The sequence below is a fragment of the Rhodanobacter sp. A1T4 genome (assembly GCF_014207185.1).
Classification (GTDB): Bacteria; Pseudomonadota; Gammaproteobacteria; order Xanthomonadales; family Rhodanobacteraceae; genus Rhodanobacter.
Genome location: NZ_JACHCP010000006.1, coordinates 286,849 through 458,085, shown reverse-complemented (window position 1 = coordinate 458,085; position 171,237 = coordinate 286,849). Strand labels below are relative to the sequence as shown.

Here is a 171,237-nt window from a genome sequence, read left to right as displayed (position 1 = left end):
CAAGCGCTTGCACTCCGCGTTGGGGTATCGTTCTCCCATCGAGTTCGAGGCACAATGCGGCTAACCAGTCGGTGTCCACTTTTGCGTAGGAACTCCGACGTCCCCCCCATTTTGAGTAGCACATAGGTTTGGAGTCCAATCCCCCTACTGATGGAGATTGGACGTGAAGAAGCGATTTACAGAAGAACAAATCATCGGGTTCCTGCGCGAGGTCGAAGCGGGCATGCCGGTGAAGGAGATGTGCCGCAAGCACGGTTTCAGCGAGGCTTCGTACTACCTCTGGCGTAGCAAATTCGGTGGCATGAGCGTGCCCGACGCCAAGCGGCTGAAGGAGCTGGAGACGGAGAACGGGCGACTGAAGAAGCTGCTGGCCGAGCAGCTGCTTGAGAACGAAGTGATCAAGGATGCCCTGCGAAAAAAGTGGTGAACGCACCGGCGCGGCGCGAGCTGGTGCGGCAGATGGTCGACAAGGGGTTGAGCGAGCGGCGCTCGTTGGCGGTCGCGGGCATGAGCGCCAGCGCGTATCGCTATGCAACGCGACCGGATCGTGACGCTGAACTCCGGCAACGAATTCTGACTCTGGCGCAACGGCACAAGCGTTACGGCGTCGGCATGATCCATCTGAAGCTTCAACAGGCCGGGTTGCTCGTGAACTACAAGCGCGTGGAACGGCTGTATCAGGAAGCGGAGCTGCAGGTGCGTCGACGCAAGCGGAAGAAGGTGCCCGTTACCGAGCAGCAGCCGTTAGCTCGACCGACGACCGCCAACGAGGTCTGGTCGATCGATTTTGTGTTTGATCGCACGGCTGCACGAAGGCCTTGATAGGCGATGAAGGATTTGTGCCTAAATACTCATCCAAGCGGAGACCTACGCCACCGCTCAATTCAAGCGTCAGCCGTCTTTCATCTCGTCTGAATCTCTCCTGACACCACGCTGTCAGCAGGTCTGCTGGAGACTCTTTGACGGCGCCGTGTCGAAGGTGATGCAGCGTGACCCGTCAACAATCGCTTGGGACAAGGCCTGGACTCCGATTGGGAGCCCTCAAATCTCTCACTTCGACCGAAAGGAAACCGTATGAACACCCTCGATATTGCCAACAAACTGGTGGACCTCTGTAAGCAAGGAAAGAACGATGAGGCGAAGGCGTTGTACGCTTCCGACGCTGTAAGCGTAGAAGCGATTGCGATGCCAGGCGCAGAACAAGAAGCAAGAGGCCTTGCCGCCATCAAGGCGAAAGGCGAATGGTGGAGCGCCAATCACGAAATCCATTCGGCCTCTGTCACGGGTCCTTGGCCCCATGGCAATAGGTTCGTCGTCGGATTTCAATACGACGTAACGAACAAGCCCTCCGGCCAGAGAATGAAGATGGACGAAGTCGGACTCTTCACCATTCAGGATGGAAAGATCGTACGCGAGGAGTATTTCTACGCGGGTGGAGCGTAAGTGGCAGAATCCGCCCGCCTGAAGATCGGTTGTGTCTCAGCGACCGCCGCCTAACCCTTCCTTCAAGCGGATCCGCCTATGGCGGTCCGCTTAATTCGCGCGTTAGGCCATAGCCCCTAATCGTTCAACCGAAGGAAGCCAATGCCCACGACCGTAACACTTGAGCGCTTCATCGCACGTGTTGAAGAAAATGCCCATGCCGAAGCATGCGAGGAGTTCTATACCGCAGACTCTTCGATGCAAGAGAACCAATCGCCTCCGCGGGTTGGAAGAGACGCACACGTGACCAACGAACACAAGATCATGGAGCGAGCCAAGTCTGTATGGTCGAAGTGCGTTCGCCCGGTCTTCGTGAACGGCGACAGAGTCGTCATTCGCTGGATCTTTCACTTCGATTGGGCCGACGGCACGGTCACACATATGGAAGAGCTCGCGTACCAGCGCTGGGAGGGTGAACGAATCGCGGAGGAGACGTTCTTCTATGATCCAGCCCAACGCGTTCCCAAGAAGGTCTAAAACCTGGCTTTGGGCCCTACCCTTCCAGAAGAGTTCTTTGAGCTACAAAATCGGTTTGCCGGTGAGTTCATTCAGAAGCTTGTCAACTATCGAATCGCTGTGGCGTGTGTTTTCGACGTTGGTAGATCGTTTAGCGAGCGCTTTGGCGAGTACATCGGCGAGGCGAAGCGAGGTCGCCAATTCCGATCATTTGCAGACGAAAGTGAAGCCGTCGATTGGTTGGAGGAACAATGAGAGCATCAGCGCCAACGCCTGACCCTTCCTTCAAGCGGCCCCACCTCCAGCGGTCCGCTTGAAGGAAAGGCTAGATTGCAAAGGAGAATTGCTGTGACACCCGCTGAAGCAATTACCTTCGTCCGGAAGCACGGCATCGTTCTAGAATCGGCCAACGGCCAAGTTCCCTCGCTCGTTCAGGCAATCACTGGCGATAAGATCAGCGGCAGCTGGTGGACTCATCCTCGCGGCAAGGAAATTTTTCAGATCACGCGTCTTGTTCATGAGTCTGATCAAGTTCTTGTGTGCCGCCTCATCTCTGGCAAAGTCACGCTTGTGCATCGGCGGTTATGGCCTGCCCTGGTTCGCTGTGCCGGGCACTTCCGCCCGGAACAGATTGCGCAACTCGTTGAGCAGCACACGGCGTCAGGCAAACATGTCACAGAAGCGATACCCTTTCCGAACTGGGTGCCAAACGATATTGCTACCCTGGCAAGCACTCTTGATGAGGCATTGGCATTGGATACGCTGAAGTCAATCATCCAGGGAGATACCCATGCAACCTGACAACTCATTCCAGCAGAACAAAACGATCTTGCGCGCTGCTTGATTCAGGCATTGCGCATCACTGGAATATTTTATGAGGAGCTACTCAAATGAAGCATCTAGTCACGATTGCCTGTCTGCTCACAGCAATGTGCTTTTACGCTCTTGGCTTTTCCTCGGGTGCTGCTGTGTTTACTGCAGTAGGCCTTCTCGCTGAAAGCTTTTTCTGGTTTCGGCTTTTTCGTCGTAATCCTCAGCCGCTATCAGCTCCGGCCAAGCAGATTTGAAGACATTCACGGGGTCTTGTCACTGCGGCGCGGTGCGCTTCGAAATCGCATCCGACTTTCCGGAGCTCACGACCTGTGACTGTTCCATCTGTCGGCGCAAGAATGCACTCATGGTCAAGGTCCACGAGAGCCAGTTCAAACTCCTCGCAGGCGCTGAGTCATTGACTCAGTATCAGTTCCATACGTTTACTGCGACACACTACTTCTGCAAAGTCTGCGGTATCTATCCCTTTCACAGGAAACGGATCGCGCCAGATTTTTTTGGCATCAACGTATTCTGCCTTGAAGGTTTTGATACAACAGGCATTCCCGTTCGGGCAACCGTTGGCGCGGGCATGCCGTGACGTTGATTACCCCGGAAAACCCACCACCACTTCACTCATCTGCAGCACCGGCGCGAGGTCGGTGTAGTTGGCGATGTCGGCGAGAATTTCCTTGGCGTGTGGGCCAAAACCGGCCTGAAAGGTCTCGGCGGATTCGCTGAAGATGTGGCACATGCCGACATACGTGGCCGGTGCATCGGGTGCGCCACCGTTGATGCCCTTGTCGACCGTGTAGTACTTGCAGCTGTCGCCCATCAGGCGCTTGACCAGCGGCATGTGCTTGTCTTTGTAGTAAGTGTGGTCGAACCGTGCACCGGGAACGTTGGGATACATCACACTGACCTTGACCATTGCCTGTCTCCTGTTGATGACTTTCGTGGTGAAACGGATTCGCTGAACTCAGAATCGGCCGTCTTTCTGCAGCTGCGCAATCTCTTCATCGGTGAAGAGGCGCGAGCGGGTGAGGAAGCGCATGCCTTCACTATTGTCGAGCGAGAACATGCCGCCGCGCCCCTCGACGACGTCGATAATCAGCTGGGTATGCTTCCAGTATTCGTACTGCGACGGACTCATGTAGAACGGCGCACCGGCGATCACGCCGAGCTGCACGTCACGATCGCCGACAATGAAGTCGTCTTGCGGATAGCACATCGGCGAGGAGCCATCGCAGCAGCCACCGGATTGATGGAACAGCACCGGACCATGCTTTTGCCGCAGCCGCTCGATCAATGCATCAGCCGCCGCCGTAGCGAGGACCTTCTCGACTCGTTTCTCGGTCGTTGTCTCGATGGATTGAACGTCAGACATGGCTGTCTCCTTCATTGGGCTAGAACGTCAGCCGCGCGCCGAGCATGTAGGTGCGATCGGGGCCGGGTTCGAAATAGCGACCGTTGCTGTCGTTGACGATAACCGTACCGATGTAACGGCGATCGGCCAGATTGTCGATGCTGGCGCTGAGCTGCAGTCGCGTTGTCTCACCAAGCGAAAAGGTGTAACTGGTGTCGATGTCGATCAACCCATAGCCTGCCGCATGCTGTGTGTCGGTATCGTTGACGGTGACCGAGCCTACGCCCTGGAGGGTGAGGCCTTCGTGCCAGCCCAGATCGGTACCGTGTTCGAGGCGCAGCGAACCGTAGTTGTCGGGCACGCCAGGTATAGGCGTGCCGGCAGCCACCGCTGTGGTCGGCACCGCGCACGGCGTGGTGGTACAGGTGAAAAACGCACTGCGGAATTCCGCCTGAAGATGAGTGAATCCAGCCGATAGCTGCCAGTCGTTCCCGAGCTGTCCGGTCAACGAAAACTCCAGGCCCTGCCGGCGCGCATCGCCCACATTCTCATAAGTGGCGCGCCCGTTTTCGTTGGTGTCGACGGTGAGTTCGTTGCGTGTGTCGGCACGGAAAGCGGCCGCATCGAATTCCAGCCCGGGCATGATCTGCCACTTGGCACCGAGTTCGAGATTGCGGCTGTACTGCGGCCGCAGGTTGAACGCCAATCCGGGCTGACCGTCGCTGCGATAACCCAGCTCGTTATAGCTCGGCGTCTCGAAGCCCTTGCCATAGCTGGCATACAGGCGCACGGTGTCGGACGGACGAAACTGCACACCAGCCACCGGCGTGGTGGCGGAGTAAGTCACGCGGCCGCTGTCATCGGGATTGGTGGCGGTGATATAAAAATCCTGCTCGTGGAAGTGCACGTCATCGCGGCGAGCTCCCAGCAACAGCGACCAGCGATCGGCAAAGTGCCAGTACCACTGCGCGTACTCATCGACGTTGTCGACATCGTCGTTCTCGTTACGACGCAGTGCGCCGATCACACCCAACTGAGTGATACCGGCACTATTGGTCACGAAGTTGTTGAAGCCAAACCGGCGCTGATGCTGATAGTCGGCACTCAGGCCAAGCACGAACTCGTAGTCGCGGTTGAGCAGATCACCGCTGTGTGTCCAGCGCAGATCCGTGCCGCCGTAATCGGTATCGGGCTGTACCACGCCGCCGGACTGCAGCGGATTTTTCTGGGTTGCCACGGGTATCGCCTGAAACTGCAGAATGCTGCGCTGGCCGTGATAGACCATCGCGCGCAGTTGGTCGTCTTCATCCACCTGCTGTTCGTAGATCAGGCCGAGCTGGGTCTGTTTGGTGCTCTTGCGGGTATTGAACTGGCTGGCTACGGCGGTGGCCTGGCGCGGATCGGCATCGACCTGGGCACGCGTAAGACCCAGTTCGTCCTGCGCGATGGGCTGATAGAAGCGATTCAACACCACAGTTAGCTTGCGCTGCTTGCCTAGGTCGATGCCGAACTTGGCATTGTCCGATTCGCGATGCACGCGGCTGTGCTGGCGATAACCGCCGGAGATGAATTCCGACGCGGCAATGTTGTAGTCGACCGGACCGACAATGCCGCGCGTATCGGCGCTGTAGCGGAACGTATCGTTGCTGCCGCCAGAAAAGCCAAGCGTTGTCTGCGGCACGGTGGTGCCGTCCGCGCTCCACATTTGCACCACACCACCGGCGGCATTGCCGTACAGCACGGAGAACGGTCCACGCAGCACTTCCACGCGATCGGCGCTATCGATATTGAACTGCGAGACCTGGCCCTGCCCGTCCGGCAGCGTGGCCGGGATGCCATCGACATACAGGCGAATGCTGCGCACGCCGAAAGTCGCACGACCACCGAAACCACGAATGGATATCTGCTCATCTTGCGCGTAGTTCTGCCGGTCGCGCGCGATGATGCCGGGTACGCCAGTGAGCGTTTCGGAGAGATTGATACCGGGTTGCGCCGCCGAAGTCGGCTCCACGTTCACCACGGTCAACGCAGCGGGAAGATCGAACGGCGAAATCGCCATGCGGCTGGCGTTGACCTTCACAACCGGCAGTGTGGTGGTTTTGGTATCAGGCGTGGGTGCCTGCGCGGCGTCCTGCGCAAGCACCTGCTGCGAAGCCAGTGCGGCAAAGCAAAGTGCCAGTGCGATTGCCCGATCCAGTCGCAGTGTAACTAACTCTTTCTGCCCGCCTTGATGAAGGCGCATGATGCCCTGCGTCACATCGATCTCCCTTAAGCAAAAGCAAAACCACCGAAGCGCCAGACGTCTCAGTGGTTTCGCATAAACATGGCTCTGCGATCACTTATTATCGATGGGTCCACCACGGTATAGCAGCTTTACCTTGGATTTTGTGGCGTCCTCGAAAGTGAGTGCCTTGTCACCCGCGGGGTAACCGTTCTGCTGCAACAGAAAGGCCATGATCTCCACATAGTCCTCGTGTGCCAGCGTTCCCGGAGATGTCGCAGGCATGTTGTTTGCCACGATGGTAAACACCTCGCTGACGTGGAATTTCGCCTTGGCCGAGGCGAAATTCGGCCCCGTCAATGCAGGACCTGCTCGCCCCTGCAGGGTCGGACCATGGCACATGGCGCAGTAGGTCAGGTACTTTATCTTTCCACTATCGGCCTGGGTCGAAGTAAATAGCGTCGGCGGTGTTGCATCTGTTTTCGCCGACGATTTTTTGGAACCGCAGCGCCGATCAATGCCGCCCTCAACCGCCGACCTTTTCAACATCGCGCTCTTGCCGCGGCTGGATGGCATCGCCACGCCGGCTTGTGCATACGGTGCAAGCAACTTCGCCAACTGGCCTGACTCGGTCATTGCGGCAATCGCTTTCTCGAACTCCATAGCCGCCGGTGCATGCTCTGCGTCATACAGTGCAACGAGGTTGAACTGCGCATGCGGCTCGTCGAGTTCGTGATAGCTGAAACGCGCCGCCTCATGCTTGCCCACCAGATAGTGCACGACCGTCGGCTGCCACAACATCGCCGCATGCACTTTGCGTTTCTCCAGTGCGCTGAGCGCGTCGTCATCGGTTAGATGAATATCTGCATTCACGCCGGGATGATCGACGAAATACAGATTCGGCGTGGTCTGGTAGGTCACGGCAACATCCGTGTTTTTGGGAAGCTGATTCAGCGTAGTCGCCTTGCTACCCTTCGGGGTTACCAGCACGAAACCGGTGTGACCATAAGGTGTGGTAGCCAGCACGCCCGGCGGCGTGGATTTTGAATCAGCATCGACGGGAAAGCCCAGTACCAGCGAACAGGTGGCCTTGGCGAGCTTGCCGAACTCCTTCATGCTGAAACCGTCGTCGTCTCCACCACCGCTGCCATCAAACTCGTGCAAGGCCAGGGTATTGCCTTCCTGAGTGGCAATCGCGTGCGCGAGCCCACTGTCCATTGCTGCGGTCGGACTGCTTTTGTCGATGCAGACGGACAACTCCGCCGCAACGGCGGTGCCGCCGTACAAAAGCACGGCGGCCGATCCGACAAGCCAGGCAAGCTGGCTTTTTTTAAACACCTGTTGCTTCATGCGTTGACTCCGTTACATCGAGAATACGTAGAGGTGCCCACCGAGCGGGATGTTCTGCACTTTCGGGTCCTTGGCCATGTCGCCGCCCCAGATCGGTGTGGCGCCGCCCCAGCCAGCGTAGACGCCAATGTACTGTTTGCCATTGACCTTCCATGTGCTGGGCACACCGATGATGCCGGAGGTCAGCTGCGGGCTCTTCCACAACACCTTGCCGGTCTTGGCGTCGAATGCATAGAAATAGCCATCCGCGCTGCCTGAAAACACCAGTCCACCGGCGGTGCTGAGCATGCCGTCGTTCCACGGAGTTTCCGAGGGGTGGTTCCAGACCTTTTTGCCGGTATTGATGTCGAGTGCGATCACGTCACCGTACTGACCTTTGAATGCCGGATCGGCAGTGACGTTGAACGACTCGCCGAGGAACGGCAGGCCGGCCTTGTAACTGACCGTGGCACCCTTGATCGTCATGCAGGTATGCATTGCCGGCACATAGGCCATGTGGGTCTGCGGATCGACCGAGATCGGCCACCAGTTCTTGCCGCCGAGGAAGCTTGGGCAAGTGAACACTTGCTTGTCGATCGTCGGCCGCATGGCCGGATCGGTGACCGGCTTGCCGTCCTTCATGCCGCTGACTGAAATCGCCGTCACGAATTTCTGCGCATAGATCAGCTTGCCGCTGATGCGATCGATCGCATAGAACCAGCCGTTCCGGCTCGCGCTGACGATGGCCTTGTGCTGCACGCCCTGATAATTGATATCGGTCAGCACCGTCTCGTTGGTGCCGTCGTAATCCCAGCTATCGTTCGGCGTGTACTGGAAATTCCATTTGATCTTGCCTGTCGAAGGATTCATCGCGATGACCGAATCGCTGTACAGATTGTCGCCCGGCCGCAGCGTGGCGAGCCACGGCCCCGGATTGCCGACGCCCCAGAACAGCGTGTCGGTTTCAGCGTCATAACTGCCGGTCAACCACGCAGCACCGCCGCCGGTCTTGTAGGCACCTTTGGGCCAGGTCTTGCCGCCCGGTTCGGTAGGCGACGGAATGGTGTACTGCTTCCACACTTGTTTGCCGCTTTTGGCATCCAGCGCCGTGATGAATCCACGAGCACCGTACTCACCACCGGACTCGCCGACAATGATCTTGCCCTTGACGATCAGCGGTGCCAGCGTCATCGCATAACCGAGATCCGCACCGAATAGCTGCTTCTTCCAGACCACCTTGCCGGTCTTGGCATTCAGCGCAACCACATAGTTGTCGAGCGTGGCGATGTAGACATTGTCGCCGTACAGCGCCACACCGCGGTTGACCACGTCGCAGCAGACGGTCTTCAGGCCGACTTGCGACAGATCCTGCTGGTACTTCCACAACTGCATGCCGGTGCTGGCCTGGAAGGCGATCAGACCATCTTTCGGGGTGGTGACAAACAGGTAGTCGCCGTTGACGATCGGCGGTGATTCGTGGCCTTGCTCCATGCCGGTCTTGTAATCCCAAACCTGCTTGAGGCCCGCCACATTACCGCTGTTGATCGTATCGAACGGCGAGTAACCGGAACTGGTGTAGTCGTGGCGGTACATCAGCCAGCCGTCATCGGTGGCGGCGGCATTGAGCCGCGCATCGGTGACAGGCGCGTAATCGGCCGCCAGTGCGCTACTGGCCATCACCAGCATGGCGATAAAAAGACTGGTATTGCGGTAGGCATTGAAGCGTTGCATGTATTTCCCCTCGTCGTTGCAGGTTTTCGCGATTTACTTGAGCAGATGGGTACTGCTACTAGCCGTCTTGCAGCGATGTGGCCCTGATCAAATGCACACTTCGGCGAGCGTGCATTTGACCAGCACGTTCTCAATACGTGTTTTCAAACTGGATTTTTCTGCGGGCAGTTCTTCGGAGTCCACGCTGGCGGACGGCTAGATGGCCGCCCGCTTCCCGGTTCGGCTCAGAAAAAGCCCAGCTTTTTCGGCGAGTAACTGACCAGCAGGTTCTTGGTTTGCTGGTAGTGGTCGAGCATCATCTTGTGGTTCTCGCGACCGATGCCCGACTGCTTGTAGCCGCCGAAGGCGGCATGTGCGGGATAGGCGTGATAGCAGTTGGTCCACACGCGACCCGCCTGGATGCCACGACCAAAGCGATACGCACGCGTGCCGTTGCGCGTCCACACGCCAGCACCGAGGCCGTAGAGTGTGTCGTTGGCAATCACCAATGCGTCTTCATCATCCTTGAAGGTAGTCACGGAAACCACCGGGCCGAAGATCTCTTCCTGGAAGACGCGCATCTTGTTGTTGCCGAAGAACACCGTCGGCTTGACGTAGTAGCCGTCCTTGAACTCGCCATCGAGCGTATTGCGTTCGCCGCCGATCAGCACCTTGGCACCTTCCTGCTTGCCGATATCGAAGTAGGAAAGAATCTTCTCCAGCTGTTCGCCGGATGCCTGTGCACCGACCATCGTGGTCGGATCGAGCGGGTTGCCCTGCTTGATCGCCGCTACGCGCTTGAGCGCACGTTCCATGAACTTGTCGTAGATCGATTCGTGGATCAAGGCGCGGCTCGGGCAAGTGCAGACTTCGCCCTGATTGAAGGCGAACAGCACGAAACCCTCGATCGCCTTGTCGAGAAAATCATCGTCCTCGTCCATCACGTCGGCGAAGAAAATGTTCGGCGATTTGCCACCAAGCTCCAACGTGACCGGAATGAGGTTCTGGCTGGCGTACTGGCTGATCAATCGACCAGTGGTGGTTTCGCCGGTGAAGGCGATCTTGGCGATGCGGTTGCTCGACGCCAGCGGCTTGCCCGCTTCGAGGCCAAAGCCGTTGACGATATTCAGCACGCCTGGTGGCAACAGGTCACCGATGAGCTCGGCCCATACCAGGATGCTTACCGGCGTCTGCTCGGCTGGCTTCAGCACCACGCAGTTGCCCGCGGCGAGCGCTGGCGCCAGTTTCCAGCATGCCATCAGCAGCGGAAAGTTCCAGGGAATGATCTGGCCAACGACACCGAGCGGCTCGTGGAACTGATAAGAAACCGTATCGTTATCGATCTCGCCCATCGAGCCTTCCTGTGCGCGAATGCAGCTGGCGAAATAGCGGAAATGGTCGATCGCCAGCGGCACATCGGCGTTAAGCGTTTCGCGGATCGGCTTGCCGTTGTCCCAAGTCTCGGCATAGGCAATCACCTCAAGGTTCTGCTCCATGCGGTCGGCAATCAAATTGAGGATGTGTGCACGCGCGGCGACCGACGTTTTACCCCAGGCGTCCTTGGCGGCGTGGGCGGCATCGAGTGCGGCTTCCACGTCGTCCTTGTCGGAACGCGGAATCTCGCAGAACGGATGACCCGTAATCGGCGTGATGTTGTCGAAATACTTGCCGTTTTTCGGCTCGACCCACTTGCCTCCGATGAAGTTGCCGTAACGCTGCTTGAAGGGAACCTGCACCGCGAGATGTTGCTGCTCAAGCTTGGTCATGGAATAGCACTCCGTGTCTGGGGAAGGTACAGACACAAGAGCAGGAGCCATGCCAGCGGACCTGTCACGAGGTACCGTGCTGCGCTGTGCCAACCCACCAGATCGCACAGCAACCGGGAAAAATTCCCGAATCGCTGCAACGCAGCAATAAACTCGGCAGCTCGGCTGTTGCACTTTGTCGCAGCGTATGTTTTGTATCGAGACACACCTCACGGAGGTGTCGCATATTGCGACACACACAATCACCCATGCGGCATCCGGGTTTTACCGAATCGATCAACCATGCGCGCCGCAGTTTTTTCGACAGTGGCTCCGAACCGCGCGGCCTGGTGTCGGAAACCATCCTCGCCTCATGGCGCCGTTGTCGCCTGCAAGGCCTTGTTGCCGACGAGCGGCCCAGCGTCGCGCTGGTCGAGCGGCATCAGCTGGGCAAGATGCAGGAGCAACACGAGGTACTGCGGCGCCTGTGTCGGCCAGAGCTGGAAGCGCTTTACGCCAGCGCCAATCACGCCGGCAGCATCGTGGTGCTGACGGCACCTGACGGTTTTATTCTCGACGCGCTGGGCAACGCCGATTTTCTCGACAAGGCTGCTCGTGTCTCGTTGCGTCCCGGCGCACCGTGGAGCGAAGCCGCCACCGGCACCAATGCGATCGGCACTGCACTGATCGAACGTCGCGCGATCGAAGTGCGCGGCGGCGAACACTATTACGCGCCACATAAAGTACTGAGCTGCTCGGCTTCGCCGATCTTCGACCCGCATGGTGAAGTGGTCGGCGTACTCGATCTTTCCGGCGAATCGTCATCGCACCATCTGCATGCGCTGGGCATGGTGCAGTTGGCCGTGGAGCAGATCGAGCATCGATTGTTCGAAAGCGGTTTCGACGGCGCCGACATCGTGCGCATCCAGCCCGACGCAGCGCTGCTCGGCACCGCACGTGAAGGCATGCTGGTATTCGAGGCACACAAACTTGTCGCTGCCAACCGGCACGCGCTGCGCCTTTTGGGCATGGACTGGAGCGAGCTGGGCAAGCGCCGCTACGACGAACTGTTTGCCTCGGCATTGCCGCGACCCGGTAGCGTGACCGGCATGCGCTGCCAGAGTGGCGAAATGGTTCACGCACGCCGTGATGTGCCTCGGCAAAGCAGCACACCTCTGCGTGCATTGCGCTCTACGCATGTCAAACCATTGCGTTCGCCCGCGCCGGTTTTTTCACCGACGATGAATGAGGCAATCGACCGCAGCGTTCGCCTGCTCGATGCGGATATCCCTTTGTTGCTGCAGGGCGAAACCGGCACCGGCAAGGAGGTGGTCGCACGCGAGCTGCATCGACGCAGTGCGCGCGCTGGCGCACCCTTCATTGCGGTGAACTGCGCGGCCCTGCCCGAGAGCCTGATCGAGTCGGAGCTGTTCGGTTATCTGCCGGGCGCCTTCACCGGCGCGCGCCGCGAAGGCTCGCCCGGCTTGCTGCGCGAAGCCGATGGTGGAACCCTGTTCCTTGACGAGCTGGGTGACATGCCGCTGGCGATGCAGAGCCGCCTGCTGCGTGTGCTGCAGGAGCGCGAAGTCACACCGTTGGGCGGTAGTCGCGCGCACCCGATCGACGTTACCGTGATAGCTGCCACGCACCGTGATCTTTCCGCAGCGGCAGAGCGCGGTGAATTTCGTGCTGACCTGTATTACCGCATTGCACAGTCGACCCTGCGATTGCCGGCGCTGCACGAACATGTCGATCTTGCGTCGGTCATCGAGCAGCTCTGGCGTGCCTTGGGCGGCGATCAGATTCCGATGCATCTGCATCCCGAGCTGGTGCAGGATCTGGCCAATCGACGTTGGCCCGGCAACTTGCGGCAGCTGGTCGGGTTGCTGCGCAGTCTGATGGCATTAGGCAACGTTGGATCGGTGGTAACCAGACGTGACTTGCCCGAGGATTTACGGACGCACGGTTCGGCGCAGGTACTCCCCCATGCGAACCTGTCGGGAAGCCTCGAATCGATCGAGCTGCACGCCATCGATGAAGCCATCACCACCTGCGATGGCAACGTTGCCGCTGCCGCCCGCAAACTCGGTGTCAGCCGCAGCACGATTTATCGACGTCTTGCGCAACATGGCGCTGACTGACGACGAACGTATCGATGGATCGGTAGATAAATCGGCACGCTAAAGGAACAACTAGCGCATCCGTCCCTCGGCATTACCTGCCCTGGCGCTGTCGAGAATCTCAGGATACGGAAAATCGAGCCCCAACAGCTGACGCAGATCCGGGCTCGCCTGTGCAATGAATTCCGCAGGCAACGCGGCCGGCAGGTTTTCCATCGGCTTGACCCATTTCGGCAAATACTGGATCAGGATCGCCGAACGGTCCTGCTGCGACAGATTGGGCATGGCGCAATGCCATACCGCGCCGAAGAAAACCACCGTATCGCCCGGTTCGCCGAGCATGCGTTCACAGCGATCGTAGAAGCGGTCGCTTTCGACCGGGTAACGCAGCTCGTGTTGCGAGCCCGGTACATAGGCCGTCGCACCGGTTTCGACGGTGAACGGATCAAGCATGATCGTCGCCTGCGCGTTCAGCGGAAAGCTGGCATTGAGCCGCGCCGGATGCGTCAGTGGCGAATGGTAATCCCAGTAGGGATAGTCGATATGCGGCTCCTGCCCCGGTCCACCGGGAAGAATACGATTGGCCGCAATCGAGCCCATGGTGAAACCGGTACCAAGAAACGCACGCATCACCTGCATCAGCTGCGGATGCGCCGCCATCCGTGAGAACACCTCGCCTTTGGCCAGAAGATTCCACACACGCCGCTGCAGGTCGATGGTGCCAGCCTTGCCCGCCGCACCCTGGAAGTGCGTGACCTTGGGCGCCGCGGATTCGGATTCGCGCATCACCACGTCGCGTGCCTCGGCAATCTCCGCCGCATTGAACAAGCCTCGGATGGTCACTGCGCCAGAACCATCGAACAGTTCGCGCACGGTTACTTCGACATCGAGATGCGCCGCATCGATGATTTTCGAACCGACGACAATAGCGGGTGAGCGAGCGGACAGTGCAGACACGATGGCGTACCTCGGACTGAGAAAAAGAGTGGTCCAGGCGAACGCTACGCTTTTTTGCAAGCGCTTGCAAAACGCAGTGCAGCATGCGTAGAGTCGAATGAAACCCACGAGGAGTTTCAATGGAGCAACTACGCATTGGCCTGATCGGCGCCGGCTATATGGGCAAGGCACACACATTGGCCTGGCAGTCGGTGCGAACCGTGTTCGACACACCGCTATTACCCGTCTGCGAAATGCTCGCCACCTCCAGCGATGAGGGTGCCCGCAAACATGCCAGCGCATGGGGCTGGCGACGCTCGACCGGTCACTGGCAGTCGCTGGTCAACGATCCAGACATCGATGCGATAGTGATAGCTACCCCACCGCGCACGCATCTGCCGATGGCACTGGCGGCCATCGCGCAAGGCAAGCACGTCTTCTGCGAAAAACCGCTGGGTTGCTCGCCGGACGAATCGCTGCAAATGACCGAAGCCGCCGAGCGCGCCGGCGTGGCGCACATGGTCGGCTTCAACTACATCCGCACGCCGGCCAGCCAACTGGCGCATGAAATCATCGCATCGGGTGAAATCGGCGAAGTCATCCACATCGCCGCCGAGCATGCCGAAGACTATCTCCACTCACCGCAGCTGCCGGCCAGTTGGCGCACTCGCGAAAGCGAAGCCACGGCGGCTGGTGCGCTGGGCGATGTCGGCGCCCACGTGATCAACGCCTGCTTGCGTCTGGTCGGCCCGATCCGGTCGCTGGTCGCCGATACGCATGTCGTGCAAGCGCGTCGCACAGGACCGCAAGGCGAGGAAGCCGTAGACAACGACGACCTCGGCCAGCTGCTGCTGCGCTTTGCCAGCGGTGCCAGCGGCACGCTCGGTTTCAGCCGCGTCGCGGCTGGCCGCAAGATGGGTTACACCTATCGCATCACCGGCACGCGCGGCGCCCTCGCCTTCGATCAGGAGGATCAGAACGCGCTATGGCTTTTCGATGCGAATCGCCCGCTGGAGCGGCAAGGCTTCCAGAAGATCTTGATGCGCCCCGGCCATCCCGACTACGCGTCGTTCAACCAGGGGCCGGGCCACGGTACCGGCTACAACGAACAGATCGTGATCGAGGCGCGCGACTTCATTCGCGCTATCGCTGGCGGCCAATCGGTGTGGCCTGATTTCCGCGCTGGCCACGAGGTGGACCGTGTTATCGCCGCCGCGTTGCAGTCGGTCGCCGAACGGCGCTGGATCGACCTTTGACGCCAGCAGCGATCAGGCTGTCGCGCTCGACGATCTCAGCATCGAAAATCGTCGATGCGGGGACCTGATCGGGTTCGACCAGCCATGTGGCAATCTGCGCGATGGCCTGCTCGATCATCGCAGCAATCGGCTGGCGCACGGTGGTGAGGCGATAAGCTGCCCATGCGGCGAGCGGCATATCGTCGAAGCCGACGATACTGATATCCCTCGGCACGACAATACCGCGTTCACGGCAGGCATCCATCGCGCCGAGGGCGATGATGTCATCGCCACAAAAGACGCCGTCGATCTCCGGCGAAGCATCGAGCAAGGCGTGCATGCCTTGCCTGCCGTGTTCGTGCGAGTAGTCGCCACCGAAGTGTTTGGCCACGAGTTTGCAGCCATGTTTGGACAGCGCGCGCTCGAAGCCGCGGCAGCGATCGCGCGATGCCATGTCGGTACGTGATGCGCCGAGAAAGGCCAAGCGCCGCAGCCCACGCGCAAACATCAACTTGCCGATCTCTGCACCGGCGGCCGCGTTGTCCACCGTCACCACGGGAGCCGTCGCAGAACCGCCTTTGCGTCCGAACAGATGCATCACCGGCAGGCCTGCCGCCACGCAGCGCTCGGCGAAGCCGGCCGGTGGCGCCGATGTCGCGATGAGCACGGCATCCACGCTGTACTTCAGCATCATCTCCAGCGCAGCATCGGCACCACCTCGCTCGGCGAGATTGGCCAGCAGCGGACGCAAGCCACGTGCCTGCAGTTGCCGGGTGAAATGGTCGAATACATCGAGGAAGGCCGGGTTGGCAAAGTGATTGGATACCAGGCCGATGAGTTCGGTACGACCAGTAACCAGACTCCGTGCCGCATGGTTGGGCCGAAATCCAAGCGACTGCGCCGCTGCCTCGACGCGTGCACGCATGGTCGCGGAAACGCTGGCACCCTCGGTGAACGTCCGCGAGACCGCCGAGATCGACACCCGCGCCTTGTCGGCGACATCCTGCGCACTGACGCGCGAAGGGAAAGCCGAACGAGAACCACGTTTGTTCAATGCCAAGCCCTGAGTAAAAACGACCAGTGAATCATGCATGACAGGTTGCATCCCTGTCTGCAGATCACGCCATTATCCAATCAACGGCTGATCACCACAGGCAGGGCTGCAACCTGCCGATAACCATCATCCAGCAGCCGCGCGACAGCCGGATCGAGGCCACGCATGAATGCCTCGACCTGTATGGTGTAGTCCGATGTGGTGCCCAGCTGCTGATTGATCTGCATATGCGTCAGCGGCTGCTCCAATACCTGCGCGCGGGTACCAAGCGACACCGCCTTGTCGACAAACTGGTGCGCCTGCGGACACGAATCCTTGCGCAGAGATGAACACACGCCGAGAAACGGCGCACCGGCGGCGCTTAGTTGCTGAAACGGCGACGCCGCTGTCCACGCGGTGGCATCGCCGCCAAACGCCTTGTCGTACAGCGGAAAGTGTGGCGATTGCATGATCTGCACGACATCCAACGCAGCGCTATCCAGCGCAATCGTGCCCAGCCATGGCGTAGCACCCTGCCGTATTGCAATGGAAGGCTCCGCTGCAATCAACGCCACCAGGTGCGCACCGGAGGAGTGTCCCATCAAGATGAATTTATGCCGATCGCCACCCCAGGATGAAACCTGATTCTGTGCGGCGACCAGCGCTGCCGCCACGTCCTGCGCCTGCTGCAATGGCACGGCACTGGGCAGCAAGCGGTAGTTGGTGGAGATCACGATAAAACCGCGTGGCACCCAGCGCGCCACCTTGTTCTCGATTACGCCGCGCGCCGCCTTGTCGCCGATGCGCCAGCCACCACCATGCACCATCAAAATCACCGGCGCATTCTGCGCATGCGCCGGTGCATACACATCGAAACGCTGATTCGCATCGCGACCGTAGGCTACATCGCGCAGCACGCGTATACCGGCCGGCAACGTGGCGGACGACATGTCGTCCTGTTGTTCGCCCATAGTCGTGGCGCGTCGCTGCATCATCGCGTCACTTGAGGGACTAGCCTTCGCACACTGGCCTGCCAGCGTCAGCACAACAAGCATCACGATGCGAAACATGACGGCGTCAACTCGATTCATCGCGATCTCCTTGAACCACAGAAAACGCAGCGAAGAGGCCGAGCGTTGACAAAGATAGAGTCAAGGCAAACCGGACGAGTCTAATCCTCGCCCCCACACACGATCTACCCTACGGCAGCAGGAGCCTCAGTGAGCAACCGGCGCTCCGACGTTGCAGAGCTTTTCGAGCAGCTGGGCCTGTACGTTGCGCGGCGTATCGCCTTCGGCGAACGGTACACGCACATACTGGCCATCGGGCTGCAGAAGCATTGCGCTGGTGTTGTCGGTGAGATAAAGATCCAGCGCATTGCGCACGCGTTGCTGCAGTTTTTTGCCCTGAATCGGGAACGCGGTTTCAACGCGGCGATCGAGGTTGCGCTCCATCAGATCGGCGCTGGCCAGATACAGCAACGGCTCGCCATCGTTGGCAAACCAGTACACGCGGCTGTGTTCGAGAAAGCGCCCGATGATCGATCGCACGCGGATGTTCTGAGACACGCCCTCCACGCCCGGCCGCAGGCAGCAGACGCCGCGCACGATCAGGTCAATCGACACGCCGGCGATGCTGGCCTTGTAGAACGCGCGGATCAGCTTCGGCTCGGTCAGCGCGTTGACCTTGATGATGATCCTCGCCGGCTTGCCGGCTTCGGCGTTGGCCGTTTCGCGCGCGATCAGTTCAAGCAACGTTTTCTTGAGAGTGAACGGCGCATGCAACAGCTTTTTCATGCGCAGTACTTTGCCCATGCCGGTGAGCTGGCTGAACAATTTGTGCACGTCTTCACACAGCACCTGGTCGGAGGTGAGCAGGCTGTAGTCGGTGTAAAGCCGCGCGTTGCCGGTGTGGTAGTTGCCGGTACCCAGATGCGCATAACGCACCAGCTCGCTGCCTTCGCGACGCTGGATCAGCATCAACTTGGCATGCGTCTTTACCCCGACCACGCCGTAGATCACCATCGCGCCGGCCTGCTGCAGACGCGAGGCCAGCGAAAGATTCGACTCCTCGTCGAAACGTGCGCGCAGCTCGACCACGGCAGTCACTTCCTTACCGGCGCGGGCCGCGTCGACCAACGCGTCGACGATTTCGGATTTGGCGCCAGTGCGATACAGCGTCTGTTTGATCGCCAGCACCTGCGGGTCCTTGGCAGCCTGACGCAACAGATCGACCACCGGCGCAAACGATTCGTATGGATGCAGCAGCAGCACGTCCTGCTTGCCGATCACCTGAAACAAATCCTCGGTGTGCTTGAGCACCTTCGGCAGCGTCGGCGTAAACGTCGGGTACTGCAGGTTCGGGTAACCGGCCTCGTTGGCGATGCGGAAAAGCCGCGCCAGATTGACCGGACCATTCACTTCGTAAAGCTCGGACTCGGCCAGGCCATATTGCTTGAGCAGATAGTCGGTCAGTTCTTTCGGGCAGTTATCCGCCACTTCCAACCGCACCGCATCGCCAAAGCGGCGCGAATACAGCTCGCCGCGCAGCGCGAGGGCCAGATCCTCGATATCTTCCGGATCGAGCGTGAGATCGGCATTGCGCGTAAGACGGAACTGGTAGCAACCAAGCACCTTCATGCCGGGAAACAATTCATCGACATGGGCGTGGATGATCGACGATAGCAACACATACTTGTCGCCACCGTCGTTGACGGCATCGGGCACACGGATCAAACGCGGCAGCACGCGCGGTGCCGGCACGATTGCCAGACCCGAGTCCCGGCCGAACGCATCGACGCCTTCCAGCCGCACGATGAAGTTGAGGCTCTTGTTGACCAGCAACGGAAACGGATGAGTCGGGTCGAGCCCGATCGGCGTGATCAGCGGTGCGACTTCTTCGCGGAAATAGCGACGCACCCATAGCTTCTGCTTGTGCGACCACTGCAGGCGACGCACGATGCGGATACCCTGCTCGACCAGCGCCGGCAGAATGCGCTCGTTGAGGATCGAATACTGCCGCTCGATCTGCCGATGCGCGATCTCGCTGATCTCGGCCAAAGCATGGCGCGGCGCAATGCCATCGGGACCGATCAGCTCGTGATCCAGCGCGATCTGGCCCTTCAGGCCGGCCACGCGGATCTCGAAAAATTCGTCCATGTTGCTGGAAAAAATCAGCAAAAATTTCAGCCGTTCCAGTAGCGGCGTGCGCTCGTCGAGCGCCTGATCCAGCACACGGATATTGAACTGGAGTTGCGACAGCTCGCGATGGATGTAAAGACGCTTGTCGGTCAGATCGATCGGCACTGGCACCGACGGCTCGCCGTCGTTGGCAGCAGGCACGGAGGCGTCGGTCGGCAAGGCCTCGCGGATAATGCGAGTGTTCATCGGTACAAATCCAATAGTCCGTCAGACAGGTCGTGTGTCCGGCCCGTGGTTGCATCTGGAGGGATGGTAACCCGCTGTCGCGTGCAAGTGCGGTATACCGCAAGACAAGTTAATAACGTACTCAGCTTGCCGCAGTACTTTGACAGGCGGATGACCTTGCGCCATGCGATGCGGATTTGGCACGACGTGCCTTCGCTCAGCCATCACGCTCTGGTGCGAGCGATACGCTCGTGGGATGCCAGATAGCGACTGGGTGCGGCACCCAATACACGATGGAATGCGGCGGTAAACGCACTGGCGCTGGCGTAACCCAGATCCATGGCTACCTGCGTGATCGATTCACCACTATCCAACCGGGTCAACGCGGCCAGCAGACAGGCCTGTTGGCGCCAGGCAGCGAAGCTCATGCCGGTCTGCGCGCGGAACAACCGGGTGAAACTGCGTCGGCTCATGCCGGCGCGGGTCGCCATCTGGTCGATGCCGATCTCCAGCGAGGGCGCATCGATCAGGGCGCGGCACAGTGAAGCCAATCGACGTTCGTGCGGCAGCGGCGTGCTCAGCGCCAGCTCGGGCATGTTGCGGATCTCGTCCAGTAGCAAGGCCATCACCCGTCCATCGCGACCATCCAGGGCGTATTCGGCAGGCAGGTCGACCGCTTCCAGCAACAGGGCGTGCAGCAGCGGCGATACCTCGATCACCCGGCATGTCGCGGGCAGACCAGCCGCATCAGCAGCCGCGTGGTGCACGTAGACACTGAAGATCGACACCGGACCGCGCATTTGCACCTCGTGCACGACACCCGGGGGAATCCACAGCGCACGCTGCGGCGGCATCACCCAACTCCCAGCTGCCGTGTGCACGGTGACCACGCCGGTGACGGCATGCAGCAATTGACCGCGCCGGTGCGCATGCGGCGGCAGCAAGTCGTGAGTCGGGTAATCGTTGGCGGTAGCGAGCACGTCGCGTGGCGTGTCTTCGTAGGGGTCGATACGGGTATTGCGCATGGTCTGGCCCGAATTCGATGATTATTGGCCCATACGTGAATGCGGGCCGTTGCACAGAACTCTATGGTGATGCACCGGATCGCGCAATGGCCGCGGCCGAGCCTTGTTCCGCTATTTGCCCTCTATCGAGTTGACTATGCAGACACGCGTTGATTCCGTTTCCTTGGCGCCATTACCCGCTACACCTGTTCAGACCACGACTGCGGCGCGGGATCGCACCAATTTCGGCATCCTTGGCGCCATCAGTTTTTCGCATCTGCTCAACGACATGATCCAGTCGTTGATCCTCGCCATCTATCCGATCCTCAAGCACGATTTCGCGCTAGATTTCGGTCAGATCGGACTGATCACGCTGACCTACCAGCTCACCGCGTCGCTGCTGCAGCCGTTGGTGGGCATGTTCACCGACCGCCGGCCGATGCCGTATTCGCTGCCGCTGGGCATGAGTTTCACCCTGTGCGGCCTGATCCTGCTGGCGGTGGCACCGAGTTTCCCCATACTGCTGCTGGCGGCCGCGCTGGTCGGTACGGGGTCGTCGGTGTTCCATCCGGAATCCTCGCGGGTGGCGCGCATGGCCTCGGGTGGACGTCACGGCCTGGCGCAGTCGTTGTTCCAGGTCGGCGGCAATACCGGTGCGTCGCTGGGGCCGTTGCTGGCGGCCTGGATCATCGTGCCGCACGGGCGCGGCAGTGTGGCGTGGTTTTCGCTGGCAGCATTGCTGGCCATTGTGGTGCTGCTGCAGGTCAGTCGCTGGTATCGGCACCAGCATGTGAAACAGCAAGGTCGGCGCGCACCTGTGGTGGTACACGCGTTACCCGTGAGCAAGGTGGTGCTGGCGATGAGCATCCTCGGCTTGCTGATCTTCTCCAAGTATTTCTACCTGGCCAGCCTCAGCAGCTATTACACGTTTTATCTGATCCACAAGTTCGGAGCATCGGTGCAGAGCGCACAGGTTCATCTGTTCGTGTTCCTGTTTGCCGTGGCAGCCGGTTCGCTGTTCGGCGGCCCGATCGGCGATCGCATCGGGCGCAAATGGGTGATCTGGGCATCGATTCTCGGGGTCGCACCGTTTACCCTGTTGCTGCCGCACGTCAACCTGTTCTGGACCGGTGTGTTGACCGTGATCATCGGGCTGATCCTGTCCTCGGCGTTCTCGGCCATCCTGGTCTATGCGCAGGAATTGATTCCCGGTCGCGTCGGCATGGTCTCCGGGCTGTTTTTCGGCTTCGCCTTCGGCATGGGCGGCATAGGTGCGGCGGTGCTGGGGCATGTGGCCGACAGCCATGGCATCGAGTATGTCTACCGACTGTGCGCGTATCTACCGCTGATGGGCTTGATCACCGTGTTTCTGCCGAACCTTGAGCGACCTCGACACGCCAAGCTGTCTGCCGTCTGAAATAAAAATCGGCCCGCTGTCATGGCGGGCCGGTTTGTTGTGCGTGTCAGATCAATGTGTCGATGGAGCAGGCCCTTGCACCACCTGCACGATATGCGCCGGTTGCAGGTATTTCTTGAACGCGTCCTGCACCTGCGGTGCGGTGAGGTTGAGGTAGTACTTGGCGGCAACCATCGGCTCGTCCAGCGGCTGGCCCTTGTAAGCCCAGCCCACCAGCGAGCTGGCGATTTGATCAACGCTGGACACGCCCAGGGGAATCGAGCGGATCTCGAACTGGCGCGCGTTGACCAGCTCCTCCGGCTTCACCGGCTTATTCTGCATATCGGCCAGGTTCTGCCGGATCAGACCATCGACCGGTGCGACCTTGCCCGGATCACTGCCGTACTCCACGAAGAAGATCGAGCGTGAGCGGTTGAAACGCAGGCCGGAACTGGCGCCGTAGGCGTAGCCGTGCTTGACGCGCACGTCCACCATCAGACGCGAGGCGAAGCCGTTGCCACCCAGCACGTCATTGCCGAGGTTCATCGCGTAGCGGTCAGAATTGGTCAGATTCAGATCGAGCATCTGGCCCATCAACACCTGGTCCTGCGATGCAAACGAGTTATTGACTACGGTGTAGGCGGCCGGATGCAGCGGCACTGGCTTCGGGATCACATTGGGCTTGGGTCCGCTGGCCTTCCAATCGCCGAAATATTTTTCGACGGTGGCCTTGGCCTGTTCCGGCGTCACATCGCCGACCACGACAAGGGTGGTCAGATCGGGACGATAGGTCGCGTCGAAATAGCTTTTTACGTTCGGCAGGGTCAGCGCGTTCACCGTGGTCGGCAATGCCTCGCGCAAGCCGGAGTCACCCGCCGGCAACATGCCCTTGGTCAACGCGTGGAACATCTTGTACTCGGGCGATTCGATCTCGCCGGCGAGCGTACGCGCCAGCGTGCTGCGCTGCACCTCGAACGCCTGTGGCGGCAGCGCCGGATGCAACTCGTTGTCGGCCAATAGCTGCATGCCCTTGTCGAATGCGCCGCTGGGCACGGCGAGCTTGAAATCGCTGCCGCCCGACGCCGTGGCGGAGATGTCATCCAGCGCCTTGTGGAAGGCGGTGCGATCGAGGTTGGTGGTGCCGTAATCGAACAGCGAGGCCAGCAGCCGACCGACACCCTCCTGCCCCGCCGGCTCCTGCAGGCCAGCGTCATGATCGACGTGGCCGACCACGGTCACCGTCTTGCTGATGCTTTCCGGTTGCACGATCAAACGCAGGCCATTGGCCAGCGTCATATCGGTAGGCGCCAACGTCCAATGCGGCATCTGCAACGTGCCGAGCGCCTTCTCGGCCCATTCCGGCAGCGGCGCGTCGAGCTTGTCGTCGCCACCAAACGATTCGGTACCGCCAAAGCCGCTGCTGTCCGGCGGACGCTTGCCGTCCTCGCTCGGCGTCAGCACCACGGTAATGCGCTGATGCGATTTCAGATACTCACGCGCCACACGGTTGACATCGTCGACCGTCACGCCGCCAATCAGTTTTTCGGCCGCCTCGGGTGAATCCACGCCCTGCCATGCCAGTGCCTGCGACCACGCGCTCGCCAGAGTCACTGCACTATTCTTGTTGAACTCGGCCTGGGCCAGTTCGGAGCGCTTGGCGGCATCGACCAGCTCGGGCGATACGCCTTCCTTGAGCAGCTGTGCGACGACTGCATCGAGACTGGCCTGCGTCTGCTTTGCGTCGCCGCCCTTGGGGAAGCTGGCCTCGACCACACCGATGCCGCCGCGGGTGAACGGCTGCATCTGTGCATCGGCGGTCAGTACCTTACCCTGCGCCGCCAGCTCGGACAGGCTGCTGCGCGCATTGCTCAGCACGTCCATCAGTACCTGTGCCGCCGCGTAGTCCTTCGTCTGCATACCCGGCATGCGATACAGAAATTGCACCGAGCCAGTGCCCTGTGGCGTACTGCTGGCGATGGTCTGCGGCTTGAATGGTTTCAGCTCGATCGGCACGCGCGCCGGCGTGGCGCGCTGAGGAATCGGATCGAACAGTTGCTGCACCTTAGCCAGCGTGGCCTGCGGATCGACGTCACCAACAATCACGAAGATCGCATTGTTCGGCACGTACCAATGGGTGTGGAATTGCTTCAGCACGCCGGAGGTGGTCTTGTCGAACGTCGGCCGCGTACCCAGCGGATCGGCCTCGTAGCCGGTACCGGCGTAGAGCGCACCCTCGGCCTTCTCGAACGCCAGGAAACCGGGATCGGAAATATCGCGCGACACCTCTTGTTCGATTGCGCCCTTCTCCAGTCCCCAGTCCTTGTCGCTGACCAGCAAGCCCTGCATCCGGGTCGCTTCGATGTGCAACAAGATGTCGAGGTAAGCCGACGGCGCCACAAAGTAATACTGGGTTGCGTCGTTGGTGGTGAAGGCGTTGTTGTCGCCACCCATCTTGCCGGTCATCTCGTTCAACTGCGCGCCGGTCATGCCGGTACTGTCGCGGAACATCATGTGTTCCAGCGCATGCGCGGTGCCGGGGTAACCCTTCGGCGTCTCGTAACCACCGGCCAGATAGGTGATCTGGGTGGTCACCATCGGCGCCAGCGTGTCGCGCACGATCACCACGCGCAAACCGTTCTTCAATGTGGCGCGGGTGACGTTGCCGGCTTCGCTGGCCGGGGCTGGCGCTGCGGCGTCAGCGGCATGCGCCACCCCACCCAGCAAACCGATACCCAGCAATACGCTCCATGTCAGGGGTTTGAGCTTGTTCAACATCATTGCCTGTGATTCCTTGTGGTTTGCCGGTTGTGGTGCGGTGTTCGCCGCAGCGTTTGCGTTGATGAATCGGGGACAAGCCTAGCGATTCTGGGTGTCCAGCGTCTCCAGTCCGTGTGCCATAAGACATGATTGCGCGATGCATGTGTTTATCGGTTAAGCATCCGATGGCTAGTCGAGGCGTGCACCGATTACCAATGGCTCCGGCTCCAGCTGCACGCCGAAGCTTGCTTTCACACCGTCCATCACGCGCTGCGCCAGCGCCCAAAGTTGCTCACCGCTGGCCTTGCCGTGATTGACCAGCACCAGCGCGTGGCGATTGGAGATGCCCGCATCGCCTTCACGCAGGCCCTTGAAGCCGGCCGTCTCGATCAGCCACGCGGCGGACAGTTTGCTGCGGCCTTCGCCGGCCGGCCACGACACCAGCCCCGCATGCTCACGTGCCAGCGACTCGGCCAACGTGCTGTCGACGATCGGGTTCTTGAAGAAACTGCCGGCGTTGCCGATCACATCCGGGTCGGGCAATTTTTTCGTGCGCAGGTGCACCACGGCTTCAGCCACGTGGAACGGCGCGGGCTTGTCCACGCCCATGCGCTGCAGCTCGTCGTGGATGCCGGCGTAGTCGGTGCGCAGCTCGCGCTGGCGCGGCAGCACGAAGCGCACGGCGGTGACGATGTAACGACCCGGCTCACGCTTGAACAGCGAGTCGCGATAAGCGAATGCACAAGTGGCATGATCCAGCGTCACCACTCGATGCTCGCGGATATCCCACGCCTCGACACTCTCGACGAACTCGGCCACTTCGCAACCGTAGGCGCCGATGTTCTGGATCGGCGCCGCCCCGACCGTGCCGGGAATCAGAATGAGATTCTCCATGCCCGCGTAACCCTGACCCAGGGTCCAGCGCACGAAGTCGTCCCAGCGTTCGCCTGCGGCCACCGCGATGCGCGCGCTGTCGTCATCGCTCTCAACTTGGACTCCGCGGGTGGCCATCACGAGTACGGTGCCGTCAAAGTCGCCGGTGAACAGCACGTTGCTGCCTTCGCCCAACACCAGCAGCGGGCGGTTGCGGATGGCCGGAAACTGCAGCAGTTCGGGCAACTTGCTGGCATCGCGGATTTCCGCCAGCAGGCTAGCCTTCGCCGCCACACGCAGGGTGTTGCGCGTCGCCAGCGATGCGTTTTCGATCAGCGTGTAACCGCCCATATCCGTGCCTTGCGGCGACCTGTTCATGCGCTCAACCGGCATGCGAGTCTTCCCTCTGCCGACGCATTTCATCGACGCATTCGTTGACCAGCTGCGGACCGCGATAGATCAACCCGGAATAAATCTGCACCAAGGCCGCACCGGCCTCGACTTTTTCGGCAGCATTGCTGCCATCGATGATGCCGCCCACGCCGACCAGCGGAATACGCCCCTGTACCCGTTTGCTCATACCGGCCAGCACTGCCGTGGCACGATCGAACAATGGCTTGCCGGAAAGGCCGCCCATCTCGGCGCTTTGCGGGTCGTCGGCCACCGATGCGTGGTCGATCGTGGTGTTGCTGCAGATGACGCCGTCGATGCCGGTATCGAGCAACACCTCGGCGATCGCATCGAGCTCCGCTTCGGCAAGATCGGGTGCGATCTTCAACAGCATCGGCTTGCGTTTGCCCTGCTGTGAGCCGAGTTGCTCCTGCGCCTCGCGCAACGTGGTGATGAAACGACGCAGCGTCGCCTCTTCCTGCAGATCCCGCAGGCCCTGCGTATTCGGTGAGGAAATGTTCACCGTGATATAGCTGGCGTGTTCATGCACGCGACGCAGACAGATCAGGTAATCGTCGACAGCCCGCTCGTTCGGCGTGTCCTTGTTCTTGCCGATGTTGATGCCGAGCACGCCGCGATACGCCGCCTTCTGCACATTGCTTACCAATGCCTCGACGCCGCCGTTATTGAAGCCCAGCCGATTGATGATCGCTTCATGTCCTGCGAGCCGAAACATGCGCGGCTTGTCATTGCCCAGCTGCGGCCGCGGCGTGACCGTACCCACTTCGATAAAGCCGAAACCCAGCGTGGCCAGTGCATCGAGATGGTCGGCATTCTTGTCCAGACCCGCCGCGAGTCCCACTGGATTGGGAAACATGATGCCGAAGGCCGTCGTCGGCAGATCGGCCGGCCGCTTGGCCAGCCAGTGCGCGAAGCCGCTACGCTCAGCCACGCTGAGGCCATAAAGGGTAAGGCCATGCGCGACTTCGGGATCGAGCTTGAACAGCAGGGGCCGCAAAAAATCGTACATGTTCAGGCCAGGTGTCCCGCGAACACGCGGGTGTCGTAGTCGAAGCTTATCGTGCCGTGCTCGGTACAGGCATCGAATAATTCGCGCAGCGCTTTCAGCATCGGCGCATGGTTGGGATGGTCTTCCTTCGGCGCGTACGACGATGACATCAGACGCCCGCGCAGCGCCTCGAAATCCAGCTGCTGGCTATGCGCGAAACGGGCGCTGCCGACAAAGCCCTTGCCGAACCATGCTCGCATACGGGCATCATCGGCATAGCGCTCGGCAACGCTGGTGTAATCCGTACCGTAGGTTTGCAGCAATAACTCGTAGCTTTCCAGAAACGGCGTGCCGGTGAGTCGGCGCGAGTTCCACCAGATCGCTGCGAGACCACCGGGCCTGAGAATGCGCGCAAACTCGCGCCGCGTCGTTTCCTCGTCAAACCAGTGAAACGCCTGCGCTACCGTGATCAGATCGACGCTGGCGTCATCCAGGCCAGTAGCATCGGCGCGGCCATCGATGGTGCTGAAATGGGCGTTGCCGCCCAACCACCTTTCAGCCGCCGCGCGCATAGGCGCATTCGGCTCGACCGCTATCACGCGGTAACCCGCATCGAGCAACATCTTCGACGAGATGCCGGTGCCGGCGCCGATATCCGCGACGAGCCAATCGGTGCTGACAGCATGCTCGCGCTGCAGCCAGTCGAGCAGCGCAGTTGGATAGTCGGGACGATAGCGCACGTAGTCATCGACCCGATCGCTGAAACGCGCCGTGGATTGCAGGCTGGTCATTTTATTTGGCCGCGGTTATTTGGCGTTGCTTTATTTGGCCGCGTTTTATTTGACCTTGTTTCATTTGAATCCGGCATTTCATACACTCCAAACTTCATGCAACTCTTTATGCATGCTCAGCCATTGAGCATCTGGCCACCGTCAACCACCAGTGTATGGCCGGTGATCCAAGCCGCGTAAGGCGATGCCAGAAACAGCGCCGCATGCGCCACTTCCTCCGGCCTGCCGAAGCGACCGAACGGAATCTTCGCCAACGTGGCGCGATAGGCCTCCGGCGCCTCGTGACTACGTCGCTCCCACAGACCGTCGGCGAATTCGATTGAACCGGGCGCTATCGCGTTGACGCGAATGCCGTGCTTTGCCAGCACGAGCGCCTGCGAACCCGTGTAGTGCGTCAGTGCCGCCTTCACTGCAGCATATGGCGCACCGCTGCCGCGAGGACGCAGCGCGGCGATCGATGTGGTGTGCAGGATGCACGCGCGCGGCGACGCCTGCAGAAACAGCAGTGCCGCACGTGAGGCGCGAACGGCAGCAAGCAGATCCACGTTGATGCCGGACGCCCAGCTCTCTTCGTCATCGCCAAAGCCAAAGCCGGTGCCGTTGTTGATCAGTACGTCGATACCGCCCAGCGCGTCAGCTGCGCCAGCGATATAGCCATCTATGTGAGCAGCCTCGGCGAGATCACAACGCTGTGCATGGGTAACGCCGCCGAACTCGGCCACCTGTTTACGGGTCTCTTCCAATGCGGCTTCGCCACGTGCGCAGATCGACACGGCAGCACCGGCCTGCGCGAACGCCAGCGCCATGCTGCGACCGATACCGCGGCTACCACCGGCAATGACGACGCGATAATCGCGATAATCAAACGGACTGGATGGCGATAGCTCGGCCATGACAAATCAGTGCCAGAACGTGCCGACGCTGAGGAACAGCACGCCAATAATTACCAGCACCGCCAGCACCGCAAAAGCCAGATGCACGTAGCCCAGTACCAGTCCAGCGATCGCCATCCCATTACCTTCCACTAAGGTTCCTGCGGGAGCGCGGCGTATTTCGCTGCGTGCCAGATGGCCGCAGACGATCGCCACGATCGCGCCGATAAACGGCAGCAGCAACCAGGTGAGAATGCCGAACACAAGGCTGACGATCGCCAGCGTGCTGGTAGTCGTCGACTGGTAGGAAGGTTGATAGCTCATCGGTTAGCTCACGGATGCCGGGTGGGAACAACGCCTTCGTGACCGAAAGGCGGACGATCCATCATCCGCCTTTCGCTATCGGCATTACAGATAGAACTTACAGGTCGAACTTGATGCTACAAATCAAATTTGATTCCTTGGGCCAGCGGCAACGAGTCGGAGTAGTTGATGGTGTTGGTCTGGCGGCGCATGTAGACCTTCCAGGCGTCCGAGCCGGATTCGCGACCGCCGCCGGTTTCCTTTTCGCCGCCAAACGCGCCACCGATTTCCGCACCCGAGGTGCCGATGTTGACGTTGGCGATGCCGCAATCCGAACCGGCCGCCGACAGAAACTGCTCGGCCGAACGCAGGTTGTTGGTGAACACCGACGAGGACAGGCCTTGCGGCACGTCGTTCTGCATCTCGATGGCTTCGTCCAGCGTGCTGAACGGCATCACGTAGAGGATCGGCGCGAAGGTTTCTGTTTGCACGACTTCATGCGAATTGGCAATGCCCGTGATGATCGTCGGCAGCACAAAGTTGCCCTTGCGATCGGTCAGCGCCTTGCCACCCGTCAGCACCTTGCCGCCGGCAGCCTTGGCCTTTTCGATAGCGGCCAGATAACCCTGCACTGCCTCGGGGCTGTTGAGCGGACCCATCAACGTGGTAGCAAGCGTGGGATCGCCGATCTTGCCTTCAACCTGACCGTAGGCCTTTACCAGGGTCTCGACCACGCTGTCGTGGATCGAGTGATGCACGAACAGGCGGCGTGTGGTGGTACAGCGCTGGCCGGCGGTGCCGACGGCGCCGAACACGATGCCGGGAATGGCCAGCTTCAGGTCAGCGGTTTCATCGAGGATGATCGCATTATTGCCGCCCAGCTCCAGCAGCGAACGGCCCATACGATGTGCCACACGCTCGCCGACCATGCGGCCGACCTTGGTCGAGCCAGTGAAACTGATCAGCGGGATACGCTTGTCGTCGACAAAGGCCTGCGACAGCTCGGTGCCAGCATCGTTGAACAGGAAAAACAGGTCCGGGAAGCTACCGGCCTTCAGCGCCTCGTTGCAAATCTTGATCGTGGCGATGGCCGACAGCGGTGTCTTCGGCGACGGCTTCCAGATGCAGATGTCACCGGCAATCGTGGCAAGCATCGCATTCCACGCCCACACGGCGACCGGAAAATTGAACGCGCTGATGATGCCGACCAAGCCAAGCGGGTGGTACTGGTCATACATGCGATGGCCCGGACGTTCCGAATGCATGGTGGCGCCGTACATCATGCGGCTCTGGCCGACCGCAAAATCGGCGATGTCGATCATCTCCTGCACTTCACCATCGCCCTCGGGCTTGATCTTGCCCATCTCGAAAGCGACCAGCGAACCCAGCGCATCCTTGTGCTTGCGCAAGGCTTCCCCGCACAAGCGTACCGCTTCGCCACGCAAGGGCGCCGGCGTCGTGCGCCAGACCTTGAAGGCGGCCTGGGCGCGCTCGACGATCTTCGCGTAGTCCGCTGCGCTGGACGCATGCACCGTGGCAATCACCTCACCACTAGCCGGATTCACCGGCTGCAACGTGCCGGCATCGGTGGTTTTCGACCACTCGCCCTGACCGAGATACGTGCCGGACTGCGCGTCCGTAAGGCTGAGCGCATTGAGGATTGCATGGGACATGGATGACTCCTGAGACGACGTGGCACCTGCCGGTGCCGTGAATTGAAGTAGCTAGCCCACCATTCTAGCAGGCGGCAAAAGGGAGCCTGACCGGCTGCACCTGCAACACGCACACGACAATCGTCGATTGGCATCCAAAGAGCGAGGAACTGCCTACGTGACACTCGACCACCATCGGCAAGTTTTTAATGCTCACATTGCCAGGTTGTTTGGCGTCAGCACTTGCTTTGCCGATGCATTACCGGGCTCACGCCTGAACTCCTCCCAGTCCCGCCAGGCCGCATAGAGCAAACCGGCGATGCCCAAGCCAAATCCAAAGAGAATCAGCCAGAAATGGCTTGGGCGGTAATCGAAAAGTACCCTCTGTTTGCCGGCGGCTAGATTGACTCGCTGGAATATCTCTCCTGTGCGTTCCAGCGGACTATCAGAGCCATTAACACTGGCCATCCATCCCGGATAGAAAGCCTCGCGACGTATGAGCTTTGCGGGACCCTGGCAATCCAGATCGGCCTCTCGTCGCGATACGCTCTTCAGATCGCAGGGGCCACCATCCACTTCGAAATACGGCTTGGGATTTGGTAGCTCGTAGATGTCCATATCCCGCCCACTGTAAACAAGTTTTTCCTCCGCTGCGTCTTGACCCTTCGGAGCCAATTGAAGGCTTACTGCCGGGGCAAAGCCAGGCGCTGCGTTGTCCAGCGTCAATTGTTGTGACGAACCGGGCGTCACGGGCCAAATCCATATGGCAACTGCCGAACGGCTTTGTTGATGACCCAACTTGACGGTGAGACGCATCGGTCCAGCGGATGGCATGACGAGCGCTTGATGTAACGTGATCTTCAATGCTGCGTTATCTACCGACTCACGCAGATTACGTTCACCGGCAGCGCATGCGCCGCGATCAATACAGAGTTGAGCGGTCAAAACACCATCGGCATGGTCACCGTAATTGCCGATCGTTACAGTGAGTCCGGTGATATGTCGACCTGCTGCACTGGACGGCAAATTCCAGTGAAATACTGCAACCTGACCGTCCTGCAAGGACAACGGCTGATTACCCCCGTCACGAATATCTGTGCTCAACAATTTGATGAAAGGATTTTTTTCGTGGTTTGAAAGTACATATTTCACTCCCAACTCTTCATAAGCCGAGCGACGTGTTGCCAACTCCTCTTCGACGGAAATTTCGTGATCGCTACGAGGATCTTCACCAATAAAAGTTACGTTGTCTGCCGATGGATCAATATGTTTATGAATATAATCCATCCAATCTTGACTTACAGGCAAATAATTATGATTAATCTGGGCAATACGAAAATAGGATCCATAGTTGGGAGCAAGCGGACCCAGCGAGTAAATTCTCTGCAGCGCAGTATGAACCTGCAGAAAAGCAACACCCGACTCCTGCTTAACAACATCCCGTCCACCGCTGCATATCGGCAGGGAAAAAGCAATGCATGAATCAACGCATAGTAGTAACACTATCATTTCAGCGCAGCGGCGCCAGTGCTTATGCAATCCAATGAGCACCATTCCTGCCAACAGCGAAAATAACAACCAAAATACCGACAAATAAAAATACGACCTATAATCTATGGATAGTGATAGATTTTTAATCATATCCCGAGCCGACCATAAGCCACCAGAAATCACGATCAGAATAATCAAAAAAACCAGCAACTGTCTTTTGTACGAAGAAGGTACATTCCGTTGTAGACCGTCAATACCCAGAGCAACCATTACCACTCCGGCAAACTCCCAAGACGGATTTGAGTAGCGAAAAAAAGCGGCTGATTTGACCATAGGAAGCACATTCATCAAGTCGCTAAAAGGCCGCCAATCAAACGTCTTTGCAAGACATAGGAACATCCAGACGAACAGGCACGCGGTAAGCCGGCGTGGCGCAAACATGATGCCCATGATTGCAAAAGCCAGTTGCAAGGCCGTGAAATACCCACCGATGTTGCCCCAAATAGCACCAAGCAAGGGAGTTTGGTCATTGAAGCGATCAATAGGTCCGAACAGCCAGGGTATCAATGACAGCAGCGACGATGCTCCCGGCAATGCAACATGAGCAAAGGCGCCATCGTGGCCCCCGATATACGCGCGGCCTAGATACTCAGCGAAAGGACCAAGGAGTGGCAAACTACACAGAAGGCCAACGCATACAGCTATAAAAAGCTTGCCAGCAAATACAAATTGCTGACGCCGGGTAAGTCCATCAAGTCGAGCGATTACCCACAACCCGGCAAATAAGCCGTCGATATAAGCTGTTTCTGGAAATCCAGCATAAAGCGACCAAGCTAATGCCGAGGGTATCAGTAGCCAGCTGCCGGAATGACCACTACCTATCCGCCCACGCAACTGCTCTATACCTAACAAAAGCATAGGCAAGAAGGCTATCGGCGCCGCTATGGGGGCACCATGCCAGGCAAAAGTTCCGTTGAACTCGAATAGTACTGCTCCGACCAACGAAGCCAAGACAGTAAGACTGAGCCTACGCAGCAGGGCATAAGTACATAAGCCCGCGATGATTTGCAAAACTATTTCTACCCAGAGTCCCCCTGCACGAAAGTGATAGAGCAAAACAAAAGGAAGAAAGAAAGAGCCTGGCTGAGCTTCAGCTGCCAGTGGCAGACCCACGCCTGTATACGAGTTCCACCAGGGTACTTGACCACTTAACCACTGATCAGCCGAAAGCTTGCCTAAAGCTTGAGCTTGGAATCCAACGTTTGGATCTATCCATGGATAGCCTCCGCCAGCTTTGAAGTGATCACCCACCGCCCCAACAAAGAGGGAGGGATCGGGGTCCCAGTAACCCAGCAATGCTGGCAAGCGCATCAGCACAGGCAAAAGGATCAGTAACCAGATGCAAAACCGGTTACCCGTATGAAATTTAGACAAAAGCACTCAAATCCTTGATTGGCTCGATGTTGGCTTCAACCTTCGTAAAACGGATAACTCAGATAGGCCAACATCTTCATCTCACGCCGACCTCGGGTCACCGTATCCAATACTAAGCCAGTCACGAAGCTGAGCATGCCCAGCAACATGACGCCCGTAGCCAAAATGACTGTGGGAAAGCGCGGCACCAAACTGGTATGCAGGCACTCACTTACCAAAGGAATGCCCAGCGCTGCAGAGCCAACCACAAAGACCAGGCCGATGACCTGCGCGATAGGCGTCATCCTTTGTTTCGCTGCGAACCCCGTCAATACAGCAACTCTGGGTTGATTCATGGCTTGGGCTCTTGAGCCAGATACAATATGTCATAGTAAGTTGGATCACCCGGTATACAAACATCCCTAATTCGGCAGTTAAGACGCGGCTGGCCAGTACGACGAAATCGCGCCACGACCGGATCCATGCGAAAATCTCGCCGCTGCCCTCGTAGCTCAGTTGGATAGAGCGGCCCCCTCCTAAGGGGCAGGTCGGACGTTCGAATCGTCTCGAGGGCACCACTGCTTGAATGCAAAGGCCGGCGATGCCGGCCTTTGTCGTTTCAGAAATCTGCCCGACGCCATGTGCATCAGCTCACGAGCTGCACGAGAGCATTGAGCAGCCGGCTTTTTGCCGAGCCCAGTCTGGACGTTTTTGCGCGTAACGCTCACGGCCGGGCTGGTCATCATAGGGACGGCGCATCACCTCAAGCAGTTCGTCGATGCCGCTGTTGTCGCCCCGCTCGGCAAGATCGATCGCCTGCTGCGCGAGGTAATTGCGCAGCACGTAGCGGGGGTTGGCGGCATTCATGCCTGCGCGTCGCTGCCCGGTCGATTGCGGATCACTGGCCAGTCGAGACGTGTAGCGCCTCAGCCAGTCGTTGAGGTCTCCCGTCGCATCAAGCTTCTTGGCTTCGTCATAAAAAGCGTCATCGAACAACGCGAGGCTCGGAGCGCTGACATCAACGTCGGCCAGTGCGCGAAACCACAACGTCATATCGACTTCGGCCTGTTGCATCAGCGATTGCAGCGACTGCATGAGTGCCACGTCATCATCGTGGCATTCGACCAGTCCGAATTTCGCGGCGATATTGGCGCGATCGGCCATACCGAACGCGGCGGCATAATGATCGAGCCCAGCCTGCAGCGGATCGGTGCTGGCAAACAACGGCGCCAGCGCGCCGGCCAGCCGGCTGAGATTCCACCATGCCACATTGGGCTGCTGACCGAAGCGATAACGCCGGCGCTGCGCATCGGTGGTGTTGGGCGTCCAGTCCGCATCGAAATTATCGACCCAGCCGTACGGGCCGTAGTCGATGGTGAGACCGAGGATCGACATGTTGTCGGTGTTCATTACGCCATGCACAAAGCCCACACGCATCCAGTGCGCCACCATCTGCGCAGTACGCTCGCACACTTGCGCAAACCACGCCGCGTACATTGTCTCGCCTTCGCCCTTCAGCTCGGGAAAATCGCGGCGAATGGTGAAATCCACCAGCTGCCTGAGCAACACGGTATCACCGCGTGAGGCGGGCAGTTCGAAGTTGCCGAAGCGGATGAACGACGGTGCCACGCGGCAGACGATCGCGCCACGTTCGGGCGCCGCATTGCCGTCATAGAACATGTCACGCACAACCTGCTCGCCGGTATCGACCAGACTCAGCGCGCGTGTGGTCGGTACACCGAGATGATGCATCGCCTCACTGCACAGGAATTCACGCACCGACGAACGCAGCACGGCACGACCGTCCGCGCCGCGCGAGTAAGGTGTCAGACCCGCGCCCTTCAGCTGCAACTCCCAACGCTCGCCCGCCGCATTGATCGTTTCGCCAAGCGAAATCGCCCGCCCGTCACCCAGCTGCCCGGCCCAGTTGCCAAACTGATGACCACCGTAGTTGGCGGCGTACGGCTGCATGCCATCAAGCAGCGCATTACCGCCGAATACCTGTGCAAATTCCGGCGAGGCAACATCCTCGGCGCTGAACCCAAGCGTGTTCGCCATCTCGCGTGAATAGGCCAGTACACGTGGCTGGCTTACCGGCGATGGATCGACGTGCGAATAAAGTGCGGTCTCCACCTGGCGCCGACGCGAGCCCTGCTCCGGGTCGCCCGGCAAATCGCGGATGAACGCATTGTCGAAAGTCGGCTGGTGCATGCGGTGCTGGCCCGGATGGTCAAACCACTTATATGGGGGTGCAGTTGGCCCTCGCCAACGATGCTGGCTGGCGCAACCGCTATAGTCGCACTTTCTCCGTTGCTACCGTACGACATGAACGACACCGTCAGCCCTTTCATCACCGCCGATTTGCAGCCTGAAGATGCACCCTATATCGATGCCACGCGTCGCTGGGTGGAACGTGCGGTGGTCGGCCTCAACCTGTGCCCGTTCGCACGGGCGCCAATGGTGCAACAGAAGATTCGCTACGCCGTGAGCCATGCGCGCGATACCGACACCTTGCTGGACGATCTGCTGGGAGAACTGCAAAGCCTGAACGCCATCGACGCCAGCGAATGCGAAACTACCTTGCTAATTCACCCCTATGTGCTGGGCGATTTTCTCGACTACAACGATTTCCTCGACAGTGCCGACGCAGCGGTGGAAACGCTGGGTCTGGAAGGCGCGCTGCAGGTCGCCAGTTTTCATCCGCATTACCAGTTTGCCGAGAGTGCACCTGACGATATCGAGAATTTCAGCAACCGCTCGCCCTACCCCACCCTGCACCTGCTGCGCGAAGCCAGCGTGGAGCGTGCGATGAAAGCAATGACCGATACCGATGCCATTTATCGCCGCAACATGGACACACTGCAGCGCCTGGGCACCGATGGCTGGCAGGCGCTGTGGCGCGATAACGCCGGGTGACGGCGCGCGACTGAATTCTCCCGGTTCAGGTGCATCGCCATCGATGCTGTCATGCTGACGAGTGAAAAATCTCCCCAATCCCTACGCGGAAAGCATCGACCCCAGCATTCGCTGCACGTCATGTGAAGCCATCTGCTGTCGCCTGACGGTCGTACTGATGCCCGACGATCACGTGCCCGAATGGTTGATCCACCGCGATCTGCGCGGCATGGAAACGTTGGCCAAGGGTGAGGATGGTTGGTGCGCGGCGGTTGATCCCAACACCTCCCGTTGCACCATCTACGACGAGCGACCCTCCATCTGTCGCAAGTACGCGATGGGCAGCCCGAGCTGCCAGGACGAGCGGCAAAAGTGGTATGGCGAGTCGATTCCGACGCAGGTCAATCTGATCTGACGACTGATCTGATGAAGATTCCTCGTTCGTTATTACCAACGAATCAATCGGTATCGAAAATCCGCGCGACTTCGCCAGCGTCCATTGCTCGCCATTCGCCGAGCGGCAACTCACCCAGGGTGAGTCCACCCACCGAAACACGCCGCAATGTTTCCACATGGTTGCCTGCCGCGGCAAACATTCGTCGTGCCTGGTGATAGCGCCCCTCGGTAACGGTCAGTCGCGCATGGCGCGGCGCAAGCACTTCGAGCACGGCTGGCGCCAGCGGCTCCTTTTCCGACTCCAGCATCAGCGTACCGCTGGCGAACAATTCGCCCTCATCGCCGCGCAGATCCTGCGCCAGCGTGGCCTCGTAGACCTTGGCTACTTGTGCTTTGGGGGAGATGATCCGGTGCAGCAACGCACCATCGTCGGTAAACAACAGCAAGCCACTGGTATCGCGATCGAGCCGTCCCACGCTGGATAACGCCGGCGTACGCACGCTGTAGCGCGGCGGTAGCAAGTCGTAGACCACGCGGCCCGGGTCTTTGCGCGAGCAAGTCACGCCCAACGGCTTGTTCATCATCAGCACCAGGCCAACCGGCGGATCGATCGGCTCGTCGTCAATGCGAATGGTTTCGTGCGCGACCACGTCATCGGCATACAGCACTTCACCTTCGAGATCGGTAATGCGCCCGGCGCGGAACATCTGCGAGACATCCTTGCGGCTGCCGTAGCCCAGGTTTGCAATCAGTTTGACCAGTTTCATCCACGCACTCCGCGAGCTTCGATCACTTTGAAACCATCCTGCATCGTCACCGCATGCACCTCGCGGAAACGCTTCATCAGCAACGCCTCGTAAGGCAGATGCCGATTCGCCACCAGCCACAGGCAACCGTCCGGTAGCAGCGCATCGGCCGCGCTGACGATGAATGCCTGACCCAACGCGGGCAAATCCGCACGCCCCTGATGGAATGGCGGATTGCTGACGATGGCATCATATTTTTGCGGCAGCCCGCGTGTCACATCATGCCAGTGCACCGAAGCCTCCACGGCTCGACCGCTGCTGTTACGCGCATTGTCCAGATTGATCTGCGCCGATTCCAATGCACGCGCCTCGGCTTCGTAGAGATCAATCGCGGATACTTTGGGACAGCGCGCGATTACCTGCGTGGCGAGGTAACCATAACCGGCGCCGAGATCGGCTACACGACCATGTAGATCCGCCGGCAAATGCGCCGCCAGCAGCGCTGACGCGCGGTCGATGCGATTCCACGCAAACAGACCAGGCCTGCTGATATAGCCATCCATGATTTCTCGCGGCGCGTCCAGCAACAGCCACTCGCCCAGCAATAACTGATCGATGTCCGTCACGCTTGGCGTGCTCCAGAACACGCGACATTTATGCTTCGACAGATGCTGCACAGCACCGGCCAGTTTCGCCAGATCCGCCTCACCCGACTTCGCCCCTTCCGTATTCGGCATGCTGGCAAGCACTGTCCCACCCGGCGCCAGATGCCGCAACGCGCGCGCAAACAAGGCTCGCGCCTCCTCGCGCTGACGCGGCGGCAATAGCACGATCAGCGAAAACGTTTCGCTCTCACCCGGCTCACCTACGCTAAAGCCATTTCGACCGAGCTCATCCGCGAACGGCATGAAGCTCTGCTCGCATAGCCAGCTTTTCGATGCCTTTTCGCGCAAACGCAGGCCCGCACGCGCGCGCAGAAAAAGCACGCGACCGTCCGCCGGCAGGCGCAATTCTCCCGTATCAAGTGGTACGAACAAGGCATCCAGCGCCGCATCGGGCGGCGCTGCGAAAACACCGATAGCTGTCACGTAAAGGCTTCAACGCTGAATAGGCGTGACATTGTACGTCGTGGCAAGTTCGGACATCGAATATCGCCTAGGGTTGCCTCATGCAGCACTTCCAAGCCATGGGGCGTTCGGCGTCAACTCACGAAACAAGGGCCCGTCTCGCGCACTTCGACGGTGGCCCACGCCGCCGCCGGGCACTCGGCAGCAGCAGCTATCGCTTCGTCCCTGCTTGTGCAATCCAGCAGAAAGAAACCGCCGACCATTTCCTTGGCCTCTGCAAACGGGCCGTCCTTCAGCACGCTTTTGCCTTCGCGTTGCTGTACGCGCACGCCGTGAACATCGGGGAGCAGCGAATGGCTCGCCGTCAGCAGGCCACGCTCCTTCAAGCTCTCACCGAACGCCACCATTTGCGCGTAAGCCTGGCGACCCTCATCGGGCGTACGAGCTTCACGCTGGCCGCGGGGTTCGACGATCAGCAACAAGTAAGCCATGAAATGCTCCTTCGATAATTTGGTCGGATCGGGTCGATGACGGTAATGGCAAAGTCGTCGACAGCATAGATCCATTCGCGATAGCCCCACCGATCAACCACAGGCGGCGGCGCGCTTCAGCAGCAGTCCGTGCTCGCAGGCATTGCTGGCGAGCGCGGCAGCCCGCAGGAATTCATCACGAGCCTCGTCCACGCGCCCCAGTCGGCTCAGCAGGTCACCACGTACGCTGGGCAACAGATGGTAGTTATCCAGCGCAGACGCCTTGACCAGCGCATCGACCAAGTCCAGCCCCGCCTGGGCGCCGAACGCCATCGATACCGCTACGGCACGGTTCAATTCGATGACCGGTGACGGCGTCAGCTGCGACAGCGTCGCATATAGCTGGGCGATGCGCGGCCAGTCGGTTAGCTCGGCGGCCAGGGCACGTGCATGGCAGGCAGCGATCATTGCCTGCAGGGTATATGGACCGACGGGACCGACTTTTATCGCGCGACCCAACGCATCGAAACCGCGCTGGATCAGTAGGCGATCCCAAAGCGAACGGTTCTGCTCCAGCAGCAGCACCGGATTCCCTCCAGCGTCGATGCGGGCTCGTGCACGCGATGCCTGGATTTCCATCAATGCCACCAACCCATGGACTTCAGCCTCAGCCGGCATCAGTGCGGCCAGCACACGGCCCAGGCGCAAGGCGTCCTCGCACAGGCCAGGACGCATCCAGTCGTCACCGGCAGTCGCTGTGTAACCCTCATTGAAAATCAGATAGATGACTTCCAGCACCGATGCCAGGCGTTCGCCCAATTCGGCGGCTCTTGGCACCTCGAACGCCACCTTCTTTTCAGCCAGCTGACGTTTGGCGCGCACGATACGCTGGGCGATGGTCGGCTCCGGCTGCAGGAATGCGCGGGCGATCTCGCTGGTCGTGAGTCCGCCGAGCAGGCGCAGGGTCAATGCCACGCGCGCATCGGTGGAGAGCACCGGATGGCAGGCCACGAACATCAGGCGCAGCAGGTCGTCGCCGATCTCGTCATCCATGGCATCCTCGATGTCGGCCGTGCGCTGCTCCTGTTCGGACTCCAGTTCGTAGCCGAGCTGCACATGCTTGCGTTCCAGCAGCTTCTGGCGGCGCAGATGATCGATGGCACGGCGTTTGGCGGTGGTTGTCAGCCACGCCGCCGGGTTGTCCGGAACACCGGTTTGCCGCCAGGATTCCATCGCAGCCACCAGAGCATCCTGCGCCAGTTCCTCGGCCACGCCGACATCGCGCAGCATCCGTGCCAGCACCGCGATCAATCGCGGTGATTCGATGCGCCAGAGCGCCTCGATGCGGCGCTGAAGATCGGTCGACGTCATAGCCGCCGATCAAACCATTGCCGACTGACCGATGCAAGTGTCGGAAATGCGACACGGACTCACGATCTCGAACGCAGCCGCCGCTCCTGCTCGCGTAGTTCTGGCGTCAATGCCTCACCGAAATCCTCCGCCTCGAACACCTGACGAATCTCGATTTCGGATTCCCCGTCGAACGGATTGGGGCAGCGCTTGACCCATTCGATCGCCTCTTCCCGCGAGCGCACCTGCCACAACCAGAAGCCGGCGATCAGCTCCTTGGTTTCGGCAAACGGACCATCGACCACGGTGCGTCTGGCACCGGAAAAAACGACCCGTACACCCTTAGAGCTGGACTGCAGTCCCTCGGCGGCCAGCATCACACCGGCCTTGACCAGCTCCTCGTTGAAACGGCCCATTTCGGCCAGCCGCTGCTCACTGGGCATCGTGCCTGCTTCTGAGTCCGCCGTAGCCCTCACCATCACCATGAATCGCATCGTCGTGCCTCCCGTGTTGGACCGTGCCTCGAATCCTGCTCTCGAACCAACTGTGACTTGCAGCCTTCCTTGCTGTGAAGTCGTCTATACGTCGTCGTACTCGTCATGTCGGCGCCACCATAGGTAGGGCGCGGTTTGCGGATGGCCGCTGGGTGAATTTTCCCAATCCTCCTGGCGGCCCAGCGGAGTCAGATCGAGCAGCGTCCAGTGGCTGCCGAGCGCTTCAACGCCGCGCCCGGTAGTGAAATAGGTGCGAAAGACATCCGTGCCATCTCGCAGAAACACGCTAAGGCCGAATGCTTCGCCTTGATCGGAAGTGACCCCGAAGTCGGTGTTGAAATCGCTGTCGATCGACGAATACCAGGGCACCGTCCAGCCCATGCGTTGACGGTAAGCCTGCAGATTTGCCAGCGGTGCGCGTGACACCAACACCATTGAAGTCTCGCGGGCATGCAGGTGCGCGGATTGCCCCAGGTTATCGACGAACATCGAACAACCCGGGCAACCGGCGTTCGGCCAGCCGTGCACGCCCGGCGCAAACATGAAGTGATAGAGGATCAATTGGCGGCGGCCCTCGAACAGGCCCAATAGAGAAGCTTCGCCTTCGGGCGTGTGGAACCGATAGTCCTTGTCGATACGAACCATCGGCTGACGACGCCGCTCCGCAGCCAATGCATCCCGTGCGCGGGTCGCTTGCTTCTCTTTCGTCAATAGCCGCGCGTGTGCGATCAGCCATTCGTCTTTCGACACGATGGGAGGAAGATTCATGCGTGTACTCCGGTTTGCAACGGCTCAGCCGTCCTTTTCGCAGTTGACCATCCAGGGCGTACCGAAGCGGTCGACCAGCATGCCGAACCGGACGGCAAAAAAGGTCTTTTCCATTGGCATCCGTATCTCGCCACCTTCCGTCAGCGCTGCGAACACGCGCTCGGCCTCGGCGACGGTATCGACATTGAGCGATACGGAGAAACCCTTGGCTTGTCCGAACGGCTGATCAGCTATCCAGTCACTGCCCATCAGCTGTTGATCACCGAAGATCAGATGGGCATGCATGATTCTGTCGCGCCATTCGGCCGGCATCGCGTCGCAGCCGGGTGCCTCGCTCGCCCGCACGATCCTGTCCATCGTGCCTCCCAGACACTGCTCGTAGAACTTGAACGCCGCCTCGCATTGGCCATCGAAAAACAGGTAGGTAATCAATTTCATGGTGTTCTCCTCGATAAAACCTGTGTGGTGTATGGCAAGCATTAGCCTCAACAGACATGCATCACCACAGTGGATTCAAGTCGGGAAAGGCTCACGCCAGGCCTCCAGTTCATTCAGGCGGTTGTGCCAATCGCGCACATGGCGAAAATCATCCAGCGGGATGTGCGCGTGTTCTGCATAGGGCAACGTGATTGCCACCGTGAAATCCGCCACGCTGAGTTGATTGCCGACCAGCCAGCGACGGCCCTCCAAATGCGCATCAAGAACGGCGGCATAACGGCGGAACTGCTGCTGTGCATCTGTGACAACACCAGGATCGGGATCACCGAGACCGAAGCGCGCCTTGATGATGTATTCGAAATACAGCTCACCGGCATAGCGGTTGAAATGCTGAGCTGCCCAACTCAACCAGCGGATGATCTCGATCTGCCGCTCGTCTTGTGGCCAGAGGTCCGAACCGGCGCGCGTGGCCAGATGGCAGGTGATGGCATCGGCCTCCCAAAAGACCCGATCGTCATCGACCAGTGTTGGCACATGGCCGTTCGGATTGATCGCCAGATAATGTGATGTCTTCTGCTGGCCACGACTGAGATCGAGAAAAATGTACTCGACGGGTATCTGCAGATACTTCGCCACGGCGCAGGCTTTGCGCGGGGACAGCACGTCTGAGTAATAGAGTTTCATGATCGGCGATCCTTTGGCTCATCGAGTTCAGGACGGCTCTTCGGGGGAAGCAGCAGGCCTTCTCAGTAAAGAGCCAAAAATCGACTCTATGCCTCCATGACGAACGGGATCGACCCGAATCGACATCGTCATGGATTCCATTGAGCCCAGGAGACGGAACCGGCCCTGGCAAGCACTGAAAGCCCCTGATTCTTCCTTGACTTCAGCACGTATGGGTGTGGGTTGCAGCCGGACGAATCTTGTCCGGACGGATGAATGCGTTCTTGCAGACCACCATGATGGGCTGGAACCTGGTGCGAATGCGCAACATTCTGGCAGGGAGCGCAAGATGAGGCCGAGTTGCCTCGACCTCCGCCGTAAGGCACCGGTCTTGCATACGAAAATGGATCGAGACGCTCTTCGACGATGAGAAAATAAAGTGGACCGCGTGATGTGAGTGCGCGGTCAGTGCGTTTTTCAACGGCCTGCTAGGGTGCGTAGTCAATCTTGCGCATCTGCGTCGGCAGTCCCCGGCACCTGCGCAGCCGGTAGCAGGTGATCACCCACAATTGAGCGAGCCGGGCATGTCGCCAGTGATCCACGGCACGCCAACGCCAAGCAAAAAGTCACTCTGTCACGCATGCTGTCTGTCGCAGGGGCTGCCATGGCTCCTGCTGGCATCAGCGGTCAAAGCATGAAGCGCGACGCCAGGATGCTTAGCGCGAAGAACTGCGCCAGCACTACCCAGACACCAAGCGTGATACGTTCAGCCGTGTCGTTCTCCTGTCGCCTCAATGCAAACCACAATGCGAAGGGGATTAATGTGTAGCGTCCTTCAATCAACCAGGATGCCGCCAGATAGAAAGTGGCAAACGGAAAAAGCAGCCAACCCTGTGGAGCGCTGAACTGCGTATGGGCCAGCCCGCAAGCTGCAATAGTTGCGACTAGGCCGAATCCCCACCAAGCCCAGTGATTTCGGGTAACTGCAACAAGCACGGCGTTGTGCAGAAAATGATCCGCCGCAATCAGGTTGCCAAAGCAGGTAACCGCGAAACCCGCGGCATAGATCGCAAAAATCCCCAGTGGGAATAGTAACCACCAAGAGTTCGCATACGCGGTCAGCGCGAATCGCCGCAAACCACCCCATAACTGCAGTGGGAGGAAGATGCCCGCAACGAAAAGGAAGAAAAACGGATTACCCCAATGGAGGCTGGCGTCCGGATGGATATTGGCCAAGGCATTTGCGAAAACGATGCTGCCGTTCCATGCCCAGTACGCCAGAAACAAAAGCGTTGCAACGCAATATGGCCACACAATGCGGAATACCTCGGATGTCGCAAGCCAAGGGCGCCAGCCCGTCTCCCGCAAGATAGGCCAGAGTGCATACATGGCCAGGAAGCCTGCCCATACGACATCGTTCTGCCGCACTGCGATTGCTGCAATCAAGACCAGGGCAGCCCACAGATGACGATCACGCAATGTAGCCCAGAATGCGGCGAGCACCAGCGCTACCGATAAGACATCCGTATAGGCCAGGAAGCAGTACGGATACAGCAATGGAAAGAACAGGAACTGCGCAACTGTGCGCGACAAGTGCTCCTGCGCCAACTCTCGTCGCACCAGATAAAAGAACACGCCGCCGAGCAGGCCAAAGCACATGTTGACCGTTCGCGCACCAGCCAGCGACTGGCTACCGAACAGTTTCATGATGGCAGCCAATAGCAAATGGTAGCCTGGGATATTGGTCAGATTGGAATTGACGTCGTGCAAGTCACCGTGAAGGAAACTGAAAATCTGCGCCGTGTGCGCCCATTCGTCGACGATCAGCGTATTCGTTGCGCGTGCGCGGATCACAACCACTAGCCAGAACAAGGCAAGCAATAGGCAACCTGCCATATACAGGTATCGAGAAAAGGCAAAGCTCGCTGTTTGCGGTACACGAGGACGCCGCATCTTCGCCGGTATTTGAACCATCGTCTCTGGTAACCACAGTCTTAGACTGCTTAATCATCGCATTGCTTCATTGCAGTGCAAGAAGAACCTGTTCAACCCAGCCGCTATACGAGCTGGCGGAAATTCCCGGCTCAACACCGTTTTGTCATATCAGGCAGGGTGACGGATACCGGCGCCAGCCAGTACACCTGAGTTGATTCAGCGCGTGGCGCCCACTGTGGATACCTGCACTGGCAACTCATCCATCATCTGCTTGGCCAGTGGCTGGTAGCCACCTTGGAAATGGTGATCGCCCTTCTTCGGATGCATGACGATCCACTTGGGCACGTTCGGCTCGGTGCAGACGGTGTCATCCGCATCGTCGAGGCCGTAGTAGCAGACTACTGGTGGCTTGTTGTCGAGCGCCTGCAACGGCGGCATGGCGTCGTATTCCTTGATCGGGTTGATGCTTTCCATCAGCGACTTGAAGTGGTCCTGAAACCAGCCCTGCTTGATCATGTAACCCTGGAGCTCAATTTCGAAATTGACCTCTTTGCTCGGTGCCAGCAACACCATCTGGGTGATACGCGCACGATTGGCGGGACTGAGCTTGTTGACGAGTGTGGGCAGCAGATCGGCACCGAAGGAATAGCCGATCAGCCAGATGCGTGGCTTGTTCCATGCCGCGGTGTACTTGGTCATCAGCGCATCGAGTTCAGCAGCGGATTCGTCAGCCGTGCGGTTGCGCCAGTAGTACTTGAAGGTGTTGATCCCGAGCACGGGAATACCACGATCGATGAAGGCGATGCCCAGGCGTCGATCCAGATCGGCCCAGCCGCCGTCGCCGGAATAGATGATTGCCATCACGTCGCTTTTGCCAGCCGGTGGCGGCGAGCTGAAGCTGCTCACCTGCATCGGCACAGCAACGCTTTCGAGACTGACGCGGGCGAACGGCTGCCATATCAGCAACACCACCACAGCAACGACGACCACGACGGCCAGCACAACCAGCTTCTTGCGTTTCATCGGCCTGCTTTTCATCGACGTACAACACCCGTGAGGCCGCCAGCGATGAGGCTGGCAACGTTGGTTAGAATCATTGGCAAGGCAATACCACCAGGCACAGCCATGTAACGCGGTTCCCATTCCGGATCGAACTTGTCCTTGTAGCGCTGCAGCCCGCGGAAGTTGTAGAAACGCTCGCCACGTCCGAATACCAACGCGCCGAAGCGATTCCACAACGGTGCCTGCCGTCGGTTCTGCAGACCGGCCAACGGTGCCATGCCGAGGTTGAACCAGCGATAGCCCTCACTCTTGGCCCACTGCATCAGCTCCACGAACAGATAATCCATGATGCCGGTGGGGCCATCGGGCAAAAAGCGCATCAGATCGACCGAGGCTTCCTCACGTGTTTCCGTCAGAAACAGGTTGGCAAAGGCCACCAGCTTGTCGTTCTGCCACACCAGCGCCATCGGCGTACGCACCAGGTAACGTGGGTCGAACGCGCCTAGCGAAAAGCGTTTTTCGCGCCCGCGCTTGTCGCCCATCCACGCATCGGAAATCTGCTTGATCTGCGGCATCAACGCTGCCACCGCTTCGGCCGGCACGATCTCCAGCCGCAGGCCATCGCGACCGAGTTTGTTGACTGTGTTGCGCAGCACCTTTTTCGATTTGCCGTCGAGGTTGAAACCGTCCAGACGCACGCGTGCTTCTTCGCCGATCTTCAGCAGGTTCATGCCCACTTCGAGATACAGGTCGAGATCCGCCGGGCTGACCTGATAAAAAACCGGCCATCCACCTGCGCGTTCGCACTGTTCCAGAAAAGCCCATACCAGCTCGCGGCGAACATCCTCATTCGCGCCTACCGGATCGCCCATCGTGACCCAGCTGCGGCCTTCAATGTCGTACATCACAAACGCCCTGTGTTCGGCGTCGAACAGCAAGGTCTTGTCACCCATCAGCGCCAGATGCGCCTGCGCCGATGGAAACTGTTTGATCAGTGGCAGCGCCTGTGCCAGCTCCGTTTCCGTGGGAGGTTCGCGATGCAACTTGACTGGCTTGATCAAACTGGCCAGCGCAAACAGCATGCCCGCCGCCGCCGCCGCCACCAGCGCTCGCAGCGCACGCGGTGCACCACCTTCATGGAAGCTGAATTCCCACCACAGGCTGTTGCTGTAGTCGACGTGCTTGAAGCTGAACGTTACCAGCCACACCGCGCAGCTCAGCACCGCAAGAATCGCCAGAATCCAGCCCAACGAAAACGTGGTGCTGAACAGCGAAGCGCGTCGGTAGAACAACCGATGCGCCGGCGCCAGCGCCATCGCCAGCAGGGTGAGCAGGGTTGCTTCTTCGTAGTCGATGCCCTTGAGCAGCGAAAAGATCGCACCGGCCACCAGCAGGATCAGCGTGAGCACATACGCCGCATCGAGCCGACGCTGCAGCCCACGCGCGAGAATCAGCAGCAGCATGCCGATCACGCTGGCCAGCAGATGCGACACCTCCAGCACGGACAGCGGGAGCACCTCGCGCAGCATCTCCATGCGGTTGGGCAGCGCACGCGTAGCACCGGAGAACAGCAGTACCGCGCCGGAAACCAGGGTCAACCCGGCAAAAAACGATGGCAACAAGCCGGTGAACCACGGCGACAGCAGCGACTTCTCACGGATGCCGCGCGCCTCTCGCTGCAGCACCATCACGATGGCGCCGCACAGCGGCAGCAGATAGTAGACCACCCGGAACACCACCAGCGCGCCGAGGATGGGCGCTGCCAACGCCTCGTTGCCGGTGGCACCAAAACCGGCCAGCATGATCGCCTCGAATACGCCCAGCCCGCCGGGCACATGACTGATCAAGCCGGCGATCTGCGCGATCACGAAGATCGCCAGGAAATGCCCGAAACCGTTGTTGAGCTGATCGGGCATCAGTATGTACAGCACCGCAGCCGCCAGACCCCAGTCAAACGCACCAATCAGGATCTGCCGAAAGCCGGTCGATACCGATGGCATGTTGATGCGCAGGCGAAAAATACGCAGTGGCCGATGCAACAAACCGCCAGCAAGCCACAGCAGCGGCACCAAAGTCAGCGCCATCGCAATCGGGATACGCAGTTCCGCCATCATGCGTAAAGGCGCCATCGGGAAATCCAGCGGCAGCGGTATGCACAGCAACGTGACGCCGGTCAATGCCAGCAAGCCCAACCAGAAGCTGGTGGTGCAGAACAGCACCACCTTGGCCACCTCCGCGGTAGTCAAGCCGTTCTGTATGTAGAAGCGATAGCGGATCGAACCCGACACCAGCAACGACATGCCCACGGCGTTGCTGAAGGCGTAACTGATAAACGAGATCAAGCTGACCCGTCGCCACGGCAGCTTTCGCCCGATCGAGATCAGCGCGTAACGGTCGTACAACGTCATCACCGCATAACCCAGTGCAGTGAACAGCGCAGCCAGCAGCAGCCGCGGACGCGACAGCCGGTTCACGTACTTGCGAACCTGGTGGTAATCCACCTCTTTGGCCAGCAAATGCAGTGCCCACAGCGCCAGGCACAGCATGGCTACCGAGAACAGCGGCCCGGCCAGCCGACGCAGTATCACCATGCGCTGGCTTGGCGGTGCCAGGGCCTGTTCGGCGCTCAAAGCCGGCTCAATCTTTTCCTGCTGCACGTCTTGTGGCTCTGCGCCCTGTGGCTTCACGCGACGACGAACTCCCTCTGATAGCGGTCTAGTGTAAAGCCTCACCTATTTCAGGTCGTAAATAACCTGTTGCCTGCGATCGTCTTCGTTGCTATCGATAAGCCGTGGCCTGAAGCGGCCGCTGACACCGCGCGAACGCAAAGTGTATCAAGGGGGCGTGTTGCCATGCCCCAGACGCCCCACCCAACGGTATAGCAGCATCATCACGACCGCGAATGTCGCGCCACCGATCCACAACGCCGGGCCGCTCGCGAACGCATCGCTGACCAAGGCGAGCGGATAGTCCTTGCCGGAAACTGCCACAAAGGCGGCGATAACGACTCCGAGCAAGCCTTCGCCCACGATCATGCCGGAAGCCAGAAGCACGCCGAGTTGCTTGGTCGCCTCGGGATCTTTCGAAGTGTGGTCCGCGCGGCGATCGAACCACCAGCCAGCCACCGCCCCAACTACCACCATCAAAGTGCTCTGCGTCGGCAGGTAAATGCCAAGGCCCACCGCGAGCGGCGACAGGTGTGCGGACTTGGTCGTGCGGCGCAGCGTTTCGTCAATGGCGATCATCACCACACCGATTACACCACCGATCTTGATCAGCCCCCAGTCGATATTGTTCTGGATCACTCCCTGCGCCAGCGCCGAGATCAGCCCCGCCTGCGGTGCGGCAAGTGCATTGGCGCGTTGCGGTCCAGGTGCGCCGACGAATCCATACGCATGGTTGAGCAAGTCGAGGATGGGCGGAATGATCGCCGCACCGGCAATCACGCCGATAACCAACGCCCACTGTTGTTTCGATGGCGTGGCGTCCACCAGCTGACCGGTCTTAAGATCCTGCAGGTTGTTGTTGGCGATGGCCGCTGCGGCAAACACAATCGAGGTAATGAACAGCGCGAATGCCACCAAGGCTTTTTCGCTATCGGCGGGCAGCATCGAACGCAGACCAAATACAAGTAGTAGAGCAGCGCTGATTACCACGATGATGCCGATGCCTGAAAGCGGGCTGTTCGACGAGCCGATCAAACCCGCCATATAGCCGCACACAGCCGATACAAAGAAGCTCATCAACACCACGAAGATCAGTCCACCGACGACGAGTGCCGTGATGTGATCGCCCAACCCGTGCCCTGCCGTTGCGGCAAAGTTGGCAATCAACCAGCCAATCGGCAGTAGACAGACCAGCGAAATCAGACCGACTTGTCCGATCGGAATGTCCTGCTCGGTCCGCGGCAACGAGGCGGCATGGCCAGCGCCGCGCGCGCGCGAGGCGGCCATTGCCGAGGTCAGCCCACTGATCACCGGCTTGACCAGTTTGGCAAGCGTCCAGACGGCAGCCACGCCAATGGTGCCCGCGCCGACGAAGCGCACCTTGTGGCTCCACGTGGCGCCGGCCAGTTCCGCAATCGACCCGGTCAAAGGTGCCAGCGCGGAGAAATGCGGCACCCCCCAGCCCCAGCCGATCAGCGCCCCCACCAGCATGGCCACGCCCACCCACAGTCCCACCAGGTGGCCGATGCCGAACAAGGCGAACGAAAGGAAAAAATCAAAACCGGTCACACCGCCCTTGTCGCCGCCGACGCGAAAGTAATGCACCACATCGCCTGCGAACACTCGCGTTGCCACCACTACAGCAAAAACCGCCGAAACGATCGAACCCCACAAGACGGCCATCAGGCCAGCGCGATTGGATTCCGCCGCCGCCTCGGCGCTGATCCCTTCGCCGGTACCAGCACCCACCTTCAGCACTTCGGCGCAGGCCACGCCTTCGGGATACGGCAAATCGGAATTGGTCACTAGCGCACGACGCAGCGGGATCGAGTACATCACACCGAGAATGCCGCCCAGAGCGCAGATCGCGAACGACGTCCAGTAATTGAAACCGGTCCACCAGCCGATCAGAATCAAGCCAGGCAGTACGAAGATAATCGAAGACAGCGTTCCAGCTGCTGACGCGACAGTCTGCACGATGTTGTTCTCCTGCATCGTGGCGCCCTTGAAGTAGCGCAGCACCGCCATCGAGATCACCGCCGCCGGAATCGACGTGGCGAACGTCAGGCCGGCTTTGAGGCCGAAGAACACGTTGGCCGCGGTGAACACGACGGTGATCACGATACCGATGATCACGCCACGTAGGGTCAACTCGGCGCGCGGCGCGGCGCTGGACGGTAACTGTGCACTCACGAATGATTCTCCCCGGACGGATTCTGCCGGGAAAGATAGCGTGGAATCACCGTGCGTGGTGATTTTGCCGGCGTTGCGGCATAGCTTGGCCGTGCGAAAAACATGTTTTACAGGCCCAGACGGCTTTCGAAACGGCGCAGTTCGCCGGAAAGCGGATCGACAAACGTCAAGCTTTTCGCCAGCAATTTCAGCGGACGCTGATAGTCGTCAACGTCCTGGGTGGTCAACGTCGGATACCAGGGATCGTTGAAAATCGGCGCACCCAGCCCCGACATATGCACCCGCAGTTGGTGCTTCTTACCGGTAATCGGATGCAGCGCGTAACGCCAGAGATCATTGCCGCACTCGATCACTTCGATACGCGTCTCGCTGTTCGATTCGCCATCGATTTCATGCGTGCGGAAAAACGGCTCGCCGCGTACCAGCCGCGTGCGTCGCGTCAATGGAAACGACGACTCTGCCAACGGCGGCGCCAGCGCTTCATAGCGCTTCTCGATACGCTGTTGCTGGAACAGCGCCTGATAGGCGGATCGACTCGCCCTATTCGCCGAAAACAAAACCAGTCCGGCGGTCGCACGATCGATCCGATGCAGTGGCACCAGATCTGGATTGTCCAGCCGGCGCATCAGCCTTCGCAGCAAAGTTTCTTCGACAAAACTGCCGCTCGGGACCACCGGCAAAAAATGTGGCTTGTCGGCCACCACCAGATGCTCATCGACGTGCAATACCGTTTCGGTAAATGGAATCGGTGTTTCATCGACCACTTCGCGGTAGTAATGAATGCGCTGCCCGACTCGCGAATACGGCGTTGCCAAAGTGATCGCCCCACCCTGCGCATCCAGCACTCGCCCACGCGCCATGCGATCCACCCACTGCTCACGGCTGATCGCGGGAAACGCGGCGCAAAGCCCGTCAAGCACGGTTTGCCAAGGGCCAGCAGGTAGATGCACAGTGCTGGCTTCGGCTTCACGAATATAAGGCGGTGCGGGCAGGCTCATGCAGCCAGTGTAGTGCGCGGCAACAAATCACCTGCACTTTCTTTCGATCATCGCTTCGATGCGCATCATATGTACTTACGAGTGACATTAAATACACTCGATTCGGGCAAGAATTCGCCCGGAAATGATCCATGTCGAGCGTTGACTTGGCATCGATTTTGCGAACATCAAGGACGCACCATGCAAGCTTCCCGTGTTTTTGGACAAACCACTTTCCACCCTCACTCGCTTATCTCGCGGCTTGCTTCTGCCGCCTTGCTAGCTCTCTCCCTTTTCCTATGCTGCAGCGATCGCGGCCTTGCCGCCAGTCTTGATCCTGGCGTCTTGAAAAAGGTGACGGCCGCCACCTTCGAAGTGGTCATTCCCAAGCCGATCGACGACCCGCTTACGTATGAAAAGCCGCTGCCGCTGGATCTGTTGCCGTATCAATTTCGCAATGACAAATACTTATCCATCGGCACAGCGTTCGCACTCGGTGGAAATTGCTATGTCACTGCCGCACACGTGTTGGATATCGGCATCGGTAGCCCGATGGGCGCACCGGCGCTGCGCGATGCTAGCGGCCACGTTTATGCCATCGACAAGATCATCAAGTTTTCGCTTGGTCAGGATTTCGTGGTGTTCTCGTTGACCCAGCAGCCGCCAAACACGGCGACACTCGAGACAGATACAAAACCTGAATTGAATGAGACGGTTTACGCCGTCGGCAATGCCCTGGGTACGGGCGTCATTGTTCGCGACGGCCTGTACACCTCCGATACACCGGAAGATCAGGACGGCCGCTGGAAATGGATGCGTTTTTCCGCTGCCGCCTCGCCCGGAAACAGCGGTGGCCCGCTGCTGGACAAGGACGGCAAGATCATCGGCATCGTGCTGATGAAATCACCAAACGAGAACCTCAACTACGCACTGCCGATCGATGAATTACTCAAGGCGCCAGACAACCTCGCCGTGATCGACAAGCGGCTGACCTATCAGCCAACGTTCTTCAACGACACACAGGCCGGCGTTTTCAAGCAACAATTTGCGCTGCCAAAAACCTTTGACGATTTCAGCACGACCTATCTGAAGTTCGGTGATGCGTTTGCCGATGATCAGCTAAAGACTCTGCGCGAAAAGAACGCCGACAAGCTGTTTCCGAACGGGAACGGTTCCAATCGGCTGCTACACGCCAGTGCCGACTTGCACACGTTTCCTTCAATCATCCGCCGCAACAGTAACGGCACTTGGCTGCTAACCAGTTCGCAGCCCAATCGCTCGCCGCTGCCGAAAAATGGCTATCTGGAAACCAGTGTCGTTGGCGGAAACATGTTACTGATGCATCTGCGTAAACCGGATGATCTGTCGGCAAATCAGCTCTACGGCGATGCCAGGCAGTCGATGGATCTAATATTGAAAAGCTGGTTGCTCTCCCGCGATATCGGTTCGGAAAAGGTCAGGGTTACTTCGTTGGGCGAACCAACCCAGCAATCGGTTTACAACGATGTCTACCGGCGACACTGGCAAGTTCGCCTATGGCCGTTGGCCTACGGAAACGCGCTGGTGATGTCTTTCTCACTGCCCGTTCCAGATGGCTATGTGACGATGATTCAGTTGGCACCTGCCGGCGAACGATATCCCATCATGATTGACATGCAGGCAACCTGTGACTTCATCGACGTATCCTACGGCGGCACACTGGCGCAGTGGAAGGATTACTTGACCAATACCGCTCTGCTACCGGCCGTACTGTCCGGTATCGACCTGCATATCGACTATGGCCACGAGTTCAGCTTCCACTCGAAGCGCTTCAGCCTTTCATATATGCCAGAACTACAGAAGATCGATCCGGGCAGCTATCTGGAGCTTGGTTTTAGCTACATCGCGGATAACACCAGCCGGGATCACAGCAAGGTGACCTGGGACGTGACCGATGTCATGGCAAAGCCGAATGCCAATAACGCGGAACGATTCAATGTAACCCGGCACGCCGCGCCCACCGACGATCTCGAGGACAGCTTTCGCAATAGGTGGGACAAGTTCAAACATCGTCAACCGCCAGATGACAGCATCGCCTACAGCAAGGACGACATGACCCAGATCGGCACCGTGGCAGGACAGCCGAGCGACTCTTCTACCGTGCTCTACACCACATTCGTCGCCGCGGAAGGTTCGGTGCCGCAGGACGCCATGAAGAGCAAGCTCGACCTGCTAGTGAAGAATCTGCAGGTGAACGAGCACTGATATCGCCTGGATCGCTCGCCGTAACAAGTGATTGCCCCGCGCAAGGCGTAGAATGGTGGGTTGTCGTCACCAGGCATGCCCATGGCACTCAACTCCACCATCTACAAGGTCGAACTGCAGATCAGCGACATGGATCGGCATTACTACGCCACCCATGCACTGACGCTGGCGCGGCACCCGTCGGAAACCGAAGAGCGGCTGATGGTACGCCTGCTGGCGTTCGCGCTCTATGCGGACGATCGGCTGGAGTTCGGCAAGGGCATCAGCGATGAGGATGAACCAGCGCTATGGCGCAAGGCCTATACCGACGAAATCGAGTTGTGGATCGAGCTGGGTCAGCCCGATGAAGCGCGCATCCGCAAAGCCTGCGGCCGCTCACGCCAGGTCGTGGTGATCAACTACGGCGGCAATACAGCCGACATCTGGTGGAACAAGGTCGGCGCATCGTTGGGTCGCAACAAAAATCTCACCGTGCTCGACATCTCCGCCACCACCGTCGCCGAACTCTTGCCGCTGCTGCAGCGTGGCATGCGCTTGCAGGCGCTGATCCAGGATGGTCAGCTGCAGCTGATGAACGATGTTGAGTCGGTGACGATCGACCCGCTGCGACGAATGGGTGTCGCTGAAGCCGTCAGCTGAGCAAGCGCAATACGACTATCGTATCGCCGCGTTTTCGAGAACAATTGCTCGCTGATTGAATCTGCCTCGCGCCGATTCAACCGATCCTGGTTCAACCAGTCACACCTCAATCAAACCACTCCAAGGACTCACACCATGCGCTGGTTGCTGCCCCTGCTCGCCCTGATCGCCCTCGCCGCCTGCAGCGTCACGCCACAGGCGCATGCCAACGGCAGCGTGGACAAGCTCACCGTGATCGACCAGAAGGTCGGCACCGGTGCGGTGGCCAAGCCCGGCATGCAAGTGCAGGTGCACTACACCGGCTGGCTCTACGACGAAACCGCCAAGGACAAACACGGCAAGAAATTCGATAGCTCGCTCGACAGCGGCACGCCTTTCACCTTCCCCCTCGGCGAAGGCCGGGTCATCGCTGGCTGGGATCAGGGCGTGGCTGGCATGCGCGTCGGCGGCAAGCGCACCCTGCTGATTCCGGCAACACTCGGATATGGCGACGACGGCGCAGGCGATGCCATTCCGCCGGGCGCATCACTGGTGTTTGATGTGGAGTTGCTGGGGGTTACACCCTGAAGTTGGCGGTATTGTGGCTACGGCCGCGATGATATCAACGCGTTGAAGCTAGCTTTCGTCCTCCTGCGGAGGCCGAGTTGCTTGCTTTTACTTGTCCTCACGCACGCGGCAACATGGGTGAACAGCCGAAGCAGGCCCGTAAGGCGACAGACGGTACGCCCGTAGAAAACGACACCCCGCTTGGCGCTTGCCGGGCATTCGGTAACCGCTCCTGTGTTGCTCTACCTCGGAAATCCATGCCCTAGCCATGCACGGCAAGTCCGTGAGATATGCGAACGCCATCCTCGCTCCGCCACACCGTAGCCGTCACCCGGCAAACCCTTATCTATCTGCGAGATTTGCTCGCTTGACGAGCTACGACCTAAAGCCGAACATCCGATGCATATGCCTCGATATGGGGTCTAATTGGCGTTAGGCATTAAACATGACTTTGCCAGTTTCACACTACTTGCAGGTCTACAAGCTTCGCCAGGGTATGGCTCAGGGTGGCGTCACGCATCCCAACGCGGAAGGTCGCGAGCTGATCAAACAGCTGGTCAAGCGTCTAGCCTGCTTGGACCCCAGTTTGCCTTGTCATCTTGTGCACGAGCACAAGCCAAGTGGTGGTGAGTGGGTCGCATTCGTCGTGGATGGCCAGGAGCAGGCACGTATCTTGGTAGCTCCGAATGATGGCTGAGTCTACGATGCCTAACTACTCGTTCAAGGCGGACGGCTACGCCTCCAGCGTTAGTCGCCGCAACACGGTACGCTCCAACTTGGCCGCACTTCGGAGGCGCAAATGAAGAGAGTTACAGGTATCGGAGGGATCTTCTTCAACGCGAAGGAACCTGTCGCGCTGCGAGCTTGGTACAAGCAGCACTTGGGAATCGACGTCCAGGCATGGGGAGGCGCGGCGTTTACGTGGGCGGATGCAGCCGGCAATCCGACAAACGGAACGACCGCATGGTCCATCGGCGCCGCCGATGGCGAACACTTCGCGCCAAGCCTGTCGACCTTCATGGTCAACTATCGCGTCGCGAACTTGACCTCGCTGCTTCAGGCACTACGCGAGGAAGGTTGCAACGTACTCGAGAAAACGGATGACTCCGAGTATGGCAAGTTCGGCTGGGTCATGGATCCAGAGGGGAACAAGGTCGAACTCTGGCAGCCGCCCGAGGGCCAATGAGCCCTGGTCTGATCGGCCAGGATGCGCCGCCGAACCCCTCCTTCAAGCGGACCTGCCTTCGGCGGTCCGCTTAAGTCAAACGTTAGGCCCTTCATGCTGTCGCACAAACTATTTATTGCCTTTCTTGTTTTATCGGCAGCCGGCCGAGTCATCGCGGCAGACGCCCTTCCGATGGATGCGCTTCGAGCTAAATTTCCGCATGGTATTCCATGGAAAGTCGATGTGGTTAATGCCGATGGCAAAAGCCGCGGCGAGCTGGAAATGCTGATTACTTCGGATCATGCAAGATCGTGTATGGGCGACGTTGGCGATGGCTTCCGTGTGGATTTCATTCGACCCGACGTGCTCTCGCCACCATTACCCCTCGCGTCATATGGTGTCGCCAGGTTCGTTGATAACAAGATCAAGATCGACCTCACGGGGGGCACCTGCGATGCCTATCTAGTGATGGACGGCATGGTGACATCGGATGGCTCGTCAGCCGGCGATATATATACGTTTGGTCGGGGAGGCGTGCATGACGTCGGGACTTATCACGCCAGTATCAAAAAATGAGCGGTGTAACTACTGGGACAAGTGAGCCGCTACGACGCCGTGTAATAACCTGAAGCCCAATCATCGGACGACGATATCAAGCCGCTTATGCACGAGGGCAAGTCAAAGTTCGCCCATAAAGATGGAATGCCGTACTCGTAAACGGCTCACGAGTGCGTGTTGCGCTGACTGCCGGAAACTTCCTAAACAGCGCCTCAATCCGCCTGCGCCGCCTCGTCCCTGCCCTGCTGGCGAATGATCGCCTCCTCCCGCGCATCGATGATCGACTGCATTACGCTGTCGACGTCGGCGATGCTTTCGTCGAATTCGAAGTGGCCGGTGAGTTCGGTATCGGGGTGCAGTTCACCCAGTTCGAACAGCGCCCACATCTCTTCGGCGTAGTGGCTGTCCAACAATTCCGCGGCGAAGCGCGAGAGGCTGATGGTGATGTTGCCGACGTCGCGGCGAAGCATGGTGCGCGCCGAGTTGTTGCCGGAGGCACTGACCACCTGCGGCAGGTCGATGATGACCGGGCCTTCCGGCCCGACCAGCACGTTGTATTCGGAGAGGTCACCGTGGATCAGCCCTACGCACAGCATGCGCGCCACCTGCTGCATCAGAAAGCGGTGGTAATCACGCGCGGTATCCGCTGACAACTCCACTTCGCCCAGACGCGGGGCGGAGTAGCCGTCTGCGTCGGTGACCAGCTCCATCACCAGCACGCCGTTGAAATAACCATACGGTTTGGGCACACGCACTCCAGCGGCCGTGAGCGCATAGAGCGCGTCGACCTCTGCGTTCTTCCAGGCGGCCTCGGCCTCCTTGCGGCCGAACTTGGTGGCCTTGCCCATGGCACGGGCCTGCCGGCTGCCGCGCACCTTGCGGCCTTCCTGATACTGCACACGCGCCTGGAAACTACGCTGTGCCATGTCCTTGTAGACCTTGGCACAACGGATATCGTCGCCCGAGCGCACGACATAAACGGAAGCTTCTTTGCCGCTCTTCAGCGGTCGCAGGACCTGGTCGATAACGCCTTCGTCGATCAGATCCTGCAGGCCCTTGGGTGTCTTCATGCGTGGAAAAGCTTCAGCAATTCGTGGAATAACGCCGATTATGGCCGATCTGCGGCATTACTCGCTTATTTCTCGTTGTCGGGCCTCAGCTTGCCTGCACGCTGGGCGCACTGAGCCGGTCGCGCACGCCTGCCACAATCTCGAACGATCGACGCCTTGCCGCATGGTCGAATACGTTGGCCGTGATCATTAGCTCGTCTGGCCTGTGCCGCTCGATGAAGGCCTCGATGCCCTCCTCCACCGTATCGGCATTGCCGATGACGGCACAGGCCAGCGCGTGGTCGACGCCGTGTCGTTCCATGGGCGAAGCGTATGACTCGATATCGTCGATCGGTGGCGGGATCAGCCCAGGCCGGCCGCGGCGCAGATTGATGAAACTCTGCTGCTGGGTGGTGAACAGCCGGCGCGCCTCGGCGTCGCTTTCCGCGGCGACAACGTTGACCCCGAGCATCGCGTACGGCTGCTGCAGCCGTGCCGACGGCCGGAAGTCGCGTCGATACAGCGCCAGCGCTTCATCCATCGCGTCGGGCGCGAAATGCGAGGCGAATGCGAACGGCAGGCCAAGTCGGGCCGACAAGGTCGCGCTGAACAGGCTCGAACCCAGCAGCCACACCGGCACGTCGATTCCGGCACCTGGCACGGCGCGCACCGGTTGGCCCGGTTTTACCGGTTCGAAGTAACCCAGCAGCTCCATCACGTCGTGCGGAAAAGCATCGGCGCTGTCGAAATAGCGGCGCAATGCCTTGGCGGTCGGTTGATCTGTGCCCGGCGCGCGCCCGAGGCCCAGATCGATGCGCCCGGGATACAGTGAAGCCAGGGTGCCGAACTGCTCGGCCACCTGCAGCGGCGCATGGTTCGGCAACATGATGCCACCCGAACCGACGCGGATGCGCGAGGTACCACCGGCTACGTAGCCGATCAGTATCGCGGTGGCCGCACTGGCGATACCGGCCATATTGTGGTGTTCGGCCAGCCAGTAGCGGCAGTAGCCCAGGCGCTCGGCGTTCTGGGCCAGATCAAGTGTGTTGCGGAATGCCTGCGCGGCATCGCTGCCTTCCGTGACGGGTGCCAAATCAAGGATCGAAAAAGGAATCATGGGGTGTTCTCGCAGTAGCGTATGGCCGATGATTTGGGGACGGTTGCGTGGATTGCCAACGGCTTTTGCTCCAGCTGCGCCAGATCGGCATGCATGAGACCGAACCCCGCCTACAATGGCCACATCTTCTTTCACGGCATCTCGATGACTGACCCGGTTCGCCTCGCCAAACGCGTCGTCGCCCTTGCGCAATGCTCACGGCGCGAGGCCGAGCAGTACATCGAGGGCGGCTGGGTGCGCGTGGACGGCGTGGTGGTCGAAAAGCCGCAGTTCATGGTTGATACGCAGACTGTCGAACTGGATCCCGGCGCCCAATTGATCGCCACCGAACCGGCAACCCTCGTGCTGCACAAACCTGCCGGCTACGACTCTGGCAATGGCCCGAATCCGGCCAGTGCGCTGGTCACACCGGACACGCGGTCCCCAGATGACGCCTCCGGCGTACGGCCTCTGAAACGGCACCTTCAGCGGCTGACTTCGCCGCTACCGCTGTCGACCGAAGCCACTGGCCTGATGATCTTTACCCAGGACTGGCGGGTGACACGCAAGCTCACCGAGGACATCGACCGGGTCGAGCAGGAATTCGTGGTTGATGTCAGCGGCGAACTGATCGCCAATGGGCTGGCCCTGCTCAATCACGGCCTGCGCTTCAATAATTACGCGATGCCGCCGATCAAAGTCAGCTGGCAGAGCGAGCAACGGCTGCGGTTTGCGTTCAAGGTATTGCAGCCCAGCCAGATCGAGCCGATGTGCCACGCGGTCGGCCTGAAGGTATTGGCGATGAAGCGTCTGCGCATAGGCCGTATTTCACTGGCCAAATTGCCGCTGGGCCAGTGGCGTTATCTGGCGCCGCACGAGCGTATCTAGCGTAAACTTTGGATCAGCCTGTCGACGCTGTTTCATGTCTCTCGAAACGTAAGCAACGGCGGGCGACCGAGCTTTACATCACACCTACCACACCGCGGAGAGCAGCATGAGCAAGGGTTTGGACTCCAAGAAAAGTGACAAGAAAAAGCCGGAAAAAACCATGAAGGAAAAGAAGCTGGCCAAGCAGGAAAAGAAGAAGAACGCCAAGTAATCGTCCCGCCTGCCCGACGGTAGCTGCACCAGTCATCACACGACGACTGGTGCAGGTATCCGGCTTGTACGCATCGCACTCAAGCCACTCAGCACGACACTTCGCCGTCGTGACCTTTTTGACTCAATCGTTCGCTCAATACTCGCCCATGTAATCGCGCTTGCCGATCTCCAGGCCGTTGTGCCGCAGGATCGCGTACGCAGTGGTCACGTGGAAGAAGAACTGCGGCAAGCCGTAGCTCAGCAAATAGGTTTGACCGGTGAAATGACGCTCTTTCGGCGTGCCCGGCCGGGTCACGATGTCGCGCTTTGCAGCGTCGTCGAACAGGGTCTTGTCGAAACCATCGATAAAGCCGATCGTTTTCGCGATCAACCCACGCAGCGCCTCGAAGCTCAACTCATTGTCATCGTATTTCGGCACTTCGGCGCCCGCCAAACGTGCCGATACACCGCGCGCAAAATCACACGCAATCTGCACCTGCTTGGCCAGCGGAAACATGTCCGGAAACAGCCGAGCCTGCGTCAACGCCGATGGCTCGATGCTTTTTGCTGCAACATGCGCTTCGGCTTTGGCGAGGATGGCGTCAAGCCCGCCGAGCATCTGGCGGAATACGGGAACCGAACTGATATAGATGGCGTGAGGCATGGGATTTCCTGGTACATGGCATGGAGAAATGATCGGCGCAGTGTAGTCCAGTGATGCCCTCATGACTGGTGCTATGCCGTTGACTTCAAGCATGGCGCCCACGCCAGGCCGCCAGTGCGATCTGATAGCGCTCCAGCGCCTGCTCGTAAATGTCGAACACGCACGGTACGCAGCCTTCCCCACAACACTCTGAGGCATCCGGCTCGACTGGGCGTACTGGCGGCGGATCTGCAGGATCGACGGCGACGTCGTGCATCGGTGGCTTATCGTTTGGCATGAATGGTCGCGATCGCCTTTTCGTCTACCACTAGCCCATGTGCGAGCGAACGACGCGAAGCTCAACATGGACGCCAGCACTATCTTTCAAGCTGGGCATAGGCAAGGCCAGCGGTGACTGCGAAGATAGCCGATCGTACTCATTGGAACGATGCACATGCGAATCGATGGCGGGCAACATCGCGATAACATCATCGGCAAAAGGCTGGTCATGGCACTGTGCCTGGCGTTGCTTCTACCGGTCTGCAGCGCCATGCCTGCACGCGCCGCGGCGGTGAAGCCCTCCCACTATCGGGTCGTGGGCTACGATGTCGTCAAAGAAGACGTGGATCACATCGATGCTGACAAGATCGACACCTTGATCTTCGCCTTCGCCCGGGTCGTTGACGACCATGTCGTCCTCGATCCGGCTGCGGCATCGAGACTGCATCAGCTGACCGCGTTGAAATCGACGCATCCGCAACTAAAGGTTGTCGTGTCGGTCGGCGGCTGGGGCGCGGGTGGCTTTTCCGAGGCAGCCAGCACGGCGGACAGCCGGCAACGCTTTGCGGACAGTGCGACAAAACTGCTGGTGGATAACGATGCCGATGGCCTCGATGTGGACTGGGAATATCCGGGGCATTCGGAATCAGGCATCCGCTCCAGTCCACAGGATCACGCCCATCTGACCTTGCTGCTGAAAGACGTCCGCGCCGCATTGGATAGCGCGACTCACGGGAACGATCGCCGCGGCACGCGTCGTTACACACTCAGCATGGCGATCGCGGACGGCCCGTTCGTCAATGGCATCGACATCGCCGCCATCGCGCCTTATCTCGACTGGTTCAACCTGATGACCTACGACTTCGTCAATTCGATGACGCCGACAACAGGACATCACACAGGCCTGCATGCGTCGCCGCTCACCCCGGCCGATGCGCGCACCACCGACCGCGCGGTGAGCCAGTTTCTCGCCGCCGGTGTTCCACCGAAAAAACTGCTGATCGGTGCAGCGTTCTATGGCCGCGAATTCGACGACGTGAAGCCCAGCCACAACGGCCTGTACCAGGCTTACGGTCATTACGGCACCGAACATCCATGGCCGCAGCTCGAAGCTGATTTCATCGGCCGGAACGGCTTCGTGCGCTACTGGGATGCCGATGCGCAGGCACCCTATCTGTGGAACGCAGCGACCCATACCTTCATCAGCTATGACGATCCGCAGTCAATCGCCGCCAAGGCTGCCTACGTAAAAGCGCAGCACCTTGGCGGCATCATGTACTGGGAACAAAGCGAAGACCCGCAGAATGTACTGCTGGACGCGATCTGGCGTGACCTGCAGTGATTGCTCCGCCTATTTCGCCGGTTTGCGGAAGCGATAGATGAACTGATCGGTATGGCCGCGGATCGACTTATCGAACACCTTGAGTGTGTGCGTGTCGGCCGAATTGCGCAGCGCGCCGCTCTCGCCATCAAACACAAAACCCGCGGCCTCGACCTGTTGCTTGACGATCGCCGGGTCGATCCGGTGCAACGTATCGGTATCCTGCATGCCGCTGCCGGTAGGAGCCACGTGATCGATCACCACGAACAAGCCACCCGGCTTGAGCGCATCGAATACCTGTTTGTTCAGTACTGCCGGATCGACGCTGCCCATGAACTTGTCCGGGTAGTCGTGATAATTCTGCGAGGTGAACACCAGATCCACCGGCTCCGGCGAGCTCAGCTGATTGGAGGGCTGCTCAAGCACACTGACATTGGCGTAATGCGGCTCGGTCACAAATTTTTTCATTGCGGAAAGATCGTCGCCATCCTCTTTGGCGTACTCATTCGGCCAAAGCACATACACGTGGCCCGTCGGCCCGACGATGGCGCTGAACACGCGGGTGAAATAACCGCTGCCGGGAATCAGCTCCAATACCTTCTGCCCGGGCTGCACGTGGGCAAACTCCATGATCGAGCTGATCTTGCGGCGTTCGTCATTCACTTTGTCCGCCTGTCGTGCGGGATCGCCCACGGCCCTGGCCACCACGGCATAAATCGCACCAGTATGAGCACCTGACATCTGGGCAACAGTCATCGCGGGAAACGCAACAGCCAGCAACACAGCAAGCAGAGTCTTACGCATGAGGTACTCCATGGGGAAACGATGCCGCATTGTGCGCTCGAATGGATAGGGCCACGCAACCATCCGTGAAGGACCCGCGCCCGCGTATAACCGCATCAACAAGATCCTCCTTTCAAGGGGCTGACAACGTTGTAAATAGGCACTTTCGCCGTCGTCACTCAAGAACTCGTCCAGCGACACTATTTCTCACTGGCGGGCACTCTCTGGTAAAACGGTGCGGCGCGATCTCACTAAAACGAATTTAGGGGAAGTGAAATGTCGTCGTCCCGTTTAGCGAAAAGGCTCAGCTGTCTGCTGTCACTTGTTTGCCTGCCAATGGCCGCGGGCGCCCAGTCACCTGCCCAGTGGCGAACTCAGCAGCTTGATGCTTCGCTCAAGTCCGAGCGCATCATGAAGCAAGCGGATACACGCAAAGGTCTGCTGGCCCAGTATCAGGTGATGCGCTATGCCTACGCGGAGGACAAGAGTCCCGCATTCAGGCTGATTTTTGGTCAATACATGAGCTGGTATCAGACATTTATCGGCGACTACCCCGATGCGGCCTTGAGCTTTTCCATCCGGCAACCAAGCGAAAGCGATGATCGCCCCTCGCCCGTGGCCAACGGCGATTACACCGCGCAGCCGGCACTGGATGCCATTCCCGAACTTGCAAAGAACTATCAGCTGGTTTTTCTCAACGAAGCGCACAACATTCCACTGACCCGAACGCTGACCGTGCAATTGCTTCCGGGACTGCGCAAGTCTGGATTCACCTATCTCGCCATAGAAACGCTTTATCAGACGGACACCGCGCTGCAAACGCGCGGCTATCCCATTGCGAAAAGCGGTTTCTACACCGAGGAACCGATCAGCGCGGAACTGGTGCGCACGGCGCTGAAGCTTGGATTCAAGCTCATCCCCTATGAAGCGACTTCCGACGCCACCGGTGACGCACGTGAAGCCGAGCAAGCCCGAAATATCTATGCCGCAGTGTTCAAGAAAGACCCAAAGGCGCGCCTGATAGTCGAGGCCGGGTATGCACACATCCAGAAATCAGGCGAGTTTCTGGGCGGCCAAAGCATGGCTGAGCACCTTTACAAACTGTCCGGCATTGATGGGCTTTCTGTGGAACAGACGATGATGATTCCCCATCCGTCCAGCGACGACGACCATCCTTACTACGCCTCCATCGTGAAGAACTTTCAGCCCGCGACGCCCATCGTTTTCGTCGACAAGACGGAAAAGCCATGGTCGCTGCGTCCGGGGTACAACGTCAGCGTGATCTTTCCGCCACAGAAACTGCGCCGCGGGCGCCCTACCTGGCTGACGCTCGGTAACTTGCGACAGCCTGTTTTTGTCAGTGGCGACAAATGCGACGAACAATATCCCTGCCTGATTGAGGCTCGCTATTCGGCGGAGGGTAAGGACGCCATTGCAGCCGATCGCATGGTGCTCGACCCCCTGCCACTTATGCCCACCATGGGAGAACGTATCCGGCAAGGGTCCGGCGCCCCCGTAGGCGAGCTTTATCTGCGTCCTGGCGAGTACGAGTTGAGCGCCATCGGAACAGATGATCAAACCCTTTTCAGCCAGCACATCACGGTTTCAGACACTGTGCCGACTCCCCCTCAATGAACCTTGGATTGCGCTAGAGAAATCTCACGCTCTGTCAGGACAAAGCCATCCATATTTAAAACCCTGTCGACGTGCCGCCAACTGCCTGTGACTGCACAGGCATGACTAACGCCCTACGAAATCTTTGTTACTGCCGGGTATAACCAGAAAGCCAGTGACAAACGCCATCGCCGATCGATGTTTGCGGTGCAACACAAGTAACTGTCAACGCGACAACCAAGAACGCAATAACGATTAACGCACGGGGAGTGACATGGCATGACACGATTGACCACCCGACCGCTGCTGGCACTGGCTTGCATGCTGGCGACGTTTGCTGCCGCCGCGGTCGACGGCAGCACGGACAACAACGCGATGCTTGGCTTTACCAACCATGCCGCCGACCAGCAACAAAGTCTTGAACAACGCTTCGATGCACAGCTCGACCCCGCCGACCAGCGCAACTGGCTCAAGCAAATGTCGTCGCAGCCGAACCAGGTCGGCTCACCGCATGACAAGGCCAATGCCGAGTTCATGCTGGCGAAATTCCGCGAATGGGGCTGGGATGCGCATATCGAAACCTTCAGCGTGCTCTATCCCACGCCAAAAAAAGTGGCGCTTGAGCTACTCGGCCCGCACCCTTTCACCGCTGCACTCAAGGAACCGACGATTCCTGGCGATGCTACATCGAGCATCCACGATGGCGCTCTGCCGCCCTACAACGTCTATGGCGCCGATGGCGATGTCACCGCCGAACTGGTTTACGCCAACAACGGCATGCCAGACGACTACAAGGATCTGGCGCGGCGCGGCATCGATGTGCGCGGCAAGATCGTGCTTACCCGCTACGGCGGCGGCTGGCGTGGTCTGAAACCCAAGCTGGCCCAACAGCATGGCGCGATCGGCTGCCTGATCTATTCCGATCCGCACGAAGACGGCTACGCCAAAGGCGATGTTTACCCGAAGGGCGGCTGGCGTCCGGCCGACGGCGTGCAGCGTGGTTCGGTCGCGGACATGCAGGTCTACCCTGGTGACCCGTTGACACCAGGTATCGGCTCTGTCCCCGGCGCCAAACGCCTTGCCATCAAAGATGCTACATCGCTGTTGAAGATTCCGGTGCTGCCAATTTCCTACGCGGATGCCACCCCGCTGCTACAGGCGCTCGCTGGACCGGTGGCGCCCGCCAACTGGCGCGGCTCGCTGCCACTCACTTATCACGTCGGCCCAAGCACGGCCAAAGTCCATCTGACGGTGCAGTCGGACTGGGGCCAAAAGCCAGTCTATGACGTCATCGCCAAACTCAAGGGCAGTACCGAGCCCGATCAGTGGATTGTGCGCGGCAACCATCACGACGGCTGGGTCTTCGGCGCATGGGATCCGCTTGCCGGCAACGTCGCGCTGATGGCCGAAGCCAAGGCCATCGGCGCCCTGGTCAAGCAGGGCTGGCGCCCTCAGCGCACCCTCGTCTACGCCAGCTGGGATGGCGAGGAACCGGGCCTGCTCGGCTCTACTGAGTGGGCCGAAACGCATGCCGAGGAATTGCAGGCCAAGGCCGTGATGTACGTCAACTCCGACACCAACGGCCGCGGCTTTCTCGACGCTGGCGGCAGCCACTCGCTGCAACACCTGGTCAACCAGGTCGCCGATGGTGTGAGCGATCCAGAAACCCACGTCAGCGTACGGGAGCGCCTGCGTGCACACATGCTGATCGCCGGCAATGATGAGGATGCCAAACCCGAAGCCAAGGATGTAGCGAAAATCGCCGCGCAAGGCGGGGATGTGCCACTGTCGGCCCTCGGCTCCGGCTCCGACTTCAGCGCCTTCCTGGAACACCTGGGCATTGCGTCGCTGAATCTCGGCTTTGGCGACGAGGACGACGATGAGGGTATCTACCACTCGCAATACGATTCGTTCGATCACTACATGCGCTTCGGCGATCCGACATTCGAATACGGCGTGGCACTCTCGAAGGTTGTCGGACACATCGTGCTACGTAGTGCGGATGCCAATGTGCTGCCGATGCGCTTCGGCGACTTCAGCAGCACGCTCGATCGTTACGTCGATGAGCTGCACAAACTCGTCGACAAAACACGCAAGGCAACGGATGAGCAACACAAACTGCTTGATGCTCACGCATTCACGCTCGATGCCGACCCAACCCGTCCGATTGCACCACCTGAGCGCAATTCCGATGTACCAGCGATCGATCTCGCCCCACTGGATCATGCAGCAAAGCAACTCACACAGAGCGCGCAAGCTTTCGAAACCGCCTACGGCAAACGCGCGGCCACCGGCTTCAACCTGCCGGCAAAACAGGTGCTTGAGCTGAACACGCAGATGGGTCGCATGGAGCAGGCATTGACCGATTCCGACGGCTTGCCAACACGGCCATGGTTCAAGCACATGGTCTATGCGCCCGGCATGCTGACCGGCTACGGTGTCAAGACCCTGCCGGGCGTGCGCGAGGCCCTGGAGGCACGTCGTTGGGATGAGGCGAATCAATACGCCGTGACCACAGCCAAGGTCATCGACCGCTACCGCGCAAAACTTGACCAGCTGACGGCGATACTCAACCCTGCGCCATAAGTCTCGGGCTTGCATGACGTATCCAAGGGCGGCTCCAAAAGAGCCGCCCTTTCTGTTTAAACCATTACACGACACGAACCTGAAGAATCTCAGATTTCGCAGCGATCGCTGCGAAATCATTTCCTGCCTATTCCATTCACTGCTATAACGCTGCGGTGACAAGGTCGCTGGGGAGCGGTCATGCACTTAATTTGTTACAGGGGAGCAGGACAATGGAATGGGGAAGCAGGATTGCTGCATTGGTTTTTTTGCTGTGCGTTTCTGCAGTACACGCACAATCGGCATCATTTGCGGACTTGGCGAGGCATGCTGAATACAAGGACGTCAAGATCTCTCCTGACGGGGAATACCTGGCCGCTACCGCCGTGGTTAAAGGCCACACCGTGCTGGCCTTGATCCATCTTTCCGACAAGAAGGTAAGCGTTATCCGTCCGCGCGAAGACGACGACGTCACTGACTTCTGGTGGGCGTCGCCCAAGCGAGTGATCTATGCCATTGGTACGCGATTGGGTGGTTACGATTCACCGATGGCGACCGGCGAACTATTCGCAGTGAACGCCGACGGCAATAGCCCAAATATGCTCTACGGTTACCGCAAACCCGGCATGACCACCGGTACCCTCGTAGGGCATACGGGAGCCGAACGTGGCAACGCGGAATTCATCGCGGCCATTCCCGGCGATCCCGAGCATATCCTGGTTTCCGTCAGCCTATGGGACACCACAGGCTACGAGCTCAGCCTACCAAGCGCTTATCGCATGGATGTCCGCACCGGCGACAAGATCAAGATCATCACTGCACCGATGCGCGGTGCCGAATTTGTCGCCGATCATCACGGGAAAATCCGCTTTGCCTTCAGTCCTGCCAATGACGGTAGCTTAAAGGTGTATCTCCATCCGGTTGGCGGTGATGGCTGGCAGCTCATGCCTGGACCAGGCGAAACTCGCTCCAGGCCCATCTCGTTCAACCATGACGATAGCCTTGTTTACTTCACTTGTCCGGGAACTGCCGGTGGCTTTGGAATCTGCAGCTGGGATCCGGCAAAGCAGAGCATGACCCCACTATGGAGCAATCCCAAGGTCGAAGCCGATGGCTTGATGCAGGGTCTGACGGATGATGAATTTATCGGAGTCACCTATACGGACGGACGGCCGGGAACCGCCTTGTTTGATAGCACCTCGGCCGATGCAAAGGCTTTGGTGATGTTGATGAAGCAATTCGCTGGTGAGCGTGTCGACTTTGCTTCAAGCACGCGAGATGGACGACTCAGCGTCGTTCTGGTCGAAGCCGATGCAGATCCAGGCGCCTTTTACCTTTTCGATCACACAGCTAACAAGCTCACGGTGCTGCTGTCACGCGCACCATGGATCAACCCGGAAAAGATGGCGCGCAAGCAACCTTTTGAGTTCGCCGCTCGCGACGGTCTGAAACTGCAGGGTTATGTGACCTTTCCCCCGGGCCAGGAAAATGCCAAACATCTGCCCATGGTGGTATTTGTACATGGTGGCCCTAATGCTCGCGATAGTTGGAATTACGACCCCGAAGTACAGGCCATGGCAACACGTGGCTACGCCGTATTGCAGGTGAATTTTCGCGGTTCCACCGGCCGTGGCTATGCGTTTAAAAGTGCCAGTTCGCGTGAATGGGGCGGAAAGATGCAGGACGATGTCACCGACGCCACACACTGGGCGATCGCGCAGGATATTGCCAACCCGCAGCGCATCTGCATCTTCGGGGCAAGCTACGGTGGCTATGCAGCGCTGGAGGGAGCAGTAAAGGAACCCGATCTGTACAAATGCGCGATCGGCTATGTGGGTGTCTATGACCTCAGGATGATGTACCACGAGGGCGACACCCATCAATCTGTCTATGGCGAGGATTTTCTCAAGCGCGAGCTCGGCGAGGATATGACAGTTCTGACAGCGCGCTCGCCGGTCAACCAGCTGGACTCCCTGAAGGCGCGGGTGATGCTGGTCGTTGGTGGCAAGGACGAGCGCGTACCCCCCATGCAGGGCATGAGTCTGCATCAGGCGTTGTTGAACCGGCACATCGCTCACGAATGGGTGCTCAAACCGGGGGAAATGCACGGCTTTTACGATGAGGCAAATCGTACCGAGCTGTATACCGATCTGCTGCAATTCATCGGCACCAACATCGGTCCCGGGGCAACAGCACCGGAAACAGCTGCAACCAGCACAGCATCCACGCATTGAGCCATCGTAGATAAAACCTGCCTTCATGAAGAAGGCAGGTTCTCGCCAGATAGCTACCCAACTCTTGGGCTACACGAAACTCTGCGTGTTCTGGCAGAGTGCATCGATCTGTCGTCGTGCCAATCAGGGGAAATGCATCATGCGCGTGTCCATCCGGCTTTCACTGACTGCGCTGCTGGCGCTTGGTGTTGGCGCAACGTCGGCAGCGAGTGATACGGCAGGAGCAAAGTCCTATGCCCGCGATCCGGCCCAGGCAATTGATCAGGCATACACCGACCAGATCCTTAAGTTCACCACCGATCCATCGTTCAACTCGCCGCTGACCGATTACCTGCCCGCCTCCGCGACCGTGCCAACACCCGACAAGGTACTGGGCCATATTTCCGGCGCGCCGAATTATCTGCCCTACTCCGCTGATGTCTATCGCTATTTCCGTGCACTGGCCGCAGCCAGCCCACGAGTGAAAGTGTTCTCGATTGGTAAAAGCGAAGAAGGCCGCGAGATGATTGCGGTGGCCATTGCGGACGAAAACGTGCTCGCTGATCTGGACGCCAACAAGGCGCGGCTGGCCAAGCTGGCCGACCCTCGCACTATCGGCATGAACGACGACACCGCCGATCAACTGGTCGCGCAATCGACGCCGGTTTATTACATCACCGGCACCATCCACTCCACCGAAACCGGCGCACCAACCGCGCTGATGGAGCTGGCCTATCGCCTCGCCGTGGACGATTCGCCGTATATCAAGCACATCCGCTCGCACGTGATCACACTGATCACGCCGATCGTCGAAGTCGACGGCCGCGACCGCATGGTCGATCTGTACAACTGGCATCTGGCGCATCCGGGACAGAACTACTCGCCGCTGATGTACTGGGGCCATTACGTGGCGCATGACAACAACCGCGACGCGATGGGCATGACGCTGAACCTGACGCGCAACATCGCCGACGCCTATATCGGCTGGCATGCGCAAGTGCTGCACGATCTGCACGAATCAGTGCCGTTCCTCTACGACAATACCGTCGGCGATGGCCCGTACAACGCATGGATCGACCCCATCCTGACCGGCGAGTGGCAACAGCTGGGCTGGAACAACGTGCAGGAGCTGACCAAGTTCGGCATGCCCGGCGTGTTCACCCACGGCGACTTCGATACCTGGAGCCCGGGCTATCTGATGTTCATCGCCGCCATGCACAACGGCGTCAGCCGTCTGTATGAAACCTTCGGTAACGACGGTGCCGATACGGTCAAACGCACGCTCAGCCCCAAGGAATACGCACGCACCTGGTACCGGCCGAACCCTCCGTTGCCCGAGGTACTCTGGTCGCAACGCGACAACAACAACTACGAACAGACCGGTCTGCTCACCGCACTGAATTATTTCTCCGACAACGGCCCGTTGTTCCTGAAGAATTTCTACCTCAAGGGCAAGCGCTCGATCGAGAAACCGCAGGAAGCCGGCCCAGCCGCTTACGTGTTTCCTGCGGATGAAACGCGTACCGGCTCGCAGTCTCAGTTGTTACACGTCATGCAGCTGCAGCACGTCGAAATCAGCCGGACCACGGCACCTGTCACGGTCACCCTGCCGAAACAAGGCGATGACCCGAAAGCCAAGGCCAGTTCACGCACCTTCGCCACCGGTAGCTATGTGGTGCGCATGGACCAACCGTACTCTCGAATTGCCGACGCGCTGCTCGACCGCCAGTACTGGTCGCCGAAAGACCCGCAGCAGCATCCCTACGACGATACCGCCTGGTCGATGGGCGACCTGTTCAACGTCCAAGTGGTACGAGTCACCGACAATGCCATCCTGAAGGCACCGATGAGCGCTGTCAGCGATGCCATCACGCCGCCGCAGGGACTGGCCGCGATCGATATCCCAGTGGCGAAGCTGCCACGCATTGCGTTGATGCACACCTGGCTGGATACCCAGACCGAAGGCTGGTGGCGCATGGCGCTGGACAAGCTGCACGTGCCCTACACCTACATCAGCACGCAGGATGTGGCGCGCAGCAGCGACCTGCATGCGAAGTACGACGTGATCCTGTTCGGCCCGATTGGCGGTGTTACTGCAGAACAGATCGTCGACGGCCTGCCGATGTGGGGTAACCCCATGCCGTGGAAAACCACCAAGCTCACGCCCAACATCGGCAAGATCGATTCGACTGACGATATTCGACCGGGCCTGGGTGCCAAGGGTCTCGAAAACCTGAAACAGTTCGTACACGCCGGCGGCCTGCTGGTCACCGCCGAGGACACCGCCAAGTTCGCCATCGACAGCGGCATGGCGCCGGGCGTGTTTGTCACGCCCACACACAACCTCAAGGTCGTCGGCAGCGTGCTGCAAAGCACTTTTGTCGATCGCAAAAATCCTGTCGCCAGCGGTTACGCCAGCGACGACCTGGCGCTATACAGCTCGTTGGGCCAGTCCTTTACCGTCTCTAACCAGATCACCGGCGACGACGGCCTGCCGAATGCCAAGGACTTCCAGCGCCCCACCGGACGCGGTGGCCCGCACGACACTGACACGCCCGAAGGTCGCGCCTCGGTAGCACCACCGGCCCTGCCCGATCCCAAGCCCTGGCAAGCCACCCCGCTCAACGCCGAGCAGCTGCGTAACAACCCGCTGGCGATTCCCGCCGATCAGCGTCCGCAGGTGATCCTGCGCTACGCCGATGCCGACAAGCTGCTGATCGCCGGCCTGCTCGACGGTGGCGATGAAATGGCCGAACGCGCCGCTGTCGTCGACGCCCACTACGGCAACGGCAACGTGCTGCTATTCGCCGGCAACCCGATCTGGCGCGGCGAAACCATAGGCAGCTACGGCCTGGTCTTCAACGCCATCACCCACTTCAATCAACTGGATGGCCAGACGGCTGAACCATAAGTCAGCTCTCTGGATGGGCAGTCATCGAGATGGCTGCCCATCCGCAAGCCCAATGCATTCAGCACATCGGAGCTTGCCTTCTACTTTGAGGCATCTAGTGCACGAAGTGCTTCGTTCAGAGACGAAGCAACGGCGCGCATCGCGGGGTGGTCGATCTGTGCGGCGTAGCTGGCAATAGCCTTCTTCAACTGGGTCGTCGCTTCCTGACTGGCCCGGATCAGCCAGTTCGCCGCTTCGTCGACCTTGCCCGCCCTCACCAGGGCTGTAGCCCAGTTGTACTGCCCACGGAAGTAGCCGGCCTCGGCAGAGCGTCGGTACCAGTCCGTGGCCCTTGACTGGTTCTGCACGACACCCCAACCCTGCTCGTAACACCGCGCAAGCCGATTCATCGACCGCGCATGACCCTGGTTCGCCGCCTGCGCGTACCAATGCGCGGCCCGCTCAGCATCGGGCTCGACGCCGGCGCCGTCGAAATACATACGGGCCACGTTGTACTGTGCCCAGTCATGCCCCAGCTTGGCGGCGTACACGTAGCAGGCCAGCGCCTGCGCTACGTCAGGTTCGGTGCCCCAGCCATTTTCCAGGCAACGCCCGACCATATTTATGGCCTCGGCACTGCCTTGTTTTCCAGCCAGCTCGAACCAAGCCAGCGCGGCGGCTCGGCTTCTTATAGTCCCTTTGCCTTCCAGCAGCATCTGGCCAAAAAGAATCTGCGCTGCGAGGAGTCCTTGGTTACCGAGCCCCTGAACGGTCTCCGCGGCGTGCTCAGGATCGAGTTTCAGCAGATTGCGTAATTCGTCAGCAGTCATGCTGGGGGAGACCACTGGCGGCATTGAGGCATGCCCTATTATACGAGCCGTTTATACGAGCCGTAACGGCTGACCGAGAACAGTAGCGCCCCTTCGCGTGAGTCCGGGTTTCGGATCGTGGTGTCCGTCATCTCTACGCATGTCTGCTATCCAGCGGCAAACGTCACTTCGGCGAGGCGTCACTGACTGCACCAGATACATCGGCAACAAGACGAACGAGCCCCTTCATGTCGAAATTCGGCGGGTCGACGGTCGTGCCGAACCTGACGATCACCAGGTGTTTCGAAGGTACGATCACGATGCGCTGCCCGTTCATGCCCGAGGCGAAATAGGCATCCGCTGGCAAGCCCGCAATGCGAGGTTCCCTGTCGCCCGGTGCTGGCACGTTGCTCCAGAAACCGGCACCGTAGGGCGCATCGAACGTGGGGCTGCTCGAATAGGTGTTCCATTGCGACGGAAGAATTCGCCGGCCATTCGCCACGCCATCATTGAGATAGAGCTGACCGAAGCGCGCCCAGTCGCGTGCGGAGGCGTAGATACGGGTCGAGCCGATCAGGGTTTGCGCGCCATCGAACTCCATCAGCACATGGCGCATGCCGATGGCATCGAACAACTCCCTGTGCGCGAAACGGATCATGCCAGCCGCGCCACCTCCCACGGCATCGCGCAGCACACCGGCGACGATCAGTGTATTGCCACTGCTGTATTCCCACTCGGTACCGGGTTTCGCCTTCAACTTTGCCTGCGCCGCATACGTCGCCATGTCGGATCTCTGGAACATCATGATCGACACCGGATCGAAGCCGCTATCGTCCTCGGTCAGCGCAAGACCAGAGGCCATGCGCAGCAGGTTATCCAGCGTGAGCGTATGGCGCGGATCGGCAGGGCCGTTCCATGCGGCTACCGGTGCCAGCGCATGCACGTCCAGCCTGCCCTGCTTCACCAATATGCCGACCAGTGCATTGATTACCGACTTGCTGACCGAGTAAGCCAACAGCGGCGTGTCGGGATCAAAGCCATTCGCGTAACGCTCCGCGATAATGTCGCCGTTGTGCATCACCACGATCGCATGCACATGACGGCGAGCGCCTGTCGCCGGCTCCGCAAACGCACGTGCCAGCGCATCACGAATCTCCGGATCGTTTGACTCGACCAGTGGTCGGATTTCAGGTGGATTCGTTACTTCGTGTGCAGCTTGCAGAGTGCCAACACCCGGTGTCTGCCATGGCAGCGCACAGCCGTAGGACGGGTAGTAAGTAGACACGCTGGAAAAGCGACCGTGCCAGTCGGTCGTGATGCGGCGATTCGCGCGGTCGACCACGTAATGCAGACCCGGCAACAAAATCTTCAATCCCTTGTCAGTCGCAAAGCTCTCATCAAACGCACGCTGCGGCGGCAGTCCAGAAACAAACACACCGGAACACATCACGTCGGAAATGCTGGCGGTCGCAATACGAATCGCATTGTCCGGGCGCTTCCACAGAATCAGCCCGAACAGAATGACCAACAGCCCCACAAAGATGCGCCCAACGTAGACGCCGATCGACTTTCTTTGCTTGGACACGAGCCCCCTTTCAACCCGGCCCCAGAGATTTACGGGTCGAACCGGGTTCGACCACGGCAACAGACACGCTAGAAGGGAAAGCCTAACGGTATTCAGGTGCCAGGACCCGATTTGCTTATCGTGAGACCTTACTTCGACGCACTACAGCTCGATGGGCGAACCCAGATCACGCGTGCCTGATGATCGTAGAGAAGTCGGAAGTTTCCCAACAGATCCGCCCCGAGCAGCATCGCCGGCTTGTCACCGAAATCCTCTTTGAGTACCGGCAAATCGATGACCTGCGCCGTCACTGCATTGACGCTGACACCCGCAAAGCCGACGCTGCCAATGGGACCGCTACGGGGAACCATCGGCTTGGAGTTGGCCCCATAAATGGGTTCTCCGTCATGAAATTCGGACGAGCTCGCATCGATGCCAGCTGCTTGCGCGAAACTGGTCGTCATGCGGGTGTTTCGTGAACCGGTATCGAGTATGGCCATGCCGCTGACGCCATTCACCATAACCGGCAGAATCAGCAGATCATTACCCTTGACGTGTCCGCTCAATGTCGCCGGCGCGCCTTTGCCTATGACCTTGTCCTGATCAATCGGCTTTGCGTGAACCTCCACCCTGCGGCACAGATAATCGAACGCAACAACCACACCATCCATGAAATCGTTACCCAGCACTCCTGCCTCCTTGCCGGAGTCATGCCTATTGGGTAACCCATAGGCTTTTGCATGTCTGAGACGGTAACCATCAAGTTCCAGGCTGCCGATTGAGTACATGGTCACCTGGCTGCTGCCTGTTTGTCCCGAGAGTTCCTCAGTGCCACCGGGAGCTTTCTTCAACATGGCCTTGTCGGCAAACCATTGATAGACCGCTGAGCCATCGGCACCCGTATCGAGCACAAAAGGATAAGGTCCGCGACCATTGACAGTCACTGGAACCACGTCGTGCCCATCGCCAGCCGCACTCAGGGCGACTTGCGCTTCAACATGGTTAATGGCGACGGTGATCAGCGCACTTGCAGTCATCCATCTGACCCAGGGGTTCATACAACGGAATTCCTCTACGAATGCTTTCTCGCGGAAGACCCAATGTATCAAGAACACAGCGGAGGTCATGGATCAAAGGTCATGCCGGTTCTCGGTGTGACCGGTGTCCATTCACCGACATCCGTTTAGGCAAACCTCACACCGGTCAGTTTTTCCGAAATATCCCAAAGTCGTGCAGCTGGCGCGACATCATTTGCCCTTGCCGAAATATTGGCCGGTGCTGGCGAGCCCTTGAGTTCGGAAAAACCATCCGGTCCGTAATAGCCCGAAGCCTTTGCCTTCGGCGAGGTCGCGGCATAAAGCGTGGGCAGCGCACCCGCGGCAGCGGAATGACTGACGGCCGGTTCGAGCAAGCGGCTGAGATACCACATGAATCCCGTCGATCCCGGACCGTTCGAAATCAGTTCGGTACGCGCATAACCGGGGTGAGCAGCATTGCTCATGAGACCCCAGCCATTGGCGTCGCTCCGTCGCTGCAGCTCCAACGCAAACATCAGCATCGCCAGCTTGGACTGACCGTAAGCCTTGTTGGGTGTGTAACCGTGTTCGAGCTGCAAGTCATCGAAATGGATCTTACCCATGCGATGCATCAAGCTGCTGAGGTTGACCACGCGTGGTGCCGGCGCGCGATGCAGCAGCGGCAGCAGCTGCGCGGTCAGCGCGTAGTGGCCGAGATAGTTGACGCCCAGCTGCATCTCGAAACCGTCGGCGGTGGTCTGGCGCTGGCGCAAGGCCATCACACCGGCGTTGTTGATGAGCATATCCAGCGGCTGGCCTTCGGCATTTAGCCTTCCGGAGAAATCGGCGACAGATGCAAGGCTGGACAGATCGAGCAACTCCAGCCGCACCTTCGCCTGCGGCGAAAGCGCGCGGATTTTGGCCAGCGCCTCGCTACCCTTTTTCTCGCTGCGTGCTGCAAGGATCACATCGGCCCCCGTGTTGGCCAACGCCAGTACCGTCTCGTAGCCAAGGCCACTGTTGGCACCGGTAACGATGACGCGTTTGCCGATCTGTGAGGGAATGTCGCTGATGGTGAAGCCACTCATGCGGTGGTTTCCTTGATGAGCTTGATGGTGGAATCGCTGACGGCATTCACTTCGAGTGCCCGCCACCACGGGGATTGAAGAGCCGTATCAGGACGAACGGTTTCGCCAGGACGCGGCTGTACCAGATGCACGCCCTGCTCTGCCGCCAGCGCGCGAATGCGCTCGGCCGGTTCGTCCCAGCGATGGAAGGCCAAATCGAAGGTACCCCAGTGCACAGGCATCATCGTCCTGCCGCGCACCAGCTGGTGCGCAGCGAGCGATTGCTCCGGCTGCATGTGTACGTCCGGCCACGTTTCGTTGTAGGCGCCGCATTCGACCAGCGTGAGATCGAACGGCCCGTAGCGCTCGCCGATCTTGCTAAAGCCCTCGTGCATGCCGGTGTCTCCGCTGAAGAACAGCCGCTCGTGTGCGCCCAGCACAACCCACGATGCCCACAGCGTCGAGTTACCGTCGCGCAGGCCGCGGCCGGAAAAATGCTGGGCCGGTGTAGCGGCTAGAGTGAGCGGACCGAAGCGTGTTTCCTGCCACCAGTCCAGCTCGGTCACACGCTTGGCGTCCACGCCCCAGGCGATCAGTCGCTGACCCACACCCAATGTCGTGTAGAAGTGGCCGACACGATCGGCCAGCGCACGGATGGTGTCGCGATCAAGATGGTCGTAGTGATCGTGTGAAAGGATGACCGCATCGATCGGCGGCAACTGCGCCACGGTAAGCGCTGGCGGCGCAAAGCGCTTCGGCCCCGCAAACGGCACCGGCGACGCACGGGCGCTTAGCACGGGATCGGTGAGCAGGCGCAGTCCGTCGAGTTCAATCAGCACGCTGGAATGGCCCAGCCATGTCACCTGCAAGGCCTGCGATGCGGGGCCGCTCAGCACATCCGCGCGCACCGTCGCCACCGGCAGTGGACTTTGCGGTTTGCGGCGCAGGCCGCGATGGGCACGCATCGTCTTCCACACCTCGCCCAGGCTCGCAACCCTTGTATTGGCAACGTTGCGAAAGCGGCCATTGCGCCATGCCGGCGAACCGCTATGCGCCCGTGCGACGCGACTACGCTTCGTTATGGCGTGCCAAGCGAGCAAGCCAAGACAAAAAGCAGCGACAAGAACAAATGCAATAACCATGATGGATATTCCGGCAAAAAGTAAACTATTTCGTATACTTTATGACAGGCCATAAGGAAAGTAAACTATACCGTATACTTTGTGAACCTGAAGTTACGCGGCCCACTTGTTGCAAGTGCATCACGCCAGGAGCAAACCTTTTGAACCGCAGCGCCACCAAACGCAACGCCATGCTCGATGCCGGTATTGCCGAACTCGCCGAACACGGACTGGCCGGTGCCAGCATGGAATCCATTGCGACCCGCGCCGAGGTTTCCAAGCGCACGCTGTACAAACACTTCCCTTCCAAGGAAGCCGTGCTCGAGGCGGTGCTGAGGCTTCTGATGGAACGGGTAGACCCGCTCAGCAAATTGCATTACGACAGTCAGCGCGATTTCGTTGAGCAGTTACGCGATGTCGGTATGAGGGAAATGCAGCTGATCTGCGACCCGGATTTCATCCGGCTAAGCCGCGTGCTGATGGTCGAATGCATGCGCTCCGAGGTACAGAGCCAGCGACTGATGGAGAAGTTTGGCGAGAAGGAAAACAGCGTGTATCACTGGTTCCACGAAGCTGGCGAGGCCGGCAAGTTGGGCAAGCTCGACGCAAACGTGGCTGCCGATATCTTTGTGGCGCTGCTGAAATCTTCGGCCTATTGGTTTTCCGTGATTGCCTGGCAACCCGCACCGAAAAAAACCGAGCAAGCACGCCTCATCGAGGAGGCATGCCTTACCTTGGTGAGCCGGCTGCACGCCACCGGCTCACGCTGAGCCAAACCTTTACTTCGCGGCGCCATCAGCCTTCGACATCGACGACGCGCGCTTGGTACCAAACGGGCTATCGGCGTACCACTTGGGCCAGACGTTGTCCTCGCTGAGCTTCTGCCCAAGCTCATACAGCGCCTGCGTGTCCTCGAGAATGCCCGAGTAATCCCAGTTCGGATCGAACACGTCGTTGGGCGTGTGGTAATGATGTGCGGTGTAATCGGAGGCCGCTTTCTGGCCCGCGTCGCGACCACCGTTCAACAGATCGAGACCGGAACTTGCGAGCATCGCCGGCACGCCAACCTTGGCGAAATTGAAATGATCGGAACGGAAGTAGAAGCCGTTCTCCGGCGTGGTTTCCGGTGAAGTGACCCTGCCCTGCGATTTCAGCACGTCGGCCAGCATGTCTTCCAGCTGCGACTGACCCTTGCCGATCACCGTCATGTCGTGGGCACGGCCGATGATCGGCAACGCATCGACGGCGATATCGGCGACGGTCTTGTCCAGTGCGAACACCGGCTTGGACGAGTAGTACTGAGAGCCGAGCAAGCCGGACTCCTCCAGCGTCGGCATAAAGAACAGCACGCTGCGCTGCGGTGGGGTTTTCTGGTGCGCGAACGCGTCAGCCAGCTCCAGCAACATGGTAAGCCCGGTGCCGTTGTCGATCGCGCCGCTGTAAACCTGATGGCCTTTCAGCGAGGGATCGGTACCGAGATGATCCCAGTGCGCGGTGTAGATCACCGCCTCGTCGGGCTTGCTACTGCCCTTCACCATCGCCAGCACGTTGTGCGATTCGATATGGCCGATCTTGTTTTTCAGGCTCACCGACACCGTCGCCTGCAGTGGCACCGGCTTGAAGCCGGGCTTCGCGGCATCCTTTTCAAGCTTGTCGAAATCCTGACCGGCAGCGGCGAACAATCGTGTGGCCGCATCACGGGTCAGCCAGCCGGCGACCGGCAGTCGCGGCGACGGATCGACGCTGGAAGGCAGGCTGAGCTGAGGGCCGCTACCGCTGTTCTTGATCACCGTCCATGGATAACCGGCTGCCGCATCGCTGGTATGCACGATGAAACAGGCAGCAGCACCCTTGAGCGCAGCCTCGGCGTATTTGTAGGTCCAGCGGCCGTAGTAGGTCATTGCGCGGCCGTTGAACAGTTTCGGATCGAGCGTGGCGAAACCGGGATCGTTGACCAGCACGATCACCGTCTTGCCCTTCACGTCGATGTCCTTGTAATCGTTCCAGTGCCACTGCGGGGCATCGGCGCCAAAGCCCAGGAACACGATCGGCGAATTTTTCAGATCGACCGCAGCTTTCGCCTGTAGCGTCTCGACAATCATGTCGGTGCGATAGGCGAGTTTGGTCTCCTTGCCCTGCGCCGAAATATCCAGCGTGACATCGGTATTCACTAGCTGGGTAGAGTCGGCCGGCACGGTCTGGAACCACGAGCCGTGGTTGCCAGGCTGCAATCCCATACGCTTGTACTGCTCGACCAGCCAGTTTGTGGTCAGGGGCTCGGCTGCCGTGCCAGGCTTGCGACCACCGAAGGCATCCGAGCTGAGGGTCTTGTCGAACTGGGCGAAATCAGCAGCGTTGATCTGCGGCGCGAGTGCCACGGAAGGATCGGTGGCCTGCGTGGAGCCCACAGCGACGCACAAGGCGGTAAATAGAACTTTTGAAACGAGGCGCATCAAACACTCCGGCACGGGCGAACAGACCCCAGTTGTAGCGCGCTCGTCGATGGCTGTCCACGGAAAATGAGCGTGATGGACGTAAAGCCCTCTCCATTCCACCCAACTGCCGGAGCCAGCCGGCTACGAAATATCGCAAGCCCATACGACCGGGTTCATCAGTCGTACGCTTTCACGCCACGCAAATCACTTGCACAGCAATAGCGAGTTATTCTCAGTGATATGCATTGCACCGATCAGTACTGTCAGCGGTGCCCCTACTTAGCTGCCCTGCGTTTGGAGACGATGATGGAATACGTAAAATTGGGACGCACCGGCCTCGATGTATCACGCGTCTGCCTGGGCTGCATGACCTATGGCGAGTCCAACCGCGGCGCGCACAGCTGGACGCTCGATGAAGAAACCAGCCGGCCATTCATCCGCAAGGCCATCGATCTGGGCATCAACTTTTTCGATACCGCCAACGTCTATTCCGACGGTACCTCGGAGGAGATCGTTGGTCGCGCGTTGAAGGATTTCGGATCGCGCGATCAGATCGTGCTGGCGACCAAGGTATTCAACCGCATGCACGAAGGCCCCAACGGCATGGGCCTGTCGCGCAAGGCGATCATGAGCGAGATCGACCACAGCCTACGCCGACTCGGCACCGACTACGTCGACCTGTACCAGATCCACCGTTGGGACCCACGCACGCCGATCGAGGAAACCCTGGAAGCACTGCACGATGTGGTGAAAGCCGGCAAGGCGCGCTACATCGGCGCGTCATCGATGTTCGCCTGGCAGTTCAGCAAGGCGTTGTACGTAGCCGAGCGCAACGGCTGGACGCGTTTTTCCACGATGCAGAATCACTACAACCTACTTTATCGCGAGGAAGAGCGCGAGATGATGCCGCTATGCCACGAGCAAGGCATTGGCGTCATTCCATGGAGCCCACTTGCGCGCGGCCGACTAACACGCGACTGGAATGATGGTAGCGAGCGCGAATCCACCGACGTCTTCGGCAAAACGCTTTACACCGTGCCTGATGCCGACCGCAAAGTGGTGGAAGCAGTTGCTGCCGTGGCGAAGGCGCGCGGTGTATCGAAGGCGCAGGTGGCGCTGGCATGGGTCGCGCAGAAACCGTTTGTCACCGCACCCATCGTTGGCGCCTCCAAACCGCATCATCTTGACGATGCGGTGGCAGCACTGTCGTTGAAGCTCGATGCCGATGAAATAGCCAAGCTTGAGGAAGCCTATGTGCCGCACGCAGTGGCTGGTCACACTTGATATTGGCTCTCGTGCGTTGCAAGTCGAACGCTGCGACTAGGCCACGGCATTTGAATATCTGGCAAAGTTTGAATGGATCACCGACGGTGCAAGGGCGACACCGTCAACGGTGCCTTGATGGACTCCGCAGTATCGTCATCAAATAAAACCACGCGATTGCGGCCTTCCCGCTTGGCGCTGTAAAGCGCCTTGTCCGCGTGAATCAACAGCTGTCGCAGGTTGTAGCCAGACTGGAGCGTTGTGGAGACACCAAAGCTGGCGGATACCACGACACCACTGGCGTCTTCGCTGTCGGACACGCTGGCGATGGCTAGACGAATCAATTCGGACCGACCAGCGATCACATCCTTGCCACACTCGGGCATCAGTATTCCAAACTCCTCACCACCGAGACGACCGAATACATCGGTTGAACGCAGATGCGCCTGACAGGCGGCGACAGCCCGCTTCAGAACGTGATCACCTACCGCATGGCCATGGGTGTCGTTGACGGTCTTGAAGTTATCCAGATCAATCACGATAAGGCTCGCCACGCGCCCCGACTTCTGACAGTACTGCAGCTGCTGCTCGGCCGATGCGACAAAATGCTGGCGGTTGAAAATGCCGGTCAGCCCATCACGTCGGGCCAGCTTCATAAAGCTCAGCTGTGAGCGTTTGAGCTTGTAGGTCCATAGCGCAATCGACGCCAACACCATCAACAACACGAAGATATAGAGCCGACTGGTTTCCGCTGCTTTCTTGCCGAGCGCTTGCTGCAACTCAAGTATCTGGTTCTGCTTGTTCAGCGTGTCAATCTGCAGCTTTTTCGCCAGCACCTGCTGACTGACAATTTGGTACGCCAGTGCCTTTGCGCTGACGTCACTCAGATAGCCCTTGTCAGCGCCCATGTATCGTTCGTGGTAAGCGAGAGCAGCGCCCATATCACCCTGCTTCTGGGCGATCAGATAGAGCACCTTATATGCGATGGTCAGCGGTTCGGTATATTCGTTCTTGACGCTGCTGTTTACGGCGTCAAGGGCGAACTGTTGCGACAAAGTGAGTTCGCCTTCTTTCCAGTAAGCCTGTGCCAGTGATGCGTCGAACTCTGAAATCAGAGGCGGATAGTGAGTGCGCTGAACAGCAGCGTAATTTTTTTGCAACAACTTGATGGCGTCAACTGGCCGGCCCTGCTGGATTTCTAAATTCGCAACAAAATAACGAATCCCGTTAGCAAAGAGCGACTCACCACAAGCATCAATACCATCTTGGAACTGGTTACTAGGCGCATCCAGCTTGTCACTTCTGAAAAGTGCCTCAAGCTTTAAATATTTCCCTCTGCAGACGCTATCAGCGGTAAGGCTTTCCTTGATCAATTGATCGGCATAGCCCGAGGCCAGATCATACTGCCCGGCCTTGATATACAGCTGCGCTGCAACACTCAAGCCCTGCGCACGCGCAGCCTTATCAGTCACCTGTGGCAGTTGATCGAGCAACTGGCTCAATCGAGCAAACGCTTCCTCATAACGGAATCCGATCCCCAACATGTTCACTACTGTGGCGCCCGCGCGAAATCGCAAGGTCACATCAGTGGATTTCTCGATAACTGCGTTCAGCATTGGAATAGCCGTATCGTAATCACCGCGATAGGCGCTCTGCCACGCATTGAGATAACGCAGATAGAGTTGCTGCTCTGGAGACAGTTTCGTCGTACTGTCGCCCAGCCGTTCCATGATCAAGACGAACTTGGCATGATCCGACGTCTTGATACTATCCGCCTGATCGAGCAGCAGCTCCGGATCGCTAGGTACAGGCACGGCCGCAATGGCCGTGCCCATAAGCAACACCACGAGCAAAGCCCGCCCGGTGGAAAACACCTGGCGCCGCCTCCCCGATGAAAACATCGACTAGCCTACCGAAGCCGCAGTGCAAGACTTGGACTGCGAAGTAACCTCTTCGTTGTCCCGCGACGGGCTCTCCTCAGTGTCTTCGTCTTCGTCTTCCTTACCCGGCATCAACATGCAGGAGACGTTGCAATGTCCCAATAATGTCTCGATCCGACGCTGATCCTTGGCAAGGATCGCCGCCTGCAACTCCGGATCGATTTGTGCGCCCGTCAGTGCCCGCTCCACTTCATCCTGTGATGCGTGACGCAGGTGCGCGTCCTGCCCCATTCTTTCAAGAAAATCGATTACGTTCGACATCAGTATTCCCCCTGTTGCTGGTTTCAGTTGACTGTTTGATCCACGTACCACGGTGATCGATGCACTGACCAGACACGTTTTGACATCAGCCCCTCTCCCGGCACCTCATCCGCACAAGGCGTGAAGCCAATCCTGATATTCAATCGTTCGACCGCTGGACATTCCGCGGAAAACCGCACGCATATTTCCTCTATAGGTGACATGGCGAAGATCCTTTTCATCAACGCCATGAGCGCCTCGTGCGCCAATCCCCTTCCCCGGGCTTCCAACCTCAATAGTATGCCTACTTCCAGCCGGAGCGCATCGACATCGTGTTGCGACGTGCCGCAGATGCCCACGGGCTGCCGCGTCGCCCTCTCCAGCACCGCCAGAAAACGCCCTTCAAGGGATGGCTCGTACTGCCGAACCACGATTTTTCGAAAACTACTGATTGCCTGTGCCGCTGAAAGTGGCGGCGCAATAAAACGCATGGTTTCCGGATCGGTATAAAGCCCGCAGAACAAGGTCTCGTCACCGGCCTCCAGCAACCGTAGCTGCAAGCGCTCGGTTTCGAGTTCGAAAGTCGTACCAGCCACGCCGCTCATACCTGGGCAGCCATCGTCAAGTCCAGCACGGCCGGCCGGACCCCGATCGTGTGATCGGCTGCATGGCACGCGTTAGCGGAACTATTACGGTTTGGGCTATTCCGTCTGCCGGCACACCAGCAAACTGAGATGGGATCTGGCAGACCATGTTCACGGTGGAGCTGGCTGCCTTCATTCGTTTGCCTGCTCGCTCGGCGCTGATCTGAAAGTCGAAGTGCCTTGCAACAGATGTGGATTGCCATCCACTAAATCATCCCGGGTCGTCGAATTATCACATTCCGGGTGATTGATTATGCTGACCCGATTACGGCCTTTACGCTTGGCCCGGTACAGCGCTTCGTCAGCATGGATCAGCAACTGGCGCAATTCGTAGCCGGAATGAACCACGCTGGAGATGCCAAAGCTGGCGGAGATCGGGATGTCGGAAGCGTCCTCATCAGCGGAAGCGGTCGCAATCTTCACGCGTATCTGCTCAGCCAGGACGAGAACCTGTGCCAGCGTGCACTCGGGCAGCAGGATGCCGAACTCCTCGCCACCTAGGCGACCGAAGATGTCGGTCGAACGCAAGTGGGCCTTGCAGGCCGTGACGGCACGCTGCAGCACGCGATCGCCTACCGCATGACCATGAGTGTCGTTGACGGCTTTGAAATGATCCAGGTCGATCAGCACCAGACAGGCATCACGCGATGATTTCCGGCAGTAATGCAATTGCAGCTCGGCCTCATTGACGAAATGCTGCCGATTGAAGATGCCAGTAAGGCCATCGCGCCGGGCCAGCTTCATGAAGCGCAGCTGCGATCGCTTGATCCGGTAAGTCCACACGGCGATCGTTGCCAGGACCAGCAACAGCAACACGATGTACAGCCGACTGGTTTCCGCCGCCTGGCGATCCAGCTCTCCCTGCAAAGTGAGAATCTTGTTCTTCTTATCCAGTCCGTCGATCTGCAGTTTTTTCGCCAACACCTTCTGCTTGACGATCTGATAGGCGAGCGTCTTCGCGCTGAGTCGACTCAGGTAGCCCTCCTCGGCAACGACATATTTTTCGAGGTTTGCCAGAGCACTACTGCTGTCGCCCATTTTCTTGTCGACTTCGTAAAGCACTTGATAGGCGTTGGCCGTCGACTCCGAATATGGCCTGTTGGCATTGGTAGTCAAGGCGCTGCTGGCAAATTTTGATGCAGAAGCAAGATCACCATCCTTCCAGTAAGCCTTGGCCAGCGTAGCCTCGAACTCAGAAACCTGTGGCGGAAAGCCCGCTTGTAGAACCTCGGGATAGCTCGCTTGCAACAAGCGGACGGCCGACTCATGCCGACCCTGTCGCATGTCGAAACTCGCCAGCAAATACTGAAAACTAAGAGAAAAAAGTGTGTTTCCTGCCTTGCCACATGCTTCCGTACCACTGTGAAGCTGATCGATGGGCAGCTGTGCACTGCCACTTTCAAATAGCGCATCAGACTTGTAGAACCAACCCCTGCATGCACTTTCAGCGTTGGTGCTTTCCTTGATTATTTGATCGGCATAACGAATGGAAGCATCGTATTGGCCGGCCTCGTTGTACAACTGCGCCGCAACACCGAGACCCTGCATGCGGACGTCGTTTTCCTTGATTTTCGGCAGCTGGTCCATCAATGGATTCAACCTGGCAAAAGCTTCCTCATAGAGGGATTCAGCTACCAACAGGTCGATCACAGAGGCGCTGGCGCGAAACGCCAGAACGGGATCCACCGTTTGATCGGCGATCGCTGTCAACGCCGGCAGGGCGGCGGCGTAGTTGCCGGCAAAGGCGATCTGCCGGGCCGCGAGGTAACGTCGATGCAGTTCCTGCTGCGGTGAGAGCCTCATCGTGAGTTCGTCGAGTCGACGCATGAGCTCGTTGAACTCGGTGTGATTGGAGGGTTGGATGCTCTCAGCTTGCCTTAGCAACTGCGCAGGATCGCTGGATACGGGCGCAGCGGCAGCAACCACGCCTGCGACGAATAAAAGCAGAAGCGCGCAGTATGCAAACACCGACCTGTATCTGCCCGCATGGTCCATGATCTAGCCAGTGGTTGCAGGCGCGGAAACGGCAAGTCGTGAAGTCTGGTCTTTAATCATCATCCGTGCTCTTGTCTTTGTTCTCGTCCTCGTCTTCACCCTCTTTACAGCTGCCGTCACATTCTTCCTGATCCTCGTCTGGTTTGGCAGGATTGATAAGACAGCAGAAAGGATCCTGTCCCAGCAACGCCTGCAACTCCCGTTCATCCCTGGCAAGGATCGCCATCCGCAACTCTGGGCCAATCTGCACTCCCGTCAATGCGACCGCCAGTGCCTCCGAGTCAGCATGACGCCACTCTGCGTCCTGGCCGACACTTTCAAGAAAATCGATGACATCGAACACTTGATAATCCCCCTTATGTCGCTTGTTGAGACCAAACCGCATGCTAAGTGCAGCGATCCGGAATGTTTTGCAAAACGTCAGTTTTCTCTGCCGAACCGATACGTCGTGCAATTCCCTCACACTAACTTTCGCCTCTTCGGAACCCAACCGAAGACAGAGCAACGCCTTGCCTGTATCACTCCTACTTGGCAGCCTATCCAAACTCTCTGTCAGATGTGTTAGCCGACATCGCAAACGGCATCAGACATCGCTCTGTCCAGCACATCCAGTTTCGCCCTCATCTCATGATCCACCTGCATGGCTCGCGCTGGTGGGATCACCACCGTATCGGCCATGCCGATATCCGCCTGCGGCAACGCACATAACTTCACCCTTTCAATCCGTGCTTGTTGGATCGGCAGCGTTGCCGTGCGATAGATGATCACCTCATGCTCCAACGGGTAGTCGCGTGCCAGCACATCGACCAGCAGCTGGCGGTAGGCCGCACCGGTAGAGAAGCGTGCCAGTGACTGATCGCCGACCAGTCCCACCTGCCACAGCACCAGGTAAGCGGTCGGGTCGATCTTGCGCTGGTAGAACAGCAGCTGGCTGGCCTCGTAGTGCTGGCAGCCGAACCGACCAGGGTCGATGCCGAGATCTGCGTACAGGCAATCCTCGGCGGAAATGCCCGGCTCCATATGCGCGGGATAGCCCTCGCTGCGGGCGACTTCGATGGATTTGTGCGGCGCCCAGGCGAATACGCCGGGATGACCGTAGAACACCCCGCACACCTTCTTGCCCGCGCGCACCTCGGTGAGGATGGCTTCCACCATCTGCCGGTAGGTCTGCATGCGCGACTTGCCCTCGCGGTAGTACGGCTGCAGGCTGCGCACATCCGGGTGCATGCGGCTCAGCCACAGCTCGACGATGCCGTCGGAGAGCCCCGCAAACACCACGTCGGACTGTTCGATATGGCTGCGCGCCAGCGGCCCGAGGTGGGAACCCAGCGTCATGCCAAGGCCGACGCAAACAAGACTTCCGGATGGTCGGATGGCGTTCATTTGAAATAGCCCCTGCTGAAAACATGAATATGAATAACGTAACCGGAAGAATATCGCACGGTCAGTTGAAACAGCGGGTTGCACCGAGGTACGACACCGGTTAAGAACTACTTGATGTGATCGAACCAATGGGCTCAAGCTGTGAGGAGGCCATAGATTGAGCAAGCTACCCGTTCACAAGTAAATCGAACCCCATGACGTTCATTGGCGTACGATGGCTCAGCAGCTGTTTCATCAGCGCGACCTGGCGATTTGTGCCGCTTCGCTCCCTATCTCAATGCTCTGTCCCGCTATTGCCGGGATGAAGCCCTCACGGGAGTTGCCCCATGCCGGGCTATACCACCCGCGAGCTTGTGGTCCGCCTCGGCGGTCACGACTTTCGAATCCGTGCGCTGAGCGATCTGCAGCAGTTCGCTGACCCGCATCACCTGGCCGCGCGCATCGGTATCTCATCGGCGTTATGGAGCCTGTTTGGTCAAGTCTGGCCAGCGGGCCGGGTGATGGCTGAGGCAATGTCGACGCACGACATCGGCGGCAAGCGCATCCTTGAACTCGGTTGCGGGCTCGGGCTGTCCAGTCTGGTCTTGCAGCATCGCCATGCCGACATTACGGCCAGCGATCATCATCCGCTGGCCGAGCCGTTTCTGCGCCATAACGCCGCGCAAAACAAGATGCTGGCGATCGTCTATCGTGATCTTCGATGGGAAATACCCGACATCACGCTGGGCCGCTTTGATTTGATTATCGGCAGCGATGTGCTCTACGAATCGGGTCATGCCGACCAGCTGGCAGCGACGATATCGCGTCACGCAACCGCTGATGCCGAAATTCTGATCACCGACCCCGGCCGTGGAAACAGCACATTCTTCACGCGGGCGCTTACCCTTCAGGGTTACGTCGTTACCGAACAGCGCAGTCGTTTTGATGCAAACGATGTGGCGCCATTTCGCGGACGACTGCTGAGTTATCGACGCGATGGTTTTGGCGCTGTCAGTGCGGTTGGATATAGCCACTGAAGCAGATGGCTGCTCCACTAGTACATTCGCCTAGTACATTCGCCGCAAATGTTGATGTGGCCTTGTGAATGAATTCGAACAGCGTGATTTAAAAAGCTCGATTGCATCCATCAACCTGATAAATCAGCCACGCAAAAACATCGGACGCGAGGCTCACGCCACACGCCCGACATGCTTTAAATCAAAGTTTGCTGTTATCGGCAATTACTTTCTCGCTGCGTCTCGCGCTGCATCAGTAGCTTTGCCGAATTCCTTCTGGGCCTTGCCGGCATTCTTCTCCACATTGCCCGCCACTTCCTTGGTCTTGTTGCCAGTGACCTTGCCTACCACTTCCTTCACTGCGCCCTTGATCTCGTGCTTGGTGCCTTCGGTGCGATTCTTGTCCACGCTTTATCTCCTGAAAGAAGCCTGCTCGATACAGGCCCGTTCCTTGTAGGCGCGCCATCGTGGAAGAATCGTGACTTTGCTGTGCGCGGCGCGTTGACGCGGGCACTGCGTTCAGCATCAGGGCGCCGGTCGACGCTCACAAAACGTCGCCGAATGAGATGAAACGGCATAATCAACTGTCGTCGAGAGAGCCAAGCCTTGTCCTTCAATACCGTCAACATCAACCAGCAGATGACTTATTTCGACGGCCACACCGAAGTCTGGCTGTTCGGCTATGGCTCGCTGATCTACAAGGCCGACTTCCCCTATATCGAACGACGGCCAGCCTCGATTCGTCATTGGGTGCGCCGCTTCTGGCAGGGCTCGCATGATCATCGCGGCACGCCCGAAGCACCTGGGCGGGTTGTTACGCTGATCCCCCAACCCGGCGCCGTCTGCGTTGGCATGGCGTACCTGATCACACCCGAAGCGCTTGGTCATCTGGACGTCCGAGAAAAGAACGGCTATCTGCGCTTCGTTACCGAATTGAGTCTGGATGATGGCCTGCGCAGCGATGGACTCGTCTATATAGCCACCGAAGAAAACGCCGCGTTTCTTGGCGCTGCGTCCGAACGCGAAATAGCACGGCATATCGCCCAGTCCGCAGGGCCGAGCGGGCCAAATCGTGATTACCTGCTTCACCTCGCCGAAGCGCTGAGGCAAATGGATGCAGACGATCCGCACGTGTTTGAGATCGAGCGCGAACTGGCTGAGCTGATCAAGCATTCGAACGGCTGACCAGCTCGCAGGAGGCGCAAATATTCGACTACGCGTGGCGTATTATCAGAACATCGGCGACCGTCAAAACAGCAATAGCAGCAGCGGCACCACCAAACCGGCAAGCAAAATGCTGCTGACCAGCACGGGCTTACGGCTATAGCGGTAAGCCATGTACAACCCGGTGAGCGTAGACGCGCATAGGCTCAACGCCACCAGCGCAAAAAACATCTTCATCGGCAGCAGATTTTTCTTCGGGCGTGCGCCTTCACTGTCAGGAGGCCCCCTGGATGGGGCGGCTGCGCGCGCATCAGGCAGAACATTTGCAAGAGACGCATTGCTGGGCCCAGCAGCAGGTGCCGTATTTTCCGATACGCGCGGTTTACGCACCGGCGCCGCGATGGTCTGTTTTTTGTGCAGCATGGCCAGAGTGGCAAGCCACGCGGGCGGCGTATAGCTGCTGCCGCGCGTGGTCTCGTGCAGGCTGAAGGTCTGCAAACCACCGGTGATGGCGAAAAACAGCAGTGCGGGCGCCATGAATACGCCCAGATACAGATGAATCGTACGGAAAATCTTGAGAAATCGATGATTCGACGACATAAAGCCTTTGGACAGAGAAGCAGAACCCCAACGATGCCATTAATTGACATCGGCTGCATCCGCAAAATACGCGGTCGTCAGGCGCCTAACGGTCGCTGAATGAGAGTACTTCACGGTAACTGCCCGTCTTGTCGAAACTGTGACGAGAATCTGTGCCTGGGCAGTGATAGTGAGCCCTAAACTGGCCGACAAGCGCCGCCAATGCCCATTTTCAAACTATTTTCAACCACACCGGCCAAAAAGACAGTAGATTCTGCAGTCTGCTAGGCGATATGGAGATGCGCCGAAGCTGATCATCGGGGAGACGTTATGCTGTTGCGACTATCCGGGTTTCTTGCACTGGTTCTATTGGGAGTTTCAGGCGTTGCCGGAGCGCAGGCTATCGACTGTGCCAGTAGCGCGTTGAACAATTCGGAACAGGCCGTATGCGCTTCGACATCGCTGCGCTCGCTGGCAGCCCGCATGGACAAGCGTTACCCACTCGTTACCGACGCCCCTGGCGTGAAGCAGAGCCAACTCGAATGGACCACGCTACGCGACCGCTGCAACGGCAACGTCGCATGCCTGATCAAGGTCTATCGCCAGCGCAACGCTTATCTCGCCGCGCTGCCGCTGCCTGAAAAACCCCTGACAGCCGCTGATACGCCCAATGCGCCGACCAAGCATCTGTTTCTCAGACATGCGCCCGCACAGCTTTTGACTCCTGCCTCAGCGCAGCAGCCAGCGAACCTAGACGTCGAAAGCGCTACTGCACAACTTGAACGTGCGGCCGGACCACTTACCGTGGAAGAGCACACCACGCACAGGAATTCCATTTGGTTTTTGGCAGGCATAATGTCTGCAGCGATTCTTTTGTGGCAGATGTTGACCAACGTTTGCGGCAAATGTCCCAGCTGCCATCACTGGTTCGCCAAGATCGAGATCGACCAGCGCAATCTCGCGAACGATCCTTCGGAGTTATCGACGCATCGCCGCCGTGGCCTGCGACAGCGCGCGATGACGAACAACGTCGCTATTCCCGAACCGATGCGCGGGCGCGTTGCCGCCGTACGCCACTACAACCAATGCCGAATGTGCCTGCACGAATGGGAAACCACGACACAGGAAACCAAGTAGCCGGCAACGAGTGTCTATTTTGCTTCCCATCGCCACGAAATCAGTACAGCGGCGTACCTGCGTTATATGCCGATACGAACGCCTGCCAGTCCAGGTTCACCTGATCGGCATAGCTGAAAGCAAAGCTTGAAATTTCGGTCTGCAGACCGCTGCTGTTGGCCACGGCGCTGATCTGCGCATCGATATCGTACGGGACGATGGCCGAGTTGTAATCCTGATCGGCCAGAGCATGCGCGCTGGCCAATGCCTGACCCACATACGTCATCGCGGTGCTGAACTTGGAGCTGCTGCTGAGCTGGGTGTAGTCGAAGTCCTCTTCGTATGGCGACTTTTCGTGCACGTAGTAAGGTGCGCCGTTGATGGTGGCGTAACCGACCAGCACATCGGTATTGAGCAGCTGCGCCTTGTTGGTCAGCGCGACGCGTTCGCCTTCGTTGGAACCGTATTCGGCCGGCGGCAGCTGCCCCGGTGCGGCAAGCGCCACGTTGCTCGAGGCCTCCTGCTTCAGTTCCAGAATCACGTCGTCGGAGGTCGAGGTCGACGGACCTTCGATCAATACGTAATAACGTAGCCGACCAAGGCTGCCCGTACCCGAGCCCAGCTTTTGATGGATGTCCTTGATCGCGTAATAGCTGGCTGCGTAGCGCTTCGACGAAGAAATGGTCTGGATATAGTTGTCCACGGCATTGCTGATAGCTGTGTAGTTCGCGCTGCTCACTGCCACCAGATTCGAAGCATTCTGAAAGGTGCGCACGCCGTTTTTGGTGCTGGTGTATTTGGACAGCAGATCCGAGCGCGAGCCATCGTTGGCATCGGAGATCGTGTCCTTGACTACGCTGCTGGTATTACCGGAGGTCAGCTGGAATGAGGCCTCGCCGTTGCCCTTGGCGAAGCTGTTGATCTGGGTGACGTAAGCTGCCACGAAAGTATTGATGCCACTAGTGATCTGGCTGTCGGACAGGCCGTTCTCGCGCCCCGCCAGTACCATGCTCACCGCCGCGCGGCGCAAGTCCCACACGTACTGACCCAGATAACCTTCGTCGAAATCATCCGTGGTAAACGCTGCGGTACCCCCGCTATCGCGCTGGGCACCGAAGTTTGAAAGATGCGCATCGCCGCCGATCCAGGTGAAACCCGTGGCATTGGAGGTATAGCTCGACGCGGGCAGCGTGGTCGTATCGCGATAAAAAATGTCCGCCGTACCTCGATAAAAGTAGAACGCGCTGGCGCTCATCAGCTGCATCTTGGTCGCGAGGTCACCGCTGTCTGTTGCTGCATAGGGATGGTTGTAGTTGTAGATGTCGCTCACGACAAAACTGGGCCGCGACGTGGCCGCCTGTACGCCCGTGCAAACAATAATGCTGATCGCCAATGCGCCGATCAAGCGTTTCAAGTTGCGTGCCATGTCGATTGCCTTTGTGGTTAAACGGCCATTGCAGCAGGTGTTGATGACACGCCTGCGACGATATGGAACCATCAGTGTCATCGCCCATCTGCCTTGCAGTTAAAGAACATCATGACCAGTGATCTTTTAAGCGACGCGGAAATCATCAATGCATGGCATGCCAATGCCACGCCGTGGACAACGGCGGTGCGCAGCGGTGATATCGAGAGCCGCCGCCTGGTCACTGATGACGCGATACTCGACGCGGTGCTTTCGCAGTCGCCGCAATCCGTACTCGATCTGGGCTGCGGCGAGGGCTGGCTTGCCCGTGCCCTGTCATTCAGAGGCATTCGGGTGATTGGAATTGATGTGGTACCTGAGCTGATTGAACAAGCGCAATCGGCGGGCGGCGGTGATTTTCGCGTGGCCTCTTATGAAGACGTCGCGGAGGGGAAACTCGGTATAGCGATTGACGTCGTTGTCTGCAATTTTTCGCTGATCGGCAAGGAATCGGTGGATGGAATAATCGCGTCGGCAAAATCAATGCTGCGCCCTGCCGGCGCATTCATCGTACAGACGCTGCATCCGCTGATCGCCTGCGGCGATCAGCCCTATGCGGATGGCTGGCGACCCGGTTCCTGGGCCGGCTTTAGTGACGACTTCGTCAGGCCAGCTCCGTGGTATTTCCGCACCGTGGAAACGTGGACACGTCTTTTTGAACAGAGTGGGCTAGACATGAAAGAAGTACGCGAGCCGCTGCATCCAAATACCGGCAAGCCCGCGTCGATTCTGTTTATCGCCGGCGTCGCCTGCTAAAAGGCGCCCACACTACTAACAAGCGTATCGGCACATCGTCTTATCTCGCACCGCCTGATTTCATGACCTGCGGTACCGCGAAACCTTTCCCTATCATCGATATCGAGGTGTTGACTCATGCCCAAACTCGACCTGCGTAATATCTCCGAGCGCGAGGGCTCGAACTATCCCGCACCGTTTGCGGAACGTGCCGCCGGGCGAATCAAGCAGGCGCTTGGCGTTGCCGGCGGGTTGAAAGATTTCGGCGTCAACCTGACGCAGCTACCACCGGGCGCGTGGTCGAGCCAACGCCATTGGCACAGTGAAGAAGACGAATTCGTCTACGTGATATCCGGCGAACTGACCTTGATCACCAATGCTGGCGAACAACTGCTACACGCAGGCCATTGCGCGGCCTTTCCGAAGAACACGCCCGACGGCCACCACATGATCAACCGCAGCCATGAGAGGGCGGTCTATCTGGATATCGGCACCCGCTCGGCGAACGATGTCTGCAACTACCCGGACATCGACCTGCATGCCGACGGAAACGACTACACACACAAGGACGGTCAGCCCTACCCTCGCTGAACAGAATCATTACTTATCGAAGCTGTCGCGTATTGATTTAGATACACTTACGATATATCTTATATGCACTCTAACGATATATCGGAAATCCCATGTCTATGCGCCATATGTTTTTCAATGCCCTGCATTCCCGCCACCACCACGATCACTCGCATCGCGTTTCCGGTTTCGAGGCCGGCTGGAATGAGGGCTCCCAGGATGAGGGCAACCGGCACGAGCGTCACGCCGGTCGCGGCGGCTTCGGCGGTCGCGGCGGCAGTGACTTCTTTGCGGACTTCAACGAGATGCGCGGCGGCCGACGCGGTGGTAGCCGCATGTTCGGTCACGGCGATCTCAAGCTACTGCTGCTGGCCCTGATCGAGCAGCAGCCACGTCATGGCTACGAACTGATCCGCATCATCGAGGACATGTTCCACGGCCAGTATTCGCCCAGCCCCGGTGCGATCTACCCCACCCTGACCATGCTGGAAGAACTCGGGTATGCCGAGGTCACCAACGAACAGGGCGGCCGCAAGCTCTACGCGATCACCACCGCTGGCCGCGCCTACCTCGACGAAAACCGCGAGGCGGTGGATGCCGTCACCGCACGCACCGAGCACAGCGCCAGGATGGCCGCCAAGATGGCCGCACCGATGGCCGTACGCAAGGCCATGCATGCACTCAAGCACGCCTTGCTGATGCGCGGCAGTGACTGGAGCAAGGCCGAAGGCCAACGCATCGCCGAGATACTGGACCGCGCTGCCAGCGACATTGCTACCGGTGAACGCCGTGACTGAAACGGGTAGCGAAGCACTCCCTGCGTGGGAAGCACGCTGCCAGTCGCACGGTCTGCTGATGACCGCACCGCGCCGGGCGATTCTCACCGCGATGTCGACGCTCGATGCGCCGCGTGATGCCGTAACGCTACTGCAGGCTGCGCGTGAACATCACGCCGCCACCAGCATGGGCACGGTCTATCGGCTGTTGCGCGAACTGGAGCAATGCGGTCTGGCTTATGCCCACGCGCAACCGCATGCGCGTCTGCGCTGGCAACTGGCCGACTCGCATCAGACAAATGCAATGCTTCAGCATCAAAGCCCGGGCAATCTCCGCGTGATGCGGCGGCAGCTGCAAAATTTTCTGCGCGACCTGGAAAATATCGGCCTTGCCGAAGCGCGTCTCACCCAACCCGTACCGCCTGCTTCCGCCGCACGCATCGAAACAAACCTTCCCTCCACCACCGCCACATTCGATGTGTTGCGAACAATCGCGGAACACCTCGGCTATCGACTCGCCTAACATACGTCGCACCAAGCCTTTCGCAACATCACCTACTTCGCCATTGCCACCGCTTGCTCATCCAGATATTCCGGATGATGCAAAGCCTCTAGCCGGCAACCTTTCCCCTTCACGGAGATTCTGCCGATGACTGCTCATACCCATCAAACTTTGCGCCACCCTCTGAAATTTCGCACGCTGCAGGTACTGCGCGTCGAGCAACTGACACCGCATATGCAGCGCGTTGTTTTCGGCGGTGATGAACTTCACGGCTTTATCAGCGCTGCGCCGGACGATCACGTAAAGCTGTTTTTCCCCAATACGAGCGGCGACATCGTGACGCCTGTAATGGGCAGTAACGGCCCGGAATATCCACCAGGTCGCGACTACTCACCGATGCGCGATTACACGCCCCGCCATTACGATGTGTCACGCAACGAACTGACGATCGACTTCGTGCTGCACGGTGACGGCCCTGCCTCGCTTTGGGCAGCGCGGGCCGAACGTGGCCAGCAAATCGGCATGGGCGGCCCACGCGGCTCGGTAGTGATCGCCAACGATTTCGATCATTACGTGCTGATCGGCGATGAGACCGCGCTGCCAGCTATCGGCCGATGGCTCGCGGAAATGCCCGAAACAACAACGGCCGACGTACTGGTTGAAATTCCCGATGCCGAGGATCGTCAGCCATTGCCGTCGCCTGCGCAGGTCACCCTCACCTGGCTGGAACGCCGCGGCACGTCGGCCGATCGCAGCGAATTGCTCGAACACGCATTGCGCGCGTTGCGCATTCCGGCCGGCGACACCTTTTACTGGATTGCCACCGAATCGCGTCGCGCCCGCAACATGCGGCAGTGGCTCAGTCTGGAGCGCAACGTGCCCAAAGACTGGTTAAAAGCCAAGGGCTACTGGAAAACGGGTGCGGACGATAGCGACGACGATGGCTGATGGGATGAGCTCACACTTCATCCCGTCGACATCGTGTTCTGAAGCTTGGCTACAGTACGTCCAACCATCGTTATCTGACGCTTGCCGCCATCTATTCAGGAATATCCAATGACTGCGATTTATCTAATCGTCACGAGTGACAACGCAAGAGCCCACTCAACGTAGCTCGCCATCAAAGCTTTGGCTGCAATGTCAGGAGGCGCAGACCGAGCCAGCGCCTCCTGACGTGATAGCCGTCTAGCCGTCCTAACCAACCGGCGACGGGTTGCGCTCGCCGAACTGCGTCTGATGCCAGTACGGGTAAGCCTTGACCGGTTTGCTGGCGGCGTCGAGCTTGGCCACCTGCTCCGCGGAAAGGTTCCAGCCGACGGCCCCAAGGTTGGCTCGCAGCTGCGCTTCGTCGCGCGCGCCGATCACTACCGTGGCCACCGTCGGGCGCTGCAGCAGCCAATTCAGCGCAATCTGCGGCACCGTCTTGCCACTCTCCTTGGCCACAGCCTCAAGCGCATCCACCACAGTGTAGAGGTACTCGTCGTCGACCGGCGGACCGGCTTCGCTGGTCTTATGCAGGCGGCTATTGGCCGGCAACGGCTGGCCGCGGCGGATCTTGCCGGTCAGGCGCCCCCAGCCCAGCGGACTCCAAACCACGGCGCCCACGCCTTGATCCAGGCCCAGTGGCATCAGTTCCCACTCGTAGTCGCGGCCGATCAGCGAGTAATAGGCCTGATGCGCGATATAGCGCGGCAAGTTGTAACGATCGGCGGTCGCCAGTGCTTTCATCAGATGCCAGCCCGAGAAGTTGGAGCAGCCGATATAGCGAATCTTGCCCGCGCTGATCAGATCGTCCAGTGCAGAGAGGGTTTCCTCCACTGGCGTCATCGCATCGAAACCATGCAGTTGGAACAGGTCGATATGGTCGGTCTGCAACCGGCGCAGCGCGGCATCGACCGCCTCGATCAGATGGAAGCGCGATGAGCCGACGTCGTTGGGACCTTCGCCTGAACGAAACGTGGCCTTGGTCGAAATCAGCGCTTCGTGGCGGCGCCCTTTCAGCGCGGCGCCGAGTACTTCTTCCGAAGCGCCGCCGGAATAGATATCGGCGCTGTCGAACATCGTCACGCCCGCCTCCAGGCAGATATCGATCAGCCGCTTGGCCTCATCCACCTGGGTGCTGCCCCAGGCCTGAAAAAATTCACCTTTGCCGCCGAAAGTACCGGTGCCGAAGCTGAGGGCGGGCACACGGAAGCCGGAGCGGCCGAGTTGTCTGTAATCCATGGTGGGTCCTTTTGAATCGGGAAATGGTGGGAAATAGAAGCACATACCAACGCTTGCAACGCTCGGGTGACCTGTTTCATCGATCCCGGTGCCGGTCTTGTTGGTGCGCTCTTATGACCATGAGTTCAACGCCGGCAGGAAACAAGGGCCAGGTTGAAGGATGACTTTTCTTTCATGTTGCATTGCGCCATCGAGGCGTACACTAGTTGTCGCCTGATCCCCACAGGCCTATCCCTTTATTCCCTTAGCCTCATGCCTGACGCCTCTCAAGCCACCGCAGATATGTCCCTCGCGGCCGTCGAACCACGCCGATTCAGCGTGATCGGGCCGATCCTCAGCACGGTCGCCTTCACGTTTGCCACCTATCTCACGATTGGCCTTTCGCTGGCGGTGCTTCCGGGCTTCGTACATACCAACCTCGGTTTCGGCGCGGTCGTGGCAGGCTTGTCGATCAGCACGCAATACGTGGCAACTCTCGTCAGCCGCGCCCGCGCCGGGCATATGGCCGATACGCTGGGACCCAAGCGCACCGTATTGACCGGACTACTGATGTGCGGCGTAAGCGGGCTGCTGCTGCTGCTGGGCGCGCTTGCTGTGGCGATACCTGCCCTGAGCCTGGGCCTGATCCTGATCGCGCGGCTGGCGCTAGGCTGCGCCGAAAGCTGTACGGGTACCGGCGCCATTGCCTGGGGCATGGGCCAGGTTGGTCATCAACATACGGCACGGGTGATTTCATGGAATGGCGTTGCTACCTACGGCGCCATTGCCGCTGGCGCGCCCCTCGGCGTAGTGATCGCGCACAGCTACGGTTTCGCCGCGATCGGCGCAGTATCGCTGGCAATGATGCTGGTTGCGTTTCCGCTGGCGCGGCGCAAGCGGGCCACGGCGATCGCGGTTGGCGAGCGCTCGTCCATCCGCAACGTGGCCGCGCGAGTGGTGCCGTATGGCATCGGCCTGGCGCTGGGCTCGATCGGTTTTGGTTGCATCGCCACCTTCATCACGCTGTTCTATGCCGCACACGGCTGGGCTGATGCAGCGCTGACACTGAGCGTCTTCGGGATCATGTTCGTCGGCACACGCTTCGTGTTCGGCAAGATGATCGTGCGCGTTGGCGGCTATCGCGTGGCAATCGTGTCGTTTGCGGTCGAGGCCGTCGGGCTGGCCACACTGTGGCTGGCCAGCGACATGTTGATCGCCGCGGCTGGCGCTGCAATAGCAGGGCTGGGCTTTTCGCTGATATTTCCCGCACTCGGCGTGGAAGCGGTCAACCGCGTGCCGGAAAACAGCCGCGGCGCAGCGATCGGCGTGTTCTCGGTGTTTCTCGATGTGGCGATGGTCACCGTCGGACCACTCGGTGGCTGGATCGCAGCCGGCATGGGCTTCAATAGCGTGTATGGATTCGCCGCACTGGCCGCTGTGATGGCGGTGGCATTGACGCTGGTGCTGAAGACCCGAACCGAACGTTCTGTCGCCATGGCGTAAGGCGGAGATTTCGCTCTACCCAACTGAAGATTGATCACTCACCGGTTGCCGCTATACGGGCTGATGCGTGGACGACGATGTGGATTCGTGCCCTCGTCAACATGTCCACGACATGGATCTGATCCTGGTCGCGGAGGGTGTGGAAGATAGGTCGCGCAGGATCTGCAGGCCGATATGGGCTGCGATGACGGCCGGGGCTATTATCTGGGACGTCTGGAGCCGGCGGCGGATTTCGTTGCACGCTTCAAATTCACATACGTCAATCCACGCCGGCAGCCTCATGATTCGATGTATAGCTTTTAGAGTCGCCACCGAATTAGCCAACGAGCGTGATCATGGCAGGCACTGAAGCTTCGTTGCGCATCGGCTTCACGCTGGAACACGCCAGCAAGCGCTACGGCAACGTACAAGCGCTAAACAACATCAATCTGGACTTTACTGCCGGCAGCACCACTGCATTGATCGGTAGTAGCGGCTCGGGCAAGTCCACGGTACTGCGGTTGCTGCTGGGACTGGACTATCCTGACGCGGGCAACATCAAGGTCGACGGTCGGGTGCTCGGTCCCGCGCATGTGCTTGAGCTACGACGGCGAGTCGGCTACGTGATCCAGGAAGGCGGGCTGTTTCCGCATCTCACCGCGCAGGGCAACCTGGCGCTGCTGCCGCGCCACCTTGGCTGGAGCGCCGAAAAAATTCGCCAGCGTGCGGAAGAACTCGCCGCATTGACCCACCTGCCGCATGACGTACTCAGGCGCTATCCCGCGGAGCTTTCCGGCGGTCAGCGCCAGCGCGTGGCCCTGATGCGCGCCCTGATGACCGACCCCGATGCGCTGCTGCTGGACGAACCATTGGGCGCGCTCGATCCGATCGTGCGGCACGAGCTACAAGACGAACTGAAACGCATCTTCGAGCAGCTCGGCAAGACGGTGATCATCGTGACGCACGATCTGGCCGAGGCCGCCTGGTTCGCCGAGCGGCTGGTACTGATGCGCAGCGGCACTGTAGTGCAGGATGGTAGCCTGCAGGATCTGCGCGAGCGTCCTGCCGATCCGTTCGTCACCCGCTTTGTCGAAGCGCAACGACGATTGCCCAAGGTGCCTGCGTGAACCGCGCGACGCGCTGGATCTTCGCCATCGGCACATTGCTTGTGCCCATGCTGACACAGGCTTCGCCCGTGCGTATCGGCTCCAAGGTCTTCACCGAATCGGTGATCCTCGGTGAACTGGCGAAAGCCATCGCCGGCCAAGCCGGCGTCGACGCCGTGCATCAGCGCGAACTGGGTGGCACCAGCATTCTTTGGAAGGCGCTGCAGCAAGGCGATATCGACGTCTATTCCGAATACACCGGTACGATCACCCACGAACTGCTGAAAAACGTGGCACCCGATGCCGACATCCCGACCCTGCGCGAACGATTGAAACCACTCGGCATCGGCATCACCAATTCGCTAGGCTTCAACAATACCTACGCCATCGGCATGCTGGCCGACAAGGCCGCGCAGCTGCACATCAGCAAGCTGTCCGACCTGGCTGCACATCCTGACTTGCGCTTCGGCTTTTCCAACGAGTTCATCGATCGCACCGACGGCTGGCCAGGCATCCGACAGCGCTACGGCCTGCCGCAAACACAGGTTCGCGGGCTGGATCACGCGCTGGCGTATCGCGCGGTGGCCAGCAATGCGGTCGATGCGATCGATCTTTACAGCACCGATGCGGAAATCCCCTACTACCACTTGCGCACACTGGACGACGACCATCATTACTTTCCGCGCTACGAGGCGGTGTATCTGTATCGGCTCGCTCTCGTCAAAAGTGCGCCGGCATTCGTCACCGCGCTGCAGAAACTGGCAGGCCGCATCGACGAAAACACCATGCGGCAGATGAATGCAAAAGTGAAATTGCAGGGCGCGAAAGAGGACGTGGTGGTCGCAGCCTTTCTCGGCATCCGCGCAGACACGAGCGCCGATGCCGGACTGTGGTCGCGCCTGCTCCAGACCAGTATCGATCACATCAAGCTGGTAGTTCTGTCGCTGGGCATGGCCGTGCTTTTGGCGATTCCACTCGGTATTTTAGCGGCACGATTGAAGCGGCTGGGCCAACTGGTGATCGGGCTGACTGGCATTCTGCAGACCGTACCGTCGCTGGCGATGTTCGTCTTCATGATTCCGATTTTCGGCATCGGCACGTGGCCGGCCATCGCCGCCTTGTTTCTGTACAGCCTGCTGCCCATCGTACGCAACACGCACGCCGGGCTGGTCGGCATTGCACCGGAGCTACGCGAGTCGGCCGCCGCGCTGGGCCTGCCGCGCGGTGTGCGGTTGCGCCGGGTGGAGCTACCGCTGGCGACGCGCTCGATTCTTGCCGGCATCAAGACCGCTGCGGTGATCAACGTCGGCACTGCCACGCTGGCAGCCTTGATCGGCGCCGGTGGCTACGGCCAACCCATCCTCACCGGCATCAGGCTGGATAACATCAGCCTGATCCTCGAAGGCGCCATCCCTGCGGCACTGCTGGCGCTGCTGGCGCAAGGCCTGTTCGAAGGCATCGAGCGCTGGCTGACGCCACGCGGACTTCGGCTTGAGGCCCGACAGTGAGCTGATCGTGCATTGATGCAGCCGGTGCGGTGTTCCGGTCAAAGCGATGTAACCGTGGCGTGTGCCATGGCGAAAGTATCACGACCTTCCATCACAATGGTTTGCCTGACGAAACACATAACCGATCAAATATGGCCGTACAAACGTCCAAACGTCTGTGTGTTGACAATCCGCTCGAGTCATGTCGACCATGCCAGTCTATCTAACCGAGAAATCACTCTTCATGTCCAAACAGCCAGCGCTGGCGATCGTGTACGAGCATCCCGAGTGGTTCAAGCCGCTTTTCGCCACGCTTGATCGTCGCGGCATCGACTACAAGGCCTTTCCGTTCGAAAACCATCGCTTCGATCTCGCCGAAAAACATGCACCCGCACCGGTAGTATTCAGTCGCCTGGCGATGAGTTCATTCCTGCGCCAGGACGAACACCCGATCTTCTACGCGCAAGCGCTCTACGCGCACTGGGAGTTGAACGGCGCCCACGTCATCAACGGCAGCAAGGCGCTGGCGATCGATGCGAACAAGGCGCGCCAGCTCTCAGTGATCCAGTCGCTGGGGCTGGCTATTCCGGCGACACATGTAGTGCATCGACAGACAGATATCGTGGCGGCAACCGAAGGCCTGCGTTTTCCGGTGATCGTCAAGGTGAATATCGGCGGCTCGGGTGCAGGCGTTGCGCGCTATGACAGTATCGATGAGCTGAAGCAGGCGGTCGCCGATGGCAGCACGCCCAAGGGCATCGACAGCGTGCTGCTGGTGCAGGAGTACGTGCCCGCGAAGGACAAGCACATGGTCCGGATGGAAACGCTGGACGGCAAGTTCCTCTATGCCATCTCGCTCAACACCGATGGCGGCACGTTCGATCTGTGCCCCGCCGACGTGTGCCTGATCGACAAGCCCACCGTCACCGTGCAGGAGTTCAAGCCTGACACCGAGACAATTCGCGCAGCCGAAGCCATCGCCCGTGCGTCGGGACTGGATATCGGCGGCATCGAATTCATGGTCGATGAACGCGACGGCGCACGTCGCTTCTACGACATCAACGGCCTGTCCAATTTCGTGGCCGATCCGCTCAACGTGCTGGGCTGGAACCCGCACGAAAAGCTGGTCGACTACCTGGAAAACGTCATCGCATCCACGCAGGAGAAAGCGGCATGAAGTACGGTTTCTGGGCACCGGTATTTGGCGGCTGGCTGCGCAATATTCGCGACGAGAACATGGAGGCCAGCTGGGACTATCTCAGCAAGCTGTGCATCCGCGCCGAACAGATCGGCTACGACCTTACGTTGATCGCCGAGCTCAACCTCAACGACATCAAGGGCGTGACCGAACCGGCGCTCGACGCATGGTCCAGCGCCGCGGCACTGGCCGCGGTGACGAAAAAGCTGGAGATCATGGTCGCCGTACGGCCGAATTTCCATCAGCCCGCGCTGTTTGCCAAGCAGGCGGCCAATATCGACCGCATCTCCGGCGGCCGCCTCGCGCTCAACGTGGTGTCGTCATGGTGGGCCGACGAGGCCACGCAATATGGCCTGCAGTTCGACCAGCACGATGACCGCTACGGCCGCACCAACGAGTGGTTGCAGGTCGTCGATGGCCTATGGACACAGACGCCTTTCAATTTCACCGGCGAGCGCTATCAGTTGAAGGACGCCATCTGCGAACCGAAGCCGCTCTCCTCGCCCCGCCCGACCATTTACGCCGGCGGTGAATCCGAAGCGGCCAAGACGCTGATCGCCAAACGCTGCGATGCCTACGTGATGCACGGCGACGAGCCGGAATTCATCGCCGAGAAGATTGCCGACATGCGCGCCCGCCGTGAACGCGAAGGCCTGCCGCCGATGATCTACGGCATGGCCGCATACGCCATCGTGCGCGATACCGAGGAAGACGCTCTGGCCGAAGTCGAGCGCATCACCACGCTGGATCCCGAAGCCGCCGGCTTTGCCAACTTCGACCAGTGGCTTTCCGGCACGCAGCTGGAACGCGAGATGAAGATAAAGGAATACTCAGTCTCCAATCGCGGCCTGCGGCCGGGGCTGGTCGGCACGCCGGAGCAGGTGCGCGCACGCGTCGAAGCATTTTCTGCGGCAGGCCTCGACCTACTATTGCTGCAGATGAGTCCCCAGTTGGAGGAAATGGAGCGCTTCGCAGCGCAAATAATTACGCCAACGACTATTGCTCACGGATGAATTCGGCAACGATCACGATAAGCCATCTTGCAAGGCATCATCGCCGGACGGCTTGTCCCATATGGATCGCAGCAGTCGCTCGAACATCGAGCCTCCGATCAAATGGGTGAGCAGATCGTGGAAAGTGTTCAATAGAGTAACAATCACTGCTGAGGCGTACTCGGCCGTTTGCTTCGATAGCGCAGCTCCCAAGCCAGCAAACTTGCTGGGGCTGTGTATATGCTCATGGGCAGTCGCGAGGCAGGGATGGTGGTCTATGGTGAGATCAAGGCTCTTTTTGTAGAGCGCGACAACCCCGGTTTCATCGAAGATGGGCGATAGCACTGCGTCCACTTCATGCCATATCGAGACTGCAAAAGCCGCAAGTTGGGTGATATCGGCATTGGCGCCTAGCCGCCTTGAGAGCATGGCCCTGATACCGTGCGCATCATCTTGTCTTGGCTGCATCTGTACTCTGAAGAAAACGCGACATACGCTCTTTCGACAGCGAACATAGGTGTAGTTTTGTTATGTGAAAGTATTTGAAATGTAAACATGTCTAAACTGTAATCTTTGAAAGTCTGTGATGTAGTCGCCATTTAGAAGAATCCGTGCAACACGCTGAAAGACCGACCTCGACTCGTCATGCCAAGAGGTTTGATTCAATCTGTAGTCGGCAATCCATCGGCAACGTCACGATAAATTCGCTACCGAGATTTCGTCCGGCGCTGTGACCGGTCACGCTACCCTGATGCGCCTCGACGAGTTCGCGAACCACAGCCAACCCGATGCCAAGCCCACCACTGGAATGATCCAGCGCGCGTGCGTCTTGCACGAACAGGTCGAAAATGTGCGGCAATGCCTCGGCCGAGATGCCGATGCCGTTGTCCGACACGATAATCTCCATCGACTGACCGCGTAGCATCAGCGCCAGCGAAATCTTGCCGCCCTGCGGCGTGTATTTGGACGCGTTGTCGAGCAGGTTGGTGAATATCTGCGCCAGCCGTACCGGATCGCCATGAAAACCGATCGGCGCGGGCGGCAGCTCGATCGTCATATGCTGCTCTCTTGCCTCCATCGCCGGTCGACAAGCCTCGATGGCCATGCGCAGTACGCCGATCATCTCCACGCTGCCGCGTTCAAGCCGCAGCTTGCCGGTGCTGATGCGCGAGCCTTCCAGCAGATCACCGATAAGCCGGGACATATGTGTTACCTGACCGTCGATGATCACCTGCAACCGCGCCAGCGATAGCTCGTCGTTGGTATCACGATCGATCATCAGGCTGGCGGCCACGCGTATCGGCGTCAACGGATTGCGCAGCTCATGCGCCACCATCGCCATGAATTTGATCTGTTGGCGGTGCGCTTCGCGGGCATGTGCCTCCAGCTCCTGCGCAGTCAACGCAGCCATCACCAGCTGCTCGTTGGCATCGCGCAAATCGGCGAGGCGAACGTCCTCCGCAACCGGCAATGACTCGTGACGGACCAACGGCAGCAGATGAATCGCGGCCGAGCGCTGACCTGATTCACCTAATGGCGCTTCACCGTGGAACTGGAATCCACCGGGCCCCAGGCCTTTGGAACGGTACATGGCAAGGTCAGCCCGATCGATCAAAGTGGCCATGTCCAGGCCATCTTCCGGATACATCGCAATGCCGAGGCTGGCGGAAAGTTGCACTCTCACCATGCCGATGGAACTGGGCACGGCGACGGCGGCAAGCAGCAAGGCGGCGATGCGTGCGGCATCGGACGCATCGGAAACATGAGTGAGCAGCACCAGAAATTCATCGCCGCCGTGACGGCTGACGGTATCACCATCCTGCAGCACCGATTTCAACCGGCTGGCTACCAGCTGCAGTACCACATCGCCACCGGCATGACCCAACGTGTTGTTGATGTAGCGAAAATGGTCGAGATCGAGAAAGAGTATGGCCAGACGCGCCTGATGCTGGTTTGCCGAGGCAATGGCGACTGTCAGGCGATCCAACATCAGCGCACGGTTGGCGGTGTGGGTCAGCGTATCGCGCTGACTGGAATAGGTCAGTTCGCTCAGATTGGCGATGGCCGTTTTGGCAATGCCTTCCGCACTCAGTGCGGCAAGCACCAGCATCTGGTTGGCCTCCTGCAGCTGGGCTACGCGATTACCGCTGACGTCGAGCTGCACGGCTGCCAGCTCCTGTCGCAACCTGACCAGATCCGCCCGCAGGTCATCGGCCTGCCCGTTGAGCAACGCAAGCGTCTGCGTCGCTTCGGTTTCGGTGAGCGGATCGATCCGGTCGTTCACGGCGTCGACGGCATAGTGCTGTACTCATCCATCGTCGGCACCGGAGGTCGGTCCGTTCAACAGGCTGTGGCTGCGGGTCGGCCTGCCGCCCAGCAGCCCTTCGTAGCCGGCAAGCATCTCGTCGAGCTTGATGCCGTCGTCGTCGATATGGAACAGATGCAGCGCGTTTGAATGCGCGCTGGCGCGCACCTTCACCACCGCCATCATGCGTTGAAGCCGACTGTCCACTTCGATATACCGCTGCACGATAATGGCGTCGGTAAGAAATGCCGTGCCGTAGGGACTGAAGCTCAGTTCGTTGTAACGATCCTCCAGCTCGGAGGTCATCAGCACGGTGACACCGATATCGGTGAGCGCCGACACCATTCGCGACAACGACTCGCGAAAGTCTTCGCGAAAAGTGGGCGCCAGCGCCAGTTCGAATCCGGACAACGAATCGATCACCACACGGGTTGCCTTGAGCCGGCGAATCTCCGCGATCAGCAGTATTGCGATCTCATCCACCGACAACGCGAGCGAGCGGGTATCGACCACGCCGACGCGGTCGCTCTCGATCAGCTCGGCCAGCACACGGCCACGAGACTGCTGTGGACGCTGCTCGAACGCGGCGATCACGCCCGTTTCCCCCAAGCGCGCGCCCTCGGCCAGAAAAGCCGATGCCAGAATGCTCTTGCCCGAGCCCGATGGGCCGGCAACGAGCAGCGAATAGCCGCGCGGCAAACCACCGCCCATCATCGCGTCAAGACCCGGCACCCCCATCTTCACCCGAACATCGGAGGCAGGCGCGGGTTGCCAATCGGTAAGCGAGACCGGCGATGTCGGCGCAAATACATGGATCCCGTTGTCGCTGATGCGGAAGGTGTGCAGCCCCGGCAGGGACGGTTGCCCGCGCATCTTCATGATCTCCATCTTGCGCACCATCGAATTGCTCTGCACGCTTTGACGTAGCCAGATCAAGCCATCGGCGACAGTGAATACCGGACTGGGATCGTCATCACTGAAATATTCACCAAGCAGAAAGGTGGTGGCCTGCCAGGTCGTCATCAGCATGCCCAACTGCTGAATGAAATGTTGCAGGCTGATGAACGCATTGCTCTCGCCTTCGCCAGCGAGAATGACCGAACGGAACGAGTCGACAAACACCAGGGACGGGCCATGCGTTTCGACCTCGGCAACCATCCGCGCCAGCACCTTGGACAAATCGCCCGTGGCGGTTTCTTCGGCCAGGTTGATGAAGTGAACGGACTGATTGACTTTTTCCGTGTCGAAGAACTCGAACTGTTGCTGGTAGCGGAACATTTTCAGCGGCGGCTCGCCGAGTACCGTGAAATACAGCGCAGGACGCTGCGGCGTGGCCAGCGCAAACATGATCTGATGGGCCAGCGTTGTCTTGCCCGAGCCCGGCGGACCGGCGATGAGGTTGAAGGAAAACTCCGGCAGACCGCCGCCGAACACCTCGTCCAGTCCGGGTACTCCCGTGGCGAGGCGATGGATGATGGCTTTGACCCTGGTCATGGCGAGGTGTCCTTTACGGCATCGCCGCTGAATGGTTTATCCCTTACCGAACGCAGCAGCCGCTCGAGCAGCGACCCACCGATCAGATGAGTAAGAAGATCATGGAAAGTGTTGAGCAAAGCGATAATGGCGGCAGACGCCTCTGCTGGTGTCTGCTGCGATAGCGCGATATCGAGGCCGGCAAACTCGCCGGGGCGTAATGAACCTTCATACGCAGTGACAAGACAGGAATGATCGGCCAGCGTCAGGTACAGGCTGCGCTTGTATAGTGCCGCAACGCCAGGCTGGCCAATAATCGGGGCTAGCGCGACATCAATGTCATGCCATATCGAAACGGCAGCGGCGGCAATGGTCGGCGGGTCCGCACCTTCCCCTGCTCGTCTGGCAAGCAAGCCTTGGATACCGTGTGCGTCAGTCGGCATCTGTGGTCCGGAGAACACGCGTCGTGCGCATTTTGGAAAAGCTATAATACGCGCTAACGTGTGTCCGTAAGGCATTTAATCGCTTGAGGTCGTGTATCGGGAGAAAGCCCAGATCAACGTGACCGGACAGGTGCATGGAGCGGGTAATCAACACGGCGATGAAGGAGTGCCTTTACTTGCCAGCCCGTACCCGGCGGGGCGACACTGCAAAGTCACGCGACCCTGCGAGCAATCGATGAGTTTGGCCCAGACGCGACGTGATCAGCTGTTCCCCACACTCTGCGCGGTGCAGATAGCGGTAGCGCAGCATTTTGCGACGGCACCGCCGCAACGATTCGAGCCAGGCGAAACGCTGTATGCCCTGGGCGAACGGCATGCACCGGTATTCATCGTCACCTCGGGCGAAGTGACGGTCACTCGCGGGCATGCAATGGGTGAGGATCAGCTGATCGCCGTGCTGCCGATTGGCGGTATCACCGGCGAAGTGAGTCAGCTCGGCGGCCGCTCGGCGCTGGCCGAAGCGCGTGCCGGAGTCGCCGGCTGCGAAGCGTTGCGTTTCGATACAGCACATCTACGCGCGCTGATCATCGGCTCGGCCGAGATCGGCGAGATCATCATGCGGGCTTTTCTTTTGCGCCGTACGATGCTGATTGCGGAAGGTGCCGGCACCTTGCTGGCTGGTCGGCCGGGTGAGCCCACGCTGGTGCGACTGCAGGGTTTTCTCACCCGTAACGGCCATCCGTATTCGCTGCTCGACGTGGCCGACGGTGGCGATGGTCAAGCCCTCGTCGAGCGGTTTGGCGTACACGACGATGAGTTGCCGATCGTGCTGTGCCCTAACGGCTCGCTGCTGAAGCACCCGACCAACGTCGACCTTGCCGCGTGCCTCGGCATGACGCCGGAGCTCGATCCGGATCGGATCTTCGACGTGGCCGTGGTCGGCGCTGGCCCTGCCGGCTTGGCGACGGCAGTGTATGCCGCGTCCGAAGGCCTTTCAGTACTGGTGCTGGATACACGCTCGTTCGGCGGGCAGGCCGGCGCGTCGGCGCGCATCGAGAATTACCTTGGCTTTCCCACTGGCATCTCCGGCCATGCATTGGCTGCACGCGCATTTACCCAGGCGCAGAAGTTCGGCGCCGAGATCGCCATTCCGGTCAATGTCACTGCGCTGGAATGCGGCGGCGATGAGCGCCAGCCAGGCGACCTTTTTACCCTGCGGCTTGAGAATGGCATGGGCATGCAGGCGCGTAGCGTCGTGGTTGCGTCCGGTGCGCGCTATCGACGTATCGATATCGAAAACCTGAGCCTGTTCGAAGGCGCCGGTGTGTCGTACTGGGCCTCACCAGTGGAAGCCAAGCTGTGCGAGGGTGAGGAGATCGCCCTGGTCGGCGGTGGCAACTCGGCGGGACAGGCGGTCGCCTTCATGGCCCCGCGGGTCAAACATCTGCACCTGGTCGTACGCAGTGATTCACTCGACGCATCAATGTCGCGTTACCTGATCGAACGTATCGCCGCGCTACCCAATGTCACCTTGCATACGCGTACCGAAGTCACGGCGTTGCAGGGCGACGTGACCAGTGGACTGACTGGCGCAACGTTCCGTCATCGCGATACCGGTGCCGAGTGGACCGGACCGCTACGTCACTTGTTTCTGTTCGTTGGCGCCGATCCCAACGCGGCATGGCTGGAGAGCTGCAACGTCGACGTGGATGCCAATGGCTTTATCTGCACCGGCCAGATCGCCAGCGGGCCGATATGGTCGGCCGCTGCCCGCGCACCGCTGGCGCTGGAAACCAGTGTGCCCGGTGTATTCGCTATTGGCGACGTGCGCGCTGGCTCGACCAAGCGCGTAGCCGCAGCAGTAGGTGAAGGCGCCCAAGTCGTTGCCGCCCTCCATCAGGTACTTGCTGCATCCCCTGCCCGACTACCGGAATCCACTGCATGAGTGATTACTGCAAGCACCTTGCCGATATTGCCGACGTAACGCCACGCACGCTTGGCTGTGAGGAATGCCTCAAGTCCGGCTCGCACTGGGTCCATCTGCGGCTGTGCCGGACCTGCGGTCACGTCGGCTGTTGCGACCAGTCGCCGGGACGCCATGGTACCGCCCACTACCATGCCACCAAGCATCCGATCATCGAAGGCTACGATCCCCCCGAAGGCTGGGGCTGGTGCTTTGTCGATGACACTCTGGTCGACCTACCCGATCAGACGCCGCAAGTGGGTCCGATACCGCGATATGTCTGATGCATTGGCTGGCTTGTTTGGATGTCTAAATGATCATCTGGACAATCAGCTTGCTGTCAGCAGCTTGATCTCTCGTGAGGCGACTCTGCTTGATCGTATCGACGTGAACCTCCGCATGAAAACAAAAGGTCCGATGGTAAGAGTTGTCATCTCTCGCCATCGGACCTGAGTTTCACTCCATCTATTTCCAGCGAATCAAACCTTGCCGATCGATTCGCCGCACCGTACTTCCTCTTACCGCCCCAAGTCCTGCAGGAAACGGTTGGTGTATTGCAACGACGTACTGCCGCTGACCGAGTTGCACGTTGCCGACGCCGAACCGGTATTGCTTGAACAAGGTGTATCGCGATCCAGCGACCAGAAATGGATGCCCACCAGGCCATTGCTCACTGCGTAATTGGTGAGCGTATCGACATCGGTGAGAGAGAACACTTCGCTGGAGACATCGTTCATGCCGATCATCGGCGTCAGCTCGATCTGGCTGGCCGGGATGCCGTAGGTATGCTCCAGATTTTCCGCTGCCTGGATCGCGGACTGCCCCATGTTGCACGCGCCGTTGGATACCACGCAGACGCTGGAACTGGCCCCACCAAAATCCATCACCATCAGGTTGATCGTGTAACTGCTGAGATTGGCGCTCTTGATCGACTTGACCACCATATCGCCCAGCGAATTGAGCCCGCCGTAACTGCCATCCGATGCTCCCAGTGTGGCCAGCGTGAAGGAGATGCGCAGATTCGGATACAGCGTATGCGCATAGGCAGCCTCGGTCACCAGACTGCTGATCTCCGCCTGGGTCTGGCCTCCTTCGATATCGAAATCCATACCGACCAGATGCGATGAGTTGTAGGTCGAAAGGAATTGAGCCATGCCCGATGGCGTCGAGCAGGTGAAAACACCCGCCTGACCGCCGGTGGAAACCACGTAGTTCACGCCCGCATTGGAAAGCGCCTGAATGTTTGCGCTGGCAAAGCTGGCCGCGGGAATACCGCCCCAGTTCTCGCTGCCGCATTCGCCCGTTGCAAAAGCCAGCGTGATTGCGCCGAGATTGGGTTCGACGGTCGAGACAAGGCTGCCGCTGCCGACCACCGGAATCGTTGTGCCGGTCACCGCCGTTTGCATCACGTTGGTGTTCCAGTTGAGATTGATGGTGACGTCCTTGTACGGACTGAACAGCAGACTGCCTGGCGCAGGGGCTGGGGCTGGGGCTGGGGCTGGGGCTGGGGCCGGTGCGGGAGCTGGCGCGGGGGCCGGTGCGGGAGCCGCACCGCAGGAACCTTGGGATGTCCAGGGTTGGCCGGAGCCCGCCCCACCGCTGTTGGTCGCCGGGTCATTGCCCTGCGTCCACCAGTTCGCCAGATAGTTGATGCCGTTTTCGCTGGCAGTATTGCCGGCGGTGTAAACCTGCGACGCGCTCCAGGCCGCCGCGCAACTGGGCGCAGTCTGCGCCTGCAGCGTCTGCACGGGTACTGCGGCCAGCAAGGCCATGGACAGACCTGTCGCTGCGATGCTACCGAAAGCGCCAAGTGCCAGACGTAGGCGCAGGGCGGGCCGTTTTACAAAGGGTGATGGTGGTTTGACTGACATGGAATCCTCTCCAGATGGACTTGCATCAATACGAGTGAGTTACCAAGGCAGTTCACAGCCGCAATCCGATCAGCCATGTGGGGATGTGCCTCATCGCGTCCCTGCACGCTACCGCTTGTTATGCGTGAGATATGTCCCGTGATAGACCTTAATGACAACGTTGTCTATTGGAAAAAATCCCAACTGTGACGGTGCGCGTGAAACGCCGTTGGGCACTGATGCGGCCTCGGGATGGGCAATAGCTCGCTTCTGTTTTGCTGCTTATGCAGCATCTCAAAGCGAAAGTGGCCCTGCCGTTTGACTGGCTTGATATCGCACTGCAGCAGTGTTGATCGTGCCTCGGCAGATCGAAGCGCTTTCCAGGCGTGCCCGAAAGTGAGTGCAAAAATTAGGAAGTGGATCTAATTGAGCAGAACCATGTCGCATCCTCACAAGAAATCTTCGCCTGCCGCGTTATGACGCTAAACCTTATTCGGTGACTATCACGAATGAGGACGCCAAATGACAACGTTATCTATGCGTACTGAGTGGAGAGCGGACGACAGCCTTGCGCTGAGTCAGACCTTCTTCAATCAGGCCTTCTTCAAAAAGCAGACTTTCAGCACCAGCCCTTTGATCTTGTCCGAACTGCCTTCGATATGTTCGTCGTCGCCTTCGACGAGACGAATGTTCTTGATCACCGTGCCCTGCTTCAACGGGATCGACGAGCCCCTGACCTTCAAGTCCTTGATCACGACGACGGTGTCACCGGTGGCAAGCACATTGCCGTTGACGTCCCTCACCAGCGTTCCGATATCGGTTGCCACACTTACGGCGATGGGCCACTCGTGGCCGCAGTCTGCACATACGACACTGCCCCCATCCGGATAGGTATTTTCCATCGCGCACTGCGGGCAAGCAGGAAAGTCAGACATACCTTGGTCCATCGGGATCGTTGAAGAGCGCGGAGTATAGATGCCCGACTCAATGAACCCGACCCTGATCGGGATGCCCCGATAGCAACGAACACGCATCCATCGCTGCACCGGAATGGCACCTCCATTCTGTCATCGTTGCCTAGCTTTTGACGGAATGTGCATGGCCTGTTGGCGGCGTTGACGAAACACTTCGACACCGGTCGGTCACCCGCGGTAATGTCTACCCACAACCTAATGTCTGTTCGCTGCTGTAGACGTCCTGACCAGGAGTTTTAATGGCCGACGCAACACCTGTGTTTGACGAGATGGGATGGCCGGACAACGTTCGCGCACCCTATGCCTTGATCGATGCCTGGTTGAAATCGATGCCCGCCGAACAGCTGTTGCTGAAGCGCCGCGAGGCAGAAGTGCTGTTCCGGCGTATCGGCATCACCTTTGCGGTGTATACCGAAGGCGGTGACCCTGAGCGCCTGATCCCGTTCGACTTTATCCCCCGCGTCATGGCGCAGGCCGAATGGGTGCGTTTGCGTCAGGGCCTGGAACAACGCGCGAAGGCGCTGAATGCTTTTATCCACGACGTCTATCACGACCGCGAAATCGTTCGTGCCGGTCGCATTCCCGAGAAGCTGATTCTGCATAACAGCGAGTTTCGCCCGGAGATGGCCGGCCTCGATCTGCCCGGCCAGATGTATTCGCACATTGCCGGCATCGACATGGTGCGTACCGGGCCCGACGACTACTACGTGCTGGAAGACAACTGCCGCACGCCATCGGGCGTGTCCTATATGGTCGAGAACCGCGAGGTGATGCAGCGGCTGTTTCCGGACCTGTTCCGTCGCAATCGCGTCGCACCGGTCGCGCACTATCCCGACGAACTGCTCGCTACGCTGCGTTCGCTGGCGCCGCCAAACTGTCCCGGTGAGCCGACCGTGGTGCTGCTAACCCCTGGCATCCACAACAGCGCCTACTACGAGCACGCGTTTCTGGCCGACGAAATGGGCATCGACCTGGTCGAAGGCGCCGATCTGGTGGTGGACAAAGACGTCTGCTACCAGCGCACCACCGCCGGCCTGTCGCGTGTGGACGTAATCTATCGCCGTATCGATGACGACTATCTGGATCCGCTGGTATTCAAGCCCGGGTCGATGCTCGGCGTGCCGGGCCTGCACTTTGCCAACCGCGCGGGCAACCTCACGCTGACGAATGCCATCGGCGCCGGGATTGCGGATGACAAGGCGGTTTACATCCACGTACCGGAAATGATCCGTTTCTATCTCGGCGAAGAGCCGCTGCTGCGCAACGTGCCAACCCATGACTGCAGCAAGCCCGACGAACTGCGCTACGTGCTGGACCATCTCAACGAACTCGTAGTGAAAGCGGTGCATGGCTCCGGCGGCTACGGCATGCTGGTGGGACCACACGCCAGCCGCACTGAACTTGAAGATTTTCGCGTGCTGCTGAAAACGCGACCGCAGGATTACATCGCGCAGCCGACGCTGGCCCTGTCCACCGTGCCGACCTTCGTCGACTCCGGCATCGCACCGCGCCATGTCGACCTTCGACCGTTCGTGCTTTGCGGTGCTGATCGCATCCGCGTCGTACCTGGTGGCCTCACTCGCGTAGCGCTGAAAGAAGGCTCGCTGGTCGTCAATTCATCGCAGGGCGGCGGCACCAAAGACACCTGGATACTGGAAAACTGATGCTGGCACGTACTGCAGAAAACCTGTTCTGGCTATCGCGCTATATGGAGCGGGCCGATTACGTGGCGCGGCTGCTTCAGGTGACGGGCCAGATGAATGCCGTTCGCGTCGACAGCGACCGCAACAGCGAATGGGAATCGGCGATTGTTGCAGCTGGCGGCAGCGACAGTTATTACGCCCGCCACACGGAAGCAGACGAACCGTCGGTCATCCAGTTCCTCGCCTTCGATGCGGACAACCCCTCATCCATCGTCAACTGCATCGAGATCGCGCGTCGCAATGCGCGGGCCGTGCGCACGGCGTTGACCGCCGACATGTGGGAAGCGGTGAACACCACCTGGCAGGAGCTTTCCACGTATCGCAATACGCCGATGACCGAGGATTTGCTCTCCGAATTTCTCGAATGGGTGAAATCACGCGTCGGCCTGTTCCACGGCGTGTGCTCGAACGCGATGCTGCGTCGAGACGGTTTTCACTTCGTGCGGGTAGGCCAGTATCTGGAACGCGCCGACAATACCGCGCGTCTGCTCGACGTCAAATATCACGTGCGGCTGCCATCGGTCAGCGACGTTGGCGGTGTGATCGATTACTACCAGTGGCTGGCGATTTTGCGCGTGGTCGGTGCACGCCGCGCGTATCGCGTGATGTTCAAGGGGCCGGTGGAACCCGCACATGTGGCCGAACTGCTGATCATGCGCGGCGAGTTTCCGCGCTCGCTGGCGTTCTGCTACAACCAGATCACCCAGCATCTGGACCTGATCGAAGACCAGGATCCGCAGCGCGCGGCGGAAGCCAAGCGACAGGCGCATGCGATCTACACGAACTTGCGCTACGGCCAGATCGACGACGTCATCAACAACGGCCTGCACGAATACCTGACCGACCTGATCGTGCGCACCGAAGCGCTGGGTTCGCAAATCTCCGAGGGACACCTGTTTTGATCAGGCAACTTTAATCATGCAACTCACTATCGTTCACGACACCGTTTATCGCTATGGTCAAGCCGCCAGCATGATCATCCAGGCCCTGCGCATGTGGCCCGCACCCAGCGCCGGGCAGACCATCGGCGACTGGCGTGTCAACGTCGACGGCCGGCGATTGCAGCCAACGTGCAGCGACGGCTTTGGCAACCCGGTGGCCACGCACACCATCGACCGCAGTGTGGAAACCCTGCGGCTTTCGGTACGCGGCTCGGTCAACACGCGCGATCTGCACGGCGTGCACGGTGACCGCAAAGAGTTGCTGCCGCCGATGTTCTACCTGTCATCCACACCGCTGACCGAAAGCAATAAAGAGATCGATGACCTCGCCCGATCCGTCTCGGGCACCGGCACCGGACTGGAGCGCCTACACCGACTCAACAACGGCGTGCGCGACCGCATCGACTACCTGCCCTATCAGACCGATGCGGAAACCACCGCCGTTGAAGCGTTCGCCGCGCAGGCTGGCGTGTGCCAGGACCATGCACACGTGCTGATTGCAGCCGCCCGCTCGCTGGGTTTTCCGGCGCGCTACGTCAGTGGCTATCTCTGTCCCGTCGAAGGTACCGCCGCGGCCAGCCATGCCTGGGCTGAGATCTTTGTGGAGGATCTGGGCTGGCTGGGCTTCGACGCCGCCAATCGCCAATCGCCGAACGAACGTTATGTCCGCATCGCCTGCGGCCGCGACTACCGCGATGCAGCACCGGTGCGTGGCGTACGACTGGGTGGTATTGCCGAGTCGCTGGAAGTCGAAGTGTCGATCGCCGAATCCGGGCAATCGCAGTCACAGTCGCAATCCTGGTAACGATTGCCCAACACCTCCCGTGTCGAAATCCGCCGGTTTCGTCTGCCGTGACCGAGCGCGGCCTAGGCTCACGAGGTCACCTGTCTGATTTCATAAAAAAGGATTCGTTGATCTCGTAATTGCTGCGTGATAATCAGGGCGGGTTACCAGGGAGGCTGTACCCGCAAATACCATCACATAGGGGTCGAGATCATGCAAACGCAACGTTTTGCCGCTCGTTCCGAATGGCCCGGTTTTTGGGCCATCCGTCGTTGGGTCGATCATCGCCACCGGGCCAAACACTTTGCGCTGGCGGCGCTTTTACTTTTAGCCGTCTATCTGCCAACCGCTGTCAGCGCAGCCAGCTCGGGGAGTTTTACCGCCGCTCAGGCGCAAGCCGGCGCAGCCGTCTATAGCCAGGAATGCTCGGTGTGTCACGGCTCGAAGCTGCAGGGTGGTGCCGCACCGGCGCTTAGCGGAGCCACCTTTGGCGCATCGCTCAAGACCAACTATCCGACCGCCGAAAAGCTTTACGGTTTCATCTCCAGCCAGATGCCAGTGAGCAATCCCGGCTCGCTCAGCAAGACCCAATACGAAGATACGCTGGCTTTCATCCTCGCTCAAAACGACTACCCAGCGGGTAGCACAGCGCTTGATGCAGCCCATCTGGATAGCGTGGCATTGCTGCCGTATCCGGCTCAGAACAACGATGCGACCACCGCCAACGCCAATCTGGAAATCCAGAACATCGGCATCTCCAGCCGCATGGTCTACGGCAAGCTGCCTGACAAGGCCAGTGTCACGATTACCGACGCCATGATGGCCAGCCCCGCTGACCATCCTGCTGACTGGCTGCTGCACGGCCGCGACTATGCCAATCAGCGTTTCTCGCCACTGAAGGAGATCAACGACAGCAACGTCAAGTCGCTGACCGCCGTGGCCCTGGTACAGACCGGCATCACCAGCAGCTTCGAGACGACGCCAATCGTGGTCAATGGTGTGATGTACGCCACCACACCGGTGGTCGACAGCAAGATGAAAATCATCGCGCTGCATGCCGATACCGGCGACATCATCTGGGAGTCGACCTATAACGTCGGCAACTTCAAGATTTGTTGCGGCCCGGTCAACCGCGGTGTGGCCGTGGGCTACGGCAATGTCTACGTGGCCACACTCGATGCACGGCTGATTGCCTTGAATGCGGCCACCGGCGACGTGCTTTGGAACGTCGGCGTGGCCGATCCCACGGTCGGTTATTCGGAGACAATGGCGCCGCAGCTTTACAAGGGCAAGGTCATCGTCGGCAGCTCCGGCGGCGAATGGGCGATCCGCGGATTTGTCGCCGCCTACGACGCGACTACCGGCAAGCAGGCGTGGCGCTGGCAGTCGACCGATCCCAAATCGTTCGCGGGCGATGCGTGGCAGCGCGGTGGCGGCATGGTCTGGACCACGCCGGCCGTCGATCCGGAGCGCGGCCTGCTGATCTTCTCCACCGGCAATCCCAATCCCGACCTATACGGTGCGGGCCGCAAGGGTGACAACCTGTACACCGATTCGATCGTCGCGCTCAATGTGGATACCGGCAAGCTGGCCTGGTACTACCAGGAAGTGCCGCACGACGTATGGGACTACGACGCTGTGAGTAACGTCGTACTGTTCGACGTACAGGACACCCGCGGCAAGACCATTCCGGCCGCCGGTGAAGCGGGTAAAACAGGATGGTTCTATATCGTCGATCGTCGCAACGGCAAACTGATCCGCAAATCACAGCCTTTTGTCGATCAGTCGAAAAACATGTTCGCGCAGCCGACCAAGGAAGGCGTGCAGATGCTGCCCGGTGCCAACGGCGGTGCCGAATGGTCGCCGCCGGCGTATTCGCCACTGACCCACGCGGTGTACATCCTGGGCATGAACCAGCTGATGACCTTCACCACCGGCGACGATCCGGGTTTCCAGCCCGGCTCGATGCGTCTGGGCAGCTCGTTCACCAACGTGCCGAAGGATCCGATCCAGAACGGTACCTTCACTGCCATCAACGTCGATACCGGCAACATCGCCTGGCAGTATCACGCGGCGCAACCACTGATCGGCGGCGCGCTGGCCACCGCAGGCAATCTGGTTTTCATGGGTGAAGGCGACGGTTACTTCGATGCCTTCGATGCGACCAGCGGCAAGAAGCTGTGGCGCTTCAACCTCGGCGCGGGCGTCAATGCACCGCCGATCAGTTACAGCGTCGACGGTGTGCAGTACATCGCCGTTGGCGCCGGCGGCAACTTCCAGATGGGCTTTGCCTACGGCGATACGATCGCTATCTTCAAGCTGCCGAAGTAAGCCACTGACGAATCATCGTGATGTAAAAGAATCGGGCGGCCCGTCATGGGTCGCCCGATTCTTTCTATTACCTGGGTTGTGCGCCTGAGTTGCCTGCGATACGTATGGCGTTCAGCGCAGCTGGCTATCTTTGCTGCCGCGCCGATTGAAAGTGCTGGCACTGGCCTGCTCCTGATCCTTCGCCTCTTGGCATGCCACGCAAAGGCGAACGCCCGGCACCGCCTTACGGCGCGCCTCAGGAATCCTGGCATCACATTCCTCGCAATGCTTCAGACCCGGCCCCTGTCGCAACTGCTGCCGCGCACGCGTCACCGCATCATTAACGGTGGCATCGATCTGGTCCTGCACCGCACCGTCGCCTGCCCAACCGGTTGCCATGAAAGTCTCCCATCAGAAGATTGACTGAAAGCCTGATCTCGCAGGCATGAACCCTGTGTGGACTAAACATGTGGGTGCTGGCGAAGTACTACCAGCACACCGACATAGCTCATTCAGATGCCTGACTTCCGACGCCATACGCAACGAACGGCCTATTCAACCGGGGCGAAATGCGCACCATCGGCCGGCTCCAGCCCATCAGTCCGACTGCCGCGGCATGGCTAAAAGCGCCAGCAGGGTCAGTACCGCGGCGGCCGCCAGGTAATAGCCCACGTAGGCCAGCCCATAGGATTTGGCCAGCGAGGTGGCGATATACGGCGCCAGCGACGCGCCGAAGATACCCGCCATATTGAACGCCAGCGACGCACCGGTATAACGCACCGCCGTGGGAAACATCTGCGCCAGAATCGTGCCCAGCGGGCCGTAAGTCAAACCCATCACGCCCAGTCCCAGTGCCAGAAAAAGCAGCACGCTACCGCTACTGCCCGCGGCAAACAGCGGTGCAAAACCGATGCCGAACGCAATGATCAGTACCGTGGAAAGAATCATCGTGAAGCGGCCGCCTCGACGGTCAGCGAGCAAAGCCGACAGTGGAATGGTCGCCCCGAAAAACAGCACGCCGACCATCTGCAGTATCAGGAACTGCTCGCGCGAATAGCCCAGCTTGGTAGTCGCCCAGCTCAGCGCAAACACAGTCATCAGATAGAACAGCACAAACGTGGCCAGCGCCGCGAACGTGCCTGCCAGCAGCGCGCGCGGGTATTGCGTGATCACGGTAAGCATCGGCAGCTTTACGCGCTCGTGATGCGCCATGGCCTTCGCAAAAGCCGGCGTCTCATGCAGCTTCAATCGCATCCACAGACCGATCAGCACCAGCGCCGCACTGGCCAGAAACGGCACGCGCCAACCCCATGCAAAAAACGCGGCATCGCCGATGCCCTGCGTCAACCACAGGAACAATCCGGTAGAAAAGAAAAAACCGATCGGCGCGCCCAGCTGCGGAAACATGCCGTACCACGCGCGTTTGCCTGGCGGCGCATTCTCGATCGCCAGTAGCACGGCCCCGCCCCACTCACCGCCCAGGCCCAGTCCCTGACCGAAGCGACACAACGCCAGCAGCAACGGCGCCAGCACACCGATGCTCGCGTAGGTCGGTAGCAAGCCAATCGCCACGGTGGAAATGCCCATCGTCAACAGCGCCGCCACTAGCGTCGCCTTGCGACCCACCCGATCGCCAAAATGCCCAAACACGGCCGATCCGATCGGCCGTGCAAAAAACGCCAGTGCGAACGTCGCGAACGACTGCAGCGCGGCCGATGCGGGATCGGCAGACGGGAAAAACAGCTTCGGGAAAACCAGCACTGCTGCAGTAGCGTAAATATAGAAATCGAAAAACTCGATCGTGGTGCCGATCAGGCTGGCAAATAAAATGCGGTGCGGCGAATTGGCCGGCGCGGTCTCGACAACAGTCATTCCACAGATGTCCCAGCGATGCAGGTCCATCAATTCTGCCAGAGCATGTTGGCAAATGCCGACTTTTAACCCCACTGACGGGTTTGCAGCGATTATCTGTTATCACCACGGGATCGGAGTCCCATGTTCAGCACCCCAACCATGCCAAACGACCGGACTGTCGTCGATACGTTTGCCTTTCTGCAGATGCAGCTGCCGTGGCACAAGCAGGCCGGCTCGTCTGAAACACCAAATGCCGAAACTCACCATGTCACTGACGAAGACTGCATGGCTCGATATCGGCGAGGCGATAACCAGGCGTTTCAGATGCTCTATCTTCGTTACCGCGAAAAACTGCATCGCTACCTGCTGCGACTTGCCGATCGTTCCACCGAAGCCGAAGAGGTATTTCAGGAGGTCTGGGTCGCCGTCATTCGCGGCAAGGATCGCTACGAACCCAGCGCTCCTTTTGCCGCCTGGTTGTTTTCCATTGCCCATCGTCGTGCAGCCGATCGTTGGCGCACGCTCAGCCGGCATGCGCCCGACTGGCAGAGTCATAGCGACGATGACCGGGATTTCGAACAACGCCCAGCCGTCGCTGCACACACGCCCGAACGACTCGTCCACAACGACGAGATGGGTCTAGCTCTGCTCGAAGCGATCAGGAATCTTCCACTGCCGCAGCGGGAAGCCTTCCTCATGAAGGCAGACGGCGACCTCAGTCTCGATGACATCACGATGGCGACACAGGTGTCGCGCGAGACGGTCAAGAGTCGATTGCGTTATGCCCAGCGACGACTGCGTGATGCGCTGGAGGTTTGGCGATGAATGACGAATCGATGGACGATCTTGTTGCGCTCTATCGCAAAGCAGCCCGTGAGGCGCCACGACCTGACGTCAATGCGCGGATGCTCCAGCTTGCCGAAAGTGCAAGCAGCGCCCGTCACCGGAATCAGCGCTGGACATGGTTTGCCGCCACCATCGCCGCCGCCGCCGTTTTATGGCTGGCGGGACATCAAACGGCATCGCGTCCGTCACCAACGGCGCGGCTCTCCCTTGATGACGCTACGCCGGGATATCTCGACGGCCGCACACGCGCCTACCTTCTGAGCATGGATACCGCACCACCACGCTCGCCCACAGCGCGCTATCTGTTGATGCAAAACACGCCATCCCATTGAGCAACCAGACCCATATTCCAGGAGAACCACATGAAGAAAACCCTCACCATCGCCTTCGGCATCGGTTGCCTGCTCGCCGGCAACAGTTATGCAAATGTGCCCAAGGGATGGTTCGTCACAGGGTCGCAGTCTGCCGACTTCATCTTTGGCAGCGAACCGGGTACACGCAGACCGGGCAGCCATAACGCTTTCATCCACGCCAAGACGAACAGCGATGGATTCGGCGGGTTGATGCAAATCATCAAAGCAGGCCACTATCGGGGAAAACGCGTTCGTTTATCAGGTTACCTGCGTACCAATGATGCTGGCAAAGGGCAGATGTGGATGCGCATTGACGGCGACACTGCCGGGAAAAACCTAGGCTTCGACAACATGGAGCAGCGCGTACTACAGGGTGACCAGCCTTGGCGTCGCTGCGAGATCGTGCTCGATGTGCCTGTTGATGCGAAAGATATCGCTTTCGGCTTTTTCCTCGTAAGCAAAGGTGAAGTGTGGGGCGACAGCTTTCAACTGGACATCGTCGATAACAATGTTCCGGTCACCGACACCACTGCACAAATCCCCGATGCTCCGGTAAATCTCGACTTCTCGCAGTGAGCGAATGCAGCCGTTTTGTTCGCGACCTGTGGATGAGTCATGCTGCCTGTATTCACGAGACTGTTGTGCCAATCGATTGCCTACTTTGCCACCGCAGGCCTGCCATCGGATGGCGTCACGACGGCATCGGTTTTCAACCACGCCTGGGTGAACGTTGCGGGTGTGTTGACCGCTGAACAGAACTGGTTGGAAAAAGGCTGGCGATATGTATCGGTTCCAACCTGCACGACGGCCGTCGTGGGCGAGACGCAGTTATGACCGTCGTAGACATCACCGGATACCCAGTGCAGTTCGGCGGTAGCTTCTGCGCCAGGCGCAATACTCACCGGTAGCAGGACAGGACCGGGATGCATGCCCTTGGGTACCTGTCGCACGATCGACAGCAAGTGGTGTGCAGCATCTTCGAAATGCAACATGGGCAGCGCCGGCATTCGGCAGGCGCTGGTGCTGATATTCCGCACTACCAGCAACGTTCCGGACTGCGACATGCCGGAAAAAATTCCGCCTTCGCTATCGAACTTGATCGCTACCTGGGATGTGATGCAGTCGAGCAAGGCCGAGCCCGACGACGCCGGCAAAGCTGTCGCGCCGGCAAATGCGGCCATGGCGAGTGCAATGATCAAGCAGCATCCTCAAGATTCCGGAATGCCAATGCTCACCGTCACGCAGTGAATCCAAAATGACTGCTTCGATTGTCGATCAGATGATGAGCGTCAGTGTTTTCACTCTAATCCGCGTGGCGCAACAACCTCGCCATCTTCCTTGATGAAAGGCCTGGCGAACACCGGAAGAATATCGATCACTGCTTCGGATGGCCTGCAAAGCCGCGTACCGAGAGGCGTCACCACGAACGGCCGGTTGATCAGGATCGGATGCGCGATCATTGCATCGAGCAGTGCGTCGTCGCTGGGGTCGGGAGCAGCCAGACCCAGCTCGGCATACGGCGTGCCTTTTTCACGCAGCGCAGCACGTGGCACCAGACCTGCATCCGCGATCAGCTTGATAAGCAGCGAACGGCTGGGCGGATGCTTCAGATATTCAACGATCGTGGGCTCAATGCCCGCATGCCGGATCAACTCCAGCGTGTTGCGCGACGTGCCGCAGGCAGGGTTGTGATAGATAGTGGCGATCAGGTTCTGCATCACGTCTCTCCGCGAATTGGTGTTTTGATGGCAGATACCACACCTGCCGCTTGCGACAGCACGCCCGCCTCGACCGCGCCCTTGCGTTCGCTGTAGCGATCGACCAGGTAATCGCTACGCTCACGTACCATCAGGGTGAACTTGAACAGCTCTTCCATCACATCCACCACGCGGTCGTAATAAGGCGAGGGCTTCATGCGGCCGGCATCATCGAACTCCTGCCAGGCCTTGGCAACCGAGGACTGGTTGGGAATGGTCACCATGCGCATCCAGCGGCCGAGCAGGCGCAGCGCATTAACCACGTTGAACGACTGGGAGCCACCGCAGACCTGCATTACTGCCAGCGTACGCCCCTGTGTCGGCCTCACGCTGCCGTCCTCCAGCGGTAGCCAGTCGATCTGGTTCTTGAACATACCGGTCACCGCACCGTGGCGTTCCGGACTTACCCATACCTGCCCTTCCGACCACAGCGACAGCTCACGTAGTTCGCGAACCTTGGAATGATCATTCGCCACGCTGTCCAGCATGGGCAGATCATGCGGATCGAACACGCGTGTTTCGGCACCCAGTCGCCGCAGAATGCGTTCCGCCTCCAGCGCCAGCTTGCGACTGAACGACTGCGGCCGCAGCGATCCGTAAAGAATCAGGATACGCGGCGGATGGTCTGCGCCTTCGGGCAGGCCTAGCTTGACGTTGCTGGGAAGGTCCAGCGCATCGGCCACGATGTTCGGCAAATCATCAATCGTCATGAATGGATTGGTCATGGGTGAATTCGATACCGTTGCTCCGATTCAACAATTCTATCATTATGGAAATATCGAATTACATAGTTTTCCCAGCACTCACCGAATCTCGCACATGCTGAATCTCAACATCGCCGCGCTGGACCGCTTGACACTGTCCAGCCGGTTGGAAGCAATGGGGCACATGCCGGACGGCAGCACGGATGCCAATCATTGATTCAATAGAGACCAAGCCTATACAGTGATTCTTGCAACCAACCAACTGCAGAGGAGTTACCGCCATCACCATGCAGAGCAAACAGGCCGTCAACATCCTTTCCGCGCTGGCGCAGGAGTCGCGACTGGCGGTCTATCGCCTGCTGATCGAGCACGCTCCCGATGGTCTGGCCGCCAGCGTAATCGCGCAGAAGCTAGGGTTGGCTAACGCCACGCTGTCTTTCCATCTGAAGGAGCTATCGCATGCGGGGCTAGTTGCGAGTCGGCAAGAGGGGCGGTTTATTTACTACTCGCCAGTGATTACCACGATGAACGATCTGATCAGCTATCTCACCGACCATTGCTGCAGCCAGTCCGATGGCAACTGCACCACCGGCAAGACCGTTACTACGAGAAAGCCCCGCGCCACAGCATCAGCAAGGCTTCGCGCGACAGTCACCCAATAGCAAGATCCACACGCGATCTGGCCTTACACATCAACACGCATGCCGATCTCCACCATGCGGTTGTCGGGCAACCCGAAGTGCGTGGTCGCCGGCAGGGCGTTGCGTGCCATCAGTGCAAACAAGTGCGCGCGCCACAATGATATGCCGCGCATCCGCGAAGCGACGATATTTTCGCGGCTGGCAAAATAGGTGAACTGTTCGGGATTGACAGCGACGCCATCGATCTCCATGCCGCTCAGGGCCTCAGGCACGTGAGTGTCCTCCGCGAAGCCGAAGCGCAGATTCACCTGATGAAAACCCTCACCGAGTTCGACCTGATGGATACGATCCCTGGTTCGCACAAACGGCACATTGGCGAACTCCAGAGTCAACACGATGTTGGTGCGATGAAGAACCTGGTTGTGTTTGAGATTATGCAGCAACGCAACCGGCACACCTGTGCTCCGCGCCGTTAAAAACACTGCCGTGCCTTCGATGCGATGAGGTGGATGCGCCATGATGCTGGTAACGAAACTCTTGAGCTCCAGGCCGTCGCGGCTAAGGTGACTTATCAGAATGCGCCGGCCGCGATACCACGTCGACATCAGCAGATACATCATTGCGCCCAGCAGCAGTGGAAACCAGCCACCCGAACGGATCTTGAGAATGTTCGCGCCGAAAAAAGCGCTATCGATGGTGATCAACACCAGACCCAGCGGAATCAACGCCACGTAACGCCAATGCCATCCGAAACGCGCGTAAAGCAACGCCAGCACCGTGGTGGCGAGCATCGTACCGCTGACGGCAATGCCATATGCCGACGCCAGCGCATCGGAAGAACGGAAGATCAGCACCGCCGCCATCACCAGTATCAACAACATCAGGTTGATGCCGGGCAGATAGACCTGCCCTTCCACATGATGCGAGGTGTGCTCCACGCTCATGCGCGGCAGGTAACCCAGCAGCATGGCCTGGCGCGCCATCGAGAACGCACCGGCAATCACTGCCTGCGAGGCAATCACCGTCGCCATCGCGGCCAGCACGATCATCGGATACAGCAGCACATGCGGCACCATGCGATAGAACGGCATCACTGCCGCCGCTGGCGAACCCAGCAAAAACGCGCCCTGCCCGAAGTAGCTCAACAGCAAACACGGCAGCGCCCACGCAAACCACGCCACGCGAATCGAGCCTGCGCCGAAGTGGCCCATATCCGCATATAGCGCCTCCGCACCGGTGAGCACCAGAATCACCGCGCCCAGCGTTTCAAATCCGCGAAAGCCGTTCTGCCCGAAGTAATGCAACGCATACATCGGATCGATCGCCATGAGCACATCGGGTCGGTCGATCAACCGATAGACGCCGAGCACCGCGATTACCAGCAACCAAAGTCCCATCACCGGCCCGAATACCTTGCCAACATGAGCGGACCCGAACCGTTGCACGAAAAACAGACCGAGCAGAATCACCACGCTGATCGGAAGCACCCATGCCTTGAGCGCAGGTGCAGCCAGTTGCAGTCCCTCCACCGCGGAGAGCACCGATACCGCTGGCGTGATCACAGCATCGCCGAAAAACAGCGCCGCGCCGATCAGCCCAAGGCCGAGCGCGACCATCAGCAGGCGACGTGGAATCTTGTCCGCGCAAACATCACGCGTCAGCGCCGTCAGCGACATGATGCCGCCCTCACCGTTGTTGTTCGCACGCATGATGAAGGCCACGTACTTGCACGACACCACGATAATCAGCGCCCAAAACACCAGCGACAAAAGACCCAGCACGTTGTCGCGAGTCGCCGCCACGCCATGCGAGTCGAACGCCGCCTGCAGCGCATACAGTGGACTGGTCGCGATGTCCCCGAACACCACGCCTAGCGCGCTCATCACCAGCGCGGTGGATATCGACTGCGGCTTGTCGGACTCGTGCGGCTTCGGCGGGCTATTCAAGATGGATGCTCTTCTTGGTCGATGGTGGGCAGTTCTGAGGATCGCCTGTGGACTTTATGTCGATCGCGACAATTGTCCATAGTCGCCATCAACGCGTGATAGCGGCGCCATCAAAACGGGGCAGCGCATACGGCATCACTGCGTTACTCTTCCGAGTCATTACCTGCACCGCCTTCGGAGAATATCTGTGAATGGAACGGCCAAGACGCTGCACATAGTCCGTTGGACCTGGGTGTGTGGGTTCGCGTTAATCGCGCTCAGCGTGCCGTATCTCGCACGGGCTGGGGTAGACCATGTCGATGTGACCGAACGCAAGCCGTTTCAACATGGCAAGATTTTTCCAGGCATAGGAACTTACGAAGAGATTCACGGGCACGCATGGTTCAAGCTCGATCCTAACAGCAAGGCGAACAGCCGCATCGTCGACCTCAAATACGCCCCGCGCGATCATGAAGGCCTTGTTGAGTTCTCGGCAGATTTCGTGTTGGTAAGACCGACCAAAGCGATCGATTCCACCCTGTTATACGACGTCAACAATCGCGGCCATCAAGTCACTGACAGTTTCAACTTTGGTTTGGACTTGAACAAGAAACCGCCCTTTGTTGATACCGGATTTCTGCAGCGTAACGGATTCACGGTACTGGCATCCGCCTGGCAATGGGACGTGAAGCCGGAGAATGCAGATGACCATCCACTGGTTTTCACACCACCCACAGCAACCGATCACGGCCGTACCATCACGGGGAAAGTCGCCAACGAATTTACCGTTGAAAAGCCTGCCGATACGGCATCGTTCGTCGGTATCGATGGGCGTGCCTATGCTGCCGCGATCGCTGACGACGCCAGTGCAGTCCTGACGCAGCGTGCTCATCCTGACGACCCACGCATCGCTGTCGGTCGCGATTTGTGGCACTTCGTAGCCACGACGGATAAACAGCCGCCGACTGAGATCGCCTTAAAAGGCGGCTTCAAACCGGGACTGATCTACGAACTGACTTATACCGCGCGCGATCCCTACGTCGTCGGTGCGGGATTGGCCAGCATTCGCGACCTGCTGTCATGGTTTCGCACACATCCCTTCGCCGGCCTACCACCACCCAGGCACGTGCTGCTGTTCGGGGCCAGCCAAACGGGCCGACTCATCACGCAAATGCTTTATGACGGTTTTGATGTCGACGAACAGAACAAGCTGGTGTTCGATGGTGCTCTCAGCCTTGTTGCAGGCAGCGGCAGAGGCAGTTTCAATCACCGGTTCGCCTTTCCCACGCGGGCCGCGAATCTGGTGGTGGATCGTGACTACCCGACTGATCTGTTTCCGTTCACCACGGCACGCGAACGCGACAGTATCACCGGGAAAACGGGCTCATTGCTGGCGCATGCGCGCGACGCAAATGGCAAGGCTCCCAAGCTTTTTCTGGTCAACAAATCGACCGAATTCTGGGGTCGCTCGGCGTCGCTGCTGCAAACAACACCCGACGGTGGCGCTGACGTTTCGGAAGACCCGAACACACGTCGCTATCTACTCACCGGAATACAGCACTTCCTCTCCCCGAGTCCCACTCGCGAAAGCACTGTCAACTGCTCGGATCCGATCGATGATCTACCGACCCTGCGGGCACTATTGATTGATCTGGATCGCTGGGTTCGTAATGGATCAGCGCCACCAGCCGATGCGTACCCGACCCTGGCTAACGGAACGCTGGTAACGGCGATGCAATATGCGCAAATATTTCCCAAAGGTATTGGCCTTACACCACCAAGTAATCCATTCGTCCCAGAGCGTCTCGATTTCGGCGCTCGTTTTGACAGCCAGGGCCTCGTTGATCGACTGCCTCCCAAACATGGCCAACCTTACTCGGTGCTGGTGCCAAAGCCGGATACCGACGGTACCGATATCGCCGGTTTGCGGCCGATCGAGGTGAGCGTTCCGCTTGGCACCTATACCGGCTGGAATCCCAGCAACGCAGCCACCGGCTTTGACTGGGCATTCGATCGCTTCGAGGGATCATTTCAGCCGTTCGCCCGTACCGAAGCCGAACGAGCATCTTCCGGTGATCCGCGTCCGTCGCTCGCGGTTCGCTATAAATCCAGAGCCGACTTCATTGAACAGACGCAAGCCGCAGCGAACAAAGCTGTCGCGGCTCATCAGCTACTGCCGGAAGACGTCAATGCGGTCGTCGCCGCTCAGGGAGCTTTTTATGATCGGATCATGGTGCACTCGCCGAGCGATCTGAGTTGCAAATATCTATGGCCAATCAAATTCCCCTGAGCATCCAATGGTTGCTGCGCCGCCATCCGCAACTCAGCCCAGCACCGCTACACCCGATCGCATCGCACATCATCGACTGATGTCATACAAATTTCGCGAATACTTTGTCCCGTCGGCCTTCGTCTTTCAGATACGGCAGCAATGACGGATGCACAGTAGCGAAAGCACGAGTGCCACTGTCGAGGCGGGGATGCATGCTTGTGTTCAGTGCCGGAAGAACAGATAGATTGCGCTGTAAGGCACGCGCACCTCTGCATCGATACGCCCAGCGTTGCACCCCGTGGAAGGCGCCACGCCGCCTTCAGTGCGCGTACGAACCACGTAGTCGACGGTCGCCATCACGCCATCGCCTTCATGCGATTTCGCGTGCAATACGATCCATGGGATGGCGCCTGCGTTCGGCGATGGCGAAACATTCAGCGGCTCACCCATCACGCTGCTGCCATCGTTGGCCTGCCAGGTCGGGCCTGCGAAATGCTTGCCGATGAGCTTGCCTTTCACGTCGCTCAGCGTTGCCTCGGGCGCTTTCAACGTCCACGCATAGTCGGTACCCGCTGCCTTGCAGGTATAGATCTGCACACCCTTGCCGAAGGCCTCGACGGCAGACGACTTTACAGACGTTGCTTGGCCATGGGCCATACTCACCGCACCGGCAATGACGGTCGCCGCACTTACCCATTTCTTGCGCATCGTTTCTCTCCAGTATTGGTAATGAGGATGCCGGCACTCAAGGAAATACAGCGCCCTGCGTTCGACCGTGCTCGGTACGTTGGTCGTATTCGACGTCATTGTCCCTGAAATGTTGCAGGATCTGCTGGCCAAGGGTCTGCAGCTTTTCATCGAGTATCTGGCAGTCCGACTGCGGACCGATCGTTTGCAGCAGATGATCGATCGCCATCGCTGCCATCTCGGCGTTTTCCAGGTGGCCATCCTCATGCCCGCGCAGCGCTTTCAGATAAACCAACCACCGCCGTTGCAGTGAGTCCGGCACGTCGATTGCGGGCTGCCATTGCGGCAACGTGATCTCCACATTCAACACGATGTTGGAAGAGACCACGGCACAGGTGCTGGATGCATCGCTTTCAGTGACATAGTCCCAATGCACATCCCACCGGGTATAGCCGTCGTAACGTTTGCCGTCGACTCCGATCGGGCCCTGACTGTCCAGTGAGCGTCGTAGTGCGCTGCCGTCATCGCCGGTTACCAAATAATAATTGACGTGCTCGTTGAGCACGTAACCATCGGGGTTTTCCGTCGGAGGGGCATCGACAGGTGTAGCCTCTGCCGAGGCCACGAGACCCAGAACCAGCATCACGTACGTAACGAAGCACAGCGTATTCGCCAGCTTTGCACGCGCACGTCGAACCACTGATAGCGCAGCGCGATTGATTGGAAACTGCATCGCTGTGATCCGGTTGGGGTGGCGTCAAACCATCACGACCCATGCAATGCATCGTGACGATCGCCAGTATCCAGCTTTGATGACGAATACGGTCAGAATGCCATTCTTGAACAAAAAAGAGAGCCGCACATGGCGGCTCTCCTCGGTTACAGCTTGAGTGACAGCGCTTTATAAAAACGCTTGTAACCTACTTCATGCGTTACATCACTGGGTCAGTGCGTTGATCAGAGCTGCCCCCTGCGGGCTGCCCCAGCCGGTGACCAGATCGAACCCGGCTACTGCCTTGAAGCCAGCGCCGCTGCCTTCGTCCGGCTTGTTGCTACCGCTGGTGATGTCGTGAAAATCGCTCGCAAAAGTCGAGCTCACGCCGATGTTGTAGATCTTGGTATTGACGAAGCCGAGTGTGCTTTTGCCCGCAGCCACCGACTGCTGGTTGGCCAGTGCCAACAGACCAGCCCAGCGCGGCGCGGCAAAGCTGGTGCCGCCGTAGCCGGTCTCGAAGGTACCGTTGACGACGGTGGGATTATCGAAGTCGGCTTCGGCCGACACGTCTGGATCGTTGCGCAGTGTGGTCGAGCCCTTGTTGGTGCTGGTGATCACGCCGGCAAGCGTCTGATAGGCAGGAATCGTGTAGCCAGCCGGCTTGTAGTAACCACCACTGCTGCCGGTCCAGCCGGTTTCCGAACTCCATGAGCCGCCTGGGCCGGTAGTAGTGAGATCGGTACCGCCGACATCCAGGATGTTGGGATCCAGTGACGGCGCCGCCCAGGTATCAGCGTTGTAGGCACCGTCATCGCCGGTGGCGTTGAGAAAGGTCTGACCCTGCGCGGCAAACTGTTTATAGATGGAGTCGTCGGCGCTGCCGAAATCACCACCACCCCACGAGCTGCTGATGACCTTGGCGGTGTTGTCCGTGGCCATCTGGTTGAGGATGTCGGTAGCGCTGGAACCCTCGTAGAAAATCACCTGCGTGAGTCCCGGCGCCATACCGATGACGTTGACGATATCGAGCACCTGCTCGCCGTCGTCACAAGTGGAGGTACCGCTGCCATCGCCAGAATCGCAGACACCGCTATAGCCGTTGACCAACACATTCTTGACTGGCACCGACGACTTCATGCCGGTCTTGGTGTAATACAGCGTGACGTCAGCGGTCTTGTAGCCATCGTACGAAAAGATACCAACCGTCTGGCCGGAACCGGTAAGCGAGCCTGAACCGTAATAGGCCGCACGCATGTCGCTGGGTAGATATTCACCCGACGGACCCGAACCATGGGTGCGCGTAATGGCCTCCATATGCTGCGCGTTGGTACCGTGCACGAGATGATTTTTTCGCGGGCTGATATTGGTCAGACCCGTGATGCCCAGCAGCGGCACGGCCAGATCCATCGTAGGCTCACGATCAGGCGCGAAAAAGACGCGGTTTTCTGTCGGATGCTGATAGTTCGAAAGCTGCACGTGCAGCGCGCGGTTGACCGTGGCGACCGACCCCTGCACGTCCACCACACGGCGATTCGGCGTGGTCTGCGTCACGGTCAGGCCATTGGACTTGGCCCAGGCCACGACAGCGTCGTAATCCTTCTGGGTCGCACCAAAGCGCTCGGCAAACTCGGCAGAAGAGAGATAATGATGATAATTGGGGCTTTGCGGATCACGCAGCTGCAACAGCAAGCTGTCCAGCTCGCTCTCGTTGCGCAACGGTAAAATCAGCCCTAGCTTCATGCTCTGCGTCTGGACCATGGTGCCTATATGTGCAGCCTGTCCGGATGACACCGCGGCAGGCAGATTGGCGCTGAGCAAGTGGTTGGCTCCCGCCACTGTCTCAGCAGCTTGCGCGGCGAAGCCAAAGGCTAATGCACCAGCGAAAAGTAACGCTGGCACAGACTTCTTGAGAACGGTTTTCTTGCGATTTGCCGAGCTATTTGGCAGTAATTTCACAATCCATTTCTCCCATTTTAGTGTTGTAAGCGATGCCATCGGACATCGCATTTGCCTTTCACTGCTATCCCTGACTCGTGCTGCAGCCGTTTGAATCTAGATAGCGCGGCACACGTTGGCAATAGGACTTTTAGGAGGTTCCGGTCGTGTAATTTCTTGCGATTCGGGTTGTGATCGGCATCAAGAAATGGCGTACTTACGCTGATATCCATGGGTTGATTTTCACTGGCGTCTGTATTGAATCGCATGCATGGCCATGGTGACCGAGGCCAACATCAAGCAAATGAACGCGGGCAATTTTTGCGCCCTCCCTTCCCATCGAACATCCGAGCACCGCGCAGTAGGATGGACGCGTAAATATCCAATCCCACTCCAGAAACCCAGATGAAAAATCAAAAAAAAACAGCACCCATGAAAAAATACTTGAGCGGCGGCGCTCTGTTGATGGCGTTATCCGCATGCTCAAGCGCAGGAAGTTTGCGTAATGGAACTCCTACGGCGGTCTACATGGGAAGCAGCAGTGCGAGCGATGTGGTCTCCTGCGTATCGACTGCCTGGGCGACAAAGCACTACCAAATAGATGCCGTACCATTAACCAGCGGAACCAGCCTTCAGCTTGCGGAAAGCGACAGCAGCCCCGTTCTTGCGCTAGTGGACATCGTTCCAACTGGAGCAAACACCAAAGCCACGTACTACTCACGGATGCCCGACGACGACACCTGGTTTTTCCAGCAAGTGAAAAGCTGCATGTAAGCGCAGGCCTTACGAGTTCAGGTGCGTTGCACTTGAATCCCGCAACCGTGGGAAAGTGGTTCATTTATCAAATCAGCAGTATTTCTGGCGAGCCTGCCGTCGTAGCCTGCGCAAAAAAGTTTGCCAGGATCGGACATGCCATGCCCGATCCTGACGGTCAATCGCACTGACGCTTGTTTCCGATCAGGACTGCGCCAATGACGTGAGCAGACCGGACTCTATGAGCGCATTCGCTGTCATGGGCTGAGCAAAATAAAACCCTTGAAGCTCATCGCAACCCAGCTCGACCAGAGCCGCGTATTGCTCGACGGTCTCCACGCCTTCGGCAACCACGCGCAGGCTTAACGAGTGCGCGAGCCGGATCACTGCATCGACGACGGCACGTGCGTCGCCGGAGGTGTCCAGATCCCTGATGAAACTGCGATCGATCTTGAGCTGTTGTACGCGCAATTGTCGGAGATAAGCAAGGCTCGAATAACCGGTACCGAAGTCATCGATGGAAAGCGACACCCCAAGCTCGGAGAGCTGGCGCAGGACACGCTGTGTCGACGCGGTGTCTTCCATCGCCACCGACTCGGTAACTTCGCATGTCACCTGCTTAGGGTCGACCGAATAGCGTTCGAACAGGTGGCACATCCGTGCGACGAGATCGGGCTGGCGTAACTGATAGCCGGAGAGATTGATCGCGACACGCATAGGGATGCCTTCGTGAGACCAGCGCTCCAACTGTCGACAGACCGCTTCAATCACCCAGTCACCGATCGCCACGATCAGACCAAAGCGTTCGGCAAGTGGAATAAAAACTTCAGGCTGTACGGTACCCAAGCTGCCGTTTTTCCAGCGCAGCAATGCCTCCAGACCCACGAGCTTTCCGCTACTGCCATCTATTTTTGGCTGGTAGTGCAGCTCAAATTCGTTTCGTCTGATGGCGCCACGTAACGCCTGCTGCAGATCCATCTGACCCGATGCACCGGATTGCATGTGGCGCTCATAAATGGCATAGGTATTGCCACCGTTGTGCTTGGCTACGTACATCGCGGCATCTGCGCAACTTATCAACCGATCCCGTGCAGCGTGATCGGGGAACAACGCGATACCGATGGAGCACGAGAGAGATATTTCACGGTCAATCAACTGCAACGGAACAGTCAGCGAATGCAGGATGCGGTCGGCCAGCACCACGGCGTCCGATGCGCCCTGTACATCCTCCAGCAGGAGCAGGAACTCGTCGCCACCAATGCGTGCAACGGTATCCGTATCGCGAGCCAGCTCACTCAAGCGAGTGGATACTTGCCGAAGCACGTGGTCGCCGGCGGTGTGACCGTAACTGTCATTGACCGGCTTGAAGCCATCGATATCGATGAATAGCACGGCCAGTTTGGCAAACGTGCGCTTGCCGGGAAACGTCGCCTGTTGGCTGATGCGATTCAGCGCATGTTCGAGGCGATCTTCAAGCAGGGCTCGGTTGGCCAGCCCGGTCAGCGGATCGCGAAAAGCCATGCGCTGCAGTTCGGCATTCGCGCCCTGCAGCTGTTGATTGGCCTCCTCCAGTGACTGCGCCATGGTGAACGCGCGAGCCTGCAGCCGCGCATCGAATATGGAGGTGAGAAGCGTGATCGACAGCAGGATCAACGAGGCGAACACCACCATCGTGCCGAGATTGTGTCCACCCAAGCCATTGATTGTCTGGCAGATGGCGCCCGCCGGAAAACTTGCTGCCGCCATGCCGGTGTAGTGCATGCCCGCGATAGCCGCGCCCATGATCAGCGCTGCAGCACCTTGGGTGAGATAGGCGCGTAGACCGTGCAGCTGGCGCATGGAAAAAAGCACGCGCAGCGCCACCGCCGATGCCAGTATCGCAATCCCTGCCGAGGCAGCCACCAGCCACATATTCCAGATGATGAGCGGCGTCAGCAGCATCGCCGTCATGCCGATGTAATGCATCCCGCAGATACCGGCCCCCATCACCAGGGCACCGATGAGCCATGCCGACGGTGCGAGTTGGTCGCGTGCGGCGATGCGTAGCGAAATGACCGATACGCCAACAGCAACCAGCCATGACAGCAGCGTTAACAGCGGATCGTAGGTAATGGAGATCGGCAGACTCATCGCCAGCATGCCGACGAAGTGCATCGACCAGATACCAGTACCCATCACCAACGCACCGCCAACAGTCCACAGGATGACCGAGCCACGACCTTTGTCGCGAACTCGCCGTGCAAGATCCAGCGCCACGTAAGATGCATAGACGGCGATTAGTACGGATAGCAACACTCCGCCATCGTCATAGCTCGGGTGCAGCATCTGGAACGACATGCCCTGCAGTTTCCTTCATGGTGTACGGACTACCAAGCATCAACCCATTGCCAATGCATTGGCTGTTACGCGCACCGTTCCTAAATCAAACGGCTGAAGAGAGATTCGTGCATCTATCCCGCTGCGTTCGCTCAGCCGATGCAGTAGACAACAAATCGACTGACAACAAACAACATTCTGTTCGATCACCGTCCGTATTTGTGTGACAGGTGCAAGACCCCGCATTGAAAATCGTGAAAATCTATCGATGATCTTGCGCGACTCATTTCGATAGCATTGCACTGTCAATCGCTAGCAACGAGCCATCCGTTGTATAGCCGAATCACACCCGATCAACGCACGTAGCTCACTAGTGTCAATCTCCCGAACCAAGTGGCCAGCGACCCATCACTTCGTGTTTGGACTGGCCGAAAAAGCTGCGGATCAGCACAAACTCGCGGGCCATCCAGCTGATCGGTGGAATCGGCTGTTCGATGGCTTCCACCCCCTGTGCATAAAGCAACGTTACATGAGGTAGATAGCTTGATACGCCAGCGACATGCAGTCCCTGCGCATACTGCGCATCGGCCAGCGCCTTGCGCAACTTCAGTGTCACTTCGGTCGTGAGCGTATCCGCGCAAAGCACAAACGGAAACCGGCCATCCTTGCCTGCACTGCTGAAGCGCATGGCGCTATCCAGCGTGATCTTGAATTCTTTCACTCGTACTTCTTCTGCAGCGGCCAGTAAAGCACCTTCCAACGGTTGACGCAGGCGATCCGGTTTGCCGATGGGGCTAAGCGTGATGTGCAATCGATCGATATCAACTGACGAGCCCCCAAGCCGATGCGATTTCACGAAGCGCTCGCCAATGCGAATGATCTCGGCCTTGGCTTCCTTATCCGGAAGTATGGCGAAGAACATGTTGACGCCGTCCAGCAGCCGGCGGCTTGGGGATAGCTTGAACTCGGCTTGCGAATCCATTAGCGCACTACCTCACTGGTACAGATTGCATCAGTCACGACCGAACAAGCGCGAAACGCGCCATGAGCGGAAACCGATATTTTTAGAGTCACGGCCACGTTGAGCGGTGCGTATTCATCCAGCCCACTAAAGTGTGATGCACATCACACCAAGACTATACGAAATGTTCCGGCTTGGCGCACGGATACATGCGATGTGACGGCAATAAACGGCCCTGCCGCTCTTTATGAACGGGACAATCGCCTCCTTTGAACCATCGCTACCGGTGCAGGTGCGTGCCGGGTTGCATTGCCATCCATCGACACACACGCCTTTTAGGCGAGCCGTCTTGACGGCTCGACAATGCACACAACGTGTAGGCGGTAATAGCGTCAGAACCACGTGGATGCGGAGCAGCGCGGCGGACACCCTATCGCGTGAGCCAAATCACGAGTCAGCGCCCACGTCTATGGCCGGCTTCGCCCTTGGCGTGCAATCAGATCAATTACGAAATCAATGGTTTTATTATTTACCATTAATAGAATATGAATATAACTTATAATGTAACTTAAATTTCACTCCCTTCGCACGATTATGAATATTAATTAATTTTCAATAGAAAGTTCATTATATCTCTGATTATTTCTTATAGACGTTCATTTTCCAGTGAACTAGTTTGTCGGCATTCGTCACAGGGAATACGCGACGAATGGTTCCAGTTCGCCGCATACAATGAAGTTGGAATCATGCGACGTTCGAGCGTTACGTCGGCACTGCCTGCATGAGGACTGCAGGGGGATCAGCAGCCCGTCGAAGCTCAAGGAATCGCCAAGCAATCGAACTTACGCCGTCGCGTTAGCGCGCGACACAACTGTCATGGGGTTTCGCGACCGCAGCAGGGTCGGCTGTCCTCGAAATAGTGGGAGTCAAGAAATAATGCCAAGCCATATTCGTACCAAAACACTGATCGCCACCATCAGTCTGGCCGTCGTCTCGTCCGTCTATGCCGATTCGCCGAGCAGCGCGATAGGCAATTCCGCACTGATGACCGTCGCGCACGCCACTACGCTACGTCAAGGTGATACGGTCGTTGGGCCACTAACCTCCTCGCAGCCGATGCACGTGGTGATGTCGCTGAAGCTGCGCAATCAGGCGCAGTTGCAGAGTTATCTGAAGACACCGGGACACAAGCCGCTTACCCCCGCGCAGTTCGGCGCCCAGTACTCCCCCACCGCTGCGCAGGCGCAAGCCGTTGCTGCCTACATGACCAAGGCCGGCTTCACCCATGTGACGATCGCACCGAATCGCATGTTGGTTGAAGGTTACGGTCACGCCGATACGGCACAGGCCGCCTTCAATACCACCTTCGTACATGTGCATACGCATGATGGTCGTGATGCTTACGCCAACGATAATGATGTCAAGATTCCCGCGTCACTGCAGGGCTCTGTTTTGGAAGTCGTCGGTCTGCAGAACGTGCATATTGCGCATACGTTCGCGAAGCGCATCAACCCCAATGCCGTGCATACCCATGCCAGCGGTTCGGCGGTCGCGCATAATCCAACTGATTTCGCCTCGATCTACAACGCCAGCAATCTCTCACCCGCCACATCCATTTCGGTTGGCGTGATCACCGAAGGCAGCATGAGCAACGTCGAAAGCGACCTGCAGACGTTTACATCCAACAACGGACTGTCCACTGTCAGCGTGCAGGTCGTCGGCAACGGCAGCAGCGATACCAGCGGCGATGGCGAGTGGGACCTGGATACGCAGGACATCGTCGGCATGACTGGCGGCGTGCAACAACTTGTTCTGTACGACGCCGCTTCGCTAAGCGATGCCGATCTGAGCACCGATTACAACGCCGTGGTGTCGGCCAACGCCGTACCGGTGATCAATGTGTCGCTGGGCGAATGCGAGACAGATGCAGCCACTTCCACCGACGACCAGATCTTTGAGCAAGCCGAGTCGCAAGGACAAACCTTCTCGGTCTCATCTGGCGATTCCGGTGCCGATGAATGTGGCAACGGTGGTATCACGCCAAGTTATCCAGCCAGCTCACCTTACGTGGTGGCCGTGGGTGGTACTGAGCTGTACACCACCAACACCACGACTTTCAGCCGGGAGACCGTTTGGAACAACCTCAGCGAGAACGAAGGCGCCACCGGTGGCAGCCCCAGCACGATCGAGTCGATTCCCAGCTGGCAGCAGGGCGTAGGGCAAAACGGCAGCTCCAGCTTTCGTGGTGTGCCAGACGTGGCTTTCGACGCCAGTCCGGACACAGGCTCGCTGGTCGTCGTCGACGGGCAAACCAATCAACAGATCGGCGGCACCAGCCTCGCTTCACCACTGTTCGTCGGTTCGTGGGCGCGCATTCTGCAGGCCAATGGCAGCCTGGGCTTTGCCGCACCACTGATCTATGCAGATGCCGCTGCCAACTCGGGCGACTTCCACGACGTCACATCCGGCAACAACGACGGTGAGACCGCCGCCGTGGGCTGGGATTACACCACCGGTTTCGGCAGCCTCAACGTCGGCAACGTATCGGCGAACATCGGCAGCGCAAGCACGAATGCCATTTCGCGCGTGTCCAACAATACCAGCGGCACGACGCCCAAGCAGTAACTTGTCCCACGCAGGGATGCGCATCATTGGGGAAAAAAGGCCCGGCCAACCAGCCGGGTCTTTTTTATGGCGGCACACAGGCAGTAATTGCTACCTTCTCGTCCGAGAGTCATTCCCGAAGCATCGACAAGGGCGGAGCAACGCTAAGCCATGACCGCTGACGTAATCTTCCGTTCATTGCGAGAAGCCATCGTGACCATGCTGGCGGCATTGGCCACAATGCTGTGCGCACTCACAATCGACCCGGAACCGGGCCCAGCGATACTCGCGATCGTGCTCTGCCTTTCGCTGTCGCGCAGCCAGCTCGATCGGGACCTGCGTGGCCGGTTGGAGGCCGCGATCACGCTACCCGCCGTCAGCCTTGCCGCGCTTGGCGTCGCCACACTGCTGCATCGCGCACCGTGGATCGGCGCGGTGGTTTTCGTCGCGGGCATGTCGCTGTCCATCTGGTTGCGACGATTCGGCCCCATGGTGCGCCGCGCTGGATCGCTCATTGCACTTCCCTTTGTCGTCATCCTCACCACACCCTACGTGCCGACAACGCGCGTCAGCCACGGGATGGCCCTGCTCTTGCCGATCATCGTCGCGCTGCTGGCGCTCCTGTGGGTCTCCGCGTTTCATCTGCTCGCCCATCGTCTGCGCTGGCTGCCGCCCACTCGTATATCGAAAGAAGTAGCTGAAACACCAACGCGAACCAGCTCCATGCGCCCGATGGCAAGCAGCCGGATGGCCATCCAGATGGGTATTGCTCTTGCTGTGGCCTTTATCGTCGGCTACGTCTTCTTTGCCGAACGATGGGCCTGGATCGTGCTCACCGCCTATATCGTCGGCAGCGGAAATCAGGGACGTCTGGATGTCGCGTACAAAAGCGTGCTGCGGGTACTCGGTGCTGGTGCCGGCACGCTTGCGGCTTTGACGTTTACCGTTCACGCCGGATCGCATGATGCGACAACGGTGGTGCTCATGCTTGCCGCGGTGTTCCTTGGCATGTGGTTGCGTCCACTTGGCTACGCGTGGTGGGCGCTATTTGTCACGCTGGCGCTCGCGCTGCTGCAGGGCTTCGAAGGCCCTTCCGCACAGCACGTCCTTTGGTTGCGGCTGGAGGAAATCGTTATCGGCGCGATTATCGGCGTAGCTGCCGCGTGGTTCGTGCTGCCCGTTCGATCCACTGGTGTGTTGCGCCGACGGATCGCCGATGCGCTGGCCACGCTGGCCGACGCTTTGGACCCCGTGACGCCAACGCGCCTATCCAATGATTTTGTGGAGGCACTCGCTCGCGTCGAAAAGGTCGCCCCAGCATTTCGCGCAAGCCGACTGGTGACACGACACCTGCGCACCGTGCAGCCGGCGGACTGGATAGACGCCCTGATTGCCTGTCGTGCGCATGCCGTCACGCTAATCGATAGCGGCGAAACGCCAGGCGGCGTGCGCAAAACCCTTGGCGCCGCTCGTAAGGCGATGCTCGCACCCGAAGAAATTCCAGAAGCGTTGGACAACCTGTTTCGTTCATTGGCTGAACCCAGAACAGATCGAGCTCATTAACTTAATAGGCGCTGAAAAACACACAACGACCGAAACTCGACACCTCGACGCACGCACCCCGCAAAGAGTTGTGCATCTCGGCGAATCAGAATGCGAGGCCCAACATCCGGATGCACTGTCACGAGCAGGTAAAAGCGAGCATGGTAGAAATGGTCGGGACTAAAGCCTCTTTCTGATCAACGATGAAGTCCCGGCCATGCCAACGCGATCGCTTCGTACGCAATGGCCAGCCTATCCCACGCTCCGGCCACGCCGGGCACAACCAAGGACATCGACATGCCGAGAATCAGCACAAGCGACGGAACCGAGATTTTCTACAAGGACTGGGGTACCGGCCAGCCCATCGTTTTCCACCATGGCTGGCCACTGAGCGCCGACGACTGGGACGCACAGATGCTGTTTTTCCTGTCGCACGGTTATCGCGTCATCGCGCATGATCGGCGCGGGCACGGTCGCTCTACCCAGACCGCCATTGGTAACGAAATGGACACCTATGCAGCCGATGTGGCGGCGCTGGCCGTTCATCTCGACCTGAAAGACGCGATCCACGTCGGCCATTCCACCGGCGGCGGCGAGGTCGCGCGCTATGTCGCTCAGCACGGAGCCGGCCGTGTGGCCAAGGCCGTGCTGATCAGTGCAGTGCCACCCATCATGGTGAAGTCCGACAAGAATCCTGGCGGCCTGCCGATCGAAGTATTCGACGGATTCCGTGCAGCACTCGCAGCCAACCGTGCACAGTTTTACAAGGACGTACCGACCGGCCCGTTCTACGGCTTCAATCGCGAAGGCGCCAAGGTCTCGCAGGGTGTCATCGACAACTGGTGGCGCCAGGGCATGATCGGCGGCAGCAAGGCACACTACGACTGCATCAAGGCCTTCTCCGAAACCGACTTTACGGACGATCTGAAAGCCATCGACGTACCCGTGTTGATCATGCACGGCGACGACGACCAGATCGTGCCGATCGCCGATGCCGGTCTGCTCTCCGCCAAGCTGGTCAAACATGGCACGCTGAAAGTCTACAAAGGTTATCCGCACGGCATGTGCACGACTCATGCCGATGTCATCAATCAGGACTTACTGACTTTCTTCAAGTCATGATCGAGGCGATCGCACCAGCCGGTCCCGGATAGCTCCGCCACTGAGAATGTTGACCCTGACTCATATGTCAGGGTCAACCAAAGCACTTTCATCACCATGGCGTTTGTAACCGCTCGCTGCGCTTAGCTGCAGTGGGTCATGGTGGCTTGCCATTCGGCCGAATGGCAAATATCGTGGCCGGGCTGCGAGCCATGCTCGTGGTCTATCGAAGACAAACAGGGGAAAACTTGATGCAACGCATAGGAATGGCAGTTCTCTGCCTGATGCTTGGTGCGTGCGGCGCTGTCGCACCGAAATACACTCCATCCGCAGAAAATCAACTGGCGCTTCGTAACAGCGATCTCGTCCACGTCAACGTCGGAAGCATTGGTGTCTCTTCTGAGACTATCAACAAGGCCACTGTGCGCGGCGGGAAATTCTCCACACCGTCAGCGTCATTCAACGCGTATTTGCAAGATTCGATACAGACCGAGCTATCCCAGGCGGGTCTGCTGGATCCAGCATCCCATGATGTGATTGGCGGCACCATGACACGCAACGACTTCGACGGCTCCGGCATGTCGGTTGGCACCGCTGACCTGGCGGCGGACTTCTGGATAGACCACGACGGCAAGCGTATCTACCAAGGTCAGAAAACGGCCCACTTTGAATGGAAGTCATCCTTCGCCGGCATGACCGCGATCCCTGCAGCCGCCCAAGGCTATATGCAGGCTGTGCAGAAGCTGGTTCACGAACTACTCGCCGATCCAGACTTCCAGAAGGCACTACATAAATGATCACGATTCTTGCTCGAAAGACCCGACAACTAGCCTCCTTGACCATTCTCGGCGCCATGCTCGTCATGGCCGGCTGCGCGCATCCGGTATCGTTGCGTGCTGACGTGAATTACCCCTCAGACAAGACTGTCGATACAGCAGTCGGCTATTTCATCAGCGATGCCAACCGCAAGCTGGAAGTAACTACTCCCGCGGGCGGCGGTGACAAGATGCGGTATTTCCCTTATCGCGATCTGGAGCCTGCCATTCTCAGCACGTTGGGCAGCGTGTTCCGGAAGGTCTATAGCGTGCCGGAAACCGGCCGCGCGGCCTACATCGCGGATCACCATCTCACCTTTGTGTTCGAACCCGTTCTGACTACCGATTCCTCAAGCCACAGTGCGATTTTCTGGCCGGCGACGGACTTTGATCTCACGATCAAGGTCACCGCGCTGAATCCTGCAGGACAGACCGTATGGAATCAGGAGTTCACCGGTCATGGTCATGTGGACAAGGGCCGTTCGCTGGTTGATGTTCCACCGGCCAAGGCGGCGGCGGCAGAGGCTTTCGACAAGCTGCGCAAGGCTCTGATGGATGACCCGCAATTTCAGGAGTCAGCCTCCCGTTGAAATTAATCGGTGCGACTCGCCGGAACCGTCCGGCGAGTCGCACCGATTTTTGATCCACGAAAGTGCCGTAACTCCACGACGCTTCTTGCGTAGATACGTTCACGCCGATCTGATGCCGCTAACGGCGCATCCGCGTGACTCAGGGTCCAGCGCAACGAATCCCTCGGACTGCCGCCTGTATGTGCGGGTGATTGTCGAGATTTCATGACCCCGCAACGATCCGCTACACAGCACTCTGAAAAAGATGCTGCAATAACGATGCTTCAACGCCTCGGCCTGTGGCGCAAACATCGTGTGGTCCATCAGTAGACCGTGCGAAAACACCAGGACCGACGCACCTTCGCCGGTATCCTCGTAATACAACTTCTGTCCGTTGACGGCGGCGTAAGGCATGCAGCTCTCCTCATTGCGCGTCGCAGCCCCACGGTCGCGGCATCAGAGCCTCCGATTCTAACCACCTCGGCAGTCGCAATGCTTGACGCGCTGCATGGTGTATCCGAGCTTCCCCCAGTGAACCGCAGCTTGATCAACAGGAAACGATCACGCCGCTGCCGCTAGATTTACTCATCACATTTCCTGCGAAGAGCAACCGACCATGTCGAACCACTCTGCTGTTGTTTCCGGTCGCGTTGCGATAGTCACCGGTGCTGCCAGTGGCATTGGCCTTGCCGCGGCCCGCAAGTTGGGCGAAGCCGGAATGCGGATTGTGCTTGTCGATATCGACGCCGATTCGCTGGAACGTGCAGTCGCCGATCTCAAATCGACCGGAATCAACGCGCGTGCAGTGAGGGCCGATGTGAGCCGGGGCGAAGATATGGCGCGCGTCAAGACCGAGGCTGATGCGTTCGGCGAAGTGTCGGTACTGATGAACAACGCCGCACGTGAAGGTGGCGATGGTCTGTTCGCCGATATTGCTAAGTGGAAGGCCACGCTCGATATCAACGTCGGCGGCGTGCTGCACGGCATCCAGCTGTTCGTGCCTGACATGATTAGCGTGAACTGGCCCTGCATGGTGATCAACACCGGTTCGAAACAGGGCATCACCCTGCCGCCCGGCGATACCGCTTATAACGTCAGCAAGGCTGCCCTGCGCGCGCTGACGGAGTCGCTGGCGCACGAGCTGCTGGCGACGAACGATCGTGTGAGCGCTCACCTGCTGATCCCGGGCTTCACCTATACCGGACTTACCCGTGCACGCGGCATCAAGGAAAAGCCAGCCGCCGCGTGGACGGCCGAGCAAGTCGTTGAGTTCATGTGGCCAGCGCTCGCGCGCGGCGATTTCTACATCCTGTGTCCCGACAATGACGTGGCGCGCGTCACCGATGAGAAGCGCATTCGCTGGGCTGCCGATGACATTATCAAGAACCGCCCCGCGCTCTCACGCTGGCATCCGGATTACAAACAGGCCTTTGCTGACCACATGAAAGACTGATGTAGCTGATCACACATGCCGCACGGTCATGTGGATATGACGAAATATGTTTTTGACGAATAGCCAATACACGATAAAACGGACGTCCATACCGCCAAATAAATCATCTATGACGATCCCACGTTACGCAGCCCTTGCCGCCGCCATCGTATTTTCTCCGGTGATCCATGCCGATGAAAACACTTACGTGAACTCGCCTTACCTGGGTCTACGCTATCGCGACAGCACCCTGCATTCGGACAGCTTCGAAAAGACCGGTCGCGCACACACGCTGCGGCTCCAACTCGGCTACCTCTGGGCATTTACACCGCACCTTGCGGCGTACGCGGAAGTTACCAAGGTACAGCCACTATTCGGTCGGCAATACGACGACACCACCGGTCGTCGCACACCGTATCCGGCCGAGCCCGACCCGCGCTCGACCGAACTCAGCAGCGCATGGCTGGGTTACGACAACGGCGATGTCGGCATTCGAGTCGGACGGCAATACCTGCACCTGGATAACAATCGTTTCTTCAGCCCGAACTACTGGCGGCAGAATCCACAGTCGTTCGATGGCATCACCACCTATGTCAAGCTCGCCGACAAAACCACGCTGAGCTACGACTGGATCAATCAGGTCAATCGCACCGTCGGCGCGGACTTTCCCGACTACACCCAGCGCCGATGGGAACTCGACGGTCACCTGATACACCTTGATCAGGTGCTTCCGCTTGGGCAGCTGACTGCCTACGGCTACTTCGTGAAAAACCTGACTCTGGCGAAGAACTCTGTACGTACGTTTGGCGCGCGCTGGACTGGTACCGCGCCGCTGGCCGACACCGGCACCAACCTGGGCTGGACACTCGAAGGCGCACATCAGAACGACTACGCCAACAACCCGGCGCATTTCAGTCTGCCTTATCACCTGTTCGAGTTGAGCTACGGGCTGCCCGCCATTTCTGGACGTCTTGGCGAAGAGTCGCTGGGCGGTGACGGCAAAACGGCGTTCAACATCGCCTACGGCTCGGGACATAGCTTCGATGGCTGGGTCGGCGTTTTCAGCATCCCGGCACACGGTCTGCGCGATCGCTACGCCGGCCTCTATGGCGTCTTGCCCTGGCACTCGCTCACGTGGCTGGTGACCCATCACGAATTTGATCCGCAAAGCGGCGGCGGTGCGCGCTACGGCAGCGAGACCGATGTCGGCGTCAAAGCGCAGGTCAGTACGCGCTTCACCCTCGAGCTGCAGTACGGCGACTACCGCGCCGACAGCTTCACCGTGAACCAGCGCAAGCTCTGGCTATTGGCGGAGTATCGCTATGGCAAGCAGATGATGTAGCCACTTGTGGCACGCTGCTACAAGCAGCAGTCCATAGAGAACGACAAGGCAAACTCGAGCTCGCCCGCAGCCATGTGCGCCCACAAAGCCTGTTTCGGCGATCCATCTTCGCCGAGCCGCAGCGGAAGGCAAAAACACGCCCGCTGAGACGACAAAGCAAAAAGCTCTATCTCCTCGCAGTCTCCGATCTCTTTTCAATGAATACGTATGCAGACGCTGGTTGCTGCATTGCGATGCTACCTACTATCCATGCACTGAGCGCCGCATGACTTCTATCGCGCCCATGACGTGCGATGAGTAGTGGTCTTTGACATCACGGCGGCAAACGCAACCCGTTACGCCAGGTTGTCCCGACACCTCAACATACGCTCCATCACGTCGACTCTGTAGCACCTGATCGTCAACGAAACAGGATGGAGGCAGACCCGAATGAAGTGTCCAAAGATTCTCGCCGCGTTGCTCGTCTGTGTCAGCCTCGCCGGCACTCCGATCATGCCCACACATGCTGCCATCAACAGCATGACGCTTGGCGCGAGCTACAACGCCCAGAAAACCAGCATCACCTTCCGAGTCTATTCCTCGCAGGCCACGCGAATGATGCTGTACCTGTATGCCAGCGGTTACGGCGCACAGGATTCCGCGAATTATGTGTTGAGTTCGGTTGGCAATGGGGTCTGGTCGGTCACCGTGCCGGTGTCGTCGATCCAGGCTGCCGGCATCACTGGATCGGTGTATTACGGCTACCGCGCCTGGGGGCCGAACTGGCCCTACAACGCGAGCTGGGGCAAAGGCTCGGCGGCAGGCTTCATTTCGGATGTTGATGCGAGTGGCAACCGCTTCAATCCAAACAAGCTGCTGCTTGACCCCTATGCGCAGGAGATGAGCCAGGATCCGCTCAACGCGTCAAACCAGAATGCCGACATCTTTGCCTCGGGCGCCAGCTACCGAAATACCGACAGTGGCACGTATGCATCGAAAGGCATCGTGCTGGCACCAAGTACACAAAGCACCGGTACCAAGCCCACGCGAGCGCAGAAGGACGACGTGATCTACGAAGTCAATGTGCGCGGCCTGACCGAGCAGGACACCAGCATCGCGGCAACCTATCGCGGCACCTATCAAGGCGCCGGACTCAAGGCGCCAGCGCTCGCCAGCCTCGGCATCACCGCCGTCGAATTTCTGCCCCTGCAGGAAACGCAGAACGACGCGAACGACGTCGTGCCGAATTCGGACGCGAACCAGAACTACTGGGGTTACATGACCGAAGACTACTTCGCACCAGATCGGCATTACGCTTACAACAAGGCGGCAGGCGGCCCCACCGCCGAGTTCCAGGCAATGGTGCAGGCATTCCACAACGCCGGCATCAAGGTCTACATGGACGTGGTCTACAACCACACCAGCGAAGGCGGCACGTGGAGCAGCTCTGACCCCACCACGGCAACCATTACTTCCTGGCGTGGCCTGGACAACACAACCTATTACGAACTCGCCTCCGGCAACCAGTACTACTACGACAACACCGGCATTGGCGCCAACTACAACACCTACAACACCGTCGCGCAGAACCTGATCGTCGATTCCCTCGCCTATTGGGCCAACACGATGGGCGTCGATGGTTTCCGTTTCGATCTCGCCGCCGTGCTGGGCAACAGTTGCCTCAATGGCAGTTACACGTCCGCCGCGCCCAACTGCCCGAACGGCGGCTACAACTTCGACGCGGCCGATTCGAATGTCGCGATCAACCGCATCCTCAGTGAATTCACCGTCCGCCCCGCGGCCGGTGGCAGTGGGCTCGATCTGTATGCCGAACCCTGGGCGATTGGCGACAATTCTTACCAGCTTGGTGGCTTTCCAAAAGGCTGGTCCGAGTGGAACGGCAGCTTTCGTGACAGCCTGCGTCAAGCGCAGAACGAGCTGGGCAACATGACGATCTCCATCAGCCAGGACGCGAACGATTTCTCCGGCTCGTCCAATCTGTTCCAGGCCAGCGGCCGTGCACCGTGGAACTCGACCAACTTCATCGACGTGCATGACGGCCTGACTCTCAACGACGTCTATGCCTGCAACGGTTCCAGCAATGCGCAGGCGTGGCCATACGGCCCATCGGATGGCGGCACGACCACCAACTACAGCTGGGATCAGGGCATGTCGGCCGGCACCGGTACGGCGCTCGACCAGCGTCGTGCGGCACGCACTGGCATGGCGTTCGAAATGCTCTCGGCCGGCACACCGCTGATGCAGGGCGGCGACGAATATCTACGCACGCTTCAATGCAATAACAACGCCTACAACCTCGACTCGACGGCCAACTGGCTGACCAATACGTGGAGCACCAATCAGTCGAACTTCTACACCTTCGCCCAGCGGCTCATTGCATTCCGCGAGGCGCATCCCGCACTGCGCCCTGCTACTTGGTACACGAGCAGCCAGGTCGCCTGGTATCAGCCGAGCGGCGCGGCGGCCACGAGCAGCTACTGGAACAACACCAGCAACTACTCGATCGCCTATACCATCAACGGCTCATCGTTCGGCGATGCCAATTCAATCTATATCGCCTACAACGGCTGGTCCGGCAGCGTCACGTTCACCTTGCCCGCGCCACCAACCGGCACGAACTGGTACCGCGTGACCGACACCTGCAACTGGAACGACGGCGTCAATACCTTCGTCACACCCGGCAACGAAACCCTGATTGGCGGTTCGGGCACCACCTACAGCCAATGTAATCAGTCCTTGCTGCTGCTGATCTCGAAGTAATCAGAAAACCGCGGAGAGAATGCAGTTTCCGGAAGTGCGACCTGAGCACGGCCTTCGTGTACCGCTGACCGTGTCAATCCTATCGGCTATCAGCAACTGCTTGACCGCCGCTCGGCTCGCCCTTAGCGGACATGCAGCCAATACACGTGGACACCATTGGCCTGATCTTCGGCGCGATTGCCTTCGCGCCCCTCGATGACCACGCCCCAAACGGTGCGGATGCTTTCACCCTGATGGCTATCTACACGAATGTGTTCGCCCTCCTGAAGCGTAAAACGGGTTTCCAGCACCATGGCCTGATCGCGCTCCCAGACCAGCAAGGCAGGCTTGCCGACGGTGGCGGCCCAGCCGACATGGATCTGCACCTCTTCCGGCGGAAAGTTGCCGCGATTATCAAGCTTCCAGCTCTCGGTCTTCTGCAACAGCGATTCCAGGTGCGGATCGCTCCAGTCCACGCGATTGACTGGCTTTTTCGTGGGTGGCTTGTAATGGTTCATATACGCAAACATTCCCTTGGGCAAGTACTGACAACGTCAGTGCCGACGCCCTGAGGCGGCTTGCAACAGCTTGGCTAGCAGTTGCAGCAAAGGGCACTGACATATGCCATACAGATTTCGGTGGCCGAGGCGACTCACCGGTTATCGGCCACAAGGGAGATTTCTGAAGGGCGCCGGCCACGCCTTCCGCGATCATCATAAACCACCCGAAACGGGTAATCGATGCTCCACCAGTATCACGTTCAGGATCGATCAGACGCATCCCACAGATCGAGCTTGTCGGATGCACGCATTTGCCTAACCATCGTTCGACAACATTTCCGGACGAATGTCGATTTCCAGCAGTTTCGTTCGTCGTCAAGGAAAACCGCAACGACAGCTACGCGCTTGTCACTTGTATGTGCCATCGACGAGGCGCGTCGTATCTCTTGCTGTTCCCGCTCAGCTCAGCCGAACGCGATAAATCCGCTAACCACAGGAGACTGACCATGACGCACGCTACTACCTTCGTTCCCGCCGCCGAACTGGCGAAGCGCAACGGCATGATTTTCCCGAATGAAAGCGATGACTACCGCCAAGCACGCAATGCGCTGCTCGCCGAAGAGATCGAATTGCGCCGACATATCGAACGCGTCGCCGAGCAACGCCGTGCACTGCCACCGGGCGGCGTGGTAACTGGCGACTATCGCTTCGAGGGCAAAGACGGAGCACTCGACTTCGCTGACTTGTTCTGCGACAAACAAACCTTAGTCGTCTACAGCTACATGTTCGGCCCGCAGCGCGAGCGGCCCTGCCCGATGTGCACGTCGTTGCTGAGTGCGTGGGAAGGCGAGGCACGTGACATCGGGCAACGCGTCGCGCTGGCAGTGGTCGCACGCTCGCCAATCGAGCGACTCACAAAGTTCGCGAAGGAACGCGGCTGGCGGAACCTGAATCTGTACTCCGATACCAATGGCAACTACAGCCGCGATTACCACGGCATCGACAAGAACGGCGGCGATGACTCAGCGTTCAACGTGTTCACCCGTCGCGATGGCAGCATCCGCCACTTCTGGTCTGGCGAAATGGGTATTGAAAGCGCCGATCCCGGCCAGGATCCACGCGGCGCACCCGACCTGATGCCGCTCTGGACCATCCTCGACGTCACACCCGAAGGGCGTGGCATCAACTGGTACCCGAAGCTCGATTATCCGGACTGATCCAGGGGGCTAGCCACCGGGCGGCACGTCGAACATATACGGCGTCTGTTCCGCCGATGCCCTTTGGCCGAACGCATGCGCGAACGCAGTCAGATGGCCATAGGGCGTCAGAGGGATCGTCGCGCGGAACGCCAGGTGCTCGATAAGGCAGAAAAGCGAGACCTCCAGCATGCTGATGTCGTGTGGCGGTAACGCGTCGATGATCGGCGGCAGCTTTTCATCGAGCCAGTCCAGAGCATTACGCAGGCCCGTCGCAGCCTTGGCGAAGTAGATGCTGTCCGCCGGCAGTTTCGCGATCTGCGTGCCGAAGCCAAGTTGCACCTGCGCCTGCATGGCATGCCAGACAAGCTCCTGCGCATTGCGCGTTTGCGCGTCGCGCACGTCTTCGGGCCAGACGATCCGTCGACGCTCCGGCGCGGATTCCGCGAGCGTACGACAGATGTTCTCGGCACCGAAGATCGCCACATCATCCATCTTAAGCACAGGCAGCTTGAGCGCAGGATTTCCCGCAAAATCGCGCCTATCCAGCGACGCCAGGTCGTAGACCGGAGCGAACTCGCAGGCCACGCCCAGTTCCTGCGCGAATACGCGCACGAGACGGGTAAAGTGCGAACTGCTGCGCCCGACGATGCACGGCACCGAGATCCGGACTGTGTTGTCATATTCAATGGTCAAGGCTTCACCTCATCGTCAGATCGATCGGCTTGTACTTGTATCTGTCCGATGCGCGGCGATACTTTCGACATGAATTGTGAGGCAACTCAAACGTGGACGCGACAAGCTCAAAATAACGCACTCGGAAGCCGTTACCGGATTTATGCAGATTCGCCGCTCTCTTCGCCAACAGGGGAAAATGCGTGTTCTGATGCCTCGGTAGGCTCTGACCACTACAATGGGCCGCCCTTTATGGAGATACCCCCTTGGCCAAGCCCAATTATTCGTTCGAAAAGCGTCAGCGCGAACTCGCCAAGAAGAAACAGCAGGAAGAGAAGGACGCGCGCAAGCGTGAAGAGCGCGAGGCGGCCAAGGCTGCATCAGACGATGCAAGCAAGACGCCACCCAGCGGCCAGTAAACTCAGCATGGCAATGCGGTGAACAGGGACCAGCAGCGGCTGAATCACCAGCTCGACCGTTGGGGAGAGAAACTGCCGGGCTGGGCCAACCGCACGCTCCGTTGGTTGCGCAAACCATCCTCACGCTGGGTGCGCATTCCCATCGGACTTTTGCTGATGCTCGGTGGCGTCTTCAGTATCCTGCCGCTGCTTGGCCTCTGGATGCTGCCACTGGGCCTGCTGCTGCTCGTACAGGATGTGCCGTTTCTGCGCCGCCCCACGCGGCGGGCACTCTTCTGTATCGAACACCGCTGGAAACGCTGGAGGCGACGTCGTCGCCAATCCAGAAGCGTTGCTAGTTAACCGGCCTGCTTCCTGGCAGCCGCTTGTTGGCGTTTGACGGCGCGGGCGCAGTCGGCAGACTGGATGCGATGGGCATTCATGATGGCAGCGAGCAAACCGGGGAAGCGTTTTTCAATTTCATCGCAGCGCGTGGTGTTATGCATTTCCACGCCGCGTCGCTCGCTGCGCACCAACCCGGCTTCACGCAGCGCGCGGAAGTGCTGTGAAAGTGTGGACTTGGGGATGCTGCGGTCACTGACCTTCAGAAAGTTGGAGCAGATATTGGCGCAGGCGGAACTCGCCAGTTCCGCATAGATCGCCACTCGCACCGGATCGGCGAGCGCATGCAGGATGCCCTCCACGGTCACATCTTCGATCGATGGGTGAATCAGCGGTCTCATGGTGATCATGTTAGCAGCCCTTGACATTTAGTTCCATAGTTCATAAGTTACGAACTACGGGATTTAAGAACCCATCTAGCACTTTTCGCCAACCACCCATCAAAGGAAACGTCATGAGCAAGCTCACCGGTAAAGTCGCCATCGTCACTGGCGCATCCAAAGGCATTGGCGCGGGCATTGCAAAATCGCTCGCCGCCGCTGGCGCGTCAGTCGTCGTGAACTACGCCTCCAGCAAGGAAGGTGCGGAAAAGGTCGTCGCCGAGATCAACAAAGCAGGCGGCAAGGCGGTTGCCGTCAAGGGCGATGTCTCCAAGGCAGCCGAAGCACAGGGCATTGTCGACGCGGCCATCAAGAACTACGGCAAACTGGATGTCCTGGTCAACAACTCCGGCGTCTACGCATTTTCCCCGCTCGAGGAGATTACTGAAGAAGAGTTCCATCGTCAGTTCAACATCAACGTACTCGGCCTGCTGTTGACTACCCAGGCCGCCAGCAAGCATCTCGGCGAAGGCTCCAGCATCATCAACATCGGCTCCGTGGTCAGTCGCATCACTCCGCCAGGTAGCGCGATCTACACCGGTACCAAGGGTGCGGTAGATGCCATCACCGGCGTACTGTCGCGTGAACTGGGCGCACGCAAAATCCGCGTCAATGCACTGAATCCAGGCATCATCGAAACCGAAGGCACGCACTCGGCCGGCTTCATCGGTTCGGATATGGAAACCGGTATCGTCGCGCAGACTCCACTGGGACGGGTCGGCCAGCCGAACGATATCGCCTCGATCGCCGTGTTCCTTGCCTCGGACGATTCGGCGTGGCTCACCGGCGAACAGCTGCTTGCCGGCGGCGGCGTGCGTTGATCGATAAAGTCCAACACTGACGCACGCATCGCAAGAGCGCGCATTGGCTGGATAGTAAAGACCCGACCAGAAATGGGCGGGTCTTTTTTATGCTGCCCTGTACTCGATCGTTGCCCCATATTGAGGCCGCGCTATGAATACTCCACGGAGAGCGTCGATCAGGTGGTGACTCATAGATCGCTTCAAGCCGGTGCAGAGATGAGACCCAATGTTCATGCCGCTTTGGTCGAGCGGCCGGATCGTTCCGGCTTACGGCGACGCGTTTAGCGCGCGTGCCTCGGCAATCAAGGCTTTAAGCGCACGCTGCATGGGTTGAGGATCGTTCGCGATCACCGTCCACAGTGTCGCGCCTTCAAGACGAACAAGTGCGTCGGTAGCAACTGTTGTCGCTCGCTTCGTGCTCAACGGGTGTTTCAGGATGGCAGCCAGACCGTCCCGCAACGCGGCAAAATACTTTCTCACCGCACTCAACGCATCAGGCGCATCCGCCTGCACGCCATAGGCGAGATGCAGACCGACGCAGCGCGCGCGATCGGTGAGTGCGGCGGCGATCCGTTTCAACACGGCTTCGTAGCTACCCAACCAATCATTGGCATCGTCGTCGAGATCGGCAAACGTCTCCTCAAGAGTAAGCGCCAGCACGGGTTCGACCAGCGCCTCCTTGCTGGGAAAGCGCGTATACAGGCTGGCCTTTTTCAGACCCACGCGTTCGGCGAGGTCTTGCATGGATGCACCCGCGTAACCACGCTCGCGAAAAAGCTCGCGTGCCTCGACAACGATTTGATCAAGGGTTGTTTTCATGAATATCTGCTCGCATAATAACGACCGGTAGGTAGTATTTTCATCGCAATAGCTTGCCAATGCAAATCATGCGTCAGCCGATACCACCTCTGAATCAAGGAACTTACATGAAATCCCCGCTTTCTCCAGAAACCAAGATCGTAGACGCAAAGCGACGCGGCCTGCTGGGTAGCGCCGTACTTGGATCGGTTGCACTGGCTACGGCGCGTATCGGCAATGCCATGCAGCGATCGGCGTTTCCCTCGAAGCGGCCTTCAGCCGCAAACTCAATACAGGACAATTCCTCCATGACTGTTACGTACAAGACAAAAAAGCTCGGCGACGTCGACGTCTTCTATCGGGAAGCCGGTCGCCCGGGTGCTCCAGTATTGCTCTTGCTGCACGGCTACCCCACCGCAGGTCACATGTTTCGTGACCTTATCCCGCTGCTTGCCAGCGACTACCACGTGATCGCACCGGATCTGCCAGGTTTCGGCAACACGAAGGCGCCGCCGCGTGGCCAGTTCGACTACAGCTTCGATCATCTCGCGCAGGTCGTCACTGCCTTCACCGAAGCATTGGGTCTGAACAAATACGCACTCTATGTTTTCGACTACGGCGCACCGACTGGCTTCCGCGTTGCCGCAGCACACCCCGAACGCGTCACCGCGATCATCTCTCAAAACGGCAACGCCTATGCAGAAGGCTTGAGCGACGTGTGGGCACCGTATCAGGCCTATTGGCGCGCACCTTCAGAGCAGACGCGTGCTGCGTGTCGTGATGCGCTGTCGCCCGAAGCCATCCGAATGCAGTATCTGCATGGCGCCGATCCACTGAAGGTTTCACCGGATGGCTACACCCTCGATGCGGCATACATCGCCCGCCCGGGGATGGACGATATTCAACTGGACCTGGTACTGGACTATCGCACCAACGTGGCGCTCTATCCCGCGTGGCAGGCGTATTTCCGCAAGCACCAGCCGCCGCTGCTCGCGGTATGGGGTGACAAGGATCCGTTCTTTTTGCCGGCCGGTGCGAAGGCATATCAACGCGACATTCCTGATGCGGAAGTGCATCTTTTGAACACCGGCCACTTTGCGCTGGAAACTCATGCGGCAGAGATCGCGGCTCTGATGCACGATTTCCTCGCACGCAAGGTGGGCAGCCTTGCGTGAAGCAATGCTTCGCTTCTTCGCCGCGCACAATCCGTTGAGCGGGACAGCATCCGGGCGACGCGCACCTGATCTGTCTCGCTGACGGCTGCCCGCGCCATACACATCAGGCACGGGCATTTTTGAAACACGCGATGTCAGAAACCAGTGTCTAACAGGCAGCCGCGCAGATGAATGCGTTCTTCAAGGAAGTCGCCGAAGCCACTACCCGCACGCTTGGCGTGCCCGAACACGCCATCCGAATCCTGCTGACCGAGGTCGAGCCCGAGCACTGGGGCGTCGGATCGCACAGCAAGGCTGATATCGACAAGGGGTAAATGGAGAAATGACCACTGTCTCTACAATAGTGCCTGGACAGCGAGTTCGTACTTGATCGGCTGCGTATTCCGATCAAACCCGCCAACGATTCCACTCTCAGATCCGCCACCAGGAATGCTCTCAATCCGGCCACCCAAAGTGCTCTCGAACCGGCCCAGTTGGAGCGCTCCCGAATACGCACCCTAGGCTCATGAATCCTACGCTCCGGCGATGCACTCGGATCAGCCCAGTTCTGGCAGGATGCCGACGCGACGGGCAGAAATCGGCCTATCCTGTTGAAAACTCCGATTTAACAAATAGACGTCCAAATTTTGAATCGCGACGGCAACGACAATTCGATTCTGTACAAATTTACACATTCTGGCCGACAGAAAGCGATTGTCGCGGCCGAATTTTCTCGCTTTAAACGATCTCGAGTTTTCGAAGCGAGTTTTTCAACACTATCGACCAGATGCTGACGGTCAACGCCTGAATTGAGCGGCGGTGAAGGCGCCCGCTTGGATCACTAGGGATCACTAGTTAGACAGGACGCTCACGGATAGAAAAGGGCAACGGGATCGAAACGCACTGAAAGCGCGGCCTATACAAGCCACGTGGCTTCCTAGTGGCACGTGTCACAGGCCACGGCTCGCCTATTGTCGGAAGATTCCCGTCTTGGTGCGACAGTGGAGATGATGTTTCTAGACGGCCAAGAAACCAAAATTCCAGCTGTTATCTACCGTCTTGGTCGCGACAGTTTTGTCCATTTATTTGCTCAGGCTCTTCTTGTAAAAGGCGGAGAGCGCTGCAACAGCGGGCACAACGTATTCAGCCTTGTCGTAAAGATCGACATGGCTAGCCCCCTCGATCCAGTGCAGTGCCTTAGGCTCACCAGCCCGAGCAAACGCCCCTTCTGTCATCCAGCGGGTAGCGGCTTTCGTGCCGACGACCATGAGCAATGGCCGAGGTGAGATCAGGTGGATGAGACTGAAACCATTGAAGGTGGCGATCCGATCGACACTACTCCACGGCATCATCTTGGTCGAGCGAGGATGTGCCGCGCGCGGTGTGCAGTAGTACTCCCAGCCTTCGTAGACATACTGTCCCGCCTGGCGCGCATCGGATTCGGATTCGGGAAAGATGGCAAAGTGCTGCACGTCCTCGCCACGCGCCTCCGCAGTGCGCGCCTTGCCAGCGTGATCCAGCATCGCCTGAAGCACTTGAGGGTCCTGCTTGCCATCGTAACCTTCGCGAAAAAACCTGCCAATATCCGTGCCACTGATAGTAGCTACCGCCTTGACCCGATGATCAGTCGCTGCCGCCAATACCGCGTAGCCACCCAAGGCACAAATGCCCAATAAGCCGAGGCGATCGGAATCGATGCCGTCACGCGCACTCAGAAATGAGATGGCAGCCTTGATGTCTTCGACACGATGCCCGGGATCTTCGAGGCCACGCGGCTCGCCCTCGCTTTCGCCGCCATACGCGGCATCGAAGGTCAGCGTCACAAAGCCTTGCTCAGCAAGGTGACGCGCGTAAAGGTCAGCGGTTTGTTCTTTCACGCCGCTACTAGGATGGCCAATCACGATGGCCGGCTGTTTACCGTCGGCAGCCTTGCTCGGAAGGTACATCGTACCAGCGAGTCGCAGGCCTGCACTGTCGAAAGTGACTGATAGCTGTTGCATGTGGATCGATCTCCAAGCGTCACTGCACCGATGCAGTTGATGTCTACGATTGAACGATAGATCCAAGATTTGGCGATAGACACAATCCGCCATGCAAATGCACAATCCTTCCAATTTCCATATTTCTCGATCAAGGGCTGCATGAAGCGCGAGGATGAACTACTAACGGAACTTCAGGCGTTGATTCGCCGTCATGCCGCAGCGGGAGAAACCGAGACAGCGCTGCCGGGGCTTCTCTTGTCCACCTATACGCTACCGACGCGATCCGAGCTTTACTGGGCAGAGCCGTCGTTCGCGCTCATTGCACAGGGGGCTAAAGATGTTGTGCTTGGAAACGAGGTCTTTCACTACGCAGCAGGTCAATATCTTATTTATTCGGTTGACCTGCCATTGAGTTCACGAGTCGCTTTGGCTAGTGAAAAGGGACCGTTACTTGGCCTTGGGTTCAAGCTAAACCCAGACAGGGTAGCCACGTTGTTGTTGGAGGCTGGAATCCAGCCCAAAGACCGCAGTCGCCAGCGCGGTATTGCCGTTAGCAATCTCGACAACGACCTGCTTGATCCGGTCGTCCGCCTTCTTCGATTACTGGATCGTCCGAAGGACAGGGCCATGTTGGCGGATTCGATTGAGCGGGAAATTCTGTGGCGCCTGATCAACGGAGAACAGGGAACTCTGGTGCAGCAACTAGGATTCGCTGACGGCCACACTATGCAGATAAGCCGAGCGATCAAGTGGATTCGAGCCAACTACGCCCGAGCCTTACGCATCGAAGAGATGGCTGACGTAGCTTGTATGAGCATCACGTCGTTTTACCGACACTTCGTAGCGGTAACATCGTTGAGTCCAATTCAGTTTCAGAAACAGGTTCGTCTGCAGGTGGCTCGAGCGCTATTGCTTTCTTCATCGAAGAATGTGGCCGACATCGGGTTCGAAGTAGGTTATGACAGCTCATCGCAATTCAGTCGGGAGTACCGGCGACAGTTCGGTCGCCCACCACGCGAAGATGGCGATTCCCTAAGACGATAGCGGAACGTTTGGTCGAAGCTACCGACGTTTCGAGTGATCCACCATAGGCCAAGCATGCGTTTGACACGATGGTGCAGAGATATGAAACGATTCGGCATAGTCGCCCTATTTGGATCGCATTAGGCTCAGCTCCGTCAATAACGTGGAGACGCGTACATGGGACGAGCTGAAAACAAAATTGCCATCGTGACAGGTGCGGCGCGAGGTCTTGGGGCTGCCACTGCAACACTTCTTGTCCGGGAAGGTGCGAAAGTGCTACTGACAGATCTTCGTGATGATGAAGGTGAGGCGCTAGCGCGAGAACTCGGACGCAACGCCCTCTACCAGCGCCATGATGTGTCGCGGGCTGAAGACTGGGATAGGGTGATGCAAACTTGTACAGCGGCGTTTGGGAGCCCATCCGTCCTGGTCAATAACGCCGGGATATCGTTTTTCAAGCCCCTTGTGGACTTGGCCGAATCTGACTATCGGCAAATCATCGATATCGATCAGGTTTCTGTCTTTCTTGGTATGCGCGCGGTTGTCCCTTCCATGAAAGCAGTCGGGGGTGGCTCGATCATCAACATTTCGTCGATCGCCGGTCTCGTCGGTGCGCCCAAGGTACTACCCTATGTGGCAGCGAAGTTCGCTGTGCGCGACATGTCGAAGGCTGCTGCGATTGAACTGGCGCCGCTCAATATTCGGGTGAATTCTGTCCACCCCGGTTTTTTCGATACACCAATCAACGCACGTACGCCCGATAACGATGCGGTACTCAGTTCCTACACAGAAGCGATACCTCTGGGGCGGATAGGACGGCCTGAGGAACTGGCTCACATGGTGTTATTGCTCTCGACCGATGAAATGACTTTCGCGACCGGAGCAGAGTTCGTCATCGATGGCGGCGTTACTTGTCAATAGAGTATCGGTCGCGTGATGGTCGTGACCTAAACGCGCTCCGCATCGAGGGTGCGAAGTTCCAAGAGGGTATCGGCCAGCGTCCGCTTACCCAACAGGCGCACCACCGACTCATCTACCTCGTAGGCCAACTTCCCGAAGAATTGTTCGACATTGCAACTGACGAGGCATCGGTGGGGGATATCGCTACGTCCGCTCCATAGCCTCTTGTCCCCCATCGTCGCCTTATAGATTTCGCCGAGCGTGATCGCGGCGGCGTCGACGCTAAGGCTCACCCCCCCATCTCGCCCCATGGTCGAACGAACAAGACCCACCTGCATCAGGGGCACCAACAATCGCCTGACGAAGGTTGGATTGGAGTCGACCCCCTCAGCCAACTCGGCGGAACTCAGCCGTTCGACGCCTTCGGCCTGAGCCAACGCCAGGCTGAGCATCATCTGCAAGGCGGTCGGGAAACGGACATCGATCATTATGGGCTCCTAGTTTGCCCAATATGTATTTTTCATGGTTGCATATCAAGTGCGATATATGTATTAATCATAGGCACATATTCACTCAAGGAGAGTTTCGATGTCCGATGAACGTGATATTCAAGAAGTGCAGGCGCGGTACGTGCGGGCAGCCGACTACCGAGATGGAGCGGCAATGAGCCGCATCTTTCTGCCCGACGGCAAGGTCGAGGTTTTCTACAACAATGCAGGCACACCTGAACTCATTGGCGAGCTGGTCGGGGCGGAAGCCATTGGTGCAGCCGTCACCACGATGATGAAGCCGCATCCGCCGCGAGGCTGGAGCCATCACACCACCCATGACTCAATCATCGAAGTCAAGGACGACACCGCGACGCTCGACGTCCATTTTGTGGTGTTTAACGTCGTCGGCGCAGAGAGGCCTGAAGGCGGTTGGCCGGAAGGGGCTTTTGGCGCGCAAGGAACCATCACTCCGATCGAGAGTGGCTACTACCGCCCGATCCTGAAGAAAGTCGATGGGCGCTGGATGATGGCGCACCTGCGCATCTATCACGACCTCCCATACGCCTTCTAGGAGAGGTTATATGAAGGGTGTTTCTTATAGCCGCATGGGGAATCGGAAGTTCTCTATCGTTCGCTCCTTGAGCATGGACTAAGGTCCGCGCTTAAAGTTTAAGCTTGTTCAACTTTAGGAAAGACCATGGCCACCATCGCAAAGAGCAACATTTTTCGTATCGGCGGCGACCTTTCGGTTCATCGCATGGGCTTTGGCGCGATGCGTCTTACCGGTCCGGGTGTATGGGGGCCGCCGGCGGATAAGGCTAGCGCGCAGAGCGTGCTCCGTCGTGCGGTCGAGTTGGGCGTGGACTTCATTGACACCGCCGACGTCTATGGCCCTGGCTACAATGAGCAACTTATCCGCGAAGCTCTGTCCCCCTATTCCGCGTCACTGGTCATCGCGACGAAGGGTGGAATGGTTCGTAGCGGACCTGCGACGCGCGAAAACCCTGGCATGTCGACAAATGGTACGGAGGAACATATCCGCAAGGCTATCGAAGGCAGCTTGCATGATCTTGGCGTTGAGTGCATCGACCTTTATCAACTACATCGTGTCGATCCGGCAACCCCCATCGAGGAAACCATGCACGTGTTTCGCGCTCTTCGTGAGGAGGGCAAGATTCGCCACATCGGCCTATCGGAAGTCAGTATCGAGGAAATCGAACGGGCACGATCCGTGGTGGACATTGCAACGGTACAGAACGTCTATAATCTTGCTACCCGTAAGCATTTCGACGTGCTGAGCTATTGCGAAACTAACGCGATAGGTTTCATTCCGTTCTATCCGCAAAACGTCGGTCCGTTTGCGAAGTCGTCAGTAATAGCGCAAATCGTCGCTCGCACGGCTATGACACCGGGGCAAATTGCGCTTGCTTGGCTTTTAAAAAGCTCGCCCGTTCTCATTCCTATCCCGGGTACTTCGTCTGTGCAGCATCTTGAGGAGAATATGGATGCCTGCAATATCGTACTCTCTGCCGCGGACATGGATGCCCTCGAACAGCTAGACGAGAATCAGACTACCTGATGCAACGACAGGCTCTGATGCAAATAGCCGCAGCGAGCAATGAATGCGGCTATCGCCAACAAACATGCCCGGCAGCTGTAGGCAATGCTGGAGAATGATGAAACCTACGACGCCAACGCGTGGCTGAAGCATCTTAATGGTGCGCCGCCCGGCAAACGTGCCATGAAGGTGGCCACCGTGGTGTGAAAAAAGATTCCACGCCAGTGCGAAGCGGTAGCAACGGGTCGGACCAGCCCGACGAGAACCTGGCTAACAAGATGGACGTCCAAATGGTGTTTCGTTTAGTCTCCGAACACCGGACAGTCCGATGAACGAAAGAGGTCGCCGGGTGCGGTTTATACACCCACTCCCAGAAAAATGGACGCCCACAAAGCGGACGTTCGCGACCGGCTCAAATGGGTCGACTTCTGCCCTTCGCAGCTTGTCGGCCCTTCAGCGAAACTGCAAGTACATCTATCCGCCGTCCGTGCTCCGTCACTTGCGCGTCCCGTTCGCCCTGGTAACGCGATAGTCGGCGAACCAGCCTCATCTTGGTAGCGCTTTCAGGCCATTTCGGGTGGCGGGTTTGAGAGCATTCCCAGTGGCGGGTTTGCATCGTTAGAGGTGGCCGGTTTCGAGTGGAATATGCAACCGGCCACATCATGGTTAGTTGAGGCAATGAACTCGAATCACTATGAGCTGACCCTTTGCACCCACGGCTCTCGCGCAGTGATTCAGGACTGAACACGGCCCAACGTGTCATTTTGCGCTGACAACCGATCCATGCTGCCGACGTTAGCTTGCACACCCCGCCGAGATGGATCGTCGGATTGTCATGTCGGTGAACTATTTTCTGTCACTTGCGTGATGTGTCCCAGCCGTTTATATCGCCGCTGCAATCACCGCGGCTGCCTCACCTCGAAAATGTTCATGGCTATCGACAACCAGCAAAGCGGCACGATCGGGAAACTGACAGCGAGCGACATCGCTTGGGTACTGTTTGTCGTGTTTATCGGCTTGACAGCTCGCCTGCTACATATAGATAGCCAACCGTTCTGGCTCGACGAAGCGCTGACCTACCAGCGCATTCATCTCGGCCTCGATGGCCTGATCGCCGACAGCTTCAGCAACCGGCACATGCCAAGCTACTTCCTGATGCTGCAACTGTTCTCGCAGTTCGACTCGAACAACGTCTGGTTGCGGGTACCCTCGGCACTATTCGGCACGTTGTCTGTTGGCGTGGTGTTCGCCATTGCACGGCGCATTGCCGGCCGCCCTGCCGCCATCGTCGCCGGACTGTTGATGGCGTTATCGCCGCTCCAGGTGCAGTACGGGCAAGAGGCGCGCTCGTACACACTCGTCACTTTGCTGATCACCATCGCCCTGTGGGGATTGGTACGCCTGGCGCAAAATCCGCTGCGGGCGTCGCTGGATATTCGGCACCCGCAGTTCGATCGCTGCGGCTGGGCGCTCTATCTGATCGGCACGATCGGCGCGCTGGATGTACTCAGTGATGCCGCACCCTGGCTGCTCGCCGCCAACGTATCGCTGTTCCTGATCTGGCGCGGCCTGCGCATGGAGACGCCGCCCGAAGCGCGCATCGGCTTTCAGCGCAACTGGCGACTGAGCGTGGCGATCATCCTGGTGTGCTGCGTGCCGTTTTACGGTGCCATCCTCGCGTTCAGCGATGGCCAGATGCTGCAGAAGTTCGACTGGATCCCCCCGCTGAGTTGGCAAAATCTCAGAGTCGTGGCCAAGAGCGCTTACCTGATGCGCATGGCCGCGGTAATACGTTTCAGCGTGCTACCCACCGCGGTTCCCCTGCTCGGATTGCTGGTGGCAGTACTCGGCGGCATCGGGCTGTACCGCATACGCAGGCGGCTGGAAGGACGAGTGCTGCTGCTGGGCTTCGCGGTGCTGCCGCTATTGCTGCTGGCTATCTCGCTGATCAAGTCCATGGTGTTGCCGCGCTACATCCTGTGGAGTGCTGCACCATTCTTCATCCTGGTCGGTATCGGTGCTGCCGCATTACCGCGTCGAATGATGCCCACCGCGGTCATTGCGCTATTGCTGCTATGTACGGTCAATTTGTTACCGATTTATCGAACCGAAACCAAACCACGCTGGGACAAGGCCGCCGCTGCACTGGCTGCGAACGTGCGCCCCGGCGATACGGTATTCACCGGCGATTCGAACGCACCCACCATGCTCGCCGTGCTGCAACCCAAAGACGAAGTGCCTATCGGCAATACCGCCCTGGTCACGTCGCGACTCGACGTCGCGCTGGAACGGTGGAAGCAGGGTGGCCGCGTCTGGGCCGTCAATGGCCGCTCGGCCATGGGTCCGCGCGAAGAACTCGACACGTTCAAAAACCGCATTGCCGCCTTGGGCACCCCGACCCTGGAGATCCCCGAGGGCAAGGAAATCACCATCCTGATGTTTGATGCGCCGAACAATGGAGACTCAACCTGGCGTTCCAACGGCGTGAATTCACTAATCACCCCACCAATCGCGACAGCGACTGAAATCCTTCCGGTGAGCCGTCAACGAATTGCTCCGTGAGCATGCGGATGAAGGCCGAAACTTTCCGACTCACGTGACGATTCGGCGGATACAGCGCCCACACTTCGATCCGACGACCAACGGCATTACCCCAGTTGAACAACCGACCCGCGTCCAGGTCGGCCTGTACCAGCGAGCGCGGCATCATCGCGACACCGGCGCCATCCAACACAGCGTCATGGACCATTGTCATGGATGACAAACGCATGGCCGCCCGTGTGTGCAGCTGCTGCGTTTGCCCGTCGCGCGCGATGTTCCATGGCGAGCCCTCGGGCGCACCCAGCAAAATCACGGCGGGCACCGGCGCATCCTCGCTCGCCGATTCGGGGCGGGTGATCGATGGATCCGCCACCACGATCAATTCATCGCGCAGAAAGCAGCGACCGGCCAGCTCGGTGGTCGCCTTGGGATTCGCGCGAAGCACAAGGTCGTAGCCATCGGCCAGTGGATCGATGAAACGATCGTCGGCGGTGATCTCGAGCTGCACGTCCGGATAGGCCGCGGCATACCGCGCAGCGATGCGACCCAACCCGCGTTGCGCGAACAGCACCGGCGCATTGATGCGCAGACGGCCGTGCGGCAGACCGACATCACCGATCAGCGCCTCCTTGATGTCGTCGATGCGATCGAGCAGTGCCGACGTCTGTTCATGCAACGCGGCGCCATCATCGGTGAGTCGCAGGGTGCGCGCGCCTCGTTCGATCAGGTGCACGCCCAGCGAATCCTCCAACTGCCTCACCCGTCGGGACAAGGTGGCCTTGGGTCGACCGGTCGCCCGGCTGGCATGACTAAAGCCGCCATGACTGGCCACGGCATTGAAATCGACCAGCGCCTCGAGATCCATATACGTTCCATTTTTGAGACTTTATGTCTCGATTATGCATATTTCGTTTCTTTTATGAAACGATCAAAGTAGACCCGTACCCGCTCCACACCTCCACATCAAACCCATCCCTGAAACGAAAGGAGTAACGACATGAGCATTCTCGTCACTGGAAGCACCGGCGCCATCGGCACCCAGGTCGTCAACGGTCTGGTTGCCCGCAACGCCACCGTCCACGCCCTGACCCGCAACCCCGACAAGGCCAACTTTCCCAAGGGCGTGCGCGCCGTCGCTGGCGAAATGACCGATGTGGAATCCATGCGCGCTGCGCTGAAAGGTGTCGACACACTATTTCTGCTCAACGCCGTGGTCGCCGACGAAGTGACCCAGGCCTTGATCACGCTGAGCCTGGCGCGTGAGGCCGGCATCCAGCGCATCGTTTATTTCTCGGTACAGAACAGCGACGCGTTTACCGACGTGCCGCACTTCACCGGCAAGTACACGGTGGAGCGTGCGATCGAGCAGCTCAACCTGCCGGCGACCGTGCTGCGTCCGTCGTACTTCATGCAGAACGACGCGATGATGAAAGGCGCGCTGGAGAACGGCCTCTACCCGATGCCGCTCGGCGAGCTGGGCGTGTCGATGGTCGATACCCGCGACATTGCAGAGATTGCCGTTACCTCGCTGCTGCGTCGCGAGCAGGCTGCCACCCCGCTGCCGCGCGAAGTCATCGAGCTGGTCGGTCCGAATGCCATTACCGGCAAGGACGCCGCGGCGATCTGGTCCGAAACACTCGGCAAGCCGGTCGCCTACGGCGGCAACGATCTGGTCGGTTTTGAGAAGAACATGGCTGGCCGCGCGCCATCATGGTCCGCCTACGACATCCGCCTGATGCTGGCGCGTTTCCAGAGCGACGGCATGCTGCCCAAGCCCGGTGCCATCGACATCATGACCGGCATCCTCGGGCACGCACCGCGCTCGTACCGGGATTTCGTGAAGGAAACGGCAGCAGCGTGGCGTTGAGCAAATGACAGGAAGAAAAAGCCGCGCAGTGCGCGGCTTTTTCTTTTCGGTGCGCCTGACATGCGCAGTCACGTTCTACAGACCAGGCTAACTCCATGCATGCTCGGGGTAATAGCGCTGCATCATGCGGGCGACGTAGGCGACCAGGTTCGGTCGGGCCTCCGCTGCCCGACGCAGCGGCGTATCAAAGAATGGCGTGAGCACGGAAGCGAGTACGCCGAAGGCCGTGGCATCCACGCCACTGGGTTTCTCGCCCATGAAGCAAACTTTGTCACCAAGCAGCTGCGATAACGCGTCGATCGAATGAGTACCCAGCTCTACGATCCTCGCTGGCGTATGCCGGCCCAGTCCCTGCGCATGCAATTCGACAGCCTTGCGTGCCTGCAGGTCCTGGCGCAGCTTCGGTCGATCTGCTTCAGGCGCGCTGTCGGCGAAATGCGCTGGACCCTTGGCGAAATTCTCCGGATCGATCCAGCGGAACCAGACCATCGTGAAATAGAGGTGGTCCTCGAGCAGGCGCTCGATCGCCCAGGACTCCGCACGCTGACGCGCGTCCAGACCCTCGTCCAGATCCACGCCGTATTTGCGCTCGATATGCGTACGGATAAAAGTGGAGTCGTTCACCACCTCGTCGTGGTCATTGATGAAAGGCAGCTTGCCGTTCGGTGCTTGCGGTGGAATGGTGGATGCCCTGTCATAGTCAACACCGGCCATCTTCAGCTGTACTTCGGTCTTGATTACGAACGGACTGGTATCGGGCAATCCGAAACCGGGGCGTGAGGCGTACAAGGTAAGGCTCGATGACGACATGGGCAGGCTCGGAAGCGGAAAGTACGTATAGCCTCACGCCGGGCTACTGACAACGTCGTGTCAGCAGTGGTGTAGATACGATCGTTCCTCGCTAGCTCACTGACGATCCAGCACAACGGATCATTTCTTCACCGGAAATCAGTGCTTGCCTGACGGAAGAATATCCACGGCTTCGATCAACACCGGCAAGCGATCACCCTTGTGGAACGGCTCCACCGGGGTCAACTCAACCTGCATCGCATAAGGCTGTGCGTTGCTGTCGCGACGACCGGACACTGCATGCGCAAGATGCTGACCGGCACCTGCCGCCAGGGAAACAGTCTGACGCTGGCCATCCACGAGCAGATCCAGACGCGCAGGCTTATCGCCAGCCACATAGTGAATCGTGAACTGGTAGTCACCCTCACTCAGAGCCGCATACCAGCGCAGCTTGTAAACCGTCGACGGATCCTCGTAACCGAAACCGTTGTAGTTGAGGAAGTGCTCGGCGTGCTGCGCGCTGAGTCGCACTTGTCCATCGCTCGATGCAGCCACGGCATGCGGCCGTACATGAAGCACGCCATCGACCGGTACCGCAATCACCGGCATGAATGCGCCAGCCAAAGCCAGCAAATGGACGTCCATCGTCGCGCCCGCGCTGTCGATGCTTACCGACACCGACTTGCCGGAAGCGTCACCGAGCAACCGGCCCGACCCAAGATGGGAGTCAACGATGTCCGGCAGATGCAGTACACCATCAGCAGGCAGCTTATCGATGAACAGGTACAGCATGTGCTTGCCCATCGTGGCATAGCCAAAATCGAGCGCATCGAATGGCTGCGCCCTGGTGCCGTAGATCGCCTCGCCGTTGACGCGCAACCACTGGCCCACCCCGTGCAACACGTCGGCCTCGTAAGGCACCACCGAACCATCTCCGCGCGGCCCGATATTGAGAATGTAGTTGCCACCCGCACTCACCACACGCACAAGCCGAGCAATGTTCTCGCGGATCTTTCCCGGCAGGTCATCGCGCTGCTGCCACGAACGATAACCCCATGTTTGCGGAAACATCGACGCCGGCGACTGCCACGGCTCCTCGATCGCAACGTCAGGCTCCGAGTTATCGCCCATCACGGTGAAGTCGCCCTGATAATTCCACACACGACCGGAAACCATCGTTTGTGGTTGCAAGGCATGCACAGCATCAGCGAAGCGCGCGCTCTGCACAGGCGTTGGCTTGCCCATGTCGAACCAGATCTCCGCGATCGGCCCATAGTTGCCCAGCAACTCCTTGATCTGCGCCACGTTGAAATCCGCCTGTGCCAGCGTGATCGGATTGCTGTTGCCCTCGATGTAGTGATTGCCGCCCGGGTGATGCCAGTCGATCGTGGAGTAATACACGCCGAAGGGCATGCCAGCGCGGGCGCAGGCGTCGGCCAGATCCTTCACTACATCACGTTTGTACGGTGTGGCATCCACGGTGTTGTATGGCGTCTGCGCTGTATGGAACATATTGAAGCCGTCGTGGTGCTTGGCGGTCAGCACAATGAATTTCATGCCGGCAGCCTTGGCCAGCGCCACGATCGCGTCGGGATCGAATTTCACCGGATCGAACTGGTTCGCCAACGCCGCGTATTGCTCGGGCGGCACGTTGCCATTAGCAAGAATCTGCTCACTGTAGCCATTGTCCACACGCTTGCCATTCCACATGCCGCCGGACACGGAGTACAGGCCGAAATGGATGAACATGCCGAACTTGCGATCCTTCCATGCCTGCACGGTGGCGGCACTGGGTCGCGCGTGGCCCAGCGGCAATGGCTGGTCGCCCGTGTGCGCTGTCTGGGCAAGCGCAAGGCCGGAAGCTCCCGTAGACAGCAAGGCCATGCAAAGCGCTGATCGAAACAAAACCGTGATATGACGTGACCGCATGCGTTGAAGCCCTTCGTCGAAATGATGGATCGCCATTCAGAACACACGATCGTCTTGCCCAAGTCAATCAGCGGATCACGCTGACAGGATCAACAAGCTCGGGAAACGTCCTCTATTCGCTTGCGTCCACGATGACGAACCGCAGAACCAACATTCCACACTTGCGCGCGAAGCATGCTGACTTTACGTCTGCGCCTCGGCATTGGCAGTGGCGAGTCACACAAACAGTGACCAACGTGATGGCGCAGTCGCACGGCGGCGGCATGGAGCGACCCCTCGTAGAGAAAAGGCTTTCGCTGTGGTTACGGCTGCGACTGCTGATGCAGCGCGGCGATGACCCCGGCGACCAGATCACCGATGCCTGTGCCAGCATGGAGGCTGATGCCGAGACGCGCTATCACCAGATGTTCCGATGGCACGATGACAATGTACTGGCCGAAGGCACCGCGGGCGTAGAACATGTCTTTCGGCGCTTGCGGGATACCCCAGGGCGCATCCCATACCGGCACGCTGCCCTCGTTCACCAGATTGGTCCAGAAGCCCGCGCCATAGCCGGTCTTGAGAGTTTGCGAGTGACTGTAGGACACCCATCCTTCGGGAAGGATACGACGGCCGTTGACCACGCCATCGTCGAGATAGAGCTGTCCGAATCGCGCAAAATCCCGTGCCGATGCGTAGACATGGCTGGAGCCGACCGGCGTGCCGGCGAGATCGGTTTCGAAAACGGCATGGCGCATGCCAAGCGGCGCAAACAGCTGAGCGCGCACGAGACGCTCGGCATCCACCGCACCACCGTCACCGGCCGCATTGACCGCGATGCGCGCAAGCAAGACATAGCCGAGATTGCTGTAGGCCCAGGTGGTACCCGGCGGATGGTCCAGCGGCACCGTCGCCGCGTAGCGGGCCATGTCGTTTTCCAGAAAAAACATGCGCGCCATGGGATTGACTGGGCCATCGGTTTCATCGAATGGCAGGCCGCTATCCATACGCAACAGCTCGTCGATGGTGACGGCGTGATGCGGATCCTGCGGGGAGGCCCACGCAGCAATGGGAGCCGTCTGATCCACGCGCAGCTTGCCCTGCTGCACAAGAATCCCGATCAACGCACTGGTGATCGACTTGGATATCGAATGACCCCAGATGGGGGTGTCGGGTCCATAGCCGGAAGCGTAGCGCTCCGCGATCAGCTTGCCATCGTGCAGTACGACGATAGCCTTGGTCAGGCGCGGCTGCGACGGGTCGGGTTCGGCAAAGGCGTGATCGAGCACCTTGCGAAACGCCGGGTCGGTGGGCTCCACCACGCCAGCTTCAGCGAATGCACTCGCGATGGGCTCGGCCTTGAAACCGGCAGACTCGGGAAGCGTGGCATCTCCGTGAACCAGCACGCATCCGAGACCCTCGCGATAGACCGCACGGGCGCCAAAGGCGCCCAGTACGCTGGCACGCACCTCATGCTTCTCGCGATCCACGCGATAGTGAAGTGCCCACCCGATGCTGCGCATGTTGGGCAGTTGCTCTTCCGCAAACAGGCGATCGGGATCGACGTGCGACAGGAATGCCCCGTCACACAGCGAACGACTCACCGAGCTGGTCGCGATGGAGAGCGATTCGCCAGCGAGAACCTTGATGGAAACCGCCGCGGCAATCGCGATGACAAGCAGCGTTCCAGCGACGATCTTGAACTTGCGAGCAACCATAGTGATCTTTCCGTGTCAGGTCGTTATGCCAATGTCCCCGTGTCCTTGCACCTCGTTACGCGCTTGGGCAATGAGGCGCGGAGACGTGATAGAAGCCGTTACCTTGCCAGGGGCTGACGCGTCGACCTGCGCAGCTCCAGGCGATTATCGTAACGGTAAAGAATCTCCAACCATCCTTGTTTCAGGAAACCCATCGCCGTGGTGGAAGCCGTTCAACTAATATCTCCGGATGGATGTCGATTTCCTTCGATCTCGTTCGTCGTCAGGGAAAGCACCCTTCTCCACTCAAGGTGACCACGATGACTTTGAAATTTTATGCCCATCCGTTTTCCTCCTACTGCCAGAAGGCGTTGGTTGCGCTGTACGAGAACGGCACGCCGTTCGAATGGCGCCTGCTATCGCACGAGAACCCGCAGCTATTCCAGGAATTCGCGGCGCTATGGCCGTTGAAGCGCTTTCCCATACTGGTGGACGGTGACCACACAATCATCGAAGCAAGCATCATCATCGAACACCTCGCTCTGTACCATCCGGGACCAGTATCGCTGCTTCCCGCGAATGCCCGTGCTGCGCTCGAAGTTCGCAGCATGGACCGCTTCTTCGACAACTACATATCGACGCCGCAGCAGAAGATCGTGGCCGACAGCCTGCGGCCAGAAGCAGAGCGCGACGCAAGAGGTGTCGCCGACGCACGCACGATGCTCGATACCGCCTACGGCTGGCTCGACAAGGTCATGGCCGGGCGTGAATGGGCGGCCGGTGAAAGCTTCAGCCTCGCCGATTGCGGCGCTGCTCCGTTCCTGTTCTACGCCGACTGGACGCATCGCATCGACCCATCGTTCGCCAACGTGATTGCCTATCGGCAACGGCTGCTGGCGCGCCCGTCGTTTGCACGAGCTGTCGACGAAGCGCGCCCGTACCGCCCGCTGTTCCCGCTCGGCGCGCCCGATCGCGATTGAACTGTCGGCCCATCGAAGGCCAACGATGACGCACCCCTTCCCTCGTTCCCGCCGCTCACTCTGATCGGCGGCAAGCACCGAAGGGCGCACTCCGACACAGGGATGCGCCCTTTGCGACAGTCAAGGAATCGATGCAACCTTATCGTCTTCTATGGCTGCCGGGCTCGTGCGCAGCATCGCCGCACCGAGCAGTGCGCCCAACGCGGCAAAGCAGGCACCTGCCAGAAAGGCCGCTT

The 171,237-nt window shown here is 59.0% G+C and carries 155 protein-coding genes, 1 tRNA gene and 1 pseudogene (1 of these 157 only partly in view); 73 read left to right on the top strand and 84 right to left on the bottom strand.

The window, feature by feature from the left end; all coding sequences use genetic code 11:
* Window positions 1-223 precede the first annotated feature (223 nt).
* From HDE80_RS14915 to HDE80_RS14885, 6 genes and pseudogenes are all read left to right on the top strand, one after another.
* A pseudogene (locus tag HDE80_RS14915) lies at window positions 224-807 on the top strand (transposase); the annotation flags it as partial.
* 267 nt (window positions 808-1,074) lie between these two features.
* A complete protein-coding gene (locus HDE80_RS14910; RefSeq protein WP_184672155.1) occupies window positions 1,075-1,443 on the top strand; it encodes a nuclear transport factor 2 family protein in 369 nt (122 codons plus the stop codon).
* 141 nt (window positions 1,444-1,584) lie between these two features.
* Complete coding sequence (locus HDE80_RS14905; RefSeq protein ID WP_184672154.1) at window positions 1,585-1,959, top strand: nuclear transport factor 2 family protein; 375 nt, start codon at window positions 1,585-1,587, stop codon at window positions 1,957-1,959.
* 327 nt (window positions 1,960-2,286) lie between these two features.
* The gene (locus HDE80_RS14895) at window positions 2,287-2,739 is read left to right on the top strand and encodes a hypothetical protein (protein WP_184672153.1); all 453 of its coding nucleotides are present in this window, start codon (window positions 2,287-2,289) and stop codon (window positions 2,737-2,739) included.
* An 89-nt stretch (window positions 2,740-2,828) separates the two neighbouring features.
* A complete protein-coding gene (locus tag HDE80_RS14890; protein ID WP_184603417.1) occupies window positions 2,829-3,005 on the top strand; it encodes a hypothetical protein in 177 nt (58 codons plus the stop codon).
* A 32-nt stretch (window positions 3,006-3,037) separates the two neighbouring features.
* On the top strand, window positions 3,038-3,349 hold the full coding sequence (locus tag HDE80_RS14885; RefSeq protein WP_345776459.1) for a GFA family protein: 312 nt from the start codon (window positions 3,038-3,040) through the stop codon (window positions 3,347-3,349).
* Window positions 3,350-3,355: 6 nt separating this feature from the next.
* Here HDE80_RS14885 and HDE80_RS14880 read toward each other — a convergent pair whose 3' ends face one another.
* The 6 genes from HDE80_RS14880 to adh form a co-directional block, all read right to left on the bottom strand.
* Window positions 3,356-3,679, bottom strand: a complete 324-nt coding sequence (locus HDE80_RS14880) for an EthD family reductase (RefSeq protein ID WP_184672150.1) — start codon at window positions 3,677-3,679, stop codon at window positions 3,356-3,358.
* Window positions 3,680-3,727: 48 nt separating this feature from the next.
* Window positions 3,728-4,135: a DUF779 domain-containing protein gene (locus HDE80_RS14875; protein ID WP_184672149.1), complete on the bottom strand. Its 408-nt coding sequence runs from the start codon at window positions 4,133-4,135 to the stop codon at window positions 3,728-3,730.
* Window positions 4,136-4,154: 19 nt separating this feature from the next.
* Window positions 4,155-6,356: a TonB-dependent receptor gene (locus HDE80_RS14870; protein ID WP_255483779.1), complete on the bottom strand. Its 2,202-nt coding sequence runs from the start codon at window positions 6,354-6,356 to the stop codon at window positions 4,155-4,157.
* A 93-nt stretch (window positions 6,357-6,449) separates the two neighbouring features.
* Window positions 6,450-7,685: a transporter substrate-binding domain-containing protein gene (locus tag HDE80_RS14865; protein WP_184672147.1), complete on the bottom strand. Its 1,236-nt coding sequence runs from the start codon at window positions 7,683-7,685 to the stop codon at window positions 6,450-6,452.
* A gap of 12 nt (window positions 7,686-7,697) precedes the next feature.
* The gene (locus HDE80_RS14860) at window positions 7,698-9,395 is read right to left on the bottom strand and encodes a methanol/ethanol family PQQ-dependent dehydrogenase (protein WP_184672145.1); all 1,698 of its coding nucleotides are present in this window, start codon (window positions 9,393-9,395) and stop codon (window positions 7,698-7,700) included.
* A 224-nt stretch (window positions 9,396-9,619) separates the two neighbouring features.
* Window positions 9,620-11,140 carry an aldehyde dehydrogenase gene (gene adh / locus HDE80_RS14855; RefSeq protein ID WP_184672143.1) on the bottom strand — a complete coding sequence of 507 codons (1,521 nt, stop codon included), beginning with the start codon at window positions 11,138-11,140 and terminating at the stop codon, window positions 9,620-9,622.
* 248 nt (window positions 11,141-11,388) lie between these two features.
* Between adh and HDE80_RS14850 the strand changes: the two genes are divergently transcribed.
* Window positions 11,389-13,260, top strand: a complete 1,872-nt coding sequence (locus HDE80_RS14850) for a sigma-54-dependent Fis family transcriptional regulator (protein ID WP_184672141.1) — start codon at window positions 11,389-11,391, stop codon at window positions 13,258-13,260.
* 51 nt (window positions 13,261-13,311) lie between these two features.
* On the opposite strand, the gene HDE80_RS14845 is transcribed toward HDE80_RS14850, so the two are convergent.
* Complete coding sequence (locus HDE80_RS14845) at window positions 13,312-14,196, bottom strand: phytanoyl-CoA dioxygenase family protein (RefSeq protein WP_221437581.1); 885 nt, start codon at window positions 14,194-14,196, stop codon at window positions 13,312-13,314.
* 119 nt (window positions 14,197-14,315) lie between these two features.
* Here HDE80_RS14845 and HDE80_RS14840 point away from each other — a divergent pair, with 119 nt between their 5' ends.
* Window positions 14,316-15,431 (top strand): Gfo/Idh/MocA family oxidoreductase, encoded by a 1,116-nt coding sequence (locus tag HDE80_RS14840; RefSeq protein WP_184672137.1) that lies wholly within the window; start codon window positions 14,316-14,318, stop codon window positions 15,429-15,431.
* On the opposite strand, the gene HDE80_RS14835 is transcribed toward HDE80_RS14840, so the two are convergent.
* From HDE80_RS14835 to HDE80_RS14820, 4 genes are all read right to left on the bottom strand, one after another.
* Complete coding sequence (locus tag HDE80_RS14835) at window positions 15,379-16,503, bottom strand: LacI family DNA-binding transcriptional regulator (protein ID WP_184672135.1); 1,125 nt, start codon at window positions 16,501-16,503, stop codon at window positions 15,379-15,381. The two genes, HDE80_RS14840 and HDE80_RS14835, sit on opposite strands and share 53 nt — an antisense overlap.
* Before the next feature lie 41 nt (window positions 16,504-16,544).
* The gene (locus HDE80_RS14830; protein WP_255483778.1) at window positions 16,545-17,534 is read right to left on the bottom strand and encodes an alpha/beta hydrolase; all 990 of its coding nucleotides are present in this window, start codon (window positions 17,532-17,534) and stop codon (window positions 16,545-16,547) included.
* Between the two features lie 126 nt (window positions 17,535-17,660).
* Entirely contained in the window at window positions 17,661-19,829 is a 2,169-nt protein-coding gene (gene ppk1, locus HDE80_RS14825; protein ID WP_184672133.1) for a polyphosphate kinase 1, read from the bottom strand.
* A 203-nt stretch (window positions 19,830-20,032) separates the two neighbouring features.
* Entirely contained in the window at window positions 20,033-20,833 is an 801-nt protein-coding gene (locus HDE80_RS14820; RefSeq protein WP_184672131.1) for a helix-turn-helix transcriptional regulator, read from the bottom strand.
* Between the two features lie 136 nt (window positions 20,834-20,969).
* Between HDE80_RS14820 and HDE80_RS14815 the strand changes: the two genes are divergently transcribed.
* Window positions 20,970-22,229, top strand: a complete 1,260-nt coding sequence (locus HDE80_RS14815; protein ID WP_184672129.1) for an MFS transporter — start codon at window positions 20,970-20,972, stop codon at window positions 22,227-22,229.
* A gap of 51 nt (window positions 22,230-22,280) precedes the next feature.
* On the opposite strand, the gene HDE80_RS14810 is transcribed toward HDE80_RS14815, so the two are convergent.
* From HDE80_RS14810 to HDE80_RS14770, 9 genes are all read right to left on the bottom strand, one after another.
* The gene (locus tag HDE80_RS14810; protein WP_184672127.1) at window positions 22,281-24,986 is read right to left on the bottom strand and encodes a pitrilysin family protein; all 2,706 of its coding nucleotides are present in this window, start codon (window positions 24,984-24,986) and stop codon (window positions 22,281-22,283) included.
* Between the two features lie 168 nt (window positions 24,987-25,154).
* On the bottom strand, window positions 25,155-26,189 hold the full coding sequence (gene murB, locus HDE80_RS14805) for a UDP-N-acetylmuramate dehydrogenase (protein ID WP_184672197.1): 1,035 nt from the start codon (window positions 26,187-26,189) through the stop codon (window positions 25,155-25,157).
* Between the two features lie 31 nt (window positions 26,190-26,220).
* Window positions 26,221-27,258: a quinone-dependent dihydroorotate dehydrogenase gene (locus HDE80_RS14800; protein ID WP_184672125.1), complete on the bottom strand. Its 1,038-nt coding sequence runs from the start codon at window positions 27,256-27,258 to the stop codon at window positions 26,221-26,223.
* A 2-nt stretch (window positions 27,259-27,260) separates the two neighbouring features.
* On the bottom strand, window positions 27,261-28,028 hold the full coding sequence (locus HDE80_RS14795) for a class I SAM-dependent methyltransferase (RefSeq protein ID WP_184672123.1): 768 nt from the start codon (window positions 28,026-28,028) through the stop codon (window positions 27,261-27,263).
* A 116-nt stretch (window positions 28,029-28,144) separates the two neighbouring features.
* Entirely contained in the window at window positions 28,145-28,921 is a 777-nt protein-coding gene (locus HDE80_RS14790; protein ID WP_184672121.1) for an SDR family oxidoreductase, read from the bottom strand.
* Between the two features lie 6 nt (window positions 28,922-28,927).
* Window positions 28,928-29,224, bottom strand: coding sequence for a DUF4190 domain-containing protein (locus HDE80_RS14785; protein WP_184672119.1), 297 nt, complete (start codon window positions 29,222-29,224; stop codon window positions 28,928-28,930).
* A gap of 116 nt (window positions 29,225-29,340) precedes the next feature.
* Window positions 29,341-30,876: an aldehyde dehydrogenase family protein gene (locus HDE80_RS14780; protein WP_184672117.1), complete on the bottom strand. Its 1,536-nt coding sequence runs from the start codon at window positions 30,874-30,876 to the stop codon at window positions 29,341-29,343.
* Window positions 30,877-31,068: 192 nt separating this feature from the next.
* A complete protein-coding gene (locus HDE80_RS14775) occupies window positions 31,069-33,780 on the bottom strand; it encodes a hypothetical protein (RefSeq protein ID WP_184672115.1) in 2,712 nt (903 codons plus the stop codon).
* Between the two features lie 35 nt (window positions 33,781-33,815).
* Window positions 33,816-34,115 (bottom strand): hypothetical protein, encoded by a 300-nt coding sequence (locus HDE80_RS14770; protein ID WP_184672113.1) that lies wholly within the window; start codon window positions 34,113-34,115, stop codon window positions 33,816-33,818.
* A gap of 145 nt (window positions 34,116-34,260) precedes the next feature.
* On the opposite strand from HDE80_RS14770, the gene HDE80_RS14765 reads away from it, so the two are divergent.
* Window positions 34,261-34,337 (top strand) — tRNA-Arg (locus HDE80_RS14765).
* Window positions 34,338-34,410: 73 nt separating this feature from the next.
* On the opposite strand, the gene HDE80_RS14760 is transcribed toward HDE80_RS14765, so the two are convergent.
* Window positions 34,411-35,970: a YdiU family protein gene (locus tag HDE80_RS14760; protein WP_184672111.1), complete on the bottom strand. Its 1,560-nt coding sequence runs from the start codon at window positions 35,968-35,970 to the stop codon at window positions 34,411-34,413.
* A 114-nt stretch (window positions 35,971-36,084) separates the two neighbouring features.
* On the opposite strand from HDE80_RS14760, the gene HDE80_RS14755 reads away from it, so the two are divergent.
* Window positions 36,085-36,675, top strand: a complete 591-nt coding sequence (locus tag HDE80_RS14755) for a DUF1415 domain-containing protein (protein WP_184672109.1) — start codon at window positions 36,085-36,087, stop codon at window positions 36,673-36,675.
* A gap of 61 nt (window positions 36,676-36,736) precedes the next feature.
* A complete protein-coding gene (locus tag HDE80_RS14750) occupies window positions 36,737-37,069 on the top strand; it encodes a YkgJ family cysteine cluster protein (protein WP_184603467.1) in 333 nt (110 codons plus the stop codon).
* 43 nt (window positions 37,070-37,112) lie between these two features.
* On the opposite strand, the gene HDE80_RS14745 is transcribed toward HDE80_RS14750, so the two are convergent.
* From HDE80_RS14745 to HDE80_RS14685, 13 genes are all read right to left on the bottom strand, one after another.
* Window positions 37,113-37,817, bottom strand: a complete 705-nt coding sequence (locus tag HDE80_RS14745) for a 16S rRNA pseudouridine(516) synthase (protein ID WP_184672107.1) — start codon at window positions 37,815-37,817, stop codon at window positions 37,113-37,115.
* Window positions 37,814-38,884 (bottom strand): class I SAM-dependent methyltransferase, encoded by a 1,071-nt coding sequence (locus HDE80_RS14740; protein ID WP_184672105.1) that lies wholly within the window; start codon window positions 38,882-38,884, stop codon window positions 37,814-37,816. Before HDE80_RS14740 ends, HDE80_RS14745 begins: the two co-directional genes overlap by 4 nt.
* A gap of 113 nt (window positions 38,885-38,997) precedes the next feature.
* Entirely contained in the window at window positions 38,998-39,354 is a 357-nt protein-coding gene (locus HDE80_RS14735) for a YciI family protein (protein WP_184672103.1), read from the bottom strand.
* A gap of 93 nt (window positions 39,355-39,447) precedes the next feature.
* Window positions 39,448-40,704 (bottom strand): RNA polymerase sigma factor, encoded by a 1,257-nt coding sequence (locus tag HDE80_RS14730; RefSeq protein ID WP_184672101.1) that lies wholly within the window; start codon window positions 40,702-40,704, stop codon window positions 39,448-39,450.
* A 59-nt stretch (window positions 40,705-40,763) separates the two neighbouring features.
* On the bottom strand, window positions 40,764-41,177 hold the full coding sequence (locus HDE80_RS14725; RefSeq protein WP_184672099.1) for a YciI family protein: 414 nt from the start codon (window positions 41,175-41,177) through the stop codon (window positions 40,764-40,766).
* Between the two features lie 84 nt (window positions 41,178-41,261).
* Window positions 41,262-41,945, bottom strand: coding sequence for a DUF899 domain-containing protein (locus HDE80_RS14720; RefSeq protein ID WP_184672097.1), 684 nt, complete (start codon window positions 41,943-41,945; stop codon window positions 41,262-41,264).
* 24 nt (window positions 41,946-41,969) lie between these two features.
* The gene (locus HDE80_RS14715) at window positions 41,970-42,383 is read right to left on the bottom strand and encodes a VOC family protein (RefSeq protein WP_184672095.1); all 414 of its coding nucleotides are present in this window, start codon (window positions 42,381-42,383) and stop codon (window positions 41,970-41,972) included.
* 75 nt (window positions 42,384-42,458) lie between these two features.
* Complete coding sequence (locus HDE80_RS14710) at window positions 42,459-43,067, bottom strand: glutathione S-transferase family protein (protein ID WP_184672093.1); 609 nt, start codon at window positions 43,065-43,067, stop codon at window positions 42,459-42,461.
* A gap of 666 nt (window positions 43,068-43,733) precedes the next feature.
* Entirely contained in the window at window positions 43,734-44,942 is a 1,209-nt protein-coding gene (locus HDE80_RS14705) for a hypothetical protein (RefSeq protein ID WP_184672091.1), read from the bottom strand.
* A gap of 255 nt (window positions 44,943-45,197) precedes the next feature.
* Window positions 45,198-46,004, bottom strand: coding sequence for an AcvB/VirJ family lysyl-phosphatidylglycerol hydrolase (locus HDE80_RS14700; protein WP_184672089.1), 807 nt, complete (start codon window positions 46,002-46,004; stop codon window positions 45,198-45,200).
* Between the two features lie 11 nt (window positions 46,005-46,015).
* Window positions 46,016-48,670, bottom strand: a complete 2,655-nt coding sequence (mprF, locus tag HDE80_RS14695; protein WP_345776455.1) for a bifunctional lysylphosphatidylglycerol flippase/synthetase MprF — start codon at window positions 48,668-48,670, stop codon at window positions 46,016-46,018.
* Between the two features lie 147 nt (window positions 48,671-48,817).
* Complete coding sequence (locus tag HDE80_RS14690; protein WP_184672087.1) at window positions 48,818-50,842, bottom strand: oligopeptide transporter, OPT family; 2,025 nt, start codon at window positions 50,840-50,842, stop codon at window positions 48,818-48,820.
* A gap of 107 nt (window positions 50,843-50,949) precedes the next feature.
* Window positions 50,950-51,840 carry a pseudouridine synthase gene (locus tag HDE80_RS14685; RefSeq protein ID WP_184672085.1) on the bottom strand — a complete coding sequence of 297 codons (891 nt, stop codon included), beginning with the start codon at window positions 51,838-51,840 and terminating at the stop codon, window positions 50,950-50,952.
* A 333-nt stretch (window positions 51,841-52,173) separates the two neighbouring features.
* On the opposite strand from HDE80_RS14685, the gene HDE80_RS14680 reads away from it, so the two are divergent.
* From HDE80_RS14680 to HDE80_RS14655, 6 genes are all read left to right on the top strand, one after another.
* Window positions 52,174-54,063 (top strand): trypsin-like peptidase domain-containing protein, encoded by a 1,890-nt coding sequence (locus tag HDE80_RS14680; protein WP_345776458.1) that lies wholly within the window; start codon window positions 52,174-52,176, stop codon window positions 54,061-54,063.
* A gap of 81 nt (window positions 54,064-54,144) precedes the next feature.
* A complete protein-coding gene (locus HDE80_RS14675; RefSeq protein ID WP_184672081.1) occupies window positions 54,145-54,702 on the top strand; it encodes a YaeQ family protein in 558 nt (185 codons plus the stop codon).
* A gap of 135 nt (window positions 54,703-54,837) precedes the next feature.
* Window positions 54,838-55,269: an FKBP-type peptidyl-prolyl cis-trans isomerase gene (locus tag HDE80_RS14670; RefSeq protein WP_184672079.1), complete on the top strand. Its 432-nt coding sequence runs from the start codon at window positions 54,838-54,840 to the stop codon at window positions 55,267-55,269.
* A gap of 424 nt (window positions 55,270-55,693) precedes the next feature.
* Window positions 55,694-55,945 (top strand): hypothetical protein, encoded by a 252-nt coding sequence (locus tag HDE80_RS14665; RefSeq protein ID WP_184672077.1) that lies wholly within the window; start codon window positions 55,694-55,696, stop codon window positions 55,943-55,945.
* A 102-nt stretch (window positions 55,946-56,047) separates the two neighbouring features.
* Window positions 56,048-56,434 carry a VOC family protein gene (locus HDE80_RS14660; RefSeq protein WP_184672075.1) on the top strand — a complete coding sequence of 129 codons (387 nt, stop codon included), beginning with the start codon at window positions 56,048-56,050 and terminating at the stop codon, window positions 56,432-56,434.
* A 93-nt stretch (window positions 56,435-56,527) separates the two neighbouring features.
* On the top strand, window positions 56,528-56,989 hold the full coding sequence (locus tag HDE80_RS14655) for a hypothetical protein (RefSeq protein WP_184672073.1): 462 nt from the start codon (window positions 56,528-56,530) through the stop codon (window positions 56,987-56,989).
* Window positions 56,990-57,183: 194 nt separating this feature from the next.
* On the opposite strand, the gene HDE80_RS14650 is transcribed toward HDE80_RS14655, so the two are convergent.
* Entirely contained in the window at window positions 57,184-58,041 is an 858-nt protein-coding gene (locus HDE80_RS14650; protein ID WP_184603499.1) for a PA4780 family RIO1-like protein kinase, read from the bottom strand.
* Window positions 58,042-58,126: 85 nt separating this feature from the next.
* On the bottom strand, window positions 58,127-59,137 hold the full coding sequence (locus HDE80_RS14645; protein ID WP_184672071.1) for an LLM class flavin-dependent oxidoreductase: 1,011 nt from the start codon (window positions 59,135-59,137) through the stop codon (window positions 58,127-58,129).
* Between the two features lie 144 nt (window positions 59,138-59,281).
* On the opposite strand from HDE80_RS14645, the gene HDE80_RS14640 reads away from it, so the two are divergent.
* Entirely contained in the window at window positions 59,282-60,004 is a 723-nt protein-coding gene (locus HDE80_RS14640; protein ID WP_184672069.1) for an rRNA pseudouridine synthase, read from the top strand.
* Window positions 60,005-60,350: 346 nt separating this feature from the next.
* Here the strand turns inward: HDE80_RS14640 and HDE80_RS14635 are convergent, their stop codons facing one another.
* Window positions 60,351-60,860, bottom strand: a complete 510-nt coding sequence (locus HDE80_RS14635; protein ID WP_184672067.1) for a DUF1993 domain-containing protein — start codon at window positions 60,858-60,860, stop codon at window positions 60,351-60,353.
* Window positions 60,861-60,945: 85 nt separating this feature from the next.
* Window positions 60,946-61,137 (bottom strand): oxidoreductase-like domain-containing protein, encoded by a 192-nt coding sequence (locus tag HDE80_RS14630; protein WP_255483775.1) that lies wholly within the window; start codon window positions 61,135-61,137, stop codon window positions 60,946-60,948.
* A gap of 156 nt (window positions 61,138-61,293) precedes the next feature.
* On the opposite strand from HDE80_RS14630, the gene HDE80_RS14625 reads away from it, so the two are divergent.
* Complete coding sequence (locus HDE80_RS14625) at window positions 61,294-62,460, top strand: glycoside hydrolase family 18 protein (protein ID WP_255483774.1); 1,167 nt, start codon at window positions 61,294-61,296, stop codon at window positions 62,458-62,460.
* A 9-nt stretch (window positions 62,461-62,469) separates the two neighbouring features.
* Here HDE80_RS14625 and HDE80_RS14620 read toward each other — a convergent pair whose 3' ends face one another.
* Entirely contained in the window at window positions 62,470-63,243 is a 774-nt protein-coding gene (locus HDE80_RS14620) for a class I SAM-dependent methyltransferase (protein ID WP_184672063.1), read from the bottom strand.
* A 255-nt stretch (window positions 63,244-63,498) separates the two neighbouring features.
* On the opposite strand from HDE80_RS14620, the gene HDE80_RS14615 reads away from it, so the two are divergent.
* From HDE80_RS14615 to HDE80_RS14600, 4 genes are all read left to right on the top strand, one after another.
* Window positions 63,499-64,857 carry a hypothetical protein gene (locus HDE80_RS14615; protein WP_184672061.1) on the top strand — a complete coding sequence of 453 codons (1,359 nt, stop codon included), beginning with the start codon at window positions 63,499-63,501 and terminating at the stop codon, window positions 64,855-64,857.
* 258 nt (window positions 64,858-65,115) lie between these two features.
* A complete protein-coding gene (locus tag HDE80_RS14610) occupies window positions 65,116-67,422 on the top strand; it encodes a transferrin receptor-like dimerization domain-containing protein (protein ID WP_184672059.1) in 2,307 nt (768 codons plus the stop codon).
* Window positions 67,423-67,718: 296 nt separating this feature from the next.
* A complete protein-coding gene (locus HDE80_RS14605; protein ID WP_255483772.1) occupies window positions 67,719-69,635 on the top strand; it encodes a S9 family peptidase in 1,917 nt (638 codons plus the stop codon).
* 139 nt (window positions 69,636-69,774) lie between these two features.
* A complete protein-coding gene (locus HDE80_RS14600; RefSeq protein WP_184672055.1) occupies window positions 69,775-72,525 on the top strand; it encodes a M14 family zinc carboxypeptidase in 2,751 nt (916 codons plus the stop codon).
* Window positions 72,526-72,605: 80 nt separating this feature from the next.
* On the opposite strand, the gene HDE80_RS14595 is transcribed toward HDE80_RS14600, so the two are convergent.
* From HDE80_RS14595 to HDE80_RS14575, 5 genes are all read right to left on the bottom strand, one after another.
* Complete coding sequence (locus tag HDE80_RS14595; protein ID WP_184672053.1) at window positions 72,606-73,334, bottom strand: tetratricopeptide repeat protein; 729 nt, start codon at window positions 73,332-73,334, stop codon at window positions 72,606-72,608.
* 163 nt (window positions 73,335-73,497) lie between these two features.
* A complete protein-coding gene (locus tag HDE80_RS14590; RefSeq protein WP_184672051.1) occupies window positions 73,498-74,898 on the bottom strand; it encodes a serine hydrolase in 1,401 nt (466 codons plus the stop codon).
* Between the two features lie 128 nt (window positions 74,899-75,026).
* Complete coding sequence (locus HDE80_RS14585; protein WP_184672050.1) at window positions 75,027-76,004, bottom strand: retroviral-like aspartic protease family protein; 978 nt, start codon at window positions 76,002-76,004, stop codon at window positions 75,027-75,029.
* Between the two features lie 56 nt (window positions 76,005-76,060).
* Window positions 76,061-76,981 carry an SDR family oxidoreductase gene (locus HDE80_RS14580; protein ID WP_184672048.1) on the bottom strand — a complete coding sequence of 307 codons (921 nt, stop codon included), beginning with the start codon at window positions 76,979-76,981 and terminating at the stop codon, window positions 76,061-76,063.
* Window positions 76,978-78,102 carry an MBL fold metallo-hydrolase gene (locus tag HDE80_RS14575; protein ID WP_184672046.1) on the bottom strand — a complete coding sequence of 375 codons (1,125 nt, stop codon included), beginning with the start codon at window positions 78,100-78,102 and terminating at the stop codon, window positions 76,978-76,980. Before HDE80_RS14575 ends, HDE80_RS14580 begins: the two co-directional genes overlap by 4 nt.
* A gap of 140 nt (window positions 78,103-78,242) precedes the next feature.
* Here HDE80_RS14575 and HDE80_RS14570 point away from each other — a divergent pair, with 140 nt between their 5' ends.
* A complete protein-coding gene (locus tag HDE80_RS14570; protein ID WP_184672044.1) occupies window positions 78,243-78,851 on the top strand; it encodes a TetR/AcrR family transcriptional regulator in 609 nt (202 codons plus the stop codon).
* Window positions 78,852-78,860: 9 nt separating this feature from the next.
* Here the strand turns inward: HDE80_RS14570 and HDE80_RS14565 are convergent, their stop codons facing one another.
* The gene (locus HDE80_RS14565; protein WP_184672042.1) at window positions 78,861-80,534 is read right to left on the bottom strand and encodes a M28 family metallopeptidase; all 1,674 of its coding nucleotides are present in this window, start codon (window positions 80,532-80,534) and stop codon (window positions 78,861-78,863) included.
* A 288-nt stretch (window positions 80,535-80,822) separates the two neighbouring features.
* Here HDE80_RS14565 and HDE80_RS14560 point away from each other — a divergent pair, with 288 nt between their 5' ends.
* Window positions 80,823-81,800: an aldo/keto reductase gene (locus tag HDE80_RS14560; RefSeq protein WP_184672040.1), complete on the top strand. Its 978-nt coding sequence runs from the start codon at window positions 80,823-80,825 to the stop codon at window positions 81,798-81,800.
* A gap of 77 nt (window positions 81,801-81,877) precedes the next feature.
* Here HDE80_RS14560 and HDE80_RS14555 read toward each other — a convergent pair whose 3' ends face one another.
* The 6 genes from HDE80_RS14555 to HDE80_RS14530 all read right to left on the bottom strand — a co-directional run bounded on the left by HDE80_RS14555 (window position 81,878) and on the right by HDE80_RS14530 (window position 87,981).
* On the bottom strand, window positions 81,878-83,614 hold the full coding sequence (locus tag HDE80_RS14555; protein WP_184672038.1) for a GGDEF domain-containing protein: 1,737 nt from the start codon (window positions 83,612-83,614) through the stop codon (window positions 81,878-81,880).
* Between the two features lie 69 nt (window positions 83,615-83,683).
* Window positions 83,684-83,980 (bottom strand): hypothetical protein, encoded by a 297-nt coding sequence (locus HDE80_RS14550; RefSeq protein WP_184672036.1) that lies wholly within the window; start codon window positions 83,978-83,980, stop codon window positions 83,684-83,686.
* Window positions 83,981-84,003: 23 nt separating this feature from the next.
* Window positions 84,004-84,564 carry a GNAT family N-acetyltransferase gene (locus HDE80_RS14545; protein ID WP_184672034.1) on the bottom strand — a complete coding sequence of 187 codons (561 nt, stop codon included), beginning with the start codon at window positions 84,562-84,564 and terminating at the stop codon, window positions 84,004-84,006.
* Window positions 84,565-84,735: 171 nt separating this feature from the next.
* Window positions 84,736-86,598, bottom strand: a complete 1,863-nt coding sequence (locus HDE80_RS14540; RefSeq protein WP_184672032.1) for a GGDEF domain-containing protein — start codon at window positions 86,596-86,598, stop codon at window positions 84,736-84,738.
* 52 nt (window positions 86,599-86,650) lie between these two features.
* Window positions 86,651-86,941 (bottom strand): hypothetical protein, encoded by a 291-nt coding sequence (locus HDE80_RS14535; RefSeq protein WP_184672030.1) that lies wholly within the window; start codon window positions 86,939-86,941, stop codon window positions 86,651-86,653.
* Between the two features lie 218 nt (window positions 86,942-87,159).
* Window positions 87,160-87,981: an SAM-dependent methyltransferase gene (locus tag HDE80_RS14530; protein WP_184672029.1), complete on the bottom strand. Its 822-nt coding sequence runs from the start codon at window positions 87,979-87,981 to the stop codon at window positions 87,160-87,162.
* A 326-nt stretch (window positions 87,982-88,307) separates the two neighbouring features.
* Between HDE80_RS14530 and HDE80_RS14525 the strand changes: the two genes are divergently transcribed.
* Window positions 88,308-88,997, top strand: coding sequence for a methyltransferase (locus HDE80_RS14525; RefSeq protein WP_184672027.1), 690 nt, complete (start codon window positions 88,308-88,310; stop codon window positions 88,995-88,997).
* 204 nt (window positions 88,998-89,201) lie between these two features.
* Here the strand turns inward: HDE80_RS14525 and HDE80_RS14520 are convergent, their stop codons facing one another.
* The gene (locus HDE80_RS14520; RefSeq protein ID WP_184603534.1) at window positions 89,202-89,384 is read right to left on the bottom strand and encodes a CsbD family protein; all 183 of its coding nucleotides are present in this window, start codon (window positions 89,382-89,384) and stop codon (window positions 89,202-89,204) included.
* Between the two features lie 198 nt (window positions 89,385-89,582).
* Here HDE80_RS14520 and HDE80_RS14515 point away from each other — a divergent pair, with 198 nt between their 5' ends.
* Complete coding sequence (locus tag HDE80_RS14515; RefSeq protein ID WP_184672025.1) at window positions 89,583-90,161, top strand: gamma-glutamylcyclotransferase; 579 nt, start codon at window positions 89,583-89,585, stop codon at window positions 90,159-90,161.
* A 63-nt stretch (window positions 90,162-90,224) separates the two neighbouring features.
* Here the strand turns inward: HDE80_RS14515 and HDE80_RS14510 are convergent, their stop codons facing one another.
* Window positions 90,225-90,740 carry a PepSY domain-containing protein gene (locus tag HDE80_RS14510; protein WP_184672024.1) on the bottom strand — a complete coding sequence of 172 codons (516 nt, stop codon included), beginning with the start codon at window positions 90,738-90,740 and terminating at the stop codon, window positions 90,225-90,227.
* Between the two features lie 309 nt (window positions 90,741-91,049).
* Between HDE80_RS14510 and HDE80_RS14505 the strand changes: the two genes are divergently transcribed.
* Window positions 91,050-91,856 (top strand): hypothetical protein, encoded by an 807-nt coding sequence (locus tag HDE80_RS14505; RefSeq protein ID WP_184603539.1) that lies wholly within the window; start codon window positions 91,050-91,052, stop codon window positions 91,854-91,856.
* A 40-nt stretch (window positions 91,857-91,896) separates the two neighbouring features.
* Here HDE80_RS14505 and HDE80_RS14500 read toward each other — a convergent pair whose 3' ends face one another.
* A complete protein-coding gene (locus HDE80_RS14500; protein WP_184672022.1) occupies window positions 91,897-93,261 on the bottom strand; it encodes a DUF2252 family protein in 1,365 nt (454 codons plus the stop codon).
* A 111-nt stretch (window positions 93,262-93,372) separates the two neighbouring features.
* Here HDE80_RS14500 and HDE80_RS14495 point away from each other — a divergent pair, with 111 nt between their 5' ends.
* The 5 genes from HDE80_RS14495 to HDE80_RS14475 all read left to right on the top strand — a co-directional run bounded on the left by HDE80_RS14495 (window position 93,373) and on the right by HDE80_RS14475 (window position 96,831).
* Entirely contained in the window at window positions 93,373-94,056 is a 684-nt protein-coding gene (locus HDE80_RS14495) for a methyltransferase domain-containing protein (protein WP_184672020.1), read from the top strand.
* Window positions 94,057-94,173: 117 nt separating this feature from the next.
* Window positions 94,174-94,626 (top strand): cupin domain-containing protein, encoded by a 453-nt coding sequence (locus HDE80_RS14490; RefSeq protein ID WP_184672018.1) that lies wholly within the window; start codon window positions 94,174-94,176, stop codon window positions 94,624-94,626.
* 92 nt (window positions 94,627-94,718) lie between these two features.
* Window positions 94,719-95,402, top strand: coding sequence for a PadR family transcriptional regulator (locus HDE80_RS14485; protein ID WP_184672016.1), 684 nt, complete (start codon window positions 94,719-94,721; stop codon window positions 95,400-95,402).
* Window positions 95,395-95,904 (top strand): transcriptional repressor, encoded by a 510-nt coding sequence (locus HDE80_RS14480; protein WP_184672015.1) that lies wholly within the window; start codon window positions 95,395-95,397, stop codon window positions 95,902-95,904. The genes HDE80_RS14485 and HDE80_RS14480 overlap by 8 nt, the downstream gene beginning before the upstream one ends.
* Before the next feature lie 126 nt (window positions 95,905-96,030).
* The gene (locus HDE80_RS14475) at window positions 96,031-96,831 is read left to right on the top strand and encodes a siderophore-interacting protein (RefSeq protein WP_184672013.1); all 801 of its coding nucleotides are present in this window, start codon (window positions 96,031-96,033) and stop codon (window positions 96,829-96,831) included.
* Between the two features lie 246 nt (window positions 96,832-97,077).
* On the opposite strand, the gene HDE80_RS14470 is transcribed toward HDE80_RS14475, so the two are convergent.
* On the bottom strand, window positions 97,078-98,106 hold the full coding sequence (locus tag HDE80_RS14470) for an aldo/keto reductase (RefSeq protein WP_184672011.1): 1,029 nt from the start codon (window positions 98,104-98,106) through the stop codon (window positions 97,078-97,080).
* A gap of 282 nt (window positions 98,107-98,388) precedes the next feature.
* Here HDE80_RS14470 and HDE80_RS14465 point away from each other — a divergent pair, with 282 nt between their 5' ends.
* The 5 genes from HDE80_RS14465 to HDE80_RS14445 all read left to right on the top strand — a co-directional run bounded on the left by HDE80_RS14465 (window position 98,389) and on the right by HDE80_RS14445 (window position 104,371).
* The gene (locus HDE80_RS14465) at window positions 98,389-99,588 is read left to right on the top strand and encodes an MFS transporter (RefSeq protein ID WP_184672009.1); all 1,200 of its coding nucleotides are present in this window, start codon (window positions 98,389-98,391) and stop codon (window positions 99,586-99,588) included.
* A 335-nt stretch (window positions 99,589-99,923) separates the two neighbouring features.
* The gene (locus HDE80_RS14460) at window positions 99,924-100,694 is read left to right on the top strand and encodes an ATP-binding cassette domain-containing protein (RefSeq protein ID WP_184672007.1); all 771 of its coding nucleotides are present in this window, start codon (window positions 99,924-99,926) and stop codon (window positions 100,692-100,694) included.
* A gap of 47 nt (window positions 100,695-100,741) precedes the next feature.
* Complete coding sequence (locus HDE80_RS14455; RefSeq protein ID WP_184672191.1) at window positions 100,742-102,181, top strand: glycine betaine ABC transporter substrate-binding protein; 1,440 nt, start codon at window positions 100,742-100,744, stop codon at window positions 102,179-102,181.
* A gap of 223 nt (window positions 102,182-102,404) precedes the next feature.
* Complete coding sequence (locus tag HDE80_RS14450) at window positions 102,405-103,337, top strand: alpha-L-glutamate ligase (protein WP_184672005.1); 933 nt, start codon at window positions 102,405-102,407, stop codon at window positions 103,335-103,337.
* Window positions 103,334-104,371, top strand: coding sequence for an LLM class flavin-dependent oxidoreductase (locus tag HDE80_RS14445; RefSeq protein WP_184672003.1), 1,038 nt, complete (start codon window positions 103,334-103,336; stop codon window positions 104,369-104,371). The genes HDE80_RS14450 and HDE80_RS14445 overlap by 4 nt, the downstream gene beginning before the upstream one ends.
* A gap of 12 nt (window positions 104,372-104,383) precedes the next feature.
* Here HDE80_RS14445 and HDE80_RS14440 read toward each other — a convergent pair whose 3' ends face one another.
* From HDE80_RS14440 to HDE80_RS14425, 4 genes are all read right to left on the bottom strand, one after another.
* Window positions 104,384-104,818 carry a hypothetical protein gene (locus HDE80_RS14440; RefSeq protein ID WP_184672001.1) on the bottom strand — a complete coding sequence of 145 codons (435 nt, stop codon included), beginning with the start codon at window positions 104,816-104,818 and terminating at the stop codon, window positions 104,384-104,386.
* Between the two features lie 175 nt (window positions 104,819-104,993).
* A complete protein-coding gene (locus HDE80_RS14435; protein ID WP_184671999.1) occupies window positions 104,994-106,634 on the bottom strand; it encodes a diguanylate cyclase in 1,641 nt (546 codons plus the stop codon).
* Between the two features lie 24 nt (window positions 106,635-106,658).
* Window positions 106,659-108,149, bottom strand: a complete 1,491-nt coding sequence (locus HDE80_RS14430) for an ATPase domain-containing protein (RefSeq protein ID WP_184671997.1) — start codon at window positions 108,147-108,149, stop codon at window positions 106,659-106,661.
* The gene (locus tag HDE80_RS14425; protein ID WP_184671995.1) at window positions 108,146-108,571 is read right to left on the bottom strand and encodes a hypothetical protein; all 426 of its coding nucleotides are present in this window, start codon (window positions 108,569-108,571) and stop codon (window positions 108,146-108,148) included. Before HDE80_RS14425 ends, HDE80_RS14430 begins: the two co-directional genes overlap by 4 nt.
* 235 nt (window positions 108,572-108,806) lie before the next feature.
* Between HDE80_RS14425 and HDE80_RS14420 the strand changes: the two genes are divergently transcribed.
* Window positions 108,807-110,516, top strand: a complete 1,710-nt coding sequence (locus HDE80_RS14420) for an FAD-dependent oxidoreductase (RefSeq protein WP_184671993.1) — start codon at window positions 108,807-108,809, stop codon at window positions 110,514-110,516.
* Window positions 110,513-110,818: a UBP-type zinc finger domain-containing protein gene (locus tag HDE80_RS14415; protein ID WP_184603578.1), complete on the top strand. Its 306-nt coding sequence runs from the start codon at window positions 110,513-110,515 to the stop codon at window positions 110,816-110,818. The genes HDE80_RS14420 and HDE80_RS14415 overlap by 4 nt, the downstream gene beginning before the upstream one ends.
* 234 nt (window positions 110,819-111,052) lie before the next feature.
* Here HDE80_RS14415 and HDE80_RS14410 read toward each other — a convergent pair whose 3' ends face one another.
* Together HDE80_RS14410 and HDE80_RS14405 are read right to left on the bottom strand one after the other, a co-directional pair.
* Window positions 111,053-112,405 carry a carbohydrate-binding protein gene (locus tag HDE80_RS14410; protein ID WP_221437578.1) on the bottom strand — a complete coding sequence of 451 codons (1,353 nt, stop codon included), beginning with the start codon at window positions 112,403-112,405 and terminating at the stop codon, window positions 111,053-111,055.
* Window positions 112,406-112,977: 572 nt separating this feature from the next.
* Entirely contained in the window at window positions 112,978-113,319 is a 342-nt protein-coding gene (locus HDE80_RS14405; RefSeq protein WP_184671991.1) for a zinc ribbon domain-containing protein YjdM, read from the bottom strand.
* Between the two features lie 368 nt (window positions 113,320-113,687).
* Here HDE80_RS14405 and HDE80_RS14400 point away from each other — a divergent pair, with 368 nt between their 5' ends.
* From HDE80_RS14400 to HDE80_RS14385, 4 genes are all read left to right on the top strand, one after another.
* Window positions 113,688-115,022, top strand: coding sequence for a circularly permuted type 2 ATP-grasp protein (locus tag HDE80_RS14400; protein ID WP_304625859.1), 1,335 nt, complete (start codon window positions 113,688-113,690; stop codon window positions 115,020-115,022).
* Window positions 115,022-115,963, top strand: coding sequence for an alpha-E domain-containing protein (locus HDE80_RS14395; RefSeq protein WP_184671987.1), 942 nt, complete (start codon window positions 115,022-115,024; stop codon window positions 115,961-115,963). The genes HDE80_RS14400 and HDE80_RS14395 overlap by 1 nt, the downstream gene beginning before the upstream one ends.
* A 16-nt stretch (window positions 115,964-115,979) precedes the next feature.
* Complete coding sequence (locus tag HDE80_RS14390; protein ID WP_184603586.1) at window positions 115,980-116,807, top strand: transglutaminase family protein; 828 nt, start codon at window positions 115,980-115,982, stop codon at window positions 116,805-116,807.
* Window positions 116,808-116,999: 192 nt separating this feature from the next.
* The gene (locus HDE80_RS14385; protein ID WP_184671985.1) at window positions 117,000-119,117 is read left to right on the top strand and encodes a PQQ-binding-like beta-propeller repeat protein; all 2,118 of its coding nucleotides are present in this window, start codon (window positions 117,000-117,002) and stop codon (window positions 119,115-119,117) included.
* Between the two features lie 111 nt (window positions 119,118-119,228).
* Here HDE80_RS14385 and HDE80_RS14380 read toward each other — a convergent pair whose 3' ends face one another.
* Together HDE80_RS14380 and HDE80_RS14375 are read right to left on the bottom strand one after the other, a co-directional pair.
* Entirely contained in the window at window positions 119,229-119,495 is a 267-nt protein-coding gene (locus HDE80_RS14380; protein ID WP_184671984.1) for a DksA/TraR family C4-type zinc finger protein, read from the bottom strand.
* Window positions 119,496-119,693: 198 nt separating this feature from the next.
* A complete protein-coding gene (locus HDE80_RS14375) occupies window positions 119,694-120,968 on the bottom strand; it encodes an MFS transporter (RefSeq protein ID WP_184671982.1) in 1,275 nt (424 codons plus the stop codon).
* A 123-nt stretch (window positions 120,969-121,091) separates the two neighbouring features.
* On the opposite strand from HDE80_RS14375, the gene HDE80_RS14370 reads away from it, so the two are divergent.
* Genes HDE80_RS14370 through HDE80_RS14360 form a run of 3 tightly spaced genes read left to right on the top strand, consistent with a single transcriptional unit; the run spans window position 121,092 to window position 122,725 of the window.
* Window positions 121,092-121,775 carry a sigma-70 family RNA polymerase sigma factor gene (locus HDE80_RS14370; RefSeq protein WP_184671980.1) on the top strand — a complete coding sequence of 228 codons (684 nt, stop codon included), beginning with the start codon at window positions 121,092-121,094 and terminating at the stop codon, window positions 121,773-121,775.
* Window positions 121,772-122,128, top strand: coding sequence for a hypothetical protein (locus tag HDE80_RS14365; RefSeq protein WP_184671978.1), 357 nt, complete (start codon window positions 121,772-121,774; stop codon window positions 122,126-122,128). The genes HDE80_RS14370 and HDE80_RS14365 overlap by 4 nt, the downstream gene beginning before the upstream one ends.
* A gap of 30 nt (window positions 122,129-122,158) precedes the next feature.
* Window positions 122,159-122,725 carry a hypothetical protein gene (locus HDE80_RS14360; protein WP_184671976.1) on the top strand — a complete coding sequence of 189 codons (567 nt, stop codon included), beginning with the start codon at window positions 122,159-122,161 and terminating at the stop codon, window positions 122,723-122,725.
* An 80-nt stretch (window positions 122,726-122,805) separates the two neighbouring features.
* On the opposite strand, the gene HDE80_RS14355 is transcribed toward HDE80_RS14360, so the two are convergent.
* The 3 genes from HDE80_RS14355 to arsH all read right to left on the bottom strand — a co-directional run bounded on the left by HDE80_RS14355 (window position 122,806) and on the right by arsH (window position 124,616).
* Entirely contained in the window at window positions 122,806-123,348 is a 543-nt protein-coding gene (locus tag HDE80_RS14355; RefSeq protein ID WP_184671974.1) for a DUF4232 domain-containing protein, read from the bottom strand.
* A gap of 99 nt (window positions 123,349-123,447) precedes the next feature.
* Window positions 123,448-123,858, bottom strand: a complete 411-nt coding sequence (gene arsC / locus HDE80_RS14350) for an arsenate reductase (glutaredoxin) (RefSeq protein WP_184672188.1) — start codon at window positions 123,856-123,858, stop codon at window positions 123,448-123,450.
* Between the two features lie 8 nt (window positions 123,859-123,866).
* Complete coding sequence (arsH, locus tag HDE80_RS14345; protein ID WP_184672186.1) at window positions 123,867-124,616, bottom strand: arsenical resistance protein ArsH; 750 nt, start codon at window positions 124,614-124,616, stop codon at window positions 123,867-123,869.
* 13 nt (window positions 124,617-124,629) lie between these two features.
* Here arsH and HDE80_RS14340 point away from each other — a divergent pair, with 13 nt between their 5' ends.
* Together HDE80_RS14340 and HDE80_RS14335 are read left to right on the top strand one after the other, a co-directional pair.
* On the top strand, window positions 124,630-124,827 hold the full coding sequence (locus tag HDE80_RS14340; RefSeq protein ID WP_184671972.1) for a hypothetical protein: 198 nt from the start codon (window positions 124,630-124,632) through the stop codon (window positions 124,825-124,827).
* A 70-nt stretch (window positions 124,828-124,897) separates the two neighbouring features.
* The gene (locus tag HDE80_RS14335; RefSeq protein ID WP_184671971.1) at window positions 124,898-125,272 is read left to right on the top strand and encodes a metalloregulator ArsR/SmtB family transcription factor; all 375 of its coding nucleotides are present in this window, start codon (window positions 124,898-124,900) and stop codon (window positions 125,270-125,272) included.
* Between the two features lie 23 nt (window positions 125,273-125,295).
* Here HDE80_RS14335 and HDE80_RS14330 read toward each other — a convergent pair whose 3' ends face one another.
* The gene (locus HDE80_RS14330) at window positions 125,296-127,197 is read right to left on the bottom strand and encodes a potassium transporter Kup (protein ID WP_345776454.1); all 1,902 of its coding nucleotides are present in this window, start codon (window positions 127,195-127,197) and stop codon (window positions 125,296-125,298) included.
* A gap of 187 nt (window positions 127,198-127,384) precedes the next feature.
* Here HDE80_RS14330 and HDE80_RS22380 point away from each other — a divergent pair, with 187 nt between their 5' ends.
* On the top strand, window positions 127,385-129,466 hold the full coding sequence (locus HDE80_RS22380; protein WP_184671969.1) for an alpha/beta hydrolase domain-containing protein: 2,082 nt from the start codon (window positions 127,385-127,387) through the stop codon (window positions 129,464-129,466).
* A gap of 204 nt (window positions 129,467-129,670) precedes the next feature.
* Here HDE80_RS22380 and HDE80_RS14320 read toward each other — a convergent pair whose 3' ends face one another.
* The 3 genes from HDE80_RS14320 to HDE80_RS14310 all read right to left on the bottom strand — a co-directional run bounded on the left by HDE80_RS14320 (window position 129,671) and on the right by HDE80_RS14310 (window position 132,806).
* Window positions 129,671-130,156 carry a DUF3455 domain-containing protein gene (locus HDE80_RS14320; protein WP_184671967.1) on the bottom strand — a complete coding sequence of 162 codons (486 nt, stop codon included), beginning with the start codon at window positions 130,154-130,156 and terminating at the stop codon, window positions 129,671-129,673.
* Window positions 130,157-130,193: 37 nt separating this feature from the next.
* The gene (locus tag HDE80_RS14315; protein ID WP_184671965.1) at window positions 130,194-130,868 is read right to left on the bottom strand and encodes a DUF922 domain-containing protein; all 675 of its coding nucleotides are present in this window, start codon (window positions 130,866-130,868) and stop codon (window positions 130,194-130,196) included.
* Between the two features lie 204 nt (window positions 130,869-131,072).
* Window positions 131,073-132,806, bottom strand: coding sequence for a S53 family peptidase (locus HDE80_RS14310; RefSeq protein WP_184671963.1), 1,734 nt, complete (start codon window positions 132,804-132,806; stop codon window positions 131,073-131,075).
* Between the two features lie 384 nt (window positions 132,807-133,190).
* Between HDE80_RS14310 and HDE80_RS14305 the strand changes: the two genes are divergently transcribed.
* Complete coding sequence (locus HDE80_RS14305; protein ID WP_184671961.1) at window positions 133,191-133,559, top strand: hypothetical protein; 369 nt, start codon at window positions 133,191-133,193, stop codon at window positions 133,557-133,559.
* A 183-nt stretch (window positions 133,560-133,742) separates the two neighbouring features.
* Here HDE80_RS14305 and HDE80_RS14300 read toward each other — a convergent pair whose 3' ends face one another.
* Together HDE80_RS14300 and HDE80_RS14295 are read right to left on the bottom strand one after the other, a co-directional pair.
* Window positions 133,743-135,875 carry an EAL domain-containing protein gene (locus HDE80_RS14300; RefSeq protein ID WP_184671958.1) on the bottom strand — a complete coding sequence of 711 codons (2,133 nt, stop codon included), beginning with the start codon at window positions 135,873-135,875 and terminating at the stop codon, window positions 133,743-133,745.
* Between the two features lie 355 nt (window positions 135,876-136,230).
* Window positions 136,231-136,836 carry a 2'-5' RNA ligase family protein gene (locus HDE80_RS14295; RefSeq protein ID WP_184671956.1) on the bottom strand — a complete coding sequence of 202 codons (606 nt, stop codon included), beginning with the start codon at window positions 136,834-136,836 and terminating at the stop codon, window positions 136,231-136,233.
* A 915-nt stretch (window positions 136,837-137,751) separates the two neighbouring features.
* Between HDE80_RS14295 and HDE80_RS14290 the strand changes: the two genes are divergently transcribed.
* The 5 genes from HDE80_RS14290 (at window position 137,752) to HDE80_RS14270 (ending at window position 143,467) form a co-directional block, all read left to right on the top strand.
* The gene (locus tag HDE80_RS14290) at window positions 137,752-139,440 is read left to right on the top strand and encodes a S53 family serine peptidase (protein ID WP_184671953.1); all 1,689 of its coding nucleotides are present in this window, start codon (window positions 137,752-137,754) and stop codon (window positions 139,438-139,440) included.
* Window positions 139,441-139,590: 150 nt separating this feature from the next.
* Window positions 139,591-140,982, top strand: a complete 1,392-nt coding sequence (locus tag HDE80_RS14285) for an FUSC family protein (protein WP_184671951.1) — start codon at window positions 139,591-139,593, stop codon at window positions 140,980-140,982.
* A 276-nt stretch (window positions 140,983-141,258) separates the two neighbouring features.
* The gene (locus tag HDE80_RS14280; protein WP_221437577.1) at window positions 141,259-142,083 is read left to right on the top strand and encodes an alpha/beta hydrolase; all 825 of its coding nucleotides are present in this window, start codon (window positions 141,259-141,261) and stop codon (window positions 142,081-142,083) included.
* A 161-nt stretch (window positions 142,084-142,244) separates the two neighbouring features.
* Complete coding sequence (locus tag HDE80_RS14275; protein WP_184671945.1) at window positions 142,245-142,859, top strand: hypothetical protein; 615 nt, start codon at window positions 142,245-142,247, stop codon at window positions 142,857-142,859.
* Window positions 142,856-143,467, top strand: a complete 612-nt coding sequence (locus HDE80_RS14270) for a hypothetical protein (protein ID WP_184671942.1) — start codon at window positions 142,856-142,858, stop codon at window positions 143,465-143,467. Before HDE80_RS14275 ends, HDE80_RS14270 begins: the two co-directional genes overlap by 4 nt.
* A 99-nt stretch (window positions 143,468-143,566) precedes the next feature.
* On the opposite strand, the gene HDE80_RS22040 is transcribed toward HDE80_RS14270, so the two are convergent.
* Window positions 143,567-143,860, bottom strand: a complete 294-nt coding sequence (locus tag HDE80_RS22040) for an alpha/beta hydrolase (protein ID WP_221437576.1) — start codon at window positions 143,858-143,860, stop codon at window positions 143,567-143,569.
* A gap of 202 nt (window positions 143,861-144,062) precedes the next feature.
* Here HDE80_RS22040 and HDE80_RS14260 point away from each other — a divergent pair, with 202 nt between their 5' ends.
* The 3 genes from HDE80_RS14260 to HDE80_RS14250 all read left to right on the top strand — a co-directional run bounded on the left by HDE80_RS14260 (window position 144,063) and on the right by HDE80_RS14250 (window position 148,980).
* Window positions 144,063-144,899 (top strand): SDR family NAD(P)-dependent oxidoreductase, encoded by an 837-nt coding sequence (locus tag HDE80_RS14260; protein WP_184671940.1) that lies wholly within the window; start codon window positions 144,063-144,065, stop codon window positions 144,897-144,899.
* 109 nt (window positions 144,900-145,008) lie between these two features.
* Window positions 145,009-146,220, top strand: a complete 1,212-nt coding sequence (locus HDE80_RS14255; protein WP_184603627.1) for an alginate export family protein — start codon at window positions 145,009-145,011, stop codon at window positions 146,218-146,220.
* Window positions 146,221-146,649: 429 nt separating this feature from the next.
* Window positions 146,650-148,980 (top strand): alpha-amylase family glycosyl hydrolase, encoded by a 2,331-nt coding sequence (locus tag HDE80_RS14250; RefSeq protein WP_184671938.1) that lies wholly within the window; start codon window positions 146,650-146,652, stop codon window positions 148,978-148,980.
* 122 nt (window positions 148,981-149,102) lie between these two features.
* Here the strand turns inward: HDE80_RS14250 and HDE80_RS14245 are convergent, their stop codons facing one another.
* Complete coding sequence (locus HDE80_RS14245; protein ID WP_184671936.1) at window positions 149,103-149,477, bottom strand: hypothetical protein; 375 nt, start codon at window positions 149,475-149,477, stop codon at window positions 149,103-149,105.
* A gap of 488 nt (window positions 149,478-149,965) precedes the next feature.
* On the opposite strand from HDE80_RS14245, the gene HDE80_RS14240 reads away from it, so the two are divergent.
* A complete protein-coding gene (locus HDE80_RS14240) occupies window positions 149,966-150,676 on the top strand; it encodes a DUF899 family protein (RefSeq protein ID WP_184671934.1) in 711 nt (236 codons plus the stop codon).
* Window positions 150,677-150,685: 9 nt separating this feature from the next.
* On the opposite strand, the gene HDE80_RS14235 is transcribed toward HDE80_RS14240, so the two are convergent.
* Window positions 150,686-151,351 carry a glutathione S-transferase N-terminal domain-containing protein gene (locus HDE80_RS14235; protein WP_221437575.1) on the bottom strand — a complete coding sequence of 222 codons (666 nt, stop codon included), beginning with the start codon at window positions 151,349-151,351 and terminating at the stop codon, window positions 150,686-150,688.
* Window positions 151,352-151,596: 245 nt separating this feature from the next.
* On the opposite strand from HDE80_RS14235, the gene HDE80_RS14230 reads away from it, so the two are divergent.
* Together HDE80_RS14230 and HDE80_RS14225 are read left to right on the top strand one after the other, a co-directional pair.
* On the top strand, window positions 151,597-151,749 hold the full coding sequence (locus HDE80_RS14230) for a hypothetical protein (protein WP_184603634.1): 153 nt from the start codon (window positions 151,597-151,599) through the stop codon (window positions 151,747-151,749).
* 18 nt (window positions 151,750-151,767) lie between these two features.
* On the top strand, window positions 151,768-152,091 hold the full coding sequence (locus HDE80_RS14225) for a hypothetical protein (protein WP_184671932.1): 324 nt from the start codon (window positions 151,768-151,770) through the stop codon (window positions 152,089-152,091).
* Here HDE80_RS14225 and HDE80_RS14220 read toward each other — a convergent pair.
* A complete protein-coding gene (locus HDE80_RS14220) occupies window positions 152,088-152,480 on the bottom strand; it encodes a helix-turn-helix domain-containing protein (protein WP_255483763.1) in 393 nt (130 codons plus the stop codon). The genes HDE80_RS14225 and HDE80_RS14220 overlap by 4 nt on opposite strands.
* Before the next feature lie 104 nt (window positions 152,481-152,584).
* Here HDE80_RS14220 and HDE80_RS14215 point away from each other — a divergent pair, with 104 nt between their 5' ends.
* Window positions 152,585-153,331 (top strand): glucose 1-dehydrogenase, encoded by a 747-nt coding sequence (locus tag HDE80_RS14215; protein ID WP_184671930.1) that lies wholly within the window; start codon window positions 152,585-152,587, stop codon window positions 153,329-153,331.
* A gap of 249 nt (window positions 153,332-153,580) precedes the next feature.
* Here the strand turns inward: HDE80_RS14215 and HDE80_RS14210 are convergent, their stop codons facing one another.
* Window positions 153,581-154,132, bottom strand: coding sequence for a TetR/AcrR family transcriptional regulator (locus HDE80_RS14210; RefSeq protein ID WP_184671929.1), 552 nt, complete (start codon window positions 154,130-154,132; stop codon window positions 153,581-153,583).
* 287 nt (window positions 154,133-154,419) lie between these two features.
* Here HDE80_RS14210 and HDE80_RS14205 point away from each other — a divergent pair, with 287 nt between their 5' ends.
* Both HDE80_RS14205 and HDE80_RS14200 read left to right on the top strand, forming a co-directional pair.
* Window positions 154,420-155,286, top strand: a complete 867-nt coding sequence (locus HDE80_RS14205; protein WP_221437597.1) for an alpha/beta hydrolase — start codon at window positions 154,420-154,422, stop codon at window positions 155,284-155,286.
* A 167-nt stretch (window positions 155,287-155,453) separates the two neighbouring features.
* Window positions 155,454-155,600, top strand: coding sequence for a tautomerase family protein (locus tag HDE80_RS14200; protein ID WP_184671925.1), 147 nt, complete (start codon window positions 155,454-155,456; stop codon window positions 155,598-155,600).
* Window positions 155,601-156,347: 747 nt separating this feature from the next.
* On the opposite strand, the gene HDE80_RS14195 is transcribed toward HDE80_RS14200, so the two are convergent.
* The gene (locus HDE80_RS14195; protein WP_184671923.1) at window positions 156,348-157,265 is read right to left on the bottom strand and encodes an alpha/beta hydrolase; all 918 of its coding nucleotides are present in this window, start codon (window positions 157,263-157,265) and stop codon (window positions 156,348-156,350) included.
* 141 nt (window positions 157,266-157,406) lie between these two features.
* Between HDE80_RS14195 and HDE80_RS14190 the strand changes: the two genes are divergently transcribed.
* The gene (locus tag HDE80_RS14190) at window positions 157,407-158,291 is read left to right on the top strand and encodes an AraC family transcriptional regulator (RefSeq protein WP_184671921.1); all 885 of its coding nucleotides are present in this window, start codon (window positions 157,407-157,409) and stop codon (window positions 158,289-158,291) included.
* A gap of 156 nt (window positions 158,292-158,447) precedes the next feature.
* On the top strand, window positions 158,448-159,191 hold the full coding sequence (locus tag HDE80_RS14185) for a glucose 1-dehydrogenase (protein WP_184671919.1): 744 nt from the start codon (window positions 158,448-158,450) through the stop codon (window positions 159,189-159,191).
* Between the two features lie 26 nt (window positions 159,192-159,217).
* Here the strand turns inward: HDE80_RS14185 and HDE80_RS14180 are convergent, their stop codons facing one another.
* On the bottom strand, window positions 159,218-159,658 hold the full coding sequence (locus HDE80_RS14180; protein ID WP_184671917.1) for an Rrf2 family transcriptional regulator: 441 nt from the start codon (window positions 159,656-159,658) through the stop codon (window positions 159,218-159,220).
* A 100-nt stretch (window positions 159,659-159,758) separates the two neighbouring features.
* Here HDE80_RS14180 and HDE80_RS14175 point away from each other — a divergent pair, with 100 nt between their 5' ends.
* From HDE80_RS14175 to HDE80_RS14165, 3 genes are all read left to right on the top strand, one after another.
* Window positions 159,759-160,232, top strand: coding sequence for a nuclear transport factor 2 family protein (locus HDE80_RS14175; protein WP_184671915.1), 474 nt, complete (start codon window positions 159,759-159,761; stop codon window positions 160,230-160,232).
* A 126-nt stretch (window positions 160,233-160,358) separates the two neighbouring features.
* A complete protein-coding gene (locus HDE80_RS14170) occupies window positions 160,359-161,240 on the top strand; it encodes an aldo/keto reductase (protein ID WP_184671913.1) in 882 nt (293 codons plus the stop codon).
* Between the two features lie 909 nt (window positions 161,241-162,149).
* Window positions 162,150-163,781: a glycosyltransferase family 39 protein gene (locus HDE80_RS14165; RefSeq protein WP_184671911.1), complete on the top strand. Its 1,632-nt coding sequence runs from the start codon at window positions 162,150-162,152 to the stop codon at window positions 163,779-163,781.
* On the opposite strand, the gene HDE80_RS14160 is transcribed toward HDE80_RS14165, so the two are convergent.
* Window positions 163,717-164,625: a LysR family transcriptional regulator gene (locus tag HDE80_RS14160; protein WP_184671909.1), complete on the bottom strand. Its 909-nt coding sequence runs from the start codon at window positions 164,623-164,625 to the stop codon at window positions 163,717-163,719. The genes HDE80_RS14165 and HDE80_RS14160 overlap by 65 nt on opposite strands.
* Window positions 164,626-164,757: 132 nt before the next feature.
* Between HDE80_RS14160 and HDE80_RS14155 the strand changes: the two genes are divergently transcribed.
* A complete protein-coding gene (locus HDE80_RS14155; RefSeq protein WP_184671907.1) occupies window positions 164,758-165,627 on the top strand; it encodes an NmrA/HSCARG family protein in 870 nt (289 codons plus the stop codon).
* An 87-nt stretch (window positions 165,628-165,714) separates the two neighbouring features.
* On the opposite strand, the gene HDE80_RS14150 is transcribed toward HDE80_RS14155, so the two are convergent.
* The 3 genes from HDE80_RS14150 to HDE80_RS14140 all read right to left on the bottom strand — a co-directional run bounded on the left by HDE80_RS14150 (window position 165,715) and on the right by HDE80_RS14140 (window position 170,042).
* Window positions 165,715-166,437 carry a glutathione S-transferase family protein gene (locus HDE80_RS14150; protein ID WP_184671905.1) on the bottom strand — a complete coding sequence of 241 codons (723 nt, stop codon included), beginning with the start codon at window positions 166,435-166,437 and terminating at the stop codon, window positions 165,715-165,717.
* A gap of 138 nt (window positions 166,438-166,575) precedes the next feature.
* Window positions 166,576-168,300 (bottom strand): alpha-L-fucosidase, encoded by a 1,725-nt coding sequence (locus HDE80_RS14145; RefSeq protein ID WP_184671903.1) that lies wholly within the window; start codon window positions 168,298-168,300, stop codon window positions 166,576-166,578.
* Window positions 168,301-168,647: 347 nt separating this feature from the next.
* On the bottom strand, window positions 168,648-170,042 hold the full coding sequence (locus tag HDE80_RS14140) for a serine hydrolase (RefSeq protein ID WP_184671901.1): 1,395 nt from the start codon (window positions 170,040-170,042) through the stop codon (window positions 168,648-168,650).
* Window positions 170,043-170,341: 299 nt separating this feature from the next.
* Between HDE80_RS14140 and HDE80_RS14135 the strand changes: the two genes are divergently transcribed.
* Window positions 170,342-171,001, top strand: a complete 660-nt coding sequence (locus HDE80_RS14135) for a glutathione S-transferase family protein (protein WP_184671899.1) — start codon at window positions 170,342-170,344, stop codon at window positions 170,999-171,001.
* 120 nt (window positions 171,002-171,121) lie between these two features.
* Here HDE80_RS14135 and HDE80_RS14130 read toward each other — a convergent pair whose 3' ends face one another.
* On the bottom strand, window positions 171,122-171,237 hold the 3' end of the coding sequence (locus HDE80_RS14130; protein WP_255483760.1) for a DHA2 family efflux MFS transporter permease subunit. 1,366 nt of this gene lie beyond the right edge of the window; only the last 116 of its 1,482 coding nucleotides appear in the window; its start codon lies off the right edge, out of view; the stop codon is at window positions 171,122-171,124.

Coding starts and splice junctions, on each gene's coding strand:
- HDE80_RS14595 (WP_184672053.1), bottom strand. CDS start 73,334: ATGACTGCTGACGAATTACGCAATCTGCTGAAACTCGATCCTGAGCAC.
- HDE80_RS14745 (WP_184672107.1), bottom strand. CDS start 37,817: ATGAAACTGGTCAAACTGATTGCAAACCTGGGCTACGGCAGCCGCAAG.
- HDE80_RS14755 (WP_184672109.1), top strand. CDS start 36,085: ATGAACGACACCGTCAGCCCTTTCATCACCGCCGATTTGCAGCCTGAA.
- HDE80_RS14320 (WP_184671967.1), bottom strand. CDS start 130,156: ATGCGCAAGAAATGGGTAAGTGCGGCGACCGTCATTGCCGGTGCGGTG.
- HDE80_RS14410 (WP_221437578.1), bottom strand. CDS start 112,405: ATGTCAGTCAAACCACCATCACCCTTTGTAAAACGGCCCGCCCTGCGC.
- adh (WP_184672143.1), bottom strand. CDS start 11,140: ATGACCAAGCTTGAGCAGCAACATCTCGCGGTGCAGGTTCCCTTCAAG.
- HDE80_RS14715 (WP_184672095.1), bottom strand. CDS start 42,383: ATGAAATTGATTACCTACCTGTTTTTCGATGGCCAATGCGAGGCGGCG.
- HDE80_RS14145 (WP_184671903.1), bottom strand. CDS start 168,300: ATGGCCTTGCTGTCTACGGGAGCTTCCGGCCTTGCGCTTGCCCAGACA.
- HDE80_RS14395 (WP_184671987.1), top strand. CDS start 115,022: ATGCTGGCACGTACTGCAGAAAACCTGTTCTGGCTATCGCGCTATATG.
- HDE80_RS14430 (WP_184671997.1), bottom strand. CDS start 108,149: ATGACCAGGGTCAAAGCCATCATCCATCGCCTCGCCACGGGAGTACCC.
- HDE80_RS14470 (WP_184672011.1), bottom strand. CDS start 98,106: ATGGATTACAGACAACTCGGCCGCTCCGGCTTCCGTGTGCCCGCCCTC.
- HDE80_RS14730 (WP_184672101.1), bottom strand. CDS start 40,704: ATGACGTCGACCGATCTTCAGCGCCGCATCGAGGCGCTCTGGCGCATC.
- HDE80_RS14185 (WP_184671919.1), top strand. CDS start 158,448: ATGGGACGAGCTGAAAACAAAATTGCCATCGTGACAGGTGCGGCGCGA.
- HDE80_RS14580 (WP_184672048.1), bottom strand. CDS start 76,981: ATGAGTGGCTTCACCATCAGCGACATTCCCTCACAGATCGGCAAACGC.
- HDE80_RS14875 (WP_184672149.1), bottom strand. CDS start 4,135: ATGTCTGACGTTCAATCCATCGAGACAACGACCGAGAAACGAGTCGAG.
- HDE80_RS14735 (WP_184672103.1), bottom strand. CDS start 39,354: ATGGCTTACTTGTTGCTGATCGTCGAACCCCGCGGCCAGCGTGAAGCT.
- HDE80_RS14190 (WP_184671921.1), top strand. CDS start 157,407: ATGAAGCGCGAGGATGAACTACTAACGGAACTTCAGGCGTTGATTCGC.
- HDE80_RS14660 (WP_184672075.1), top strand. CDS start 56,048: ATGAAGAGAGTTACAGGTATCGGAGGGATCTTCTTCAACGCGAAGGAA.
- HDE80_RS14620 (WP_184672063.1), bottom strand. CDS start 63,243: ATGCGTAAGACTCTGCTTGCTGTGTTGCTGGCTGTTGCGTTTCCCGCG.
- HDE80_RS14500 (WP_184672022.1), bottom strand. CDS start 93,261: ATGGCACGCAACTTGAAACGCTTGATCGGCGCATTGGCGATCAGCATT.
- HDE80_RS14645 (WP_184672071.1), bottom strand. CDS start 59,137: ATGATTCCTTTTTCGATCCTTGATTTGGCACCCGTCACGGAAGGCAGC.
- HDE80_RS14390 (WP_184603586.1), top strand. CDS start 115,980: ATGCAACTCACTATCGTTCACGACACCGTTTATCGCTATGGTCAAGCC.
- HDE80_RS14340 (WP_184671972.1), top strand. CDS start 124,630: ATGGGTGAATTCGATACCGTTGCTCCGATTCAACAATTCTATCATTAT.
- HDE80_RS14800 (WP_184672125.1), bottom strand. CDS start 27,258: ATGTACGATTTTTTGCGGCCCCTGCTGTTCAAGCTCGATCCCGAAGTC.
- HDE80_RS14445 (WP_184672003.1), top strand. CDS start 103,334: ATGAAGTACGGTTTCTGGGCACCGGTATTTGGCGGCTGGCTGCGCAAT.
- HDE80_RS14160 (WP_184671909.1), bottom strand. CDS start 164,625: ATGGATCTCGAGGCGCTGGTCGATTTCAATGCCGTGGCCAGTCATGGC.
- HDE80_RS14850 (WP_184672141.1), top strand. CDS start 11,389: ATGCGGCATCCGGGTTTTACCGAATCGATCAACCATGCGCGCCGCAGT.
- HDE80_RS14725 (WP_184672099.1), bottom strand. CDS start 41,177: ATGCGATTCATGGTGATGGTGAGGGCTACGGCGGACTCAGAAGCAGGC.
- HDE80_RS14200 (WP_184671925.1), top strand. CDS start 155,454: ATGAATGCGTTCTTCAAGGAAGTCGCCGAAGCCACTACCCGCACGCTT.
- HDE80_RS14155 (WP_184671907.1), top strand. CDS start 164,758: ATGAGCATTCTCGTCACTGGAAGCACCGGCGCCATCGGCACCCAGGTC.
- HDE80_RS14585 (WP_184672050.1), bottom strand. CDS start 76,004: ATGACCTCCGCTGTGTTCTTGATACATTGGGTCTTCCGCGAGAAAGCA.
- HDE80_RS14710 (WP_184672093.1), bottom strand. CDS start 43,067: ATGAAACTCTATTACTCAGACGTGCTGTCCCCGCGCAAAGCCTGCGCC.
- HDE80_RS14400 (WP_304625859.1), top strand. CDS start 113,688: ATGCCCGCCGAACAGCTGTTGCTGAAGCGCCGCGAGGCAGAAGTGCTG.
- HDE80_RS14240 (WP_184671934.1), top strand. CDS start 149,966: ATGACGCACGCTACTACCTTCGTTCCCGCCGCCGAACTGGCGAAGCGC.
- HDE80_RS14195 (WP_184671923.1), bottom strand. CDS start 157,265: ATGCAACAGCTATCAGTCACTTTCGACAGTGCAGGCCTGCGACTCGCT.
- HDE80_RS14770 (WP_184672113.1), bottom strand. CDS start 34,115: ATGAATCAACCCAGAGTTGCTGTATTGACGGGGTTCGCAGCGAAACAA.
- HDE80_RS14905 (WP_184672154.1), top strand. CDS start 1,585: ATGCCCACGACCGTAACACTTGAGCGCTTCATCGCACGTGTTGAAGAA.
- HDE80_RS14420 (WP_184671993.1), top strand. CDS start 108,807: ATGAGTTTGGCCCAGACGCGACGTGATCAGCTGTTCCCCACACTCTGC.
- HDE80_RS14525 (WP_184672027.1), top strand. CDS start 88,308: ATGCCGGGCTATACCACCCGCGAGCTTGTGGTCCGCCTCGGCGGTCAC.
- HDE80_RS14440 (WP_184672001.1), bottom strand. CDS start 104,818: ATGCAGCCAAGACAAGATGATGCGCACGGTATCAGGGCCATGCTCTCA.
- HDE80_RS14495 (WP_184672020.1), top strand. CDS start 93,373: ATGACCAGTGATCTTTTAAGCGACGCGGAAATCATCAATGCATGGCAT.
- HDE80_RS14510 (WP_184672024.1), bottom strand. CDS start 90,740: ATGTCGTCGAATCATCGATTTCTCAAGATTTTCCGTACGATTCATCTG.
- HDE80_RS14665 (WP_184672077.1), top strand. CDS start 55,694: ATGACTTTGCCAGTTTCACACTACTTGCAGGTCTACAAGCTTCGCCAG.
- HDE80_RS14220 (WP_255483763.1), bottom strand. CDS start 152,480: ATGATCACCATGAGACCGCTGATTCACCCATCGATCGAAGATGTGACC.
- HDE80_RS14280 (WP_221437577.1), top strand. CDS start 141,259: ATGCCGAGAATCAGCACAAGCGACGGAACCGAGATTTTCTACAAGGAC.
- HDE80_RS14285 (WP_184671951.1), top strand. CDS start 139,591: ATGACCGCTGACGTAATCTTCCGTTCATTGCGAGAAGCCATCGTGACC.
- HDE80_RS14610 (WP_184672059.1), top strand. CDS start 65,116: ATGACACGATTGACCACCCGACCGCTGCTGGCACTGGCTTGCATGCTG.
- HDE80_RS14655 (WP_184672073.1), top strand. CDS start 56,528: ATGCTGTCGCACAAACTATTTATTGCCTTTCTTGTTTTATCGGCAGCC.
- HDE80_RS14305 (WP_184671961.1), top strand. CDS start 133,191: ATGAAAAATCAAAAAAAAACAGCACCCATGAAAAAATACTTGAGCGGC.
- HDE80_RS14505 (WP_184603539.1), top strand. CDS start 91,050: ATGCTGTTGCGACTATCCGGGTTTCTTGCACTGGTTCTATTGGGAGTT.
- HDE80_RS22040 (WP_221437576.1), bottom strand. CDS start 143,860: ATGCCTTACGCCGCCGTCAACGGACAGAAGTTGTATTACGAGGATACC.
- HDE80_RS14450 (WP_184672005.1), top strand. CDS start 102,405: ATGTCCAAACAGCCAGCGCTGGCGATCGTGTACGAGCATCCCGAGTGG.
- HDE80_RS14360 (WP_184671976.1), top strand. CDS start 122,159: ATGAAGAAAACCCTCACCATCGCCTTCGGCATCGGTTGCCTGCTCGCC.
- HDE80_RS14165 (WP_184671911.1), top strand. CDS start 162,150: ATGGCTATCGACAACCAGCAAAGCGGCACGATCGGGAAACTGACAGCG.
- HDE80_RS14705 (WP_184672091.1), bottom strand. CDS start 44,942: ATGGCAGGTTGCCTATTGCTTGCCTTGTTCTGGCTAGTGGTTGTGATC.
- HDE80_RS14405 (WP_184671991.1), bottom strand. CDS start 113,319: ATGTCTGACTTTCCTGCTTGCCCGCAGTGCGCGATGGAAAATACCTAT.
- HDE80_RS14140 (WP_184671901.1), bottom strand. CDS start 170,042: ATGGTTGCTCGCAAGTTCAAGATCGTCGCTGGAACGCTGCTTGTCATC.
- HDE80_RS14385 (WP_184671985.1), top strand. CDS start 117,000: ATGCAAACGCAACGTTTTGCCGCTCGTTCCGAATGGCCCGGTTTTTGG.
- HDE80_RS14270 (WP_184671942.1), top strand. CDS start 142,856: ATGATCACGATTCTTGCTCGAAAGACCCGACAACTAGCCTCCTTGACC.
- HDE80_RS14150 (WP_184671905.1), bottom strand. CDS start 166,437: ATGTCGTCATCGAGCCTTACCTTGTACGCCTCACGCCCCGGTTTCGGA.
- HDE80_RS14840 (WP_184672137.1), top strand. CDS start 14,316: ATGGAGCAACTACGCATTGGCCTGATCGGCGCCGGCTATATGGGCAAG.
- HDE80_RS14820 (WP_184672131.1), bottom strand. CDS start 20,833: ATGCGCAATACCCGTATCGACCCCTACGAAGACACGCCACGCGACGTG.
- HDE80_RS14180 (WP_184671917.1), bottom strand. CDS start 159,658: ATGATCGATGTCCGTTTCCCGACCGCCTTGCAGATGATGCTCAGCCTG.
- HDE80_RS14830 (WP_255483778.1), bottom strand. CDS start 17,534: ATGAATCGAGTTGACGCCGTCATGTTTCGCATCGTGATGCTTGTTGTG.
- HDE80_RS14335 (WP_184671971.1), top strand. CDS start 124,898: ATGCAGAGCAAACAGGCCGTCAACATCCTTTCCGCGCTGGCGCAGGAG.
- HDE80_RS14835 (WP_184672135.1), bottom strand. CDS start 16,503: ATGCATGATTCACTGGTCGTTTTTACTCAGGGCTTGGCATTGAACAAA.
- HDE80_RS14485 (WP_184672016.1), top strand. CDS start 94,719: ATGTCTATGCGCCATATGTTTTTCAATGCCCTGCATTCCCGCCACCAC.
- HDE80_RS14260 (WP_184671940.1), top strand. CDS start 144,063: ATGTCGAACCACTCTGCTGTTGTTTCCGGTCGCGTTGCGATAGTCACC.
- HDE80_RS14175 (WP_184671915.1), top strand. CDS start 159,759: ATGTCCGATGAACGTGATATTCAAGAAGTGCAGGCGCGGTACGTGCGG.
- HDE80_RS14530 (WP_184672029.1), bottom strand. CDS start 87,981: ATGAACGCCATCCGACCATCCGGAAGTCTTGTTTGCGTCGGCCTTGGC.
- HDE80_RS14795 (WP_184672123.1), bottom strand. CDS start 28,028: ATGACCAGCCTGCAATCCACGGCGCGTTTCAGCGATCGGGTCGATGAC.
- HDE80_RS14600 (WP_184672055.1), top strand. CDS start 69,775: ATGCGCGTGTCCATCCGGCTTTCACTGACTGCGCTGCTGGCGCTTGGT.
- HDE80_RS14630 (WP_255483775.1), bottom strand. CDS start 61,137: ATGCCAAACGATAAGCCACCGATGCACGACGTCGCCGTCGATCCTGCA.
- HDE80_RS14255 (WP_184603627.1), top strand. CDS start 145,009: ATGACGATCCCACGTTACGCAGCCCTTGCCGCCGCCATCGTATTTTCT.
- ppk1 (WP_184672133.1), bottom strand. CDS start 19,829: ATGAACACTCGCATTATCCGCGAGGCCTTGCCGACCGACGCCTCCGTG.
- HDE80_RS14250 (WP_184671938.1), top strand. CDS start 146,650: ATGAAGTGTCCAAAGATTCTCGCCGCGTTGCTCGTCTGTGTCAGCCTC.
- HDE80_RS14760 (WP_184672111.1), bottom strand. CDS start 35,970: ATGCACCAGCCGACTTTCGACAATGCGTTCATCCGCGATTTGCCGGGC.
- HDE80_RS14640 (WP_184672069.1), top strand. CDS start 59,282: ATGACTGACCCGGTTCGCCTCGCCAAACGCGTCGTCGCCCTTGCGCAA.
- HDE80_RS14275 (WP_184671945.1), top strand. CDS start 142,245: ATGGCAAATATCGTGGCCGGGCTGCGAGCCATGCTCGTGGTCTATCGA.
- HDE80_RS14575 (WP_184672046.1), bottom strand. CDS start 78,102: ATGGTTATTGCATTTGTTCTTGTCGCTGCTTTTTGTCTTGGCTTGCTC.
- HDE80_RS14245 (WP_184671936.1), bottom strand. CDS start 149,477: ATGAACCATTACAAGCCACCCACGAAAAAGCCAGTCAATCGCGTGGAC.
- HDE80_RS14780 (WP_184672117.1), bottom strand. CDS start 30,876: ATGTCCCATGCAATCCTCAATGCGCTCAGCCTTACGGACGCGCAGTCC.
- HDE80_RS14300 (WP_184671958.1), bottom strand. CDS start 135,875: ATGTCGTTCCAGATGCTGCACCCGAGCTATGACGATGGCGGAGTGTTG.
- HDE80_RS14785 (WP_184672119.1), bottom strand. CDS start 29,224: ATGAGCTATCAACCTTCCTACCAGTCGACGACTACCAGCACGCTGGCG.
- HDE80_RS14415 (WP_184603578.1), top strand. CDS start 110,513: ATGAGTGATTACTGCAAGCACCTTGCCGATATTGCCGACGTAACGCCA.
- HDE80_RS14865 (WP_184672147.1), bottom strand. CDS start 7,685: ATGAAGCAACAGGTGTTTAAAAAAAGCCAGCTTGCCTGGCTTGTCGGA.
- HDE80_RS14560 (WP_184672040.1), top strand. CDS start 80,823: ATGGAATACGTAAAATTGGGACGCACCGGCCTCGATGTATCACGCGTC.
- HDE80_RS14810 (WP_184672127.1), bottom strand. CDS start 24,986: ATGATGTTGAACAAGCTCAAACCCCTGACATGGAGCGTATTGCTGGGT.
- HDE80_RS14910 (WP_184672155.1), top strand. CDS start 1,075: ATGAACACCCTCGATATTGCCAACAAACTGGTGGACCTCTGTAAGCAA.
- HDE80_RS14675 (WP_184672081.1), top strand. CDS start 54,145: ATGGCACTCAACTCCACCATCTACAAGGTCGAACTGCAGATCAGCGAC.
- HDE80_RS14685 (WP_184672085.1), bottom strand. CDS start 51,840: ATGAGCCTGCCCGCACCGCCTTATATTCGTGAAGCCGAAGCCAGCACT.
- HDE80_RS14890 (WP_184603417.1), top strand. CDS start 2,829: ATGAAGCATCTAGTCACGATTGCCTGTCTGCTCACAGCAATGTGCTTT.
- HDE80_RS14555 (WP_184672038.1), bottom strand. CDS start 83,614: ATGGGCACGGCCATTGCGGCCGTGCCTGTACCTAGCGATCCGGAGCTG.
- HDE80_RS14370 (WP_184671980.1), top strand. CDS start 121,092: ATGTTCAGCACCCCAACCATGCCAAACGACCGGACTGTCGTCGATACG.
- HDE80_RS14295 (WP_184671956.1), bottom strand. CDS start 136,836: ATGGATTCGCAAGCCGAGTTCAAGCTATCCCCAAGCCGCCGGCTGCTG.
- HDE80_RS14135 (WP_184671899.1), top strand. CDS start 170,342: ATGACTTTGAAATTTTATGCCCATCCGTTTTCCTCCTACTGCCAGAAG.
- HDE80_RS14545 (WP_184672034.1), bottom strand. CDS start 84,564: ATGAGCGGCGTGGCTGGTACGACTTTCGAACTCGAAACCGAGCGCTTG.
- HDE80_RS14365 (WP_184671978.1), top strand. CDS start 121,772: ATGAATGACGAATCGATGGACGATCTTGTTGCGCTCTATCGCAAAGCA.
- HDE80_RS14490 (WP_184672018.1), top strand. CDS start 94,174: ATGCCCAAACTCGACCTGCGTAATATCTCCGAGCGCGAGGGCTCGAAC.
- HDE80_RS14465 (WP_184672009.1), top strand. CDS start 98,389: ATGTCCCTCGCGGCCGTCGAACCACGCCGATTCAGCGTGATCGGGCCG.
- HDE80_RS14635 (WP_184672067.1), bottom strand. CDS start 60,860: ATGCCTCACGCCATCTATATCAGTTCGGTTCCCGTATTCCGCCAGATG.
- HDE80_RS14540 (WP_184672032.1), bottom strand. CDS start 86,598: ATGGACCATGCGGGCAGATACAGGTCGGTGTTTGCATACTGCGCGCTT.
- HDE80_RS14790 (WP_184672121.1), bottom strand. CDS start 28,921: ATGGCCGAGCTATCGCCATCCAGTCCGTTTGATTATCGCGATTATCGC.
- HDE80_RS14670 (WP_184672079.1), top strand. CDS start 54,838: ATGCGCTGGTTGCTGCCCCTGCTCGCCCTGATCGCCCTCGCCGCCTGC.
- HDE80_RS14550 (WP_184672036.1), bottom strand. CDS start 83,980: ATGTCGAACGTAATCGATTTTCTTGAAAGAATGGGGCAGGACGCGCAC.
- HDE80_RS14210 (WP_184671929.1), bottom strand. CDS start 154,132: ATGAAAACAACCCTTGATCAAATCGTTGTCGAGGCACGCGAGCTTTTT.
- HDE80_RS14375 (WP_184671982.1), bottom strand. CDS start 120,968: ATGACTGTTGTCGAGACCGCGCCGGCCAATTCGCCGCACCGCATTTTA.
- HDE80_RS14880 (WP_184672150.1), bottom strand. CDS start 3,679: ATGGTCAAGGTCAGTGTGATGTATCCCAACGTTCCCGGTGCACGGTTC.
- HDE80_RS14565 (WP_184672042.1), bottom strand. CDS start 80,534: ATGCGCCTCGTTTCAAAAGTTCTATTTACCGCCTTGTGCGTCGCTGTG.
- HDE80_RS14650 (WP_184603499.1), bottom strand. CDS start 58,041: ATGAAGACACCCAAGGGCCTGCAGGATCTGATCGACGAAGGCGTTATC.
- HDE80_RS14615 (WP_184672061.1), top strand. CDS start 63,499: ATGTCGTCGTCCCGTTTAGCGAAAAGGCTCAGCTGTCTGCTGTCACTT.
- HDE80_RS14290 (WP_184671953.1), top strand. CDS start 137,752: ATGCCAAGCCATATTCGTACCAAAACACTGATCGCCACCATCAGTCTG.
- HDE80_RS14460 (WP_184672007.1), top strand. CDS start 99,924: ATGGCAGGCACTGAAGCTTCGTTGCGCATCGGCTTCACGCTGGAACAC.
- HDE80_RS14215 (WP_184671930.1), top strand. CDS start 152,585: ATGAGCAAGCTCACCGGTAAAGTCGCCATCGTCACTGGCGCATCCAAA.
- HDE80_RS14625 (WP_255483774.1), top strand. CDS start 61,294: ATGCGAATCGATGGCGGGCAACATCGCGATAACATCATCGGCAAAAGG.
- HDE80_RS14475 (WP_184672013.1), top strand. CDS start 96,031: ATGACTGCTCATACCCATCAAACTTTGCGCCACCCTCTGAAATTTCGC.
- HDE80_RS14455 (WP_184672191.1), top strand. CDS start 100,742: ATGCTGACACAGGCTTCGCCCGTGCGTATCGGCTCCAAGGTCTTCACC.
- HDE80_RS14170 (WP_184671913.1), top strand. CDS start 160,359: ATGGCCACCATCGCAAAGAGCAACATTTTTCGTATCGGCGGCGACCTT.
- arsH (WP_184672186.1), bottom strand. CDS start 124,616: ATGACGATTGATGATTTGCCGAACATCGTGGCCGATGCGCTGGACCTT.
- HDE80_RS14720 (WP_184672097.1), bottom strand. CDS start 41,945: ATGAATCTTCCTCCCATCGTGTCGAAAGACGAATGGCTGATCGCACAC.
- HDE80_RS14380 (WP_184671984.1), bottom strand. CDS start 119,495: ATGGCAACCGGTTGGGCAGGCGACGGTGCGGTGCAGGACCAGATCGAT.
- HDE80_RS14205 (WP_221437597.1), top strand. CDS start 154,420: ATGACTGTTACGTACAAGACAAAAAAGCTCGGCGACGTCGACGTCTTC.
- HDE80_RS14425 (WP_184671995.1), bottom strand. CDS start 108,571: ATGCCGACTGACGCACACGGTATCCAAGGCTTGCTTGCCAGACGAGCA.
- murB (WP_184672197.1), bottom strand. CDS start 26,189: ATGGGCGGTTACACGCTGATCGAAAACGCATCGCTGGCGACGCGCAAC.
- HDE80_RS14870 (WP_255483779.1), bottom strand. CDS start 6,356: ATGCGCCTTCATCAAGGCGGGCAGAAAGAGTTAGTTACACTGCGACTG.
- HDE80_RS14315 (WP_184671965.1), bottom strand. CDS start 130,868: ATGCAGTTTCCAATCAATCGCGCTGCGCTATCAGTGGTTCGACGTGCG.
- HDE80_RS14860 (WP_184672145.1), bottom strand. CDS start 9,395: ATGCAACGCTTCAATGCCTACCGCAATACCAGTCTTTTTATCGCCATG.
- HDE80_RS14700 (WP_184672089.1), bottom strand. CDS start 46,004: ATGAAACGCAAGAAGCTGGTTGTGCTGGCCGTCGTGGTCGTCGTTGCT.
- HDE80_RS14815 (WP_184672129.1), top strand. CDS start 20,970: ATGCAGACACGCGTTGATTCCGTTTCCTTGGCGCCATTACCCGCTACA.